This window comes from Photorhabdus asymbiotica (assembly GCF_003634575.1).
Lineage (GTDB): Bacteria > Pseudomonadota > Gammaproteobacteria > Enterobacterales > Enterobacteriaceae > Photorhabdus > Photorhabdus asymbiotica.
In genome coordinates, this window is the sequence record NZ_RBLJ01000003.1 from 461374 (window position 1) to 692059 (window position 230686).

The window sequence follows — 230686 nt, forward strand, 5'->3', positions numbered from 1 at the left end:
ACTGACAATGTTGCGTTGGGAAGATAAACAATATTTTACTCAACCATCGTTGTCAGCAATAAAAAAGTAGTGTTAAAACCAGACACGCCGTGAAAAAAACCATCGGCGTGTTTTGTCAATTAGGTACGGCGTTGTAAAATCTCAAAACAGTAGCTATGAGAGTTCAATTCATCTGCATCATGGTATTCAGTAAATTCAGAATCCCATTCATCCGGTTCATAGTCAGGAAAATAGGTATCACCTATCACCTCTGCATCAATATGAGTTAGATACATACGGTTAGCCAATGAGATAAATTGGTCATAAATTTTACCGCCTCCTATAACCATAATCTCTTCGGCATCACCTGCTACAACCAGTGCTTCATCAACTGAGCTTACCCAGGTTACACGCTCATCATCACCCGGTTGGTTACTCAATACAATATTGAGTCTCCCGGGTAATGGTCGACCAATGGACTCATAAGTTACTCGCCCCATAATGACTGGTTTATTCAGTGTATTACGTTTAAACCAGGCCAGATCCCCCGGCAGATTCCACGGCATTGTCTTATCCATGCCGATGATCCGATCCATAGCTAAAGCAGCGATCAAGCTGATATTCATTAAGTCACCTTATAGGCAAATAGTATAAAAATTGATGACACTATACGGAAAGGGATGTACCCAGTCGATAGGATCAACGCTTTCTTAAGCATAAAAAATTAATTTATACTTAATTTGTTACTTAAGACATTCATTGATCTAAATAATAACAAATCTAATATTAACTATAGGGTACATTATGCTGGAAACATCACTCGTCGTTATCACTATTTCAACTTTAGGAATGCTCTCTCCTGGCCCCGATTTCTTTCTGGTAGTCAAAAATGCCATACGTTACCAACGCTCTGCCGCAATGATGACAGTGATGGGCTTAATTGCCGCTATCACCTGTCATATGTCTTACTGTGTCGCTGGGTTGGCTCTTCTTATCACCACAACTCCGTGGCTATTCAACCTGATGAAATATGCCGGAGCTGCCTACCTTATTTGGATTGGGATCAACAGTCTGCTTTCTCGCAGCGGAAATACCATCACTCTTGATGACCAGCAGCAACAAATTATCTCCTTTAAAAAAGCTTTTATGCAGGGATTCTTATGTAATCTACTAAATCCTAAAGCAACTTTGTTCTTCCTAGCGATATTTACTCAAGTGCTAAATGTCAATTCTGGTGTTGATGAGAAATTATGGTATGCCTTTATTATCTGGGGATTGTCGATAGTCTATTGGCCATTACTGGTAATATTAATCCAGAGTGCACCGGTACGTTGCGGATTAGCTAAGACTCAGAAGATGATTGATAAACTGCTTGGTGTTGTTTTGATTAGCCTAGGTATCAAAGTAGCACTGGGATAACAGAAATTCGTCCCGTTGCTTTAAGAGCCCAAAAACATATTACCCACATTTTCAATGAGTAAAAAAGATGCGCTTAACAAAGCGCACCTTTTTATTACTTCAATTAATCAGAATACAAATTAATCATCAATCTTCGCATGCATTTCCTGTACAGAAATGACTTGTTCTGTTGGATCTGCACTTAGTGCCATTGCTGTCGCAAAACCACCGTTCAATGTGGTGTCATAATGAACTTTATATTGCAATGCACTACGACGAATAAGTTTGGAATCCTCAATCGCCTGACGACCCGCAGTAGTATTCACAATATAGCTATACTCACCGTTTTTGATTCTATCCTGAATATGCGGACGTCCTTCGTGAACCTTATTCACCAGACGAGGATTGATTCCTGCTTCACCCAGTACAATCGCTGTACCATGAGTCGCATCCAGTTCAAAACCCTGTTTCAACAACTTAGCGGCCAAATCCACCACCCGACTTTTATCACCTTCACGTACTGACAGAAGTGCTCTGCCACTTTGTGGAATTCTGGAGTTACACCCCAACAATGCTTTTGAGAAAGCTTCAGCAAATGTACGCCCAACGCCCATTACTTCGCCAGTTGACCGCATTTCAGGGCCAAGAATTGGATCTACACCAGGGAATTTGTTGAAAGGTAATACAACTTCTTTCACCGAATAGTACGGCGGAATAATCTCCTGAGTTGCGCCCTGTTCAGCCAGAGATTGACCAACCATCACACGAGCAGCAACTTTCGCCAGTGGCAAACCAGTAGCTTTAGATACAAATGGTACAGTACGAGCTGCACGCGGGTTAACTTCAATCAGATAAACTTCATCATTCTTGACGGCAAACTGGACATTCATCAAGCCACGCACACCCAATTCAAATGCCAGTTTTTCTACCTGTTGGCGCATGACATCCTGAATTTCCTGACTCAGTGTATAGGCAGGTAATGAACAAGCTGAGTCACCAGAGTGAACCCCTGCCTGCTCAATATGTTCCATAATGCCACCAATCAGCACACGCTCACCATCACAGATAGCGTCAACATCCACTTCTACTGCATCATCTAAGAAACGATCAAGCAATACCGGAGCATCATTAGATACACTTACCGCAGTCTGGAAATAACGACGCAGGTCAGCTTCATCATATACAATTTCCATCGCCCGACCACCCAAAACATAAGATGGACGAACCACCAACGGGTAACCCAGAACATTTCCCTTCTCAACTGCCCGGTCAATCGTTGTCACCGTAGCATTTGCAGGTTGTTTCAGGCCAAGGCGATTTACTGCTTGTTTGAAACGTTCACGATCTTCAGCACGGTCAATCGCGTCCGGGCTAGTACCAATAATTGGAACCCCCGCTATCTCCAATTCACGAGCCAGTTTCAGCGGGGTCTGTCCACCATATTGAACAATCACACCTTTTGGTTTTTCAACGCGTACAATTTCCAACACATCTTCTAACGTCACTGGTTCAAAATAGAGACGATCTGAAGTATCGTAATCCGTTGAAACTGTTTCTGGGTTACAGTTCACCATGATAGTCTGATAGCCATCTTCACGCAGTGCCAATGCTGCATGAACACAACAATAATCGAATTCAATCCCTTGTCCGATACGGTTAGGACCACCGCCCAATACCATTATTTTTGGCTTGTCGCTATTCGGATTAGCTTCACACTCATCTTCATAAGTGGAATACATGTATGCAGTATCGGTCTCAAATTCTGCCGCACAGGTATCAACCCGTTTGTAAACCGGATACAAATTATACTTATGGCGCAGTTTGCGGATCTCTTTTTCAGCCACACCAACCAATTTCGCCAGACGCGCATCAGCAAAACCTTTACGTTTCAGATGACGTAGGAAGTCAGCAGTTAGGCTGTTAATTCCCTGCTCTGCCACTTGCTCTTCCAACCGCACCAGCTCTTCAATCTGCACCAAAAACCAGCGGTCAATATCCGTCAAATTAAAAACACCATCAACGGACATGCCTGCACGGAAAGCATCAGCGATATACCAGATACGCTCACCACCCGCATCTTTCAATTCACGGCGAATTTTAGTCAATGCTTCGGGATCATCCAGATCAACTTTCGGGTCAAAACCAGTTGCACCGACTTCCAAACCACGTAATGCTTTTTGCAGAGATTCCTGCTGAGTTCGGCCAATCGCCATCACTTCACCCACAGATTTCATTTGGGTTGTCAGGCGATCATTAGAACCGGCAAATTTCTCGAAATTGAATCGAGGAATTTTAGTCACCACGTAATCGATAGAAGGTTCAAAGGAAGCCGGCGTGCGGCCACCCGTGATATCATTCATCAGCTCATCAAGGGTATAACCCACCGCCAGTTTAGCGGCAATTTTCGCAATCGGGAAACCGGTCGCTTTTGACGCCAGCGCAGAAGAACGGGAAACGCGCGGGTTCATTTCGATAATAACCAAACGGCCATTTTTCGGGTTCACCGCAAACTGTACGTTAGATCCCCCAGTTTCCACACCAATTTCACGCAGTACCGCCATCGAAGCGTTACGCATGATTTGGTACTCTTTATCTGTCAGCGTTTGCGCCGGCGCTACAGTAATGGAATCACCTGTGTGAATCCCCATAGCATCAAGGTTTTCAATAGAACAGACAATGATGCAGTTATCATTTTTATCTCGCACCACTTCCATTTCATATTCTTTCCAACCAATCAGAGACTCATCAATTAATAGCTCTTTGGTTGGCGAAAGATCCAGACCTCGCTCACAAATCTCTTCGAATTCTTCGCGGTTATAGGCAATACCGCCACCACTTCCCCCCATAGTAAAGGAAGGACGGATAATACAAGGAAAGCCAACTTTTTCGGCAACTGCCAACGCTTCTTCCATTGAGTGTGCGATACCAGAACGCGGTGTTTCTAAGCCAATCTTTTTCATTGCTATATCGAAACGACGGCGATCTTCCGCTTTATCAATCGCATCTGCGGTAGCGCCAATCATGGTAACGCCAAATTCTTTCAAAACGCCTTGACATTCCAGTTCCAACGCACAGTTCAGCGCTGTTTGTCCTCCCATTGTTGGCAGGATTGCATCAGGACGCTCTTTTTCAATGATTTTACGTACCACTTCCCAGTGGATTGGCTCAATATAAGTAGCATCGGCCATTTCCGGATCAGTCATAATGGTCGCAGGGTTTGAATTCACCAGAACGACACGATAACCTTCTTCCCGTAACGCTTTACAAGCCTGTGCACCTGAATAATCAAACTCACAAGCTTGGCCGATAACAATTGGGCCAGCACCTAGGATCAGGATACTTTTAATATCAGTACGTTTTGCCATTTTATTTGCTCCTGATTACTTGGTGTGATGACGATTATTTTGCTGACAATACTGTTCGATCAGTTCGATAAAATGATCGAACAATGGAGCAGTTTCATGCGGCCCTGGGCTGGCTTCCGGATGCCCCTGAAAGCTGAATGCAGGTTTATCTGTACGATGAATCCCTTGCAAGGTACCGTCAAACAGGGATTTGTGGGTAACACGCAGATTTGCCGGCAATGATTTTTCATCCACAGCAAAACCGTGGTTCTGTGCAGTAATCATCACAACATTACGATCAAGATCTTTTACCGGATGGTTACCACCGTGATGGCCGAATTTCATTTTCATTGTTTCCGCGCCGCTAGCCAGTGCCAACAGTTGGTGCCCAAGGCAAATACCAAAGATAGGAATATCTGTCTCAAGGAGAGTTTTGATTGCTTCAATTGCATAGCCACAAGGGGCTGGGTCACCCGGCCCATTCGACAAGAAAATACCATCTGGATTAAGTTTCAGTACATCTTCAGCAGGTGTCTGAGCAGGAACAACAGTCAGACGGCAACCACGATCTACCAGCATCCGCAAAATATTGCGTTTTGCGCCAAAATCATAAGCAACAACATGATAAAGCAGATCTTGTTCTTGCTTCTCTTCCGGTAATCCGTCTGCCAGAGTCCAGCTTCCCTGTAACCATGGATAAGTCTGTTCAGTTGTCACTTCTCTTGCCAAATCCATTCCTTGCAACCCTGGAAATGCTTTGGCTTTTTCCAGAGCAACCTCTGCATCAATCTGCCTACCTGCTATAATACAACCATTCTGTGAACCTTTTTCTCTTAACCAACGAGTCAGTTTGCGCGTATCGATATCTGCTATTGCAACAATATTATGGCGTTTAAGGTAATCAGAAAGGGTTTCTTCACTGCGGAAGTTACTGGTCAACAGTGGTAGATCACGAATTACCAGCCCTTGAGCTTGTACTTTTAGTGATTCTTTATCAACTGAGTTAGTACCGACATTACCAATATGGGGATAAGTAAGAGTGACAATTTGGCGGGAATAGGAAGGGTCTGTGAGAATTTCTTGATATCCGGTCATCGAGGTATTGAAAACCACTTCCCCAACTGCCGCCCCTTCAGCACCTATGGCGCGACCATGGAATTGGGTTCCGTCTTCCAGAACCAATATAGCTGACTTAATCAAAACGCCCTCCAAAGAATAATTACTCGCAATTAGTGCATATTAATTCAGATTTATTCCTCAAAATCAATGCCAAACCTGCTTTTTAGGCAAAATTTTGGCAAATTGCGCGCATTCTAATGATGAGAGGGGGGGTTGTCTATAAAAAATGTTACTTTTCTTATTTTTTTGCTCACTTCACTAGAAAAACCAATAAAATAAGACTAAAAATAGAAATAAAGTTAGTTTAGAAAACGGTTACTAGCATAGAAGATTTAGTTTTCAAATAAAGAATTGGAAATAACGATGAAAGTGAGGAAAAAGAAGATAATAAAGGGTTAAAATAAGACAAAAACAAACAAAATAAACAAAAAATCAATTTAATCATATAAAACAATTAAAAATCGCATAATTTAAAATTTAATCATGCGATATCAATTAGTTATAAAAATAGCATTTCTAAATTAAATCGAGATTTAAAACATCTTTCATAGTAAAAAGACCACTATTTTTACCATTTAACCACAATGCAGCCTTTACCGCTCCATTTGCAAACGTCATCCTACTGGAAGCCTTATGGGTTATCTCCACTCTCTCACCAACATCTGCAAACATAGCGGTATGTTCACCAACAATATCTCCCGCGCGGATAGTAGCAAAACCAATACTTTTCGGATCACGTTCACCAGTATAACCTTCACGGGCATACACGGCACACTCTTTGAGATCGCGCCCTAAAGCATGGGCAATAGATTCTCCCATCGCTAACGCTGTACCTGACGGCGCATCTACTTTATGCCGATGATGGGCTTCGATAATTTCAATATCAGTATACTCACCCATCACTTTCGCCGCTTTTTCCAGTAACTTAAGCACCAGATTCACACCAACACTGAAATTTGCCGCAAATACAATCGGGATATTAGCGGAAGCATCTTTAATCGCCTGCTTACCTTCGTCATCAAAGCCAGTTGTACCGATGACTATCGCTTTACTATGCCGACGGCAGATTTCAAGATGTGCAAGAGTTCCTTCCGGACGGGTAAAATCAATAAGAACATCAAAATCATCAACAACATTTTTTAGGTCATCGCAAACCGTCACACCGATATGACCAATACCCGCTAATTCTCCAGCATCTGTGCCAAGCAGAGAAGAACCAGAACGTTCCAGAGCAACACCAAGAACAACCCCACTCAACTGATGGACAGCCTGAATTAACTGACGTCCCATACGTCCACCAGCGCCAACAATAGCAACACGAATATCTGTATCAGCCATAAACCCTCACTATGAATAGCCCTTTTCCTGATTTAACACAGGCAATCAGATGAATATATTAAGTAAAATGTTTACACGCTGCCTTAACTCTTATCTGTCGTCCTTTTAGATTGCTTAACTAATCTCTTTAACTTCGACACGCAGCTCTTTTGGCACTTCGAAAACAATATTTTCTTCCCTGCCATGTAATTCCTTAACAGAATCTGCACCAAGATTTTTCAGGCGATCAATCACTTGCTGAACTAAGATATCCGGCGCCGAAGCACCTGCTGTCACGCCAACCGCAGAAATGCCTGTAATCCATTCCTCTTTTATATCATCAGCAGAATCTATCAAGTAAGCCGGCTTACCCACCCGCTGAGCTAATTCAGCAAGACGATTAGAGTTAGAAGAATTCTTCGAGCCAACAACTAAGACAACATCAGCATCAGATGACAAATCCCGGACCGCTTCCTGTCGGTTAGTCGTCGCATAGCAGATATCATCTTTGCGAGGACCTACAATATTTGGGAATCGTGCATTAAGTGCATCAATCACTTCTGAAGTATCATCAACAGATAATGTTGTTTGCGTCATAAAACACAGGTTATCTTCATCTTTGACTTTCAGATTCCATACATCCTCAGGAGACTCAACCAAATACATTCCACCTTCAGCATTGTTGTACTGGCCCATTGTTCCTTCAACTTCTGGGTGCCCAGCATGACCAATCAGAATAGCTTCTTTACCTTTCCGGCTGGCTCTAGCGACTTCCATATGGACTTTAGTCACCAGAGGACAAGTCGCATCGAACAACATTGTCAGATTGCGAGAACGAGCTTCAGCACGAATAGCCTGTGAAACTCCATGGGCAGAAAAAATTAGAATTGCATCATCGGGTACTTCTGAAATTTCTTCAATAAAGATAGCGCCCCGTTCACGCAAGTTATCTACAACATAACGGTTATGCACAACCTCATGACGAACATAGATAGGCGCACCATATAATTCTAGAGCACGCTCTACAATACTGATAGCACGGTCAACACCGGCACAAAAGCCTCGGGGATTAGCCAGCAATATCTGCATGGTTTTCCTCCAATTGTGGGTCAATTTCCAGCACTTCAATTTCAAACGTGATGTTCTGATCTGCAAGCGGATGATTAAAGTCAACAGTAATAGATTCTTCTGCTACTACTTTCACTATACCTGGCATTTCACTGCCATTCATTGCCGTAAATAACATTATAGTTCCAATTTCAGGAATACCCATTTCGGCAAAATCACGCGGAGTAAAATATTGGATTAAGTCAGGATTTGGCTTACCAAATACCGCCTCTCCAGCCAGAGTGAATGTATGTTTATCACCCTCTTTCAGCCCAGTCAGTTGTTGTTCCAAAGGTGAGGAAAGCGTTCCATTGCCTAAACGGAATAATGCAGGTTTACCCTGATTGTGAGAGGAATCAGCAACAGAGCCATCTTGCAGCTTTAAGGTGAAATGCAGTAAAACCGCACTGTGCTCTTGTACCTGCTTTGACATATTATTCAGAACCTATTTTATTTGTCATTCTTTGCCATAAGAGCAAATTTGGGCAGTGCTCAGACAAAAATACTCGCTTTTGCATTTTAACGCTGCCCAAATCCAAATTATCTACAACAATAACGCCGGCTAAACTAGGCTCTTATCCTGCATTAATCGTTTTTTCATCTTGACTGAAAAAACTCTCAATAATCACTAACGCAGCTCCAATGCATATCGCCATATCAGCAATATTAAAGGTTGGCCAGTGCCAGTCGCCAACATAAAAATCGATAAAATCAATAACAAAGCCATGAACCAGCCGATCAAACAGATTACCCAATGCTCCACCGACAATCAGAGCATAAGCAATATTGCTTAGCTTTTTCTTTGCACTGGAACGATACATCATTACCGTCAACACAATTGAAATACCAACAGCAACTAATGCAAAGAACCAGCGCTGCCAACCATCTTTATCTGCAAGAAAACTAAAAGCCGCTCCCAGATTCTGGGCATAGGCCAGATTGAAATAAGGTATCAGTGGAACGGATTCATACAGATGAAAATGCTTAAGCACTAACTGTTTACTACCCAGATCCAAAATCAATACCACAACAACTAACCAAAACCAGCGAAGGCCAGTGGAGCAAATGGGTCTATTCATCAGGCAAACTTACGCTCTTCGCCGTTACCGGCAACATTAATTACACAGCGGCCACAAAGTTCTGCGTGTTCCGCCACCAAGCCCACATCTTTAGCGTAATGCCAGCAACGAGGACATTTTTCGCCATCCGCTTTATGGAAAGCAATTTTCAAGCTATCAATTTCGCTTTGCTGTGCATCTTCACCAGCCAGCTCATAACTTGCGACAGAAACCTGAGAGGTCAACAGAACGAAACGTAATTCATCCCCCAGACTGTTCAGTTTGTCTGCTAGTTCATTATCTGCATACAGAGTCACTGCGGCTTCTAATGAGCTACGGATATGTTTGTCTGCACGGGCCTGCTCTAGTACTTTGTTAACTTCACCGCGAACAGCCAGCAAATCGGCCCAGAAAGCATCGTTCATCTGCTCACCTGCCACCAGACCGAACAAACCGTCATACCACTCTTCTGTAAACACATACTGAGCGCGTTTGCCGGGCAATTCATTCCAAACTTCATCCGCAGTGAAGGAAAGGATAGGTGCCATCCAGCGAACTAGTGCTTCCGCAATATGATACAAAGCTGTTTGGCAACTGCGACGAGATAAGCTATCACTCTTAGCTGTGTATTGACGGTCTTTAATAATATCAAGATAGAACGATCCCATTTCCACAGAACAGAATTGCATCAGACGCTGAACAACCGTGTGGAAATCATATTCCTCATAGCATTTAGCAATGCCTGCCTGAGCCGCCTGAGCACGACCTACAGCCCAGCGATCCAACACAGCCATCTCTTCTGGCTTCACCATATGCTGTTCAGGATCAAAACCATTCAAGTTTGCCAACAGGAAACGTGCCGTGTTACGAATTCGTCGATATGCATCAGCAGAACGTTTGAGGATCTCATCAGATACCGCAATTTCGCCAGTGTAATCGGTAGAGGCAACCCATAGACGTAGAATATCTGCCCCTAATTTATCCATCACATCCTGCGGGCTGATGGTGTTACCAATAGACTTAGACATCTTACGGCCCTGGCCATCCACAGTGAAACCATGCGTTAATACTTGGCGATAAGGTGCTTTACCTTTCATTGAGGTTGAGATCATCAGAGAAGACATAAACCAGCCACGGTGCTGATCTGAACCTTCAAGATAAATATCCGCCGAGTTACCCTGGAATTCAGAACGGGCATCAACAACAGATGAATGGGTTGATCCTGAATCGAACCATACATCCAGCGTATCAAAGATTTTGACATAATTAGCGGCATCATCACCCAACAGTTCGGCAGGGTCTAGATCCCACCACGCCTGAATACCATCAACTTCAACACGTTTGGCAACTTCTTCCATCAGTTCAATGGTACGTGGGTGAAGTTCTTCCGTCTCTTTATGGACAAACAGGGACATAGGCGTTCCCCAAGTACGCTGACGTGAAATACACCAGTCAGGACGGTTTTCAACCATTGCTTCAATGCGGGCCTGACCCCAGCCAGGAATCCACTGAACATCGTTGATTTCTTTCAGAGATTGTTTGCGCAGACCATTTTGATCCATGCTGATAAACCACTGTGGCGTAGCCCGAAAAATAATAGGTGCCTTGTGACGCCAGCAGCAAGGATAACTGTGCTGTAATTTTTCCAAATGCAGCAATGCATTGTTTTCACGCAGGATATCTAAAACAACATCATTCGCCTTAAAGACAAACACGCCATCTAAAGAAGGATAAGTCCCAGGCAGATAGCAACCATTCGGCCCAACCGGGTTTGCTACTTCCAAACCATATTTCTGGCCAAGAACGAAGTCGTCTGGACCATGACCTGGTGCAGTGTGAACAGCACCGGTGCCCGCATCCAGTGTAACGTGCTCGCCCAGTACAACAGGTGAATCGAAGCCCATAAACGGATGTTTGAAACGTAACAGTTCCAACGCAGAACCTGCACAATGGCCCAGCACTGTCCATGAAGTAATACCTGCTCGCTGCATCACACTTTCTACCAAATCAGCAGCCAAAATCAGACATTCACCTTCAATTTGTACTAACTGATAATCAAATTCAGCATGCAGAGCAATCGCTCGGTTAGCCGGTAACGTCCACGGCGTGGTTGTCCAGATAACCAGAGATACCGGCTGACCCGACGCCTGCACACCAAATTTCTCGCAGACAGCTGCCACATCGACGGCATTAAAGCGCACATCAATGGATGGAGAAGTTTTATCATAATATTCAACTTCCGCTTCAGCCAATGATGAACCACAATCAGTACACCAATGTACAGGCTTAGCGCCTTTCAGCAAGTGACCATTAGCAATAACACGACTTAATGCACGGATGATGTTGGCTTCGGTCTTAAAATCCATCGTCAGATATGGACGTTCCCAGTCACCTAATACGCCCAGACGGATAAAGTCTTTCTTCTGTCCTTCAACCTGTTCTTTGGCATATTTGCGACACTCAGCACGGAATTCAGCGGCGGAAAATTTTTCCCCCGGTTTACCAATAATCTGCTCAACCTTGAGCTCAATAGGTAAACCGTGGCAATCCCAACCGGGAACATATGGCGAATCATATCCCGCCATCCCTTTGGATTTAATAATAATATCTTTGAGAATTTTATTGACTGAGTGACCAATATGAATACTGCCATTTGCATATGGAGGACCATCATGCAAAATAAATGTTTTTTTACCGGCTTTTGCTTTACGAATTACCTGATACAACTCATCCTTGTACCAACGTTTTAGCATATCTGGTTCGCGCTTTGCTAAATCTCCGCGCATTGGAAACCCTGTTTCTGGTAGATTCAGGGTGTTTTTATAGTCACTCATTCGATTCTCAATTCCAATTTTCCGCTAGATACATGACACAGGTAGCTGCTTAAAAAATTCCCTTGCAGCGACCAAATCATTAGCAATTTGCTGCTTGAGTGCATCAAGAGAAGCAAACCGCTGCTCATTACGCAGTTTCTTGCGTAACACCACATCAATGTAACGCCCATACAGATCCAGTTGGGTATCAATTAGATGTACTTCAAGTTGTTGGCCATGACCTGAAACTGTTGGACGTGTACCAATATTGGCAACACCTGGTACAGGCTTATCCCCCAAACCATAGACTTCAACAACATAAACGCCTTGTACGGGAGCTACTAAACGTTTTAATGGTAAATTAGCCGTGGGAAAACCAATAGTGCTCCCCAGCCGTTTACCATGAACGACCCGACCACAAATGCTATATGGATGTCCCAATAACGTTTCTGCTAATACCAAGTCATCATTTTGCAGTGCCTGACGGATAGCCGTGCTGCTGATCCGTAAGCCGCCATCACAAAAACTTTCGCTGTTGGTCACTTCAAAATCATATTTCTCACCAGCCTGCTGTAAAAAGGCGAAGTCACCACAGCGAGCCTTACCAAAACGAAAGTCATCTCCGACAGCCAGAAACTTAACACCCAATTTTTGCACGAGCAACCGTGAAACAAAGGCTTCTGGCGTATTTGCCGCAAAACTTCTATCAAATTTCACGCATAATAAATAATCCACGCCACACTGGGCGAGATATTTGGCTTTATCCCTCAATCTCGTCAGACGCGCAGGAGCATTACCCTTGGCAAAAAACTCCAAAGGTTGTGGCTCAAAAATCATGACCATTACCGGTAATCCCAGACGCTGCCCTTCGTGTTTTAAGTGCTTCAGTAATGCCTGATGACCTCGGTGAACGCCATCAAAATTACCAATCGTCAGCACGCAACCGCGGTGACATGCCCGGATATTACGTATACCGCGAATTAGCTCCATAGCTGGCTCAATACCCTGGAAATTGCCAAATTATACCTTGTACAAAGCTCAAGGTTAACCCGCCATCGTAAAGATGGTTTAAATTAATAGCCATGATTCATACAACAAAAACGGGCAAGAATCCCGTAAAATATTCATTTTATTTCTTATCTGGACTATTCAATGAGATTTTTATTGTGAAAGACTGTATTCCAGCTAAGTAAGCTGATAAAATCCTGCGCCATCACAACGAAACAAGTGCCGCAGTACAACGGCGCTTATTTGCACAAATCCATTGACAAAAGAAGGCTGAACAGGCATATTCCTCGGCCTTTAATTGTCCTCGATAGAATATATTTGGGAGTTGGACCTTGGCTAATATCAAATCAGCTAAGAAACGCGCTATACAATCTGAGAAACGTCGTCAGCACAACGCTAGCCGTCGCTCTATGGTGCGTACCTTCATCAAGAAGGTAAATGCTGCTATCGCTACTGGCGATAAAGAAGCTGCGCAGAAAGCATTCAATGACATGCAACCTATTGTCGATCGCCACGCTTGTAAGGGTCTGATCCACAAAAACAAAGCAGCACGTCATAAATCTAATCTGACCGCTCGAATCAACGCAATGCAATAATTTGCTTTTGAGTTGCTAAAAAACCGGCCTGTGCCGGTTTTTTGTGTTTGCAATTATTATCGATTATTTTTCAAGTGCGCTTCTTAGACGGCACATTAAACAAAGCAGAAAAATCTTTATTGCATACCCTTTGAACAGCCGGATGTTGAATCATTCGTTCAGCAAAAATCACATAATACTCTTCCTGTACTGCATCTAACCGGCCAATTTCAGCAATATCATTGTCAGCAAAAATATCATTGGTATACAAAGACGGCGCAACGAAAATCGCATTATGGTACATACCAAACGCCTTCATTAATGCGGCATCGTCAAACTCACCCAAAACTTCAACCTGAAGATTTTTATTGCGAATCCACGTCAACAACTTACGCCCCAACATAGAGCGACGCCCTGGAACCAATAAGCGACGTTCCTCCAAACATTCCGGGAATGGCTTTTCTGGGACAGGTTGCCGACAGAAGAAACTCACACTACATTCACCCAGTTTTACCGAGAACAGCCCTTCCTGTTGGGAAGAGTCCACTGGGCAATCAGACAATATCATGTCGAGTTTGTGCTGGCTGAGTTGTTCCAGCAACAATTCATGGGTTGATTCAAAACAACGTAGATGGATCTGTTCATGCTCTACAACCGCCGTTTCCAATACCTGGCTAACCAAGCGTTTGGACAATGCATCCGCAACACCGACATCAAATAAAAGGTTAGATTCACGGCTATAATTAACGATATCTAACATCTCCTGACTCAGCATAAACATCTTATCGGCATAGCGGAAGATAAGCTGCCCCAGTTCTGATGGCACTAATCCCCTACCCTGACGTTTGAACAGTTTCCCTCCTAAGCGTTCTTCCAACGCTTTTATCTGTCCTGTAATCGTTTGAGGTGTTAAATAAAGGGCTTCTGCCGCACCAACCACAGAACCTTCTTTACAAACATGCCAGAAATAATAGAGATGATTAAAATTCAGATGTGAAACCCGCATACGTTTTTCCTTATGTATCGCTTTCGTCTGGTCGACAACGCCAGCCATACATTACTAATTCACCGCCTCCCGGCGATTTGCTGTTTTTTCACTACATAAAATATCTGCGATACAATTTTAGTTGTTGCACCACGAGTACAAAAATGATGAGTCAGTTCGGAAATTGTCTCTAAAATATAAACTTCATTCGATTAAATTAATGAATTTATCGCCACTCTGCCATCACTTTTTCTTTGGTAAGACCATTCTTAATAAGCCATAACCGGTCAGTGCTGCTACTGTTGAACCAATCAGAATCCCCAAGCGGGAATAAATACTGAAAGACTCACCAGCGCCTTCGAAAGCCAATCCTGAAATGAAGATAGACATCGTAAAACCGATGCCACAAAGAACGGAAACAGCAAATATCTGTTTAAGATTAATCTCTTGTGGCAGTTTAGCAAATCCCATTTTGACGGAAATATAGCTGAAAAGAAAAATTCCTAATGGCTTACCAAGAAACAAAGCCGCAGCAATACCTAACGGTAATATATTGATCAAACCATCCAAAGTCACTCCACTCAAGATGATTCCGGCATTAGCAAATGCAAATAATGGCAAAATAAGATACGCCACCCAAGGATGCAATCCATGTTCAAGTGATTCAGATGGTGAATGACCATTTTGACCGCGTAAAGGAATAAGAAAACCAACAATGACTCCAGCCAAAGTTGCATGAACACCAGATTTCAGAATACAGACCCAAAGAATTAAACCAACAACCAAATAAGCTGATGTTTTTTCGACACCACGCCAATTCATCCAAATCAGCAAAGATATCATCACTACTGACAATCCAAGTGCCACTAAGGAAACTGTTTTGGTATAAAACAGAGCGATGATCACGATAACCCCCAGATCATCAATAATGGCTAATGCTAATAGGAAGACCTTGAGTTCAGTTGGTACTCGCTTAGCCAATAGCGCCATCACACCAAGAGCAAAAGCAATATCTGTTGCAGCAGGAATAGCCCATCCCTGACGGTTAAGCTCATCACTACCATTAAATAGCAGATATATCAGTGCTGGAGCAGCCATACCACCAATAGCGGCGACGACTGGAAATACCGCTTTATCACGCCCTGTCAAAGAGCCTTCTAATAGTTCACGTTTAACTTCCAGTCCAACAATTAAAAAGAAGACAGCCATTAGGCCATCATTAACCCACAACAATAAGGGTTTATTGATCTCCAGTGCCGAAAATTGTATGACCACTGGGATATTCAGAAATTGCTGATAAATACCCTGTAATGGCGAGTTTGCCATTATCAATGCAATAATGGTCGCAATGATAAGAAGAAGCCCTCCAGCCGCTTCTAATTTCAGGAATTGACGAATAATTGCTGTCAAGATGATTAACCTCTGAAATTGATCGGATTATGCATAGTACTCCAAGTATGATTTCGAAAAAAATCGATTTTATAGCCGAAATAATTCGTCATAACCGATTTATTGGTGATCTGCATCTCATAAAACGTAGATTATTAATTGGAGAGAAGTAGTCAAGTAACTTGCCTTTTTGAAGTTTCCACTTTAACTAAACGGGATGAATAGCAATAATGGATGAAATGAAAAACAATAGAATAAGTCCAGAAAATCTGCACAAAATATATTAAGAATATTCTTAATATACCCTATGGATTTCAAGATGCATCGCGACGGCAAGGGAGCGAATCCCCGGGAGCATAGATAACTATGTGACCGGGGTGGGTGAGTGCAGCCAACAAAGAGGCAACTTGAAAGATAACAGGTATATACATAAATTTTTAGGAAAACCCCTAATATTGATTAATGGTTAGTAAAGAACTTTTACCCCCTACAACCCATTTTTTATGAGCAGGAGTTATTGAACCATATTCTTCGCTATTAGTTACAATAACCGGAGATATCAATTGGATCTGATTCTCTTGAAGAAATTCAAGATCAAAATTAACTAATACGTCACCAGCAACCACTGTTTGTCCTTCTGCAACTTGCAAATCAAATCCCATTCCCTGCAAGCCTACGGTCTCGATACCAATATGAATTAATAACTCAACCCCTTGATCGGAAATTAAACCAACGGCATGTCCAGTCGGCGTAATCATTGAAACTTTACCACTAAAAGGCGCTTTAACCACACCTTCTGTCGGAATAATAGCAACACCATCACCAATAATTTTTTCAGAAAAAGTATCATCCGGTACACTTGAAAGAGGTTCAATTTTACCGGTCATAGGAGAAAGTAATTTAATCTTTTTAGCTTTCGAAAGATATGGATTTGCTGACATTATAGAATTAACATTGGATTCTAATTTCATTAATAAAGTCAGTATAAATGCAACTAAGAAACTACTGAAAATTCCAAACAAAATAAAAAGTAAGTTATGACTATCTTTTTGCACATAAAAAGGCAGTGACATCAATCCTGGTAGACTAAAAGCAAATATTTTCGCCGGAAAAATACCGACAATACATCCACCAACAGCGCCGCCAATTAATGCAGCATAAAAAGGTTTTTTTAATTTAAGAGTAACACCATACATTGCGGGTTCAGTTATCCCTAAAAACGCAGAGAATGAAGATGAATAAGCTAATGATTTCATCTGTCTATCTTTAATTTTAATTGCAACCGCCAATGTAGCACCGGCCTGGGCAATATTACTGATGAAACTGATTGGTAATAACATAAAATCGTATCCGAGAGATTTAAAATTGGCAAAAACACTCGGTAAAAAAGCATAATGCATCCCTGTAATCACCAGAACAGGTATCATTCCTCCCAGCAATAATCCAGCAAGAGGACCAATGACAGAAAATAACATTACAAGCACATGTTCAAGATACAAGCCAATTTTATTTCCCAGTGGGCCAGCAATAATTAATAAAATCGGCACAGAAATCAATAAAACCAATAATGGTGTCAGTACCATTTTTAATACCACTGGAATAAATCTATCTACCCATCTATGGATATAACCAAGTAACCAAACACCTAAGATAATTGGAATGACAGTATAGCCATAATTAATAACCGGAATAGAAATCCCAAATATATCAAAATATTCCCCACTAGAACTACCGACAAGACCAGATAATGTTGAATAAATTAAAATACACGCCAACGTTGCAGCAATAAATTCATTCGTTTTAAATTTCCTTGCCGCCGAAAAAGCCAAAAGAATAGGTAAGAAATACAGAGGTGCATCAAAAATAACATATAATAGTTTATACTCATTACTCTCTTCTGAAATCCAATTCATCGCGTTAAAAAAAATTAATCCGCCTTTCAGTAAACTAGCTCCTACAATTGCCGGTAATATGGGGAGAAATATACCTGCAATGATATCAAGCATGTTGCTAATAAAATTCTTTTTTGAATCATCACGATTTTCTTCCACTTCTTTTAATTGCTTAATTATTTCATTAAATATTTCAATAACTCTATTACCAATAATGATTTGCAACTGTCCACAGTGAAAACGTGCCCCCATAACCCCTTGCATTCTCTTTATAGCGATAATATCTACTTTACTATCATCTATAATATCAAAACGCAATCTAGTAACACAATGCCAACTTTTATTTACATTCCCTCCCCCTCCAATAAATCTAACAATATCTTTTGAAAAATCTTCATAATTCATTTTAACCACCATCTATAATTTATGAACATAAATATCAACATAAATATAAATACATTACTCTCAGTTATTACTTAGGTTAATACCTGCCTACACATCCGCTTGATGATCCACGTGTTATGAATCTTTTGCCTTATAACTATCATTGACCACCCGTTCTATATGAATAACCAAATAAATCAATTCATCATCGGGAACCTTCCACTGATATTTTTCTCTCAAATACTTAATTAGTTTTACTGCACAATTGTAACTTTTGAAGTATTTTTCTTCTATCAATTCTTGCAATGAAAAATCCATTTCAATAGTAGACGAATGATCATTATTATTTTGCCTGATTAAGAAATAGCGCAGATGAGTAATAAAACGAGAATAATTTACTGATGTTGGATCAAGGTTAACATGAAAATAATAGTGAATAAGTTTAACGGTTTTATTAATTAAGTTCGTTAATTTTAAGGTATCCCCCATAGTTTGCCCTTCATATTGAGCATTAACAAAATGCAAAGCAATCAATGAAGCTTCTATCTGAGATAACGGTTGTTTAATCTGGTTATTAATATGGATAAGTGCCTGTTTACCAACTTCATACTCCAACGGGTAAAGATGCGGGATCTCCCATTGTAAGACATTACCAATCTGGTATCCTTTATTTACACGCTCAAATGCAAAACTTAAATGTTCTGATAACGTAATGAGTAATGAATCGTTAAGCGGTTTGGCAAGAAAATTTTTTCCTATTGTGATAATTTGTTCTGTCAATTCTATAACTGAAACAGGGATGGTAGAAAGGATCTGACTTATCTTATAGTGCTTTTCAACAGTAAAAACTTTTGCAATATCTTGAACATGCAACCTATCCCCTTTCTTCTTATTAAATCCTATCCCCTTATCCATGAGAATCATTTCGCTATTATTCTCATCAATAGCAAGAACCACATTATTATTTATGAGTTTTATTATAGTTAACAAAAGATATACCTTACAGGATAAACCATTATCTGCACTAACCTATAGAATAGGCAAATACATCCGTGACTTGGTTGTGCCTGATCGAGTCAGTGACACTCCTGTACACTATATTCATATAGATATTTCATCCATCAGGCTAAGACATAATTTTTATAAAGTCAATGACACTGCAACGCCTCCAATTTATCTGCTGTATTTATGATAAGAATCACATTTTCGCCAAAATTAATACTAATAACTTGCAAGAACCATAAAGAGTAACTAGCTTCTAAATAACGATTAAATAGGCTTGTTACCGACTTAGCTGCTAATGTCGGGCAAAACCTAATCCATCATCTACGATATATCCCTATTCCAGGGTTATTGAAGATCATGGATTAGGTTTTTTTTTGACTTAAATTCGGCCTTTTGCTGTTTTCAACTTAAAAAAGGGGAAGTCTAATGAAGTACGAAAGTCTGTCTGATGAGATAGTCAGAGCAATAGGAGGGAAAGAAAATATATCGAGCCTTGTCCATTGCGCTACACGTTTACGGTTTAAACTTAAAAATAGAAACTTAGCTAATAGTGAGTTACTCAAACGAATTACAGGAATTATCACCGTCGTAGAGAGCGGTGGTCAATACCAAGTGGTTATTGGCAGCCATGTAGGAGATGTTTACGATAGTATCAATAGTAAATATTTACAAGATAACACAAACAATCCCGAGATTAAACAAAGTGTAACATCACAGAAAGAGATAAAAAAAGAGAACTCAAAAGGTTTAAAACGTATTCTTGATACTGCAATCGATATTATTTCCAGTATTTTTACACCACTATTGGGCGTACTGGTTGCTGCCGGATTGATTAAAGGAATACTCGCTTTATCCGACGTATTTGACTGGATGAATCCAGAGGGAGGCACCTATAAAATTTTATTCGCTACTGGCGATGCAATGCTTTATTTCATGCCCATTTTATTAGGGTATACCGCAGGTAAACGATTCGGAGGTAATCCTTTTATTACCATGGTTATTGGGGCAGTATTAACCTATCCAACAATGACTGAGGCATTTAAACTTTCGCAAGCTACCCCAGCTGTTCATTTAGATTTTCTCGGTATTCCAATTACTTTCATTAATTACAGCTCGACAGTTGTTCCCATTATTTTATCAGCCTGGTTTAGCTGTTTTATAGAAAAAAAGCTCAATAACTGGTTTCATTCTTCTTTCAAAGCATTTATTACGCCGTTCCTGTGCCTATTGATTACCGTTCCGTTGACCTTCCTGATAATTGGCCCTGTGGCAACAGAACTCAGTAACGGTCTGGCGAAAGGCTACCTCTTTTTCTATCAACTAAACCCTGTTATTGCGGGTATTTTTATGGGAGCACTATGGCAAATTTGCGTTATCTTCGGACTACACTGGGGATTCATCCCGATAATAATCAATAACATGATGACGCAAGGAAAAGATATGCTCTCCCCACTGCTCCAACCAGCAATATTCGGTCAAGCCGGTGCAACATTGGGCGTATTGTTACGTACACGCGATAAGAAAATGAAAGCGCTATCAGGAACCGCTCTGATATCAAGCCTCTTTGGCATTACTGAACCCGCAATCTATGGTGTAACGCTGCCACTAAAACGCCCATTTATCATTGGTTGTATTGGTGGTGCACTTGGTGGTGCTATTGTCGGTTTCTATTCAGGAACAGCCCATATCTTTGGTGGTATGGGGATCTTTGCGTTTACCTCATTTATTTCCCCGACTGGAGGATTAAATAGCGCTTTCTGGAGCGTAATATTAGGTTCACTGGGTTCATTCATCTTCTCCTGTATCGCAACATATTTATTCGGTGTACCGTCAGAAACTAAGGGATCACCAATAATATCCCGTACAAAAAATTAATTTAAACGTTGAGAGAAATAATCACATTAAGACGATATCTCTCAAGTTTAATAAATCATTAAATGAGGAAAACCATGAAAAAACAATTTCCAGAAAACTTCCTTTGGGGTGGTGCATTAGCAGCAAATCAGGCTGAAGGAGCCTATCAAACAGGTGGAAAAGGGTTATCAATCTCAGATATGCAACCCTACGGAGTTATTGGCGGTAGTATGGAGCGCAATACGGATGATTTTAATATCAAGGATATCAGCATTGATTTTTATCACCGTTATCCTGACGATATTGCACTGTTTGCTGAAATGGGATTTAAATGCCTAAGAACATCCATCGCCTGGACACGTATATTTCCGGAAGGAGATGAAGAAGTACCAAATGAAAATGGTCTAGCTTTTTATGATCGCCTTTTTGACGAAATGAGAAAATATCATATCCAACCATTAATTACCCTTTCTCATTTTGAAATGCCTTACGGCTTAGTAAAAAAATACGGTGGTTGGGGAAATCGTAAAACAATTGAATTCTTTGAACGTTACGCCAGAACGGTTTTTGAACGTTACAAACATAAGGTAAAATATTGGCTGACATTCAATGAAATTAACATGTCTTTATTTTCTTGCTTTACCGGTGTAGGGTTGCCAGAAGACAGTGAAATTCAAGATATTTATCAAGCTTTACATTACCAGCTAGTTGCCAGTGCCAAAGCCGTTAAAGCCTGCCATGAAATTATTCCAGATGCAAAAATTGGTAATATGGTGGCAGCAACATCTTACTATCCATTAACCTGCCATCCTGATGATGTATTAGAATCATTAAAAAAGAACAGAGAATCGCTGTTCTTTTTTGATGTTCAGGCTCGTGGATATTATCCATCCTATATGACTCGCCTATTTAAAGAGCAGAATATTACACTTGATATAACCGATGAAGATCAACAAGCATTAAAAGAAACCGTTGATTTCCTTTCTCTCAGTTATTACATGAGCTGTTGTGCAACTACAGATCCAAATATGGTCAAATCCGCCGGTAATATGATTAATCCGGTAGAAAATCCTTATCTAGCCAGTTCAGAGTGGGGATGGCAAATAGATCCTCAGGGGCTGCGTTATCTTCTCAATACGTTATATGACCGTTACCAAATGCCATTATTTATTGTAGAAAATGGTCTGGGCGCAAGAGATGTTATTCAAGATGATGGTTCTATTATTGATGATTACCGAATTCAATATCTCAACGATCATTTATTTCAGGTACGGGAAGCCATTGAAGATGGTGTGCAGTTATTAGGATATACCTCATGGGGACCAATAGATTTAGTCAGCGCTTCTACAGCAGAAATGTCAAAACGATACGGATTTATTTATGTCGATCGTGATGACCAAGGCAATGGAACACTGGAGCGTCGGCGTAAGAAAAGCTTTAACTGGTATAAAGATGTTATAAGCAGTAACGGGAATATTCTTACAGCACCGGGAGTAAAAAATGAAAATAGCCAATAAAAATAAATTTTTTTTGTCAGCACTGCCGCTTATTTTTTTGTATAGCAATATAAATATGGCGGCAGAAAATAACTGTAACGCATATAATGACCTTTTACCAAGAGGACCAGAAACACCTTCTGTTTCATCAGCATGTGATACTGTATTTCCCGAATGGGGTGGTCTCAGAAAAGAAATGGCAGATCGAGGCTTTTATGCAAATTTTCAAATGCTAACAAACCTTACCTATGACGTTTCAAGAAACTGGAAAAATACGCCTAACCCTAATTATATGGGCCAACGCTTAACCACCGGTAATATGGTTATGACTGAGCTTACCTATGATTTATCGCGGATTGGTTTCACTGATAAAGCGCAACTGCGTGTAGGTATCAACTATGCCTATAATAACTTTAAAAACAATGGTCAAGATGGGCATCCTTTTATCTCAGTTTTTTCTATTAACCAGCCCTTATTTAACGATAGGGTGATATTGAATTACGGTTATACAACGCTGCTTTCTCATTTCTATGGTCTATTTTTAGGTAGCAGTACCGCATCATCGGCTTTGGGACCAACCAGCGTGATGTTGTCCCAAGCTGGCTTGCCCAGTACAAAACCCAGTCCATCGCTAGATATTCGATTTTTATCGAAAAATAAACGTTGGTATGACCACATTGGGGTTGCCAGAAGTCAAAGCTCGGAAGGTTTAAAAGCAGATTCAAAATACAATACTTACGGTCTGCGCTGGAAAGTTCCTAGTGCGGGTACATTGGTCATTAATGAATTAGGTTATCGTGTTAATGCCGATGAAACGGAAAATATGATCTGGATTCGAGGCGGCTCGGTGTTCAATAAAACACCTTATTTTAACTATAACAACTCAAAATATGAAGACCACACCTATTCCCATTATATAGCGGCTACGCGCCAGATAACCAAGCCGGATGCATCTATGCCTTTCCGTGGATGGTATATTGACGGCAAAGCCAATTACGCACCAAAGGATCGTAACTTATTTAATGCCGATGTTTCATTATCACTGTTTAGCATTGGACTACTCGATTCACGCCCAAATGATATGCTTACTTTTGGGTTGTCATACAATAAATTCAGTGATGATGCGAAAAATTACTTTGCCCGCAATGGCCAAATTGCTGAAAGTTATAGTGCAACCGCATCTGCATCATACTCGTATCGTGTTTCCAACGGAATCTATTGGACGAATAGCTTATCGTATACCCATCATCCATCGGTAACACCAAAAGAGGACGATGCTTATAATTTACTCACACAAATTACCTTTAGCTTATAATTTTCGGCCAGAGCAAAAAGTCCTCGTATAAAAACGAGGACTTTTATCAATAAGCTGAGCTACATTTAGCAATGCAACGCTACTATGGAGAGTCGAATATTATTTGGTTAAATCATCAAAAAATTTCTTTACGCCATCGAAGAAGCTTTTAGAACGCGGACTATTGGTTTCTCCACCAGTACCACCTAAAGACTCACCCAATTCACGCAGTAATTCTTTCTGCCTTTCATTCAATTTAACCGGCGTTTCTACCACTACCCGGCACAACAAATCCCCTTGGGCTCCACCACGAATAGATTTAACACCTTTACCTTTCATGCGGAACATTTTACCTGTCTGTGTTTCAGCAGGTACTTTCAGTTTCACACGACCATCAAGCGTTGGTACTTCAATTTCTCCACCCAGCGCTGCCATTGCAAAGTTAACTGGCACTTCGCAATAAAGATTATTTTCTTCACGCTCAAAGATATGGTGCCGTTTCACCTGTACCTGAACGTACAAGTCACCAGCTGGTGCACCATTGCTACCCGCTTCACCCTCACCACTCAGACGAACACGGTCACCGGTGTCCACACCAGCCGGGATTTTAACAGACAATGTCTTATATTTTTCAACACGCCCATGACCACGACACTTATTACAAGAATCTTTAATGATCTGACCACGGCCATGACAGTGTGGACAAGGCTGCTGAACAGTAAAGAAGCCCTGGCGCATATGAACTTGACCCGCACCTTGACAGGTTGAACAGGTTACAGGACTGGTTCCGGCTTTCGCACCACTACCATGACATGCATCACAGGTTTCCAGCGTCGGGATACGGATCTCTTTGGTTACACCACGAACCGCTTCTTCCAGCGTCAGTTCCATGCTGTAACGTAAATCAGCACCACGGCTTTGGCGCTGTTGACGGCGACCACCACCGAAAATATCACCGAACACATCACCAAAGATATCACTGAAATCAGCACCACCACCAAAACCGCCGCCACCCATGCCGCCTTGTTCAAAAGCAGCATGACCATACTGGTCATAAGCAGCGCGTTTCTGATCATCAGTCAGAATTTCGTAAGCTTCTTTAACTTCTTTGAATTTACTTTCTGCATCTTTATCACCCTGATTACGATCGGGGTGATATTTCATTGCCAGTCGCTTATAAGCTTTCTTAATCTCTTTTTCGTCCGCTGTTTTGGAAACGCCCAAAACCTCGTAACAGTCTCTCTTTGCCATCTCTTATTTTACCCTTAACATGCGCGCACGGGCGCAGAGTTCCCTCAACGCCCGTGCCGGTTAATCAGCAACAGCTGTCATAGCTGTTACCGCGCCCGCTAAGGGCAATTATTTTTTGTCTTTCACTTCTTCGAATTCAGCGTCTACAACGTCGTCATCTTTTTTCGCACTATCACCAGCATCTGCTGCACCACCAGCCTGAGCCTGCTGCTGAGCAATTTCTAACAGCTTAGCGGAAGCCTGCACCAGAGCCTGAATTTTCGCTTCGATATCAGCTTTATCTTCGCCTTTAGCCACTTTTTCCAACTCAGCCACAGCGCTTTCAATAGCTGTTTTATCTTCCGCTGGCAGTTTTTCACCTGCTTCTTCTACTTGCTTACGCGTGCCGTGAACCAGTTGATCTGCCTGGTTACGGACCTGTACCAACTCTTCAAACTTACGATCAGATTCCGCGTTAGCTTCTGCATCACGAACCATCCGTTGAATTTCTTCCTCATTCAGACCAGAAGAAGCTTTGATAGTGATCTGCTGTTCGCGGCCACTATTTTTGTCTTTAGCAGACACATGCAGAATACCATCAGCATCAATGTCAAAAGTCACTTCAATCTGAGGCATACCACGAGGTGCTGGCTGAATACCATCCAAGTTAAACTGACCCAGAGATTTGTTATCACCGGCACGTTTACGTTCACCTTGCAACACATGGATAGTTACCGCTGCTTGGTTATCCTCTGCTGTAGAGAACACCTGGCTGTGTTTGGTTGGGATTGTGGTATTTTTCGCAATAAGGGAAGTCATCACGCCACCCATTGTTTCGATACCCAGAGACAGAGGCGTTACATCCAACAACAGCACGTCTTTTACATCACCAGCCAGAACACCGCCCTGTACTGCCGCGCCCATGGCTACCGCTTCGTCAGGGTTCACGTCTTTACGTGGCTCTTTACCGAAGAAATCAGCAACCACTTTCTGAACCATTGGCATACGGGTCTGACCACCCACCAAAATCACATCGTTCACATCAGAAACTGACAAACCAGCATCTTGCAATGCAACTCTCACCGGTTCCATAGAACGTTTAACCAGATCTTCTACCAGTGACTCCAGTTTCGCACGGGTCACTTTGATGTTCATGTGCTTAGGACCGGTTGCATCAGCCGTGATGTATGGCAGGTTAACGTCGGTCTGTTGAGCAGAAGAAAGTTCAATTTTCGCTTTTTCTGCTGCTTCTTTCAGACGCTGCATTGCCAGCGGGTCATTACGTAGATCAATGCCTTGCTCTTTCTTAAATTCGTCAACCAGATAGTTGATCATACGGCTATCGAAGTCTTCACCACCCAAGTGAGTATCACCGTTGGTTGCAAGAACTTCATACGTTTTTTCGCCGTCAACTTCATCAATTTCAATAATAGAAATATCGAAAGTACCACCACCAAGGTCATAAACTGCGATAGTACGGTTACCAACTTCTCTGTCCAAGCCATAAGCCAGTGCAGCCGCAGTTGGCTCGTTGATAATACGTTTTACTTCCAGACCAGCGATACGGCCTGCATCTTTTGTTGCCTGACGCTGAGCATCGTTAAAATATGCAGGTACAGTGATTACCGCTTCAGTTACCGGCTCACCCAAATAATCTTCAGCTGTTTTCTTCATTTTTTTCAGAACTTCAGCAGAAACCTGAGGAGGAGCCATTTTCTGGTCTTTCACTTCCAGCCATGCGTCACCGTTATCTGCCGCAATGATTTTGTATGGCATGATAGCTACGTCGCGTTGTGCTTCTTCGTCCTGAAAACGACGACCAATCAAACGCTTAATAGCAAACAGCGTATTTTGCGGGTTAGTAACAGCCTGACGTTTAGCCGGTTGACCAACCAGAGTTTCACCATCCTGGGTATAGGCAATGATGGAAGGGGTTGTACGATCACCTTCGCTGTTTTCTAATACACGCGCTGTCGTGCCATCCATAATAGCTACACAAGAGTTGGTAGTTCCCAGGTCGATACCAATAATTTTACCCATCTAAACGCCTCCACAAGAAATTCGTAATCAGTCAAGTTGCTAATCAATATGAGGATAAGTGTCTGCTTTTCAATGGCACCTATTTTTATGCCTCTATGCGATCCCTCACTTTTGCTTATATACATCAGCTGTATAGAACAGCGACTAGCAACTGCGGTTGATTATAAGATGGGGCCGTTAAAACCAGCATCAAGGGGGGAAGCGAAAAAAAACCTTTTTATTATTTCACAGGTCATTGTTTCCTTGCTGACAGATCATTATGATTCGCCACCTTTGCTATTTATTACGATTTTCTTTCAGAGGACTTATGAGCACTAATCAGTTGGCAAATCCCGGCCCTTTAGGTTTGATGGGATTCGGCATGACAACCATTCTGCTTAATCTGCATAACGCAGGTTTCTTTCCACTGGCATCAGTTATTCTGAGCATGGGCATTTTTTATGGCGGCCTGGCTCAAGTCGTTGCGGGACTTTTTGAATACAAGAAAGGCAATACTTTTGCCGCAACCGCTTTCACCTCTTATGGACTGTTTTGGCTCAGTCTGGTCGGGTTGTTATTCCTGCCCAAAATGGGACTAGCAGAAGCCACCAGCAACCAGTATTTAGCGGTATATCTTGGTCTGTGGGGTATTTTTACTCTGTTTATGTTCTTTGGCACCTTTAAGACTAACCGAGTACTACAATTTATCTTCGGTGGCCTAACACTGCTATTTACTTTGTTAGCTATCGGAAACTTTACCGGAAACACAGCTCTTCTAACTATTGCCGGTTATGAAGGGATAATTTGTGGTGCCAGTGCATTTTATCTAGCAATGGCAGAAGTGCTGAATGAGCAATATGGCCGCACTATTCTGCCAATTGGCGAAATAAAACAGTAATAAACTGGGTTGGAAGAGGGAAAGTTTTTTCGGACCCCTCTTCCCGTCCAATAATATATTGCCGTTTAAGCATCTGCTATTACATTGCCACCGAGCCTGAACCATCCGAAGCTTGGCACACATAAATAGTTTCTTTCAGACCTGACGATGCAAAATAGTGTTGTTCAACCGTAGCTTTAACAACATCAACCAATGTTTTTGGCACCAAAGCAACGACACAACCACCGAACCCACCTCCAGTCATTCTCACTCCACCCTGTTTACCAATGGCTTGCTTCACAATATCAACCAAGACATCGATTTCAGGAACAGTAATTTCAAAGTCATCACGCATCGATTGATGTGATTGCGCCATAAGTTCTGCGATGAATGGCATATCACCCTCTGCTAACGCTTTTGCTGCCAGAAGCGTACGTTCATTTTCTTTAATGACATGGCGTGCACGTTTAGCCACTATATCATCAAGCTCAGCGCGACGTTTTTCAAATTCATCTAATGTCACATCCCGCAAAGCTTTAACACCAAATAATGCCGCTGCTTGTTCGCATTGAACCCGACGGATATTATATTCACTACCAACCAATTCCCGTTTTTTATTTGAGTTAATAATCATAACCGCTATATCTTTGGGCATAGATACAGCCTGTATAATTAAATGCCGACAATCAATTAATAACGCATGATGCTCTTTACCTTCTGCTGAAATTAATTGATCCATAATGCCACAATGACAGCCCACAAATTCATTTTCAGCCTGCTGCCCATTTAACGCAATTTCCGTTTGGCTCATCTCTAAGTGGTAAAGGGTTTTAAATGTTTGACCAATCACCGTTTCCAGTGCAGCTGATGAACTCAACCCAGCCCCTTGCGGTACATTACCAGTCACCACAATATCTGCCCCTTTAAATAGATATCCTCGACTGAGCAGACATTTTACAACACCGCGAATATAATTAGCCCACATATTACTTTCGTGCAATGTAATCGATTGACTAATATCAAATTCATCTAACTGATTATCATAATTAACTGAGACAACACGAACAATATAATCCTCACGTTTCGTCGCAGCAGCAACAATTTGGTAATTAATAGCACATGGCAATACGAAACCATCATTATAATCAGTATGTTCACCAATCAAATTGACCCGACCCGGCGCTTGAATAATATGTGTCGGTGTATAATGGAATATCGAATCAAAAACATCTTTAACACGATTAATTAAAGTTTTCATGGTGTTATTCTCAAATATGCCATTAGCAACAAATACTGTTAATAAAAAATCGCGCCCGATTATTACTGTTGCTCTTTATAATGTACGTCGCTCAATGCACGTAGAACCTGAGCCGCTTGCTCTGCCGTTAAATCACGTTGCATCTCAGCGAACATTTCATAGCCCACCATAAATTTCCGCACAGCAGCAGATCGCAATAATGGCGGATAGAAAAGTGCATGTAATTGCCAATGTTCAATATCGGTTCCTTGTTCAAAAAACGGTGCAAAATGCCAGCCCATGGAATAAGGAAAAGAGCAGTGAAATAAATTGTCATAACGGCTGGTGAGTTTCTTAAGTGCGACCGCCAGATCATCGCGTTGCTCATCGGTTAATTCATTCATGCGACGCACATGAGATTTAGGTAACAACATGGTTTCATAGGGCCATGCTGCCCAATAAGGAACAACCGCCAACCAATGCAAAGTATCGACCACAATCCGCTCACCATCAGCTAATTCAACCTGAATATAATCCACCAGTAAGTTAGAACCATGTTCTTGGTAATAGGCACGCAACTGTTTATCTTTACGTTCGATTTCGTTTGGTAAAAAACTATTTGCCCAGATTTGCCCATGCGGATGAGGCTGAGAACACCCCATTAACTCGCCTTTATTCTCAAAGAGTTGAACCCAAATATATTCTTTACCTAATATTTCAATTTGTTGATTCCAGGTATTAATTACCTGACGAATTTGTTCAATGGACAATTCAGGCAATGTCTTACTGTGATCAGGAGAAAAACAGATCACGCGACTTAATCCTCGTACTCCCTGCACCTTAAATAGCGGATGATGTAATTGCGGTACATCAGGCGAATCTGGTATTAAGGCTGAAAAATCATTATTAAAAACAAAGGTTCCTTGATAATCCGGATTTTGATCACCAGAAATACGCTGGTTCGACGGGCAAAGGAAACATTGCTCATCATAGTGCGGGATATCGTCTACCAATGGCTTCTCATCACTCCCATTCCACGGCCGTTTCACCCGATGAGGAGATACCAAAACCCATTGTCCAGTCAAAGGGTTATAACGACGATGAGAATGTTCAACCGGATTAAATTGAATACTTTTTTTGACCATTTCATTTTTTCATCACGAAATCTATTCCAAACAACTAATCAACATACTAAATGAATTGCAGACTTAATGTTGAAGTTGTCTTTCGGTGGTGGCAAATAAAAGTTCGATTTTTTGATTCTTTCTACACTCCACTCATTGCTCAGCGACGAGCGATTTTTGGCCTGAAAGCTGCAACCACTTTATCATCAGTTTCCACATATGGCCCATCCAACAATTGGATACAATAGGGCACGCTGGCAAAAATGCCGGATACCAGAACCTTACCATTTTCGTCTTTCAAACCTTCCAGTGTTTCTGCTATTGCTTTTGGTTGCCCTGGCAAGTTCAGGATAAGAGCCTGTTTGCGGATCACACCAACCTGGCGGGACAAAATTGCTGTCGGAACAAATTTTAAACTAATTTGGCGCATCTGCTCGCCATAACCCGGCATTTCACGGTCTGCAACCGCCAATGTTGCATCGGGAGTCACATCACGGCGCGCCGGGCCAGTTCCACCAGTCGTTAGAACCAAATGACAATCGATTTCATCTACCAATTCACACAGAGTTTGTTCAATAATGATCTGCTCATCAGGGATTAAACGAGTTTCTACACGGAAAGGCGTCGTAATAGCACTTTTTAACCACTCCTCCAGCGCAGGAATCCCTTTGTCCTGATAAACCCCGCTTGATGCACGATCAGAGACAGATACCAGACCAATACGCAACTCATTCATATAAACCTCAAAACACAATTAACTAACAGCAAAAAGGCGGCTAATTATGCCGCCTTCAACACTAAAAGAATAGTTTATGACCTATCATTACAGCAAATCAGCGATCATCTTCTCAAGTTTGCCCTGATCTACAGCAAATTTACGGATACCATCCGCCAGTTTTTCTGTCGCCATTGCATCTTGGTGGTGTTCCCAATAGAACTTAGCTTCACTCAATGGCTCTGGGCGCGTTTTAATTTCACCGGTATAACTCAACTTACATTCAACCTCACCTTGAGCTTCGGATAATTCTTTCAACAACGCAGGGGCAATTGTCAAACGGTCACAACCAGCCAATTCTAAAATCTCTCCGGAGTTACGGAAACTTGCTCCCATAACAACGGTGTCATAGCCATGTTGCTTATAATATTGGTAGATCTCGGTCACAGAAATAACACCTGGATCTTCGTGCGGCGCGAATTCTTTTTTATCGCTGTTCTCTTTGTACCAGTCAAGGATGCGGCCAACGAATGGCGAAATCAGATAAACCCCCGCTTCGGCACAAGCACGTGCCTGAGCAAAGGAGAACAGCAGAGTCAGGTTACAATTGATACCTTCTTTTTCTAACTGCTCAGCCGCACGGATACCCTGCCAGGTTGAAGCCAGTTTGATCAGAATACGATCATTGCTGATACCCGCTTCGTTATACAGCTTTATCAAACGCTTAGCTTTAGCTACGCTGGCTTCGGTGTCATAAGACAGACGAGCATCTACTTCCGTAGAGATACGGCCTGGGATCAATTTCAGAATTTCCAAACCAATATTCACCGCCAGTTTATCGCTGGCATCCACAATCTGCTGCTCGCGGGAGCTACTCTGTTCACGCGCCCACGCAATTGCTTCATCGATTAGCTTGCGGTATTCAGGGATCTGTGCAGCGTTAAGGATCAGAGATGGGTTAGTCGTAGCATCTTGTGGCTGATAAAGTTTCATCGCCGCAATATCCCCGGTATCTGCTACCACTGTTGTCAGTTTACGCAGGGAAGTTAGTTTATCGGTCATATTGTCATATCTCATCGTTATGCGTGAAATTGTGGCATTGTTACTGCGCCATCCATGGATAATAACACGGTAACACCTTGCTGCAAGGCGGTAAAAACGATTACTCGATGCAAATACACAATTGTTCCAATAAATCTTCTTGAGGATAATGTGAGAAGTCGTAAATTGAAATTATTATCAGAAATTTAATTTAAAATAAATCACTTTAATATTAATTTATTCTCAACTTCAGCACTTATTTTCTTCGAAACAAAAACTGAGCTCAAAGAACACATTGCAAAAAATACAAATAAAACACTACTTCCTAACAAAGGGATTAACCATATTATTATAATACCAAAGGCTGACTGATAACTTCTTGAAATTGCATCTGAAGACGATATTATTCTCGCAAAATATTTTTCTGGCGTCAGCTCTTGTCCTGATGTATAGAGAGATATCTTTAAGAAAGAAAGTCCGATAAAAATAAGCATAGTTCCCAATGTATAGAATAACAAGACAATTCTTGACAAAGGCATAGCCCAAAGCATACTCCCAACTGCAATCAAAAGGGAACCAAGAAAGAAAGATTTTTTTAACTTATTTATATCAAAATAAGCACCAGACAAATAGGAACCAAATAACATTGAAATAGAAGCCACAAAGGAAAAATAAGCGATTAAATCAGAAAAAGAAAATGAATACCATTTAATAAACAAAGAGACAATTGTTGTATAATTAGAGGTCATAATATAGGTTGAAATTACTTGATATGACACCATTGCAGTTAATATACTTATCCTAAATAACAATATATTTCTCTGAGTATTATTCTTAATAATATATTCTAAACCACCATATTTCATAGCACTCTCTTTCTTCTCTGTTCTAGAACCCCAATCAACGATAAAAAAGAGAAATGTAATCGATAAAAGAAAACATATCGATTCAATAAGAAATACAAAACGTATCGAAGTCATATTTATCAAAAATCCGGCTATCAATGGGGAAGATATAGAGAATAAACCATAATAGAATTGTTGCTTTGATATAAAAGCAACTCTTTCTTCTGAGCTGACAAATACCTGATATGCCACTGACCTTATTGATATATTCAAACCTGAAAGAAATGACAGAAGAAAAGATATGAAGAACAATACATATATATTACTTACAAACACAGCAAGAAATATTATTACCGCTCGAAAGAAATCCGAAGAAATACAAATAGCCCGCATATTAAACCGAGAAATTAGTCCCCCAATCAACGTAAAAACTAATATACTCGCCGTTAACCTTATAGATACCATTAAAGACGTATCTATTTCTGATCTCGTAATTGAATATACCAGTGCAAGCAGTGCTATTTCACTTATTCCTGTGCCAAAGATAGATATTATATCAGATGATAATAGTTTGTTATTATTCTCCATGCCTTATCCCATTTATATTTTATTATTCAATCGATTTCAATCAAATAAGAAATTTGAAATATAATATAGCTGCTTACTTTTAGAATAATTACTCTATTACAATCCAAAAAAAATCGATCTAACGCACAAAAACTGACATTCCAATAACCTTATAAACTTTATTTATTCTTATATATGAATTTAAATTAAAATATAACTATATAAATTATTTAAATATTATGAACATTAAAGATAATATCGATCAGCAAAACGGAATGTAAGATTATCAGCTTGTTACCCACAGATATCACGCACTCAGTTTCTGCTATCGTTGCTATTAATTCTTTATTATCCTATCTTTTGTTAAAGCCACTTAATCTAAACAATCGGGATGACATTATGCTTATCACTATTTCACCGGCAAAAACTCTTGATTATGAAAGCCCGCTTACCACGGAAAAATATAGTCAGCCAGCATTACTCGATCAGTCAGAACAGCTAATTAGCATCTGTCGTAAACTAACACCAGCCCAAATCGCCAGCCTGATGGGTATCAGCGATAAACTTGCCGGTCTAAATGCAGCCCGCTTTGGCGAATGGCATTCTAATTTCACGCCAGAAAATGCACGCCAGGCTATTCTGGCATTTAAAGGTGATGTGTATACCGGCATGCAAGCTGAAGCTTTTTCCGATAAGGATTTTGATTTTGCTCAAGATCATCTGCGAATCCTATCTGGCCTTTATGGTGTGCTCCGTCCTTTGGATTTGATGCAACCCTACCGGCTGGAAATGGGGATCAAACTGGAAAATAAATGTGGTAGAGATCTTTATTCTTTCTGGGGAGATCTGATCACAGAAAAACTTAATGAAGCCCTAGAACAGCAAGGCGATAATATATTAGTTAATCTGGCTTCTGATGAATATTTCAAATCCGTTAATATGAAAAAATTAGCCGGTAAGATTATCAAACCCGTATTCCTTGATGAGAAAAACGGTAAATATAAGATTATCAGCTTTTATGCGAAAAAAGCCCGTGGGCTGATGAGCCGGTTTATTATTCAGAATCAGTTAACACAAATTGACCGCCTGATGGAATTCAATTTGGATGGCTACGCTTTTGATGAGTCGCTATCTAAAGGAAATGAGCTGGTATTTAAACGTTCAGAACAACATTAAAATTTTTACCATCGATATATACCTATACCCTATAGATTTCAAGATGCATCGCGACGGCAAAGGAGCGAATCCCCGGGAGCATAGATAACTATGTGACCGGGGTGAGTGAGTGCAGACAACAAAGAGGCAACTTGAAAGATGACGGGTATAATAGATTTCGAGTTGCAGCGCGGCGGCAAGTGAGCCAATCCCCAGGAGCATAGATAACGATGTGACTGGGGTGAGTGAACGCAGCCAACCAAGCAGCAGCTTGAAAGATAAAGGGGATAAACGCCGCATGATCTATGCGGCACCTATTTTCTTGATTACTTAGGGGCTCTTTCCATCAAGAAAGCACGTAATTTAACAAAATCTGCCGGCAAATCATGGGATAACAAGTCTAAATCAGCCCGTTCTGCCAAAGCTTTAGGCAATGGTAATTCCTCACCCAGAATCTGTTCCACACTCTCTTTAAATTTCGCCGGATGAGCCGTACCGAGAAATAATCCGTATTCATCTTCCTGTAATTGATCACGCAAGACGCGGTAAGCAACTGCTGCATGAGGTTCAGAGATATAACCCAGTTTAGCCAATTCCTTGATGGTCTCTTTAGTGACCTCATCGCTGACTACGCCATATCCCAACTCACTTAATGACCAGGATTGACAACGAAAAAGTTCTTCAATACGCGGCCAGTTATTTGGCTGGCTAACATCCATCGCGTTGGAAAGAGTAGCAACTGTCTGATTAGGCAGCCATTTTCCATCTGCCAGATAACGTGGAACCGTGTCGTTAACATTAGTCGCCGCAATAAAACGTTTTACCGGCAATCCCATTGATTTCGCTAATAAACCCGCGGTCAAATCACCAAAATTCCCACTGGGCACAGAAATAACCAATTTTTCGCGCTTATCTTCTGGTACCTGAGCCACCGCCTCAAAGTAATAGCAAATTTGTGCCAATAAGCGGCTAATGTTAATTGAGTTAGCTGAATTGAGATACAGAGCTTGTTTCAATTCCTGATCATCAAACGCCTGTTTGACCAACGATTGGCAAGCATCGAAATCACCATCAATCGCAACCGTGTGAATATTACCGCCCAATGTACAGAACAGTTTTTCCTGTAACGGGCTAATTTTACCCTGCGGATAGAGAATAACCACCTGTACATTGTTCAACCCATAGAAGGCATGCGCTACTGCGGCACCAGTATCGCCGGAAGTCGCAGTCAAGATAGTCACAGGCTGCTCACCAGCAACCTGTGCCAGTATTTGTGCCATAAAACGACCACCAAAATCTTTGAATGCCAGAGTCGGGCCGTGGAATAATTCCAGCGTTGCAATATCCTCTGCCACTTTTGCAACAGGTGCTGGAAAAGTAAAAGCACTCTTAACCCTTGCCGCTAGTTGTTCTGGCGGAATTTCATCGCCAATAAATGCTGAAAGAATGCGGCCACTGCGGGTAACAAAATCCAGTTTCAACAGTTGGTCAATTTCTTCACGACTGAATTCGGGTAAATCTTGCGGGAAGAAAAGTCCTTGTTGTTTACCTAACCCCTGTTTTACTGCCTGCGCAAAACTCACCTGCTCGCTGTTGTCTTTTAAGTTATACAGTTTCATCGGTTACCCTATCTGTCGTGCGCCTGCGAGATCCAGACGGCAAATGTGTACAAAACCTTCATCATTCTGAACATAATGCTGTTGCAGCCACTCAGCCATTTTCTCGGCGGTAGCCATATCATTACAAATGGAAAACAACGTCGGACCGGAGCCAGAAATACCACAGGCTAATGCGCCTATCTCTTTTGCCGCTTCACGAGCTTTAGTAAAACCTGGCAACAGTTGCCTGCGGTACGGCTCAGCAATAACATCTTGCATCAATCTGGCTGCTAGTTCAGGTTGTCGTGTATGACAAGCATGAATAAAGCCAGCAAGAAAACGCCCATGGTCGATAACATCCCGTTTCGAATATTTTGCAGGTAAAATTGCTCTGGCTTCTGCGGTAGAAACTTTAATACCCGGATAAGCCATCACCCAGAGCCATTCATCAAATGAAGGCACCGACTGACAGATAATATCCCCTTGTTCCATAATCAGTTGTAAACCGCCAAGGTAACATGGCGCGACGTTATCATAGTGAATGCTGCCTGAAATGCGCCCTTCCAACTCGCCCATCATTTCCAGTAATTGACCTTCACTGAATGGGCGTCCCGTAAACTCATTCAGGGCCATTAAACCAGCCACAACAGAACAAGCGCTGGAACCAAGGCCAGAACCAATTGGCATATTCTTTTCTAACGTCATTTCTACAGGTAACTGTTTACCTAAATGCTGGCAGAACAACTGCCAGCATTGATAAACGATGTTGCACTCCGGTTTCTCTGGTAGCTTCCCCACAAATCGTCCTTCATTACGCAAACTGAAACTATCCGCCGCACAAACAGCAACACAGTCACCTAATAAAGTACCATCAACGGGAGAAACTGAGGCTCCCAGCACATCAAACCCAACACTAACATTCCCAATAGATGCGGGAGCATAGACTTTAACCACAATTAAACTCCCTGTTTCCAGGATAAAGTACGCAGCATATCGGCAAAAACACCTGCTGCTGTAACATCATTACCGGCCCCGTAACCACGCAGTACCAACGGTATCGGCTGATAGTAACGGGTGTAGAATGCCAGCGCATTTTCGCCATTTTTGACTTTATACAGCGGGTCATTACCATCTACCGCAGTAATTTTCACTCTGCAACGACCATTCTCAATCATGCCAATATAACGTAACACTTTCCCTTGAGCTTGCGCTTCTGCTACACGCTGGTTGAAATCCTGATCAAGAGAAGGTAGACGCTCAAGGAAAGCCTCTACGTTACCGCTGTCATCAAAGGAAGCAGGTAACACCGGCTCCACATCAATATCATCCAATTCAAGCTCACGACCTGACTCACGAGCGAGAATCAACAGCTTACGGGCAACATCCATACCAGAGAGATCATCACGAGGATCTGGCTCGGTATAGCCTTTCTCTTTCGCAAGTAAAGTCGCCTGAGATAATGATATCCCTTCATCCAGCATACCGAAAATAAAGGAAAGAGAACCGGAAAGAATACCGTTAAACTGAACCAACTCATCACCCGCATTAAGCAAATTCTGTAAGTTCTCAATAACAGGCAAACCCGCTCCCACATTGGTATCATACAGGAATTTACGCTTGGATTTTTCCGCTGCTTTACGGATCTGATGGTAATAAGCCATTGATGCTGTGTTGGCTTTCTTATTCGGCGTGACTACATTAAACCCATCACTCAGAAAGCTAGCATATTGATCTGCCATTTGCTGATTAGAGGTACAATCCACTATCACTGGATTAAGCAGATGATACTCTTTCTCCAAGCGGATCAGACGACTCAGGCTAAATGGCTCTTTAACTTCTGACAAACACTGCTGCCAATTATCGAGACAAATACCTCTCATATCAGTCAGCATAGCCCGCGAATTAGCGATACCACATACCCGTAAGTCAATGTGTTTTTGTTTTAACCATGTTTGCTGGCGACGGATCTGCTCAATTAAAGCGCTACCAACACCACCGACACCGACAACAAAAACCTCGATCACTTGATCAGTGTTAAATAATATCTGATGGCATAGACGGACTGCGGTAGTAGCCGCTTCATTGTCGATAACGGCAGAAATAGAACGTTCAGAAGATCCCTGTGCAATGGCAACAATATTGATGTTACCGCGAGCAAGGGCCGAGAAAAAACGGGCAGAGATACCGCGCAAAGTGCGCATACCATCACCAACAACAGAGATAATAGAGAGATTTTCCATCACATCTAGCGGATCAAGAACACCATCCTTCAGTTCGAGATAGAATTCTTCACTCAACGCCCGACGTGCACGTTCCAATTCTCGTTGAGGCACACAGAAGCTGATGCTGTATTCTGAAGATGACTGAGTGATCAGTACAACAGAAATCCCGGCACGAGACATCACAGCAAATACCCGTGCGGCCATCCCAACCATCCCCTTCATACCAGGACCTGATACGTTGATCATCGCCATATTGCTCAGGTTGGTAATACCTTTTACCGGCGCACTTTCATCTTTCTGCCCATCACCGATAAGTGTTCCCGGTGCATCTGGATTAGCGGTATTTTTAATTAAACAAGGAATCTGAAATTGAGCAATCGGAGCGATAGTCCGAGGATGAAGCACTTTAGCCCCGAAATAAGAGAGTTCCATCGCTTCCTGATAGGACATTCCCTTTAATAAGCGTGCATCTGGCACGATTCTCGGGTCACAGGTATAGACGCCATCTACATCAGTCCAGATTTCGCAACATTCAGCACGCAAACAAGCAGCCAAAACAGCAGCAGAATAGTCAGAACCATTACGCCCTAAAACAACTAATTCTCCTTTATCATTTCCAGCAGTAAATCCCGCCATCAGAACAATATGATCACTAGGAATATTCAAAGAAGAGATACGCTTCGCAGACTCATTAATATCTACCGTAGATTCAAGGTAATGACCTTGTGCCAACAGATTTTTTACCGGATCAATCACCGTGACCTTGTGACCACGAGCCTGCAATACAGATTCCATGATAGCAATAGAGAGTTTTTCACCACGGCAAATCACAGAAGCGTTAATACTGTCCGGGCATTGGCCTAATAATGAAACACCATGCAGCACCTGTTTCAATTGAGCAAACTCTTGCTCAACCATCATTTTTAACCGCTCATAATCAAAACCGGGTTGCGCCTGTATTAGACCCTGTAGTAAATCAGCAAAAATCTGTTCAGCATCATGCATATGGGTAATAACATCTTGCCCAGCCACAGTTTTTTCGATCATCGCGACTAAATGATTAGTCATTTTTGCCGGGGCAGAAAGCACCAACGCAACCCCTCCTTGAGAAAGTTTCTTCTCAGCGATATCGGCGACACTCAGCACACGCTGGCAGTTAGCGACCGAAGTTCCTCCAAATTTAAGCACTAGCATTGACATGTTTCTCCTGATTTCGCGCCAAAAAAAAGCCCGCATCTGATTTGGATGCGGGCTTTTTTATCTATTTTATGTATGCGTCAGCCCGCCCCGCAACCTGTGGTTCCGGTGGTAATAGTAATTGTGGTTTTCAGGCTGATAGTTTGCATAAGTTCCTGTCTGTCATTTAATTAACTCGACCCTATATTGGTTAAAGTAATTTGTGCACAAAGTCAAACATTTTCTCTAAACAACCTTATGTTTTTGATATTTGCTGCATTGGAATAATTTATTTTATAGTCACCAATGCAAACAAATATATCCAATTGAATACCCTGTTTCAGTTGTTAACTCTATTTTTAACAAGATTAACAATATGTTTTGTCTTTTAGTAAAAATCAGGTATTTTTGTTCACAAGCAAGCACAAAATCGACCATTTTTTATACAGAAGTATTTTGCGTGTTAACAGAAATTTGTCATTTTCCTGCATAATACAAAGTATAAAATAACAAATATAAATAATATTAACGTGCTACAATCAATTTTGATGTACGTCAATAAAAGGTAGTTTTTTTAGATGGTAAATGCATTGCAAGCTGTTATATTGCTGTTAATAGACTAACATAATACTGTTTAACCAGTTTTTTCGGGTACATACCCCCAAAGGAAAAGCAACTTTTACTTTCAGTGTAAAGCATATCAATAAATGTTATTACTGACTTAAGCCATAATTTCAGTGATGACAAACAATAACCAGTAAATATCCTGAGATAAGAGTAGTTTGAGTCATTCTGATTTTATTTTTAAGCGATTTTAGGTAGCAACCATGCAAACCCCGCACATTTTGATTGTTGAAGACGAAATTGTCACTCGCAACACCCTAAAAAGCATTTTCGAAGCTGAAGGGTATGTTGTTTATGAAGCCACTGATGGTTCAGAAATGCATCATATTCTATCGGACAGTGACATTAACCTGGTGATTATGGATATCAATCTTCCAGGCAAAAATGGCTTGTTGCTTGCCCGCGAATTGCGCGAACAAGCGAATGTTGCTTTGATGTTCCTGACTGGCCGTGATAATGAAGTGGACAAGATCCTTGGGTTAGAAATTGGGGCAGATGATTATATCACCAAACCATTCAACCCACGTGAACTGACCATTCGTGCCCGCAACCTGCTTTCTCGCACCATGAATCTGAGTAATATCAGCGAGGAACGCCACCAGGTTGAAAGCTACAAATTCAATGGCTGGGAATTGGATATCAATAGCCGTTCTCTTATCAGCCCTGCTGGTGAGCAATATAAACTGCCACGTAGTGAATTCCGCGCCATGCTTCATTTCTGTGAAAATCCAGGCAAAATCCAGACTCGCGCAGAACTACTGAAAAAAATGACAGGCCGTGAACTGAAACCCCATGATCGTACTGTTGATGTGACAATTCGCCGTATCCGTAAGCATTTCGAATCTACCCCAGATACTATGGAGATCATTGCTACTATTCATGGTGAAGGTTATCGTTTCTGTGGTGATTTAGAAGTATGATTTGAATCATTAATAAACCTATACCCAATAGATTTCGAGTTGCAGCGCGGCGGCAAGTGAACGAATCCCCAGGGGCATAGATAACGATGTGACTGGGGTGAGTGAAAGCAGCCAACAAAGCAGTAACTTGAAGGATGAAGGGTATAAATGACAGGATGGGATACCCTCCCATCCTATTCTCTCAGTTTCCTGCAACTTTCCACGGCATAATTGGCACAGCACTAAGTGCATTCTTCGGTGAACCATCAATCATTTTGTCTGAATAAGTCAAATAAACAAGTGCATCACGGTTTGCATCATAGAAACGGACAACCTGAAGTTTTTTAAACACCAGCGAAGTTCGCTTCTGGAAAACAACCTGGCCCTTCTTGCTGCTCTTCTTAATCTTGTCTGTCAGCTCAATAGACCCAACCTGTTGGCAGGAAATAGCAGCATCAGCGGTATCTTCCGCCAGTCCTAAACCACCTTTGATTCCGCCTGTTTTTGCCCTACTTAGGTAACAAGTCACATTTTTCACATCAGGATCATCAAACGCTTCAACCACAATTTTATGATCAGGCCCGATAAATTTAAAAACAGTATCTACCGAACCAATCTCTTCAGCTTGAGTCACCAGAGGTATGAACAACAATGTGGTTGCTAAAAATATCTTTCTGATCTTTAACATATTTAATCTCATGCCTTAACCAATTCAGTGTACAACTTCACCACAGTGATACCAGATAGAATCGTAATACTATCGATAACAATAGTTACATATAAATATAATTTCACAAAGTAATGAATGAAATAATAATCTTAATAAGTATCCTATTGTAAATAGGAGACTTGTTTTACACTTAGTGCTTATATCCAGTAGAATTATTGTTGAATGCTATTCTTGTCAATAAATTGTGAACACGGACAGCACGTAGAAACCGGAACGTATATGCAATACATGAGAATGCCCATTTCGCTGACTCTACGTACTTGTTCAGAATGGCAAACAAAATAGCCTAGTGGTATAGGCTCTTATATTATTCGTTCTGGTCTTAATGACTAAGGAGATGTATGGATCAAACCAACATCATTCGTGATTTATTACGTTGGCTAGATAATCACTTAGATCAATCGTTATCACTCGACAAGGTTGCAGCCAAAGCAGGCTATTCTAAATGGCACCTGCAACGTATGTTTAAAGACGTTACCGGCCAAGCTATTGGCTCTTATATCCGCGCCAGAAGGTTATCACGGGCCGCCGTTGCTTTACGTTTAACCAGCCGCCCTATTCTGGATATTGCTTTGCAGTACCGATTTGACTCCCAACAAACTTTTACCCGTGCATTTAAAAAACAATTCAACAAAACACCAGCACTTTATCGACTCAGTGAAGAGTGGTGCGCTACAGGTATCTGTCCGCCGATATTACTGGATAAAAGGCATATTCCTGAAGCAACATACACCACACTGGAACAACAACAACTGGTTGGTATAGAGCAGTCTTGTTCCTATACGCTGGAACAATGGTCAAGTTTTTGTACTGAAATGCGCCACAATTTCTGGACATACTATCTGCAAAATGCAGAAGTGTTACCGCCAGTGCTTTATGGTCTTCACCATGCTATTCCCAATCCAGAAAAAGAAGATGAGCAGACGGTGTTCTACACCACAGCAGTAGAACCCAAATATGCACAGTTTGATGTAGCAGGCAGCCAACCCGTTACATTACCGGCTGGAGAGTATGTCTCATTCAGTTACTATGGCACCAAAGAAGGCTTACAGGATTTCCTGTTCACCGTCTATGGTATTTGCCTGCCAATACTGAATTTAACCCGCAGAAAAGGATACGATATCGAACGTTATTATCTCACTAATACAAATTATAGAGACAAGGAAGCGGAGAATCATATCGTCGAATTTCAATATCTCATCCCTATCCTAAGTTAACGTTGTAATTCATCCAAAGCAGGCGTATCCAGATGTGTGATATCGCCTGCCGTTTCTACAATCCAACCAGATGCCAGCCACGGGCTGCTTTGGTAATCCACTCTGGACAAAGAACAATTACGCAAACGAAGACGACGTTCAGCATGTGCTGGTAATCCTAATATTGTACCAACTAAACATCCCAGAGCGATTCCATGACTGACTAATAGCGGTCGACTACCATTAGGCAGATTACGGCAGCTTTCCAGCGCGGCTCGCATACGCACAGCTAATTCATCCATAGATTCACCTTCAGGGATACGCCCACCAGGTGTACCATCGAGCACTTTCTTACGCCAGCTTTCCTCTTCAGAGGTCAGTGAATCAATATTTCTGCGCTCAAGCACCCCCATATTCAATTCACGTAAACGTGGCTCCAAGATAATTTCACAATCACAAACCTCCGCAATGATTTCTGCGGTACGTCGTGTACGTCCAAGATCACTGGTAATAATATGAGTAATACTTTCAGATTTTACTCTTTGCGCCACTAATCTGGCCTGATATTCGCCTGTTTCAGTTAAAGGGCTGTCAGATTGTCCCTGAATACGACGCTCCGCATTCCATTCGGATTCCCCATGGCGAACAAGATATACCTGTAACATTTTCATTTTCCGTTATACTGCGTAAATATTAGTTCAAAGGATAACTTATTTATTATGTATCACGTTATTGCTGCAACCACCAACCCCGCCAAAATTAAGGCTATTAGTCTCGCATTTGACGATGTCTTTGGGCCAGGTACATACCGGATTGAAGATATCAACGTAGACAGCAGTGTCCCACAGCAACCCATTGGTAACGCAGAAACCCGCACCGGTGCCCGTCAGCGTGTGATGGCAGCCAGACAAGTTCGCCCTGAAGCAGATTTTTGGGTTGGAGTGGAAGCGGGTATTGAAGATGATATGACGTTCGCCTGGATGGTCGTAGAATATCAGCAAATTCGTGGAGAATCTCGCTCAGCCAGTCTGATGCTACCAGAAAAAGTTCTTAATGGTATTCGTGAAGGCAGGGAATTAGGCCATGAAATGACTTATCTTACAGGCATTGATAACATCAAGTGGAAAGGTGGTGCCATTGGCTTTTTCACCAATGGTATCCTGACTCGTACCAGCGTATACCACCAAGCTCTAATACTCGCTTTAGTACCTGTACATCATGAAATTTATAAAGAACTGGATGCCCGTTAAACAAACATTCATCATGGGCCGCAACCGGCGGCCTATTATTTCAACAATTGTTCTTCTAACCAAGCTTTCACATCGTCTGGCGCGGATTTTAGACTATTAGAACCGCGTGTGATAGTCGCAATTCCAACCCCAAGTTCATTTTTCAGCTCACGTTGGCTCATTTGCCCGCTCATTAATTCCTGGATAATTCGAACCCTCGTAGCCAACGCTGTGCGTTCATCCGGTGTTAGTAATAACTGCAAAACCGGATGCTGTAGATTTTGTGTAAAAGCCTGTTGGAGTAACGTTACAAAGCGTTGCCAGTCTTCATTATTTTGTGGCGAAAGTGCCGGATCTGTCAGATGATTTGGAGTCATAATCAATTATTTCATACTATTTAACTAGTACATCAGCATAACATAGTTTGCCATAAATCAGTAACGCCTTTGCCATTCTGCGTTAGTCAATACATCTGATAACTTACCCATGAAATTACTGTAGAAAACATCATAAGCCAAAACATTTTTGACATAATTACGGGTTTCGGAAAACGGAATACTTTCAATAAAGGCTATCGCATCTAACCGTCCACCACTGTTAGATAACCAGCGATCTACACGAGTTGGGCCCGCATTATAAGCGGCGCTGGCAAGTATCCGATTATTTCCAAAACGTTGATAGACAGACTCAAGATAAGCGGTACCAATTTCGATATTAGTCAATGGGTTTATAAGTTGGCTACTGTTTATATATCCCTGAATACCATTTTGTTTAACCGTATCTTCCGCAGTGTCCGGCATCACCTGCATCAAACCAACTGCACCGACAGGAGAACTCACTTGCGGGTTCCAAGCGCTTTCCTGACGAGCTATCGCCATCGCATAACTCTGAGAAATCCCTTTATCTGAAGTAAAGTGGTTGAATTCCTGCCGCCACGCTAATGGAAAACGTTCTTCGAGATGATCCCACATTTTTCCGGTTATTGTCGCTTGCACACTAAGGGCAGCCCATTTCTGATCAAAAGCATAACGTGCAAGTTGTTCTTGTTTTAATTTATCTTGGCTAGCGACCAGATAACTCCACTCAATACGGGCAAGATTATCCATTTGCCAATACATCAGTTCCCTTACCCTTCGCACTTCGGGTATTGAAGCAATCGTCGCATCTGGTTTCTTTGCTGTATTAATGATTAATGAATAACTGATATTCAATTTTTGCGCAGCAACCATTGGATAAAAACCACGACCTTCTGTCAACTTACGCAATATTGCCTCACCTGCGCTTTTCTTACCCTGTGCCAATAAAATACTAGCGCGCCAATAACGCCACTGATCTTTATTCTGGATCTCTAACGGTAATAATTTGATCCACTGTTCCAGACCACGCTCATCTGCGTTACCCAATGCCAAACGAACGCGTCGCTCAAGTAGTGAAACAGATTGGGTATCGCGGATCACATCATCACGCCACTTTTCCTGCTCATAAGTCACATCGCCCATCAACTGCCATGCAACAATCTCTTTCAACCTCTGGTGCTCACTTTCATTCATCTTTTGCACTTTGGCAATTGATGGAATGATCGCTCTTGCCTGATCTGGCTCTTGACGGGCAAGGCGAGAAAAAGCGGCTATGGTAGCTGCGCGTGTAAAATCAGTCGTCCCAGTATTACTAGCAAAATCTAATACGGTAGCAGGATCATCTTGCAATTTGATCAGACCATCACTGATACGTTTGTATCCTAGTGGTAATCGCTTAGCGAGGTAGCTGACCAGAGAAGTATTCCCCGCTTTCAATGCAAGATTAATGCGCTGTAATATCAGTTCTGCTGATAAATAACCAGCCTGCTGCCAGATATCCAATAATTTATTGCAACTGGCTGGTAAAGAGTGACCATTTAACCAAATATCTTTCGCTCCCTGCCAAGCAGCCGACTTCTCACTTGTAGCCCATTTAGCAAAATAATAATTACAACGGGCCGTAATAGATTTTGGCACCGTAGAGCTGAAAGCCAGCACACCACTCCAATCCTCACGACGGGCAAGTTCATTGATAAAACGGGATGATAGGGAACGTGCAGGTGGCAAATTAGGATAACTATCAATAAAGTCACGTATCTGTTTTGATGTCACAAGAGCGAGATCATGAGTTAATTCTCGATATTCCAGGTAAGGATAAAGCGGATAGTCTTTCAATGTTGGCATCAATCTCGCCACTTCCGCCATATCGCTAGCATCCCACGCTTGCTTAATCTGCTGATATCTTTGCCGCTGGTCATTCAGAGAATCAGCGTTTGCTGTTACAGATACAAAAACCAATCCTACAGCCATCGCAAGGTGTTGCCATTTAGCCATTACCACAGACTCCTCCCGGAGATCAAATTGAACAGATTAATATTTGCACACATATATACCCTATGGATTTCAAGATGCATCGCGACGGCAAGGGAGCGAATCCCCGGGAGCATAGCGAACTATGTGACCGGAGTGAGTGAGTGCAGCCAACAAAGAGGCAACTTGAAAGATAACGGGTATAAACATCATAATAATGTGATTACCACTAATTACCACACTAATTTATCACATTATAAAATATTTAACCGAATATCCAATAAAGGTAAGTTTTTTATCTAAATAAATTAATCATGCTTAATAAACTCAGCCCTGAGTCATGTTATTCCAGCAATCGGGTTATAGAGTTTATTAACTTAAATCGGGTAAACTACGACAAATCATGTTCAGATGAGCATAAATAACCTAACTTGATATACCCTATGGATTTCAAGATGCATCGCGACGGCAAGGGAGCGAATCCCCGGGAGCATAGATAACTATGTGACCGGGGTGAGTGAGTGCAGCCAACAAAGAGGCAACTTGAGAGATAACGGGTATATAATCAAATACCAATACGTCCTGTCCATGCGACTTACTTCGCAAAGCAGGCATTATAACAATCAGAGATAGCGAGGCTCATAGCAACGTGGCTCAATATGTTTACTCTATGCATCGGGTCGGTAAAATTGTTCCCCCGAAACGTCATATTCTGAAAAATATCTCCCTGAGTTTCTTCCCGGGAGCAAAAATTGGTGTCCTTGGTCTCAACGGTGCAGGTAAATCCACCTTATTGCGTATTATGGCCGGTATTGACAAAGACATCGAAGGGGAAGCCCGCCCTCAGCCGGGAATTAAAATTGGTTATCTACCACAGGAGCCAAAATTAAACCTTGAGCACACAGTGCGCGAAGCGGTGGAAGAAGCGGTCAGTGAGGTGAAACATGCACTAACACGTTTGGATGAAGTCTACGCAGCCTATGCCGACCCTGATGCTGATTTTGATAAACTGGCTAAAGAACAAGGTGAACTGGAAGCGATTATTCAGTCACACGATGGCCATAACCTTGATAATCAGCTTGAACGTGCAGCTGATGCATTACGTCTGCCACCATGGGATGCAAAAATTGAGCATCTATCCGGAGGTGAACGCCGCCGCGTAGCAATCTGCCGTTTACTGCTAGAAAAACCAGATATGCTGCTGCTGGACGAGCCAACTAACCACCTCGATGCCGAATCTGTCGCTTGGCTGGAACGTTTCCTGCATGATTATGAAGGCACTGTTGTTGCCATTACCCACGACCGTTACTTCCTTGATAACGTTGCCGGCTGGATTCTGGAACTTGACCGTGGTGAAGGTATCCCATGGGAAGGTAACTACTCTTCATGGCTGGAACAAAAAGATGCTCGCCTAGCTCAGGAAGCATCAACAGAAGCTGCCCGCCGTAAATCTATCGAGAAAGAATTAGAATGGGTTCGCCAAAATCCAAAAGGCCGTCAAGCGAAAGGTAAAGCACGTTTGGCCCGTTTTGAAGAATTAAATAGCGTTGAATATCAGAAACGTAACGAAACCAGCGAACTGTTTATCCCACCTGGATCACGCTTGGGTGACAAAGTTCTGGAAGTAGAAAATTTGACTAAATCCTATGGCGACCGGGTTCTTATCGATAATCTGAGCTTTTCCCTACCCAAAGGAGCTATTGTCGGGATTATTGGGCCTAACGGTGCCGGTAAATCCACCCTGTTCCGTATGCTTTCTAACCAAGAACAACCTGATTCCGGCACTATCACGTTAGGAGAAACTGTCAAACTGGCTTCTGTCGATCAATTCCGTGACAATATGGATGATAAGAAAACCGTCTGGGAAGAGATTTCCGGCGGTCAAGACATCATGCGTATTGGTAACTTTGAACTCCCAAGTCGCGCTTATGTTGGTCGTTTCAACTTCAAAGGTGTTGATCAGGGTAAACGTGTCGGTGAACTGTCTGGCGGTGAAAGAGGCCGTCTGCATTTGGCTAAGCTACTGCAAGTTGGCGGTAATATGCTGCTGCTCGACGAACCAACCAACGATCTGGACATTGAAACTTTGCGCGCACTAGAAAACGCCCTGCTAGAATTCCCAGGTTGTGCAATGGTTATCTCCCATGACCGCTGGTTCCTTGACCGTATCGCAACTCACATCATTGATTACCAAGATGAAGGTAAAGTGACTTTCTTTGAAGGCAACTTCAGTGAATACGAAGATTATAAGAAGCGGACTCTGGGAGCAGAAGCGCTAGAGCCGCATCGCATTAAATACAAAAAAATTAGTAAATAATCATATTAAAAACGGCCTGACAACAGGCCGTTTTCCTCTAATTATCCTCATATAAGCTCATAGTTTTATTCATGATGCTATATGTAAAATGCGTATCATGGATAATTTTCCCTTCTTTCAAAGTAATAATACGATCTGCATGCTTAATAAGCCTATTATCCTGCGAAGCTACAACAACAGTTCCCCTTTGATGACGGGCAATAAAGCTTAAGATATCAATGGCTGTTTGGCAGTCATATTTATCAAGATAACAAGTTGGCTCGTCAGTAAACAAATACCGGGGACTATTCACAATTGCTCTGGCTATTGCTACCCGTTGTCTTTCACTATCACGCAATTCCTTGGGATATACATCTTTCTTATGTTTCAGACCAACAATATTGAGTGCCTTAGTTGCTTTGGCTATCGACTCCTGACAAGAGGTCATGATTCCACAGGATAAGGACAATAGCAAATTATCCAAGACCGTGAGTTCATTAGATAAATTAATTCTTTGAAAAATAAAACCACAATTTATCGAATGAAATCTATCTAATTCACAGTTATTCAGTTTACCCAACTCATGCTCAGCAATTAATATTTTTCCTCTGTCGAGATGCAACAACCCAGAAATCATTGCCAGCAAAGTACTTTTTCCTGAACCGAGATCCCCAGTAATCAAAGTAAATTCACCTGGAAAAATAGAAAGAGTGATGTCTGAAATCATTTTCTGGTTAGTTTTACTGTTAGAAAAACCATATGAAATATCAATGGCTTCAATCGTAGCGATTTGATTCAAATTCATTATCTCAGCATATATAGTGTAAGAAATCTGGCATTATCAGTAACACTTACAGCCAGAACAATCCGTAAAAATACAGATATTCATCATTATAAGATTACACAAACGAGGGAAAATCATATAAGAAATATCTTAATTAAAAGTATATCAATATTTCTACCAGTGACTATTTCAAATGGCTACCTGTATGCTAAAATCAAAATTTTACTAAACAAGATCAACCCTTTCCTATCAGCCATTCATTAACGGAAGACCATTATTTGGTTAGTTCAAATACAAAAATAACATCAGATAAATAATTTTTTATAGATAAAAACACCCTAATATCATAACAACAGGTTAAGGTTAATATTTAATTTTCATAATAACAATGGAGCACGAAACATTAAAATATTTAATACAAAAATCAACCTTATCTTATTTTCCAATAAATCATAAAGAGAAAAATTTTATTTATAAATCAACAGGGAAGTATTTAATTATTAATTTTGTTTTTATTCAAGGAATAAATAATCAATAGAAGTATCAAAAATATTAATGGCCATTATATATTTTATTACTTATAGAAATAAAAATATCCAACCACAATTCACATCGTAGTTAGATATATATCGAATATATTTATTAATTTATCATATAAAATATTATATATGAATCTAATTATAAACGATTCAACTGATATTACGTTTAGGGTTAGGGTTAGCCGCTAAAAGTTGCTGAATCAGTTCAATACAACGCAAAAAACGTTGCTCATAATCCGGTGAATCCACATTAACATACTCAATATTATTATTTTTTAGCATATACTCCAGCAATTGCTGGAACTCTTTACGATCCTGATCGCTACCAAGACTACGCAGACCATCAGCGATCCAAGGTGTATTATTTTCTAGTAGAATGACCAGATCAAATCGGTATTCATCAATCAATGCCTGAACAAATGGGTGTTCACGTCCTTCATATCGCTTACAGAACGCTTGGGTAGTCACAAAATCAGTATCCACAAATGTAACTTTATTCGCATATTTTATTGCAAAATCAATATACTGTGCCTGCCCTAATGCAATCTTATCATAGTCTGAATATTGCAACGCCATCTCATCACCACCCAGATGAGAGAAAACATAATCACGACCATATTCCCAAGCACTAGTCGTATTAAAAATATTTGCTAATTTGTTAACCAACGTGGATTTACCACTGGATTCTCCACCAAGAATAGCGACAGTACGAACAAAGAAAGGTTTTACTTCCGTAGGAATATATTCCCAATGACGGAATGGATCTTGACGAATCTGTCGACCGCTGATCTTCATAAAGGATCGCTGTGGATCGATAAGGACAGTCTCAATTCCCAATTGTTCTTTATATCGCGAAGCATCCTGAGTTTCACTGGAATAAATATAACTTGGATTAATCCCCTTATTCGACATAAAGGCTTTCATGCCCTTGCTCCACACATCCCAACCATGCGGATATGGCTCAATTCCCTGTTCATCAAAAGAATGAATATGAATATTTTTCTGATACTTAAATGTCTGAAGCAACCAGCGCAGACGATCACTGACTGTCGGTTGCTGAGACATGGAACTGTTCACAAACAGCTCTCTATCTCTCGGTTCATCATGGCAAAGGATGACATGTAGCTCATCGACCTGACTATAAGCCCGTTGAATCAGATAAATATGCCCGGTATGCAATGGATAGAACTTGCCGAATATGACTCCAACGGTCTTATTCTGCACAGGATATTGCAATCCCAGATAGTTGTGGAGAGAAGCCAATTTTTGGGCACTGGGACTTTTGATCTTATTATTAATTAACTGGCTGAGATAACCTTTGGTCATACCACTTACATCAGCAACTTGCTGCAACGTACAACCCGTTTGTTTAATCGCTTGTTTAAGGTAGTCAAATTGACCCATATCTCCCCCCGTTCAATCAAGATCGTCCATAACAGATAAAGCATCTGCCAGCTTTTTCACACCGAACACTTTCATCCCCGGCAACTCTTTTTTCGGCATATTGGCATAAGGGACTATCGCCCGTTTAAAACCATGTTTAGCCGCTTCTGATATTCGCTCCTGACCACTGGGTACAGGACGGATTTCACCAGCCAGCCCCACCTCACCAAATACAACCAAATCACGGGGCAAAGGCCGATCCCGAAAACTGGAGACTAAAGAGAGAAGTAAAGCGAGGTCTGCACTGGTTTCCGCTACCTTAACCCCACCAACCACATTGACAAACACATCCTGATCAGACATTTGCAAACCACCATGACGATGAAGAACCGCCAACAAGATAGCCAATCGGTTTTGTTCCAAACCAACAGCCACCCGCCGCGGATTCGTCATCATCGAATGATCCACCAGCGCTTGAATTTCCACCAACAGAGGACGGGTACCTTCCCATACCACCATGACAGAACTGCCAGCTGTCACTTCATCACCACGACTAAGGAAAATCGCTGACGGATTACTCACTTCGCGCAACCCCTGCTCTGTCATAGCGAACACGCCAAGCTCATTGACAGCACCAAACCGGTTTTTATGGCTGCGTAGAGTACGGAAACGGGAATCAGCTTCACCATCAAGCATCACTGAACAGTCAATACAATGCTCCAACACTTTTGGGCCGGCCAGTGAACCATCTTTGGTTACATGACCCACCATAATGATGGCAATACTACGGGTTTTAGCGAACCGAGTAAGATAAGCGGCGGTTTCCCTGACCTGAGCGACACTTCCAGGAGAAGACTGAATATCCGCCATATGCATCACTTGAATGGAGTCAATTACCATCAGTTTTGGCTGCTCCTGCTCTGCAATCAGGCAGATCTGCTCAATGCTCGTTTCTGACAGCATATTCAGATTATCAACCGGCAATCCCAACCGGTAAGCACGCATCGCAACCTGTTGTAACGACTCTTCTCCCGTGACATATAACGTTTTCATCTGCACGGACAGTTGACACATTGTCTGCAACAGTAAGGTACTTTTTCCAGCGCCCGGGTTACCACCAATCAGAATGGCACTACCGGGCACAACACCACCACCCAGAACCCGGTCAAATTCTTTGAATCCAGTGGAAAAACGCGGAAGTTCTTCCAGACTAATCTCTGATAATTTTTGAACCCTGCTGACCCCCGCATCTCCCGCATAACCACTGAATCTGTCACTACGAGAGGAAGGTACGGCGGCTAAACGCACCTCAGTAATGGTATTCCAAGCATGGCATGCACTACATTGTCCCTGCCAACGCGGATAATCCGCCCCACACTCATTACAGACAAATGCTCGTTTTGCTGCTTTCGCCACTCTGTACTCCCTAAAACAACTTCATTAACGTTCTTCGTGTTTAAGACCACCACTTAACACACACAATACCCCCATCAGATCAGCATGGCGGATTGTCACCTTCGACTGAGCATAAACCTTCGGTTTAGCATGATAAGCAATACCCAGCCCTGCTTTACGGATCATTTTCAAATCATTGGCACCATCACCAATAGCTACGGTTTGTTCCAACGGGATATCCAGTTTTTTAGCCAATCTTACCAATGTGGCAGCCTTATATTTGGCATCAACAATTGGTCCTTTAACCTTACCTGTCAACTTGCTATTTTTTACTTCTAACTGATTTGCTACCGCAGCAACCAAACGTAAATTCTGGCGCAGGTGATCCGCAAAGTAGGTGAATCCCCCCGACGCAATTGCCACATGCCAATCAAAGGATTGCAACTTACGCACCAGGCTGGTCAACCCTGGCATAAGTGGTAAATCTTCTACAACCTGTCGCAGAATATCAGCATCAGCCCCTGCAAGCTGAGAAACGCGCTCTCGCAAACTCTCAGAAAAATCCAACTCCCCTTGCATTGCCCGCTCAGTAATTTCGGCTACCTTGTCACCTACACCGGCCAAACGGGCAATTTCATCAATACACTCAATTTGAATTGCCGTTGAATCCATATCCATTACCAGCAAACCTGGTGAACGCAACCGTGGGATCTGCCCCAAAGGAACAACATCCAACCGACACTCATCAGCAAGCTTTTTAATACGCGGTGTCAGACTACCAGCAATACGCACTACCTGATAATCATCAATACGCCATGAAGAAACAATAACAATTGCCGCCCCAAGCCGATGCTGAAAGTTACTGATACGTTGTTTATCCAAACCACGGCCATATATCAGCCAACCACTGTCACCAGCCCGATAATCCAATGGCATGACTTCTTCACCACTCAATGAAAGTGGTAATCCCGGCCACTTATGGACCTCTTCCGGCAAATAACGATAAGCCAGGTTATTAGACATGAATCCCTACTCCTGTAATCCCATATGACTCTGGCAGCAAAAAATTGCATTTCAAACTATCCTCTCTGTATCGCATCTGGCAACATTGAGCTAACCAAAGCTTGGAAGGGATAACTATGACCAAAGCTAAATTAAAATTTCGACTGCATAAAACAGCTATTATATTGATTTGTATTGCTTTATTAGTGCTTCTCATGCAGGGCGTTTCTTATTTTAGCCGCTCTCACCAACAAGCCCAGATAGATCAGTTTGAGGAATTGGCAAAAACCCTGGCAAAACAAGTCGCATTCAGCTTATCCGATTATATGGAGAGTGGCAGCAAAGATCTTAATAATGAGCAGATACTCGCTAATTTGAATTACCTAACCAAAAATAGCCGCATACTCGATGCGAGTGTTTACCTTCAAAATGGCACACAAGTTGCCCATAGTGGAGAGAATGTATCAGTACGCGATCGTTTATCGTTAGATGGCAAAAAAGCAGGCAGCTATTTTAACCACCAAATCGTCGTTCCCATTCCAGGAAAAGATGAGCCAAAAGGTTTTTTGCGTTTGACACTAGATACACACAAACTGGCAACAGAGTCCAAACAGGTAGACAACACAACTAACCTGCTCAGGATTATGATTCTCTTGGCTTTAGCAATTGGCTTTATTCTGGCGCATAATCTGTTGCAATTGGCACCAAGCCGCTGGCAGCAATCACCTTATTTGCTGACAGCCAACAGTAAATCAAGTGAAAAGGAAGAAGAGTAAAGTAAAAATCCTTCTTTATAAATGATTACTTTTATACTGGTAAACTCTTATGGTTGGTTTATATTTTCATTGAGTTTTCACCAATGATAAAACAGATGTTAATAAAAAACGTTTTTTGTCTGTCAGTGTCGTTTTCAAAATCTGGAAAAAAAGGCACGCGTATCGTGAGAAATGGGTAAGAACTTTAATCATCAAAAGGTAATAAAGAAATGATTAAGGTTTTTTTACGGTGGATAAGAAAACTGATACAGTACTGACATTAGAAGAGAAAACATCGGGAAAAATAGTTTTAAAATAAAAGAATAACAGTATTAACCCAATAACAGAAATACCGAGATATCAAAACGTTTAACAGGATTGCCACGCTCGAATAAAAGATTTTTCACGACTACAAAAAGTTTATGAAAAAGCAGAAAAAAAATAATTAAATGAAGTGAAAAATCACCTGGATTAACCAGATTAGTCGAAGAAAAAAACGTTTAGCCACATTAAAAATGATTAAAGAAATGGACATTGTTTTTAATACCATTATCCTATTGTTCTCTTTGATTTTAAACCTAAAAAATCAAAGCCTCATTAATGTCAGATTTTTAAAAGGTACAGATTGACTAAAAACCGTCTATTCCCTGCTATGTTTAATTTATACCCAATAGATTTCGAGTTGCAGCGCGACGGCAAGTGAACGAATCCCCAGGAGCATAGATAACTATGTGACTGGGGTGAGTGAAAGCAGCCAGCAAAGCACCAACTTGAAGGATGAAGGGTATTAATAAATTAAATCTTTTCTCAGGGCATTTAATCGGAATTCATTAACCATTAACAGAGAGTTGAAAAGAAATTATCACGCAAAATAACATTATCCGAACAGATTAATATTCAGATTATTTCTCACCGCCATTTTATACAGCAAGCTATAAAAAAGATAAAACGGGTATGATTAATTCTCGCTATTAAACATAAAACTCGATATTCCATAATGATTAAATTTAATAAAAAGCAGGCATCAGAAAGGGTAAAAGCAACTGTTAAAACCTTATATTGATTAAAACCAGAAGTAAAAAAATGACTTTTAATAACGAATTAAAACCTACCCATAATAAAGTTATAAGTGAAAAATAAGAAACAAAAACTGGCTTTATTCATGCTCATATTCCTGGTAAAAAGGATAAATAAGAAAATAAATAATTTAATCCAGCAATCTATTTTCCAAAAGGAACTGATTTTAATAATGTTTTCAACTGACAACAAATCTGTTATAAACCAGTTAAATAATCGATTATAAAAACTCTCTCATTTGGATAACTATGTGACTGGGGTGAGTGAACGCAGCCAACAAAGCAGCAACTTGAAGGATGAAGGGTATAGGTTTTATTTTAATAAGATCCCGACAGTAAATTAAACGATTTCATTTACGCCAAGCTTTAATAAATTGGGAAATCTAAACATCTATACTTCTTTACATCTAAAATAAAATTAATATATTCCATTTGGCTATATATGGTTGCTATTCATTCTTTCAAACAAATACGTCTACAGAGTTATCCTCCATAACTATATGAATACAACGGATTATCTGGAGATGATATGACCACATCACGCTCTGTTCTCGATATGATTGGTAATACCCCATTGTTGGAGCTAACGCATCTGAATACCGGTCCGTGTCAATTATTTATTAAACTGGAAAATCAAAATCCCGGTGGCTCAATTAAAGATCGCGTTGCCCTTTCCATGATCGAGCAGGCGGAAAAACAGGGCCTACTCCAGCCCGGCGGTACAATTATCGAAGCCACTGCCGGCAATACCGGTATTGGATTGGCATTAGTCGCCGCCTTGAAAGGATATAAACTGATTCTGATTGTTCCAGATAAAATGAGCCGGGAGAAAGTGTTCCATCTGCGTGCACTGGGTACCGATGTACGTCTGACCCGTTCTGATGTCAGTAAAGGTCACCCAGAATATTATCAGGATTATGCCCTACGTCTGGCTCAAGAAATACCAGGCTCTTATTACATTGATCAATTCAATAATCCAGCCAACTCAGCCGCTCATACTACTACCACCGGCCCGGAAATCTGGCAGCAAATGGATCACAACGTCGATGCCGTGGTGATCGGCGTCGGTTCCGGCGGAACGCTAGGCGGTCTGAGCAATTATTTCGCTCAAGTCTCACCAGAAACCGAGTTTGTATTAGCCGACCCGAATGGTTCTATTCTAGTAGACTACATCGAACACGGTGAATATGGTGAAGCCGGAAGTTGGCAGGTGGAAGGCATCGGCGAAGATTTTGTGCCTCCCTTGGGTGATTTTAATCGGGTGCACCACGCCTATCGAGTCAGTGATGCTGAAGCCTTTTCCAGCGCACGTGATCTGCTACTAAAAGAAGGCGTACTGGCGGGTTCTTCCAGTGGTACGTTACTGGCCGCCGCACTGCGTTACTGCCGCTCGCAAACCACCCCAAAGCGTGTGGTTACATTGGCATGTGACAGCGGGAACAAGTACCTGTCAAAAATGTTTAATGACTACTGGATGCTGGAACAAGGGTTCCAATCACGTATACCACAACACGATCTGAGCGACTATATCACCTACCGCTATCAGGATGGTGCCACGGTTTTTGTATCGCCGGAAGATACGTTGAAAACCGCTCATACCCGAATGCGTCTGTATGAAATTTCCCAGTTACCCGTGCTGAAAGATGAACAAATCGTTGGCATTATCGATGAATGGGATTTAATGCACACAGTGCAGGCTAATCCACTCAATTTTACTCTATCCGTTAGCCACGCCATGACCCATCAGGTTCAAACTCTGGATAAAAGCGCTTCTTTGCAACAACTGATGGCAACGTTCGACGCCGGGCATGTGGCACTCATCGTCGACAATGGCTGTTTCCTTGGGCTCGTAACTCGCACAGATGTGCTGAACGCATGGCGTCAGCAACTTAATTGATTTTCTCGTAGGAATAACACTATGACCAAGTTTGATACTAAAACTGTTCACGCTGGCTATACACCTGATCACACCGGCGCAGTAATGCCAGCAATTTATGCGACTTCGACCTATGCCCAGCCTGCCCCCGGCCAGCACACTGGCTATGAATATTCCCGCAGTGGCAACCCAACACGCGACTCACTAGAAAGCGCTATAGCAGAACTGGAGAACGGCAGTCGGGGCTATGCTTTCAGTTCAGGACTGGCAGCCAGCTCCACCGTGTTGGAACTGCTGGATAAAGATAGCCACCTGGTAGCAGTAGACGATCTATACGGTGGTACCTACCGGCTGCTGGAAAAAGTACGCCGCCGCACTGCTGGTTTACGTGTTACTTACGTGAAGGCGGATGATATCACTGGCCTTAAAGCGGCAATTCGTCCCGATACAAAAATGATCTGGGTGGAAACTCCCACTAATCCATTGCTGAAACTGGCCGATCTGGCGGCTATCGCGCAAATAGCTCAACAGCACGAAATCATCAGTGTCGCAGATAATACTTTCGCTTCCCCATATATCCAACGTCCACTTGATCTGGGATTCGACATTGTTGTGCACTCCGCGACTAAGTACTTGAATGGTCATTCCGATGTCATCGCAGGATTAGCCGTCGTAGGAAAAAATCAGGAGCTAGCAGAAAAACTCGGTTTCCTACAAAACTCAGTAGGAGGCGTACTCGATCCATTTAGTAGTTTTCTGGTTCTGCGTGGAATGCGCACGCTGGCTCTGCGTATGCAACGCCACATTGATAGTGCCGCAAAGATTGCTCACTGGCTGGAACAACAACCACAGATCGAAACCGTTTTTTACCCCGGCCTCGCTTCTCACCCTCAGCATGAGCTGGCGAAGCGTCAAATGCAGGGTTTTGGCGGTATGATTTCTGTTCACTTAGAAGGTGATGACGATTATGCCCGTCGGCTGATTCAAGAGTTGAAATTATTCACACTAGCGGAGAGTCTGGGAGGCGTGGAAAGTTTAATAAGCCAGCCTTTCAGTATGACTCACGCTTCTATTCCATTAGAAAAACGCCTTTCTTCCGGGATTACACCACAATTGGTACGTATCTCAGTAGGTATAGAGGATGCCGAAGACCTGATCGCCGATTTAGCTCAAGCATTAGAAAAAGCAGCCCAATAAAAGCGAGAAAAGAGAAATGCCAGTCAAGCGCTTCACTGACTGGCATTAGCTTAAAAACTATTCTTTATTACTCGACCGAAAATAAAAAAGCAGGGATTATTTATCACCCAACAGAACCGATTCCAACGCGATTTCAATCATTTCATTGAAGGTTGTCTGACGTTCTTCTGCAACAATTTGTTCACCCGTGCGAATGTGATCAGAAACGGTACAAATAGTCAGTGCCTTGGCACCATATTCAGCTGCAACGCTATAAATACCTGCTGCTTCCATTTCTACACCCAGAATACCGTACTTTTCCATTACATCGTACATTTCTAGATCAGGTGTATAAAACAGTTCAATAGAGAAAATGTTGCCTACATGCGCCTTAATGTTTTTTGCTTTAGCCGCATCAACCGCATTGCGGACCAGATCGAAATCAGCAATTGCTGCAAAATCGTGATCTTTAAAACGTATGCGGTTAACTTTGGAATCAGTACATGCCCCCATACCAATAACGACATCACGCAGTTTAATGTCATGACGTACCGAGCCACAGGAACCCACACGAATAAGAACTTTAACACCGAAATCAGCGATTAATTCTTTCGCATAGATAGAGCAAGATGGGATACCCATACCATGTCCCATCACAGAAATCGGGCGACCTTTATAAGTGCCGGTGAAACCTAACATTCCACGAACATTATTTACCTGCCGGACATTCTCCAGAAAAGTTTCAGCTATGTATTTTGCACGTAGTGGATCACCCGGCATTAAAACAACATCTGCAAAATCGCCTATCTCAGCATTAATATGGGGAGTGGCCATAATTAAGTTCCTTGTTTCTTATTTAATGATTATTTTAGTGAGCATATGACTACCCGAAAGCAGTCAGTAATCAGATTCAAAACATAGATTTGCCGTATTCCATTGGCGACAAACCAAAATATTTAGCAACAGTCTGTCCAATGTCAGCAAAAGTTTCACGATGGCCCAGTGAGCCTGGTTTTACTTTCGGTCCATAAATCAGAACTGGAATGTGCTCACGGGTATGGTCAGTACCAGGCCATGTAGGGTCACAACCATGATCCGCAGTCAGGATCAGGATGTCATCATCTTTCACCAGTTCCAACATTTCAGGCAAGCGTCGGTCAAACAGCTCCAATGCCGCAGCATAACCCGGGACATCTCGACGATGACCATAAGAAGAATCGAAATCAACAAAGTTAGTGAATACAATGGTGTCATCACCCGCTTTTTCCATCTCAACCAGAGTTGCATCAAACAGCGCATCAATCCCGGTCGCTTTCACTTTCTGCGTAATCCCAACGTTTGCATAGATATCTGCAATTTTACCGATAGAAACAACTGTGCCATTTTTCTCATCAACCAATTTTTTCAGTATGGTTGGCGCAGGAGGTTCTACAGCCAAATCGTGGCGATTACCAGTACGCTGGAAATCGCCAGCCTTATCGCCAACGAATGGTCGGGCAATCACACGGCCAATATTATAACCACCGTCAGTCAGCTCTTCGCGGGCGATTTCGCACAGCTCGTACAAGCGATCCAAACCGAAAGTTTCTTCGTGACAAGCAATCTGGAAAACTGAGTCAGCAGAGGTATAGAAAATCGGTTTACCCGTTTGCATATGCTCTTCACCCAGTTTGTCCAGAATGACAGTACCGGAAGAGTGGCAATTACCCAGATAACCCGGCAGATTTGCGCGTTCTACCAGTTTGTCCAACAGTTCCTGCGGGAAGCTATTTTCTTCATCTTTGAAATATCCCCAGTCAAATAGAACCGGTACACCCGCAATTTCCCAGTGACCAGATGGAGTGTCTTTCCCTGAAGAGAGTTCGCTGGCATAAGCGTAAGCACCAATAATATCTGCGTCTTTATCCAGACCCACAGGAAAAGTTCCACAGGACTCCTCCGCAGCTTTACCCAAACCTAAACGGCTTAAGTTCGGCAAGTGCAAAAGCCCTTTGCGACCGACATCAGCATCACCACGAGCACATACTTCTGCGATGTGTCCCAAGGTGTTAGATCCTTGATCACCAAATTTTTCGGCATCTTCACTGGCGCCAATGCCAAAAGAATCCAATACCATGATGAATGTACGTTTCATAATTTTCTCCTGCGTCAAATCACGCTAACAATGCGGAAATGCCACCGTAGTTTAATAATAAGTATGGTTATGATTCGCTAATTTGGCGATAAACCATCGGTGTGGCTGGTTTGGCTTCTGCGCCCAGAACGATAGCTTTACGTACTGCCTCTGCCGCTTCCTGCCATTGGTTCTCATTATTGGCATGAATGATAGCTAAAGGAGTATCTGCACTCACTTCTGACCCCAGAGCAACGATATTGCTCAGCCCCACACTGTAATCAATGAGATCCACTACTTTACGGCGCCCTCCACCGAGGGAAACCACAGACATACCCAGAGCACGGGTATTCATATCAGTGATAAATCCATGCTGTTCAGCCAATACCGGCTTGCTGAACGAGGCTGTTGGTAAGTAACGGTCGTAACGCTCAACGAAATCAGTCGGACCTTGCTGGGCAGCGATCATACGACCAAAGATTTCTGCTGCTTTACCGTTATCTAATACAGACTGGAGTTTATTACGGGCATCTTCGCGGCCTGTCACCAGATTACCAGATACCAGCATTTCAACACAGAGTGCCATTGTAACTTCGAGTAAACGTGGATTACGATATTCACCGGTCAGAAAGCGAACAGCTTCACGAACCTCAAGCGCATTACCCGCACTGGATGCCAGAACCTGATTCATATCCGTCAATAGTGCTGTCGCTTTACAACCTGCACCATTAGCCACACTAACAATAGATTCTGCCAATTGCTCTGATTTTTCATAAGTCGGCATAAACGCACCTGAGCCAACTTTGACATCCATCACCAAAGCATCCAAACCTTCAGCCAGTTTTTTACCCAGGATAGATGCCGTGATCAAAGGAATAGAATCCACCGTTGCGGTAATATCACGGGTAGCATAGAAACGTTTATCTGCCGGTGCCAACGAATGAGTTTGGCCGATAATCGCAACACCAACATCCTGAATAATTTTACGAAAACGCTCGTCATCAGGGAAAATATCAAATCCAGGGATCGCTTCTAATTTGTCCAGCGTACCACCGGTATGGCCCAGACCACGGCCTGAGATCATCGGCACATAACCGCCACAGGCAGCTATCATCGGGCCAAGCATCAGGGAAGTGACATCACCAACACCACCAGTCGAGTGTTTATCCACAATCGGGCCATTCAGATGCAAATTTTTCCAATTCAAAACCGTACCGGAATCGCGCATAGCCAATGTCAAAGCCACACGCTCTTCCATCGTCATGTCGTGGAAGTAAATAGACATCGCCAGAGCAGCAATTTGCCCTTCGGAAACAGTATCCTCACATATGCCATTAATGAAGAAGCGGATCTCTTCTTCATTCAATGGATACCCATCACGCTTTTTACGGATGATTTCCTGTGCCAGCAACAAAGCATTCTCCTAATTATTATTAACATCGGAAAAGTTCAGCAAATCACACACTGACTGATGAGGTACATGATTATCAGTAATCGCTGCTTGGTTTTTGCCCCTGATGACCCAGAATATTCAATAAATCCCCTAACAGGCTGGAAGCACCAAAACGGAAATGACGGGCATCAGCCCATTTGTCCCCCATGATACGATCAGCCAATGCCAGATATTGTGCCGCTTCTTCAGCAGTACGCACACCACCCGCGGGTTTAAAGCCAACAGTTTCACCAACGCCCATATCATGAATAACCTGAATCATGATTTCTGCACTTTCCAGCGTGGCATTAACCGGCACTTTACCTGTAGAGGTTTTGATAAAATCAGCACCTGCTTTAATTGAAATTTCAGCTGCCTTACGGATTAGAGATACTTCTTTCAGTTCACCCGTTTCGATAATGACTTTTAACAGAACACCCGCTTCTGCACAGGCTTCTTTGCACACTTTCACCATCTCAAAACCGATTTGTTCATTACCTGCGATCAGCGCACGATATGGGAAAACCACGTCTACCTCATCAGCACCATAAGCAATAGCCGCATGGGTTTCAGCTAACGCGATATCAATATCGTCATTACCGTGTGGAAAATTTGTCACTGTTGCAATACGGATTTCAGGCGTGCCCTGTTCACGTAATACCTTACGTGCCAGAGGAATAAAACGAGGATAGATACAGATAGCCGCGGTATTACCTGCCGGACTTTTCGCCTGATGACAAAGTGCCGCTACTTTATCATCGGTATCATTATCATTAAGTGTCGTTAAATCCATCAAACTCAGCGCACGTTGCGCTGCTGCGGTTAAATCGGTCATAAAACTCTCCAACGTTATTATCGTGGCTGGCTTCACGCCAGAGCCACACATTCTTTTAAGCGATTGTTTGTTGGCGAGCGGACTTGGTTCCTTAAAGATGTAGCGGTGGTATGCCCACGGCGACAGTTGAACTCCTTTTCACCGCGCTATGCTCTCTTCGGCTTATGGTCCCTAATGCGAGCCTCGCCTTTATCCATGAAATTACTGGCACATCTTAATTTGAACATTTAAACGCTCAAAGAATTGTGCCTGATATCACACTAATAAAATGTAACTTGCAAGATAGTAATTTAATATGTGACTTAAATCACAATTTATCAGGTTTATCTCCCCCCTGATTTATCTGCAAATCGGGTATTCCTACCAAATGATACACGATAAAAAATATAACTCACTCCCAAACAAAGAACCCAGGATATGGAAACACTGTTTTTCATCATTAATTAGCCTTACCTCTGTTGTAAGAACAATTAATTCATTTAATTACATAATGGATAACAGTGGCAAAATCAGGTTAAATATTGTACACACATGCACAACCATCATTTTAAATTCAGCTAAAACTGTACTGTCTCTATTCAAAATTCTTATTGAGTTCTTTGATTAAAAAACAACGCAATTGATTCTTTTTCAATCATTTTATTTGGGTTATATTGCGATCTGATAGCTCAATATAGGTAATGATTGCTTATGGTTAATGATTTTAATTCAGAACGAAGCGGATTGATCTTTACACTCACCGCAGACGATCTCCCAGAGAAAACATTTGCTGTAGCCGAGTTTTCTTTGCAAGAGGAATTATCCCAACTGTTTATTCTGAACTTAACTTTAGTCAGTAAACGGGCAGATATTGATTTGGAATCACTGTTACTCCAGTCGGTGAAATTCCGGGTTGTTTTTAATGGTGTTGAGCAGCGTCAGGTCAGCGGTGTGATTGCACGGGCCGAACGGGGTAATACCGATGCCCATCAAACAACTTACTTTCTTATCGTCCGGCCTGCACTCTGGCGGCTAACGCTTAATCAGGACAGCCGGATTTACCATCAGCAAAGTATCCCGCAAATCCTTAACAGCCTGTTGCAAAAACACCGTGTTTTGTCTGATTCTCAACTGGATTCGTCACATCTCACGCGTGAGTATGTGACGCAGAAACGAGAGTCCGATTATGAATTTTTTACCCGGTTAGCAGCAGAAGAAGGGCTGAGTTTCTGGTTTGAAGATGACAAATTATTTTTTAGTGACAGCCATTTGGGGATGATGGCCACACCACCGCTGGTCTATAACCCTCAGATACGGCAGGCTACCGAAATGAATGTCATTAATCAGATTCATCTGGGGGTCTCCATGACGCCGCAACGGGTGATTTATAAAGACCGTAATCCCCGCAATCCCGATTACCGCCTGACGCACCGGGCTGATATCAATCCCGATATTTACGGACAGGAAACGTTGTTCACAATCTTTGAAAGCTATGGCCGTTTTCAGAAAGATGCTGAAGCAAAACCCTTTGTCCGCCACCGTCAACAGGAATACCAAAATCAACGTCAGACCGGCAGCGGGCAAAGTAACTGTTTTCAATTGATGCCCGGTAAAATCTTTGAGATGAGCGAACATCCGGTTGACGCGATGAATGATCGCTGGCAAATCATTACCATTCGTCATTATGGCCGGTGCCCACAGGTGTTACAGGAAGCCTATGGGGAACAAGGAACCTTCTTTTCAAACGAGTTCAGTTTTATTTCCGGCTATGATGACTGGCGACCGCCATATTATTACAAACCGCTGGCCGATGGTAAGGAAGTGGCGACCGTGGTTGGTCCGGCAGAGGAAGAGATTTATGTCAATGAGGATGGCTGTATCCGTATCCATTTCCACTGGAATCGCTACGATGAGGCCGATGACAGCGCATCCTGCTGGGTACGGTTCACACAGGGCTGGAATGGCAGCGGCTACGGTTTTATGGCGATCCCCCGTATTGGTCAGGAAGTCATTGTTTCCTATCTAAATGGCGATATTGATCGCCCAATTGTCACCGGCTGTACCTACAATGGTCTGAATCGTCCACCGCTGGATTTACCTGCCGAAAAAACCCGAACCACTTTTAAAACCCAGACTCACAAAGGGGAGGGTTTTAATGAACTACGGTTTGAGGATGAAAAAGATCGGGAAGAAATATTTATTCATGCTCAGAAAGACATGAAAACTCAAATCTTAAATGACGAAACAATCAATATTGAACATGACCAAATCCACCATATTAAGCACGATGCTCACTTACGTGTTGATAATGAATATCGCGTTCTGGCTAATAATGACATATCCGTTTCGTCCAGAAAAAAATTGCATGTCAAAGCCGATGATGCGCTATTAATGCTGGGGGAAAATGAAATTCATCTGAGTTCAGGAGCTACCCTGGTTATTGATGCCGGAAGTGAATTAACTCTCCAAGCGGCGGGACATTTTATCAAAATTGATGCTGGCGGCATCACCAGTAGCGCTGGAATTAATTTCGGTAGTGGGACACCGGGTATAGGTTCTGGTTGGGGAGGGAAATTACCTGACACGTTACAAAAAGAAATAAAGCAAATCAGTGCAAATATTCCTGCACAAATACCGAAAATACCCAATAAGGGGCTGTGTATCAGTTGTTTGCTGAAAGCAGAACTGGAAGGAGCAACAATGGTTATCCGAGGGCAATCATGATATTAGAATTAAATGAAAAGCTAATGAATTATCAGAAAGAGCACCCTGAAACTCGGCTTTATGCTCTGGTAAATGGCCTGCAATATGAGTGCTATTTTCAGGCAGAAATTAAATATATTGCTGGAGTAAATAATCCTTTATTCAGGTATTACCCTGATTCAAAAATTGCGTTTGCTGGCCCTTGGTTATTTGATATGGAATATGGACATCATTGGCATGATAAATTGTCAGAGCTAGAAAATACCTATCCTTCTGTATCGTGGATATTGACACCTTTATCATTAGATCAATTGACCCGACATCTGTTGCCTTATTTAAATATCCAGTTGCCGACAAAACAGACGGCGCTTTTCCGTTTTTATGATCCTCGTGTTTTACATCGAATTCGGGACGTTCTCAATGATGAGCAGTTGGTGGAATTTACGCGCGGAATGACTAAATGGCTTTATCAGCATAATGCGATCTATTATTCGGTGTCGGGAGCAATGTTATGATTAAACTGACTCAGGGACAATTTGATAAAATTATTGAGTTAGAAAAACAAGAATTTGTTGAAAAAATGGAAAAAGAGATCTTGGCTGAATACGCAAATTTGATCCCTTGTAATTCTCATCTCAGCAAACGATTAAAAGGGGCTTATGATTATTTATTAGCATTAAACTTTCAGGAAAAAAATGCTATCCGGGCTTATTTATATCTGGTGGCCTTTAATCCTGACTTTCAGAATGCTTCACCAATCAAGGATGTATTTGAATCTTCCGGTCAGAATCTAGAACAACAGTTTAAAGATTTCCTTCGTATTGCAAAAAATAGGATGAACAGGAGACATTGATATGCCAATCCCCTTACTGGCCCCGGTCGCCGTAGGTGCTGCTGAATACGTTATTACTGCCTGCACCGGAGTATTAATTGCAGTTGGTGTGATGGAAGCAGGAAAAAAGAGTTCAGTAGAAGAAGATGACAACATTATTCGGCATCAGAAAACGGATTTTGTAATAAGCCCTGAAATCACGGATCAAGATCGCAATATTGTCTGGAGCGCAGAAGCCCACGCCGATTTTTGGGAAGATGATGATTTGGATGATGGTCCGGTTGATGCCTCTGCGGTTCAAACACAAGCAACGACCAAAACAGAAGAATGTGAAAGTACGGAAAAGCAGAAAGCGTGCGAAGAATGTCTGGCTATCCCAGTGACAAGTGAAAAATATCGCAAGGTCAATCGCTGGAGCGCCATTACTATTAACTATCAGCGATTTATTGCCAAAACCCGGTATGACCCAGTGGCACAAATAATTCAGGAGTTTCAGTGTCTGAAAGTGACGTTTGATGGCTGGCAATCCAAACGTTGTTTATTTCTAGAAGCTAAGGCGCGGTATGACCAGTTTTTTAATAATATGGGTAATCCTAAAGATTGGTGGAAAGGTGATATCTCAGGAATAAAACAAGCTGATAGGCAACAAACTGTATGCGATTTATTAAATAATACTCCACATGTGGAATGGCATTTTTTACAACCCGTTAGTTATAGTTATTTTAAGGAAATATTTATTAACTATAAAAATATCAGTGTTTACTATACGCCGTGCTCTGAACTGAGTGGTGGGGTTTAATGAGAGGTTAAGATGACTACAGTCCGTATAGAGATCAATGTTCGTTATGAACAACATGAAACAATTACTGTTGACACAGCATTAATGGATTTATTCTATATTACTCGAGAACTCAATACTGTTTTTAATCAGAAAAAAACATGGTTTTTACAAGGGTATTCTAGAAAAGAGGCATTGAAATATAGAGTCTTCGATGAGCACGGACCAACTAAGATGGCAATTGCTGATTTTGAAAAATCTTATAAAAAAGATTTTCCTTTGTTAATCGAAGGCATATGGGACGGTGAAAAAGATGACCTATCCAGTGGAATTAGATATCGTAAGATGCTAAGTGCCCGTCCAAACTGGGTTTGGTTAGCACTTAATCTAACAATCGATACAAGCCACCTTTATATTTCAAAATTAACAAGTCTAATTAAATATTTATCCATGACTCGTGATACTCCTTATATTCAGGTGGAAACTAATGGTTACACTCGTAGAGAAAAAAGAGTTTTCCCTGACCGCCTTAGTGTCGGCTGGATGCTTTATCAGCCTAGAATAATTGATCAATCCTGTCTTCCTATGGCAGAAGAAATACTTCCCATTTATCAAAACGATCAGCAAATTGGCACATTAATTATCACCAAAAAAGGGATTTTTGATGGTGAAAATCAGGATGATATTGATAAATCCAATGATGTTGAAATTCAATTGCTCAATCTGGGACTGCTGCCATTAATTACTGAGATTTAAGGGCAACGATATTATTTTTCTAATGGTAAAACAATAGAGAACTTTAATGTCAAAGGCTGTTATCCTGCTGGGTGATACAACAGATCATAGCGGTAAAGTGATTACCGCCATTGACCAATATACTTACAATGGTATTTCCATTGCAGGTAAAGGGGATCAGGTCGAATGTTCCCGATGCAAAGGAGTTTTTCCTATTATTGAAGGTGCTGACTCCCTGCAATATCAGGGAAAATCCATTGCACTTGAAGGAATGCAAACAGCATGCGGGGCAAGATTAATTGCCCGTCAGCATAAACTTACGTTTGTCAGTTAATGAGAGTTTTATTCGCAACATTTAAACCTCTGGTTTAAATATTAATATTGCAAAAAATAAGATAAATAGGAGGAGTTAATATGCCTATACCTTTATTAGTCCCGGTTGCTATAGGTGCTGCTGAATACGTTATTACTGCCTGCACCGGAGTATTAATTGCAGTTGGTGTGATGGAAGCAGGAAAAAAGAGTTCAGTAGAAGAAGATGACAACATTATTCGGCATCGGAAAACGGATTTTGTAATAAGCCCTGAAATCACGGATCAAGATCGCAATATCGTCTGGAGCGCAGAAGCCCACGCCGATTTTTGGGAAGATGATGATTTGGATGATGGTCCGGTTGATGCCTCTGCGGTTCAAACACAAGCAACGACCAAAACAGAAGAATGTGAAAGTACAGAAAAGCAGAAAGCGTGCGAAGAATGTCTGGCTATTCCGGTGACAAGTGAAAAATATCGCAAGGTCAATCGCTGGAGCGCCATTACTATTAACTATCAGCGATTTATTGCCAAAACCCGGTATGACCCGGTGGCACAAATAATTCAGGAGTTTCAGTGTCTGAAAGTGACGTTTGATGGCTGGCAGCCTAAGCGTTGTTTATTTCTGGAGGCTAAAGCGCGGTATGACCAGTTTTTTAAAGGTAAAGCGCCTAAAAAATGGTGGAGAGGCGTTTTCTCAGCCCAAGAACAGGCAGAACGGCATCAGAAAGTTTGTGATGCACTAGAAGGTACTCCCCATGTTGAATGGCATTTTTTACAACCAATCAGTTATGCGTATTTTAAGATTGTGTTTAGTAAACACAAAAATATCAGCGTTCACTATACTCCCTGTGACAGTTTAGTTTAATCCGAGGTCAACATGGCAATAATTTGTTTAAAAATAAATGCGTATTATGAGCAGCAAGAAACTATTACCGTCAACACAGCGCTGACGGGCTTATTTAATATCACACGACAAATCGATATTTTCTTTGGACAAAAAAAAACCTGGTACTTAACCGGTTACTCCCGAAAGCAAGCATTGCAACATGTTGTGTTTGATGAACAAGGACCAACCGAAGTTGCTATCAAAGACTTTGAAAGAAATTATAAGAAAAATTTTCCGTCACTGATTACTGGCATATGGGATGGGGAGAAGGATGAATTATCCTGTGGTATCAGTTATAGAAAAATGTCAAGTGTACGTCCTAATTGGATTTGGTTGACACTCGATCTAAGCATTAATTCTAACCAGTTGAATATATTCAAGTTGATTGATTTAATTAAATATTTGGCTATCAGTTGTGATTGTCCTTATATTCAAGTTGAAACTAACAGTTATACATTATCTCAACATAATGTTTTCCCTGATCGTCTCAGTGTCGGTTGGATGCTTTACCAACCCAGAATAATTGATCAATCCTGTCTTCCTATGGCAGAAGACGTACTTCCCATTTATCAAAACGATCAGCAAATTGGCACATTAATTATCACCAAAAAAGGGATTTTTGATGGTGAAAATCAGGATGATATTGATAAATCCAATGATGTTGAAATTCAGTTGCTCAATCTGGGATTGCTGCCATTAATTACTGAGATTTAAGGGCAACGATATTATTTTCTAATGGTAAAACAATGGAGAACTTTAATGTCAAAGGCTGTTATCCTGCTGGGTGATACAACAGATCATAGCGGTAAAGTGATTACCGCCATTGACCAATATACTTACAATGGTATTTCCATTGCAGGTAAAGGGGATCAGGTCGAATGCCCCCAATGCAAAGGGGTTTTTCCTATTATTGAAGGTGCTGACTCTCTGCAATATCAGGGAAAATCCATTGCACTTGACGGAATGCAAACAGCATGCGGGGCAAGATTAATTGCCCGTCAGTATAAATTTACACTTGTCAGTTAATGAGAGTTTTATTCGCAACATTTAAACCTCTGGTTTAAAGATTCATATTGCAAAAAATAAGATAAATAGGAGGAGTTAATATGCCTATACCTTTATTAGTTCCGGTTGCCGCAGGGGCCGCTGAATATGTTATTACTGCCTGCACCGGGGTATTAATTGCGGTTGGTGTGATGGAAGCAGGAAAAAAGAGTTCAGTAGAAGAAGATGACAACATTATTCGGCATCAGAAAACGGATTTTGTAATAAGCCCTGAAATCACGGATCAAGATCGCAATATCGTCTGGAGCGCAGAAGCCCACGCCGATTTTTGGGAAGATGATGATTTGGATGATGGTCCGGTTGATGCCTCTGCAGTTCAAACCCAAACAGCGGCCAAAACGGAAGAATGTGAAAGTACAGAAAAGCAGAAAGCGTGCGAAGAATGTCTGGCTATTCCGGTGACAAGTGAAAAATATCGCAAGGTCAATCGCTGGAGCGCCATTACTATTAACTATCAGCGATTTATTGCCAAAACCCGGTATGACCCGGTGGCACAAATAATTCAGGAGTTTCAGTGTCTGAAAGTGACGTTTGATGGCTGGCAGCCTAAGCGTTGTTTATTTCTTGAGGCTAAGGCTCGGTATGACCAGTTTTTTATTAGTGAGGATGAACCTAAGGGTTGGTGGAAAGGCATTAATTCTGCCAGAAATCAAGCTATCAAACATCAAACTGTTTGTGATGTTCTGAAAGGTACACCTCATGTTGAATGGCATTTTTTACAACCAATCAGTTATGCGTATTTTAAGGTAGAATTTAGTGAACATAAAAATATTAGTGTTCACTATACTCCCTGCGACAATTTAGTTTAATCCGAGGTCAACATGGCAATAATCCGTTTAAAAATTAATGTTCGGTATGAACAACAGGAAACCATTACACCCCATACCGCGCTAATGGATTTATTTCACACTACACGGCAAATTGATATCTTTTTTGGAAAGAAAAAAAGCTGGTATTTAACCGGTTACTCCCGAAAACAGGCTTTGCAACATATTGTGTTTGATGAACAAGGGCCAACCGAAGTTGCTATCAAAGACTTTGAAAAAGATTATAAGAAAAATTTTCCAATACTCATTACTGGAATATGGGATGGTGAAAAGGATGAACTATCCAGTAGCATTAGTTACAAAAAAATGCGACGTATCAGTCCTAACTGGGTTTGGTTGGAAATGAACTTAAGAATTGACAGTTCTCAGTTTGAGATATCCAGATTAATTGATCTTATTAAATATTTAGCATCTAGCCGTACCTCTCCTTATATTCAAGTCGAAAACAACGGCTATACCGTAAAAGGTAGGCAGGTTTTCCCTGACCGTCTCAGTGTCGGCTGGATGCTTTACCAACCCAGAATAATTGATCAATCCTATCTTCCTATGGCAGAAGACGTACTTCCCGTTTATCAAAACGATCAGCAAATTGGCACATTAATTATCACCAAAAAAGGGATTTTTGATGGTGAAAATCAGGATGATATTGATAAATCCAATGATGTTGAAATTCAGTTGCTCAATCTGGGATTGCTGCCATTAATTACTGAGATTTAAGGGCAACGATATTATTTTCTAATGGTAAAACAATGGAGAACTTTAATGTCAAAGGCTGTTATCCTGCTGGGTGATACAACAGATCATAGCGGTAAAGTGATTACCGCCATTGACCAATATACTTACAATGGTATTTCCATTGCAGGTAAAGGGGATCAGGTCGAATGCCCCCAATGCAAAGGGGTTTTTCCTATTATTGAAGGTGCTGACTCCCTGCAATATCAGGGAAAATCCATTGCACTTGAAGGAATGCAAACAGCATGCGGGGCAAGATTAATTGCCCGTCAGCATAAACTTACGTTTGTCAGTTAATGAGAGTTTTATTCGCAACATTTAAACCTCTGGTTTAAATATTAATATTGCAAAAAATAAGATAAATAGGAGGAGTTAATATGCCTATACCTTTATTAGTCCCGGTCGCCGTAGGTGCTGCTGAATACGTTATTACTGCCTGCACCGGAGTATTAATTGCAGTTGGTGTGATGGAAGCAGGAAAAAAGAGTTCAGTAGAAGAAGATGACAACATTATTCGGCATCAGAAAACGGATTTTGTAATAAGCCCTGAAATCACGGATCAAGATCGCAATATTGTCTGGAGCGCAGAAGCCCACGCCGATTTTTGGGAAGATGATGATTTGGATGATGGTCCGGTTGATGCCTCTGCGGTTCAAACACAAGCAACGACCAAAACAGAAGAATGTGAAAGTACAGAAAAGCAGAAAGCGTGCGAAGAATGTCTGGCTATTCCGGTGACAAGTGAAAAATATCGCAAGGTCAATCGCTGGAGCGCCATTACTATTAACTATCAGCGATTTATTGCCAAAACCCGGTATGACCCGGTGGCACAAATAATTCAGGAGTTTCAGTGTCTGAAAGTGACGTTTGATGGCTGGCAGCCTAAGCGTTGTTTATTTCTTGAGGCTAAGGCTCGGTATGACCAGTTTTTTGATAGTAAGGGAAAACCTAAAAGTTGGTGGAAGGGGGCAAAATCAGGAAAAAAACAGGCTGAGAGACACCAAACAGTCTGTAATGCATTAGATAATATGCCTCATGTGGAATGGCATTTTTTACAACCCATAAGTTATAAATATTTTAAGGCACTATTTATTGAACATAAAAATATTAGTGTTCATTACACACCCTGTTCCGATTTAATGATAACAGTTTAATTCGAGGTAAATATGGCTATAATTCGTATAGAAATCAATGTGCGTTATGAACAACAGGAAACTATTACTGTAAATTCAGCGTTAATGGATTTGTATTTTATTACACGACAAATAGATATATTTTTTGAAAAGAAAAAAACATGGTACTTAACTGGTTACTCCCGAAAAGAGGCATTAAAACATGTTGTGTTTGATGAACAAGGTCCAACGGAAAAAACAGTGAGTTATTTTGAAAAATCTTATAAAAAAGATTTTCCGTCACTCATCGAAGATATGTGGGATGGAGAACAAGATGAGATAGCTAGTAGTATTAGTTATAATAAACTATCTACTAGAGGCCCTAACTGGGTCAAGTTAGAACTGAACCTAAAAATTGACAGCAACCAGCTTAATATTTCCCGGTTAGTTGAACTTGTCAAATATCTAGTGAACAGTCGTGATTTCCCCTATATTCAAGTTGAAACCAACGAATATACATTACAGAATAAACAGGTTTTCCCTGACCGTCTCAGTGTCGGCTGGATGCTTTATCAGCCTAGAATAATTGATCAATCCTGTCTTCCTATGGCAGAAGAAATACTTCCCATTTATCAAAACGATCAGCAAATTGGCACATTAATTATCACCAAAAAAGGGATTTTTGATGGTGAAAATCAGGATGATATTGATAAATCCAATGATGTTGAAATTCAATTGCTCAATCTGGGACTGCTGCCATTAATTACTGAGATTTAAGGGCAACGATATTATTTTTCTAATGGTAAAACAATAGAGAACTTTAATGTCAAAGGCTGTTATCCTGCTGGGTGATACAACAGATCATAGCGGTAAAGTGATTACCGCCATTGACCAATATACTTACAATGGTATTTCCATTGCAGGTAAAGGGGATCAGGTCGAATGTTCCCGATGCAAAGGAGTTTTTCCTATTATTGAAGGTGCTGACTCCCTGCAATATCAGGGAAAATCCATTGCACTTGAAGGAATGCAAACAGCATGCGGGGCAAGATTAATTGCCCGTCAGCATAAACTTACGTTTGTCAGTTAATGAGAGTTTTATTCGCAACATTTAAACCTCTGGTTTAAAGATTCATATTGCAAAAAATAAGATAAATAGGAGGAGTTAATATGCCTATACCCAATAGATTTCAAGTTGCAGCGCGGCGGCAAATGAGCGCATCCCCAGGAGCATAGATAACTATGTGACTGGGGTAAGTGAAAGCAGCCAACAAAGCAGCAACTTGAAAGATGAAGGGTATATACCTTTACTGGCCCCGGTTGCTGTAAGTGCTGCTGAATACGTTATTACTGCCTGCACCGGAGTATTAATTGCAGTTGGTGTGATGGAAGCAGGAAAAAAGAGTTCAGTAGAAGAAGATGACAACATTATTCGGCATCAGAAAACGGATTTTGTAATAAGCCCTGAAATCACGGATCAAGATCGCAATATTGTCTGGAGCGCAGAAGCCCACGCCGATTTTTGGGAAGATGATGATTTGGATGATGGTCCGGTTGATGCCTCTGCGGTTCAAACACAAGCAACGACCAAAACAGAAGAATGTGAAAGTACAGAAAAGCAGAAAGCGTGCGAAGAATGTCTGGCTATTCCGGTGACAAGTGAAAAATATCGCAAGGTCAATCGCTGGAGCGCCATTACCATTAACTACCAGCGATTTATTGCCAAAACCCGGTATGACCCGGTGGCACAAATAATTCAGGAGTTTCAGTGTCTGAAAGTGACGTTTGATGGCTGGCAGCCTAAGCGTTGTTTATTTCTTGAGGCTAAGGCTCGGTATGACCAGTTTTTTGATAGTAAGGGAAAACCTAAAAGTTGGTGGAAGGGGGCAAAATCAGGAAAAAAACAGGCTGAGAGACACCAAACAGTCTGTAATGCATTAGATAATATGCCTCATGTGGAATGGCATTTTTTACAACCCATAAGTTATAAATATTTTAAGGCACTATTTATTGAACATAAAAATATTAGTGTTCATTACACACCCTGTTCCGATTTAATGATAACAGTTTAATTCGAGGTAAATATGGCTATAATTCGTATAGAAATCAATGTGCGTTATGAACAACAGGAAACTATTACTGTAAATTCAGCGTTAATGGATTTGTATTTTATTACACGACAAATAGATATATTTTTTGAAAAGAAAAAAACATGGTACTTAACTGGTTACTCCCGAAAAGAGGCATTAAAACATGTTGTGTTTGATGAACAAGGTCCAACGGAAAAAACAGTGAGTTATTTTGAAAAATCTTATAAAAAAGATTTTCCGTCACTCATCGAAGATATGTGGGATGGAGAACAAGATGAGATAGCTAGTAGTATTAGTTATAATAAACTATCTACTAGAGGCCCTAACTGGGTCAAGTTAGAACTGAACCTAAAAATTGACAGCAACCAGCTTAATATTTCCCGGTTAGTTGAACTTGTCAAATATCTAGTGAACAGTCGTGATTTCCCCTATATTCAAGTTGAAACCAACGAATATACATTACAGAATAAACAGGTTTTCCCTGATCGTCTCAGTGTCGGCTGGATGCTTTACCAACCCAGAATAATTGATCAATCCTGTCTTCCTATGGCAGAAGAAATACTTCCCATTTATCAAAACGATCAGCAAATTGGCACATTAATTATCACCAAAAAAGGGATTTTTGATGGTGAAAATCAGGATGATATTGATAAATCCAACGATGTTGAAATTCAGTTGCTCAATCTGGGATTGCTGCCGTTAATTACTGAGATTTAAGGGCAACGATATTATTTTCTGATGGTAAAACAATGGAGAACTTTAATGTCAAAGGCTGTTATCCTGCTGGGTGATACAACAGATCATAGCGGTAAAGTGATTACCGCCATTGACCAATATACTTACAATGGTATTTCCATTGCAGGTAAAGGGGATCAGGTCGAATGTTCCCGATGCAAAGGAGTTTTTCCTATCATAGAAGGAACCCACACTCTGCAATATTTAATGAAGTTGACATCCTCCCCGCCCTAAAGAGGCTGTCGCAAAAGGACGGGGTTTTACGGCGCATCGGATAAACCGGCAGGAAAATTGATAGCAGGCGGGATTATCCCACCTGCATATTGCAATAAAGCTACAGAGCCAGGAAGAATCCGGCAATGGTTGCACTCATCAGGTTAGATAATGTGCCCGCTATAACAGCTTTCATACCCATACGAGCAACATCTCCGCGACGGCTTGGCGCCATACCGCCCAAACCACCCAACAGAATAGCCACGGAAGAAAGGTTAGCAAAACCACACAGCGCAAAGGAGATGATTGCTTTGGTATGCCCTGACAGAACCTGCAAACCAGACGCGGCAACCACATCATCCGGTTTCAAATAGGCACCAAAGTTCATAAAGGCAACGAATTCATTCACAACCAGTTTTTGGCCGATGAATGAACCTGCAACTGTTGCTTCATCCCATGGAACACCAATCAGGTAAGCAATTGGCGCACAAATCCAGCCCAGCACCAATTCAAGAGAAAGTTGTGGGTAATCCCACCACGCACCGATGCCACCTAGAATACCGTTGACCAACGCAATCAAGGCAACAAACGCCAACAACATTGCACCAACGTTCAGAGCTAATTGCATCCCAGCTGCAGCGCCAGAAGCGGCTGCATCAATGATGTTAGCAGGGCGGTCTTCTTCCGCAACCAGTGACATTGCATCAACGGTATCGCAGGTTTTTTCAGTCTCAGGCACTATCAGTTTAGCGAACAACAAGCCACCTGGTGCCGCCATAAAGGACGCCGCAATCAAATAATCCAAAGATACGCCCATTGATGCATAGCCAGCCAACACCGAACCCGCAACGGATGCCAAGCCACCACACATAACCGCAAATAATTCAGACTGGGTCATCGTCGCAATATAAGGACGAACAACCAACGGTGCCTCAGTTTGACCCACGAAAATGTTGGCTGTCGCAGATAAGGATTCTGTACGTGAAGTTCCGAGAACTTTTTGCAGGCCACCACCCAATATTTTGATAACGAGCTGCATGAGACCAATGTAGTACAGAACAGCAATCAATGAAGAGAAGAAAACAATAATAGGCAGTACACGCAAGGCGAAAACAAAACCATCACCACCAAATAGTTCAAGCATTCTGGGGGAAACTAACCCTCCAAAAATAAAATCCATTCCTTTCTGACCATATTGGATAACACTGGAAACTCCCTCAGACATACCCACTAATATTTTCTTACCCGCGGGAACGTAAAGTACAAAAGCACCGATAGCGATCTGAATCAAAAAGGCACCAAGGACAGTACGAAGTTTAATAGCGCGATAGTTACTGGAAAAAAGTACTGCGATCAAGATCAGCACTACCATCCCGACCAGGCTCATAAAGAGTTGCATTGGAAGAATCCCTGTTCACTTAATAATAAATTAAATATGTCAGTTGAATGTAAATCGTTCACTGACGCTAAGTCGGCGCTGATTATACTCAGTCATCGGAATGAACCAGCAACCTACATCACAAATACCTACTGAAAAAAGCAATGAAAAAACAAAAAACGTGATCGGCATCACAAAAAATTACAGAGATAATCTGCAATAAGATAATTTGATCGATAAGATGGCGAAATAAAAAACAATCAAGAGATGATTATCAGGTAAGCGTAGTTAAAGTTTTATGATGTTCCACTCAACAATTTAACCCAAATAATTCCATACCATTATTATAGAGCTGGCGAGCAATTTCATCAGGGGATTCACGACGAAGTTCACATAACGAAGTAAAAACCCCAGCAATTCTTTCCGGTCGGTTAGGCTCACCTTGAAACCCGGAAAGCGGCATATCGGGTGCATCTGTTTCCAAAACCAGAGAAGTTAGAGGCAATTCAGCGACTACATGACGCGTTTTCTGTGCTCTTTCATACGTAATAGTTCCTCCTACCCCGATGTAATATCCCAAACCTACAAAAGCCTCCGCCTGAGATAAACTCCCGGCAAATCCGTGAACGACTCCGGTACGAGGAAGATTAATTTTTCTCAGGATCGCCGCCAGTTGATCATGACTTTTTCTAGAATGAAGCATAACCGGTAATTCATACTGTTTTGCTAACCGCAATTGAGCACACAGTAATCTTTCCTGCACTGCAAACTGAGGTTCAGCCATATAGAGATCGAGGCCAATCTCTCCGACAGCCACCAATTTTTCATTTTTTTGCTTCAATAATCGTTCCAGATCTGCAAGATGTGATTCCTGATGTTCGTTGATATAAAGAGGATGCAAGCCCAGCCCTGCATAGATCTCTGAATAATTACGAGCTAGTTCAAATACCCGTTGCAAATTTTGCCCACTGACAGCAGGTACAATAATTTTATCCACACCAACCTGAGCTGCCTGTTGCAAACTCTGCCGTTCGTCATCACAAAATGGTGGAAAATCAAAATGGCAATGGGTATCAATAAACATGAAGCTATCCGTTATTAATCTGCTGTTCTGGTGACTCGACTAACGTAGCCGATGGCTTAACCGAATCGCCACTTTTTACACTCTGGTGTAAAAAGTTACGGTTCAAATTATAATTTTTACGCTCAGCAATACCGAACTTATTATCCACAAACGCGTGACCAACTGTTGCTAGAAAATAGCGACCACAACGACGACCAAGATGATAATCCTTATTTAGTGCAGGCAAACGGCTACCTAATGCGCTAGCAGCTAATGGAGCAGGCGGATAGATTTCAAAAATCTGCACATCATCAGGTGGATTCTCAATAAATTTTTGAGTGCGGTAGTAGCTTTTCGCATGTTGTTGTAACATCCGCACCATCTTTTGCAGGCTACTATCCCCCAACCAGTGTTCCATCCGTTTCACCCAATCAGGCGTGTAATAGAGCTGGGAAGGAACTGTGCGGATCACCACTATGGTATCGGCTCCACGGCGATAAGCTTCTTCCACCGGAATGGCATCGCTGATACCACCATCATAATAAACAACGCCATTGATAGTGACACCGTTGCGATAAAACCCAGGAATTGCACTTGATGCCTTAATCACTTGCAGCCAGTTTTTCTCATCAGGATGAAAATAGGTAGGTTCAAAATTATCTGCACGACACGCACACATATAAAATTCACAGCCAGCCTCAAATTTGCGTAAAGCTGCCGGAATATCCAACGGAAGCTCTTTAGACGCCGTGTCTACAAACCAGTCTAAATCAACTAAGTGACCACCACGAACAAAACGCAGAGGATTGAAGAAAGCAGGATTTGTTGTATAGCGACTGATAGCCCGCCGAGCATATCCACGTTGTCCACAGATATAAGCTGAAAGGTTCTGAGCCCCTGCCGAAGTACCAAGTAACAGATCAAACGGGTTAAATTCAACGCGCATAAATTCATCCAGCACACCGGCGGTAAAAATACCGCGTTGCCCTCCCCCTTCACAAACAAGCGCAATTTTTCCAAATTTAACAGGCGATTTATATTTATAGGATAATAAATCAATATTTCCCAAAGTTATCGGTATACGTTTCCCCACACAGCCCCCAAGAAAATAAATGACGGATAGAGAGCATAACTTGGGGAGTTATTATCCGTCATTATATTATGGTGCTAAGCAGTCAATATTTTGATGAAAGACCCCTGGTGAGGGCGCATATCTTGTTAGTACAACTAAAATTTGTTGGATGGGAAGCAACCACCCAAGACAAAGAAATATATTATTTTTTTATGGTTAAACCATTTTGAATAGATTTGACCCCTTTCATTTTAGCGATAACAGCTAAAATTTTCCTGGATTGTTCCTCACTTTTCACAAAACCAGAAATATAAACAACTCCTTTTTCTGTTTTTACAGAGATGTCATTACTGCTGATACCCCTTTCTGCCAACAGCTCACTTTTAATTTTTGCAGTGGTCGCACTATCTCCCACATAGCCATCAACACTTTTCATTGAATCATCAATTTTTTGACCAGCACTGTCAAATGCTTGTGTCGCTTTATTTTTAAAAGACTCTTCCGCCAGCACATTACCACTGACCAAGGCTGTACCTAAAACAACAGCCATCAACGAGTGAGTCAATTTAACATTCTTCATCTTATACCTTCCTTCTGTCGGTCAGATTTCTGAATCTATAAAGCCATTCAAACTGTCTTTGTACAAAGTAATCTAAACGTAATCTAAACAAAATGACAATTCGTATTAGAACTAAAAACGGCTTATTACTTCCAACAGCTAAGCTAAATTGGAAAATAAAAACACCGATACAGTAAAGACCGGGAAATAATAACAGGAAAATAAAGCAAAGCGCTATAAAATAAGACGAATATTGCCGACTAAATTATAAATTATTCTTGTGTTACATATATTTTTGTAAAGAAAAAGGCTAACCTATTGTTAGCCTTATAAATATTAATGCTCTCGTGTCTTACGAAAATTAACATCAGGGTAACGTTCACCAGTAAGATTCAGATTGACCATGGTTGGTGCAATATAGGTTAAATTGTCACCACCATCGAGCGCCAGGTTCTGTTCATTCTTACGTTTAAACTCTTCCAATTTTTTAGCGTCATGGCATTCAACCCAACGCGCAGTCGAAACATTTACTGGTTCATATAAAGCTTCAACGTTGTATTCGCTTTTTAGACGAGCAACAACAACATCAAACTGTAGAACACCCACAGCCCCTACAATTAAGTCATTGTTCATCAGAGGACGAAATACCTGTACCGCACCTTCTTCAGATAATTGAACCAACCCTTTCAATAATTGCTTCTGTTTTAGAGGATCACGCAGGCGAATGCGACGGAATAATTCTGGCGCAAAGTTAGGAATACCCGTAAATTTCAGATCTTCCCCTTGGGTAAAGGTATCGCCAATCTGGATTGTGCCATGGTTATGCAAGCCGATAATATCGCCAGGGTAAGCATGATCAACATGAGAACGGTCACCTGCCATAAATGTCAGCGCATCAGAAATAACAACATCTTTCTTAATTCTTACCTGATGCAACTTCATGCCTTTTTCATATTTACCTGACACCACACGCAAGAAAGCCACACGGTCGCGGTGTTTTGGGTCCATATTGGCCTGAATCTTAAAAATAAATCCGGTAAATTTATCTTCTTGAGCAGAAACTGCGCGGACATCGGTCTGACGAGGCATTGGTGCAGGTGCCCATTTAACCAAACCATCCAGCATATGGTTAACACCAAAGTTACCCAATGCAGTACCGAAAAATACAGGTGTCAGTTCACCTTGCAAAAATGCCTGATGATCAAATTCATGGGAAGCGCCCTGCACTAATTCCAGTTCCTGACGCAATTGCTCAGCCAGATCTTCACCAATCGCAACCTCCAATTCAGGATTATTCAGCCCTTTGATAGCACGGACTTCCTGAATAGTGTGCCCTTGTCCAGTCTGATAGAGGTACGTTTCATCAAGATAAAGATGATAAACCCCTTTAAAAGACTTACCGCACCCAATCGGCCAAGTGATTGGGCAACAAGCAATATTCAATTCATTTTCCACTTCATCCATCAGTTCCATGGGATCACGGATATCGCGGTCAAGCTTGTTCATGAACGTTAGAATCGGGGTATCACGCAAACGGGTCACTTCCATCAATTTACGTGTACGATCCTCAACCCCTTTTGCGGCATCAATGACCATCAAGCAACAGTCAACAGCCGTCAGTGTCCGGTAAGTATCTTCGGAGAAATCTTCATGTCCTGGTGTATCAAGCAAATTAACCAAGCAATCCTGGTAAGGAAACTGCATCACCGAAGTCGTAATGGAAATACCACGTTGTTTTTCCATCTCCATCCAGTCAGATTTCGCGTGCTGATTTGAACCGCGACCTTTCACCGTACCCGCTTTCTGAATCGCCTGTCCGAACAACAACACTTTTTCAGTGATGGTAGTCTTCCCTGCATCAGGGTGAGAAATAATTGCAAAAGTTCGCCGTTTAGCGACTTCTTGCTGAAAAGGGGAATTTGACATCTATAGAATCTTCTGCTTTGTATACGGGCTTGTACTCAACATCAGGCGCTTCCCCACCAGGAAAACAGTTTCCAAACCCATGGATGAATAAAAAAATTGGCGCTTATTTTCGCTGAAATTGGTGCTATAAACAATCAATCAATTTCATTGCACCAATCAGAAAATAACGGCAATGCCATAATAATGGCATCTTCTTTACCTGTTGCAGTAGGATAGTAATTCTTACGCACCGAGACTTGATTAAAGCCTAGCTGTTCATACAATCGGATAGCGGAATGGTTCGATCGTCTTACTTCAAGCCATAAGGTATTCATTCCTTTACCAGGCAGAACGGATATTAAATACTCCAGTAATGCTTTACCGTAACCTTTCCCCTGATAGTCAGGATGAACAGCAATATTGAATAATGTTGCTTCATCTAATACCAACTGGACGATAGCAAAGCCAATAAGTTGTTCATTAATTTCTATTTTATAATTCAAATACCGCTCGCCCTGATTACTGAAAAACGTTTTTTCATTCCACGGGAATGCATGACTGGCTTTCTCAACCAGAAAAGCAGACGGGAGATCAGCGGGAGTTAATAGAGAAATGTTGTTCATATTGAGAAATCTGCTGCCAAAGAGAACGTTTTGCCTGTCCATCACAATATAAATCATTTAATGCAGGGCTTCTCAAAGAAATTCCTTGCCATGATAGTGTAATATCTACGCCCAGCAGCCAACATGGGCACTTAACCTGTTCCGGTAACATCGTAACATTGTCCGATGTAATGCAGTAAACAGAGGATTTATTCAGCCCCATAGCTGTAAAAATATCTATTAATAATGAATTAGTTAAATCAATGTGGTCATTGGTAATAATTAACAGACGGGTGGCATCAGGTAGGTGAACAGCCAATTCACCTTGTAAAACCGCAGGGTTACGTAAGGTCCATTGGGTAATCCCCAATTGAGCTAATAACCTGTCGCGCCGGGTTACCATATCTATTCACCTGCTGTAAAAAATAACAGTAATATGTTATCAGAGGCCACTATCCGCGCCAATATTGGGTTTTAGATTTATCATTCCCTGACACTTGAGCACAGAAGTATGAAGGAGCTTATAGACAAATGTCTGCGTTAACCCCCGCTAGTGAAGTTATTTTGCGTCACCGTGAGCAATTTTGCTCTCATCACTTACTGTTCGCCGGTGATATTCAAGACACACTGGCAACCCAAATTGATGCTGCCAGTGTGCGAGTGCACACTAACCAATATCATCACTGGCAATCACTGATCCGTACTCTGGGTGATAATGCCTGGTTCGGTCTGGTAGCCGAAAAAGCATTTACCCAAGGTTGTGACACCCTGATCTATTACTGGCCTAAAAGTAAGCAAGAAGCTCGCTTTCAATTACGCAGCCTGTTCTCTGTTTTGCCAAAAGGTATCAATATCTTCATTGTCGGTGAAAACCGTAGCGGAGTACGTAGTGTCGACAAACTGATGGACGGCATGGCTACTTTCCAAAAAATCGACAGTGCCCGTCGTTGTAGCCTCTTTTACGGCCAATTAGAACATGAGGTGCTGTTTGAACAGGATAACTGGTGGAATAGTTATCAAGTGGAAAACACCATAGTGAATACTTTACCTGGCGTATTTAGCCAAAATGAACTGGATGTTGGCAGCCGTTTATTACTTTCTACCTTTGACAAACCTCTCTCTGGCAATTTACTGGATATCGCATGTGGTGCTGGCGTCCTGGCTGCCGTATTAGGTAAAAAGAATCCTGAGTTAGCACTTACTCTGAGTGATGTTAACTCAGCAGCTATTGCCTCCAGTAAAGCAACTTTAAAAGCCAATAAGCTGGAAGGTAAAGTTGTTGTCAGCAATGTTTATTCCAATATTGAAGATAAATTCGACTGGATTATCTCTAATCCCCCCTTCCATGAAGGATTAAGAACCAGTTTACTGGCAGCCGATGATTTGATCCGCCAAGCGCCCAGCTACCTCAAACCCGGAGGTAAGCTACGGATTGTTGCTAATGCCTTCCTGCCTTATCCCGATTTACTGGATAAAACTTTTGGCACTCATGAAGTCATTGCTCAGACGGGGAAATTCAAAGTTTATCAGGCAATCAAGGCAATCAAAAGATCCTAACTTACCTACCCTGTCCTTAATCCAAGGACAGGTTATCTTTGATAACAAAACAGTAAATGACGATGATTTTTACGACAATCATGCAACGCTATACCCTACGGATTTCAAGATGCATCGCGACGGCAAGGAAGTGAATCCCCGGGAGCATAGCGAACTATGTGACCGGGGCGAGCGAGTACAGCCAACAAAGAGGCAACTTGAAAGATAACGGGTATATAATAAATAATGATTGACGTCTGCTAAAAAACCTCTAGAATCCGCCACCGTACTTTCAATCAAGGTTGCTCTTTCAATCGAGGTTGATAGTGTCTGAATTTGCGAGGGTGGCGGAATTGGTAGACGCGCTAGCTTCAGGTGTTAGTGTCCTTACGGACGTGGGGGTTCAAGTCCCCCCCTTCGCACCAAATCAGACAACTGCTGATGAGATTCAGCAACAGAAGATAACAGTACCTGCGAGGGTGGCGGAATTGGTAGACGCGCTAGCTTCAGGTGTTAGTGTCCTTACGGACGTGAGGGTTCAAGTCCCTCCTTTCGCACCAATCTGTTCATTTTCCGTATCAATTCACTTCTCTGTTTTTCTTCTGTAAAGCATCAAAAGCAACCAAACCGATGTACTCCAGCCAACAAGGCACATAACACAGCAAATCCTGATGGTATTAACAGGAAATGACGTGACCTCTGATTCAATAGCATCAATAAAGTTAGCAACATTGCGATTACTACACCTATTTTGAACTGCTCGACTCCAGGATTAACTATTATAAATAGCATTCCCGCCAGACTGGATAAACCCACTCCCCACAAGCTGGTCATACCCTGCCAGAAAAGAGATCTTTGTCTTTCTTTAGCTCTTATCATAACTCGCCCTAATACGAATGATAATGATTACCAATATCATATACAAAAAAGTACGAAGTACAACCCAGTTGATCCTCTTTGATCAGATGGTAATGACACAAATTTATGCACAGTCTCTGGCCGTTAACATTAATGACAACATAGCCCCAAAGCATTACCATCCATTTTATAAATTAAATTTATACCCGTTATCTTTCAAGTTGCCTCTTTGTTGGCTGCCACTCGAAATTTATTGGGTATATAAAATGGATGGTAAATTAGACGATATTATAAAACCTATTTATTCTGAATAAGACACTCTCAGCGAAAATAATTCACCAAAAACTGGAAATATTTCAGTCTTTAAACCTTTATTATATCGGGATGATATATTCAATACTTCCTCTTCTTCATCCTGTGCTAATTTAGGCCACTCAAAAGTAATTGTATTGAATCCCGGTTTAGTAAGAGAACCTGGAATAATGAATTGGCGACGAGACCATTCCGATGATGGCGCCATTTCTTCAAGCAATTCACCGTTAATTAGAATCCTAACTTTACTTTCTTCGATATATTTCTTAACTCTGCTGGTAATTGCCATATTGAGATCACGATTACCACTAGTGATCAGCGTAAATGATGATGTTGGCCACCATGATTTAAAATATGGAACGCTTCTTCGCGTATTGACTTCAGGATCTATAGAAACTCTAATAACCGCACTAGCTCGCTCAATATATTGAGGTTCAGTCAAATCCACGCCGTATTTAAGTTGGTCGATATAACTCTTTTGATAATATTCTTTCAATACATGACCATGGCGACCGTACTTATTAAGTATTTCACAAATTGCGTCAATCGTTTGCGCATCTGTGCCTGGTGATGTTTGAGCAATATAAAAATCGTGTGGAGAATTGACAAGTTCAAGTAGCTTTTGTCCTGCTCGACTTAGACTAAATCCTGCGCCTTTCTCACAACTTCTGGCTTTAACATAAAGCTCCATAATATCCAGTATTTCAGCCGAGTGTTGAACAGCTTTATCGAATAACTTAACTACTCGCCTTCTTTCCGCGACTTCATCAATCGGTCGATTAATATGACTGTTGTATAAAGCAGTATAAAAATAAGAAACAGCTAAATCATATGAAGATACATTTAAATCAATGGCTTCTCTTGCCATAACCTCCCAGTTGACATCTTGCTTATCTTTTCCATGATTAATTAACCATTCTGCTACAGAAGACATCGCAACTTTGAAACCTTCTGGTGTCATATGGCAGTAATCAAAAAAAAGTGCATCATCTAACAGACTCGTACCCAAATACTTAGTGAAATAATATTCTAGATCGATAATTTTGATACCAACGCTTTGTTGGAAAATACGCTCTTTAACAAATGAGGGAGTATTTGGGAATGATGTTACAAGATCATACATTAACGCATAGCTACATTCTGCGTCTAAATATGGCTTAGCTTCTTCAGCTCGATTTAACGCAATTAAGCTATTAGCTACAATACGGTTAGAAGTCGCCGCAGCTCCGCCATCAATATCGATCATGCTCAGACCTAATTCTAAAGCCTCGACATACTGCCCACTCATTATTGCTTGTGATGCATGGCGATATAATTCATACCATTCAGCGGTTTTGCCATTACCCAACCAATGAAGTGGCGTTTTCCGCTCCCAATCTGCATAATTGACTGCCGGTAAAGCAAAAATAAATTCAGTACCGCTTTCCTTAGATATTTCATCTATTCTACTTATCAATATTTCGGTATTCTTTTCCAACTTTTCCTTATATTCAACCGCAATACCATTAGGACCTGAATTTGCAAGTACATTGGCATAATTTCTGCGTCTTTCCAACGGTGGATTATGCTCAAATAACACATCTGAAAACCAGTTATTACCCGCAAGGATAACGACATAATCCGGTTGTAATTGTAAGCTTGCCTTACAAGTCTCCAATAGCCCCCCTGCATTCATGCAACTTTTTGCAAGATCGATAACTTCCCATTCGATATTAGTATACCGGTTCAGTAAATGCGCTAATGTTTTGGCTGGCGTAGTATGAGGAGAGAAAAGCATGCCAAGCGCAACAGACTCACCGACAAGGCATACCCTTTTCACATTTTTTGCCTTATTCACCGTCAGCTGCTGCTGTGAACTTTCCCAGAAAATGGAATCAGACTGCTCACGTCTGACAAAAATAATTTCACCATCAATTTTCGCTGGATGCCATGTCCCGATAGCCGTATATCCATCAATATTTTCACTGCATGAAGGAATATTATTAAAAAATTTAGCATCGTTATTGTTTTGATCTTCACTCATTAAATAGATTTGAGCTAATCGCATAACTTCCAAAGCATCTTCTTTATTATCAGAAAGAAACGTTGCTAACTTTTCAGTATTGACGTTAGGTTTATTCATATTATTTTTTCCTAAACACTTAAGTTTATGCTAGATAAAAGTATAAATAGCTTCTATAGCTTGCCCGGTAAATAGATCATTTGATGGCTTAATAAGGCTAAACTCTCTTGCTGCCATCTCAGAAAATGTTTCCGAAAGCATAGAGCGATCAATAATAAAATCTTCCAATACCAAAACATCAATGCCTGAATTACCGAAACACCTGATCGCATCGAGTGGAGTACAAACGATCGGTTCTCCCCTAACATTAAAAGAGGTATTCACTAATATTGGGCAATTCGTCGCGTTATAAAACGCCTTCAGTAAAGAATGAAATTTGGGATTCGTATCAGCGGTAACTGTTTGCGGTCGACAGGAACCATCAACATGAGTAATTGCGGGTAAACTTAAATCTGACGTTACCTGACAAGTTTCCAGCATAAATGGGGTTGGGATTGATAATTCAATATGACTTGCCGCTTCCTCTTCCAAAATAGCTGGTGCAAATGGTCTAAATCCTTCTCTTTTTTTAACTAAGGCATTTAACCGATCTCGCATAGTAGGATCTCTTGGGTCCGCAATAATACTTCGTGCTCCTAAAGCTCGCGGGCCAAATTCCATCCGCCCCTGAAACCAGCCAATGACTTTGCCATTGGTCAGCATTTCAACAATAGTCTGCTCAAAACTTTCTCTATCCTCCCGGAAATCCAAAGCTTCAATCTCCATTGAAGTTAGCATCTCCAATACTTTTTCATTATCAAACTGTGGACCGAGATAAGGATTGGTAAATGGCTCGTCACTGTGTCGTTTTCCCATTATCTCAATATGGGCCAACGCAGCTGCCCCCAAAGCAGAACCAGAATCTCCAGCAGCCGGAGGAATAAAAATATTATTAAATAGACCTGTCCTACGGATAGCATGGGTAGCAACACAGTTTAGTGCCACACCGCCTGATAAGCATAAATTTATGGAATCAACTTTTTCGCGCAAATTATAAACTTGCGCGATGAGAATCTCTTCCAGTACAACCTGCAAACTTTTCGCTAAATCCATGTGATGTTGCAACATCACAGATTCTTGCTCTCTTGGAGGAAAACCAATCAAATCGATAAAAGCATCCGTATACATTCGATTCATTTGGCTAAAGTCAAAGAATTTCATATTCAGTTTAAAACTGAATTTATTCTCCATGCTGAACATTTCTCGTAACTTATCGGTATATATTGGCTTACCATAAGGAGCCAATCCCATGACTTTATATTCACCGCTGAGTACTTTAAATCCCAGATAGTTAGTAATAGTACTATAAAAGAGACCGACTGAATTGGGATATTCGATTTTCTCGAATAAATTAATACTCTCGCCGTGCGCATATCCAAAAGTCGATGTTTCCCATTCACCTACACCGTCGGAAGTTAATATAGCTGCGTCGGTGAAACCAGAAAATAGGTAACTCCCGGCGGCATGAGCTATATGATGATCGTAAAATTTAATCTCTTTCTCATACCCTAATATTTCAGTGATATCACGAAATGGCTTGTGACAATCCAACCAAGGAAGGCCATCGGTAGCAGAAAAGTTAAAATTGGAAGCGAGTTGCCTGGATAACTTTTTATACGGATTTTCATAATAAGCGACACAATCAATATCAGTAATATCTATCCCGCCCTCTTCTAAACAATACCTGAAAGCTCTAACTGGCAATCTAGAATCATTTTTAAATCTAGAAAATCGCTCTTCTGAAGCAGCTGCTACTAATTGACCATCACTGATCAACGCACAGGAAGAATCATGAAAATTTGCAGAAATACCAATTATATTCATAGCATTACACCCTATTTTCGTTGGGGTTAAGAATAAATACGGATCGGGTTACCATTTATTATTTTAAACGAAATAATATTTTTTATTTTCATTTACACACTGCAACATTTTATATATATTTTTACCAAAAAAACAATAACATACCAATACTGATTTAACCGCTATTTATTAGGACATTCAGATTATTAATATACTCAAACATAAGCACTAGAACGAATAATAAATTCAATCAATTAAATTTATTTCCATAATTGATTTTACAATAGAAATAATTGCTAACTTTTACTTGATATAATATTTATTTGAAGTTCATTATCTAAACATTATAATCATTTTTAATTAACAATATCAGTCTCGCACCAAAAATGTAAGCCTTGCTGAGTCAGTTTTGTGATCATTATTAAAACAAAAAATTATAAATCATCACCACTTATCTCTTCACTCCACATGAAAATCAAATACTCACCTCTTCAATAAATTAATATTAATTCATTACTTATAAACAGATTAATAATCACAAGAATAATTAGTCAAATAAATTAAGTAAATTTCTACGTGAAATAGGAATAACATCAATATTAAATTGGTATTTAGACAGTTTAATTGCCAATCAATCATTGCCAAAGGCACACAATTAGCCCATTTTAAAATAGGCTAATTGTGTCAGAGCTAAATAGAAGTATCTGGTTTCTGACTATTTTTTTGACTGTTTCTTACCTCTATTGCGTTACGGAATTTAGTCGTAATATTCCGGTGCCTTACGAAATGTTGGCCAGACATCCGGATCATGTCCCGTTACCACAATCGCATCTGTACGTTCAGCTAAATGCCGTAACTTTTGCACCGAACGCACAGTTTCAACGGTGGATGTGAGGAACCCAGGCAATGCACGTTCTTCCCAATGATCGAGAGTATAAGCAGCATCAACTGTTAACAACAGGCTGCCACTGTTCGGCAGAGTAACCAGTAGTGATTGGTGTCCCGGCGAATGCCCCGGAGTAAATACCGTTTTTAAAATTCCGTCTCCGTAGACATCAAACAAATCATTGCGTTCTCCGTCCAGAAATTCCCACTTCAGCCCAGGACGATCAAAATCCCTGCGAATATAGCCACCAGCAGCAAACCAGTCCGGTGTGTAAGCGTATTCATATTCACGTCGTTGTACAATATGCGTCGCATTAGGGAAGCGTCCTATTGCGCCAGTGTGATCAAGATGAAGATGAGATTGCACCACATAGCGGATATCTGCGGGATCAATCCCCAATTTTTTCACTTGCGCTACACAGCCTTCATCTTCACGCATGACCGGCCAGTAAATTTTTGTGATAGTTCCCCAATAGCCTTCGGGATCGGTTGCAGTTTCAACCGCATTGCCGCCGTCAATCAATGTATGGCCCTTAGGATGAGTGAGTAAAAAAAACGGAATCGGAATTTCATAATTGGCACCATTGCCCTGATTCATCTTAATATTGTGAACCTTACATTTGATGGAGCCAGTTTGCAGCATATACAAGCGAATGTCTGACATAATGATGTTAACCTCATTTATCGGATTTTTTGTAGGATATTTAGAATTTGAAGGCTTGCTGATAGAAGGTCAGTACGTCGGCTTCTTGACCTCTACCGGATTATTCATTAACAACAGACGCATCTGTTTTATAGCATCAGCTACCAACATCGACAAGGCTTGTAAACAAGTCTGCCCGCTAATCAAAAAATCTGACTAACGGGCAGGATATAAAAAAATCTTACTCCCAATCTTCACCACTCAAAACATGATCTGGCAAAAATCATTTTAATTCCATCGCACTACGTATAGTGAAAAAGAGATCTGTCTGGTCAGTCAAACCAACAACATTCGCTGCCTGAGGGCCATAAGCAGCAACGCGGAGCTGAGCCCCTGTATGTTCTTGCTCTTCCCCCTCAGAATCACTGTAACTCACTGCCATCACTGAACCATCTTTGGTAACCAATGCTTGAGCCAGTCCTGGAGACTTCACACCCGCTTCAATAATCTGGCTAGAGTGAGCATGATCAGCCGTGACAATCACTAATGTATCACCGTGCTCACGCGCATACTTCAAGCCAACTTGAACCGCTTCATCCAATACAACGGTTTCACCAATCTGCCCACAAGGGTTAGCTTTGTGATCCTGCTTATCAATAGAGCCACTTTCTACTTGCAGGAAGAAACCATTCTTATTTTCTTTCAACAGATCGATAGCTTTCTCTGTCATCTGTGCCAAAGTTGGCGCATTAGGATTCCGTTTAGAGTTCACTTTACAACTCACTGGAGGGTTATCAATATTACCGTGATAAACCGCTTTAGGTCCTTCCCAGGCAATATCCATATTGCCTTCATGGAACAGACCCAATAGCGGTTTTTTCTGATTTGCTTCGTTAATTGATGCCAGTGATTTAGCATCTCTTACCAGCTGATAGCCCTGTTCTAGGGCCTGTTCTTCCAGCGTTTTACCTTTTCTATCTCCAGCAACAGATTTCTGGGTGAAAATCTTGGCACCACCACCTAATGTCACATCAGCACGAGCCACTAACAGCTGTTCTGTGATAGAACCTCGCCCGCCATTTTCCAACGCATTCGTCGGGCATTCTTTTGTCGTCTCTTTCGGACCATAACAATCACGGCCGGTCACATGTGCATACAGTGCAGCCGGTGTAGCATCCTGCACCCTAGCCGTTGTGACATTGCCTGTCCCTTTGCCATTCGCTTTTGCCAGCTCAAGTAAAGTTTGGTGATCTTTACCAAATACATCAACAGCCAATGCACCATTATAGGTTTTTATGCCAGTAGCCCAAGCGGTAGCAGAAGCCGCAGAATCAGTCACATAGTTAGGTTTATGGGTCCCTTTATTGAGAGAATAGTGTGTGTATTGTCCAGTAAATGGTAAAGCATCAATGCCTTTGAAAAATCCACCGGCACCCTCTGCATAGTTACGGGCGATAGTAATTTCAGAATCGCCCATCCCATCACCAATAAACAAAATAACATTTTTAGCTTTATTATTATTAATTGCAGCCTTCAATGCCTCAGTCTGATTGTGAGTCATACGGCGAGCACCACCAAATTCAGTAATATTGCCTTTTACCGCACGCTCTTCCATCATAATTTGGTTAGCCCCCTGATCACCAACCGCCAGTACCGGTAGGCTGCCCCCTGAAATTAAGGCTGAGATCATGACTGCCATCAAATTTTTTGTATATTTTTGCGACATGTATATTTCCTTGTTAAAAAGCAATCGGAGTAAAAACTAGCGTTATCGACTAAAAGGGATACTAAACAAACTATGTGACAATTATGTGAAAAAAATACGTCCAATTTACCATCTTGCGACTAATGACTTTGTTCCGTAATACAACGTCTCACACCATGCAATATAATTGTGGCCACTGGAAATTTCGCTGGATTCAACCGGATAACCTTTTTGCAATAAGGTTTCTTTCAGATGACGGTTGTTATGCAGAATGCTCTTTAATCCATCCCGAGCCTCAAGCAACCCTGCTTGTAAATAGAAACGAAGCGGTTTTTTCTCCGCTTTGGCAAACTCACGAATTAACCATTCGGGTGCTTCTCCCTTAGGTGCCCACCAATATGAACCAGACATACTCAGGACATTACCGAACAATTCAGGATGATTAAATGCAACCCATGAAGATGCCAGCCCACCATAACTGGAACCTGAGATGATAGTATGTCTTGCTGGCGCTTCAATACCCTGTGTAGCCAGCCACGGCATCAACTCATTAGCCATAAATGCAGCAAAATCAGGATTGGGTGGTAGCTCTTGCCCCCTGCGTACATTATCCAGGCTATCAACAAACACCACATACATTGGTGGGATTTTGCCCGCTTCAATCAAGGAATCAAAAAATCTATCGATATAATACTGTTTACGGTAAATCACCCCATCAAACAGCACCAACATAGCAGGCTGTTTCATTGGGATAACTGGTTGATAAATAGAAATTTCCCGACAATTTCCCAGAATCTTACTCTCAAACTGATGAACCTTAGTATTACCTTGAAAAGGTAATTGTTTTAATTGTGCGACGTCACACAAAACCGGCCTTAACGCCAGCAATGAATCGTGGTTAAACACATCTTCCGACACCTCTGGTACCACATTTTTATTCAATGGATCAGCCTGAGCTGTAATCAGAATCGACCTGCGTTGCTCATCAACAGCGCCTTCAACTAGCGGTAGATCTGGAGCTAATTTATATTGCATCAAAGTATCTGACGGAATGATATAACTGCGAAACCAGACATCAGTGCCTGCCAAACGTGACATAGGATCATGCTCATGACTCGGTGCACCAAAAATAAAAACATTGGCTTTTGCTCCACGCCACAGGAAAGTCACTCGTTTATTTTTACTATCATAATCTTCGAACAATGGCGCTCCATTACAGGTAATTTCCTGCCAGAAAGCCTCAGTTCCTTTTCCTGCCGCCACTTCAATTTGTAACTGTTTTAAGCGCGGACTTTCTGGCTGCTGTCCGTAATCATTATCTCTGGGAATATAAACTGGAAATGATAGTGTAAACTGCCATAGTTCTCCTGCCTTACCCTTAGCCACTAGCCGGTATTTTCCAGCTTGAGGAACGGTAAATGCAATTGATTGATGAGCATCTATCGGGCTATTAGTAAAAAGTGTACGTATATGTTGCTGCCCATCTTTCTGAACCACTAATTTTTGCATGCCAAATACAGTCCCACGCACATAATGTTCAGCCGAAATATCAAATTCAATACAAACCATTCCCTGTGAATTAAAATTCCCTGTTACTACTTGCGAATTTTCTGTGGATTTTATTTGATAACTCTCAGAAACAAATACATTTACAGAATCCATAAGAGTACATATCTCTATATTCTTTTTCATTTTCTTCTCTTTATATATTTTTAACTACGGATCTTCAACCATTTCCCGTGCAAAATCATGCAACAAATCCGTACTTAATAATAAGAACAAATATTATTACCAATATACCCTTCATCCTTCAAGTTGCTGCTTTCACTCACCCCAGTCACATAGTTATCTATGCTCCTGGGGATTCATTCACTTGCCGCCGCACTGAAAATTGAAATCTATTGGGTATATATTCTATCCCGCTTCTTCAAAGTATAGATCGTTAACTACATGCGAAATTAAATACAGAATTTAATTCATGTCAATAGAATCTAAAATCCCTCTACTCATACTCTTAGCAAAATCCCAATCATATTGTTCATAAACACGAGACAAAGCCATAAAATGCGCTCCTGAATAGAACATTTCATATTGAGTATGACGCGATGCGAACTCAGAACCAATGGCATCCCATACTAATTTCAGCAGCTTCACGCGTTCAATAGGTTCCAATAAGGTTGAATATTGCGTTTTTTCTATTAAGCCTCTGATTTCTGGGTTTGCAAAGTCAACATAGTTTGACGGTAGCATAATTACACCACCACCTGAAAGTTTTCTAATATTCTCCATTACCTTCGGATAAATTGATTGCAGCACAACCTGACAAGCATATAGTTGTAATCGACTGGGAATATAGTATTCATTACATCGTACCGGGTTATGAAGCAAACCACGAAATAGCCCTTCCATATTAGTGGCATGACAAGCAAGCTCAGCTAATGACTGACGAACAGCAGGAAACTCATTGATGCCTATGGCTTCGGTAAGCTGATGAGCCAAACCCGATAAGAAATGCAGCTTAACTGCATATCGGGCCATGCCTTGAACATCCATTAAAACATCAGCCGCAGTTGCCTGAAATTGTCTGCGACACATACCCGTATTTTTATAAACAAAAACTCTTTCCCACGGAACAAAAACATCATCGAAATAAACGACAGCATCATTTTCGTCAAATTGATGCGATAAAGGGGAATCAAATTTATTACTTCCCATTTCATAGGACTTTCTGGAAAGAGTTTTTATTCCTTTAGTATTCAAAGGCAACGCAAAAGATAAAGCATATTGATCATCCACAAATTCCTTAAGCGGATTGAACACACCAACAAAAACTTCTTCTGCAAGGACTGCGGCTGTCCCTAACATCTTTGCCCCGCGAACAATGATTCCTTGCGGTTTTTCCTCCAGTACCCGAAGGGTATGAAATACATTTTTTACATGCTCACTGGGCGTTTTAGATCGATCACCTTGTGGATTAACTAATGTGAAAGTCAAATAAATATCTTTATCACGGGCATATAAATAGTAGTTTTTTAACGCCTCGGCCCTGTCCTTAGAGTATTCCTCAAATACTTCCAAATGAGTGATCATTCCAGCAAGAGCAGAAGCAACATGATCTGGACTTCTGCCTAACCAACCACAACTCTGCATTGCCCAAGCATACGCAGCCTCCCCTCTGGCAATCAATTTTTCTTGAGTATCAGGAAGCTCCCAACTTAAACCAACATGCTTACCGCCAGGGATTTGAAACGTCATCCGATCGGCATGTTCTGCCTGATAATCATAAAGTGATGCTACAGTCCTGATTGCATTTCGAAAAGCAGGGTGATCCACGTGATTAGTGATCTTTTCTCCATTCAGAAAAATAGTTCTTCCATCACGTAGGCTTTCAATATATTCCTCACCTGTTCTAGACATTAATGACTTCCTCCGAAACGGGATTGACTTTAGGTAATCGATCTTCAAAGGTCTAAAAAATAGGAGTACTTAACTCCATACAACCAATATACAACGAAAATGACTCTCACTGAAAATAATATATTTTCGATACATCTGTGCATTACTAAAATATTACAACAGCTTTTTAACAATATAACTTCGTAGTCATTCCGATAAATAAATGACTTTTATATGGTAAGGTCATGATACTATAATTAATATTTAAACTTTCTTGCCGATATTATTTTACATATATTAAGCAACAATGACTTGATAAAAATTTCAATAAATCTTCTTAAATACCTGTAATACCTACCGTAATCTTACAAACAATCATATGATTCATCACAGACATAATGATTTCACCACATTTACTACGAAAAGATATTCTCACCTACGATTGGAAAACATCGATCAGCTTGTAACTACTTTATTTCAAATACAGCAAGAAATTCTGTCGCAATCTGAATACCTATTTCACTCACATAGCCCCCGATTCCTAAATAAATATCGATGGTTTTTATTTAAAAATAAACAAGAATTATGCGTATTTTACGTTTTTTTCATCCAACTTTCCTATTAACTGACTAAACATCAGCAAGGTACTGAGCAACAAATGACGCTGCTCAGGACTCAGACGTAAATAACGACGACTGGCCGGTAATCGACTGACGACCTCAGAAGCCGCAAAATGCTCCACCTCAAGCTGCCATTGTCCCTGATAAATACTCAATGTGAGATACCGAAAATCCAGCTCTACTAACGTCTCACCAATCAATGGATACTGATTGAGTAAATCAATAATCGGTTGTCCAAACTCTGCACCATGACAACAGTAATAAATCACTGCCTTTCGCCGAAATATTCCTTTCACTTTAGCTTTAATGACTATTTTTTCCTTTAATGAAGTGATTCCCTGCAAACGAAAACAACAACTGACAATATAAGCCAGAAACAGAGCCTTCGGCTTTTCATAAACTTCAATCTGCAACCCATCAGGTAACATAATTTGCAAACTTTCTGCTGATAAACGCTCACAACAGTAAGGTGACAAATTCTGTTGCAACCAGTTTAGAGTCATACCAGCCTGATAGCCCGAAGGATGACGGGGTTTATTCAACCGCCGCCAAATACCATTAATTAAGGGAACGAAGTGGCTCAAGTTGCGCCTCCGACAATTCACCCTTAGTAAAAGTATGCGAAAGCACCTGCTCAACGGGTACTGGTTTAAACGGATTCACACGTTGTACACATAGCGTCCAAAACAGGGCATAACTGGCTGTCAGACCCAACATAATGGCGAATGGGATATACACATCACCGGGATTCATTCCCGGAGGTGTGATGTGAATAATCGCCAAAATAATACCCACACTGGAGATAATCTGAGGCAATGGGAAAAACGGTGATTTATAGGCACGATGCAAATCAGGTCTGCGGATACGCAGCAATATCACGGAACACGTCACCAATAAATAAGCCACACACCAGGCACATACGGCGGCCAGTACTAAAGGCATAATCCGATTCAAATCACCTTGAATAATGAAAGCATGTAAACAGGGGATCATTACCGCAACCAAAATCCCAAATATTGGTGTTTTAAAACGTGGATGCAAATAAGCAAAAATACGCGGCAATGCGCCATCCAATGCCATACCGTAAAGAATACGAGGTACCGCAGCCATCAGGGTATTAATCGTTGCAGCCCCAGCCAGCAATAACCCGATACCAATCCAATACTTACCAAAATCTCCCATCACCTGACCAGCAAACGCAGGGATTGCCATTGGTGTTTCCAACAAACGAACATTATTTTCCACATCAACCAGCACATTTTCTACCTGATGACTGATTGATGCCCCGTATAATCCCATACAGAAAGCCACACCACACAACCCCGTCATCATTGCCCGCGGAATCACTTTGGCAGAATTTTTAATTTCAGGTGCCATTGGTGTAACCAGCTCACAGCCAACAAACATAAACATCGCCATACCCACCAGACTCAATACCCCTAGCGGATCGCTCAGATTAAGCCCCTCACCAAACCAACTTTCCAGCGGCACAGAAAACGGCATCAATAACCCACAAATACTGAAAATAACCAAAGTACTCCACATACAGAACGTCAGTACAATTTCAACTTTACTAAACGCTTCAATACCCAACGCATTCAGTAATCCGAAAGTAATAACCAGTCCAACGCCAACCATCCATGAAGTATTATTACTTTCCATCACCGTATTAAGGCTGTCAAAATTAACTAATGCCATAATGCCAGACAGGATCGTTTCTGCTGTACCAGCAAAAATATGGACAATTAAATAAGCCGAAAGCGCGCCGGTAATCGCCCAAAACCGCCCCATTCCACAAGAAATATAATCATAGACAGAACCAGATGTCGGCAAAATAGCTGCCGCTTCAGAAAAAGTTGTCACTTGAGCCTGCATCATGATAAAGCTAATCAGCATTGCCAGTACGAAAGTATCACCACCAATACCAAAACCACTTGTTACAGTCAGAATAACTGGGCTTGCCATAATTACCCCGACGGAACTTGCAAGCGTGGTAGGAAATCCCACCACGCCCTTTTCAATATGCGAAGTCAGTCGCGTTGACATATTCATCATTTTCCCTCTTATTCTGGCCATAAAAATAACGTTAACAACTATTCATTTGTGAATTTTTTGTAAATTTCATTAGTGATAAATACACTATAGAAAGTGAAGCGGAATACCGGCCATCGTCCTAAAGGACGATATCTAAGGGGAGACTAATGGCGAAAAAAATATCGCAAAAAATACCAGAAAATAGAGAATGAAAAACATAACCACTTAAATATCAAACAATAAAAAAACATAACAACTCATTAACACACTAAAAAATCACTTCAGAAATGTACCAAAATAGAGTTGTTAATCAGTAACTATCACCTTATAAAATTTTATTTATTGTAATCTATGTCACGTTATTAATATGTTTATTTTGTGTTAATTCCGCACTTTAATTACCCTTTTATTAATCATCACTATTAACTTACCCAATTAGAGACTATTCTAAGGGAGAACGTTCTTGTCTACCTTACCCTCAACCAGTCGTGAAAATACGTTAATCTACAGTTGCCTGAACACTATTGCTCATTTAGTTCCTATCTCAGCCGCAGCATTCTATCTAGTGAACGATAAATTACGCCCTGAGAATTACATTCTGTATGGTATTTCAGACGAAACACACAAGAATTATCTGACACATTTTCAACATTTAGATCCACTCAAACCGGTCAATTTTCAACAAAATGATATTAATATGGTTGGCATGGATCAAAGTACACTGACTAAACATAATAAATACTACTATGAATTTATGCTGCCAAATAACATACAAGATATTGCAGAAATATTTATCCGCCAGCACAGCCGCATTATTGCTGGCGTTTCTTTATTAAGGAATACTCTATTTACACCGAAAGATTTTAATCGCCTCAGTACTATCCTACCATTAATTGAATTAGCCACTAGAGACTTACTTCCTGAAACACCAACTATTCTGACAGCTAAAGAGCAGGAAATTATTAATTTGGTAAGGGCTGGATCAAGTAACAAACGTATTGCTCAAGTACTCAATATTTCCCTGTCTACCGTCAAAACCCATTTGCGCAATATCTTTATCAAAACTAAAGTGACCAATCGTACTGAACTCGTTTCCAGTGGGTTTATTACTCGGCACCTGTAATTGGCAGATTTTATAAATTATATGTAAAAATAACATGGCTAAATAGCTTTTCAAAATGCAACGGATTGAGCTAGTTTAAATAAGAAGTCTTTCATGGATGGTTTTGCATGTACAATCAAAGTGATTATTCAAATAAAAGTCAAGTAAGGGAGCATATCAGATTAAGGATGATATTTGTAAGCACCAGCACACACTGCCCAACTGCGGGAGATTGAACATTTACAGGATATTCAGTTAACCCACATTGAAGCGCTGGCACTCGCGCAACTGGGCGGAGATACGCGCCTGTACGGTGAATGACGAGGAAGCGTATCAGATATCGACAAACTCCTGTCGGCGCTGACTTACCGTGGATATGCGCCACGGTAGATTATGAATAAGACCGGAAGATATAGCAGATCTTCCGGTTTAAAATTTTATTTATTAAGTATTAAATCAACTTCCATTTATATCAAGCAAATAATCAAGTTTTGGTTTCCATATATTTTTCCATTTACTTTCTATATCTATTGAATAATTCTTTATATGGTAATAATCATTCTCATCATGATGAGATAGAAAACATTGTTCAACGCAACCAATAACCCATTTCAATAATTTTTTAATTTCAAGATCATTATCATAACTTAAAAAAATCTCAGCAATTTCAATAAATTCCGTCATCAAGTTCGGGTAAAAAATGGATTCTTCAAATAATGAATAACAAAATGTTCCCTCAATTAAATCATCCTTATTTTCTAGAAGGCGAAGTTTAATATTCTCATTCATATCAGCAACCTGGCCCTTTTCTTTTTGCCGCCTTAATTGATTTTTTCTCATTATAGGAACCATCTAAATTGAACACTCCTTTGGACTTATCCAATGATGAAAATGTCTCGTAGTGATCTTTGTGAAGATTATCTAAATAAAAATAATCATTTTTCTTAAACGCTACACCTTCAACTTTTACTTTGCCTGTAAATTTATAAATTTCAGCCCCTTGAAATTTCTTTCCAGTTGTTTGAGCCGCATCACCGACGATTTCAAGAAAACTCCATCCCCACGGATCGATCCAGGTCACCGGATTCGGGGCATACTGATATAAGTTCAGGCCCCCTGCCAGCCCTAGTGGATCGCGGCGCCAATCAACAAAACGCCCACCCCGATACAGGATGCAGCCAATCCCGCGATAAAGAGAGCGCCGGATAAAATTCCTCCGGCAGCTGAAATTAATGACCCGATGACGGTGCCGGCAATCAATCCGGCCATGGCACTGGAATGCCCGATGGTATCCCCCACGCGTGCGGCTTCTGGCATCGTGCCTCCCTAGAACTGGAAACTTTTCAGGCAGTCATCCAGCCACTGTCGCTGAACATCAGAGAACGCCTGCGGGGATGACAGCGTAAAAATCAGTGCTTTTTCTCATCCAGCAGGAAGACCGCCTGATATTGACAGACTTGCTGCCCCTTTTTAGGCCGATAACGGGAGTGGAGGATCATACCTGGCAACAGGTTATCGCCCAGCGTCGCGGGCTGTTCTGCCAATAATTGCCAGTCACGCAGGCCCTTTTTCAGCAGATCTTTCTGGCGGGTGAGATAACGGGCGAGATCTTCGCCTTCAACCAACTGGTCGCGCGAGATGTTGAGTGCCGGCGCATCAGGCGCAATGATGATGTTTACAGTCTGTTCCTGATAGCCTGCCGGCAACGTAATGCTGCCTTCAGTGAACCGACAACGGGGGCAAGTGTCCATTTTTCTTTTGTCTTATTAAATCATTAAGTGATGTTGCTGACAGAGTCAGAATGCACCGACAACTTTAATTGATAAATGCCATTAAATTGATTTAATGGCATCATCTTCAAAAATATCAATAAAGTTACACAGTCAATAATATTGTTTGATGAATATCCGGGCAAAAAGATATCCCAAAAACCCAACGGTGTCTTGATGATTAGCCAAATTAATACCGGGTAAATTTAATGAAATGCAATTATTATCACAAAATAATACTAATACTCTCGCCAGAAGCCCGTTTTAATGAGTTAAACGATTAGAGATCTATTAAATAAATTCGCCTTACCCAATGTAGAGATCTTGTATAAATAACCAAAAATGATTAATTATGTATTTTATATCATATTTATAAAACTGAACAAAATTAGGGATCTGGGACACCTCATTAACTTCTGTTCTGCTTAATTTTGACCGTGGCCCCTTTCAATCAAGAGGCCTTCCTTATTTTTGATCCGAATATCAAATCAATAACGAACCATAACGGATTTCAATTCAGTATAGTGCTCAATAAAGGCACTACCGAATTCACGGCCAATACCTGACGATTTCACGCCACCGAATGGTAATGCAGGATCGAGAAAGGTATGCATATTGACCCAAACAGTCCCTGCTTCGATACGCGGGATCATACGCATCGCTTTGCTCAGATCATTGGTCCACAAACTCGCTGCCAAACCAAATGGGGTGCTGTTCATCAACTCAATCAGCTCTTCTTCATCGTTATAGCTGAAGAAAGTTCCTACAGGGCCAAATGTCTCTTCCTTCATCAAGGAATCTTCAGCGCTGTTAGCACGAATAACCGTTGGTGCCACAAAGAAACCCGGGCCAGTCAGAGCATGCCCCCCATACACAATCTCGCTGCCTTCCTGACGAGCTTGCTCAAATAGAGACAAGATCTTGTTATAGTGCTCTTTATTGGCTAAAGGCCCCATTTCTGTTGATTCATCCAGTGGGGAACCCATTTTCATTGCGGCAAGTCTTTCAGACAACAATTTCAACACTTCATCCATATGACTTGCAGGAATGTAAAAACGCTCAGCCGCAGCACAAATCTGCCCCTGATTGAGATAACCGGCTTCCAGAACACCATCAACTATCTTTTCAACGGGCATATCCGCCAAAAATGCCGCCCCGTTTTTCCCTCCCAACTCCAGCGTGGCGCGAGTTAATCCCTGTTCCATCGCTGACTTACCAACCGTAATACCTGTTGGTACGGACCCTGTGAACGTCACTTTGGCACACAATGGATGGCCTATCAGTGCTGGGCCAAGCACCGAACCTGAACCATTAATCACATTAATCACACCATCAGGAATACCCGCTTCTTTGGCTAATTCAGCCACTCTGAGCATTGTCAGTGGGGTGTATTCGCTGGGTTTCAGCACAATGGTACAACCACAAGTCAGTGCAGCCGCCATTTTCCAGATGGCAACCATAATAGAGAAATTCCACGGAATAATACCCACCACGACACCAATTGGCTCACGCCGGGTAAACGCCGTGTATTGTTCCCCCTTAAAAGAGGGCAAAGAAACATTCAGGGTTTCACCGCTGATCTTACTTGACCATCCGGCAAAATAACGCAGGAATTGAGCAGAAGAATCAATTTCCAGCATACGGGACAACTGGATCGTTTTACCGGAGCAGAGGCTTTCCAACTGCGCCAATTCTTCCCGATGTGCTAGCAACAGATCTGCCAGACGATTCAGACAATGACCGCGCTCCATAGGGGAAGTCTGCGCCCATACACCATGAAAGGCAGTATGTGCCGCTTGCATAGCAGCATTCACTTCTGTTTCACCGCCTTGATTCACAGTTGCAATGACTTCATCAACCGCAGGGTTCACCACAGAAAACGTTTGATTCTCCTGACCATGCACTGACTGGCCATTAATATAATGACCATGATTGCGTTGCAGAAAGGCGGTAACTTGTTGTAACAGGGTGATATCACTCATCATTTACCTCTGGTCAGACAGATGCTTTTTAACTTTTAATACAAGCCAAATAATGCTTCACAAAACGGTCGGTGGTCACTTCCCACAACACTTCAGTTCCTTTCGCAGCAAACCAGGAATCCCCCGGATGATATTCAACAGTTTCACCACTCTTCACATCCGTCAGTTTCACCGAACCTTCCGAAACGGTTGCATGCTCATCAAACGGGTACACCATACTAAACTTGCCACGAGTACAGGCGAAAATACCGCAGGTCAGGTTATCCGTCGGTTCGCCAAATACCATCGCAACACTTGCCTGTGGATCACCTTCCAACACAATAGAACCCAAATTGCTTACGCTACCAATATCCAACAGCTCAGGCAGTGGTTTATTCAGTAAAAGTGATTTAATCATGATGTTCTCGTTTCAAATAAAATAATTTATATACCCTTCATCCTTCAAGTTGCTGCTTTGTTGGCTGCGTTCACTCACCCCAGTCACATAGTTATCTATGCTCCTGGGGATTCGTTCACTTGCCGCCGCGCTGCAACTCGAAATTTATTGGGTATAAATTGTTCAATGAATAATATTGATATCAATAAGTTAACGACGACCTTTCCAGTACCCTGACGTTTGATGCCAAATCTTGCCCGCAGATACCATCAAATGTCGCAACTTATCTTTGCCGAAAATATTCACATGAGGAATTGAACTCATCAGATCATAACGTTCAGATCCTTCTGACATCCCTTCCGCCAGTACCTTACAAACGATATGACTTGGTGTGACCCCAAAACCGGAATACCCCTGCACAAAAAACACATTATTGTGCTGCGGCAAAGAACCAATTTGTGGGAATAAGTTTGCGCTGCAACACAACGGCCCTCCCCATGCCAGTTCAACCTTCACATCTTTCAGATAAGGGAAAACTTTCAGCATTAAATGGCGGTTCCAGGCTTTCAAATCAGATGGGATATGTTCAATGAAAGGAGTTGCACTACCGAACAAGAGACGGTTTTCCTTCGTCACCCGGAAGTAATCAATCACCGGGCGAATATCACTGTATGCGCCACGAATCGGACTGACTTTCTCAATCAAATCATCCGACAATTTTTCCGTCATTAACTGGAAGGCATAAGTGTTAACCACCTTTTTATAAATATACGGCTCAAGGCCACTATTCAGAAAGGCGTTACAAGCCCACAGCATTTTACTAGCACGAACCGATCCCATCGCAGTACGAACCGTTACTCTGGAACCATATTCAACATTCAGCACCTGGCTGTTCTCAAAGATTTTGACGCCAAAGTCTGTCGCCGCTTTTGCCTCACCTAGCAACAGGTTCAGAGAATGAACATGTCCAGCTCCCATATGCTTCAACGCGCAAGTATAGGCATCAGAACCGATCACCTTTTTCACATCAGAGCCGGTGTAAAGCTCAATATCTTCATCAGGAGAAACCGCCTGAAAATCTTTTAGCCAGCTACGTAGCGTCTTTTCTTGCCGATTATTCATGCCAAGGTAGCTATAACCACGGCAAAGATCAGCATCAATATTATATTTAGCAATACGATCACGAATGATACCTGCACCCAGGTTGCTGATCTTAAAGATCGTTTCCAGCCCTTTATTACCAATATGGCGCTTGATTACTTCCAGATCGTGACCGATCCCCGCCATAACCTGACCACCATTACGACCGGTACTTCCATAACCAAGATAACGACCTTCTAAGATAGCAATATTAGTGATACCTTTTTCTGCCAGCTCCAGCGCAGTATTAATACCGGAAAATCCACCACCGATAATGACGACATCTACATCCAGATCTTCCCTTAATGTTGGAAAACGAAGATCATATTTTTTAGTCGCAGCGTAATAAGTTAATGAATCAACACCATTGTTCATATGATACCCCAATTAGCATCTGACATAATCACCGGATTATCTGTAGCGCACAGCCATATCACCATGTCCCTTTAGGGACATTCGCAACACAGTATTAACATTTGTGACTCAGGCAAAATAACGAGCGGTCGGTGTCATGAACAGGTTAAAAAGCTCTGCTTGTGATCTAATTTGCAGTTTTTGATAAATATTTTTCCGATGATTTTTCACAGTTCCCGTACTGATAAAAAGTTTCTCAGCAATCTGCGGAGAGCCTTTACCTTGCAATATCAACTCCACAATCTCACATTCTCTCGGCGTCAAGGCATAACGAATCTGAGTATCCAGACAAACCATTTCAGCAGCAGGAGCTTGCAGCATCATCTCATCATGTAATCGCGCCACACTGCGGATAATTTCCAGCACAGTTCGCAAGCTTTTCTTATGCTGTTTTTGTATTAAAAGCAGCCGATTTTCATTACCAAAAAATAGGCCAAGCTGTCTTTGGGGAGAGAGCTTCAACAAAACGCCAGCTTCATCCTGCCAGCCAGTCTTACTATAAAAATTAAGGTAGTAATCAGTATGATAAAACCCTACTGGCGCAAGTTCTCTCAGGGTAAACAGATCCGTTTCAGCGCCATTTGTCAGGGCTTGATAGAAAGGATCTTGCAGATAAGCTCCCTGTTGATAAAGCTGGTTCACCACATCGCTGTTTTTCTTCTCGGCTTTAGTCAAACAACGTGGAGGAACGCCTTGCCCGAAGGCATAGACAATAGCGTTATCAAAGGCAATAAACTGTTTCAGCCAGGTAAGTAAATTAGGATAAAACTCGCGGGTCGCCACTGATTCAATCACCATTGATAATCTATCCATATGAATATCCATTCCAGCCCTCGCAATTATTAAGAGATAAACAATAAATCCGAAGCAGATATTGTTCGCCTATTCCATAGCGAAACTATAAGAATCACACTCAAGTTGGATGTACAACTCAATTGTTGTTTATATGTTAATAAAATCACAATTATCAGACATTTTATTAAGCATTTATGAGAGCGCTAACCCAAATTTAAGATTTCATCACGGAATAGATGTTTTAACTGAATTATGCTGATTTTTCGTATAGTTTTCTCTGCAAGGAGTGAATAATGACCACTAAAAAGATTATTCTTGATTGCGATCCGGGACATGATGATGCGATTGCGATGTTACTGGCGCATGGCAATCCTGATATTGAGCTATTAGCCGTCACAACGGTTGTCGGTAATCAGACTCTGGATAAAGTCACTCACAATGCGCTGACGATAGCGCATATTGCCGGTATTACTGGTGTTCCCTTTGCCGCTGGCTGTCATCGTCCATTGGTACGCAATATTGAAACTGCACCGGATATCCATGGTGAATCTGGTCTGGATGGCCCGAAACTCCCGAAACACACTCGGACTCTTGATCCTCGCCACGCGACGGATTTGATCATTGATACCATTATGTCCCATCCACCAAAAACGGTGACACTGGTTCCTACCGGCGGCCTGACCAATATTGCTCTTGCTGTTCGCAAAGCACCGCAGATCGTCGATCGAGTAAAAGAAGTCGTCTTAATGGGCGGTGGATATCACACCGGTAACCGAAGTGCAGTTGCAGAATTCAATATCAAAATTGACCCAGAAGCCGCGCACATTGTTTTCAATGAAAAATGGCCTCTTACCATGGTTGGGCTGGATCTGACACATCAAGCACAGGCCACACCAGAAGTTAAAGAAACGATTTCACGTATCAATAGCAAAATCTCTCGGTTTGTCATAGAAATGCTGGATTTTTACGGCAAGAACTATCAAAAAAGGCGTGGTTTCAACTATGCACCAGTACATGACCCTTGCGCCGTCGCCTATGTGATCGATCCAACGGTGATGACAACGCAAAAAGTACCAGTCAATATTGAACTAAATGGCACCTTAACCGTCGGCATGACAGTAGCGGATTTCCGTTATCCACTACCAGAGGATTGCCACACTCAGGTTGCGGTAAAACTCGATCACCAGAAATTCTGGCAACTGATTATAGATGCGTTGAAAAACATTAGTGATACCTGCAATTAAAGGTGGAAAATCATCGTAGCTATTAAACGGCTTTCAGCGCTGCTCTAAGCCGTAGATACCGACGAGCCAAACGCCAACGTAATCTAAATCCGCGGGCATTTTTCCAAATCATTGACCAAATACCGCGCTCAAACAATTCATGAACAATTTGTCGCTTCATAGCAGAAGATTCTATCTCATTAATCGTATGCAAAATTCCCAGCCCTTCTTTCGCGATCTGCCAATGACATGCTGGCACCTGTTTGACTTGCTGTGGATAACGCTGATTAATATTATTCAGCATTTCCAGGATTTTCATATAGTGGTGTGCGGTTCTTACCTTAATACGATCATCGGCAGGAGTATGAGATACCGAGGAAGAATGAATCAGATAGTCATAAAAGGATTCATCAATATATTGCACACGGCTTGCTGTCAACAGAAGTTCTGTCGTCCACGGAATATCCTGATGATGCAACCCCGGTTCAAACTGATAATGATGTTTTGTTAGAAAAGCCCGTTTATAAACATTTAACCAAGTTACATGTAGGAATTTGCGTGAATTCAGTGCTCGTTGCAACCATTCTGGCCCACTCAGCACCGCGGTAGAAGAGAGACGATCAGAAGGGAAAATCTTTCGGGCTGGTCGACCGTCCTCATAAATATAATGACCATTGCAAGTGGCAATATCCAGATCATTATTCCGAGCAATCTCTAACAGCCGGTTATACATGCCCGGATAAATGACATCATCAATATCAGGGAAAGCGACATAATCCCCACTTGCTCTCGCTAAACCGGTGTTACGGGCGATAGAAACCCCTTGATTCTTCTGCGTGATAATTTCTGTTTTTAGAAATTTCCCGGCATATTTCGCCAGAATTTGGTTACTATTATCCGTAGAACCATCATCAACCAAAATTAATTCAAAATCAGTCAGATTTTGTCGGGATAAATTAGCAAAAAACTGCGGTAAAAACCGTTCTCCATTATAGACAGATGCGACAATGCTGAGTTTTAGTGATATAGACATAAAATCAATATATTCCTTTAACACAAAGGTGTTATCTTCTTATATTAAAATCATCCTGATATTTACTAGGAAAATAATTTCCACAGATAAAAACAAATCCAATAACTATTTATTAACATCACATCACGCCTACTACTAAAATAGTAATAATTTATCGTGGATTTTATTTTAAATCGTTATATTTAACCCACACCATATAACCAAAAGTATTTTATTAATTTATATTTTAATGTTACATCTATTTCAATTAATTATCAAACCAATATAACTATTAATTATTTCTATCGCTCGATTTTATCGATAGCTATCATTTTCGCCATTATCGCAGCATTAAACCCACAATACAGCAGCCGTAACTAAACAGTTACTGAATACCCATCAGTATAATTGCGTGATTGTTTATCTTTGGTTTTATTCAAACGTGGATAATAGTAGTCTAAATACAGCTAACCTGTACTGGTGGCACTTACTATTCTGCGTGGTACCACTACGCTATTTATTTCAAGTGCATCATGTATTGGGTATCCACACAACAAAAAGGAATCTAATCTTATGAAAAAACAGGGAAAAACAACTTGCCGAGCGTTTATCTCTGCAAGTCTGCTGACACTGATAGCAGGTTGTAGTCATATGAAAAAAACCCCTATTACTGAAGAAAACAAGCCGGTACTCTCTACCAAACTGAATATCCATCAACCTACAGCACTCATTATTCCTGTCACTATCTCCGGGAAAAAATATCAATTCTGGTTGGACACTGGTGCCAGTTATACCGTCATTGATAATAAGCTGGCCAAAACACTGACACAAACCACACCGGAATCAAAAATACCAGTTACATTCCATCGTATGTTGTCCGAGGGGGTCACTACTACCAGTGGAACATTACACAAAGCCGACTTAACATTATGGCAGCCCTTGGCTATTACTATCGGTAGTTACACCGTACCTGGCTCCGATCCCTGGATTGGTCTTGATATGAATCTCTTCAGTCAGTCGATTGGTCAAAAGATAGATGGCATTCTTGGAATTGATACTTTCCGTCAGTTGAGCTGGGAGATCAATAATCTGAATCATACTCTGACAGTATGGCGACATGCGCCTTCAATACTAAATTATCAACAGTGTGAACCTTACAGTGACAGTTACAATAGATCTCCTGCAATCCAGGTTTCCAATGTCATCTTTAATATAGATACCGGAGCCAGTCATAGCTATGCTTCTCAGGAATTTATTGAATATCTGAAGAAAGAGCATAAGGATAGAATTTCTGAAGGAATCAACGTCAAATATGCATCTGCCAGCGGGCTTGATAGTAGCAAAGAGTACCTGATTGATGGTTTTTATTTACAGCAACTGCCGGTGGGGCGTCTGCGTGTCAGTGAAAATAAACAGGATCTATATAGTCTTGGGCTGAATTTCTTCTCGCGTTTTGATGACTATCTATTTATTCCAAATAAAATGTTGCTCTGTTTTAACGCCAAAAACTTTACTCGTTATGATAATAAACTATTTCGAGCTATCATGGTTCGCTATTTTAATAATAAAATAGAAGTCTTTTATAACGAACCAAAAGATATTGAGAAATTTGGCTTGAAAAATGGTGATATTGTGCTAGAAATTAATGGCCAGAAAATCCTGCCTAAAGACATAACCTACGTTCGTAATCAGTTGTCAGAAACCCCTGCGGGTAAACTGACAATAAAAATTGAACGAAATGGCACACAGCAAATCATTAATATCTAATAGCATTATTCAGAGGGAGAAATTTATTCTCCCTCCAAGGATTATAACAAATTCTACCAATTTAATTTCAATCCTTAATATCAATAAAAAATTCAACTTTGTTATCTGGTAAGTCCTTATTTTTCTTATAAGCAAGATATGTTTTAGGTAAATTTTTTTCTTTTAGTGCCTGCCATATTTTCAGTGCCTGTTTTTTCCCTTTACCTTTATTTTCCGGATCAGCAATGAAATCGCTAATAAAATTATTCAAACGAGCAGAGGGGATCTGTGGAAGCCTCCCTTCCTGCTGTCTCAAAGAAGCCAAATGCTCGACTAAATCGCCATAGGTAATTTTGTTATCATTAGCAATTTGCATCTTACGCCAATGATTTAACCAATACCATTGTCCTGATTTATCCGGTAATGGCCCATATCGACGGCCCACCTGTTCTAACAAGAAATTTTTCGTTTGTTTATCACTGACGTAATTGATTACCAAACTTTTCAAGGTGAGTAAATCCCGACCAGAACGATCCCTTTTGTTAGGAATAGCTACAGGCAAATCGCCAGAATAACCAAACAGATGTGACCGAACATGCAGCTCAAGCTCATGCTTTTTTAAATTACTTGGTGTAATTCCCAAAGACTTAGCAAACTGTCGGAGTTCAGCTACATAAAAATAACCATTCTCGAACGCTTCCTCACTCATGCCTTTATATAATTTACTCACAATGACATTTCCTTAATCGTTCCTGCCAATCACTGTTAACCCATTTGCTCGATCTCATTAAGGGTTAACACCGCTATTCGTTCTAACAGCAAGACCATAATTTCCCATGCTTGAGCACAAAGCTGCTGTAACGCCAAACTCTCCTCATGAGAAATATGTTGATAAAACTCACTGCCTAACGCCGAATGACCGTGGTCTAAAGTAGAATGTGCTGCTATATATTCACCTGGCTCACTAATCTGTGAACTGGCTAGCAGGTGGAACATATCAGCGCATTTCTCCAAGACCAAATGGACAATAATCAACTTCTCTAAGTTATCTAACTGAAACATTTTCAATACGAACCAATTACCATAAGAATCAATTTGTGCATCCCAACCACGCTTAGGCGGTAATAATTCATCATGACCTAATTCATCCTTGAAATGTTCCAGGAATAAAGGATGATATCGACTATCAACGACCATAGACTGACGCGCATACATAATATACTGGAAAATTTCCGACCATTGTCGTAAGTGGCTCTTAAATATATTTAAATTACTCTCATCGTTCATCCGACCGTCTTTGAACATCTGGAAAAATAGTGTCTGTTCCGCTTTTACACAACACTGCTCATTAAAGTTTAATAATGCTTGCTGAGGTGTTTCTGATGCAGAGAAATTAATATTAGCGTGCTTTTCACTAAAGAGCCCATCAGCGTCATATTGAATCGATAATGCAGACAGAATTTCCCCTCTATCACAGCGAAACCCATGTTTATCACCTGCTGGGATACATATTACATCCCCTTTCTCTACGAAAGCGGTAGTGTCGCCAATAAGCGTTGCTTTACCTGAAGTGATGATCACCATGCTGGCAACATTGTGCTGGTGCGGTTTATGCACCTCACCTGGAGCTAGCTCTGCGAAACTGATACTTAATGGCTGCTGATTTTTTACAAAATCCTGATATTGAGGATGCTGAGCCAATGGCTGTACCGCCCCAATCATATGCTCCACACCGTCTTTAAATACCGAGTTAATTATTGGTATAGAAGCACGCTTTATAATATTGATCATCTTTTTACCCTCAGAGAATTATTTCATAACTGGAACAACGAGCTAGCAAAGAAGGCATAAGTTTGGATAACACCGTTTTTTTACCAGGCTCAATGAAAAACATCGGCCCGTGACGGTAGATAAATTGAATACTCGATTGTCAACGCACAAGTTGAGTCAATTGTTGTACCAATTTCTCAAAAGTATCAGCAAAACCATAGGGTTGTACTGTCACATTCGAGATCACCGAAACACGCAGAGTAGCAAACTTAAACCCCATTAAATAATCATGGAATATTTCCGCAATCCCCGCCATTAGCCGTGTATGAAATAAATCATATACCTCCAGAGGATATAATATCAGAAGGGTAATTTTTACTTTTCCCTAATATTAATAACCGATTAATTGAATAACCTATCTATGTTTATAAAATCATCCAATAATTAATTTGCAATCACGATTAAAATTAACTTAATTGCCACAAAAAGCTTAGGAACAGAGGTACTGAAGTATTCATTCAAAAAGGAGAATAAAAAATTGCTAAAGGGTAATGAGTTTTAATTTTTTAATTCCGTACTGAAATCAAACAGATCTGTCAGCTCAATCTGTAAACCACTTGCAATAATATTAATGACTTCAAGTGTCGGATTCCTGATCCCTCGCTCAATTCCACTGATATATGTACGGTCAATTCCACATTTATCGGCAAAAGCTTCCTGAGACATCCCAGACGATTGTCTAAGATGCCTAACTCTTTGTCCAAAAAGGGATTTTATAGCATTTGGCTTTTTCATCTAATAAGTATCGAATTATGTTACTTATCAGACCACGGACTATGAGTCACTTTTTACTGTAAGTTATGTTATTATATGTGACGTATAGTCTACTATGTAACGATTTATCTTTTCATATCAAAGTTATCCGTAACGTGGAGGAATAAGATGAAAAATCAGGACTGGCACCCAGCAGACATTATAGCCGAGCTGAAAAAACGGGGAACATCGTTAGCAGCAGTTTCAAGGAAAGCAGGATTAGCATCATCAACCCTTGCCAACACCCTGCAACGTCGTTGGCCTAAAGGCCAACAACTTATCGCTGATGCTTTAGATCGCGATCCTACCGAAATATGGCCTTCAAGATATATAAGGTAAGTGGCTATATATTATTAGAACAGCGCATCGCCAGGATGTGCTGTTTCAGTTTTATGCGATTCGGTAAGAAAGTGATTACTATGGCAGCAACATCAAATCTTCTGGGAGGAACTAAAATCGAACAGATCTTTCAGTTCGATTTGCAAGCCACTTGCAATCACATTGATAACTTCAAGCGTGGGATTCCTAACTCCACGTTCAATACCGCTGATATAAGTACGATCAAGCCCACATCTATCAGCGAAAGCTTCCTGAGACATACCAGATGCCATTCTGATATATCTAACTCTTTGTCCAAAAAGGGATTTTATATTATTAGGCTTTTTCATCCGATAAGTATCGAACTATGTTACTTATCAAACCACGGACTATGAGTCACGTCTTCCTGTAAATCAGGTCACTAATATGATTTATCGCCAATCACTCAAAAGCCCCGAAATTGAACTGCCCCCCTGGAGCATAGATAACTCTGTGACTGGGGTGAGTGAAAGCAGCCAACAAAGCAGCAACTTGAAAGATGCAGGGTATAAATAAATTTTTTATTTCAATTAGATAATAATAAAAAATCCAGAAATGCTGACGGGGTATTAACAATTACTATACTAGCAAAGATGATTCAACAAAGAAGAAATGACTTGTTAATTCCCCCCTTGGTAAATCCTGCCCTACCAACGTAGCACTAGCAAAACCTAATTCGGTAAGTAAACAGTTAATATCCTCTATATCGTAACCTTTAAAATAGCCTTCATATATATTTGACTTGCCCGTCATTTCAATTACCATATTGCGATCAATCAGTACCTTCTCATCATTCTGCCATATTCGTTTACACAACTTATAATGTGGCCTACTCGACAAAAGACCGCCTTGAGGAAAATATTCCCAACTGCCATCATCATTAGCCAGTTGCTTCATAAACTGAACGCTCATGAATTCCAACAATATTTTTCCTTGCGGCTTCAGGTTATTTTTGACTTTTTTTAACAACTTTTTCAGATCAACAATATTGTTCGCAATACCAAACAGCATCAGGACTAAATCAAATTTTTCACTACATTCAAACTGATTAAGATCACAGTGAACATATTCCTCCAATACACTGGCATTTTTCTGAGCATATCGAATAGAAGCTGGCGAAATATCATATCCCCGGGAGCGGACCCCATATTTTGCTAACTTTGATAAATACAATCCTGGACCACAAGCCAAATCAAGAACATGACTATTTGCATTGAGATATTGGTTATAAATAAATTCAACCTGAGTGCCAATTTCTGCCCTATTTCGACTCGCAAAATCATGTTCTTGCGATAAATGTTCATAAAGCATTCTTTCACTAAATGCTTCATCGCCAAAATCCATTGCATATTTATCTTGCAGACTATCTTCAACTAAGAATTCGGACAAATGTTTATCATTCATACTATGTATTCCATTTAGTTATGTAATAGTTTATTCCAGTAATATACTCTTCATCTTTCAAGCTGCTGCTTTGTTGGCTGCGTTCACTTACCCCAGTCACATAGTTATCTATGCTCCTGGGGATTCGTTCACTTGCCGCCGAGCTGCAACTTGAAATCTATTGAGTATACATTCATTGGCGTTTCAGTTTCACCCCTTGATGGCTTTAATTAAAGTCGATTAAGATACTTTGTTATTTTTATACTTTTTAATTTTTTTAAGCGCCATTTGCCTTTTCAGTGGTGACAAATAATCAATAAAAATTTTTCCATGCAGGTGATCAATTTCATGTTGCATCACAATAGCCAGGAAATCTTCACTTTCTACCGTTATTGTTTCTCCATGCCGGTTCAACGCTTCAACTTTCACCTTTTCGAATCGTTCTACATCAGCATAATAGCCTGGGACAGATAAACATCCTTCTTGCCCGATAACACTGCGATCTTTTTCAACGATTTTGGGATTTACCAGAATTAAGGGCTCATCCCGAGTCGCTGAAATGTCAATAATTATAACCGCTTCTTTTCGTCCAACTTGTGGTGCGGCCAAACCGATCCCATTATCAGTGCTATACATGGTATCGAGCATGTCATCAATAAGGCCCTGGATCGCCTCAACATTGGTAACCTCGACACATTTCTGCCTCAGTCTTTCATCCGGAATAGTCAATATTTCTAATGTTGCCATGACAAATGATTCTCTCTTTTCGGGCAGCTTGTCGTCGCTTTCAGTTGGTTTTGAACCACTCTATAGCGCTACTATCCAAGTTGCTTTGTTTTTAAATTCATATAGTTAATTCGTTTTTCGTACCAAGTTCAGCAGTCACTATCCCTTCTGCGATATGTTTTCCATGATAGAAATTAACCGATATCATATCATCCAATACGCCTTTAAAACTGTTAAATAGCACTAACGGCATATCACTCGAATAAAGATCTTGGCTGCATTCTATTATTAGTACTAATTCATCATCAAATAATGTCGCAGTGAAAACAGTATCGAAACGACAATATGGACTAGTAAGCTCAAGCGTCTTGCCATATTTCTCGTCTCTATTTCCACGATGGAAAGAGAAAACATTTTGAATCAAAGGAGAGTAATAATCATATCTTGGTATCCCCAACTTCTGGCTTAATGCTGGGATTGAGGAAACTCGGTGTTTGATGCTCGCTCTGATCTCCTGAACCGTTTTCTTAATCGAGTCGTAGGGTTGTGTAATCGAACCTTCAGTGCATCGCAACGGCACAATTTCAACAAAATAACCGATCCTATCAACAATCCCATGCTCTATTCGATCAGAATAAGGAAATCCAATAACAACATCAGCTTGTGCCGCGACCTTTTGAAAACTCATTTGGTAGATCGCACACAGCACCTCAAAATAAGACGCCTGACTCTGCATGGCTATCATTTTTAGTTGTTCAACATACGTTATGGGCAGGTTAAAACGACTCTGATAGCCCAGAGGAACGGGTAAACAGGTTCTCTCCTTACTGGGTTTTAATGTCGCCACACCATGATATCCCATCAGTCTTTCTTGCCAGAATTCGATAGCTTGCGACGGCATACATTTAGAACCCATACTTTGGATATAATCGCAATAATCTAACGATGGTGGAAATTCTGTCGTCTGCTGGTAATAGTGTTCAACGATGTGCTTAAAGATGACATCTATACTTTGTCCATCAGCAATAATATGGTGGATGTTAATGAACAATACCGACGTATCTTGATCTTCAATGTCTATATAGTGGAAATTAACTAATGGCTCAGCCAATAGATCAAATTGATATTCCGCAAGTTCAGTACATAACAATTGTGCAGAATCGAGATCTTTAACTTGCCAAGTTTTCATCTCCGCACAGGTATATTGGTGAGGCTGAAGACAGAGTGTTTCATCATCATCAAAAACAAGTGCCGCCGAAAGTGTTCTATCTAACTCAATCAATGCCTGAATAGAACAGGATACTCGATCAACCTCCAAAGCAGGAGAAAATACCCTGGCATACGGAATGTTATAAAGAGCCTTATATTCAGCGAGCTCATGAGAAAAAAGTAAATTCAATTGTGACTCTGTCGCCACGTATAATTTCTGTGCGCTTTTTTGTAAAGTTGGATAGGTTCCGTTGTCGTGCTTATTACCTAACTTACCGGCTAAAGTGCTAATAGTTGGGTTGGCAAGAAAATCAGACAAGGTTACGCTACAGCCATAATTAGATTCTAATTGAGCAATGATCCTTGGTATCAATAGAGAATGTCCGCCCAAATGGAAGAAATTATCAAATATACCGATCTCCTCATGCCCTAATACTTTAGCCCAGGTTTTAAATAGAAATTCTTCCTCAGGCGTTCGCGGCAGAGTTGCTGATAATTTCACTGATGTTGGTAATGGCTTCAGTCGCCGGTAATCCACTTTGCCATTGACAGTTAACGGTATTTCATCAAGAAACACGAATAATGAAGGACATTGGTAAGGTTCAAGTTTGATCGTTAAGTAGGCGTTCAATTCAGCACGAACCTGAACATTATCGGCATCTTTATCAGATTTAACCAAATAAGCACATATCCGTTTTTGCCCCTGACTCTCATCAACATGCACTACTGCGTTTTTAATCTGTGGATGTTGGCAGATTACGGCATTAATCCCATTTAATTCGACTCGATGTCCCCTGACTTTTACCATCTTGTCTTTACGGCCAATATATTCAATATTAAAGTCAGGTTTATATCTTGCCATATCCCCAGTTTTATAAAGAATCTGTACCCCATCAACATGACAGTATGGATTAATAACAAACTGATGCCGATTTAGTTCGTCCCGATTATGGTAGTTCGGTTTCAACCAAACGCCACCAATATAAATTTCACCGATTTGTCCCGGCTGACAAATATTCTCCGCGTCATCCATCACATAGACTGTCGTGTGATTAATTGCTTTACCAATCGGTACACTATTATCCGTCGCAGATAAATTCAGAATATTAAAGTAAGTGGAAAACGTTGTGCATTCTGTTGGACCATAGCCATTGATAAACTGGCGTAATTTATTATGCGGACCAGAGATGAAACTCCTCACCAGCGAAATATTAAGCGCATCTCCGCCAATGATGAGATTATCAAAGTGCTCCAGAATACCTGGTTGAGTTGTATAGATGTCATTAAATAAGGAGACGGTCAGCCAGGCAGTATTAACCGCCATATCCTGCAATATTTGTTCAAAAACAGGATAATTCAATACATCGGCTTTAGTGATAATTCCACAACTGGCCCCATTTAGCAGCGGAACAAAGATCTCAAAAAGTGACGCATCAAATGCAACTGATGACGCCACAAGAAAACGATCCGCTGGGCAAACAGCGAGATAATTGGGTTCCACACACAATCTCAGCAGGGATTGATGAGATATTTGTACACCTTTGGGAACACCTGTCGAACCTGACGTGTACAAAAGACACGCTTCATCTGGGCTGATTGGTATCGGAGAAGATCCCAATATTTTCAGGCTCAATTCAGACGTTATTGGTACAACATCTTCCTCACCATCAACTAATGCCGTTGGCAGCAAAACAGACTTAATACCGGAGTCTTGCAGAATGAAATCTAAGCGCTCTTTTGGATAACTGACATCTAATGGCACGAAACTACAGTCATGGTGCAATATAGCAAACAAACTGTATATATATTGTATCGACGACGTGAGTTGTACCCCAATTCGACACCCTGACTCAATACCATGCTGTATAAAGACTTCCCGCACTACCTGTATTTGCCTGCACAATTGGCGATAGGTCATTTGGCAATCCGGTTCTAATACCGCGGTACAATCGCTAAATCGCTCAACAATGTTGAAGAACCGTTGAGTTAACGTCCCTAAGATCGGCGCTGGCGACCTTAATGCAGACACGGCAGCAGGATATGCGGGTTTAACTTCACGCTGATCAGATTCAATCGTGTTCAAAATAGCGCGTTTCATTAATGCTGCAATCGTATCAACGTATGAACGCTGCACATGCGCACTATCAAATTCATACTTAAAAATTAACTCCCCTTGATCGTAACTACAGTGTAAAAAGAGGCTAAATTGAGACGCAAGCACAGGGAGCTCAAGCCGCTGAGAGTCACAATTTGGCAACATCAGCACACTATCGTGTCCGGTATTTTGTAATGCTATCCCCACTTGTAGCACATCAATATTCGCGTCTACTTTCTGCGTGGATAATGTTTGTTTAATCTCATCCAAATAGACAGAAGAATGGCTGATACATTGCTTAAGATTATCGCTAACACTCTGCAATCGGGTGGCTAAATCCGTGTTTTTATCATATGAAATGCGAATCGGCAGAGTATTGACAAACATTCCCACCACATCTGAACAACCTTCACGATTTGCCGTAGGGACGGCAAGTAATAACTCTTCAACGGCGGCAAATTCTGCCAATGACTGGCTAAACAGAGTCAATAAATATGTAAAAAGCGTCACATTATGAGTAGCGGCAAACCGCTCAAACAAACGGGTTTGCTCCACATTAAATGAATCACAGACCAAATTGTGACAACTAAAAGTCTCACGCTCTAACTCGTGAGTCATCGCAACTTGCGTAACAGGCAGAAGGTTTTCAGTGTGACAGCCATCTAAATATTGCACCCAAAAATCTCTGGCGTGAGCAAATACAGGAGAATGGCGAAAATTGAGTAAATTTCGCGTTACCCCCCAATAATCGCCTCTCTCTTCCCGCGACGCTTCGCCCGCATTTCCGTTCAAATGCAGGTGATATGCGTTTGACAACTGTTCAATAAGCAAGCTAATTGACCATCCATCAACCACAATATGATTGGCATAAATGAAAAATAGGTAGTCATGTGCTCCTATTTCAACCAGCCTGAATCGAATGACATCTCCTTTAGCCAGATCGAAAGGCCGTTTTGCTTCATCCAAAAACAGCGAGCGCCACTCATCTGGCGTTTTCAATTGAATGAAATCAAAGTTAGCGTATGGGTTCACAATTTGTTGGCACAACTCATCCTGATAAAGCGAAATAGCACATCTCAACGCAATATTGTGCTCCACTATCGTGTGGCAAGCATGGGAGATAACATCAGGAAGGAGATTGCCTGTAATCTGATAGCCAAATGTCAGTAAATTCGGCGAAACTGGATGCTCAAGCGATTCAATAAACCATAACCTTCGCTGTGCGGGCGACAACGCTATCCGCATCCCTGTGGTTATCGGTTGCATCGCAGGATTATCCTGTTCAACATCAATAATCCGACTCTCTAATAATGCCGCCAAACCAGCGATAGTGTTGTTTTCAATGAATTCCTTAACTGACACAGTAACTTTCAAGCGGCGCTGAATAAGATTGACCGTTTGATATATTTGCAGCGAATTACCACCAAGCTCAAAAAAGCTGTGATCTACGGTTACCTGCATTTTATTTGGCCGCAACACCGATTGGTAAATTTGGCCAACTTCGTATTCCATCGGTGTTGAATATGCAAATATTGCTGGTTCAGATATCGCATATTGCTCAGCCAAAGCAGCAACATTGACTTTGCCATTACGCGTCAACGGCACTTTATCAACGATCACAATAGTGTTAGGGATCATATAAGCAGGCAATGCACGAGACAAGCGAGCTCTAATATGTGTTGTCACAGTTGCCGCATCTTCAGGATGAGCAGTAACCAATTGCACATAAGCCACCAGCCCTTCTTGTCCCAATTGTTTATCTGGGCGCACATAAGCCACCTGCACATCATCCATCTGAGTCAAACACAGTTCGATCTGAGACAGATTTATCCGTAGCCCTCGTATCTTAACTTCATTATCTCGGCGTCCGACAAACACCAGATCCCCAGTCTCCAATCGTTGCACCAAGTCCCCGGAGCGATAAAACATTTGTCCATCGAGTTGAAGAAACTTCTTCTCAGTTTCTTGTTGTGATGTATAACCAAGAGCGAGTCCAGTACCACCGATCAGTAATTCTCCAACATCGCCATCAATCACTTGATTTAGGTTATCGTCTACAATCAGCAGTTGAGTGCCTGAGATCGCTTTACCAATCGGTACTGAGGAGTGTTCAGGGCGCAATTGCCGGATATCAAAGGTCGTGGTAAAGGTGGTGTTTTCTGTCGGACCATAACCATTTAAAAATTGCGTCAGATGGCAATACGGGCTGTGTAAAAAATCGCGGACGATACTGATATTGAGTGCATCTCCCCCAATAATTAAACGTCTCAAAGATAAGAATAGTTTTGGATACTGTAAGTACAACGTATTGAACAGAGCGACAGTCAACCACATTGTTTTGACCTGACCAAGATCTATCTGCCGAGCAAGCTGCTCAAAATCCAATAAATATTCTTTCTTAATCACATAAACCGTCCCACCATTTAAAAGTGGTAACCAAATCTCAAGGGTCGATGCATCAAAGCCAATTGAAGAGCAATGACCTACGATGTCTCCAGGTGTACAACTGATATAATTAGCATTGATGACTAATCTTTTAATTCCCTCATGCCCAACAATCACACCTTTAGGACGACCTGTAGAGCCAGAGGTATACATGATATAAGCAGGATTAAGAGAAGCTTCGCTACGCCTATCAACATCTATTTCAACAACATGTTCAATAACTTGCTGACTGATATAACAAGGAATATTCAGAGCCAGAGGGGCATCACTAATCATGCATGCCGCCTGACTGTCTGCAAGAATAAATTCCAATTGCTCCTTTGGATAACTGGTATCAATGGGTAGATAAGTTCGTCCAGCTTTTAATATCCCCAGCATCACAATAATCGCGGAAAGAGAACGATCCATGAACAATGCAACCGGATGAGATGACACGCCTGCTGTTTTCTCAAGAAAATTAGCGACCTGATTGCTGAGTTGATCAAGCTCCCGATAAGTCAAACGTTGGTTGTCATCAGCAATAGCAATCTGATCGGGATATTGATCGACGATAGCGACGAAATGCGATTGTACAGTCATAATTCTTCTTCGATTGTCGGCAAAAATTGGCTAAAGTGCCCCCGCCTTTATCAGGAACACTTTATGATTAGATAATTTTCTACTCACATTGGCTGAGATGGGAAAAACGCCACCTGTTCGAGATAGCCAACCAAAGCAGCAAGGAAAACATCAGGATGGGGATAGGTAATCTCGGATTGTTGGATCAGAGTCGTGGTATTAATGATCTCCACATTATGCAAATCATGGGGTAACGACGTATCTGCCTCTTCTCGATAAGTGTAATAAGAGAGAATCGGATATAGCGCGTTATCCTTGGTTACCTTTACCAACTCCGTATCTACCCAGGCTTCATGGGACAATGGCATCAGTGAATAGCCTCTATTTTTCAGGTAAACAAAGATGTCATTCATTTGTATCACATGCGGATTGGGGATGTTATAGACTTTGTTCTCATTGTTTTGACATATCGCCACAACAAGTCTGGCAACAAAATCCACCGGTGACATGTTGACCTCATTCTCCATTTCTGGATAAGTGCCCAACTGCAAGCACCCTTTGATAAACAGCCACAAGTGATCATTATCGGGATTAAACATGCCTGTTTGGGTATCACCGACAATACTGGAAGGTCGAATCACATTTACCGAGAAACCACGCGCTTTTGCTTGTGCTAACAATCTTTCTGCCGCCCACTTAGAACGAGCATAACCATTAGCTTTCCCAAACGGATAGACATGCTCATCTGGCAGCACTTCTTCATATTGATTGTTTTCACTCAAACTAAATGCACAGGCCAACGTTGAAATAAAATGTATACGTTTTGCTTGATAGGTCCCCGCCAATTCAATAACGGATACCATGCTATCGGTGTTGGTCGATTTTAAGGATTGGTAATCCAGAATGTGATGCACATGAGCAGCATTGTGGATAATATCGGTGGCCTCCTGACTAATGGCGCGGTAATCGTCATCATTCAAGCCAAAATGAGGATGAGTCACATCGCCACATAAGACCTGAAGTTTATTAAGAGAAATTTTATCCTCAGAGACGAAACGGGCAATCTCTCGTAGTACCCTTTGATACGCCTGATCCGTATTGTCAGCCCTGACCAAAGCATACACTTTCTTGACATTGCTTTGCTTCAAAAGCGCAATAACGATATTTACCCCCAATAACCCTGCCGCCCCAGTCACCAAATAAACGGAGTTCTGCTGTTCAGTAACCGGCGTCAGAGGCTGGTAATCATCAGGGAGTATCACATCGTAATGGTTTATCATGTCTGGCGATTGTGACTGCCCAACGATCATATCCGCCAACGCATTTACCGTCGGTTGATTAATAAATTCATGTAACGGGAGATTGAAATTAAACTGGGCTTTAATCTGGCTGGTCAATTGTGTAAAGAGCAATGAGTTTCCACCGAGATCAAAAAAGTTATCTTCCATTTTGATTTCATTAATCCCTAATAAAGCCCCAATCAAACTGAGTAGCGGTTCCCTAATGGTCATTTTAGTCCAGTTTCCAGCTGTGATTTCCTGGACCAAAAGCCGGGTGATATTGTCAACCGTAGGCTCATTAATAAACTTATGCAGTGGTAGCTGAAGTCCCAGAGAAGATCGGATCTCAGCAGCCAGCTCAGTAAACAGAACCGACTGTCCCCCCAAGTCAAAGAAATTGCTCTGATCTTGCAGATCGGTTACCCCAAGTATCGAACAGAAGATCTCTCGTACCTTTTGGCGGATCTCATCCGCTGTTATGGTAGGGTTAACCTTCACCACAGAGTGAGTCGCGCTTTCTCCCTTCACCCATTTACTCAACCTGTCATCAAGGGAATGAGTCGACACCACCATATGGCTCATATGAAGATGAGAAAAAACTTCATCAAAGATAGCTTCGCAATCATCACGCCCAATGGCGGTCAACTTGATGGACGCTGGCAAAGTAGGATCATCATTTAAATCCCAACCATCCCAAGAAATACTCATCCACTGCGTGGCATCTGCTCTTTTTAACCAGGAGTAGCCATTCATGAAACCGTTCACATAGCCATATAAACCCAACCCCATACCGCCAAGTAATGTAGAGATAGAAGACATCAAAATACAAAAATCTGGGCGATACGTTTCACAGATATTAGCCAAGATCTGGGTACCCAAAATCTTAGGTTGGTAATGTCGCTCAATATTATCTTGAGTCTCATTCAAAACTGGGCGTAATCCAGCAACAGCAGTATAGCCAGCACAATGCACGATACCCATTAGCTTGCCAAACTGCGACACCAGACCTGCGATCACACCGTCAGCAACACTTTCATCTTCTATGCTCTGCGAAACATAATAAACGTTCAGATTTTCCCTTAACTGATCAAACGCATACCGATTTTGAATTGAGCTGGAAATGGATTCAGGTAATTCACTTAAAGCAAGGTGACCACTTTGTGCTCCTTTTCTCCCCATCAATATTATCGTGGCCTGAGTTCGGCTTGTCAGATAAAGGGCGAGTGCCAAACCAATATTACCTAACCCGCCAGTGATGAGAATAAAGCCGTCATCTTGCCATTGATATTGACGATGATCAGACCCAGCGTATGGGACATACTTTTTCGTCCAAGCTTGAGCGCCATCAAAATAGACCACTTCACTGTTCGGAGATAACGCTGAAAGATCGTAGTGTAACAGCTGTTCCAAGCTCCAATCGCAGGTTATGTTATACAACCGCGTACTCAATGCCTGATTTTCCTGATTTAACACCGTAACCAGTGTTTCCAAAGCCCCCATATAACAATCTGCAAGATCACCAGGAAATGGGAGAGAAGAATAACGCACCAAAATGTGGCATTGCTTGATCGCATCACCCAAGGTACTGACGGTTTGAAGAAACTTTTCAATCTTATGGGGAGTTAACGTTGTCTTATGCCAAAAACCGACATAAATTGCGACCTCCCCATCCCGATACCAATCGTCTTGTTCGCTGCTCAAGTGATTCCGTGTCTTGTTAAATGAACCAACCGGATCGATACACCACGCTTCTTTATACAACCATTGATTAACCGGCTTTTTCAATGCAACGCTGGCACTGGTCGATGGTGTCGGCGCCATAAAGTATTCATTTGAATCAAATACATAGCTTGGCAAACGCAACTTACTCCAATGCTCCGGCAGGAACGTGCGCCAGTTTATTGAGGCACCGTGCGCCCATACAGTGCCAATCAGCGTATAAACCTCAGCCAGACAGGTGATGCGCCGCACCGAACAACAACGTTCACGTAATTCAGGCTGATTAGCGGCTAATAACTGGCTCATGGTTCCATTTTGCCCTAAATCCACTACAACCGTACGCTCAGGGTTAATGTGCTCGATAGCAGTCGCCATCTTCACCGGTTTCAATAGTTGCTGTAACCAATATGCTGGCGTCGAAGCTGTACGCCATGCCATGCGCTCACCGGTTAAATTTGAATACAACCAGCCAGACGCTTTCTGAAATGTCATCGATTCCAATTTCGCTTTGAGAGGTTCAATTGCCGGCATGATCAGGGGATGATGAAATGCTTTGTTAGTATTTAACCGCTTAGATTTAATACGTTTTTCTCGCAAAGATTCCATCAGCAGGGCTAAATCCTCAGCTAAGCCAGCAACAACCGTCATAGCAGGCCCATTAAAGCCGGTAATACTTAAAGAACCGTTGAGATAAGGCGTCAGCACATCTGCTCCAGTGAAGAAAACGGCCATCTGCCCATCCTGACATCGTTGCAATTCCACCGCCCGCAACGCAATTAACTCGACCGCTTCTCGCAGATCCCAAAGCCCGGCAATCACTGCCGCGATCCACTCGCCTAAACTATGCCCAATAAAACCAGCAAACCGCAGTCCCATCTCTTCAAGCATTCGAGCAATAGCATACTGAGTGGAAAAAAGGATAGGTTGCGCATAAAGGGTCTGTTGCGAAGAAATATCACGCGCCATTTCTGTATCCAGAGCAACCTGAACCAGATCTTGCGGGATACCTTCACAGGCTAAAAACAGAGCCATACAGGTATCAAAATGTTCTCTGAATCGATGAAGCTGTTGATAATACTGCGCTGCTGCACCTGAAACCTGATCGCCCTGCCCTTCCACGGCCACGACCAATTCAACGCCTGCCCGCGCATTAACAACTACCCGTTCTGTTTTCATCGCAGCTGTCAGTTCAGCAAGAGAACTCGCAACGGCAAAACTTCGTACTGGTTCTTCTGCCCGACAACCAATCAATGTTCCAGCGATATTCCCTAACGTGTAAGATTCCGACGCGTCGACAAATTGGATCAACTGCTCAATATTTTGATCGAGTGAAGTTTTACTTCTGGCTGAAAAAGGAATAAGACACAGGCTATCTTTATTTTCGGTATGAACGCTTTCGGTCTTAACGGAATATTTTGACAAAATCAGATGGCAATTCGTCCCTCCCATACCGAACGAACTAATAGCCACTTTCGGCTCTTGACCATGAAACGGTTTATTTTGTCTGGGAATATAGAATGGTGATGTTTCAAGACCAAGCTCTGGATTAGGTTCCGATAAATAAGGAGAGCCAATAATCATATTGTACTTAAGAGACAACACCGCCTTGATAAACCCAGCTACCCCCGCCGCAGAATCAGTATGACCAATATTCCACTTCACCGAGCCAATCGCACAAGTCTGGCGATGTTGTCCTTCATAAGCTGAGGCCAATGCTTCAATTTCAATCGGATCACCTAACAGGGTTCCCGTACCGTGACATTCTATATACTCAATATCGCTGGCTGATATCGCACTGTTTTCCAATGCCTGTTCAATAACCTTGGCTTGCCCCTGAATACTCGGTGCGGTGTAACCGACTTTTTCTGCTCCATCATTATTAACCGCACTGCCTTTGATGACTGCATAGATGTTATCCCGATCCGCAAGGGCATCCGATAATCGTTTCAGTACAACGATTCCGATACCACTCGATGGGATCGTCCCATCACTGTCTGACGAAAAAGGGCGGCACTCACCCTTTTCTGATAACACGCCTCCAGTGGCATATTCGTATCCCTCGCCATGGGGAGTCAATACCGTCGCACCGCCAGCGAGGGCGCAATGACTTTCCCCTGCAAGCAAACTCTTACATGCTTCATGAATTGCAACAAGTGAGGAAGAGCAGGCTGTGGAAATGGTCAGGGCGGGCCCCTGAAGATTAAGGTGATAAGCGACTTGAGTCGCAACACAATTCTTATCGTTGCCAATTGCCAATCGATAATGGTTATTTTTGTCTTCGTGGTGTCCCCCCTTCATCAGGCAATTATGAAGATAGTGATTTGCGCCAACACTCAGAAATGCGCCTATATTATTTTCAGTAAGATTATCAACGACATTAGCATCCTGAAGTGATTTCACGGCGTGTTCAAGCAGTTTTCTAAGCTGCGGGTCCATGAATTCAGCATCTTTGGGGTTGATATTAAAATAGTGGGCATCAAAACAGTATGGTGTCTTCAATATCCCTTCGGCTGCAATTTTATTACCTTGGTTTTGTGCCCCTTGCAACTTAGTGACACAAATATTGCGACTAATAATATCCCAATATTCATCTATATTTTGTCCCCCTGGAAATTCACAAGAAATACCGATAACCGCAATATCGCAGCGCTGACTTTCACATGAACGCATATTTGAGACCTATTTAATTATATTCTTGAGTATAGAAAGAACGTCTAATATCAATAAAATAAAAAACCTCTTTACTGCCTGTCTCAATAGGGCTATCAGGACAGGCTCTTAATCTGGCATTTTTCATTTTTACTAAACGTGAGGGTAGAGATTCTTACATGATCAAGACCGATATTTTTTCTTTATATCTCCTTAACTGCTACTGGTGAACGGGAAGAAATCCGTTGTAAATCCATATTAAGCTGGAGCATATTTGCCTGATCAAGCACAGTGGCATTGGAAAACAGGTCATTCATCTTTATTTTAATACCGAACTCTTTATCCAATTCACGTTTAAGCTTGAGTAACAATACCGAGTTTCCACCCACTTCAAAATATTTATCATCATAGGAAACCGATCTATTGCCTAATACCTTGCGCCAAATATTCAACACGCGATCTTCAATACTTTCAGATTCACTATTTTCTGCTTTAAAGCCATCTAAAATTTTTACTAAACTACCCTTATCAACTTTTCCATTAAAATTAACAGGAAAAGCATCCAGCTTAATGATCTGTGAAGGCAACATATAATCAGGTAAAACTTGTTTTAATGCCTGACTGACCTCAGATTCACTCATTTTTCCATGACAAATAAAAGACACTAAATAACGATTCTCTTGATCGTCACAATACAGCAGAGTTTCGGCAATGACATTCGGCTCGATAGCTTGAATCGCATAAGTGACCTCATTTAAATCGACTCGATAACCGTGGAGCTTAACCGTATTTCCCTTTCGCCCGATAAATACAAACTCCCCAAATTCATTCAGTGTCGCCAGATCAGAAGTTTTAAAATACCGCTTACCCTCTAATTCTATAAATGAAGCATGGGTCAACTGTGGATCACCTAAATATCCCCGTGACACCCCCGCTCCACCAATTAAAATCTCCCCTTTAACACCCGCTTCTGTAATTTGTTTACCTTGTTCATCAATCAACATCGCTGTCGCATTAGCAAACGGTTTACCTAAAGGAATAGACTCCCATAACTCATTTAATGTTTTCTTCAAACAAAACACGGTAGTTTCTGTCGGGCCATATACGTGAACAATTTCAAAATCCAATTTATTAAACACGGGTATAAGTGCATTTCTCTGAACAGCTTCACCACCAAAATAGAGCCGCCGAAATGACGCAATACCAATAAAATGGTCTAAAATCCCATTATTAATCAATGCAGTGGTAATAAATGCCATTGAGATTTTGTTTTCAATTGCTGTTTCATAAAACCGGTTTTTATAAAGAAGTGTTTCAGAATCAACGACGCACATTGAAGCACCATATGATAACGCCACCCACAATTCAAAAACGAAGGCATCAAATGAAATAGAGGAAAATTGAGCAATACAGTCCTGTTCTGTGACATCAACAAACGTGCCAACAAAACTCACAATATTTTCTTGGCGCAACATAATGCCTTTTGGCGTTCCTGTTGAGCCAGATGTAAATATAACCGTAGCAAGATCGTATGTTAATGGTTTTATTATCGTCTGTTGCAAATTATCTCGTTGTTCTAAAATCTCAGAATAGCAAACCGCTTTATTAATATCAAAAGTGACAGGCTCGATAGTAATCACAAGCGATAATTCTGCTTTTTCGGCGACGAATTGCTTTCGATTATCTGGATAAGTTGGATCGATACAGACATATCCATTGCCTGCTTTTATTGAACCTAATATACAAATTACTAGCTCAATAGAAGATTTCAAATGTAAACCGATCAACTGTTCAGTAAATTGATTTTCTTGAAGATATTTAGCAACTAAATCAGACGCAGCATCAAGTTGTCTATAAGTTAATCTTCGCTTACCCTCTTTAATTGCAATTAAGTCAGGAAATTTATTAACGGAGTCAGAAAACCTATTCAAAATATCCATAAAAATATCCATAGAAATAAATAAGCAATTAGCTGATAGATATTAACTCTATAAGTATTATCAACTTATTGCTGCATATAGGAAATTTCACTAAACCCAGCTATTCTTAAAAATCGCTAAGCAACTGATGATACATATCTGGCCTATTTATGATTAACCAAGACCTAAAAATTTAATACTCGTGATCATGAAATGAATTGATCATAAAACAAAAGTATTGAGTTATAATTTACCATACTAATTATTAACATTATTTATTACCTTATAGTATTAAATGGCTACCGCACTTGTTCATTGAGTTAAACCCAAACAAGCATAACTTTATAGATAATCAATTGAATAAATACATTACAAATATATCATTTAAACTTATTAGCCATCTAAATAATTCTGCTAACCTGATCACAGGTATTATCTTTTCTTAATATCAACCAACTTAACTATATAAAAGACAAGTAATTATAAAATTAGAAGTGAAAAATTCATTTATAACATTGAGATATGACAGAGTTAAAACCACTCAATATCACCAAAAAAGTCATTAACGATCTATTTTATCATTAATTAAATATGACAATAAGGTGAATAATCAGAGCAAAGCACTCTATATGAATATATTATTATCTTCATAATTAAGACCATGGAAACCACTTAGATTATGAAATTCCAACCCGGAATTATTATCTATACATTTTCAAATGAGAATATAATTTTAGTTTATTAGTTTAATCTCCCCAATTAAATAGGAAAAACTTTATTAAACTATTAATTTTTATCATTTTTTATCCCCAGACAACCTACCAAGCCCTCTTGAATAATAGAATCTCCCCCTATTGCAAATGAAAATCCAACATTACCAATCATTCCAGGTAATTTCCTATGCAACATCTCTTTTAATATTCTAAGCTTCCCTTTTACTTCTGAGAACTTAGTAAAACTGGGATTAATTTTCGGCTGTTAATGCACCAGTTCAATACGTAAAAACAACATCATTAGAATCAATACCACCATAGCAAGATATTGAATACCTGTGTTGTCTCCCGTACCAATCGGACTCGTTATTACAGCGACTCCTGATAAAAATGGCAAGGCCAAGATACTCCCTTCTGCCGCTGCCAGTACATTCGCTAAAGAGTTATTGTCCACAACAACGCATTCCATTGCGAAGTTGACCGTCGAACGCCGATTTTCCCTATACACTCAGTCAGTTACAACCTGTTTTTCCCAGCACGGTTTGACACCCAATCAACAACGTCCCGACACGACTTTTCAACCTGATAAGCCATTTTGTCCCGGCGTAATGACACTTCACCTTTAGAGCTAAATCGTTGTCCAACATCTGGGTGCAGTTCACAAAACCGGGATTGATGTTTATTTATCAAGCGGATAGTTGTAATGCTCTGGGATTACGTAATTTTCTGGAATAGAAGGTAATTCACACAGTTCACCCCAACCAACTTTTTCAATATCTTCAAAGATATTCAGGAAAAAATTTGATAAATCAAGCGAAATAACTCGAGCCATAACTAAAGCACACTTGGCCGTCACCATATCTTTTCTTTGAACTGCATCTGTCAATAAATTCAACTCAGTCTCTAATTTAGCTAAGTCTTCTTGCAATCTCTTATCAAGATCTAATTGATAATCAATACTCCAATCTGAATCAACAAACTTAAAATCAGCGGTATTGATTTTTGAAAGTTCTAAGATGGCACGTTTGATTTGATCCAAACCATTCATTTCAATTTCCTACCCATAGCCTTGTCTGTTTTGGCTTGATTGATAGTTCCATCAAGGTTAACAACAACCTTAAAGTTCCCTCTTTTATCAAAGATCTCCAAGTGATTCTTATGATCGCCATCCAAATAAAATTGATCACCCTTTTTGATGTGAGTTCCAATATCACTTGAAGCTTGATAAATACTCTGACCATCATACATTTTACTGGTTTTTTGTGAGTTAGATTTCGCTTGACTCCCAAAACCCGTCTGCCTGAAAAACTCTCCCATATTCCCAACAGCACCCTGATTTGGCTGATATTTCTCTTTACCTCCCTTTGCGCCAACCTTACCAACTCCCCCTGCCACTCCCGCAGACGCAGCAATTCCCGTCTGCCCCATAATCTTCACGATTTCCTGGGTGGTTTCTTCTGAGCCGCCGGTGACTTGGGCACGATGGAGAACCAAATTCCGTGATGCATCAATATTCGACATCGCACCCCGTAAATCAGCCCATTCCCGCACTTCTGCCGGCGTGAGGGAATCCAGCCCCTGCATTCTGGCTTTTTCCTGAATTTCACTCATCCGGGCACTGTAATCACCCTGTAATGCCCGCAATTCTTTGGCAACCGCAACGCACTGGTCAGCCCCTGAACACGTTGCTATCCGCGCCTGAACTTGGTCATATTCCTGCCGATATTTATCCCTGACTGTCGTACGGCAACTGCTATCTCCCTGACAGTTGACCAGTTCTTCGCTCCTTGAGCGATTCTGGTCAACGCTTAAGTGGTTATTATCGACAGCAACGCATTCCATTGCGAAGTTGACCGCCGAACACCGATTTTCCCAATGTACTCAGTCAGTTACAACCTGTTTTCCTGTGTGGTTTAATACCCGGTATCATAATGCCCCGACGCGATTTTTGAGCCTGATAAGCTATTTTGCTTTGATACTGTTAAAAGGCTGCGAATTAAATGGTTGAATAATATTCAAATACTTTTGAAATTATTTCATTAACTTCACTCTTATAAAGAATAGCCTCTCTGATATCAGGATTAGCGATCGTTTCCCAAAAACCATTCCCATGTTCGTCTTGTTTTAATTCACTATACTTAGCGCCGAGTATCCTAACCATATCATCATGAGAAACAGCAAAAACAATAAAACCAGCATCATTAATATTTTCTGTTGACGCTTGATATTGGTAAGATTGCTCAAAATTTTCAGGCTCATCTTGTCCTATCAACTCTGGAGAAATCATTCCTAACATAAAACTAAAAGCATCTTTAGTTCCTTTTTCAAACAACACTTTATTTTCCTGAAAAGAAAATAAAGCATTAGTATTGTCTTTCAACGAAAGGACATCTACCCAAAGGGTAGATGTCCTTATTTCCTCAGGGAAGAAATAACCATCAATACAAAAATGGAAAAGTCCATTTTTATAAGTATCATCACTCCATTCTGGAAGATGTTGTATTAACACTGCAAAACGATATGGATCACCAAAAATCATTTTTATCTCCATTTTCCAGACAAACCAAGTTGTTTTTTGACTTCATTAGGAATGTCATTTTTATTCAATGGATTTTTTACATCACCAGTACTTCCATTCCAGTGATATTCCCCATTGGTCCCGTCGAACCGATGAATATTACCTTTTTCATCCTTAGCGAATCTAACTTCTTTATTACCATAATTCTTGGAACTTGGAATTGAGTTTTCAAAAAGTTTCAATGAGTCTTTTGGTTCTATTCCTGCATTACGGAGATTTCCATTCATGAAAATACTCAGTAATCATTGCACAGAACATCTTGGAGTTTTAGCCGTGTCTGAAAGGACTGAACATTGAGCTATTTAACTCCCGTGTATTATTAACTGGATTAAGTACTATCCCGGCTTGTTAAAACCGGGATTTATCTGTATTAGATGTTTTTAAATCTTGGTAGTTGTTCTATAACATTTTTGACTGTATTTTTCTTCAAACGCTTTATCTCTACAGTTAATCCTCTATCACAGGTATAAATAATAAACTCATCCTCACTATTACTTGTAATATAGTAAAAAATATAGAATCCAACATCTGTAAATTCTACAGGAGTTAAATCTATTCCTTGTTGTTCCATCTCTGGAAACTCTAGACCATCATCATCATCTGTATCCAAAAGGATATGATGTGAATGAGCAATAAACTCCATAATTTCTTTATTCTTACTCAACAATGACGTATCAATTTTCTTGCATAATGGAAATTCCATCAAGCTGTCTTTCAGATGGTTTATCACCATATGAAGTGTGTAGTTTGAACCGATGGCAGGAACAATCACGTCATCTATGACAAAATTAAATATTCCATATTGCCAATATTCATCTTCTGATGATTCACAAACTTCATAAGTAACCGCAAATTCATCAGGAAGTCCATAAATCATTTTTTACCTCCTAGTTGCTTTATTTCACTATTAAATTTCCGAAGCTCATTATGGCCAAGAGCATTTTTACCATCACCAGTGCTCCCACTCCAATGGAATGAACCTGAACCATCTTTCCTCTCATTAAAAAATCTATGAATATTGCCTTTTTCGTCTATCGCTAATCTAACTTTAGGATCTTTTGTTGGTATTGATTTTTCAAATAAATTGAAAGAATTTTGCGGTTCAATACCAGCACTTAGTCTATTTCCATCTCCTCCCAAAGTATGCTTAGGGTTTGATTTATAAACTAACCCATTATTCGCTGTCACTGGATTAGGTACTGGTATAGCACCTCCTTTTACCCCTTTCGTTCCAGCCTTACCGATCCCTCCGGCCACTCCCGCAGACGCAGCAATTCCCGTCTGCCCCATAATCTTCACGATTTCCTGGGTAGTTTCTTCTGAGCCGCCGGTGACTTGGGCACGATGGAGCACCAAATTCCGGGAGGCGTCAATATTCGACATCGCACCCCGTAAATCAGCCCATTCCCGCACTTCTGCTGGCGTGAGGGAATCCAGTCCCTGCATTCTGGCTTTTTCCTGAATTTCACTCATCCGGGCACTGTAATCACCCTGTAATGCCCGCAATTCTTTGGCAACCGCAACGCACTGGTCAGCCCCTGAACAAGTTGCTATCCGCGCCTGAACCTGATCATATTCCTGCCGATATTTATCCCTGACTGTCGTACGACAACTACTATCTCCCTGACAATTGACCAGTTCCTCGCTCCTTGAGCGATTCTGGTCAACGCTTAAGTGATTATTGTCCACAACAAGCTAACAGAGGAAAAAATCCCAGCTCAGTGGCTGGGATTTTGGTCACTCAGATAATGGTTCCAAACTAAGCAGGTGAGCTTTTGCCTTTTCTACAATGTGCAGAAATTCATCATATCTGAACTCTAAAATATTATTATCAGGATAAATAATAATATTCACTGATTTTTTGTCCTCAGATAATGATATTTCCCCCCACTGGACCCTATTGAAAGATAGTTCAGCATAAAGATCATCTCGGTCAGCAGAACTACCTACACTATATTCCAACATATTTTTCCTCTCTATCATTTACTGGATGGCTCACGGAATCCAATCAATCTTGTACCATCAGCATTAAATCGCAACGCACGTCCATCAGGAGCAGTTGCTTCAACTACAGTAATCCTCTGTTTATTTTCAAAAACAATCCTAGATTCTATTTTGGTATTTGGATTACTTAGTATTTCACTAACTATAGTTTGAGCTTCCTGATTTAAGACAGATGCTTTCTGGCTAGAATATGAATACACAGAACCTTCCCTTCCTCCGTGCTTTTGTAATGCACGTCCAGCATCCGTCAAGCCATTACGGTTAGGGGCTGAAGCAGCTTGATTAAGATTGTCCTTAGATGGAAGCGCACTATTATTACGTGCATTTTCCTCATCTCGCGGCTCCCAACCATCTGGTGATCCAGAACCGACTCCTCCATACTTTGTCTTTTCTTCATTCGTCAGGCTCTTCCCTACATTTGGTTGATTTTCACCATCCACATAATCTGAAGAACATACCCGTCCAAATGAACACTCTGTAGCTTTATCTAGCGTTTCTCCTATCTCCTTTAACTTTTTGTCCAAAGCTGAAGCTATCGTCTGATTGGCTTCGTTCACGGCTTCACCCGTGTTTGAACTCGCTATCGGTGGCGGTGGCATGGGTACAGCTAGAGCATTATTGTCAGTTGCGTTCTTCCCAGCCTGCGCCCCAGTGAGCACACTAGCCGTAGAATCACCGGCAATGCCGCCGGCCAGTCCCGCTGCCAGGGTGGAGAGGGTACTGATGGTCTGTTTCTGCTCCTCCGTTAACTCGCTGACTTTAGCCGCGTCGCCGTAAAGCTGCTTTATCAGCACCTGAGCCGCCAGTTCGCCCGACGCGGCCCCGGCTGCTCCCGCCAACGCGTTGTTACCACTGACTTCCGCTGCTACCGCCCCTAAAATCGCATGGGCCAGCGTGTTGGTGGCGATATCCACCTGATGGGTTTGCGGGTCGGTGGTCAGCTCTTTTATCACGCCCGCCAAATAAGGCGAAGCACCGCCGGCCAGTGCTTGCCCCAGATTATTTCCGGCCAGTCCCTGAATCGCTGCCGTGGCCGCCTGTAAGGCTTTCTGGTATGGGCCACCGGTGCCAAAACCGGAGTCATTCAACGCCTGCGTGTAAGCGGTGTCATAAACTTGCTTATTGATATCCGCTGGCGAGGGGGCTTTATTACCTGCGTTGATCAACTTTTCTCTGGCATCGGCTTTATCCTGTTCACTGATATGATTGAGTTTCGCTTTCGCCGCCTTAGTGGCGATAATTTTCCCTTCCGTGCCGGCTATCTCGGTCATCTGGGCGCTGAGTTCGCCCATCAGTTGCGCCTGTTTCAGCCGTTGTTGCGCTTTCTCCTTATCAAATATCGGCCTCAGGACATTGGCCGCATTATCGGTATCACGGCTTAAGTTCGCGATATCCTGCGTCTGGTGGTCCTTATCCCGAATAATCAGGGTGCCGTCACTGACCGCTGCGTGCGTGGTACTGCGGTCATGGCCCTGATTATTTGAGCCGGTCAGCGCATTGACCGCCAGATTATTCAGCACCTGACCGGTGGTTGGCTGACCAAGGCTGACGCCGGCACTTTGCTGCTCAACGCTAAAGTCTGCTTTATTTTGAATATCTTTAAAGCCCAGTGTCCCGGTGTTGAGGGTGTTTTTCGCGTTGTCGGCCTGACTCGCTATCACGGCCCCGTCCAGTTGGGTGTGGTCCCCCACATTAACCTGATAGCCGCCTTTACCGGCAAACAGCCCGGTCTGCTCCTGCACCGAATCGTAATTGCTGTGCAGTTTGCTGCGGCTGGCATTGAGGCTCAGGGTACCGTCCGGCTGTGGCCCCACTGTCGTACTGACCCCGGCCCGGGCGTTGTGTTGCTGGCTGTCATAGCGCTGGCTGTCCTGCTCGCTGCTGAGTGTCAGATGGCGTTTTACCTCGGCGGTCATCTGTTCGCCGCTGACCTGAGCCCCTTGCAGGGTGGTATCCCGGCCACTGTTTAAGGTGACGGCCTGTCCCGCCGCTAAGGTGGTGTTATTGTGGCTGACACCGTGACCGGTTTCATGGCCGTTGCCCCGACTGACATTGGCCGACACCGAAAAGCCAGTGCCGCCCGGGCCGGCGGTGACGCCCATGCCCATTGCGCTGCCGTGACTGCGGCTCTTGCCGGTGGTCTGTTCGGTGTTCTGGCTGGACGAGAGCGCAATATCCCGACTGGCATTGAGTTGTAGGTCTTTGCCCGCCTGTAACTGGCTGCCCTGAATGCGGATATCGCCGTTCGGACCGGATGCCCCTTTATCGTCACCGTGCGCCGTTATCGTGAGGTTATCCCCGGCGGTCAGGTGGCTGCCCTGTTGGGTAGTCTGCTGGTGCTGCTGTTCTGAACGGGAAGACTGACGACCGTAGGACAGGCTCACCCCGGCCAGGGTGTTATTGCCTTTATCACTGCCCTGGGCTTCGGCCAGCCGGGCAGCCTGTGTCGCCTGTACCCCACTGAGGGCGGCCTGAGTGTGTTGCAGGGCTTTGAGGCGCGGGTCTTCGGTTTGCTGCGCGGCCCGGGCCGTCTGCACCGCACTGTTGAGGGCGCCGCCTGCCGTGCCACTCAGCGCCACCGTTAGGCCACTTTGTTTCTGTTCGGTTTTGGTCAGGGTAGTGTGATGGTTTGCCGCACTGGTGATATTCACGTTCTGGCCGGTCAGGGTGATGTCCTTGCTGGCCACCAGGTCACTGCCGTGAAGGTTGAGCTGGGTACCGGCATTGAGGGTGACATGGCCCTGGCTGCTGCCCACGGTGCTGCCTTTATTCCGCTGGCTGTCGCTGTCCGTGGTGACTTTCTGGCTGGCCTGGCCTAATGTGAAACCAATACCGCCCGTGCCCATCAAGCCCGATTTTTTCTCCTGCCGCAAATGGGTTTCACCGTGAGATTCTGCGGCGGTGGTGACGGTCAGCTGATGACCGGCGTTCAGGCGGACATCCTGTGTGCCCGCCACATTGCTGCCGCGGATATGCAGGTCTTTACCGGCCTGTAAAGTCACTTTATCGCCGCTGAAGGTGGTACTGAGCGCCTGCCGGTCATGCACTTCGTCGTGGGTTTCCACGGACGAGGTTGACAGCCAGCCTTTGCTGGTTTGCTTACTGTGCTCCACTAAGTCGGATGAGGCGGTACCGGTTGTCAATGTCAGGTTATTTCCGGCCTGCGCCGTCAATTGTTGACCGGCATTGACGTGGGCGGCGGTAGCGGTCAAATCCTGCCCGGCTTGCAGGGTCACCTCACCGGCGCCGGTTATCTGGCTGCCGATATCCTGTTGTTGGGTCAGATGGCGATAGTTATCTTTCCCCCAGTCGCCCTGTTCTGTACGGTGCGTGCTTAGGGTGTCCAGCGTCAGGTTATGGCCGGCGGTTATCTCGGTGTGGCTGGCTTTTCCGGTATTTTTTACCTCACTGGCGGTTATCTGAACGTTGTTTATCGCATTGAGCGACAGGGTGCCCTGGTCGTTCTGCACATAAATCCCCGCCGGACGGTCCAACCCGCGGTTAGTCTCATCCCCGCGCACAGTTGATGCACTGGTGATATCGCGACCTTTCAACGTTACCCGGTCATCTCCCTGAATCTGGCCGCCCCGGTTGGTGAGCGTCTGTTGGGCCGTCACATCCACTTTACCGCCGCGAATAAAGCCGCTGTTGGTCAGGTTGTTGGCCGTCAATTGGGTAACGTCACGCCCGCTAATCGTGCCGCTGTTGGTGATATCGCCCTGACTGTTGAGCGCCACGGTATTACCGGCCAGTAAAGCGCCGTCTCCGCTCAGGTCGCCGGGTCTCACCCGGGCGTAAACCTGGGGCACCGTCACCACCTGCGTGCTGCCGTCCGGCAGAGTCACCGTCTGGTTGGTCAGCCAGATAATGTCGGCGGTCAGCAGCGCCATCTGGGCCGGACTCAGGGCAATGCCGGGGGTGAGTTGTTGTTCCTTACCGAAAGCCACTCCGGCATCCATCAGCGCCTTAAACTGCGCTTCATCGTTATGGTAACCGGGCAGGTAGCGCTGGCCGGTCAGCTGGGTAATCTGCTCCCGCACCAGTCGCTGTTCATAGAACCCATCGCCCAGGCGTTTGTGCACCAGCGCCGGGTCGTGCGTTAACTGTTGCCGCATATAATCCGAGCCCAGCCACTGTTTATACTGGGTAAATTTCGGGTCGGTCTCGACCAGATAGTGGCTGTCACTGGCCGGTTGCACCGTATACAGGCTGTTATCCGGCAGGCGGGTATTGGGGGTCACGACACGTATCACCGGGTCGATGGGTTGCCCTTTCACCGTTTCCGGGGGCAAACTCAGTTCAAACGGTTGACCAGGTGGCAAGACCCGCGGCTGGTCGTTTATCCCGCTCACCGGTTTCACCGCCGTGGGAGCCGCGTGAATTTGGCCGGTCTGTCGGTCCGTAATCGTGATATCGGTGTTCTGTGGACGGGCATGGTCCTGCCAGGCCAGCGTTTTCAGGTCAATCGTTTCTACCACCGGCGCAGGGTTATAACCACTGCGACTTTTTCCCTGCGAAGTTTTGGTGCCGCCGATGCCGAGTTTGTTCCGTTTTTTCTTGGCGTACCAGTGGGTCTGGCTGCCGGTCTCGGTGGTGATACGTTCGCCCTGCGTGGCGAGATTGTGCAGTTCGCCAATCGTGCCCGTCAGCGCGCCACCGGCAATAATTTGGCTGTCGTGGTTAGTCACGTTTGCACTGTTAAGGGTGAGATGGCCGCCGGCCAGAATTTTACCCGGGTCGCTGTGTTTGACCTGCGTTTCCGTCACGGTACGGGTGTACTGATACTCATAGAAGTTATCGCTGCGGCTGCCGTCCGGCATCCGGGCGGTATGCACGCCGTATTTGTCCCGCCGGGCGGTGTCTACCTGCGCCCAGTCATAGCGGGCAGTCTGGCCGCTGAGCGCCGCATCGTGATGCCGGGCGTGTTCGGTTTCGGCGACCTGAGTCACCAGCCCGGCGTTGGTGTTGTGGAGCTGGTTCGCATCAATCGTCAGATTACCGCCGGCTTCGAGGGTGGCGGCGTGGTTAGTGAGTTCACGCGCCTGACCGGTGGCGGATAAGGTGTTATCCAGCTGGCCGCCGATATGCGTCTCGCCCACACTGTAAATTTGCGCATGATGCTGGTTGTTCAGGGTGTCAGTGCCGATAGCCAGCCGGTCACGGGCGGCAATCACCGCCGCGTTGCCGGCGTGCGCGGTGTTATTGAGCGTCCCCGTCTGGAGGGCGAGATGGTCCCCGTAAATCCGTCCGGTGCCGGTGTTGGTCAACGTGTGAGCTGTAAGATGGGTCAGGTTGCCGTCAATCAGTCCGGTATTGGTCAGCGTATCGTGGACCTTGATTTGCGTTTGTTCGGCGCTGATTTCACCGGTGGCGCTGTTAGTAAGATTTTGCGCCCCAAGATGCAGCGCCTGACCGGCTTTTATCGGGCGGTCATTGAGGAGATTGCCGGTGGTTTTCAGGGTCAGATTGCCATTGGCCGCCGTGTTGCCGGTATGGTGAAAATCCTCGGTTAAGGTCACCGCCATATCGCCCTGCGATAACAGTTGGCCGTCACCGCTGAGCGTATTAGCCTGAATATCGACCTGTTTCCCGGCAATCAAGGTGCCTTGTGGGTTGTTAATCCTCAGAGGCGGTTGCTGAGCCTCGCGGTTGATAGTGAGCTGTTTGCCTGCGGAGACCAGCCCCTGAGTATTATTCAAGGTCTGGCTGATATTCGCTTGCAGGTGGTCGGCTGCCCGTAAAGTGCCCTGACTGTTGTCCGCCTGTTGGGTGCTAACCGTTAGGTTTTGGGCTTCCAGTCCTTTATCCGTCTGCGCCGTGTCGCGATTAATCAGGTGAGCGGTGCTCAAGGTCAATTGCGCACCGCCACGAATCAGGCCGCCGGTGTTATCGGTTTGGGTTTTAACATTCAATACGGTGTCGCCCACCGCCTGCACCTGCCCATGACGATTGTCGAGCTGCTGGGTTTTCAGGTTGAACGTACCTGCCGACAACAATTTGCCGTCCCGGTTATCTGTCTGCGCCTGTCGGGTGTCAATAACCAACTGTCCGCCTTGCAGATGACCGTGGCGATTGTCCAGCGGGCCGCTGGTGACGGTGGTGATGCCATCGCCGAGAATACGGCCCTGCTGGTTATCCAGTCCCTGTCCATCGGTATCGAGATTCAGCGCATCGGCGGATTGTAAGGTGCCCTGACGGTTGGTCAGTTGCTGACTGTGAATGTCCAGTCCGCCATTGCCGGCTATCTGTCCCCGGGTATTGTTAAGCGCGGTGCTGCTCAGGGTAGTGTGGCCGTCTGCGGCGATGATCCCGCCGGTGTTGTCGATATCGCCGGTATGCAGCGTTAAGTGTCCGCCGCTCAATAACTGGCCGCCTTTTTGGTCCGTCGTGGCGGTGTTGGCGAGCCAGTGACCGTGAGTTTTCACCGTCATGTCGCCCCCGGACTGTAATAGTCCGGCGGTGTTTTCCAGCTCACCACTGTGTAAGGTCAGGGTATCTTGCGCGATCACTTGTCCGGCGGTATTGGTGAAGCGGTGCCCGGTCGTCTGGCTGGTGATGTGTTGCGCCAGTAATGTCCCCTGGGTGTTATCCAAAGCCTGACTGGTCGTAGTGAGTCGGGTTTTGGCTTCGATATGGCCGTGGGTGTTCTGAATCTGTTGCCCGATAGTCAGCGTGGCACTGCCCCCAGAGGCCGCCAGGGTTCCCCGGCGATTATCCAGTTGGGTCGCGGTGAGTTGGATATCGTTACCGGCTTCCAGTCGGCCATTCTGGTTATCCAGCGTGTCGTTAACCGTCAATGTCAACGAGCCGTTTTCAGCCGCCACGATGTTGCCATGGCGATTATCGACTGTGGTTGCCTCAACATTCAGGTTTCCGTTACCGGCAATCTTGCCGCCCTGATTATTCAGCGTGTTGACCGTCAGGGCCAGGGTATCGGTGCCCGATTGTTGCATCACACCCTGCTGATGATTCAGCGTATCGGCGTTGAGAGTAATGCGATGAGCGCGGGTCTCGGCCTGATTCAGTTGCAGGTCACCGGCCTGAATAGCCAGCGTGCCGTTGGTCAGCAGTTTGCCCTGATGGCCCAGCCAGTGTTGGGCTGTCAGGGACAGCTGACCGTTGCCGGCCAGTTGCACTTGCCCCTGAGTGTTGTCTGCGGTTTGCGCGGTCAGGTGGAAGTTATCCCCCTGATTGACGAGGTTGCCCTGACGGTTATCGAGCTGGTCGGTGGTGATCGTCAGCCGTGACCCGGCATTAAACAGGGTGCCACCCCGGTTATTCAGGGTCCGGGTGTGGAGGGTCAGTTCACCGGGACCGGTCTGGGTCATTTTTCCTTGCTGGTTCGCGATATCGGGCGTGGTTAAATGGATTTCCCGCGCTGTTAATTGCCCTCCGTTATTATTAAACTGGCCCGGGGTATGGGCAGTAAAACGGTCTGCGTTAACGCTGGCGTGTGCCGTGCTGATGCCCGGTTGACTGGCCGTCAGCTGAATGTCGCCCGCTACAGTTTGACTGCCGCTGAGGTCAATCTGTTGACCGTGAATATTCAGCGTATGGGTCGCCAGATTTTTCCCGCCAGCCTGAACCTGCTGGGCGGTCAGGGTCAGTGAGCCGGGGCGGGTGGTGTTCCCGTTATCATCCAGTCCGGCGGCCCAGACACTGTGGCGGTCACTCTGTATCGTCTGGGCGGTGGCGGAGATATCCCCCCGCGCCTCAATCCGGCCCCGGTTGTGCAGTGGGCCCCCAGCCTGCAAAGTGACCGTCGATTGCGACAGCAGTTTGCCCTGATTATCTATCCCGGCGGTACTGGTTAATTGCAGCGCATCCCGGCTGCTGATTGTGCCCCGGTTCTCAATCCGGCCATCGGCGGTGACGAAGACTTCCCCCGCGGGCACGCCGATATCGCCGGCATTCCGCACCCCGACACCGGCTTCGGTGCCTATCAGCAGAATCTTATGAGCATACATCCCGCCGAGTGCCGTACTGTCCAGCGCGAACAGTGGGTGGGCCTCATCTTCAGCGGCGGATTTTTTCGTGATGGTCTGGTGTGCGGCATCCACGCGATTGCGCCCGGTGGTCACTTTCAGGTTCTGGGCGTGTAATTTGGCGTTGAGGGCAACGGCGCGGGCAATGATGTCCGTGTAATTTTGCTGCCGGCTGTCCATCCCTTGCCCCTCAATACGCACTTCGCCCTGATTCACGTCAAAACCGGTCAGATGCCCCCGCTCCATCAGGGCTTCACCGGTGGTCAGGGTGGTGCGATGGGCATTGATAAAACCACAGCCATTACAGGTAATCCCGGACGGATTGGCAATCACCACCTCAGCCTTGCGTCCGGCGACTTCAATCCAGCCATTGAGGTGGCTGGGGTCACGGCTGTTGACTTCATTGAGGATCACTTTGGCTTCCCCTTTAGCCAGCCAGGGATTGCCGGCGACCATGCCGCCCAGTTGGGTCTCGGTCGCCTTTGCGCTGTTGTTGAGGATAACCCCGCGTTTATCGACATCAAACTGGCGGTAAGTATTGTGGGACACGCCGGCAGCGCTGGGGGTCTGGATATTCACCTGCGGCGTGCCGTTGGCACTGGGGATAATCGTCGGCTGTTGCTGACCCGGTGCCTGTCCATCGGCCACAATCGCCGCCTGGGCGGTGAGTGAAATCCCGCCCAGGGCCAGCAATAAACCGAACTGGAACGCGGTAAGGCGACACAATCGTTGAGCCGATGGCCGACCGCGACGGCGCGCGGTGCTGCCTTGCCCGGCCCGGGCAATCTCCGCCACCACCATCAGCCTGTTTCGGGATCGGTTAAAGATAAGACGATATAACTGTTTGTTCATGGGGGGTCTCCACGCACAGACTACACACGGGCAGCCGGGTTATTTGAATGAATACGGCCAGTACTGAATGGCGGGACCCGGGCAAGGGGAAAGCCGTGTGCTGCCGTCGGAAAGGCGGCGGGCGAGGTTTTTTCCAGTACAGACAGGCGAACTGCTTCAGGCGATGGAGCTAATTGGGCCTCCAGTGCTTGCTGACGCGCCTGTTGATGAATACGTTGTTGATCTGAGAGGTCAGCGGCCTGACTGCCTGAAGCCGTGCTATAAAAAACCGCTAATACCAAAATACTGCTTTTCATTGCTTTTCTATTCCACAATTACGAAGCGGTATTAACCATAAATTTAACTTAGCGATCAATGTTTGAGGTTTATTGTCACGCAGGTAACTAAAAGCAGGGATGGGGTTAAGATAGCAGCAAAAACAAGGGGTTGTATTTTAATCAAAAAATAGACCCAGGTTATTATTGTGTTACAAATCATATAAAAAATACATTAATATTAGTTATTTAATAATCAATAGTAATAATTTCAAATTAATTTCATTTTTTTGTTTTATTTTGTGACACATATCACAACTTTAACGCAATTACAGAAACAAGTTACTTGAAAGATGATTGTTTAAGTTATGTCGATATTAATCATCATATTTTGTTATCTAATTCCGTGGATTATTTTGAGCAAAGTGTGTGCAGAGCAAGCGATGTTATTGCAAGTTGAGAGATAACCGTCAAGTAGAAGAAATTACTCTCTACAATTGAGGGTCTTCATAAATAGAATTAATAAATCGTTACCATGTTTCTGCAATTAACCCTTATCTCGACGACACATACGCAGGAGTGCAATCTATGGCGACACAGAAAGCCATTAATTTTGTGAAGGTTCGACGCTCATCATTAATCGCCGCCATTTTCCTGATGGCAACGTCAGCAATTGGTCCCGGATTTATTACTCAGACAGCAACATTCACTGCAACTATGGGCGCCTCCTTTGCGTTTGGCATTCTGGCATCTATCGTGATTGATTTTTTTGTGCAGCAAAACATCTGGCGTATCGTGACCTTAACTCGGATGCGGGCTGCAGATATTGCCAACACGGCAATACCCGGTAGCGGCTATCTGCTAGCGCTCTTGGTGATATTTGGTGGTTTGGTTTTTAACATCGGCAATATTGCCGGTTCCGGCTTGGGGCTAAATGCCTTAATTGGTCTGGAGCCTAAGTGGGGTGGATTGTTGAGCGCGATCATGGCTATTTTTATCTTCTCATCCCAACGCGCAGGTATTGCCATCGATCGCATTATTATCGTTCTGGGCGTTGCCATGATCATCCTGACATTGTTCGTTGCTTATGTTTCCAACCCTCCGCTCGGCGAAGCATTACGACAAACTGTTTTACCTGACAACATTAATTTTGCCACTATCACCACAATTGTTGGTGGCACAGTTGGCGGTTATGTCTGCTATGCCGGGGCGCACCGCTTATTGGATAAAGGTATTGCCGGAACTGAAAATATTCAGGCTATTTCCCGTGCAGCAACCAACGGCATTCTCGTGGTTGGCCTGATGCGCTATATCCTGTTCCTTGCCATTCTTGGCGTAGTCGCCAGCGGCGTAGTAATCGACATTTCCAGCCAAGATGCAAATCCAGCATCACAAGCATTTCAGGCCGCAGCCGGGCAATTTGGTTTACGTATTTTTGGCTTGATCCTTTGGGCAGCAGCAATTACCAGTGTGATCGGTGCCTCTTACACTTCCATTTCCTTTATTACGGTATTTAGTCAGAAATTCACTGAACGTAAGCGCAATATTGCAACCATCATATTTATCGCCCTCTCTCTCTTGGTCTATCTTGTTTTAGGGACACCTCCCGCTGCTCTGTTGGTTTTTGCCGGTGGCTTTAATGGGCTGATCCTCCCTATCGGGCTAACCATTTTTATTTATGTCGGCTGGTGTCGAGCAGACCTGATGCAGGGCTATCACTACCCGCGTTGGTTGTTATGGCTGGGAGCAATTACCTGCGCACTAACCTGGTACATGGCTTTTATGTCCATAGAACCTATCTTTTCGTTTCTGAAAACAGCTTGAGGAAGATAACAATGATCAAAACTATCGATTTAAATAGCGATCTTGGTGAAAGCTTTGGTCAATGGAAGATGGGTGACGATAATGCCATGCTGAGCATTGTCACCAGTGCCAATGTGGCGTGTGGATTTCACGCAGGTGATCCCGCCGGAATTCTTCAAACCCTAAAAGCGGCCCATGAAAATCAGGTCGTTATTGGTGCCCATGTGTCCTATCCCGATCTTGTCGGATTTGGCCGCCGTAATATGGATATTGCCAGCGATGAGCTGATTGCCGATGTTATCTATCAGATCGGCGCTCTAAAAGGGCTGGCAGCCGCCGCCGGAACTACCGTGAGTTATGTTAAACCTCATGGCGCCCTGTACAACACCATTGCTAATGATGAGTATCAGGCACTTGCCGTTATTACCGCGATTCGTGAAGTGGATGACAACTTAACACTAGTCGGGTTAGCAGGTGCAAAAATATTGGATCTGGCAAGGGAAAAAGGTTTACGTACTGTTGCGGAAGCTTTTGCCGACAGAGCTTACACTCCACAAGGCACGTTAGTTTCTCGGCGAGAAAAAGGCGCAGTACTGCATGATGCCAATGTGGTTGCTCAACGTATGTTGCAATTGGTGACTGAGGGCGGTGTTGAAGCGATCGATGGTAGCTTTACACGCATTCAGGCTGACTCCATCTGTGTACACGGTGACAGCCCCGGTGCGGTGGAAATGGCCCGTCAGGTGAAAATGACACTGCAACAAGCTGGAATCACCATACAGTCTTTTATTCAAAACGGGTAACGTAGTTGTCATGGCATCATGCACCGTTTTACATACTCATTATCAATGCTGCTTCATTCCGGGAGTACTCCGTGCGTTTTCTACCCGTTAATTTGAACGCTATTATTGTTGAACTTTGCAATCTGGATGAAACACTGGCTTTATTTGATTCACTTAATTCCAGCCCAATTTCAGGAGTAGAAGAAATTATCCCGGCAGCCAGAACACTGCTGATCCGGTTTCGTCCTAATATTATTGCCGACAGTCAACTTGCCAGAGAAATCAACCGTCGCAACCTGAATACTCGCGATAGAACAACAGGCAAACTGGTTGAAATCCCGGTGTATTACACTGGCGAAGATCTGGCTGAAGTGGCGGATATCCTCGGAATAACCATTAAAGAAGTCATTAAACGGCATACAGAAAATGAATACACTGTGGCTTTTACGGGTTTCGCTCCCGGATTTGCTTATTTAGTAGCAAATTCTAATGTTTTGCATGTTCCCCGCCGAATGACCCCACGGGCGCGCCTGCCAGCGGGATCGGTAGGGCTAGCAGGAGAATTTAGTGGTATATATCCCCAGACCAGTCCTGGCGGGTGGCAAATCATCGGCATTACACCAGAGCGCATGTGGGATCTCTCTCGCAATCCCCCTGCCCTGTTGCAACCGGGCTTTCGGGTACGTTTCAGAGATAAAAGCAAAGGTACAACAGTCACCATTACCAAGCCTGAAAGCCAGATTACTCCCACAATAGATGTCATCTCTTCACAAGTTGATAAACGCCCATCTCTGGCAATCTTATCAACCGGGATACAAACGCTTTTTCAGGATTTGGGCCGTTCCGGGCAGGCTGGTTTAGGGATTGCTGCGGCGGGTGCGCTGGATAAAACAGCGCTGCGAAGTGCAAATCGTATCGTCGGAAATCCTTCCGATAGTGCATGTCTGGAAATTGTGGAAGGTGGATTAAGCTTCATTTCCCATGGCTGCGTTATTATCGCGGTCACTGGGGCTGATTGTCCTATTGTTATCCAAACGGCATCTGGCCGGAAGTTTCAAGCGGGTAGCTATCAACCTGTTGATCTAAGCGAAGGTGATAAAGTGACATTAGGAACGCCCAAAGCGGGAGTGCGTTCTTATCTGGCAGTACGCGGAGGTTTTGCGCAGCAACCTATTCTTTCCAGTCGATCTTACGACACGCTGGCACATATTGGCCCCAAACCTGTTGCTACAGGCGATCTGTTGAATATTCTTTCCGTCACACGCAGTTTTGCGGTATCCATGGATGAAGGCCCAGCCTTTAATATGCCAGCTCCTGACGATATCGTCACACTGGATATTATTCTGGGACCACGAACCGACTGGTTCACGGAAGAAGCGCTATCTCTGTTACAAAATCAGCTCTGGCGAGTAACACCACAATCTAATCGGGTTGGGATTCGCCTGAACGGAGGCACCCCATTATCACGCATCAACCATGAAGAGTTACCTAGTGAAGGAACGGCCGTCGGAGCCATTCAGGTTCCTGCCAGTGGACAACCGGTTCTGTTTCTGGCAGATCACCCCTTAACCGGCGGTTATCCCGTCATTGGTTCAGTTGCCAGTTACCATCTTGATCTTGCTGGACAAATTCCTATCAATGCCCATATCCGCTTCAATCCAATTAATGAATTTCACGAAATACAGGAAGCGTTGACTGTTCATGAATAATAAGGACAACCCAATGAAGAAAATTCTGATCGCTAACCGCGGTGAAATTGCTGTCCGGATCATCCGTGCCTGCCGGGATTATGGCTTACAATCCATTGCCATTTATGCCGATTCGGATATCAATGCACAACACGTACAACTGGCTGATGAAGCTTATGGTTTAGGGGGAAACAACCCCGCTGAAACTTATCTTAATATTCCTCGACTACTGGATATTGCTAAACGTTCAGGTGCCAGTATGGTACATCCGGGATATGGATTTCTGTCCGAACGGGCAGAATTTGCCCGTGCAGTTATTGATGCAGGGTTAATCTGGATTGGTCCTGAACCCGAGACAATTGATGCTCTGGGTGACAAAGTTAAAGCGCGTAAAATCGCCCAACGTGTAGGGGCGCCACTGGTTTCAGGTACGGAAGAACCGGTGAAAAACGCAGAGGAAGCCCTGACATTTGCTGAAAAATATGGCCTACCAATCGCAATCAAAGCGGCATATGGCGGTGGAGGGCGTGGCCTGAAAGTAGCATGGCGTCTGGATGAAGTGACAGAACTCTATAATTCAGCCGTTCGTGAAGCAACCGTAGCCTTTGGCCGTGGGGAGTGTTTCATTGAACAGTTTCTGGATAAACCTCGTCACATTGAAGCACAAATTCTGGCTGATAAGCATGGCAATGTCATCGTACTTGGCACACGTGACTGCTCATTGCAACGACGCAATCAAAAGCTGGTGGAAGAAGCACCCGCCCCATTTCTGACTGATAATCAGCGCCAGCGTATCCATCAAGCAGCTCGGGATATTTGTGCCGAAGCTCGTTATACCGGAGCGGGCACAGTGGAGTTTTTGCTTAGTGCGGACGGGACTATTTCCTTTCTGGAAGTTAATACTCGTTTACAAGTTGAACATCCTATCACCGAAGAAACAACGGGTATCGACATCGTGATCGAGCAATTTCGAATTGCCGAAGGTAAACCTTTATCATTGACAACAACGCCAATTCCTTCAGGACATTCTTTTGAATTTCGTATTAACGCAGAGGATACCGGTAAAGGATTTTTGCCCACACCAGGAACAGTGACGCTATTTTCTCCGCCTTCTGGTCCTGGAATAAGATTAGATTCTGGTGTTGTAACGGGTTCCGTAATCCCAAGCACCTTTGATTCCCTGATGGCTAAGTTGATAGTCACTGGAAAAACTCGTCAACAAGCTATTGCCCGGGCGCAGCGCGCATTACAGGAATTCAACATTGAAGGCGTCGCCTCAGTACTGCCTTTTCATCAAGCAGTCATGCAGCATCCTGATTTTATTTCTGATGATACATTCAAGGTCCATACACGTTGGATTGAAACTGACTTTATCAACCAAGTAAAAATATCTCCGCGTCAGGAAAATCATTATCCAGAAAAAGTAACTCGTACTTTTATCGAAATTGATGGCCGTCGTCATCAATTGGGGTTACCAGCCGAATTATTGAGAGGACTTTTATTATCCGATCCTGAACAGAATTCGGTGACTAAAAACCTCAATAGCGCAGCTGAAGAAACAATCACCGCATCTAATCAGATACCTGCTCCAATATCCGGCATTTTACAATCTTGGTATGTACAGGAAGGTGATGAAGTTAAACAAGGTGATGTCATTGCTGTGATGGAAGCCATGAAGATGGAAACACAACTGACCGCACATCGTTCCGGGAAAATTATTATCCATGCAGAAAAAGGTTCTTATCAACAGGCAGGAAATGCGTTGGCCAGTATTAATGAGGATTAAATTTAAGAATATTAAATAAAATCGAAATTAACAAAATAAAAGTATTGACCTTCATACCGATATTAAGGATTAAATTGACCTAAAAAATAAAGCATCACGAGAAAACAATGTATTATGGATAGCCATACGAAAAACAGAAATTATGACATCGCCCAATGAGAGCAAATTCATATTCTAGTTAGTTATCAGTTATTGTATTATCTTTAGCTGCGGTAATTTTTGTTACCGCAGAGTTACCTTGTCCAAAAACAATTATTTCCTCTGAAGATGTTAAATCAGGAAAACCTAATCCAGCAGGATATTTATTGGGGGCAAAATTATTAGGTTTACGTATCGCAGATATTTTAATCTTTGAATATTCTACTACAGGTATTATTGCTGCCCTATGGAGTGGGACTACCTTGGGTGTTATCGGTGATTGTCATTCAGCTTGTAATTCAGAATGGCTGAAACTCCCCGATTTTACGCACATATCAATAAAATCAACTTTATCATCGGTTCACTTTATTGCGTAATGCCAAATTTTATTGAAATAGAAATTTTTCCAAACCAAAAAACCATCAGACTATTTATCAAATTTTTTAATCTATCTATTCCAATTTAAAATCAATCGACCAACATATGTAACAACTATAAAAAAACCAATAAAAAATTAACAAACACATGACGAACCTTTATTTTTCTCAACAAACACATTAAATGAAAATGCTATTTTCATTAATTCAATAAAAATATTATTTCCAAAAATACAATGCTTATTATCTAGAGAAATATTAACTTCTAACTCACTCAAAAATAACCCAAAAAACATTATCCATCTAATTTAATAACATAGACTCATAATCTTTCAATAATACCATTGTATAAAAATCATTTGTTAACTTTATAATCACTCATTAAATCAAAAAATCATTCGTAAATTTACAGTGATTTTCACAATAATTTTTATATAGATTGATATCACAATTTCAATATTATTCAATAAAACAACAATGCTAAAAAATTGCAATATTTATTAAATACCATAATATTGCAGCGATAAAAAATGCTTTTTGTACTCTTTCTTTGATTTTCTACGAGAAAATCACCCCATAAGAGTTGATTAAAAAAGGGAAAAATACTAATCACTCTAAATTATGGTAATAGTAGCGGGTAAATAACAAGGAGAGAGACGTGAAAACAAATGATTACGAGTTGATCACTGCGCCAAACAGTGTACCGGTAAAAATGTGGACTCATGGCGTACCCGTCGAGGCAGAGGCTCGTGAACAGTTATTAAACACGGCAAAAATGCCATTTATATTCAGCCACTTGGCAGTAATGCCCGATGTCCATCTTGGCAAAGGTTCAACTATTGGCAGCGTAATCCCGACACGTGGAGCGATTATTCCCGCAGCTGTGGGGGTGGATATCGGTTGTGGAATGATGGCAGTACGTACCTCATTAAACGCCAGTGACTTACCAGACAATCTGTATGCTATCCGCCGTGCTATTGAAATCGCAGTACCACATGGTCGTACTGTAAACCGCTCTGGTCACGATAAAGGCTCTTGGCAGAAACCACCAGCAACCGTTGATCACCATTGGAACATGTTACAGTCTGGGTTTAAACGCCTGACCGATAAATACCCGCAGCTACTGAAAACCAACAACTATCAGCACTTAGGTACGCTAGGTACCGGTAACCACTTTATCGAACTGTGTCTGGATGAATCTGATCAGGTATGGGTCATGCTACACAGCGGTTCGCGTGGCGTTGGCAATGCGATTGGTAATCTATTTATTACCCTAGCCCAGCAGGATATGAAACAGCACATCACTAATCTGCCTGACCGTAACTTAGCTTATTTTGAAGAAGGTAGCCGCCATTTTGCAGATTATATGGAAGCTGTCGGTTGGGCACAAAATTTCGCCCGCCATAATCGTGAAGTCATGATGAAACACACGCTAACAGCACTGGCTACTGTGATTACAAAACCCTTCACTGCCATGGCAGAAGCTGTTAACTGCCACCACAATTACGTGCAGCAGGAGCAGCACTTTGGTCAAAACGTACTGGTAACACGCAAAGGCGCCGTAGCCGCACACAAAGGAGTGATGGGTATCATTCCAGGTTCAATGGGCGTCAAAAGCTTTATCGTTCGTGGCCTGGGGAATGAAGAGAGTTTCTGTTCATGCAGTCACGGTGCAGGACGGGTATTAAGCCGCACAGCAGCAAAAAAGCGTTTCACAATAGAGGATCAGAAACGTGCCACGGCTCACGTGGAATGCCGTAAGGATAGCGATGTAATCGACGAAATCCCAATGGCTTATAAAGACATTGAAGCGGTAATGGCCGCCCAGTCTTCACTGGTAGAGATCGTTCACACCCTGCGTCAAGTGGTTTGCGTAAAAGGATAACAACATGAAAGAAAAATGTGGTGTCAGTGACACTATGAAACAACACATACTCCAAAAGTTGGCGCAACTTGAAACAGAGCAACAAATACGAATACTTTATGCTTGTGAATCCGGTAGCCGTGGCTGGGGATTTGCTTCAACAAATAGTGATTACGATGTACGTTTTATTTATGTACATGCCCCGTCATGGTATTTACGCGTTGATCCACCGAGGGATGTGATCGAATTACCGATCAATGACGAACTGGATATCTCTGGTTGGGAACTGCGCAAAACGCTGGGACTACTGAAACGGGCTAATCCAACATTGATGGAATGGGCAGATTCACCAGTAGTTTACCGCGAAGACGTGGAATTTATGACAGCACTACGCACCCTACTGCCGGACTACTTTTCCAACAATAGAGCACGATATCACTATCTATCTATGGCAAAGAAAAACTTTCGGGGTCACCTGCAAGGTAAGGAAATACGGCTGAAAAAATATCTTTACGTACTACGACCATTGCTGGCGGTGCGTTGGATAGAAGCAGGTAAAGGAGCCCCTCCGATGAAATTCGATACTTTGCTAGCCGCAACTGTCGAGGATGCAGATCTGATGCAGGAAATACAAACTCTGCTTACTATCAAACGCAACGCCAACGAAACAGATTTCGGCCCACGTTTTAAGCACATCCATAAATTTATTTGCCATGAGCTGGATCATTCATCGACTCGGTGCAGGCTAAAAGATGAAAGACTCCTTTCAGACACCAAATTGGATTTACTTCTGATGCACACAGTATTCAGCAATAACACGGGAGGTATATGTTAAAAAACAACTGAAAAAAACGGTAAAGGGATATAGCATTCCAATGACAAAAGTTGAATGCTGACAAAAAATCAGTAACAGCAGAGTGTTCCGCTATTGTTGACTCGACAGCCAGTAATCTAAAATAAGTTACTGGCTAAATTCTCAATTCAATATTCGATAACACCTATCTCTATTGTCACTCGAATCTTTCTGTAAAGGGAGAGATAAAGAAATGGCACGTGCACCCGGACGGGATAACCAGCTTTCATGGTAAGTAAACAACATCGCACCACCAGCAGATTTCTCTAACAATCCGACAATAGTTCCATTAAGAGCAACGACGAGTTTATTCATTACCTACCACTCCTGATCCCAACCCTGCTGATCATGCAAACCTTCTTGGTTTTGAGCTGTATTAGAGGATGATGACCAGGAATTCAATGACGCTCCTCGTTTAGTTACCTGGAGTTCCAAATCCAGAGCTGCGAGCAATTTAAACAACGTTTCAAGCCTGGTTCCATCAGGGTAATTCTCAAACTCTGAAACCGTTGACTGTTTGATGCCAATGCTATCAGCAACTTTACCCTGGCTTAATTTGCGCTTTTTACGCTCATTACGCAGAGCATGCGCCAACATTTTTGCAGATGTGATACTCATATTATCCCCCATAACGGATTTTCATATATTATCCCTTATCAGGGATAAGTCAATTTTATCCCCTTATAAGGATAATATAGAGCTTATCTTCTTTAAGAGATAAAATTCTATTTTGATCACAACAATAAGCAAAAGGCACTATAAACTCATACAGATATCAAAATAATGATATTATTTAACTAATATTATTCTGGTGCATCGGTAAAGCACACCTTACCAGATGTGCTTTATACTTCAGACTATAATCTGATAGATAATTCAATATCTTTAGCAAAGGGGACAGAAACATAATTATCACTAATACGAACATAATGGCAATATTCTGGTGCCCAATCTGCATTATCGGCCACGATCAATGTTCCCGTGTGCATACGATCTTCTAACATCATTAAAATAGGGTGATAAAGACTTTTTGCGCCGTCTAATAGAATAAAATCAATTCCTTCTGGTAAATTCCGTCCTAGTGTCTCGATAGCATCTCCCTCCCGAATTTCAACTAAATGCTCGACACCCGCCTTTTCCATATTTATACGTGCTTGTACCACCTTTTCATGTTCAAACTCGGTACTAATTACCTTGCCACCACCATTATCTTTAACGGCTGCGGCCAAATGTAGAGTAGATATTCCAAATGAAGTACCAAATTCAATTACCGACTTGGAATTATTAGCTCGACAAAGTATATACAATAAATTACCTGTATCCCTTGATATTGACATATAATGATGTTTAGCTCTGGTATAAAACAATTTATAGTTTTCACCAACTGCTTCTTTCATCAACGCTTGCTGCTCGGTTTCGGGTAGAGCACCCAATGTTTGAAAAAGTCGGGCTTGAGAATTGTCAGATTCGGAGAAAAGTTTTTCTAATATTGTGCTCAATGGATGAGTAGTTAATGTATTCATCATATTTCCTCTATGTATAAATAGTTCCGCTAACTATTGAGTGATAGAATACGAGTAATTATTCATATTGAATATTCGCATATCAGGAAAAGAATTATGAAAAAGAAAAATTCCTCTTTTATTTCAGTTAGAAAGGCTCCCAAACAGACACGCTCTATGCACTTAGTTGCGAATATTCTGGAAGCCGCTACTCGCATTTTACTCCAGGAAGGAGTCCATTGTTTTACGACAAGTCGAATAGCGGAAAAAGCGGGGGTTAGTATTGGATCGTTATATCAATATTTCCCCAATAAGCAGGCTATTCTTTTTTCACTGCAAGAAAACGAATGGAAACAAACTCAGCAAGACTTAGCCAATATTCTATTTGATTTCACTATTCCACCACTGCAACGTCTACGTTTGGCAATAAAAAAATTTTTTCATACAGAATGTGAAGAAGCGGTATTACGCACAGCACTATCCGATGCAGCACCTTTTTTTCGTGATTCATATGAAACAACACAGCAAGAACAAGAGACCATGTTACTTGTACTAAGATTCATTAATGAAACTATTCCCAATATAGCCGATGAGCATCGATATTTTATCTCTAAGTTATTTTTAGAAATGATGTTATCAATAGGAGAACGACTTGCCAGTCATACAAATTCGCTTGAAGAAGTAGATAAATGGGCTGAGGCTGTAAGTGATATGTTGTGTTATTATATTGAAAATAATATATCCAAGGATTCTAATAATAAATTAAGGTGAGAATTAATTTCCACCAAGAGATAATTTCATCGTCACTTCACCTATACTAATTTATCTATTAAGATATCCATAAGACATTATTATCAAGCCAATAAAACACAATAAAAAACACATTAATAAATATGCTATTTAAAATAGCTGTAACAATACCCTCAGCTCATATGGCCTATTGCTGGAAATATAGGTGACAAAATAACATAATATTTACACGTTATATGTAAGATAGGTTTAAAAATGGCAGCTATCGGTAGTTTTCAAATTATTCCTCCTGAAGTAAGTCGGATATGCGCATGGAGCCCCACCTAAAAGAAATCATCCTGAATGGCCAGATCAATAGTCACCGCATAACGGCTAAAATACGTTCGGGTTTCGCTGTCTTCCAGAACTAACGTATAACTATGTCGGCGGTCAAACCGCTTACCCGTAAGTTTCAGCGTAACATCTCGCACACGCTGCTCCATACCATGATTATCACTATCAAAATTCACCGTTTCTTTGGCTGAGACGACATGGTTTTCTGAATCAACAATATAGATAGTGAGCTGGCGTGCACGATATTGTTCGTTAACTGGCTCAGTCTGAATAAAACTGACTTTGTCAATATTGCTGACTAATTTAATATTTTGGCTTTTCGCCACGACCCCCACTAGTCGCTGTTGTCGCCTTTCCACCCGCGTTTTTTGCAAGATTTTCACCTGTAATATGGGTACACAAATCTCTTGCAGCATCGCTCCGCCGTGAGCAAAGCGTGCCCCACCGGTAAAATGAAAACGCTGTATCCCCTTAGGCAATAAAAATTCGCTGTTATCACGACTACCTGCCGTATCAGATAATCTACCATGCCAACAGAACGCGTCGTCTGGCAACTGATGGCCAATGATAAAGCGTTTCTTTGCCTCAATTGTGTTTTCAGGCTTGATCTGAAGTTTAGTTTTATCTGTTTCAGATAGCGGTTGCTGCTGGAATAAGAAACCGTGATCGGCAGTAATATAAACACGGGTAGCATTCAAGCGGTTAATCACGCGAGCAACTAAATCTTTTAATTCATTGATCGCTTTTCGGCAGGCTTCAAAGGTTTTTTCTTCTGTCGCCCCTTTATCACCAATCGCGTCAATAGTGTCATGCCAGATATAAACTACTTCAGCATTACGGATTTTGTCGCGACCTTCGCTATTATTCCAATTAAATAATTCGTTAGCACTGACCGCCATGCCATTAACTTTTCGTAAAATTGCATCACGATGGGCAATACCCTGCGTCGACTGTCCATCGGCATAAACAACACCTGAGTTATCAGGCAAATAACTCAGTTCTTTGTGTGGTAACAGCGCTGCCATGCCTAATTGAGTATAACTTGGCAACACGCTTGTTTGAGAACGCAACTCGGCGCTAAAGCGTTTTTCGCGCTTAATCAGACTAGCCAATTCTTGAGCAACTTCATAACGTAAAGCATCAGAGATAATCACAAACACGCGTTTGACCTGAGAAGTACTCAATTCACGCTTCACAACGTCACTATAGAAGTTCCGCTGTAATGGTATCCCGCTGAATTCCCAGCTATGGATTCTTTGCTCACCATCCAGTAGTCGGTTCCATTCGCGACTTAACTCAGCCAAATACCAGTTGGTATAGAGCGCCTCGATATGTCCGTCGAGGTCTCGCAAAATATCCGCACCTTTGCGATGAACCAACATCGCTTGCTCATTGAAGAGGCGATAGGCTTGATCAAAACGGTAAATCTCTGTGGTATATGCCTGCCATAGAGATGAAGAGTCAGGATATTTAAAACCATCAATGTGGTGATTACGTAAATTTAGCAAACGTTCCGCATGCCGCAGAGCTTCATAAATCGCATGATACTCTGGCCGAGTTTGGCACCAATGGGCCGCCAAACGCTGTGACAGCAAATTTTTAAACATCACGCGATCCAAGGTGGTGCTCTCTTCCAGTAACTGCGTAACCAAAGCCTTAATAATAAATTGTTCGATAGCTTCAAAGGTTTCACACTCTTGTAGCGCATAGGGAGAGCTATGGCGATAATGCTCAGTCAGATCAAATTTTCCGGCTAGCTGACCCGCAATAAAATCATAATCTTCACTAAAACGGCGATCAGCGCGCCAACCAACCATGAACGCTAAAGCCGAAGCCTTGCCCGCTGCCGTGGGCAGTACATTATTGCTGAGCCAATCTCGATGCGCTTTGTCACCTTGTAACCAAAGATCGGTACAAAACAATTTAAGGATAAAATCATCCAGCAATGGCTTTTCACTCTGGTAGCTCATTTCTTGTTCTAGCAGCCACCAAAGTACCGGCGCTAATTGCAAATGCTCCATCACTGCTAACGTGTTCTCAAGCGCGCTATCTTCTTCATCCTTATGTTGGCCGACATATTGCTGTAACAGGCTAAAGAGAATTTCTTTCGTTTCGAATGACTTAGCACCAACGACTACTGCTAGCATTTTTTTATCCAACGAGTCTTCAGATTCATCTTCCGTGATCCAGCTTTTTAACGTCTGAATACGTGTATTCACTGAAAAGAAATCCTGGCGACGTTGAATATATTCACGTAGTCCTGATTGAGGGATCTTTAAATCGCTAAGGATCATCGCTGCATGATCAGCATGGAACTCACTGCTGTAGAGACGAATGTCCAGCAACCAATCTAACTCACGAGCGGGACGCTCCCGTGCAAAATACAGTAAGAACTTTTGTTCTGGTTGATCAAGTTCGATCAGTTTCTTCGTTGCCAATAATGAGGCACCGTGCATATTCAGCACAGAGATACCGTCCAGTTCAAGCTTAGGCAATACTTCACTAAAATGTTGCTTCGGATCGTACCAAAACACGATACGGTGATGGATAAAGTGGTCCATAAGCCTGCGAAGTAAATCTGCATGTTGCATTACGCTACCTCCGGTGGATTGCCAGTGATAACTTGCACATCCACCAGCAAGTCACCAAACTTGCCATAATTAACCTTAACGCCATCATCCAGATCAAGGGTGATTCTCATATCTGCATAGTGGCGCAAACGATCGTCAAAACTGCGCAGCTCATTAAATTTTCTGGTGAAACCTTCCTGTCTTTTCTTCAAGAGATTAGTTTCAGCAGCAGATGATGCCCCATCGCGCTGGTCTTGCAGGAGATCAATATGACGTTGATAACGCGCCAACAACGGCACAACATATTCGGTACGCATACGAGCCAGCGTGGAGTCATTATAGCGATGCAGGTATACCAAACTCTCAAATGCCTTCTCTTTACCAGAGCTGAACAACCAATAAATCGGGCGTTTTTTGTAGGTTTTGAGGTGATCTTTCCAAAATTGGCTAGAAAGATAACGACGGATGGTCTCCAGTGACGACTCACCGCGTTTCTCTTTGATCGCGTACAAACACAAGCTTTTGGCGATAAAGTCGAGGTTTTCTTGTAGATGATCCTCACCCCAAACTTTACGGACAAACTCACGCACTCGTACAGTGATATCACCATCAAACCAGTCGGAAGTCATCAGTGGAAGAATCCCATCGTTATCTGCCGGGAAAGTTTTATAGGCACCTTGTGCTACTAATTCAGCAAAACCTTGGTTACTCGCATGAGCATAAACTAAACCTGCTTGATCGAGAGAATAGCGACCCATCATGCAGCCAATGATATAGCTGATAAGCTCGGCTAAGGTGTCGGATTGGAGACGATTTTCCAATTCTTGCTCTGTTGATTCGTTACCGTAACGATAATGTGGATTACAGGTTAATGTTATCTCATTTAAAACTATATCAATGCAGACATCTTGCTCTAATGAACTATTTTTTACAATGACCGAATTATTTTCAAACTCAAGATCTTTCATTATTTCAATATTATTTGAAAAATCAGCTCTCATTTTTTTATATGATGATAACAACCTCCTTTCATTATTTTCGACCATTGGATTTCTTTTGAAATCCCAAGAAATCTCATAGTTATCCCAATCCTCTTTAGCAATTTTAATGAGTTTAGATGAATTTTCAGAAATAACATCAATCCAATTTCCTTGAAGACAAGGCAGCTTAGCAATATGCCCGCTTAGAAAATCTAATGTAGGTGCAATAAATTCTAATAATACTGTTGCGAGTTTTGAATTTAATAATCCAGCAAAGAAGTACAGTGTTTTCTTATCGCTTTCTTTTGGAAAAAGGCTAGGGCCAGTCGATTCAAAAATAAAACTATCTTCAAAATATCTGAACGCTGTACTTGCACTAGATACTCTAGTCCATGAAATCCCTTCCCTAAAATAATTATGGACATTTCTTAACGTAGATCCTTTGAATTTCTTTAATCTTTCACCATTATTTCCCCAATCAATAACAAATTCATTATTACCATACCACTTTCTATACGACCCACCTTTTTGACAAGGGACCCAATCTCTATTCAAATGATTAATCTCTGTCCACATCTTAAGAAATCGATCATTATTTCCTGTACTTAGCCCTGTGCTTATATCAGCATAGTGTTCCATAGGTAAATTACTTTTAAAAAGATTCATCAATCCCGTAGAGATCCAATACGCAATCGGTACTCCTGGGATTTGTCTGAAACTATCCTGTTTAACTTTATCAAAACGGTTTTTCTTTTCTATTAACAAACTTTTTTTCTCTTCCTCCCCTCCTTCAATCAAACGGAAAAATACCGGCAAATAACCATCAACATGGTATTTACTCATTATCCAAGCCGTAGTCTGAACCACCTCCCCCGAAATCTGCCCAAATGCACGAGAGCCTAGGTGCGCCATAGTGACAAAAATCTTAGTATCTAGCAGCCATTCACGTAGTGCCTCGTAGCTAGATAGAAACATCCACGACTGCATATTCACTTGAGCATTAAAGCCATTCATCTTCAACAAACTAAATGCGTGCTGCATAAACATCGCAAACAAATCTGATTTACTGTCAGGGAACTGCTTCCTGGCAAATTCTCTCAGATCACCATTCATTCCCTTTGTGCCCATATACGGAGGATTCGCTACCACCACATCATAGCGCTGCGCCAGCAACCATGCTTGATGGATAAAAGGAATTAAGATACGCGCAGCCTCTTTCTGATGAGTATCACCACTAGCTTCCAACTCAATGAGCTGTCGTAACAACACTTCCAACGCTTCCTCATCCTGCTGCGGAACCTGAATCAATGAACCAAAGGTTTTTGCCTGCGTAAATAACGCTAACGTCCTTTCCAGCAATTGATATTCATCAGCACTTTGGCTATTAGTGCTGATCTCGTTCTGAGCAAACATATCAAAAGTACTACCGGTACAGCTTTGTTGATGCAAGTTAATCCCCTGCCACAAAGCTGAAATATCTAGCTGGGAGCTTTCCTGCAACGACAATACATTCAGGCGAATATTACGGGTAAAGATACGACGATCGTCTTGACGCGCCATCATTAACAGCACAAAACCTGAGAGCTGAACCGCACGATCATCAATATCCAGACCAAAGATATTATTTTCCAGAATTAACCGCGGAATTTCACGACGGCGGTATCCGCGCTCCTCATATATTCGCTTCAGCACGTTGTAGGCTTCGATTAGGATATGACCGGAACCACATGCAGGATCAAGTACTTTAATACTCTCTGGTTCAATGCTATCTGGTGTAATGGTCGCTAATTGCACCTGCACTTCGGCAATCTGCTCTGCGGGTTCAATATAGTATGGCATGCACTCCTTGAGCGGAGAGTCAGGATAGGTTTGCAACCACTGGCGACCCACAGAGTTTTGCACCAGATACTGCACGATCCAATTAGGGGTAAACAGCTGAGTGGCTGCGGGAATATCTTCGCTTTTCACGACCTTACCAATAACCTGCTCTTTTCTTTCAGAGATGTAAAACTGATACAACCAGCCGATGATCTCTACCTGCTTCCAGTCCTCTTCGGGAATACTGTCCACCAGCCCGCGTAGGATCGAGTCAGTGCGTGTCAAATTATCCGGCAACAGAAGCTCAGTTTCATCATTTAGCGAGTCAAACAGGAACGGCATAGCTTTATGCAGGAAATGACACTGTCCTAACAACAGCTCGCGATACAACGCTTCATCCTGATCACCCGCTAGTTTCATTTCCACCAGCTGCTGAGGATTGCTTAACGCCAGGTTCCCAACCACCTCTGGAACATGCGCTAATACCTCAAAACCAATAGGATCTGTAGGATGAGATAGCACACGGAAACCATGATCCAGATACCCATGTAGCTCCATGTAACGAATAGCGCACAGGCGATTAAACCAAGTGTAGGCGACATGCTCAATTAATTGGGTATAACCCTGTACATGCGCACGTTCAACTAATCGATTACGGCGCGCCAATACCGTTTTAGGATATTCATAGCGACCAAAACGGACCCAATCGCCTATTTCAGTAACATCAGCAATCTGCAAGTCACTGTTTTTATCAACACTAATCCCTAACGATGTCAGTTTTTGGGTAATGGCATGACAGAACTGGATTCGAGCCAGAGGAGCGTATTTTTTGATATTGGAAGTATTCATAGGCAATCCTTGCAGGCGTGATAAACGCCCACCTGATTAAGTCACTGAAGGCGAACACGGTCACCGGCTTTAAGGGCATCGAATAACGTCTTACGTAGCTGCTCAAGCGCCTTTTCCATCTGCTCGATCGTTTCTAATACGTCCCCATCAACGGCTTTTTTCATTTCGCGCGTAGCGTGGATCGCAAGCGTCTTTTTCAAAACGGGTATAGGTTGTACGGTAGGCGGGTCAGATACCGGTATCGACGTCACTGGCGATCTCTGTCCATCGTTACTAACCGATTTCTCTATCATCTGACGTTTTTTCAACTGCTCATCAATCCAGCCGTTCATTAACTGTTCAGCCTGTCCTTGCTGTAATTGGACCTCACTTTGCTCATGATAGATTTCAGGTATCGACTGTGTATTGACTACACGCTCACGACTTTGCTGCATTGGATACAACGCTCGATTCAGTAATGAATCAGGAATCTGACTCTGCTGCATCTGTTTTTTAACTTCTTCAATGCGGGTATCAATACGCTGTAAACCGTACTCACGGGCTTCAGTTAACAAACGCTGATTCACCTCCTGCACCTGTTCAATGAGCGGAACAATACAGCAGAGCTGAGAATAGGGTTTTGCCATTTGGTAAATGTGGCACAGTTTAGTCAAGGCTTGATGAGCATTTTCGTCTTTTTCTAACGCGCTACGATTAGCCTTAAAGCTACCATTTAGCACCATTGCCAACTGCTGCCAAGACTGGAGCTGATTGCCATAAAAATCACTGAGATCATCGCGTGTTTCAGCAAAGTCTTCCAATGCGTTAGATTCATCGATCACTTTCTCCACCAGAGAAAAAGCTTCCTTCTGCGCCAAAAGCGATTTAATCAGTTGAAGCCCTTCCTGAACCGCTTTTTCTCCAGGGAACTGCCCTGTTTGGGCGGTGATTTGATAGCCAACATACTCACGTTCCCAACTTTCCAAAGTGGTACGAATATGCTTTGCCAATCCTTGCTCTTCGCGTTCGTTGAAAGACTCCTGCGCAACCTTGTTCATAATATGTGCCGCCTTGCGCAGTTGTTCTTCATCATGCTGACGGACTTTCAGCAAACGTAACTCGCTATGCCGACGCGTATTCGAGAAAACATCCCACGCCTGTTTCAAGCTAATTTGATTGTTTTGCAGGGTAAAATTGATTTTGCCTGAACGAGCCAAACGCGCGACCAACAATTTGACCTCATCCTCTGGCCAGCCAAAAGGGCGGCGTCCAAAGTGATTAAGTACATCCCGCAGGTAAACAGGCTTATGATAATCGACACTCATACTAATCCAGGCTTCAACTTCTCGCATAGCTTCTGGATTACATTCCTCAGAGCACATATCAAGATTGATTTGTGCAGAATCTTCTATGGTCAGGAGCGAATGAATTTCGCGATTGATATCACGACTTGTTGGACGCAGCAATTTCAGTTTAGCGAAACTATTTTCAATCACATATCGACAAGCTTCATCCACGATGGCTGTTGGCGAGGCAGATTTTTTCGGTAAACGGACACCAATAGCATAAACCGTCGCTTCAGCGAGCAGTTGTTCAATACGTACACGTAATGTTTTTTCACGACTCTGGTTTTCGCGATCCTTTTCCTTCAACAGCACATCCTGTTCTGGTCGCTGTCCACATTGTTTGTTAAGGAAACTGTCTGTCTGCACCATTATTTGCAAATCTTTCCACACCAGCAATTCATCGGCCAGTCGGATCAAGATACAACCGTTACCCTCTGCGGAATAAGGAATACAGGTAATATCATCACGATAATGGTTATAGCAAGTATCCAGCGGGGTTAATATTTTCACCACTAAATCTTCCAGATTAGCGCCGTCCAAAGGATGTCCATTACAGAAGCGACTTATCGGGAAATCCTGCTTATTCACCGGATAACGATATTTACGGTTTTTGAGCAAGTCATCAAAAATGAGGTTTGAGAGACGACGATTAATCGTGGTGTATTCTACTTCCACATTACGAATTTCATTCTCAATCTCTTTTTCTTCATTAGTTAAGAACAAATATTCATCACCGCTACGGGCAATCAATCTTTGATTTTCAAGGCATTGGAGGCTGTTCTCAAGCTGACGACGTAATGTGATCTTATCCGTATCAATCCGGTCGATAGTCAACGTCACCAGATTATCTAAGGTGCTTTTTAGCAGATTAACATAACGAATCAAGAATAGTGTCTTAAGCAGTTGGATATCCTGTTCATGGAGCCCTAATCCCTCTGCTTGCTCGATAGTTCTCTTAACTGCGGGCTCAAGAAAGCCCTCAATAGGTTCATAGAAACGCCAGAAAGGGATCAACGTATTTAAATCATCCGACTGAACCTGCTGTGCCGCCGACTGAAACGCCGCCAGCAAGGAACGCTCCCCCATTGCTAAATGTTTGCCCGTTGCCCCTTTGGTACGAATAGACTCAAACACTTTTTGTACCAATTGGAAATGCCAGGGTACAAACGGGTAGTTATCAACAAATTCAGCTGATTGCGTATAGGGTTTCAGGGTCGCTTTGGTCGTTGCATCAAAACCTAACTGATTACGTAAAATGTCACCCTTCTGGGCAAAAATGGTTCGCAATGCTTCAACCGCTGATTCGGTTTTAGTTAATAAGCGTTTTTGAATAACCTCGCAGGTGTTTGAGCTGGAAAGCTGTAAACGCGTCGTGAATCGTCCCTGAATCTTAGAGAAATCCAGGCCATCACGATGCTCTATGCCACCAATAGCCGCATCGATATCCGCTTGCGACGTCACAATAACCCACGCTCGGCCACTACAGATCGTGCCAAGATTCTCAGTAATCGTCTGTAGCTTCAGCATCATCTGGGTATTTTTGCCAATAAACTGACCGACTTCATCGACCATAAACAAGATGTTGCCGTTCTCACGGCTATCCAGGTACTCTTCAACCCACTTGCAAAAGTTAGTGATATCTAAAGGAAAATTTGCATCAAACTGTTCCGCCCATTGGCGCGATGATTCCTCACTTTGCCCGCTGGCTATACTCAATGCCTGTGCCATTTCATCACGGAAAAAGTCGTAAGCATCTCGCTCAGTTTCCCACGATGAACCACTGATAGCGGCAAAAGCGTCTTTAAACGCTTGATACTGTCCACGGCGGTCAAGTTCACGTTCTAAATGCGCGATATGTGGGAAGTCTGCACAGTAACCTACGCGTTCGTTAAACACTTTTAGAAAGACTTTCAGGATCGCATCTTCACGATCATCAGCATTAGCACGGGAATCAATATTGAACAAAAGCACTTCAGCCGGATATTGCACCGCTTTGCGAATATCCGCTAATAACAACGCATCCTCTACCTTGTCTTCAAAAAAAGACAACGCACTACGTCTGTCACCATTGTGGATAACCTGCCGGTTTGCCAGCAAGTAAGATAAGATTTTGATGAAATGTGATTTACCTGAACCAAAGAAGCCAGAAACCCAAACACCGATATTATTCTTAACACAACCCCGTTCTGGACCAACAGCGGGTAAATAAGCGGCAAAAAAAGCACGGAAATGACGATCAAGCTCACGTGTAATGACATATTCATCCAATTCAATGTAAGCACTTTCATTGTCAATTTGTTCGGCTTTCACCACCCCGTTAATATTTCGGGTTAGAGGTTTGGTAAAGATTTGTTCAATATTCATCACTATGCTCTTTAAGGATTATTCAGCAATACCGTAGGGCCAGTTTCAGGAACCAATCGGAATGCACGATAGTAATTACGGGAATCAATACCCGTGAGAGGTGTCAGGTCATAGCCGCTGTAAGTTCCCGGATAAAACATCAACAAAGGCGTGAAGCCCATTACATCCTGTAAGGCACTCATCAATTCGTGACCACGCACAAAAGGCCATGCATTCCCCAAGCCTGAAATAATCGCCAATTCTTGATCTTTTAAAGAAGTGGTATTAGCAATGTGCTCAGCTATTTTTTTCTGACTGAGTAAACCTGAAAGCTGCTTTTTCATCGCTTCGGTACCCATCTGTTTTTCGCGTTCACAAACACGTTCAAACAAATTCCGCGCCTCCAACATATCAATCAATATCTTGAAGATATTTAAATGAACAAATGTGCGTTTCTTTTCCAATCGCTTAACCAAATATCGCAAGAATTCCCGCACCCGAATCTCTTTTTCAGCCGGATAATCAAAAATCCAAAAACTGATTTCATTACCGGGGCGAGTATTACGTGGAATTCCCTCCATCTCTATGCGAGATTCAATTTGTGCTAGTCGGTATTCCAAAACCTTATCAATCACTGTTTTCCCTCCATGAGAGGAATCAAATCGCTGCGTTCAAGACGCACCAACAGATCATGCACTTCAGGTAGCAGAAACACGGTTTGTAGATGGCGACGGCAAGGAGCATCAAGATAACGGGCTTCACTTAATGCCTTTATCGCGTTATTGCCCATTTTCCTTAATGAAGATTCAGAGAAGCTTGCCAACTCAGGATGAACCCGACGTTGATCCTCAACAAAAACCGCCCATACGTTGGCCGGTAAGGATTCACGGAATTGGCGTTTTGCATCATTAACCACCGATGAAATAAAAGCAGCGACGACAGGTGACTGCAACATCAACGCCACCATTAAGCACTGTTGACGTTCGCGTTCACCCCCATGTACGACCAACTCCAATCCTTGACTGTCCAACATGGATAGACGCAAACGAAGAGTACGTGCATAACGAATCGCTGTCCTTTCCGAAGATGTCTGTAGGATATTTTCAGTGACAAGATGCCGCTGCCATTGCTCTTTGCTTGGTGATTGCAACATAACCTCAGCGATTAAACAGCTTTCTCGGCTCATTAAAGAACCCCCAAGGAGATCACCAATCCAGGTTTTGTCATACTTCATATCGTTTGTAACCAGTGTTAAGAAATAGCCTGCTTTTGTGATGTATTTCGTAAAATTAGAGAAGGTAGTTGTACTGGCCTTAATTAGGTCGATGTCATCCAATAAAAGAGGTTAATCATCAACGCCTCACTTGCTAGAAAAAAATTTCTCATTTTTCGTTGGTTTTTCTGAAATTAAATAACCTCACCAATAGTTAAATTACTAGAAAAAGAGACCTATACCCTTCATCCTTCAAGTTGCTGCTTTGTTGGCTGCGTTCACCCACCCAGTCACATAGTTATCTATGCTCCTGGGGATGCATTCACTTGCCGCCGCGCTGCAACTCGAAATCTATTGGGTATATATATTGATACCAAAACAACAATATAAATAAAACATATTGCCGATTAATTAGCATATAGAATCATAATTAGCAAACTTTACTGGTCAAATAATACGATAATTAATTAAAAACTTTTTCAAAAGAATTCGATAAAAGATTATTTATAAAATTAGGAATTTGAAAAAACCGATAGGTAGGAATTATTAATAAACACACAATGTCCATCATGACAGGTGATCATTCTGGTACTGCCAGCACCATCCTGATCACCTGTTGTTCAACGTTAGAAAATACTTTTTATAACATCAAATGCTGTTAGTCGTTCGCAATGTTGACCACAATGCTTTCATTGCCTTTCCTTTAGGGAAAGCAATGTATTCCGGCGCAATTAACGACGGCCGCCAGCTCATTTTATATTGGCGTTGCGAAGCAGCAGGATAAACAATGCCGCCTTTTGATGACATCCATTTGGCAATTTTATGGAATATTGCCGAGTCGTTGAAGCAGCTATCCTCGCCAAACTCCACCAACGGCGTGAAGCCCATATGAAGATAAGAAACTGCCCCCTCTGCCAGGAAGTCATTGATCGCCGTTTCATTAATAAACTGCATGGTTCCATCGGGTATATCTGGTTTTTTTCGAGATAGATTATGAAACCACCCCGATGTCTCCCCCCAAGTGTAACTATAAACGATATATGCCTGGATCTGTTCTCCCCGAGTTGCAATATATACTCTGTGCTCACCTGAATTTACTTCTACAGTGTTGAAATCAATCACCAGTTTTTTCAGGGCCTTTGCATGTTTTTCCTTCAACCAAAGCTGATTAATATGTTCTAGTTGTGGTTTAAGTCGATAGTATTCCTCTTGTGAGCAGATCTCTCGGATAGAAACTCCGGCTCTTCTGGATTTACTAATTTTATTTCTAAGCTGCTGGAAGCGTTTGCCTGTCATGCTATACCCATCAAGAAGCACAGAATAACTCGCCCCAAGTTGGTTAACAAAAAAGCCGTTATTCCTCAACAGAGCAAAATCACTCTCATCACCATGTAGAAACACCGGAAAAGCCCGTTTTTCTCTGGTGAAGCTGAGAAATGACTGCAAAAGTGCAACTCGTTCTTCGCCAGGTGCCAAAATACCACCCACACACATATGTAGATTTTTGTCCTGGAAAAAACCTATAGCCCCCTTTTGGTTCGTAAACCAATGTGTTTCAGTATTGAACAACAAGCTACTCAGTGGGTGCTTAGAATAACAAAGCACTTTTCTAAGATGACTGTTGCCAAGAACATCCTGAGCGTTCCCAGTGGTAATAACCTGAGGAACATCAGGCAACATGCTCATAACGTTCACCTTGATCATTTCGGGTATATTGGACAGGGATGAACCCATGCTTTCTTGCGATATCCCGGATAGCTAATGCATCATTGTAATCAATAGACTTACCGATGCTTTGATGCACAGTGACTCCTTCAAGTGCAACAGCGATAGTTTCCGACAAACAGGCGAGATTGACTCCCGCAGGTACGTCGATCAAGTTGCAATCGCTATAGGTAACTTTCTCAGGCTGATGGACCAAACCGCCCTCATAGATGTGACGGTTGCCATCACGAATGAAATCGAAAGGTCTGGCTGCATCAAAAACGACGGCAGAACCTTTCAGATAATGGGTATTTAAGAAAGGCTTACCTTCGCTGGTTGCTGAGACGATAAAATCAGCTTGGCTCAAGGATTGTTCATAGCTTTCTATCGCTTCCAAACCAAGAGTTCCGATGACTTCAAGAATTTGCTCATGTAATACGCGAGCATCTGTCACACCCGGATTTTGTTTAAATAGCCATTTTCTTATCTTATCCATAACAGAATCTGGCTGGATAACATCGTGAGTCTTTAACACCGAGGAAAGCAGTGCTTTAGTCAGTTCTGAGAGCAGTACGCGTGCTTTGTTAGGTCGGCTAACCAGGATAATTCGACCAAAGTTATGAGCCAAACCAGTGACTGACAGCCTGCCAACAGACCCCCTGGCACCAACCACCGCCAAAGTTTGCCGATGTGCATTTTCAGTCAGCATTGAACGGATACCTTCAACCACCGCCATCGCTGTCAGCGAGTTACCATTAGTCAATATCCGGCCCTGCCGATTATTTACCAGACTATTACCTCCGTCAGTAATCACGGAGGTGTAAGCACCTAAACCGACGATTTCAGCGCCATTTTTCTCCGCCAAATCAAGATACTCCTTCATCAGCGCTGCCCGTTCTTTGGTTGGCAATGCCATCATATCTTCAGGGCTGATAGGTGAGAACAAAAGCATGCCATTAACGTATGCCGTTGAGCTTTCAACACCAAATTCCACAGCGATGTCAGGATTAAAATCAATAGCAGAGATTTGCATGATCCAGTTGCCAAGTTGTCTCTGCTGCTCCGCAGTATAATTTTCCTTTATTGACAGACAATAGGAATGCGCAAATTCATTAACCGAAGTTGAATGAATCAAGAAAGCAAATTTCTTCCCCTCGACCAATTGAGGGATAGGCGCTTTAATCTGGGCAATATTGTTATTTACTGAAATCGGATAACTGACCGAAGGTGGCGGCAGATCAGTTACAGGCATGTCTATCAAATGCGCAAACAAAACATCATATCGTCCATTTCGGACCAAGTTACATACCTCATCAAAAGCGGCAAAAAATGTCTTAATGTCTTCTTTGGAAACATTAAGCGGTGGCTCAAAACGTACAGAACAAGGACGAGACATTAACGGCATGGTGAAAATACCATAGTGTTTCAATAAGAAACTACAAATGATATAAGCCAGACCACCACTCCTTTGGCTAAAGTTAATAAATACGTTGGAAACCGCTTTGCTGTCCTGTATTTCAAGACCACGCATCAACCCCGCACCTTGCCAGCAAAAATGTTCTGGATATTTAGCCGATAATTGTTCAAGGCACTCATCAACACAATGGCTGACTTCCTGAACGTGCGTTAATGCCTTGCCATCATCTTTAGTCAGATGCTGGATAACGGCAATCCCCATCGTCGCGGCCAGAACATTATTGGCAAAAGTGGAACTGTGTTTCTTATCGAACTCAGACAAATAAAGTTCATTTGAATATAACATTGCACCAATAGGTGACATACCTGCGCCCAACGCCTTAGAAAACAGAATGACATCGGGTTTCAGAGAATAAAGTGTGGCGGCACAGAATGCCCCCAACCTGCCTATCCCCGTCTGAACTTCATCAAATACTGATAATGTGCCATTTTCCTTACACAATTTCAGAATACTGGACAATGTATCCGATGGAATGACTTTCATTCCACCTTCTCCTTGTACCGGTTCAACAATAAATGCGGCAAATTCTCGGCTCTCCAGCTTCCTTTTAATTTCAGCCAGATCTTCACTATCAACATGTTCATACAGTTTATCATCGTGAATGAAATCAGCTTTAAACCGATTTGAACCTGTAGCGGATAACGCCGAATAAGTTTTACCGTGAAAACTACGATTCAAACTCAAAATACTTTTTCTGCCAGTCACTAAGCGCGCAAACTTAATTGCAGCTTCTACTGTTTCAGCACCGCTGTTAGTAAAAACGCAGTGGGTGTATTTCTCCTTATCTATTTGCCCGGAAAGCATTTCAGCCAATAATCGTACTTTTTTGTGAATATTGGGCTGAACAAAAATAGCTTCTTTGTTTTTAATGAACTTGTCGATTTCAGCGATAGCGAAATCGGGATTATGCCCAAATGGTAATGCGCCATATTGAGCCAAAAAATCCTTAACAACCCGGCCATCCGATAATGTAAGCCGGTTATCTTGAGCAGATTGAATATCCAGCTCAAGGCCCACAGAGTTTAATAAACTCTCACGATATTGATTAACAAACATAGTTCTCTCTCTTTTTTTAGGTGCACAAAGTCATACTGTAAACAGCATGAGAAAATCCTTGAGTTATAAATAGGTGATCTAAAAAATCATTAAATTTGCTGCATTATTTGGCTAACCATCTGGAATTCTCCTATGGGATGAAATTTGAATAACTGTATAGCCGAATAGAAATTCATAATTTCTGGCATTGTCATCACCTGAATACCACCGCAACATCGGAGTATGAAGCTGGCGGTTTCTTCGAGGATCTTTTCTAGGGTATAACGCAGTGCCAGGATATTACGAATGGCATTTTCATCCCGGTAGGCATCATGGGCTATAGTTAACATCTGACCGAGAATAGCATTAATCTTATAATCAGCTTGGATTAAGGTATATTTAATTGATTGCTGTTCTGCCACTCTCCCAGGAATAAAACGGGCAAGCCCATTAAGAATTCCTGAATACGTATTAGCAGCAAAATAATTAAATAATGATAAACCGTAAGAAAGTACAACCTGCTGCTCAATTCCCTTATAACGGGAAAGAAGTTGCGGCGAAACTTCGGTATCCGAAAATTTAACTTCCTGATTATCACTTTCAAACAACACCTTCAACCGCCAGAAAGGAATAACATTAATATTCTGTGCCGATTTAGAAACTAATACTACCCTCATTTCATTGTCATTATCGGTATCGCTGACCGATAACACATAATAATCAGCAATAGAAGACAGAGAACAAGGTTTCTTCGAACCATTAACAAACAGCTTTCCTTCCTTAGAATGCATTTTAAGTGATGGTGCAAAAATATTTGTCCCCGGCAGACCTTCAGCAAAAGCAGAAGCGACCAGCACTTCTGAAGCCATAACTTCATTTAATAATTTATTATTATCTTCGAATATGTCAGGAAATTTAGCACAAGCCAGCACAATATGATTATGCATGGTTAAAGCAATACCTATTGAGGGCAGCCATGAGGATACCTCACGGATTGTATTACCCACCTGGCAAAGTCCCTCTATATTAGATTGAGCCGCTAAACGCAGGCATTGTGAAGCAGCCCCAGAATCCAACAATAATTTCTTTACCCCTTCAGGCGTTAAGTTCTGGCATTTCTCGCTACTTTTCCTAATTTCTTCAACAATATCTGTCATTTCCAACTCTCCTCTGAACACCCAAACAACTCTCACTACAAATTTAATATCTACACTAAGCCCATATACTCAAGGCGGGACTGCTGCATCTGTTCAACCAAGAAATGAGACAACTCAAGTCGGGATTCCACAGTAGATTCGGACAACAATACCCCTGGTGCTAACTCATAACCTTCAATAAAGCGCAAATTGCTTTGCATACCCCGTTGATAAAATGTTTCACGCTCCACAAACAGATCATCAACAGATACCTGGTTCCACAACGCCAATCCTTCTTCTATACATTCAAGGGCCGGTTGTTTTAAAGAACGGTCATTTTCGATAGCTGTTTTGACAATGTTTGCACATACGGTCAGGTGTCTTAATTCATCAGCGTTAGCTCTGGCTTGTGTCTCGGCAGCCGCAATATCAAAGGGACGCCACTTGATCTCACTGAGTTCTGATGTTGGTGCCAGCACACCTTCCAGCACGACAGTAATGATCAGCACACCTGCGATGTAATCATTTTTCAACACCACCCATTTGTCAAAATAGGTTCTCAATGTCTCCAGCATATTGGTCATTTTTCCCCGTAAGAGACTTTCCATTTTGCTGGCTACATTATTGATATCTGCGAAGCCTATTTTAACCAGATGTTCTCTAAATAATTTAGCATGCCTACCTTCGTCAAATATTTGGGTCAGCATATAATCAAAGTTAATATTATCCGGGGCCTTATCCGCAAGCAGTAGCAAGGCTTTAGTTGCTTCATATTCTGAAATCGATTTGAAAGAAAGCTCCCTAATCAGAGATTCCCGCAAATCACCAGGCAAATACGTTAATTTAGGATCATTGGCATAACTGGTTTTTTTTCTTTGTTCAACCTTTACCTGTTCAGCAAACCACTCATCTAATCCCCACTCCTTAGCCTGCATTTCTATTTCCGATGCCTGTTTAATTAAACCCATGATGTAAAACCCTCTTTAAATAACGTATCTCTCTGTGATAATTTACTTTAATGAACAGTTGGCTGCTTAAACACATTAATTGATAATTTAGGAAAATTGCCTAATACGCCTCTGTCTAAGCAGATATGAACAAATAACGCAATAACACTGTAATTATCCTTAAATAACCATAACCAGAGCAAACTAATCATGCTAAGCGTAAATACGTTGTGGCAAATATTATAAATGGTATAAAAACCCGCTGGAGGAACCTCTTTTTTATTCAACAAACTCCAGATTCGTCCTGGGTAATAGCCAATAATATCAATCAGAAAAAATAACAAAATAAATTGCCACCAGCTTATATAGTCCTCAAGTTGCCAGGTCAGAAATAAACTAATAAAAAATAACCCCAGAAATTCCCAACGCAACATTTTCAGTGTGTTAATCATTTTTCTTCTCCAGCATTTTTCTTTTCATAATTTTAATAATCTCTCCTGGCTGCTTAATCCAGGCACTATGAGGATTGCCCTTAATATCCATAGCTATTTCGCTAACCTCTGAGTGAGGTATCAGCCCTGCTAATTTCTGGGTAGATTTTAACGGAGCCCAATTATCTCCTTTAAAACATATATAAACAGCCTCGGATAAGTTATTATTCTTTTTACCTTTGTAAGCACTGACATGATAGTAGTTTCCTGTACAAGCAGTTCTGGACCAATCTCTCATCAACCCCTTAGCTTCTCTTATGCCAAACCCAATCTTTTTTCCAGGAAGATAACCATATAACGCCGTCAGAATTCTGAAAACCACCGCTGCTGTTATTATCTGTATCTGCCCAATACCCTGCCAGTTCTTGTACCCCACGTTCCCAGTCGCCACACAAAACAAAGAAAAAGGTCTGTCAGTTGAGCAGGCAAAAAGTGTCGCAATATGCCCACCAAGACTGTGACCAAAGACAATAGGAATTTCTTTAGCATTTAATTCAATAGCCTTGTCCAACATCGCCGGAAGATAATCCCGTAGCAGATCGGAATAGTTATAATCATTTTCCCGACTGGGTTTGGGTTGGTTATTTCCATAGCCAGGCATCTCAGCGGTTACAACTTGAAAACCTTCTTTTACCAACTGTTGTATCAGCGTTTCATATTTCCTAATTTCCACACCAATCGCCGGTAACAATACGATAACGCTGCCGTTACCATCTCCCTGATAAATCTCATATTTACAGATAAACTTACCAGCCACTTCAAAACTATCACCTTTAATATTATTTTTCATATACTTGCGCTCCCATTGACCTCACACTCCAGTGACTAGCATTGAAGATAAGCCCTGCCAAAAGACATTCATGCTTTGAATGCCAAGTGTTAAATACTCGTCTCTCTTTGGGGAATCGATGATTTTAGAATCTATGATTAATCAATATAAAATCCCCTTATACTTTCTTAGTAACAGGCTATAGATAAATCAAGAAACATATCTTATTTTACAAATTATTTGCTGGAAAAATTATTTTACATGCTGTTTATAGCCTAATTTCGTAAAAAAACTGTTTCATATATATATTAATACATTGCGTTATGAATTAATAAAAATATAACAACCAATCTCATTAGGTCTATTTTTTAATATTCTTTGTCAGGGAAGTACTTAGTTAAAAGGTAAGAGATTATATTAAAAACTCACGCCACATCGACTAGAAAACAAGCTATCACGTGTATTTTCTTAAAACAATATCCTAAGTTCACAGTATAACGCTATATATTTTAACCTTGTTATTTAAGTCATTGTAATTAACAATAAAATTACAGAATAGATATTTTAATTAAGTTTCATTTTCGTATTTGTCTTATTGTTTACACGCCTTTTAACGCAATAACAATCTGACTAATCAGAAAAATAAGAAAATAAATAGATTTAAAAATTAGATTATTATAGAAAATGAAAAATATGATAACGGATTTAAATCTTATATACCCTTCATCCTTCAAGTCGCTGCTTTGTTGGCTGCTTTCACTCACCCCAGTCACATAGTTATCTATGCTCCTGGGGATTCGTTCACTTGCCGCCGCGCTGCAACTCGAAATCTATTGGGTATATTATTTCCATGACTGGTTTTATATTGACTTTAATGCCAACCACTAGTTTTATAGAACTAATTCGCTCTATTCCAAAGACTGGCTGTACCCAATCCCAAAAAAATAATTAGGAGAAGAGCAAGTAAACCACCCACCACATTAACATGTAACCCGACAACAACGAGATATATAACAGGAACATAGATAATACACGTAATATAGGTACAAATAATTAACATAATCAGCGCGATACTAAATTTATTAAACTCCCGCAACATTAAATCCATAAGCAAAAACAACAAAACAGGTAATGCGATAAGATAAGATGCAGTAGGTACAATCAGTGCTGCGGCCAGGCTCAGTAATCCAGCAAATATCCTCAAAATGGTTTGCATATTCGATACAGTTTTAGATGAATGTGAAAACCATATATTTTTCATGGCCAATGATATAGACAGTACAAATGCCAACAACCCCGCAATAAGAGCCACAAATACAGGCATGATAATAAGCCCAATGTAAGGTACTGGGAAATAAACTGCATCTACACTTTCTCTGGAAAAACGCGTGACCTCTTTAATCGCAAAATGAATACCTAAATCCCGAATGGTTCGCTGATATCGCCACAAAGTTCCAAGGTTAAGATTCTCAACAGTATCACTCATACGATGGTAATGCTCGTAACCCAGAATCGTAGCAAAATTTATCCCGGCAAACCCCATATCCAGGAAAACACTAAAATCTGTTTCATTCGTCAACATCTGATACACGATAGGACTAAATGAGAAGGCAACCGGTTTATAGGCACTACGATTCCATTCTGAAACAAGAGCAAAATTTTTCTCTGATGTCTCAAACAAAAGAGGTACGCCATTATTTCCACGAGCATCAAAGTTAAAAACAAGGTCTATTGATTGAGATGTTATTTCATCAATATTCTTAACAAAATGGCGTACTCCAAGTAACCCCAATTCTTCGGCATCCGAGAATAAAAATATCACATTATTTTTTATATCCGTTCTTTTGGAGAGATCCCGCATTAATTGAAGTACTGAGGCAACGGCCATTCCATTATCACTGGCCCCTGGCGCTGTTCTTACGCTGTCATAATGTGAAACGATCAACATAGTTCCTTTTGGAGAAGGAACCTTCAGCTTTGCAATAAGATTCGTCCCACTTAATTCAGAGTGAGTAGAAATTTCATCTTCAACATTGCCCCTTCCGTCTCTCACAAACTTTTTATCAAAAGTTTGGCGTTGCTGACTATTAAGTTCTGAAGATACTTTTTTCTGTCGAAATACCAAGTCATTCGCGGTGTAGTGAAATTTCTGCTCAGTGACTTTGTACCCCATCTCATTCATCTCTCTAATCAGGTAGGCCCGGACTAACTCTTGCCGTTTTGAAGCCGCAGGATGAGGTTCTGCTGCAATGACACCAAGTGTTCTCATGACATTCTTAAATCCGTTTTCTCTAAAAGATTCAACTGAGACTTTATCAGGAAGTACCAAACCGATACCCTGAATAATAGCGACAATTAAAGCAGCCAAAAAACATATAATCAGAAAAATACGCTTCATTAAACTCTCCCATTCTAATAATAGAGGTCTATCTCCCAAAATATGTATTTAAAAATTCAATCATTAATCACAACTTATTATTTTTCACATAATCAATAATACTCCATATTGCTTTTCATCACTAAAAACAAATCATTCCGAATAATTCCAATTAATTCAAAATAATATAAAGCACTGTCATTAATAATGATAGATTCCCTTTTGTAATCATACAACTAAAAAATGGTTAGATAAAAAATTATATTTCTCTCCCCATCAGTCCCCAATGGAGTTATTTAAAACCCACTATTCAGATATATTGTTTATACATTCTTACCACTAGAATATTCTCAATATTGCGAGACAATACCTAAAAAGAGTTTTAATTCCCTTCCTTCCTAAAAAAATCACCTAAATAAACTAAAGCCAATGTAATGCAGAAAGCGATAGTGAATTCCAGTCACTCGAATCGCACTGAATACATCCATAAATCTACACGTTTTCCCACACATCGGATGAGTGTTTTTTAGGTTTATCGTCCATAATAAGAAATGAAAATGAATTCCATCTTATCATTCAGAGGGTATTTCGATGAGCACTGCCGTTACCATTAAAAAAACAAAAAGAATCAGGATTACAGCGAATAATGCTGCTGCTAACGGGCAGGTACAGTCATTAAGTCGCGGATTGACTCTTTTGGAATATATTTCCGAATCACCAGGCGGTATCGCACTGACTGATTTGGCACAACAAGCCGGATTACCAAACTCCACCACTCACCGCCTTCTAACCACTCTACAGCAACACGGTTTTGTCCGCCAGATTGGCGATTTAGGGTTATGGGTTATCGGTTCACACACTTTTATTGTCGGCAGCAGTTTCTTACAGAGCCGCAATTTATTGGCACTCATTCACCCAATCCTTCGCCGCCTGATGGAAGATTCTGGTGAAACCGTTAATTTGGCTATTCTTGATCACAGTGAATATGAAGCGGTTATTGTCGATCAAGTACAGTGTAACGCACTGATGAGAATGTCCGCACCTATCGGTGGTAAATTACCTATGCATGCTTCCGGTGCCGGCAAAGCACTCCTTTCAACACTACCAGACAACAAACTGGTTCAATTACTGCATAAGAAAGGGCTTCACTCTTATACACAATACACCAGGACCACTCCTTCGGCTTTAAAAGAAAATCTGGAGCAAACACGTAAACAAGGGTATTCATTCGACGACGAAGAACATGCTTTGGGCCTACGCTGTATTGCTGCCTGTATTTATGATGAGCATCACCAAGCCTTTGCGGCTATTTCCATTTCCGGCCCAGTATCACGGATCACCGATGATCGTATCACTGAACTCGGTGCATTAGTTATCCGGGCAGCAAAAGAGATCAGTAAAGAATATGGCGGGATTCGTTAATTCTTTTTTCTGATAATTATACCCGTCATCTTTCAAGTTGCCTCTTTGTTGGCTGCACTCACTCACCCCGGTCACATAGTTATCTATGCTCTCGGGGATTCGCTCCTTTGCCGTCGCGATGCATCTTGAAATCCATTGGGTATATATCTTTCACAGGGCATTGATTTTTTAGTGCCCTGTCTTTTCAGAACAATAAATTCAATTTAATTTATCATTCCGCCGAAAATATTATCAGCAATATAGTAGAATAATAACGAAATTATTTAACCAGTTTAGCAATAATATCTGTGAAAAATGAGATGAAGGTTCAGAAAACAATTATATTTCCGGAACCTTACAATATATAAGTATTAGTTAATGGAACACTAATCGATGAATGTCATCCTGATTAAATCGCTTTTGATAAATTCCAAGTACCTGTCCCATTGCCTCGATTAGAAAGAAGTGAAGTATATACCTTATATACTTCACCAGGAATGCCCGCAGTGAAACAAGTATCGAGAAATCCTCCATGTACGTTATTATAACCATTAAGAAAACGGGTTATATCACCCTCGCGAACTTTTCCATCATACCCACTTGTTGTATCTGAAAAAATGTACCATGTCAGGGTCTCAACCGGGCGTGCTGTTTTATCCGCAGTGTAAATATTATAGAGTTCAGGCGACGGCGCATGACCATTAGTGCCAAGATATCCCCCATTATTCTGGTAAAGATTCACCAGAAATACCGTATCACCACTGTAAACTTCTGTTCCTATACCTTTTCCTGCTGTAGATAAAATTTGCCATGTGCCCGTACCTGGACCACGTGTCGGCGAAGTAGCCGTGTATACGTTATATTTTGCTCCTTGCGCGGTCGCATAACCATTAGTGTCTAGATAGCCACCATTTCCAAGATAGTTATTTCTAATATGGAGTTTATCACCGTATAAAATTACACTAGCCATTATTATATCCTTAAATACTTCCACGAAGTTATATCTGTGTTATATGAGAATTTCTATGTGTTTAATTAAGAGTCAAAAATATCAATTATTTTTACAGCCATTAGTCGCAGTTAAAAATCTTTGATTCCCAAACTCTATAAAATTATAGAACCCCCACAAATAAGTGGATCTATTTTTATTTATTAAAAATAATTATTAAGTATATGTTTTTGACTCATAATCTAATTCATAATTAATTTAGAGAAATAATTTAATGAGGATAATAATATTAACTACTGATGAAAACGGCGGTTGCTAACAGCAAACGCCAATTCCCAATAAAATCAGGCTGAAACTTTGGCAATAGAGTTAGTTTCTATCTCAGTACGTTGACTGAACCGTTGTTTACGACGATATGCAAACACATCTTCCACATGACCACTTTTAATCCGTTCCTGTAGCGCTCGCCAGTAGTCTGGTTTAAACAAATCACCATGCATCTCTTCAAAATAGCAGCGAATACGACTATCTGTACAAAGAAAATGCCGGAATTCTTCAGGAAAAACATCATTTGGTGCCACGCTATACCATGGTTCACTGGCAAGTTCATCTTCCGGGTAACGCGGTGGAGGTATATCCCGGAAGTTAACTTCCGTCATATAACAGATTTCGTCATAGTCGTAGAACACCACTCGCCCATGCCGTGTCACACCAAAGTTTTTGAACAGCATATCTCCAGGGAAAATGTTCGCCGCAGCAAGTTGCTTGATGGCATTACCATACTCTTCGATAGCATCCTTCAGTTTCTGTTCATCTACCTGTTCCATATAGATATTCAGCGGTATCATCCGGCGCTCCATATACAGATGCTTAATAAGGAGCTTATTACCGAGATCTTCCAGTTTTTCCGGTACTTCTTTCTGCAACTCTTCCAGCAATTCAGGGCTGATGTGAGCTTTATTAATAACGAAATTTTCGAATTCCTGTGTATCTGCCATCCGCCCTACACGGTCATGCTCTTTGACCAAACGGTAACACTCCTGTACCCGCTCCTGAGTGACTTCTTTCTGCGGCGCAAATTTATCTTTAATGACCTTAAAAACTCTATCAAGTGAAGGTGAAGTAAACACCAGCATTACCATCCCCTTAACACCCGGAGCAATGATAAATTGCTCTTTAGAGAAGGTAATAAATGCCAGATATTCCCGGTAATACTCTGTCTTACCATGCTTCTGACAGCCAATTGCCATATAAAGCTCAGCCGTTGATTTGGCAGGTAATATTTCTCTTAACCACTCAACTAACGCCGCAGGCAACGGCGCATAAACCATAAAATAGGAACGCGCGAAACCAAATACGATACTGGCATCAGCATGATCGGTTAGACAGGTATCAATAAAAATCCCGCCGGATTCGTTATGGTGGATCGGCAACAAGAAAGGATAAACTTTATTTCCAATTCGAATTTTACCCACCAACCAGGCCGCTTTGTTACGATAAAACAGTTCATTAGCTATCTGAAAAGTCGTCTGTAATATTTCTTCCGCTGGAAATGTTCGTTGTAGATAATCCATGATATAACGAATATCTCTTTCCAGATCTTCCCAAGGCAGACGCAGCGGCAAATCATTAAGCATTGTTCGTAACATTGAAGCAAGATTGCCATTAGGGAAAAAGTCACGCGATAGCGGACGAGGAATATCCCGAAATCTGCGAACAGGCTGGGAAGTAAAGATATATAACTTATCTGGCGTCAAGTTACGATGTTCAAACAGACGACAATAAACAGAATTAAAAAAACTCTCCGCAATTTCAAACCGGGGATAATCTGGTAATAAACTGGTATAAACAACCTTTACTTTAGCAATGTAGTCTTCGTCATATTCGAAAGCACCATGTATACATTTAAGTTGTTCAACAACCAGACCAACATGATGATCATAAAGATTAATACGCTTTTTCATAGCCTGCTGAACCGCGTGCCAGTCAGCCTGCTCAAAGCGTTGCTGTGCGCCCGAAGTCACTTCCAGAAAGCGACCATATTGTGCATCAAATCCCTGCAAAATAGTCTGCGCTATCAGATGTGCTGAATCTATCCCCATCGCAACTCCTCAATATATTCAGCCTACAATAGGTAGGCTGAATAGAATCAGAAAGACAACACAATCAGAACTGCTGTTCTTCCGTAGAACCTGTCAATGCGGTTACTGACGAAGTGCCACCCTGAATAATGGTTGTGACTTTATCGAAATAACCGGTGCCAACTTCCTGTTGATGAGAAGAGAAGGTATAACCACGCTCCATGGATTCAAATTCTCTTTCCTGTACTTTCTCCACATAATGTCTCATGCCTTCACCCTGTGCATAAGCATGTGCCAGGTCAAACATGTTAAACCACATGCTATGAATACCCGCCAGAGTAATAAACTGGAATTTATAACCCATTGCTGACAGTTCATCCTGGAAACGCGCAATCGTTTTATCATCCAAATTCTTTTTCCAATTGAATGATGGAGAACAGTTGTAAGCCAGTAACTTTCCGGGATATTCAGCATGAATCGCCTCAGCAAAATGACGCGCCATTTCAATATCAGGTGTTGATGTCTCACACCACACCAAGTCAGCATACGGTGCATAAGCCAAACCACGACTGATCGCCTGATCGATACCTGCTCTGGTACGGAAAAATCCTTCAGCAGTCCGTTCGCCAGTAATAAATTCACTGTCATAAGTATCACTGTCAGAAGTCAGTAGATCAGCCGCATCAGCATCTGTACGGGCAATTAACAGTGTTGGTACGCCAGAAACATCCGCAGCCAGACGCGCAGCAACTAATTTCTGAATAGCCTCTTGTGTCGGAACTAAAACTTTACCGCCCATATGACCACATTTTTTCACCGCAGCCAGTTGGTCTTCAAAATGAACCGCCGCAGCACCAGCCTCAATCATCGCTTTCATCAATTCAAAAGCATTTAAAACACCACCAAATCCTGCTTCCGCGTCTGCCACAATTGGCAGGAAATAATCGATATATTCCTGGCTATCAGTACCATTTGCCCATTGAATCTGATCGGCACGACGGAAACTGTTGTTAATACGTTTTACCACCGCCGGAACCGAATCCACCGGATAAAGAGACTGATCCGGGTACATACTGGATGCAGTATTAGCGTCAGCCGCAACCTGCCAGCCAGAAAGATAAATTGCCTCAATCCCCGCTTTTGCCTGCTGTAATGCCTGTCCACCGGTCAATGCACCCAATGCGTTCACATAACCTTTCTTGGCCTTACCATGCAGCAATTCCCATAGTTTTTTGGCCCCCAGTTGTGCCAATGTATGCTCAGGATTGACCGAACCACGCAATTTAACCACATCTTCCGCGCTGTACGGGCGGATAATCCCTTTCCAGCGATCACTTTTCCATTCCTGTTCCAATTGAGCGATTTGTTGAGTTCTGGAGATTGTCATGACTTCTACTTCCTATCTTTATTAAATTAATCGGATAAATGGTGTTTTGTTATTATTCGTTGCTTAGTCGAGCAATTGATATCCCGGTAAGGTCAGGAAATCTATCAGCTCGTCCTGAGTGGTAATGCGCTCCATCAACTTAGCCGCATCGTCAAATCGCCCTAGGCTGAAACGTGTTTCTCCAACCTCTTGCTTAATGACTTCCATTTCCTCTGCCAACATCTGTCTGAACAAGCTTTTCGTAATCTTTTTACCGTTGGATAATGATTTTTCATGATGAATCCACTGCCAAATGGAAGTCCGGGAAATTTCTGCTGTCGCCGCATCTTCCATCAAGCCATAGATAGGTACGCATCCATTGCCTGAAATCCAAGCCTCAATATATTGAATCGCTACGCGGATATTAGCCCGCATACCTTCCTCAGTACGATCGCCTGGGCAAGGTTCCAATAATTGAGCCGCGGTAATCGGCGCATCTCCTTCACGGAAGATATCTAACTGGTTTTGTCGCTCTGCCAAAACCTTATCGAAAACCTCCATCACTGTGTCAGCAAGACCTGGATGGGCAATCCATGTGCCATCATGACCATTACGCGCTTCCAATTCTTTATCCGCCTGAACTTTATCTAGTACCCAGTTGTTGCGTTCAATATCTTTACTGGGGATAAAAGCAGCCATTCCCCCCATCGCAAATGCCCCACGCTTATGGCAGGTTTTGATCAGTAAACGGGAATAAGCACTAAGGAAAGGTTGATCCATCGTGACTGATTGACGATCAGGCAAAACCCGATCACTATGATTTTTCAGTGTTTTAATGTAGCTGAAAATGTAATCCCAACGACCACAATTGAGACCCACAATGTGATAACGGAGGTGGTAAAGAATCTCATCCATCTGGAATACAGCAGGCAGAGTTTCAATCAATACTGTTGCTTTGATTGTGCCTCTCGGCAGATCAAAACGATCTTCTGTAAAACTGAATACATCACTCCACCACTGTGCTTCGTGGTAAGACTGAATTTTTGGTAAGTAGAAATAGGGGCCACTGCCTTTTGCCAACAATTGTTTATAGTTGTGATAAAAATAAAGAGCAAAATCAAATAATCCACCGGCAATTGGCTCTGCCTGATAGAGAACATGTTTTTCTGGTAAATGAAGCCCTCTTACTCGTGCGATCAAAACAGCAGGATCTGAACGCAGCTGGTATTGTTTACCCTGATCATTAACGTAAGAAATTGTTCCATTAACTGCATCGCGTAAATTTATTTGTCCTTCAATAACCTTATCCCAAGCCGGTGCTAAAGAATCCTCGAAATCAGCCATGAAAACTTTTACATTAGCATTCAAAGCATTGATAACCATTTTCCGTTCTACCGGACCAGTGATTTCTACTCTGCGATCACGGAGATCTGCTGGAATATTTTGAATTTTCCATTCACCATCACGAATGGAACTGGTTTCCGAAATAAAATCAGGTAATTCACCATCATCAATCTTCTTCTGCCAAATATCCCGATCGGCTAACAATTTATTCCGCGTATCAGAAAACCGAATAATCAAGTCTGTCAGGAAATCCAACGCTTCAGATGTCAAAATCTCCTGCTCTGCCGCCCCAAACCGTTTAACAAACGATAATTCAGTCACTAAAGTTTTCTGCGTCATCTATCCACCCTCATTTTAAAGCGCACCTGAATAAGAGTAATAGATATTTAAAATAAATCAAAAACGATTTCCATTTTTTTAAATTTTTATTTTTATAATATAAAAAACAATTAGTTAAAAAGAAAAATAACCATTTTAAATTAGAGAAACTGATTCCATAAATTATGAGATCATTTTGTTAAGTTTTTGTTATGTAAGATAAACTAAAAAAATTGCAGTGTCTTAGCAGAAATGAGAAAAAAATCAGGATAAGTAAAGTGGCTGAAATTTAGCCACCCAGAAGGTATTAATCCAGCGTTGGATGATAAGTAAAAAAGACGTCCTCTGCTGCTGAGTACATATCTCAGATGTGTAAACAAGCTTTGAAATTCTGTCGAGTAAGAAAGTTTTCTATTAATCATGCACTTGATGACTTAACCATTCCTGATGTAGGTAAAAAAACAAAATAAAAGAGACAAAATTTTAACTGATAATGAACTTGGTCAATTGTTGGAAATCTATAAATACAAATACCCATCATCATTATTATAGGCGTTTATCAACAACCTTCATTGTATTTAATTATCGCTCACAGGAAGCTAGATTATCGAAATATTCAGAATAGGATCTTGATTATATTCTATGGACTGAACAAAAATAAAACAGCAAGTCAAGAGAAAAAATTATTCGTCCAATACCTGCCAGAGAAACTAGATGCTTTAAAAAAATGGTGTGAGCGGTTGGATATGCTAGCGGGTAATTATGAGAATATGGTTTTAATCAGTAGTAAAAGCACACAGGATTATTTCTACAACGTTAAATTTAGGTGATGATGCTAAAGGCTTCCTGCTGTTCTATACCCTATGGATTTCAAGATGCATCGCGACGGCAAGGGAATGAATCCCCGGGAGCATAGATAACTATGTGACCGGGGTGAGTGAGTGCAGCCAACAAAGAGGCAACTTGAAAGATAACGGGTATAAACGCAGAGACTTGTAATCTCCCTTATATAAAGTTTTGACGTTAAATACGCACTCTATACACCAATAATTAACAGTAAAGGTGAACAGATCGCGCAGTTGAGAGGGAAAAAATACTTTTTAAGGAGTATATTCTGGCAGGAATTAAATTGTTTTTGTTGACCCTGCTTGTTATATAAACCAAGATGTCAAAATAATTAACATTAAACTGGTGTAAGGAGGACACATGACATATAAGAAATATGATCCCAGTGTGGAAGGTTACATGGGGGATTTTTTAAGGGGGAATGTGGGGATTAATCAGCTAAAGCCTCAACATGAATTTTTTGATGCTATAGGGTTAGAAAAGGTATTAAGTGATAATACCATATATATTGCCCTTCTCATTCCAGAAGAAGCGGTGAGTATTCTAAGTGATATCAATCCTTTTTCACCAACAAAGCCAAAAATAAAATTAAATAATTACCATGAGAAGGTTTTTACTGTTACCGATTCCATTTCACCTTTTACCGGAAATATACATGATTTTTTTTGGATTTTCCGCGATTGTCCGAGAGTTTAAAAGTATAGGGATCACCGCAACGGAATATTTCGATAAAAATGGCAAGTGTTATATAAAAATATCAGGTCATGCAGGTCCTAGACGTATTATTACCGGAACACGATACGGTGCTAACAATCCTAAAATGTTGGCGATGGGTATAGAACAACAAGGTCTTAATTCAAGTATTGTTAAAGGAGTTAAATTCTGCATTATCTTTTCTGTTATGTATCGAACGATTGAAGCTGTTTTTAAAGATGAATATACCTTAGCGGATTTTATTGGCAACATAACTGTTGACATGGCTAAAACTGCCGTTATAGCAGCTACTTCTTGGGCTGTGGGTTCATTTTTGACTACTACAGCTATTTTAGGTGGTAGTATTATTGCCGTTGCTGGAATAGTTATTCTTATTGGATTTGGAGTTGCTGTTGGTTTAGAAATTCTCGATACAAAATATGGAATAAGTAAAAAGTTAATAGAGTTAATAAAAGAGGAAATGAAAAGAAAACCAAAGTCACCAGAAGGAAATTTACAACATGTATTTAACAGCTTAGGTAAAATAAAGTGAATAATAAGTATGTAAAAATCACATACGGAACAATATTATTGCTAGTAGTCACATCTATAATGTACTTAGTGAGTGACTGTGTTTTTTCATTAATTTTAATGAAAGAAAAAATAATATTTTCTGGCCCTATTGTTATGTATTTCATTTCCTTTAATATTCTATGCTATATCAGGTTCTATTTTTTCTTTGTTTTTGATCGATTGCCGAAACTTAATAAGCTGATTATCAGATATTTAACTATGCTGATGATTGCATCATTTATCGTTAGTTTTCCTATCTCTCTTTATGTTAACTATAAGTTAAAAAATGATGGTTATTTAACATGTGACAAAATATCGTGGATGTCACCAACAACTTACGTGAAAAATTTATCACTTTGTGAATGAAAGCTTTTGTAAATATTCCGTCCTCATGTTTTCCTATGTTTAGCCTCTGAAATTTAGAGGCTTTTTTATTATTTATCATGATGTTAAATCGTGTTTTAAACACATAAAAATTTATCACAAAACACCGCGGAAAAATTACCTGAATTGCGCCAGCAAAAAACCGATCTGACTAGTTAAATGCATTCCCTTCTCACTAAGGCGGAATACGAAAAGCGTTCGATAAGCGATGACAAAGCAAAACAATTTGACGAACTACGCCCCCTGAATGCTGAAATTGCCCGCTATGAGGTACTTGCTGGTGAAGAACGTTCCCGAATGAGTAATCCTGTTCAGAGAGGTGATCGCCTCAGCAATAAGGAGAATAGATTATTGCGAGCAGCCTAGGAATACATCCCTCAGAAATTTGGCCGAACCAATATTTTGATGATAATGGGCATTCCATCAAACGAATTATTCGAAAATTTTCTACTGAACAGCCCTGATATGATTAAACCATGTTCTGAGGATTACTATATATTCCTGAATCATGAAACCAAAAATGCGTCATCGTTGATGTTCTCATCTTATGCCGCATTTACGCGATTTTATGGCTATTCATGTATATACCCATTATCTTTCAAGTTACCTCTTTGTTGGCTGCACTCACTCACCCCAGTCACAGAGTTATCTATGCTCCCGGGGATTCGCTCCCTGGCCGTCGCGATGCATCTTGAAATCCATAGGGTATAAATACTTATATTAAATACAAAATAATGACATCTTAATCATATGAATTTATTAAATTTATATCAAAATTAATCAGATCATATGGAGTGATCTGATACACATAATAATTCAGCCAGTTGGAAAATAATAAATGCCCATGGCTACGCCATGATGCCAGCGGCTTTCTTTCTGGATTATTATCCGGGAAATAATTTACTGGGATCTTTGGATCTAAATCTGCTGCTAAATCACGTAAATATTCACTAGCCAATGTTTCACTATCATACTCAGGATGGCCGGTGACAAATACCATACGTTTATCTTTACTGGCCAACAAGTATGCCCCTGCTTCTTCAGAGCTGGAGAGAACTTCCAAATCAGTATGTTCACGAATAATATGCTCAGGAAAGTCTGCATAGCGGGAATGAGGGGCAAAAAAAGATTCATCAAAACCACGAGTCAATAATGCCAGAGGGTCCAAAGTAGAGTGAGAATAAACACCGGATAATTTCACTTCTCTGGTAAATTTAGGCAAACCATACAAAATATTCAACGCAGCTTGTACAGCCCAACAGATAAACAAAGTAGAAGTCACATGCTCCTTTGCCCAACTAATTATTCTTTCGATCTGTCCCCAATATGCCACATCTTCAAATTCAACTAATCCCAACGGAGCACCAGTGACAATTAAACCATCAAAATTTTGGTGCTTTATCCGTTCAAAATCACAATAAAAATTGTCTAAATGCTCAGCAGGCGTATTCCTACACTTGCGGTTATCTACTCTGAGCAGTTGAATGTCTACCTGTAAAGGCGAATTGGATAACAATCGTAAAAATTGATTTTCAGTCTCAATTTTCTTTGGCATCAAGTTAAGCAGCAATACCTTTAACGGACGTATATTTTGAATATTTGCACGAGTAGATGTCATCACGAACACATTCTCATTTCGTAAAAAATTCACTGCGGGTAGTTCATCCGGTATACAAATTGGCATGCTATGACCTCAATTTTTATCCATTTATACGCTTAGACTTCTAGACAGCTAAATCTAACTAAGTATTAACCGAATGTCGAGGCTTTACAAGTAAGCTGAAATTATTTCATTTTTGGTCATATCATGATGTTCAACATGACAAAAGTTAACAAATTTTTAATATTTAAAATTAAAAATAATTTACAATATATTTTTTACATAGAAAAATTATAAGGTAGGTTGATTCAATTCCAGGGTAAAACATCCCAGGATTCAATGATAGAAAGCCGTAAAATAACGCCGGAAGTGAGAAAATGGATAAAGCGGTTAATTTGGAAAGAATTAAGTCCTGAACAGATCGCTGATTATTTGAAGCAACATAAAGGGATATTTTTGCATCATGAGACGATTTATATGGCTCGACAATGTTAGCCTCATTCAGACTGGATAACCATGGCAGGATGAACGCGGGGAGACAAGAATCGCAGAGCAAGATGGATTCGTCCGCTCACCTGGCCCCATACGGATCGCAGTAGTAACCCGGTATCCCCCCCAATACGCAAAAAACCCCCAGCACACGCTGAGGGTTTCCATGGTATATCAAGCCTGGCAGTGTCCTACTCTCGCATGGGGAGACCCCACACTACCATCGGCGCTACGGCGTTTCACTGCTGAGTTCGGCATGGGGTCAGGTGGGACCACCGCGCTATCGCCGCCAGGCGTATTCTGTTTTACTCCGACCGTTGCGACGCTCTCTCCCGCAACCACCGGAACCAATCTCTGAACAAGCTGAAATTCATCTCTCTTCTGACAGCTGTCCACTGTCTTCTGACACCAAAACACCTTCGGCGTTGTAAGGTTAAGCCGCTCGGTTCATTAGTACTGGTCAGCTCAATGCATCGCTGCACTTACACACCCAGCCTATCCACGTCTTCGTCTTAAACGTTCCTTCCGTGACTCAAGTCAAGGGAAGACTCATCTCAAGGCAAGTTTCCCGCTTAGATGCTTTCAGCGGTTATCTCTCCCGCACTTAGCTACCGGGCTATGCCATTGGCATGACAACCCGTACACCAGCGGTGCGTCCACTCCGGTCCTCTCGTACTAGGAGCAGCCCCTTTCAATCTTCCTACGCCCACGGCAGATAGGGACCGAACTGTCTCACGACGTTCTAAACCCAGCTCGCGTACCACTTTAAATGGCGAACAGCCATACCCTTGGGACCCACTTCAGCCCCAGGATGTGATGAGCCGACATCGAGGTGCCAAACACCGCCGTCGATATGAACTCTTGGGCGGTATCAGCCTGTTATCCCCGGAGTACCTTTTATCCGTTGAGCGATGGCCCTTCCATTCAGAACCACCGGATCACTAAGACCTACTTTCGTACCTGCTCGAGCCGTCACTCTCGCAGTCAAGCCAGCTTATGCCTTTGCACTAACCTCACGATGTCCGACCGTGATTAGCCAACCTTCGTGCTCCTCCGTTACTCTTTGGGAGGAGACCGCCCCAGTCAAACTACCCACCAGACACTGTCCTCAGCCCGGTTCACGGGCCCAAGTGAGAACATCGAACATTCAAGGGTGGTATTTCAAGGTCGGCTCCATGCAGACTGGCGTCCACACTTCCTAGCCTCCCACCTATCCTACACATCAAGGCTCCATGTTCAGTGTCAAGCTATAGTAAAGGTTCACGGGGTCTTTCCGTCTTGCCGCGGGAACACTGCATCTTCACAGCGAGTTCAATTTCACTGAGTCTCGGGTGGAGACAGCCTGGCCATCATTACGCCATTCGTGCAGGTCGGAACTTACCCGACAAGGAATTTCGCTACCTTAGGACCGTTATAGTTACGGCCGCCGTTTACTGGGGCTTCGATCAAGAGCGTCGCCTTGCGGCTAACCCCATCAATTAACCTTCCAGCACCGGGCAGGCGTCACACCGTATACGTCCACTTTCGTGTTTGCACAGTGCTGTGTTTTTAATAAACAGTTGCAGCCAGCTGGTCTCTGCGACTGGCTTCAGCTCCAGAGGTCAACTCCTTCACCTAATGCCAGCGTGCCTTCTCCCGAAGTTACGGCACCATTTTGCCTAGTTCCTTCACCCGAGTTCTCTCAAGCGCCTGAGTATTCTCTACCTGACCACCTGTGTCGGTTTGGGGTACGATTCAATATGACCTGATGCTTAGAGGCTTTTCCTGGAAGCCGGGCATCAACCACTTCACCGCCGTAGCGGCTCGTCATCACGCCTCAGTGTTCACAGAAGAGCGGATTTGCCTGCTCCTCCCACCTACCCGCTTAAACCGGGACAACCGTCGCCCGGATGGCCTAGCCTTCTCCGTCCCCCCTTCGCAGTCACATTCAGTACAGGAATATTAACCTGTTTCCCATCAGCTACGCTTTTCAGCCTCACCTTAGGGGTCGACTCACCCTGCCCCGATTAACGTTGGACAGGAACCCTTGGTCTTCCGGCGAGCGGGTTTTTCACCCGCTTTATCGTTACTTATGTCAGCATTCGCACTTCTGATACCTCCAGCAGGCCTCACGGCGCCACCTTCCACGGCTTACAGAACGCTCCCCTACCCAGCGACACTTACGTGTCGCTGCCGCAGCTTCGGTGCATGGTTTAGCCCCGTTACATCTTCCGCGCAGGCCGACTCGACCAGTGAGCTATTACGCTTTCTTTCAATGATGGCTGCTTCTAAGCCAACATCCTGGCTGTCTGGGCCTTCCCACATCGTTTCCCACTTAACCATGACTTTGGGACCTTAGCTGGCGGTCTGGGTTGTTTCCCTCTTCACGACGGACGTTAGCACCCGCCGTGTGTCTCCCGTGATACCATTCTTCGGTATTCGCAGTTTGCATCGGGTTGGTAAGCCGGGATGGCCCCCTAGCCGAAACAGTGCTCTACCCCCGAAGATGAACTCACGAGGCGCTACCTAAATAGCTTTCGGGGAGAACCAGCTATCTCCCGGTTTGATTGGCCTTTCACCCCCAGCCACAAGTCATCCGCTAATTTTTCAACATTAGTCGGTTCGGTCCTCCAGTTAGTGTTACCCAACCTTCAACCTGCCCATGGCTAGCTCACCGGGTTTCGGGTCTATACCCTGCAACTCATTTCGCCCAGTTAAGACTCGGTTTCCCTGCGGCTCCCCTATCCGGTTAACCTTGCTACAGAATATAAGTCGCTGACCCATTATACAAAAGGTACGCAGTCACCCCACCCCAAAACGCTCCACTGCTTGATTGTTGTGTTGGGCGTCGCTACCGCTCCGCCAACCGCGCATCAGTGATGCCGTTACGCATTTTGTGCACCACACAAAGCGAAACGCTTTGGTGGTGGGGCTCCCACTGCTTGTACGTACACGGTTTCAGGGTCTCTTTCACTCCCCTCACCGGGGTTCTTTTCGCCTTTCCCTCACGGTACTGGTTCACTATCGGTCAGTCAGGAGTATTTAGCCTTGGAGGATGGTCCCCCCATATTCAGACAGGCTTTCTCGTGTCCCGCCTTACTCGTCGAACTCACAGCCACCCCCACTTCAAGTACGGGGCTATCACCCGCTATCGCCGGCCTTTCCAGACCGTTCCTCTGAGACGGTGGCTGATGCTGGTTCTGGGCTCCTCCCCGTTCGCTCGCCGCTACTGGGGGAATCTCGGTTGATTTCTTTTCCTCGGGGTACTGAGATGTTTCAGTTCCCCCGGTTCGCCTCATTAACCTATGGATTCAGTTAATGATAGTGCACCGCAGTGCACTGGGTTTCCCCATTCGGACATCGCCGGCTTATCACGCTTCATATCAGCTCACCGACGCTTTTCGCAGATTAGCACGTCCTTCATCGCCTCTGACTGCCTAGGCATCCACCGTGTACGCTTATTCGCTTAACCTCACAACCCGAAACTGTCTCGGATTGTGCAGCTTGAGAGACTCGTCAATAATACCTCGGTGATATTATCAACAGTTTCAATTTTTCAGCTTGTTCCAGATTGTTAAAGAGCAAAATAATTCGCAGCATACTGTCACCAATATACTCTGAACTAGTTTCATATGGTGGAGCTAAGCGGGATCGAACCGCTGACCTCCTGCGTGCAAGGCAGGCGCTCTCCCAGCTGAGCTATAGCCCCATACAGAAAAATGCCATTACCGTCTATCTGACCAACTCGCTTAGCCGCCGGGTATTTCAACGCGAGTAACGCAGTGTGCGCGAGCACATGAGTCACGCAGCGTTTGGAAGACCCTAGGATAAGTAGAGTTGGTAGGCCTGAGTGGACTTGAACCACCGACCTCACCCTTATCAGGGGTGCGCTCTAACCACCTGAGCTACAAGCCTATCGCGATAACGTCATTCTCTTCTTTCATCAGACAATCTGTGTGAGCACTGCACTCAACGCATCTCAGGTAAGGAGGTGATCCAACCGCAGGTTCCCCTACGGTTACCTTGTTACGACTTCACCCCAGTCATGAATCACAAAGTGGTCAGCGCCCCCCTCGCGGTTAGGCTACCGACTTCTTTTGCCACCCACTCCCATGGTGTGACGGGCGGTGTGTACAAGGCCCGGGAACGTATTCACCGTAGCATGCTGATCTACGATTACTAGCGATTCCGACTTCATGGAGTCGAGTTGCAGACTCCAATCCGGACTACGACAGACTTTGTGTGTTCCGCTTGCTCTCGCGAGGTCGCTTCACTTTGTATCCGCCATTGTAGCACGTGTGTAGCCCTACTCGTCAGGGCCATGATGACTTGACGTCATCCCCACCTTCCTCCGGTTTATCACCGGCAGTCTCCTTTGAGTTCCCACCTCAACGTGCTGGCAACAAAGGATAAGGGTTGCGCTCGTTGCGGGACTTAACCCAACATTTCACAACACGAGCTGACGACAGCCATGCAGCACCTGTCTCAGAGCTCCCGAAGGCACAACCTCATCTCTGAGGTCTTCTCTGGATGTCAAGAGTAGGTAAGGTTCTTCGCGTTGCATCGAATTAAACCACATGCTCCACCGCTTGTGCGGGCCCCCGTCAATTCATTTGAGTTTTAACCTTGCGGCCGTACTCCCCAGGCGGTCGATTTAACGCGTTAGCTCCGGAAGCCACAGCTCTAGGCCACAACCTCCAAATCGACATCGTTTACAGCGTGGACTACCAGGGTATCTAATCCTGTTTGCTCCCCACGCTTTCGCACCTGAGCGTCAGTCTTCGTCCAGGGGGCCGCCTTCGCCACCGGTATTCCTCCACATCTCTACGCATTTCACCGCTACACATGGAATTCTACCCCCCTCTACGAGACTCTAGCCAACCAGTCTTAGATGCCATTCCCAGGTTGAGCCCGGGGATTTCACATCTAACTTAATTGACCGCCTGCGTGCGCTTTACGCCCAGTCATTCCGATTAACGCTTGCACCCTCCGTATTACCGCGGCTGCTGGCACGGAGTTAGCCGGTGCTTCTTCTGCGGGTAACGTCAAAATTTAACCCTCTTCAGGCCAAACCCTTCCTCCCCGCTGAAAGTACTTTACAACCCGAAGGCCTGCTTCATACACGCGGCATGGCTGCATCAGGCTTGCGCCCATTGTGCAATATTCCCCACTGCTGCCTCCCGTAGGAGTCTGGGCCGTGTCTCAGTCCCAGTGTGGCTGGTCATCCTCTCAGACCAGCTAGGGATCGTCGCCTAGGTAGGCCATTACCCTACCTACTAGCTAATCCCATCTGGGTTCATCCGAGGGCGTGAGGCCCTTTCAGGTCCCCCACTTTGGTCTCGCGACATCATGCGGTATTAGCCACCGTTTCCAGTGGTTATCCCCCGCCCTCGGGCAGATCCCCAGACATTACTCACCCGTCCGCCGCTCGTCAGCAAAAGTGCAAGCACTTTCCTGTTACCGCTCGACTTGCATGTGTTAGGCCTGCCGCCAGCGTTCAATCTGAGCCATGATCAAACTCTTCAATTTAAAGTTTGATGCTCAAAGAATCGTCCTGTTAGTTCGTAATGAATTAACTGTTGTTCACTCTTCAAGACTTAAAACATATTTTTTTGTGATACCGTCTTGTGAGTGCCCACACAGATTGTCTGATTAATTGTTAAAGAGCAGGCTGACATAAAAAGTGATATTCTCGGTCAGCCGGGCTGCGCATACTACGCTGTTCGCCCGCAGAGTCAAGCGCTTATTAGCTTTTTCTCTGCCTGACGACATAATCTTTATCAGTGTTGTGTCGGTCAGTGGTGGCGCATTATAGGGAATTCTTTGACGCTGGCAAGCGTTTAATTACAAAAAGAATCTATCCGAACATCAATTAAGCAAAAACAATGCTAAATTGCGATTTAATACGCAAAATGATAAAAAAAGAGGCAGTTTCCTACCCCTTCTACTATCTCTCGTTAAATATAAAATTATTGCTTTGCTACGATCTGGCTATTTTCTACATCCAGAGTCACTGGCTTGCCTGGCAATAGTTGGCCGGAAAGTATTTTTTGAGCTAATGGGTTTTCGATTTCCTGCTGGATGGCTCGCTTCAATGGCCGTGCACCATAGACAGGATCGAACCCAGCTTCTGCCAACATTTCCAATGCTTGCTGAGTAATCGCAACTTGATAACCACGTTCTTCCAGACGTTTGTATAAACGTTGCAACTGGATATCTGCAATCGCTGATAAATGCCGACGCCCTAATGGGTGGAACACAACAACTTCATCAATACGGTTAATAAATTCAGGTCTAAAATGATGGCTAACAATTCCCATCACCATATCTTTCATTTCACCATAATTCAGACCACCAAAGCGTTCCTGGATCATGTCTGACCCGAGATTAGACGTCATGATTACAACCGTGTTACGGAAATCGACAGTACGACCTTGCCCATCAGTCAATCGACCATCATCCAACACCTGCAATAAGATATTGAACACATCCGGGTGCGCTTTTTCTACTTCATCCAGCAAAATAACAGAGTAAGGTCGACGACGAACAGCTTCTGTTAGATAACCACCTTCTTCATAACCAACATACCCTGGAGGTGCTCCTACCAACCGTGATACAGCATGTTTTTCCATAAATTCAGACATGTCGATACGCACCATTGCATCATCACTGTCAAACAGGAAATTCGCTAACGCCTTGCACAACTCAGTTTTACCAACACCAGTTGGACCAAGGAACAGGAATGAACCAATCGGACGGTTTGGATCAGCTAATCCAGCACGGCTACGACGGATCGCATTAGATACTGCATCGACCGCTTCATTCTGACCAATAACACGTTTATGCAGCTCTTGCTCCATGCGCAACAATTTATCTTTTTCACTCTCAAGCATTCTGGCAACAGGAATACCTGTCCAACGAGCAAGAATTTCTGCAATTTCCGTATCGGTAACTTTGTTACGAAGCAGTTTCATATTCTTACCTTCAGCTTGTGTGGCTGTGGCAAGCTGTTTTTCCAATCCAGGTATTTTTCCGTACTGAATTTCAGACATCTTCGCCAAGTCACCACTACGGCGGGCCTGTTCTAAGCTGATACGGGCATTTTCCAGTTCTGCTTTTATATGCTGAGTACCAGTAAGCTCAGCTTTCTCAGCTTTCCATTCTTCTTCCAGTTCAGAATATTCACGTTCTTTTACGATCAGCTCTTCATTAAGCATTTCAAGCCGTTTTTTACTGGCATCATCAGACTCTTTTTTCAGTGCCTGCCGTTCCAGCTTCAATTGAATGACCCGACGTTCCAGACGGTCCAGCGCTTCCGGTTTTGAATCCATTTGCATACGTAGACTGGCTCCGGCTTCATCAATCAAATCGATAGCTTTATCTGGCAACATACGATCTGAGATATAACGATGAGATAATGTTGCTGCCGCGACAATTGCAGGGTCGGTAATTTGTACGTGATGATGTAACTCATAGCGTTCTTTCAAACCGCGCAAAATAGCGATAGTGTCCTCTACAGAAGGTTCTGCAACATAGACTTTTTGAAAACGGCGTTCCAGCGCTGCATCTTTTTCAATGTATTGACGATATTCATCCAGTGTTGTTGCACCAACACAATGAAGTTCGCCACGAGCCAAAGCAGGTTTCAACATATTGCCGGCATCCATTGCCCCATCAGCTTTACCCGCACCAACCATAGTATGCAACTCGTCAATAAACAGAATGACATTACCTTCCTGTTTGGAAAGATCACTCAGCACACCTTTCAAGCGTTCTTCAAATTCACCACGATATTTGGCTCCTGCTAACAGCGCTCCCATATCCAGAGAAAGAACCCTCTTATTTTTAAGCCCTTCTGGAACTTCGCCATTAATAATCCGTTGAGCAAGCCCTTCAACAATAGCTGTTTTACCAACCCCGGGCTCACCAATTAAGACCGGGTTATTTTTGGTACGGCGTTGTAATACCTGAATAGTGCGGCGAATTTCTTCATCACGGCCAATCACTGGATCAAGTTTGCCTTGTTCAGCACGTTCAGTCAGATCAATAGTATATTTCTTCAGAGCCTGACGTTGATCTTCCGCTCCCTGATCATAAACTTTTTCACCACCACGCATTTGTTTTATTGCCTTAGTAACTTTTTCTTTTGTTGCTCCAGCAGCTTTCAGTATGTCACTCAATGAGCCTCGTTCTTCCAGTGCTGCCAGAACAAATAATTCAGAGGAAATAAAATTATCCCCCTCCTTTTGTGCTAGTTTGTCACACAAGTTTAAATGCCGAATTAAGTCGTTAGATGGTTGTACATCACCACCAGCACCTTGTACTTGCGGCAAACGTTCTAAAACTCGCTCAAGTTGATTGCTGAAACGACCTGTATCGATCCCAATTGACGTTAATAATGGGCGAATAGAACCACCGCCTTGTTTCAACAGTGAGCTCATCAAGTGAATTGGTTCAATAAATTGATTATCATGCCCCAGTGCAAGGGACTGGGCGTCAGAGAGAGCAAGCTGGAATTTATTAGTAAGACGATCCAGACGCATAACACCTCCAATACTGATCAGAATTTTGCTACTGGAGATTAAATGAGGCCATTCCTCAAATATTCAAGGTTTATTCTGAAAAGCAAATTGTGAGACATTATTCTATGCGCCAGCGGATCGCCCTATGGAATAGGTTATATCAGCCAGATTAAAGTTGCCATACGTCCGGTGATCCCATCACGACGATAAGAGAAAAATTTCTCTTTATTACTGACAGTACACTCATTCCCGCCAAAAATCGCTTTCACACCAACAGATTGCAATTTTAACTTTGCCAACAAATAGATATCTGCTAAATACTTTTCGCCAAAAGGTATAAAAGCTTGACTCAAATCAGCATGCTGGATAGTGAATGCTTGCAAAACCTCACTACCAACTTCAAATTTTTTCGCGCTAATCGCAGGTCCCAGCCAAGCCTGAATCTGATCAGGCTTAGCTTTAAATTGAGTAATCGTATTCTCCAGCACGCCGGCACACAAACCACGCCAACCGGCATGAGCTGCCGCAATCTCATTACCATCAAAGCTACAAAACAGCACCGGCAAGCAATCTGCTGTCAGCACAGCACAAACCTGCCCAGGAATGTTGGTGTAAACCGCATCGGCTTTATTATCTTCTACTGGCTGACCGTCAAGTCTCACAACCCGAGCACCATGAACCTGTTCTAACCAAACTGGTTGTCGAGGTAATTCGGCTACTTCAGCTAATATCTGCCTATTTTTTTCAACAATATCAGGATTATCTCCAACATGCTTACCAAGATTTAAACTATCATAAGGTGGCAAACTGATTCCGCCCAAGCGGGTAGAACTACAGGTTTTTACTGTTGTAGGTTGTGGCCAGTTTGGAAAAATAAGCGATGTCATCTACCAATCCATATCATCTTTGAACACTTCTGCATCTGCTTTTAATGCATTGATCAAAATGACCATATCTTCCGGTAATTCAGCATGCCATTCCATTTCAATGCCGGTTATCGGATGATAAAGACGTAACATTGTGGCGTGCAATGCTTGACGATCAAAGTTACGCATTACCTCGCGAAACTCATCGGAAGCCCCTTTCAAAGGACGAGGACGACCACCATACAGAGGATCTCCCACTAATGAGTGACTAATATGAGCCATGTGAACACGTATCTGGTGTGTTCTGCCTGTTTCCAATCTCAGACGCAAACGGGTATGTGCCCTAAAATGCTCCATCACCCGGTAGCGGGTAATAGCAGGTTTTCCCATCGGATGAACTGCCATATGCGTTCGTTTTGTCGGGTGGCGTGAAATTGGCTCTTCAACTATTCCACCAGCAGTCATGCGTCCTGTCGCAACTGCTTCATATTCACGGGTAATTTCGCGCAGTTGGAGTGACTCCACCAAACGAGTTTGAGCTGGAACAGTTTTAGCAATAACCATAAGCCCTGTCGTATCCTTATCGAGGCGGTGAACAATGCCTGCCCGGGGAACATCAGCTATTTCAGGATAGCGATATAACAGAGCATTTAATACCGTACCATCTGGATTTCCTGCTCCAGGATGAACAACCAAATCGCGTGGTTTGTTTATTACTAGAATATCATCATCTTCATAGACAATATTTAACTCAATATTCTGAGGCTCCCAACGCGCATCTTCCTCAATGATGGCATCAATTGAAATTTCTTCACCTCCCAGCACTTTTTCTTTTGGCTTATTGATTAATTTACCATTAACCTGAACTCTATCACCCAAGATCCATTCTTTTATGCGTGATCTTGAATAATCAGGGAACATTTCGGCCAAAGCCTGATCTAAACGTTGACCGAGCTGAGATTCGGCGACTGTTGCATTAAGTCGTATTTGTTGTGCCATATATTGTTTCTACACTTACGTTGAGTTTTGACGGCAGAGCCGTTTAATTTAATATAGTGTGCTATTGTAACTCGATCTTTTACCGGGAGCTTCATGGATAGTCTCCCAGAAAACACTCAGAGGATAATCAACACGTGATGATACGCATGAAATATCTGGTGGCAGCAGCCACATTGAGCCTGGTACTTTCCGGGTGCTCTGGTAATAAGAATGTTGTCCCCGACAGCCCACCTTCGGAAATTTATTCTGCGGGTCAAGAAAAGCTACGAGACGGTAACTATAAAGCTGCTATCACTCAATTGGAAACCCTCGATAACCGCTATCCATTTGGTCCTTACTCACAGCAAGTACAACTTGATCTGATTTATGCTTATTATAAATCTTCTGACTTACCAATGGCATTAGCTTCTATTGACCGCTTTATGCGCCTAAACCCAACTCATCCCAATATTGATTATGTTCTGTATATGCGCGGATTAACCTCACAAGCGTTGGATGACAGTACACTGCAAAGTTTCTTCGGGATTGATCGCTCAGACCGTGATCCTGAGCATGCCAGAGCATCATTCAGAGATTTCAGCCAGTTAGTACGTCATTATCCTAACAGCCTGTACGCTGCTGATGCCAGAAAACGTTTAATGTTTATCAAAGAGCGCCTGGCAAAATATGAACTATCTGTTGTGAAATATTATAACAAACGAGGCGCTTATGTCGCAGTGGTAAATCGCGCTGAGCAAATGCTGCATGATTATCCTGATACCCAATCAACTCTCAAAGCACTGCCTTATATGGAAAGAGCCTATACGCGCTTGGGTTTAACTGCACAAGCAGACAAAGTAACAAAATTAATTGCCGCTAATCCAGCATAAAGAAGCACAAGAATAAAACAGCAACTTCGGTTGCTGTTTTATTTTTACTTAAAAATTCGAAAAAAAGACCATTTATCAATAGGATTAAAATGGCTTAACTTATCAATAATGGCTCATAAGCTTTAACTTCGCAACAGATATTCTTCGTATTCTTATTATTAATCACAATTACTTCAATTACTTGTCAATTACCTGATTAAAAGTGATTTAAATCACCTTTTCCGTTAAAAAGAAATGTATGCTGAAATCATTGAAGGCGGATTATCAATGATGAGAGGTAACTATATGATAGTGAATATTACCAGCAAACAAATGGAAATTACCCCAGCAATTCGCAACCACGTAGAAAACCGTCTGAACAAACTAAATAAGTGGCAAGTGAATCTGATAAACCCTCATATTATTCTATCAAAAGGACCGCAGACTTTTATGGCTGATGCAACCATAAGTATACCAAATGGTACACTGGTTGCCGGTGCAAAACATGAAGATATGTATATTGCTATCAATGAGCTGTTAGCGAAACTAGAGCGTCAGTTGAATAAAGTACAGCACAAAGGTGAAGCACGCCGTACTTATAATAGTGTTAAAGAATCAAATCTTAACCTGGCAATACAACAATAGAATAACGATATCCTATCTCTAACGCGCCCAAATTGGACGCGTTTTTTTATTGACAGAAACAATAACATGAGGTTAATTAAAGTATATTGTTTATGCAGATGGTAAGTACAATGAATGCAAACCTGTTTTTCTTCTCTTTCTTTTTTCATATTCCCCTAAGGGAGGCTTTCATCGTTTAAGAAAGAACAAGAAGACGAACAGTTAGCCTCCCAAATTGGGAGGCTTTTTTCTGTCCACTGCAAACATATTATTCTCAGAATATGAATAACCAATTAGGAACTCATTATGGATCAAAACAATTTGCTGCACATACGGAAAAAAGTCAGCGACCTTGATTTAAAGTTACTGATTTTACTGGCAGAACGTCGCAAATTAGCTTCTGATATTGCACAGACTAAACTACAGTGTAATCGCCCTATCAGAGATAAGGATCGTGAACGGGAACTACTAGATGTTCTAATTACAAAAGGAAAAAATCACGGACTTGATGGTTTTTATATCACTCGCCTGTTTCAAACGATTATCGAAGATTCCGTACTTACGCAACAAGCATTATTGCAGCAACACCTTAATCAAACACCTTACGATACAGCCCGCATCGCATTCCTTGGGCCTCGTGGTTCCTATTCTCATATTGCCGCTCGCCAATATGCGGCACGTCATTTTGATCAATTAGTTGAATGCAGTTGCCACAAGTTCCAGGATATTTTCTCTTTGGTCGAAACAGGTCAAGCTGATTACGGCATATTACCGATTGAAAACACCAGCTCTGGCTCTATCAATGATGTTTATGACTTGTTGCAACACACCAGCCTATCAATTGTAGGAGAAATAAAAATTCCTATTAATCATTGCCTGCTGGTTGCAAACGATACGGAACTCTCGCAGATAAAAACCGTTTACAGTCATCCTCAGCCGTTCCAACAATGTAGCCAATATATTAATCAATTCCCGCATTGGAAAATTGAATATTGCGAAAGCACTGCCGCAGCTATGCAAAGGGTAGCTGAAGAGAACTCACCAAATATCGCAGCCTTAGGCAGTGAAGCTGGCGGTGCACTTTATCGATTACAAGTTCTAGCCCAAAATTTGGCAAACCATTCACACAATATTACTCGTTTCATCATCGTTGCTCGCCAGCCTATTGATGTTTCAGAGCATGTACCAGCCAAAACGACGTTTATTATGGCAACCGGGCAACAAGCTGGTGCATTAGTGGATGCACTTATGATTCTAAAAAAACATAATATTATTATGAGCAAACTGGAATCCCGCCCAATTAATGGAAATCCATGGGAAGAGATGTTTTACATTGATGTTCAAGCCAATCTGCGCTCAATCAACATGCAGCACGTCTTAAAAACATTAGCAGAAATTACTCACTCACTAAAGGTACTAGGTTGCTACCCGACAGAAAGTGTAGTACCAGTTAACCCTTCCTGATTAAAAAGAACCGGATATTAAAATATCCGGTTCAGATTATTGGTTTTTAATATTTTAGATTACCAATGAGAAAACTTTTACTGCCTTTAATCTTTTGGTTTAAGGTTCTTTATTTATTTCTTAAATCTCGATAACTCAGATTAAATAATCTGAGTTATCGCTTTTCCTGCCATCTGAAAACAAGGAATTAAAAAATTTCCACTTATTCACGTAGGGTTAAATACGTTTTATCTGAATGTGATAAAATCGATGTTAATAAAAATCGCTTTTCATCTATCACCTCGGTTTTAATATCGAAAAAAACAATCAGCATATCACGAAAAAGAAGGCAAAAACTTTAATCATTAAAGGTAAAATAGAAATGATTAAAGATTTTTTAAAGCAAGTAAAAAATTCGGTGTTATACTGACACGGGAAGAGAAAACATCAGGAAAGATAGATTTTAAACTTATTAACAAGGTGACAAAATGACAACATTAACCATAGAACAAGAATATAATATTGTATCAGCACATTTATCAAGAATAACCTCATTAAGAAAGTTTGCTCAAACAAAAGATGTTGAATGGTTAGAAGATGTTTACAAAACATTAGAGATAGTCGTTCAAGAAAGTAAAGAAACCTTCAGATTAATGAGTTTAGAAGCAGAGCAAAAAGAACAAAAACGTTTAGAAATATTAAAAATGATTGAAGAAATCGGCCTTAATATTAATACTATTAACACACCTATTACCCTCTCTGATTTTAAGCCTAAAAAATCAAATGCAAGAAAAGGAAAGACGAGAAAACCTAAGTATCAATTTAACGAAAATGGAGAAATTAAATACTGGTCAGGAAACGGAAAAAAACCATTAGGTTTACAAAAATTACTCAATGAAGGCCATTCATTAAATGAATTTCTAATTACAAAATAAAAAACCTCGGAATGAGAATAGCCTCTCAGACTTATTATCTGATTAATATTATTTACTTCTTTTTTGCTTGCATTTGCTTTTTGAGGCGATCGCAAGCGCCTTTTTATTAGTGATTAATTAAGCTATTCGTCAAACAAGTGTTAAAAAAACAGGTTTCCATTAATACCAAATTTTTAAAAGGTACAAAACACTTAAAAATGGCCCTGTATTAGTCTCAACTTAATCTGACATAACCATTTATACCTGTTATCTTTCAAGTTGCCTCTTTGTTGGCTGCACTCACTCACCCCGGTCACATAGTTATCTATGCTCCCGGGGATTCGCTCCCTTGCCGTCGCGATGCATCTTGAAATCTATTGGGTATAAAATCACGAATATAGAAAGATTAATGTTTTTATATAAAGACAGATTTAACCCAATTAATGCAATTTTTCAGCAAGAAAGTTAATTGTACTTAATTAAAATCCATCAACCATTAACAGAAAGTTGAAAAGAGATCAACACGTAAAAAAAATATTATCCTAACGGGCTAATATTCAGGTATTTTTTCACCATTACTTTACGAAGCAAATTATAAAAACAATGCAATGAAAAAGGGTAAAAATACTATCAAAACCTTATACCGATTAAATCCAGAAGTTAACACCATGACTTTTAATAACAGCGTAGAAACGGCCTATCATAAAACCATCAGTGAAAACACAAGAAATAAAAATCGCTTTTGTTAATGCTTAAAAAGCATATGATTAATGTTCATTGAGCGTAAAACACGACATATCATAATGGTTAAATTTAATAAGAATGGCATTAAACGAGGAGAAAACAACGGTTAAAATCTATATTATCTCAGCTCTAACAATCACCGGTTATTTATACAGGTATCTGTCAGATTAAATCCAGTTCAGATTTTTCTGCCTCTGATTCATTTACCATCTAAAAAACAAACGTTAAAGGGGATAAAAACACGATTAAACCTTATACCGATTAAATACAAAAGTTAACACCATGGCTTTTAATAACAGAGTGAAAACCGTCTATCATAAAACCATCAGTGAAAACATAAGAAATAAAAATCGCTTTTGTTAATGCTTAAAAAGCATATGATTAATATTCATTGAGAGTAAAACACGACATACCATAATGGTTAAAATTAATAAAAATGGCATTAAACGAGGAGAAAATAACGGTTAAAATCTATATTATCTCAGCTCTAACAATTACCGGTTATTTATACAGGTATCTGTCAGATTAAATCCAGTTCAGATTTTTCTCCCCCTGATTCATTTACCATCTAAAAAGCAGACGTTAAAGGGGATAAAAACACGATTAAAACCTTATACCGATTAAATCCAAAAGTTAACACCATGACTTTTAATAGCAACGTGAAAACCGTCTATCATAAAACCATCAGTGAAAACATAAGAAATAAAAATCGCTTTTGTTAATGCTTACATCCTCCGAAAAAAAGGTAAAAGAAAATATGAATAGATTTATCTATTTACCAGAAAATATATCTCCAAAAAGAAGCCATCTTTAATAACGCTTTCAACCAAGGGATAAACTTTTTTTAAATCAGTTAAATATATCGATGATAAAAATCGGCATAACAAAGTCCGAAAAAAAAATAATTTAACCCAATAATAATTCAGTTACTTTAAACATTATTATATTGCACATTTACTATGTAAAATTAAATACCTTAAATACGCCAGTTTAAACTCGCTTTACACGATTTCAATCCGTCCAATAGCATTGCTTTTCTACGGTTTAATTAAACTATTCCTCTATTTTATGTCTTTAATATGATCTAATCCGCAAAGCTTTTCACCCTCATTAATACAATTAAACTTGCCAACAGTTTGAACCGGGTACTGTTATACCCGTCATCTTTCAAGTTGCCTCTTTGTTGGCTGCACTCACTCACCCCGGTCACAGAGTTATCTATGCTCGGGGATTCGTTCACTTGCCGTCGCGCTGCAACTCGAAATCTATTGGGTATATATCCGGTTCTTTTTAATTATTGGCGGCTATCATTCGCTTGTTGAAGCAATACCCTGCTCTCTCTCATAAAATGAGGTGCATAATCACCAAACCATGCACTAACATCTTCAAAACTGCTGACAAAAGCCCGTTTGTCCCGACTTTCCAATATCTCTAACGCTTGTCCAAAACTTTGATGATAACGACGTATCAAATCAATATTCTCTGGTGATGACATAATAATATCAGCGTAAAGCTGAGGGTCCTGTGCAAATAACCGCCCGACCATAATGAGTTCTAACCGGTAAATTGGCGAGGATATTGATAATAATTGCTGTAAATCAGCGCCTTCCTGTGCAAGATGTTTCCCGTAAACAAAAGTTGTGAAATGGCGTAATGCTTGAATAAAGCTCATACTTTTATCATGCTGTTCAGGATTTATCTGGTATAAACAAGCCCCCCAAACCAACAGTTGTTCCAAAAACCACTGATAAGCTTCCCGCTGACGACCATCACAGTAAACAACAACTTGTTTTGCAAAACTACCGACATCCGGCCCAAACATAGGATGTAATCCCAATACCGGACCTTTATGCACATCAAGCATCGCCTGTAATGGCTGCTGTTTAACAGACGCCAAATCCACCAAAATGCAATGGTCAGGTAATGGCGGTAAACGGCGAATAACCTCTTCTGTCAAATGAATAGGTACACTGATAATCACCATACCCACTCCCGCCAGAATCTGCTCTGCGTCAGGCCAATCCTGTGGTTCCAAATTTCTGACTTCATAACCAGACAATGTTAACAAGCGACCAAACAGTTTCCCCATTTTGCCCAAACCACCAACAATGACTATCGGTCCCAATTGCGGACAAAGCGGTTTAAACCCTTTGTTATTTTCACTGGTGTAGGACTCGCGCATAATGCGGCGCAGAATATCTTCAATTAAATCCGGTGGAACACCAAACTCTTCAGCCTCCTGCCGACGTGCAGCAAGCATCGCCATTTCTCTGTCAGGTGCATAAATTGGCAGCCCATTCCGGCTTTTTACCTCACCAATCTCTGCAACCAATTCCAGACGCTTTGCCAACAAACCCAGCAAAGCTTTATCCACTTCATCAATCTGATCCCGCAATTGAGATAATTCAACGACCATATTTATTACCCTGCTTTTTTCATTGCCATAATTCTTTGCGGCAATTGTGAGCTGATTTGCTGATGCAATTTTCTCAAAATCGCTTCTGTAGTTTGCCAATTAATACAAGCGTCGGTTACTGATACACCATATTTCATTTCACTACGAGATTGTTCAGAAGATTGATTACCCTCATTAATATGGCTTTCCAACATAACACCGGTAATTGATTGATTACCGGAAACAATTTGCTCTGCTACAGAATCCAAAACTAAACTTTGGCGACGAAAATCTTTATTAGAGTTACCGTGGCTACAATCAATCATCAAGGATGGTAATAATCCAGACTGTATCATTTGCTGTTCACATTCCATTACATGTTCAGCGCTGTAATTAGGTGTCTTGCCACCACGCAATATGACATGTCCATTCGGGTTACCATGTGTTTGTAATAAACATACTTGCCCCGACTGGTTTATTCCCATAAAACGGTGTGGCATAGCAGCTGCGCGCATCGCATTAATAGCTGTACTCAAACTACCATCGGTTCCATTCTTAAAACCAATAGGCATAGATAGGCCAGAAGCCATTTCCCGATGTGTCTGAGATTCAGTCGTTCTTGCTCCAATTGCTGCCCAACTAAACAAATCTCCCAAATATTGTGGAATATTCGGATCTAAAGCTTCTGTTGCAAGAGGTAATCTCATTTTCACTAAACTAATTAGTAAACGACGAGCAATATGCAAACCAGCTTCAACATTAAATGAGCCATCCATAAATGGATCATTAATAAGACCTTTCCAACCCACTGTTGTACGAGGTTTTTCAAAATAGACACGCATCACTATATACAGATTATCACTTAATTCAGAAGAAAGTGCTGTCAAACGGTGGGCATAATCCAAAGCTGCATCCACGTCATGAATAGAGCAAGGACCACACACCACCAGTAAACGAGGATCGCGTCGCTGAATAATATCAGCAATTATCTTACGTGCATTTGCAATAGTATGCAGATCACTATCATTCAATGGATACTGTTGCTTTAATCTTTCGGGAGTTATGAGAATTTGCTCATCTTTGATGTGAACATTATTTAGCGCATCTTTTTGCATGATCATTTCAGTTACCTCCTCCAATTGACATTCTGTATTAATTTATTTTTATCTATCTGACCGATAACATATCACACGAAGTAAAGAATACAATCCAAATATGTAAATAAAACCAAAATAACGTAAATAATAGTTTACAAAAATGAGAGTTTAGCCTAAAAATAAATATACAACCAATATTTATTAACAAAATGAAATTATCTCATTAACAAATATATTAAAAATAATTATTATTTTTAAATAGAAATATGTTTTCCCAAAAGAAATTAATACCAAGACAAAGTGGTAATATTTTGTTGTTATTTCTATATATTTAAAATCATCAAGAGAAAATAAGATATTTATCCCTTTTCATTACCAAAAATAAATAATATGAATATTGCAATTAATGCTCAAAATAAAAAATCTAAATTTATTGATATAAAATTATACTAATAAAATATTAAATTTATACCCAATAGATTTCGAGTTGCAGCGCGGCGGCAAGTGAACGCATCCCCAGGAGCATAGATAACAAAGATAAAAATATCCCCGATGTTGGGTACTCCCGTATTTCCCTCGCATACCTTCCCCCAATAACAGGATTTGTCTGTCGCTCTTTTCACTGCGTCACTGACTTTTTGGAACCACACGGCTCATTAGCGGGATGGAGCGGCCATCACAGGCAAAGCTGGCACTAGCACGCAGTAACTGAAAGGCTTCACCGGGGTAACTGCTCCTGTCAATTAAAATGAACGAGCAAGCATAGAGTTATCTCATTTAATCTCAAATAAAATCAATAAGATAATAAAACTCCATGCCTGTCTCGTTTTATGGGGATACCTCAGGGGAGATCCGACCTTCTCATTAAAATATTCATTACAGAGCCTGCTGTAAGAAAGCAACCAGTTCCTGATTAACTTTATGTGGTTGCTCCAATGTGGAAATATGCCCTGCATCTTGGATAATAATATGATCACAGTGCAGTATTTCAGCCATCAAATAACCCTCCAGAGGCGGACGAGGCGTATCTTGTTCCCCCGTAATAACCAGCGAGGGGATATCTAGTTTTTCCAACAAATGTGTTCTATCTTCACGCCCAAATATTATTCTACCTAATGGAACAATACTATTACGCAATACTTCCGCAGGAATGGCTACCAGACGCTGAGTTAATTCATCAACCAAATGCTGAGCCGGTTGCTGGCTAAAGAAGGCTGGAACTATCTGTTGTTGCAAAATAGATTGAGGAATTGCACCAACCTGCTCTATCGCATCCAACATGGCAAAGTATTTTGTATGAGTCACCTCCGGCTCTAATCCGACAAAGGTATCCATCAAAACCAGTGCCTTAACTCTGTCCGGTGCCATAGCTACCAACTCAATTCCCCACATACCACCAGCAGATAAACCAATGATAGCGAATTCTTTAATGCCAAGTTGATCCATCAACGCCAGGTAATCCCGAGCTAAATCAGCTAACGTGCTATGTTGTTCTGGTAGCTCTCCCGAGTTTCCATGTCCCCAGAGATCAGGAGCAATCACCCGGTATTTTTTACTTAGGGCCTCGATCTGAGGCTCCCACATAGTAGAATCAAACAAATAGCTATGCCCCAGTAATAACGGGAAACCTTCACCCTCATCTCGGTAAGCCATCGTTTTGTTATGTATTTGAAAAGTTTTCAAAGCAAATCCTCTTATATACCCTTCATCCTTCAAGTTGCTGCTTTGTTGGCTGCTTTCACTCACCCCAGTCACAGAGTTATCTATGCTCCTGGGGATTCGTTCACTTGCCGTCGCGCTGCAACTCGAAATCTATTGGGTATAGTTAGTTAATCATGTTTAAAATTATTCTAAAATTCTCAAAATAATTGTCTTTAAGATTATTACGATCTAGTAATAATATATTGTCGAATGATTTATCGATGATCAAAAATCCCCCTTTATACAAGGCGGCATTGATTACACTCTCAGGAGTGTAATCAAAGATTCGCTAAAAACCCGCCCGCATTTAACCTGATTCTTCATTACAAGAATTAAAAATACAGGAGAGCCAAAACCAAATTGATGACCACTCCCGCAAAACGAGGTTTTAAGTTGAGAATAAAAAAAGAGGTCAGCAACCGCTGACCTCTTTAACAATAACTTTCGGATGTAACGAAAGCGTATTATTTGCTGCTCAGACGCTCTTTAATACGAGCAGCCTTACCAGAACGCTCACGCAGATAGTACAGTTTAGCTCTACGAACAGCACCACGACGTTTAACATTGATGCTGTCTACGACTGGGGAGTGAGTCTGGAATACACGCTCAACGCCTTCGCCGTTAGAAATCTTGCGAACAGTGAATGCAGAGTGCAAACCGCGGTTACGGATAGCAATAACCACGCCCTCGAATGCTTGCAGACGCTTCTTAGAACCTTCTACGACCCATACCTTAACTTCCACGGTGTCACCCGGACGGAACGAAGGTACGTCTTGCTTCATCTGCTCTTGTTCAAGCTGTTTAATAATGTTGCTCATAATAACTCTCTTACCCTAGGTAAACTGATATATCAAAGACATTCCCTTCAGGGATATGTCTGGATTAACTTATTGCCTTAGTCAGATATTCCTGTTGGAACTCTACTAGCAATATCCTCTGCTCGTCAGTCAGAGCTAGGTTTTCCAGAAGTTCAGGTCTTCTAAGCCAAGTCCGGCCAAGCGACTGTTTCATACGCCAGCGATTAATCTCAGCATGGTTACCCGACAGCAGAACCGACGGAACCGCCATACCATCTAATACCTCTGGGCGGGTATAGTGCGGACAATCCAGTAATCCATCAGCAAAAGAGTCTTCTTCTGCCGATGACTGATGCCCCAGAACTCCCGGAATAAACCGGGAAACGGAGTCAATCATAGCCATCGCAGGGATTTCACCGCCACTAAGCACGTAATCACCGATAGACCACTCTTCGTCAATCTCAGTTTGAATGACCCGCTCATCTATCCCTTCATAGCGACCACAAATCAGAATCAGTTTCTCATTTGTTGCCAGCTCACAAACTCCCTGTTGATTAAGTTTGCGTCCCTGAGGTGAAAGATAAATCACTTTCGCACCTTCGCCTGCCGCAGTTTTTGCTGTATGAATAGCTTCCCGTAAGGGCTGAACCATCATCAACATGCCTGGACCACCGCCATAAGGCCGGTCGTCAACGGTACGATGCCGGTCATAGGTAAAATCCCTCGGACTCCAGCACTCAATACTTAGCAGGCCATTTTTTACTGCCCGGCCAGTTACCCCATAATCGGTTATTGCGCGGAACATTTCAGGAAACAGGCTAATAACCCCAATCCACATTACAGTGTCCCACTCATTTCAACCGTTTATAACCGGAGTTTAAAAACCAGGATCCCAGTCTACTTCAATAGTTTTAGTAGCGAGATCGACTTTCTTGATAACCTGCCCATCAAGAAACGGGATTAACCGCTCCTTGATACCGAATGCATCTTTCAGGTTTGCTTTAACTACCATCACGTCATTAGAACCGGTTTCCATCATGTCACTGATAGTACCCAGGCTATAACCTGCTGTGTTCACTACCTGACACCCCATAAGGTCCTTCCAGTAGTAATCACCTGCATCCAGCTCCGGTAGTTGCTCTGAATCTACGATAATTTCACAATTAGTCAGTAAATTCGCAGCATCCCGATCATCAATACCTTTAATTTTGATGACCATATCTTGATTATGGTGTTTCCAGGCTTCCAATTCGATGTGCTGCCATCGACCTGCCCGTTGGATAAACCACGGTTGATACTCAAAAATGTTTTCGGCATGTTCGGTGGAAGAAAAAACTCTGAGCCAACCACGAATACCATAAGCCGAACCTAATTTTCCCAATACAATTGGTTTCACAGGAAGCTCAAAATTGGCTTGTTTGCTCATAGTTACCACCGCGACAGATTAAGCTGCTTTTTTTGCGTCTTTGATCAGTGTAGAAACACGATCAGACACTGTTGCACCCAGACCAATCCAATGTTCGATACGGTCCAGATCTAAACGCAGTACTTCTGCTTTCCCTGTTGCAATAGGGTTGAAGAAACCAACGCGCTCAATAAAGCGACCATCACGCGGACTGCGGCTATCGGTCACTACTACTTGGTAAAACGGACGCTTTTTAGCGCCGCCACGAGCTAAACGAATTGTTACCATAACATCCTCATTAGTTAACAAAACAACCAGACTTCATCGAGGAATGAAGTCCGGTTGTCAGATAAAAAGCCCGAAAAGTTTACTCACTTTGGCGCAAAAAGCAATCCAAAGTGAATATTCTTCGAGACTTTATCAATTAGCGGCCCATAAATCCGGGTGGCATCATGCCTTTCATGCCACGCATCATTTTCGCCAGACCACCTTTTTTCATTTTCTTCATCATGCGCTGCATTTCATCGAATTGTTTAAGCAGGCGGTTAACATCCTGAACCTGGGTACCGGAACCATTAGCAATACGGCGCTTACGGGAGCCTTTGATAATTTCTGGTTTTTCCCGCTCCTTACGCGTCATCGAATTTATAATAGCTTCCATTTTCACCAGCACTTTATCATCCATCTGGGATTTCACTGCATCTGGCACTTGAGACATCCCCGGCATTTTACTTAACATGCTGGCCATGCCGCCCATATTGCGCATCTGCTTAAGTTGGTCCAGAAAATCATTTAGATCGAAACCATCGCCTTTCTTCAGTTTGGAAGCCAGCTTTTCTGCCTGAGTACGATCAACTTTACTTTCAATCTCTTCAATCAGGGAAAGAACATCCCCCATTCCAAGAATACGAGATGCAATACGATCCGGGTGGAAAGGTTCCAGTGCATCAGTTTTTTCACCAACTCCCAAAAATTTGATCGGCTTACCGGTAATATGGCGAATAGACAACGCAGCACCGCCACGAGCATCACCATCGACTTTAGTCAATACAACACCTGTCAGAGGCAATGCTTCATTGAAAGCTTTTGCCGTATTAGCGGCGTCCTGCCCGGTCATAGCATCAACGACAAATAAGGTTTCTACCGGATTGATGATTTCATGAACTTGTTTGATTTCATCCATCATGGCTTCGTCAACATGCAGACGACCAGCGGTATCTACTAAAAGCACGTCATAGAATTTCAACTTAGCGTGCTGTACAGCTTTCATCACGATATCAACGGGTTTCTCCTGAGCATCAGAAGGGAAGAAATCGATGCCGACCGTTTGCGCCAATGTTTCAAGCTGTTTAATAGCGGCTGGACGATAAACATCCGCAGATACAACTAAAACTTTTTTCTTCTGTCTTCCTTTTAGAAAGTTACCCAGTTTAGCAACACTGGTTGTTTTACCCGCACCTTGCAAACCTGCCATTAATACAACAGCTGGAGTCTGAGTAGAGAGATTCAGTTCACTGTTAACTTCTCCCATCGCCTTGACCAGTTCATTCTGAACAATTTTGACAAATTCCTGACCAGGTGTAAGGCTCTTGTTAACTTCGTGGCCTACTGCACTCTCTTTAACGCACGAAATAAAGTCACGCACTACAGGCAATGCAACATCAGCCTCAAGTAAAGCCATGCGAACTTCGCGCAGTGTTTCTTTAATATTGTCTTCAGTCAGTCGCCCACGGCCACTGATATTGCGCAACGTGCGCGATAGTCTGTCGGTTAAATTATCAAACATTGTCTCTGCTCAATTTTTAAAAATGGGCTGCCTGTAAAGCGTATTCTGAAAATTATAACACGATGATAAAGGGATCTCTGCACGGAGATTTGCACGGATGAATTAACAACGGTTGGAGGCTATCCTTGCTAGCGCTATACTTAAGCTTGGTTCAACCTAAAACTATCGTTAAAACGACTAACGCTATGCCAGTATTCTTTATAATTGCTCTACTCGCTTATTTATTCAGCCTGGTACTGATTATTCCCGGCTTGCTGCAGAAACCGAATGGATACCGCAGACTGGCATTGATTTCTGCGATTGTAGCCTTAATTTGTCATGCTATTGCGCTTAAATACCAAATCTTTCGCGTCGGCAGTGGGCAAAACCTCACACTACTGAACTTAGGTTCTATTGTCAGTTTGCTCATCTGTATCATAATGACAATTGTCGCTTCCCATGGTCGTGCCTGGTTTCTGCTGCCCATAGTATATAGTTTTGCCATAATAAATCTGGCATTAGCTAGCCTTATGCCAGGTGAATTTATTACCCATTTAGAGGCTAGCCTTGAATTATCCATTCATATTGGGCTAGCGCTTCTTGGTTATGCGACTTTACTCATTGCCGCGCTGTATGCTTTACAGCTTGGGTGGCTAGATCATAAGCTGAAAAATAAGAAACTGACTTTTATTCAAAATATGCCACCATTGATGTTCATTGAACGCAAGATGTTCCATATCACTCAGGTTGGCGTAATATTACTGACTCTGACACTCTGCACTGGCATTCTTTATATGGATAATATTTTCAGTAAGGAAAATATCCATAAAGCAGTCTTGTCTATCATCGCCTGGTTTGTCTACATTGTTTTATTATGGGGTCATTACCATGATGGATGGCGCGGGAAACGAGTCATCTGGTTTAACCTAATTGGTGCATTTACCCTGACACTTGCCTATTTTGGTAGCCGATTTCTACAGGAAATCATGATTTATTAAAAATCATGATGGTCAATCAATAGTTAGAAGGAAACCTGCTTTGGAGCATGTCTCAACAAGCACATTAATTATTATTTTAATCATTATGCTTATTGTTTCTGCATACTTCTCCGCTTCAGAGACAGGTGTGATGACACTAAACCGCTACCGCTTACGTCATCTGGCAAAGCAAGGAAGCCGTCCTGCTCGCAGAGTTGAAGCATTACTTCGTCACCCTGACAGACTGATAAGCCTGATTCTTATCGGCAATAACCTGGTTAATATTCTAGCCTCAGCACTCGCTACTATCATTGGCATGCGTCTTTATGGCAATGCCGGAGTTGCTATCGCAACAGGTGTTCTAACCTTTGTCGTGTTGATATTTTCTGAAGTTATGCCAAAAACAATAGCAGCCCTCTACCCTGAAAGGATCGCTTTTCCGAGCAGTTTTCTGCTACAGCCATTACAGAAAATCATGATGCCGTTAGTTTGGCTACTGAATAAAACCACTTTGATGTTAATGCGTTGCCTTGGTATCAAACACCCTATTGGCTCTAGGGATGCAATCAGTAAAGATGAATTGCGTACTATTGTTAATGAATCAGATGCTAAGCTATCACGGCATAATCAGGATATGCTGATTTCAATTTTGGATCTGGAAAAAATAACGATTAGCGACATTATGGTTCCCCGTAATGAAATTGTTGGTATTGATATTAATGACGACTGGAAATCCATCATACGACAGTTAACTCACTCACCTCATGGTCGGATTGTGCTTTATCGTGATTCACTTGATGATGCTATTGGTATGCTCCGGGTGCGTGAAGCTTACCGACTAATGACAGAGAAAAAAGAGTTCACTAAAAGGAATTTGATTAAAGCAGCGGATAAAATCTACTATGTCCCGATCAGCGCACCACTTAATGTCCAATTGGTGAACTTTCAACGCAATAAGGAAAAAGCCGGACTGACCGTTGATGAATACGGTGATATTCAAGGGCTGGTAACTGTTGAGGATATCCTCGAAGAAATTGTTGGTGATTTTACAACATCAATGTCTCCTTCCCTGTCTGAAGAAGTTTTACCACAAAGTGATGGGACTGTTTTAGTTGACGGAACAACCAATATCCGCGAATTGAATAAAGTTTTTGACTGGGCCTTGCCTGTTGATGGACCACGAACTGTCAATGGTATGGTACTTGAAGAATTAGGAGAAATACCTTCTCTCAATGTACAAGTACAAATTGGTGGATATAATTTTGAAGTACTTTCAATGAACGATAACGTCATTAAACAAGTTCGAGTAACACCTGTTAGCCAACTTCCTGAACAAGAAGCACAAACAACATAACTGCTCCCCGCTCTATCGACGAGGTTTTCCACTTCATCAGCTGTGGTTTTTGCCAAATAACTGCTGAAAAGAACCCCATACCGTTGGAGGTACGTAACCCGCCTCCAACAGCATATTCCTCTAATATCTTATCTCAGGAATCCGAAATATCATCACTACCGAACTACACACGCAATTCTGTCAGTTTTTCTTCTGGCAATGCTAATTCATCATTCTTATTAACACGAACATCCGAATCAAGAATATGGCGCGCAATATCCTGAGCTTCTGTCAATGAATGCATGTGATAAGTACCGCACTGATAAACATTCAGCTCTGGAATCTGACTCTGATCTTTCACTTTTAAGACATCAGCCATAGCCGCTTTCCACGCATCTGCTACACGGATTTCTGCCGGGGCACCAATCAAGCTCATATAAAAACCTGTTCGACATCCCATTGGCGATATATCAATAATTTCAACCCCTTCACCATTGAGGTGATTGCGCATAAAACCAGCAAATAAATGTTCAAGTGTATGAATGCCCTTCTCAGGCATAACCTCTTCATTCGGTACACAGAAACGTAAGTCAAAAACTGTGATGGTATCACCATGAGGAGTATTCATGGTCTTAGCAACTCTTACAGCAGGTGCAGCCATACGAGTATGATCAACAGTGAAACTATCCAGTAAAGGCATTTCTTCATCTCCATAAAAAATTCAGATTTTTACAAACAAATGAAACCTTTTCATCTGCCACCGATTGTAAAGAATGAAAGACGCGTGATTATTATCTCTATTTCTAAAAAATTCTATTTGGCCACTTTTACTCAGTGGCCATTTTCTTTCCTAGCATCCTGCCTGTTGTTTCAGATATTCATCAAAACTAATGGTATCTTCTCGTTCCAACGCGTCTTGCCGTTCCACGGAGGCTCGGCGTTCTATAGCAAACTGTTCGTCGCTAATAACCTCATATTCTTCATTAATCAATTGCTGATGATATTCATCTGCCAACTCTAACCCAAAACTACCAATACCTTGAGTTTTCATTTTTTCCAGCACACGAGCCGATAACGTCAGTGATGAATCATCAAACATAGCAATCAATCCTTCGCAAACCTTCCGATATTGCGAACCAGAACAACTATCCAATATTACAGCAACCCGTTTCAAGTCATTGAATAATTTTTTGCCAACTTTTGTTAATGGCTCTTCTACATTTCCACAACCAAGACCAATCACTTGCCCTGGTTTACGTCCTTCAAGGATTACCCTATCCCAATTTTTGCGGCAACAATCCAACTCATCACTGCTCATTTCCGGCGCTTCAGCAAGCACACACCATATTAAGAATAGATCAAGAAACCGAATTTGTGTTTCATCGACACCAATCGCTGTGAATGGATTAATATCCAATGAACGGACTTCAATATATTCCACGCCCCCACGCAGTAAAGCATCAGAAGGCGATTCATTCTCTTTTGTGACACGCTTAGGCCGGATCGGTGCATACAACTCATTTTCAATCTGTAAGACATTTGTATTGAGCTGAATATGTTTATTACCTTGCTTAACTCCCAACTTAGCAAACTCTTCAGAAGGTTTATGAATGGCTTTTTTCAGTTCCGCTACATAGGTTCGTAAGTTATTAAACGTAATATTCAGATCGCTCTGTGATTTATTGGTATATCCTAAGTTACTCATCCTCAATGAAGTCGCATAAGGCAGATAACAAGTCCCCTCTTCTATTTGTTCAAAAGGCAAAGAAGTCTGTCTACCACGCAAGAATGAAGAACAAATCGCCGGAGAAGCACCAAACAGATACGGGATCACCCACCCAAAGCGATAATAGTTACGGATCAGGCGGAAATAACCATCAGAGATCTTATCCTTACCACTCTCCGCATCTTCAACGCCTGCCCATGCCTGCCAAAATTCAATTGGTAATGAAAAATTATAATGAACCCCCGAGATGGTCTGCATTAGAGCGCCATAACGATTCTTCAAACCTTCGCGGTATAAAGTCTTATAACGACCAATATTCGATGTGCCATACTGAGCCAGAGTGATGTTTTCTTCCGCATCAATAAAACATGGCATACTCAAAGGCCACATTTTTTCTTTATCCAACATACGCGCTGTATGACGATGAATATCTCTAAGAAACGAAATAGTATTTTTAACGTCACTATCAACTGGTGTTATGAATTCTAACAATGACTCTGCAAAGTCAGTAGTAATCCATTTATGCGTAAGCGCTACGCCAAGTGCTGCTGGATGCTTCGTTACTGCCAAATGACCATCTGGAGTAACACGCAATGTTTCACGTTCAACACCGCGACGAATTCCCTTTAAAATTGTCGGATGCGCCTCTAACCATGACAGAGCTTTTGATACGTCCGGGATCAATTCGACCTCCCGTAGTGTTTTAGAAGAATTTTTATAAGCGTTTACTTTATATTAAACAAGCCGAATTGTCGCTGATTAGATATATAAGCCAAAACGTTTCAGTTCCATATTAGGAAGCTGGTTATGGAAAGGAATAGAAACAAAAGCCCCAGCTGTTTAGCTGGGGCTTGATATGGCGCATCCAGAAGGATTCGAACCTCCGACCGCTCGGTTCGTAGCCGAGTACTCTATCCAGCTGAGCTATGGATGCGTGGTCTGTTTGTTACTCCGGTAAAAAGGCAAATTGCTTTGATTACCTGAATGGTACCTTGAATGACTTTACCTCAAGGTTAATATGGCGCATCCAGAAGGATTCGAACCTCCGACCGCTCGGTTCGTAGCCGAGTACTCTATCCAGCTGAGCTATGGATGCGTGTTCTGTTTGTTACTCCGGTAAAAAGGCAAATTTGCTTTGGTTACCTGAATGGCACCTTGGATAACTTCATCTCAAGGTTAAGTATGGCGCATCCAGAAGGATTCGAACCTCCGACCGCTCGGTTCGTAGCCGAGTACTCTATCCAGCTGAGCTATGGATGCGTGGTCTGTTTGTTACTCCGGTAAAAAGGCAAATTTGCTTTGGTTACCTGAATGGCACCTTGGATAACTTCATCTCAAGGTTAAGTATGGCGCATCCAGAAGGATTCGAACCTCCGACCGCTCGGTTCGTAGCCGAGTACTCTATCCAGCTGAGCTATGGATGCGTGTTCTGTTTGTTACTCCGGTAAAAAGGCAAAATTGCTTTTATTACCCGAATATCACCTTGGACGAATTCATCTCAAGGTTAAATATGGCGCATCCAGAAGGATTCGAACCTCCGACCGCTCGGTTCGTAGCCGAGTACTCTATCCAGCTGAGCTATGGATGCGTGCTTTAAATGGCGGTGAGAGAGGGATTCGAACCCTCGATGCAGCTCTTAACCGCATACTCCCTTAGCAGGGGAGCGCCTTCAGCCTCTCGGCCATCTCACCTTACGCTTTCTTTCGAACCGTGGCGAAGAACTTTTTTTTAAGCTCCTCGTCACTGCGTGGCGCACATATTACTTTCCCAGACTTATAAGTCAAACAATTTTTCTAAACCTGTGTTTGTTTGAACACTTCACACACAAGATGGCTAGTTTAACATCGGAAAGTGTGCTTTATCAGCTGTAAACTATCTCAAAATTGAAATTTATATATACCCGTTATCTTTCAAGTTGCCTCTTTGTTGGCTGCACTCACTCACCCCAGTCACATAGTTATCTATGCTCCCGGGGATTCGCTCCCTGGCCGTCGCGATGCATCTTGAAATCCATAGGGTATAAGTCATTATTCACTACAATAACATCATAGGAATTGCCTTTTCTTATAAAAAAGAGGCGATAATAGGTAGGAATAAAGCTCCACAGAATATTAACAGGGGGGAAATACCTCAAAAATGGCGCCCGGTTCTGACAGAGATAGGACGCCAACTTAGAGTCAATAAGTTGTTGGCTGAGATTTTTCGGCCTGAATCCGCTGATAAATTTCTTCACGGTGAACAGAAACTTCTTTAGGGGCATTTACACCAATACGAACTTGGTTACCTTTAACCCCCAGTACTGTAACTGTTACCTCATCGCCTATCATGAGTGTTTCACCAACTCGACGAGTCAGAATAAGCATTCTTTGCTCCTTGAAAATTTAAAAGAGTCGGGTCATTAGGTTTCCCCGCTATTATCCATCAAACACCGTGAAAACGTAAAACAATGGTATATGCTTAAAGTATAAGCAATTTTGAGCGCATTTCCTACATATTATAGTTTAGCCAAAATAAATAAATATGCACTCAACCTTTTAACAATTTCACAACAAGATTTCAAGGCACCATAAAACAACTATTATGGTGCCTTTAAAACTCAGGTAACTTAGGTAATACCGCTTATAAACGCGATGCTACCCAATCTTCCACACTATCCAAAGCAGACGGTAATGACTTAACATCAGAACCCCCCGCTTGAGCCATATCAGGACGGCCTCCACCCTTGCCACCGATTTGCTGAGCTATAGAAGAAATTAATTCACCTGCTTTTATTCTAGCAGTCAGATCCTTTGTGACACCAACAATTAAGCTGACTTTATCATCACTTATAGTAGAAAGCACAATAATTGCTGAACCTAGTTGATTTTTCAGATCATCGACCATAGTTCTCAACGTTTTAGGTTCTGTATTATTTAATTGGCTTACCAATAACTTCACACCTTTCACTTCTTTCGCTTTGCTTGCCAAAGAAGAGCTTTCCTGTGCTGCGTTTTGATCTTTAATCTGTTGAAGTTCTTTTTCTAGTACTTTGGTTTTATCCAGTATTCCCCGTACCTTATCGTTCAGGTTATTGATATCACCTTTCACCAGCTGAGCAATATCCTGAAGTAAATCGAACTGTTGATATACAGATTCTAGTGCCTTTTTGCCTGTAATTGCTTCTATCCTACGTATACCAGCAGCAGTGCCTGATTCGGCAGTAATACGGAATAAACCAATATCACCGGTACGGCTTGCATGAGTTCCTCCACATAATTCAGTGGAAAAATTCCCCATTGAGAGTACACGGACTTTCTCTTCGTATTTTTCACCAAATAGTGCCATTGCCCCTTTAACTTTCGCTGCTTCCAGATCCATCAATTCAGTAATGACAGATGAATTCTTACGAATTTCAGCATTAACTAGATCTTCTACCTGACGGATCTGTTCCGGTTTCATCGCCTCAAAATGCGAGAAATCAAAACGAAGATATTTATCGTTAACCAAGGAGCCTTTCTGAGATACGTGCTCACCCAAAATCTGACGTAGTGCCGCATGTAATAGATGAGTTGCTGAATGATTTAAACGGATCGCATCACGGCGTTTTACATCAATAACCGCATTGAGCTCATGGTTTACACTTAAGGTCCCTTTTTCAAGCTTACCGATATGGCCGATAGCTTGACCATATTTTTGTGTATCAATAACACAAAAAGCACAATCGGCATTACTCAGAATGCCTGAGTCACCAACTTGTCCACCAGACTCAGCATAAAAAGCCGTCTTATCCAGTATAACAATCGCTTCTTCACCCGCTTGAATTTGATTGACTGATTCACCATTACGGAAGATAGCAGTTACTTTTGCCTGCTGTTCGTTATGATCGTAACCAGAGAAATCACTGCGCTCATCAACCTTAATCAGTTCGTTATAATCAGCACCAAAACCACTTGATTCACGCGCGCGACGACGCTGATTTTCCATTGCTACTGCAAAACCGTCTTCATCAACCTTAATATTACGCTCACGACAAACATCAGCGGTTAAATCTACAGGGAAACCATAGGTATCGTACAGACGGAATGCGGTTTCACCATCCAAGATATCACCAGACAGTTTTACCAGTTCATCATCCAGCAACTGAAGCCCACGTTCCAGAGTACGGGCAAATTGCTCTTCTTCTGTCTTCAAGACTTGCTCAACAATTGCTTGCTGGTGTTTAAGCCCTTCTCCCGCAGCGCCCATCACTTCTATCAATGGCGCAACCAGCTTATAGAAGAAAGTATCTGTAGCCCCCAACATGTTACCGTGACGGATAGCGCGGCGGATAATACGGCGCAGCACATAACCACGGTTTTCATTAGAAGGTATGACTCCATCACCAATCAAGAAAGCACATGAACGAATATGATCAGCAATAACCCGCAAAGATTTATTATTCAGATCATCTGTAGCACCAGTAACATTAGCTACAGCAGCAATCAAGTCACGAAACAGATCGATCTCATAGTTGGAATTGACATGCTGTAGTACAGCCGCAATGCGCTCTAGCCCCATTCCCGTATCTACGGATGGTTTTGGCAATGGTTCCATCGTGCCATCAGCATGGCGGTTGAACTGCATAAAAACGATGTTCCAGATTTCGATATATCTGTCACCATCTTCTTCTGGGCTTCCAGGCGGCCCCCCCCAAATATGGTCACCATGATCATAGAAAATTTCAGTACAAGGGCCGCAAGGTCCGGTATCACCCATTTGCCAGAAGTTATCTGATGCATAAGGGACACCTTTGTTATCACCAATGCGGATAATTCTTTCTGCGGGTATTCCAACCTTATTTTGCCAGATATCATAGGCTTCATTATCTGTATGATAGACAGTCACCCATAATTTTTCTTTAGGCAAATTGAACCAATCTTTGCCAGTCAGAAGTTCCCAAGCATAGTTAATAGCATCATGTTTGAAATAGTCACCAAAACTGAAATTACCCAACATCTCAAAAAAAGTATGATGACGCGCGGTGTAACCTACGTTTTCTAAATCATTATGCTTACCACCGGCACGAACACAGCGCTGAGCAGTTGTTGCTCGGGAATAAGATCTTTTGTCCAGTCCAAGAAATACATCTTTAAACTGATTCATTCCTGCGTTGGTAAATAGTAGCGTTGGGTCATTATTTGGAACCAAAGAACTACTTGGCACTACCTGATGCCCTTTAGTATGAAAAAAGTCGAGAAACGCTTGACGGATCTCAGCGGTGCTTTTGCTCATAATTGTCCCGAAATCAAGCTGGAAAAAACAGATTTATGAATTGGTCAGGTGGAATGTTTCATCACCTATTTTCAACTCACGAATAAACAAAGTGGGGATAAGATAAAATTTCTTCCATTAGAAGTAAAATCCCAGATACATCCATTCGCTGGCGACATTGTAAATCGTCTGGGTATTTTCTGAAAGCATGATCGCATTATACGGATAACACTTGCTCTCTCAGGGAGGAACCGCACCATCATCAACGCGGTTTAAGTTTAATAGTAAACTAAGTTTAGTAATAAAATTTTACCGACGTAATATCTCCAGTCTTTATTACAAGAAACTTACCATTTCACAGGCCATGGCTGTTTGTGCCGAACTGATCTTATATAAGATTCCACATAGACAAAAACAGTATATACCCTTCATCCTTCAAGTTGCTGCTTTGTTGGCTGCTTTCACTCCCCCCAGTCACATCGTTATCTATGCTCCTGGGGATTCGTTCACTTGCCGCCGCGCTGCGGCTCGAAATTTATTGGGTATATTTCACCACTTATATCCAGAACACAACGCATTACTTTCGTTTTTATCCCTGTCCAATATTAGACAGGGTTTATGGAAATTTTTGCTAATACAGGCTATCGATACAATTAGACTAAAATTCTTCGTTATTAATCTCTTCGCTTCCACTGTCTCCGTCTTCATAGTCAGAAGCGGCACTGCTAAATTCTCCAGCATTATGTAACAGCATTTCGCGTAATTTTTTATCCAACTCAGTAGCAATTTCAAGATGCTCTTTCAGGTAGGTAGTAGCATTCGCTTTGCCCTGACCAATTTTATCGCCATTGTAGCTGTACCATGCACCTGCTTTTTCTATCAGTTTATGCTTCACACCTAAGTCGATTAATTCCCCATAAGTGTTGATACCTTCACCATACATAATCTGGAATTCTGCTTGCTTAAATGGCGCTGCCACTTTGTTTTTCACAACCTTAACGCGGGTTTCACTACCAATAACCTCTTCACCATTTTTTACAGAGCCAATGCGACGAATATCCAGACGGACGGAAGCATAGAATTTCAGTGCATTACCACCGGTTGTCGTTTCAGGGTTACCAAACATGACCCCGATTTTCATACGGATCTGGTTGATAAAGATCAACAGTGTATTAGAGCTTTTCAGGTTACCCGCTAATTTGCGCATTGCCTGGCTCATCATACGCGCCGCCAACCCCATATGAGAATCGCCAATTTCCCCTTCTATCTCGGCTTTTGGTGTTAAAGCAGCAACGGAGTCTACAATAATGACATCAACAGCACCGGAACGCGTCAGCGCATCACATATCTCAAGAGCTTGTTCACCCGTATCTGGTTGAGAACACAGCAGGTTATCAATATCAACACCCAGTTTCTTAGCATATACAGGATCAAGAGCGTGTTCAGCGTCAATAAACGCACAGGTTTTACCTTCGCGTTGTGCTGCGGCAATAACCTGTAATGTTAGCGTTGTCTTACCAGAGGATTCTGGACCATAGATTTCAACAATACGCCCCATCGGCAAGCCACCAGCACCTAACGCAATATCCAGTGACAGTGAACCAGTGGAGATAGTTTCAACGTCCATTGAACGGTCTTCGCCCAGACGCATAATGGAACCTTTACCAAATTGTTTTTCAATTTGGCCTAGTGCCGCAGCCAGTGCTTTTTGTTTATTTTCATCAATAGCCATTTTTACTCCCTCGTAAGCAATGAAAGGTTACCTCACTGCCGATGAATAATTGTCTGAACAAAATGTTGCCTGCAATTATACTGTATAATCATACAGCATCAAGCTAATTTTTTATAATCTCTGATAGCAACGTCTCTAGAGAATAAATTGCAGCTTGAAGGCGAACTTCATTTCGATCACCGCTAAAACAGCAATGACGGGTGACAACCTTTATTCCATTTGCTGTACGGTATGCAAACCCAAGCCATACTGTACCAACAGGTTTTTTTTCGCTGCCACCATCAGGCCCAGCGATACCGCTGACAGCAACGGCAAGATCTGCCTGCGCTGCTTTCAATGCCCCTGTTGCCATCTCTTTCACAACCTGCTCACTGACAGCACCATGTTGTCGTAAAACCGTTTCTGATACACCAAGCATCTGATGTTTAGCTTTATTACTGTACGTCACAAAACCCCGGTCAAAATAAGCGGAACTCCCCGCAATATCCGAGATTGCTTTCGCCAGCCAACCACCTGTGCAAGATTCAGCAAAGGTCACCCACAGTTTTTGCTGTTTCAATTTCGTTCCCAGCTCAATACTAAGCTGAGTCAAAATTTTTTCATCCATAACCCACCTTTTATCCGGAAAAAGATCCATTTTTCTGAAACCGATTCCAAATCCACAAACTAGTAATTGTCAGCGCAAATAACATACCAAAACCTATTCCTACAGTAACAACCGGGACACCTATTTTAATGGCCAGTGAATACAAACCAAGCATCAGCAACATGGCTGTATTTTCACCTAAATTCTGCACTGCAATTGCATTACCAGCGCCAACTGTTTGTCTGCCTCTTTCCTGCAATAATGCATTCAATGGAACAACAAACATTCCCCCGAAAATACCGAGAATAATTAATATGATATGAGAAGCCCAGATATTCTGCTGAACAGCAAAAATTACCACCATCACACCAATTAAAATGCCAGCCGGCATACAACGGTACACTGTTTTTAAAGTAATAAGACGGGCAGCAACACCGGCACCAATAATAACCCCAATCGCCACCATGACATTAAGTACTGTCGGTGTACTGTTATCCGTAATTCCCAGAACGACAGGTACCCATAAGACCAACAGAAATCTCAATGTTACACCCGCTCCCCAAAACAAACTGGTGCCAACCAAAGAAAACCGTGCTCCTTTGTTATGCCAAAGAATACAACATGCTGAAATAAAGTCTGTCAGCATCCTTTTCAGATTCCAATCCTTATTTTGATGGACTGCCGATAATCGAGGAATAAAGAAATTAACAATGACAGCGATACCATATATTAATGCACAAGCAAATAACGCGACTATCAAATTCCAATCAGATAAAAAACCACCAGCAACAGAACCAATGAGAATAGCCATGATGGTTGAAGCCTCCATCAAACCATTAGCCTTTACTAAACGATCACCATCGGTCAGTTCAACCAAGATTCCGTATTTAGCCGGTGAATATGATGCTGCACCAATCCCAACCAAGGCATAACCAAAAAATGGATCATAACCCAGGCAAAGACTAAGCGCGCCCAATAACTTGAAGCTATTAGCAAATAACATCACTCTGCCTTTTGAGAAGCCATCTGCTATTCGCCCCACAAAAGGCGCTAATAAAATATACGCAAGGACAAACACGATTTGCAATATCGGCTGGCTCCAGTCTGGGTAAAACTGCGCTTTCAACTGTGCCAGAATTGCAAAAAACAGAGCATTATCTGCAAACGCCGAACAAAACTGCGATATTAATACTGCTTTCATGCCGCGGGTTAATAACGGTTGAGCAACAACAGAAGATTTATCCACAATTGTTATTCCTGTCCAGCTTCAGTTATTTTATGTTTCATTCTACCGAGAATAGTACAGAATCCCTGTTTATCAATTGAAACAATATCTCCAGTGTCGTACCAACCAAATTGGATATTCCCATATTCATCTTCCACCGATGGTCGTTCCAAATGATTTGGATCTTCAACTCTCAGATACCCTTTCATCATATTTGGACCTCGTAATTGCAAACATCCTCCTTCTTTGATACCTGCTACCGATATCAAACGGAATTCCATTTCCGGCAAAATTCGCCCGACAGTACCAACTTTAGCCATCATCGGCACATTCAATGCAACCACTGGCGCACACTCTGTTATTCCATACCCTTCAAAAATGCGAATACCGAATTTATCTTGCCAAATGCGCTTAGTATTTTCAGAAAGCTTTTCAACACCCGCCACAACATAGCGAAGACGTGCAAAATCATATTGATGAGCAAAAGAGGCATAATTTTCCAGGCAAGTGGATGTGCTTAATAATACAGTGCAATTGCGTTCATATACCAATTCTGATACCACCCGATAGTGCAATGGATTTGGGTAGAGAAATATCCGGCAACCAGCCAACAGAGGAGTCAATAGACCAACAGTCAAACCAAATGCATGAAACAATGGTAGAGAAGACATAAAACGATCAAGTGGATTGAAATCAGTAATGGTTTTTATCTGTTCCACATTGGCCAATAAACTGGAGTGACTATGAACTACCCCTTTTGGTACAGCCTCTAAACCGGACGTAAATAACACCAAAGCGTCGTCATCAGGTTTTTGTTCCACCATCGCTTGCTTCGGAAAAAAGAGGTGCCACAAGATCCATAATTTATCCAGAAAAGTCACTGTACCTACCAAATCCTCAAGATAAACCCAGTTAACTTCAGTAACCTGTTCAGATAAATTAGTTAACTTCTCCTTTTGCAGAAACTGCCGGGAAGTCACAATAGTCTTAATACTGGCTGCTGTTACAGCATTTTTCAGCCCATTACTATCTACCGTATAGTTTAACAGAGCCGGTATTCTTCCTCTCAAAGATGCACCAAATATAACAGACACCATAATAGTAGAATTTGGTAAAAGAAGACCGATACGTTCACCCTGACAGGTAAAACGCTGCAATATACGGCTGATACTCAGTGTTTTCTTAAGTAAGCTGTTATAGCTATCCTCTTTAAAAGAAATATCTTCAATACAGGGCTTAAAACGGCCAAATCGTTTCTGTGCAGCTAATAAAGATTCAAATATTGTTTCTTGCGGACGAGCTGCCATTCGTGCATTCATCATTATTTGATGCAAGCGTTCTCCCGCTAAACGACGTTTCTGTTCCGCGTTAGATGCATCCGGCATCGGTAATTGCGTGGCTGGTAGGATTTTTATTGTCACCTTCGGAAAAAGATGAAGTTTGAAAATACCTTTTAATCGACTGAATATCGTTTTTTCCAACCCTTCAATACGCACTGGAACTATCACAGCTTCTGATATCGCTGCAATAAAAGCCGCCCCATCATAGGTTTTCATCAAAGAACCGGTAACAGTAATTCGCCCTTCAGGGAAGACAACTATTGGCCGTCCTTTTTCTATTTCTCTGACGAGTAACCTGACTGCCATGGGATTGATGGGATCTAAAGGAACTATTTCAACATAGCGCCTTACAAATTTCATAAAACCTAGGTTGGCAATGCTGGAGTAGACAGCAAATACCGGCTTGGTTGGTAAGAAAAGTGTTAACAAAACACCATCAAGAAAAGAGACATGATTAGGTGTAATAAGACATTTTGGGTAGGTAAATTGTTTAATATCCCCTTCTATTGTTAAACGAAACATCAAACGAAAAACAAACCTTAGAAATTTAAACAACATATCCGTATCTCAGCTTATTTGAAAAATAAATAGAAAATACTATTTATTATTCAATACCATAATATTCTTATTTTCAAATAAAAAAATTCTCAAATAGCGTTAAGAGATTATTCTGGAAAGAATAATTTCTTTCACACAAGTTGTAATTTTTTCCGGTGAAAGTTGTGCATTAATAATATGATTTGCACATTCACAATAGAGTTTTTCCCTTGCTGCAAGCACTTCTTCCATTTCTTCAACAATAGATTTTCCTGTCAAACTAGGGCGTTGAGTATTTTCCGGATGCTGCATTAATCGTTCTGCTAATATGTCAGCTGAAGCCTGAAGATAAATCACCATACCATTTTGTTGCATATACTGGCGATTTTCAGCTGAAAGAATGATCCCGCCACCAGTAGAAATAACCCGATTTTTTTGACTAACTTGTTGCAAGGCTTGACTTTCCAATTGCCGAAATTGTTGCCACCCTTGCCGATTAACAATATCAGCAATTGTCATATTACTGGTTTGTTGAATATGATGGTCAGTGTCAATAAATGTGTACGACAATTCATTCGCTAATAGTTTTCCAACCGTCGTTTTTCCTGCTCCACGTGCACCTACAATAAACAATATTGGGTTCATTGCTTGATATCCTTGGTAAATTTCATCATTAAAAATATATTAGCACCTATAGTAACCAGTACCTTACATCAACGTAAAATCAAAAGTTAATGATACATGGAAAAAACTACCCCAAGGCATGATTCTACTGATATCTCAATTAATCAAATACGCTTTTGGGGTAACAATAAAACAGATTATTGACGGATTAGATCATCGCCATAACCAACCCATTTATATGTAGTCAACGCATCCAATCCCATTGGGCCACGGGCATGCAGTTTCTGAGTGCTGACTGCAACTTCTGCTCCCAAACCAAATTGTCCACCATCAGTAAAGCGAGTACTGGCATTCACATAAACTGCTGCGGAATCCACCTGACGAACAAAATAGTCAGCATTGTGCAAAGATTGCGTCAGAATTGCATCAGAATGGGATGTACCGTATGTACGGATATGGTTAATTGCCTGCTCAATATCACTGACAATTTCTACATTCATATCCAGAGATAGCCATTCATCACTGTAATCTACTTCTGTTACCTCTACGACCTTAGCGGGACCTTCTAGCAAAAATTCCATTGCTGATTTACTAGCATGGAGGGTAACCCCCTGTGCTTTCATGTTTTCACTCAGCGCAGGTAAAAAGTCTGCCGCGATCTTCTCATGTACCAGCAAAGTTTCCAAAGCATTACAGGCACTTGGACGTTGCACCTTAGCGTTAGTGATTACAGTCAATGCCTGATTAAAATCAACACTTTCATCGACAAAAATATGGCAGACACCAATACCTCCAGTGATAACCGGAATAGTTGATTGCTCGCGGCACAGTTTATGCAACCCAGCACCACCACGCGGAATCAACATATCCACATAACGGTCCATTTTCAGTAGCTGAGTGACTAACTCACGATCCGGTTTATCTATCACCTGCACAGCTGCGGCAGGCAATCCACTCTGTTCAAGTGCGCGCTGAATCACTTTAACTGTTGCCTGATTGGTGTTGTGAGTTTCTTTACCACCACGCAAAATAACCGCGTTACCGGTTTTCAAACACAGAGATGCAACGTCAATAGTCACATTAGGGCGCGCTTCATAAATCACCCCAACCACACCAAGGGGTACACGACGACGCTCCAGCTTCAAACCACTGTCGAGCAAACTGCCATCAATTATTTGTCCAACCGGATCAGATAAACGGCATACCTGGCGAACATCATTCGCGATCGCTGTCAAACGTTCAGATGTCAGTAACAGACGATCCAACAATGCTTCATTCATTCCCTGTTCACGGGCTTGAATCATATCAAGTTGATTAGCTTCAAGAATGACAGCACTTTCCTGCTCCAGCAAATCTGCAATGTGGATTAATGCCTGATTTTTCTGTTTTGTACTTAACTGTGCCAGTTGCCATGAGGCTTCTCTGGCAGCCTTTCCCATTTGCTCTAACATTATGAATCCTTAACTCACGATCATGTCGTCACGATGAACCGCAACAGCGCCATATTCATAACCGAGGATTTGGCTTATCTGCTGTGAATGATGACCGGCTATCAAACGCAAAGCATCACTATTATAGCGGCTAACACCACGTGCCAAATCCCTGCCAGATAGACTACGAATGCAGATAACCTCTCCTCGGGAGAAATTGCCTTTAATATTTTTAATCCCTTTCGGTAATAAAGAGCTGCCTTTTTCGCAGATTGCCGTTCCGGCACCGTGGTCAACAATAATTTCACCTGCGGGAGGTGCGCCAAAAATCCAACGCTTACGGTTTTCCATTGGGCTTGCCAACCCATGGAAGCGAGTACCTACCGGGTTACCTTCAATGACATCAGAGATGACATTAGATTTACTGCCCGCTGCAACAATCACATCAATACCGGCACGACCGGCAATTCCCGCAGCCTGAAGTTTAGTTGCCATTCCCCCCGTCCCTAAACCAGAAACGCTATCACCAGCAGCCATACGTAATTCGTCACTGATATCATAAACTTCCGGGATAAGTTCTGCATTTGGATTACTACGTGGATCAGCGGTATATAACCCTTCAATATCAGTCAGCAATAACAGCTTATCTGCTCCACCCAAAATTGCTGCCAGGGCAGATAAGTTATCATTATCACCAACTTTAATTTCAGCAGTAGCAACCGCATCATTCTCATTAATTACAGGAACAATACGATTGTCGAGCAAAGCATGCAGAGTGTCTCTGGCATTTAAAAAACGCTCACGATCTTCCAAATCTGCACGAGTCAATAACATCTGTCCAACATGAATACCATAAATAGAAAAAAGCTGTTCCCATAACTGAATCAACCGGCTTTGACCTACCGCAGCCAATAATTGTTTAGAAGCAATAGTGGCAGGCAAATCCGGGTATCCCAGATGTTCCCGACCTGCCGCAATCGCACCGGAAGTCACAATAATAATGCGGTGGCCTTTTTCATGTTGCTGAGCACATTGACGAACAAGCTCCACAATATGGGCTCGA

Annotated in this window: 184 protein-coding genes, 10 tRNA genes, 3 rRNA genes, 3 pseudogenes and 2 other annotated features (2 of these 202 running past the window's edge); of the genes and pseudogenes, 64 read left to right on the top strand and 136 right to left on the bottom strand. The window is 42.0% G+C overall.

Annotation, left to right across the window (positions count from 1 at the left end):
• Window positions 1–70 carry the final stretch of a bis(5'-nucleosyl)-tetraphosphatase (symmetrical) ApaH gene (apaH, locus tag BDD30_RS14305; RefSeq protein WP_012776753.1) on the top strand. The gene continues 755 nt to the left of window position 1, outside the view, so only the last 70 of its 825 coding nucleotides appear in the window; its start codon lies off the left edge, out of view; it ends in the stop codon at window positions 68–70.
• A 49-nt stretch (window positions 71–119) separates the two neighbouring features.
• On the opposite strand, the gene folA is transcribed toward apaH, so the two are convergent.
• A complete protein-coding gene (gene folA / locus BDD30_RS14310; RefSeq protein ID WP_012776752.1) occupies window positions 120–605 on the bottom strand; it encodes a type 3 dihydrofolate reductase in 486 nt (161 codons plus the stop codon).
• A gap of 178 nt (window positions 606–783) precedes the next feature.
• Between folA and BDD30_RS14315 the strand changes: the two genes are divergently transcribed.
• A complete protein-coding gene (locus BDD30_RS14315) occupies window positions 784–1398 on the top strand; it encodes a LysE family translocator (RefSeq protein WP_012776751.1) in 615 nt (204 codons plus the stop codon).
• A gap of 119 nt (window positions 1399–1517) precedes the next feature.
• Here the strand turns inward: BDD30_RS14315 and carB are convergent, their stop codons facing one another.
• From carB to ribF, 8 genes are all read right to left on the bottom strand, one after another.
• Complete coding sequence (gene carB, locus BDD30_RS14320; RefSeq protein WP_012776750.1) at window positions 1518–4742, bottom strand: carbamoyl-phosphate synthase large subunit; 3225 nt, start codon at window positions 4740–4742, stop codon at window positions 1518–1520.
• Window positions 4743–4757: 15 nt separating this feature from the next.
• Window positions 4758–5921, bottom strand: a complete 1164-nt coding sequence (gene carA / locus BDD30_RS14325) for a glutamine-hydrolyzing carbamoyl-phosphate synthase small subunit (RefSeq protein WP_012776749.1) — start codon at window positions 5919–5921, stop codon at window positions 4758–4760.
• Window positions 5922–6356: 435 nt separating this feature from the next.
• Complete coding sequence (gene dapB, locus BDD30_RS14330; RefSeq protein ID WP_012776748.1) at window positions 6357–7178, bottom strand: 4-hydroxy-tetrahydrodipicolinate reductase; 822 nt, start codon at window positions 7176–7178, stop codon at window positions 6357–6359.
• 114 nt (window positions 7179–7292) lie between these two features.
• On the bottom strand, window positions 7293–8246 hold the full coding sequence (ispH, locus tag BDD30_RS14335; RefSeq protein ID WP_012776747.1) for a 4-hydroxy-3-methylbut-2-enyl diphosphate reductase: 954 nt from the start codon (window positions 8244–8246) through the stop codon (window positions 7293–7295).
• Window positions 8227–8697: an FKBP-type peptidyl-prolyl cis-trans isomerase gene (gene fkpB, locus BDD30_RS14340; RefSeq protein ID WP_012776746.1), complete on the bottom strand. Its 471-nt coding sequence runs from the start codon at window positions 8695–8697 to the stop codon at window positions 8227–8229. The genes ispH and fkpB overlap by 20 nt, the downstream gene beginning before the upstream one ends.
• 142 nt (window positions 8698–8839) lie before the next feature.
• Window positions 8840–9343, bottom strand: coding sequence for a signal peptidase II (gene lspA, locus BDD30_RS14345; protein ID WP_012776744.1), 504 nt, complete (start codon window positions 9341–9343; stop codon window positions 8840–8842).
• Window positions 9343–12156, bottom strand: coding sequence for an isoleucine--tRNA ligase (ileS, locus tag BDD30_RS14350; protein ID WP_012776743.1), 2814 nt, complete (start codon window positions 12154–12156; stop codon window positions 9343–9345). Before ileS ends, lspA begins: the two co-directional genes overlap by 1 nt.
• A gap of 24 nt (window positions 12157–12180) precedes the next feature.
• The gene (gene ribF, locus BDD30_RS14355; RefSeq protein ID WP_012776742.1) at window positions 12181–13125 is read right to left on the bottom strand and encodes a bifunctional riboflavin kinase/FAD synthetase; all 945 of its coding nucleotides are present in this window, start codon (window positions 13123–13125) and stop codon (window positions 12181–12183) included.
• A gap of 350 nt (window positions 13126–13475) precedes the next feature.
• On the opposite strand from ribF, the gene rpsT reads away from it, so the two are divergent.
• A complete protein-coding gene (gene rpsT / locus BDD30_RS14360) occupies window positions 13476–13739 on the top strand; it encodes a 30S ribosomal protein S20 (RefSeq protein WP_012776741.1) in 264 nt (87 codons plus the stop codon).
• A gap of 70 nt (window positions 13740–13809) precedes the next feature.
• On the opposite strand, the gene nhaR is transcribed toward rpsT, so the two are convergent.
• The 4 genes from nhaR to BDD30_RS14380 form a co-directional block, all read right to left on the bottom strand.
• The gene (gene nhaR / locus BDD30_RS14365; RefSeq protein ID WP_041381521.1) at window positions 13810–14724 is read right to left on the bottom strand and encodes a transcriptional activator NhaR; all 915 of its coding nucleotides are present in this window, start codon (window positions 14722–14724) and stop codon (window positions 13810–13812) included.
• 222 nt (window positions 14725–14946) lie between these two features.
• Window positions 14947–16113, bottom strand: coding sequence for a Na+/H+ antiporter NhaA (gene nhaA / locus BDD30_RS14370; RefSeq protein ID WP_012776739.1), 1167 nt, complete (start codon window positions 16111–16113; stop codon window positions 14947–14949).
• Between the two features lie 428 nt (window positions 16114–16541).
• Entirely contained in the window at window positions 16542–18389 is a 1848-nt protein-coding gene (locus BDD30_RS14375) for a beta-glucoside-specific PTS transporter subunit IIABC (protein WP_012776737.1), read from the bottom strand.
• 114 nt (window positions 18390–18503) lie between these two features.
• Window positions 18504–19358, bottom strand: coding sequence for a PRD domain-containing protein (locus tag BDD30_RS14380; protein ID WP_012776736.1), 855 nt, complete (start codon window positions 19356–19358; stop codon window positions 18504–18506).
• A 441-nt stretch (window positions 19359–19799) separates the two neighbouring features.
• Here BDD30_RS14380 and BDD30_RS14385 point away from each other — a divergent pair, with 441 nt between their 5' ends.
• The 3 genes from BDD30_RS14385 (at window position 19800) to BDD30_RS14395 (ending at window position 24038) form a co-directional block, all read left to right on the top strand.
• Window positions 19800–21248: a PTS transporter subunit EIIC gene (locus tag BDD30_RS14385; protein WP_012776735.1), complete on the top strand. Its 1449-nt coding sequence runs from the start codon at window positions 19800–19802 to the stop codon at window positions 21246–21248.
• A gap of 74 nt (window positions 21249–21322) precedes the next feature.
• The gene (locus BDD30_RS14390; RefSeq protein ID WP_041381520.1) at window positions 21323–22744 is read left to right on the top strand and encodes a glycoside hydrolase family 1 protein; all 1422 of its coding nucleotides are present in this window, start codon (window positions 21323–21325) and stop codon (window positions 22742–22744) included.
• The gene (locus BDD30_RS14395; protein WP_041381518.1) at window positions 22728–24038 is read left to right on the top strand and encodes a carbohydrate porin; all 1311 of its coding nucleotides are present in this window, start codon (window positions 22728–22730) and stop codon (window positions 24036–24038) included. The genes BDD30_RS14390 and BDD30_RS14395 overlap by 17 nt, the downstream gene beginning before the upstream one ends.
• 99 nt (window positions 24039–24137) lie before the next feature.
• Here BDD30_RS14395 and dnaJ read toward each other — a convergent pair whose 3' ends face one another.
• Complete coding sequence (dnaJ, locus tag BDD30_RS14400) at window positions 24138–25268, bottom strand: molecular chaperone DnaJ (protein WP_012776732.1); 1131 nt, start codon at window positions 25266–25268, stop codon at window positions 24138–24140.
• A 108-nt stretch (window positions 25269–25376) separates the two neighbouring features.
• A complete protein-coding gene (gene dnaK, locus BDD30_RS14405; protein ID WP_012776731.1) occupies window positions 25377–27287 on the bottom strand; it encodes a molecular chaperone DnaK in 1911 nt (636 codons plus the stop codon).
• Window positions 27288–27594: 307 nt separating this feature from the next.
• Here dnaK and satP point away from each other — a divergent pair, with 307 nt between their 5' ends.
• On the top strand, window positions 27595–28164 hold the full coding sequence (gene satP / locus BDD30_RS14415; RefSeq protein ID WP_012776730.1) for an acetate uptake transporter: 570 nt from the start codon (window positions 27595–27597) through the stop codon (window positions 28162–28164).
• A gap of 79 nt (window positions 28165–28243) precedes the next feature.
• Here the strand turns inward: satP and galK are convergent, their stop codons facing one another.
• The 5 genes from galK to BDD30_RS14440 form a co-directional block, all read right to left on the bottom strand.
• Complete coding sequence (galK, locus tag BDD30_RS14420) at window positions 28244–29401, bottom strand: galactokinase (protein ID WP_012776729.1); 1158 nt, start codon at window positions 29399–29401, stop codon at window positions 28244–28246.
• A gap of 62 nt (window positions 29402–29463) precedes the next feature.
• Window positions 29464–30525, bottom strand: a complete 1062-nt coding sequence (locus tag BDD30_RS14425) for a UDP-glucose--hexose-1-phosphate uridylyltransferase (RefSeq protein WP_012776728.1) — start codon at window positions 30523–30525, stop codon at window positions 29464–29466.
• A gap of 139 nt (window positions 30526–30664) precedes the next feature.
• Complete coding sequence (gene mog / locus BDD30_RS14430) at window positions 30665–31240, bottom strand: molybdopterin adenylyltransferase (protein WP_012776727.1); 576 nt, start codon at window positions 31238–31240, stop codon at window positions 30665–30667.
• 87 nt (window positions 31241–31327) lie between these two features.
• On the bottom strand, window positions 31328–32281 hold the full coding sequence (gene tal / locus BDD30_RS14435) for a transaldolase (RefSeq protein ID WP_012776726.1): 954 nt from the start codon (window positions 32279–32281) through the stop codon (window positions 31328–31330).
• Between the two features lie 200 nt (window positions 32282–32481).
• Entirely contained in the window at window positions 32482–33693 is a 1212-nt protein-coding gene (locus BDD30_RS14440) for an MFS transporter (RefSeq protein ID WP_012776725.1), read from the bottom strand.
• Window positions 33694–34071: 378 nt separating this feature from the next.
• On the opposite strand from BDD30_RS14440, the gene yaaA reads away from it, so the two are divergent.
• Window positions 34072–34848, top strand: a complete 777-nt coding sequence (gene yaaA / locus BDD30_RS14445) for a peroxide stress protein YaaA (protein WP_012776724.1) — start codon at window positions 34072–34074, stop codon at window positions 34846–34848.
• 305 nt (window positions 34849–35153) lie between these two features.
• Here the strand turns inward: yaaA and thrC are convergent, their stop codons facing one another.
• Genes thrC through thrA form a run of 3 tightly spaced genes read right to left on the bottom strand, consistent with a single transcriptional unit; the run spans window position 35154 to window position 39841 of the window.
• A complete protein-coding gene (gene thrC, locus BDD30_RS14455; protein WP_012776723.1) occupies window positions 35154–36446 on the bottom strand; it encodes a threonine synthase in 1293 nt (430 codons plus the stop codon).
• 3 nt (window positions 36447–36449) lie between these two features.
• Window positions 36450–37379 carry a homoserine kinase gene (thrB, locus tag BDD30_RS14460; protein WP_012776722.1) on the bottom strand — a complete coding sequence of 310 codons (930 nt, stop codon included), beginning with the start codon at window positions 37377–37379 and terminating at the stop codon, window positions 36450–36452.
• 2 nt (window positions 37380–37381) lie between these two features.
• Entirely contained in the window at window positions 37382–39841 is a 2460-nt protein-coding gene (thrA, locus tag BDD30_RS14465; RefSeq protein ID WP_041382672.1) for a bifunctional aspartate kinase/homoserine dehydrogenase I, read from the bottom strand.
• 25 nt (window positions 39842–39866) lie between these two features.
• Window positions 39867–39986: a sequence feature (Thr leader region), on the bottom strand.
• Between the two features lie 664 nt (window positions 39987–40650).
• Here thrA and arcA point away from each other — a divergent pair.
• Complete coding sequence (arcA, locus tag BDD30_RS14470; protein WP_012776720.1) at window positions 40651–41367, top strand: two-component system response regulator ArcA; 717 nt, start codon at window positions 40651–40653, stop codon at window positions 41365–41367.
• A 181-nt stretch (window positions 41368–41548) separates the two neighbouring features.
• Here the strand turns inward: arcA and creA are convergent, their stop codons facing one another.
• On the bottom strand, window positions 41549–42034 hold the full coding sequence (gene creA / locus BDD30_RS14480) for a protein CreA (protein ID WP_012776719.1): 486 nt from the start codon (window positions 42032–42034) through the stop codon (window positions 41549–41551).
• Window positions 42035–42417: 383 nt separating this feature from the next.
• Between creA and robA the strand changes: the two genes are divergently transcribed.
• Window positions 42418–43293, top strand: coding sequence for an MDR efflux pump AcrAB transcriptional activator RobA (gene robA, locus BDD30_RS14485; RefSeq protein ID WP_012776718.1), 876 nt, complete (start codon window positions 42418–42420; stop codon window positions 43291–43293).
• On the opposite strand, the gene gpmB is transcribed toward robA, so the two are convergent.
• A complete protein-coding gene (gpmB, locus tag BDD30_RS14490) occupies window positions 43290–43937 on the bottom strand; it encodes a 2,3-diphosphoglycerate-dependent phosphoglycerate mutase GpmB (RefSeq protein WP_012776717.1) in 648 nt (215 codons plus the stop codon). The two genes, robA and gpmB, sit on opposite strands and share 4 nt — an antisense overlap.
• Window positions 43938–43991: 54 nt before the next feature.
• Here gpmB and yjjX point away from each other — a divergent pair, with 54 nt between their 5' ends.
• On the top strand, window positions 43992–44522 hold the full coding sequence (yjjX, locus tag BDD30_RS14495; RefSeq protein ID WP_012776716.1) for an inosine/xanthosine triphosphatase: 531 nt from the start codon (window positions 43992–43994) through the stop codon (window positions 44520–44522).
• 35 nt (window positions 44523–44557) lie between these two features.
• Here yjjX and trpR read toward each other — a convergent pair whose 3' ends face one another.
• Both trpR and sltY read right to left on the bottom strand, forming a co-directional pair.
• A complete protein-coding gene (gene trpR, locus BDD30_RS14500) occupies window positions 44558–44878 on the bottom strand; it encodes a trp operon repressor (RefSeq protein ID WP_012776715.1) in 321 nt (106 codons plus the stop codon).
• Between the two features lie 57 nt (window positions 44879–44935).
• The gene (gene sltY / locus BDD30_RS14505; RefSeq protein ID WP_012776714.1) at window positions 44936–46852 is read right to left on the bottom strand and encodes a murein transglycosylase; all 1917 of its coding nucleotides are present in this window, start codon (window positions 46850–46852) and stop codon (window positions 44936–44938) included.
• A gap of 123 nt (window positions 46853–46975) precedes the next feature.
• Between sltY and BDD30_RS23630 the strand changes: the two genes are divergently transcribed.
• From BDD30_RS23630 to ettA, 3 genes are all read left to right on the top strand, one after another.
• Window positions 46976–47131, top strand: a complete 156-nt coding sequence (locus BDD30_RS23630) for a hypothetical protein (protein ID WP_170152964.1) — start codon at window positions 46976–46978, stop codon at window positions 47129–47131.
• 201 nt (window positions 47132–47332) lie between these two features.
• The gene (locus tag BDD30_RS24725) at window positions 47333–47461 is read left to right on the top strand and encodes a hypothetical protein (RefSeq protein WP_282958040.1); all 129 of its coding nucleotides are present in this window, start codon (window positions 47333–47335) and stop codon (window positions 47459–47461) included.
• 16 nt (window positions 47462–47477) lie between these two features.
• Window positions 47478–49145, top strand: a complete 1668-nt coding sequence (gene ettA / locus BDD30_RS14510; protein WP_012776712.1) for an energy-dependent translational throttle protein EttA — start codon at window positions 47478–47480, stop codon at window positions 49143–49145.
• 37 nt (window positions 49146–49182) lie between these two features.
• Here ettA and BDD30_RS14515 read toward each other — a convergent pair whose 3' ends face one another.
• The 4 genes from BDD30_RS14515 to serB form a co-directional block, all read right to left on the bottom strand.
• Window positions 49183–49929: an ABC transporter ATP-binding protein gene (locus BDD30_RS14515; protein ID WP_012776711.1), complete on the bottom strand. Its 747-nt coding sequence runs from the start codon at window positions 49927–49929 to the stop codon at window positions 49183–49185.
• 668 nt (window positions 49930–50597) lie between these two features.
• Window positions 50598–51851, bottom strand: coding sequence for a multifunctional transcriptional regulator/nicotinamide-nucleotide adenylyltransferase/ribosylnicotinamide kinase NadR (nadR, locus tag BDD30_RS14520; RefSeq protein ID WP_012776710.1), 1254 nt, complete (start codon window positions 51849–51851; stop codon window positions 50598–50600).
• A gap of 12 nt (window positions 51852–51863) precedes the next feature.
• A complete protein-coding gene (radA, locus tag BDD30_RS14525; protein WP_012776709.1) occupies window positions 51864–53246 on the bottom strand; it encodes a DNA repair protein RadA in 1383 nt (460 codons plus the stop codon).
• Between the two features lie 24 nt (window positions 53247–53270).
• On the bottom strand, window positions 53271–54248 hold the full coding sequence (serB, locus tag BDD30_RS14530; protein WP_012776708.1) for a phosphoserine phosphatase: 978 nt from the start codon (window positions 54246–54248) through the stop codon (window positions 53271–53273).
• Window positions 54249–54364: 116 nt separating this feature from the next.
• Between serB and BDD30_RS14535 the strand changes: the two genes are divergently transcribed.
• From BDD30_RS14535 to BDD30_RS14545, 3 genes are all read left to right on the top strand, one after another.
• Window positions 54365–55003: a YtjB family periplasmic protein gene (locus tag BDD30_RS14535; RefSeq protein WP_012776707.1), complete on the top strand. Its 639-nt coding sequence runs from the start codon at window positions 54365–54367 to the stop codon at window positions 55001–55003.
• A 1584-nt stretch (window positions 55004–56587) separates the two neighbouring features.
• Entirely contained in the window at window positions 56588–57955 is a 1368-nt protein-coding gene (locus tag BDD30_RS14540; RefSeq protein ID WP_012776706.1) for a pyridoxal-phosphate dependent enzyme, read from the top strand.
• Window positions 57956–57976: 21 nt separating this feature from the next.
• A complete protein-coding gene (locus BDD30_RS14545; protein WP_012776705.1) occupies window positions 57977–59131 on the top strand; it encodes a trans-sulfuration enzyme family protein in 1155 nt (384 codons plus the stop codon).
• A 96-nt stretch (window positions 59132–59227) separates the two neighbouring features.
• On the opposite strand, the gene deoD is transcribed toward BDD30_RS14545, so the two are convergent.
• The 4 genes from deoD to deoC all read right to left on the bottom strand — a co-directional run bounded on the left by deoD (window position 59228) and on the right by deoC (window position 63490).
• Window positions 59228–59944 carry a purine-nucleoside phosphorylase gene (gene deoD, locus BDD30_RS14550; RefSeq protein WP_012776704.1) on the bottom strand — a complete coding sequence of 239 codons (717 nt, stop codon included), beginning with the start codon at window positions 59942–59944 and terminating at the stop codon, window positions 59228–59230.
• 76 nt (window positions 59945–60020) lie between these two features.
• Window positions 60021–61244, bottom strand: a complete 1224-nt coding sequence (gene deoB / locus BDD30_RS14555) for a phosphopentomutase (RefSeq protein WP_012776703.1) — start codon at window positions 61242–61244, stop codon at window positions 60021–60023.
• A 67-nt stretch (window positions 61245–61311) separates the two neighbouring features.
• Window positions 61312–62637, bottom strand: a complete 1326-nt coding sequence (gene deoA / locus BDD30_RS14560) for a thymidine phosphorylase (RefSeq protein ID WP_012776702.1) — start codon at window positions 62635–62637, stop codon at window positions 61312–61314.
• Between the two features lie 73 nt (window positions 62638–62710).
• Window positions 62711–63490 (bottom strand): deoxyribose-phosphate aldolase, encoded by a 780-nt coding sequence (gene deoC, locus BDD30_RS14565; protein ID WP_012776701.1) that lies wholly within the window; start codon window positions 63488–63490, stop codon window positions 62711–62713.
• Between the two features lie 690 nt (window positions 63491–64180).
• Here deoC and BDD30_RS14570 point away from each other — a divergent pair.
• From BDD30_RS14570 to BDD30_RS14655, 18 genes are all read left to right on the top strand, one after another.
• Entirely contained in the window at window positions 64181–66193 is a 2013-nt protein-coding gene (locus tag BDD30_RS14570) for a type VI secretion system Vgr family protein (RefSeq protein ID WP_041381514.1), read from the top strand.
• The gene (locus BDD30_RS14575; RefSeq protein ID WP_012776699.1) at window positions 66190–66687 is read left to right on the top strand and encodes a DUF4123 domain-containing protein; all 498 of its coding nucleotides are present in this window, start codon (window positions 66190–66192) and stop codon (window positions 66685–66687) included. The genes BDD30_RS14570 and BDD30_RS14575 overlap by 4 nt, the downstream gene beginning before the upstream one ends.
• Window positions 66684–67025: a hypothetical protein gene (locus BDD30_RS14580; RefSeq protein ID WP_012776698.1), complete on the top strand. Its 342-nt coding sequence runs from the start codon at window positions 66684–66686 to the stop codon at window positions 67023–67025. Before BDD30_RS14575 ends, BDD30_RS14580 begins: the two co-directional genes overlap by 4 nt.
• Before the next feature lies 1 nt (window position 67026).
• Entirely contained in the window at window positions 67027–67803 is a 777-nt protein-coding gene (locus BDD30_RS14585; protein WP_012776697.1) for a restriction endonuclease fold toxin 5 domain-containing protein, read from the top strand.
• Between the two features lie 12 nt (window positions 67804–67815).
• Window positions 67816–68538, top strand: coding sequence for an Imm52 family immunity protein (locus BDD30_RS14590; RefSeq protein WP_012776696.1), 723 nt, complete (start codon window positions 67816–67818; stop codon window positions 68536–68538).
• 46 nt (window positions 68539–68584) lie between these two features.
• Complete coding sequence (locus BDD30_RS14595) at window positions 68585–68851, top strand: PAAR domain-containing protein (protein ID WP_012776688.1); 267 nt, start codon at window positions 68585–68587, stop codon at window positions 68849–68851.
• An 80-nt stretch (window positions 68852–68931) separates the two neighbouring features.
• Window positions 68932–69696 carry a restriction endonuclease fold toxin 5 domain-containing protein gene (locus BDD30_RS14600; RefSeq protein WP_012776695.1) on the top strand — a complete coding sequence of 255 codons (765 nt, stop codon included), beginning with the start codon at window positions 68932–68934 and terminating at the stop codon, window positions 69694–69696.
• A gap of 12 nt (window positions 69697–69708) precedes the next feature.
• On the top strand, window positions 69709–70431 hold the full coding sequence (locus BDD30_RS14605; protein ID WP_012776694.1) for an Imm52 family immunity protein: 723 nt from the start codon (window positions 69709–69711) through the stop codon (window positions 70429–70431).
• Window positions 70432–70476: 45 nt separating this feature from the next.
• Window positions 70477–70743 (top strand): PAAR domain-containing protein, encoded by a 267-nt coding sequence (locus BDD30_RS14610; RefSeq protein ID WP_041381513.1) that lies wholly within the window; start codon window positions 70477–70479, stop codon window positions 70741–70743.
• An 80-nt stretch (window positions 70744–70823) separates the two neighbouring features.
• Entirely contained in the window at window positions 70824–71591 is a 768-nt protein-coding gene (locus BDD30_RS14615) for a Tox-REase-5 domain-containing protein (protein ID WP_012776692.1), read from the top strand.
• 12 nt (window positions 71592–71603) lie between these two features.
• A complete protein-coding gene (locus tag BDD30_RS14620; protein ID WP_012776691.1) occupies window positions 71604–72326 on the top strand; it encodes an Imm52 family immunity protein in 723 nt (240 codons plus the stop codon).
• Between the two features lie 45 nt (window positions 72327–72371).
• The gene (locus BDD30_RS14625) at window positions 72372–72638 is read left to right on the top strand and encodes a PAAR domain-containing protein (RefSeq protein WP_041381511.1); all 267 of its coding nucleotides are present in this window, start codon (window positions 72372–72374) and stop codon (window positions 72636–72638) included.
• 80 nt (window positions 72639–72718) lie between these two features.
• Window positions 72719–73495, top strand: a complete 777-nt coding sequence (locus tag BDD30_RS14630) for a restriction endonuclease fold toxin 5 domain-containing protein (protein WP_012776689.1) — start codon at window positions 72719–72721, stop codon at window positions 73493–73495.
• 12 nt (window positions 73496–73507) lie between these two features.
• Window positions 73508–74230 carry an Imm52 family immunity protein gene (locus BDD30_RS14635; RefSeq protein WP_012776686.1) on the top strand — a complete coding sequence of 241 codons (723 nt, stop codon included), beginning with the start codon at window positions 73508–73510 and terminating at the stop codon, window positions 74228–74230.
• Between the two features lie 46 nt (window positions 74231–74276).
• Window positions 74277–74543 (top strand): PAAR domain-containing protein, encoded by a 267-nt coding sequence (locus BDD30_RS14640; RefSeq protein WP_012776688.1) that lies wholly within the window; start codon window positions 74277–74279, stop codon window positions 74541–74543.
• Between the two features lie 154 nt (window positions 74544–74697).
• Window positions 74698–75525, top strand: coding sequence for a restriction endonuclease fold toxin 5 domain-containing protein (locus BDD30_RS14645; protein WP_049795181.1), 828 nt, complete (start codon window positions 74698–74700; stop codon window positions 75523–75525).
• Window positions 75526–75537: 12 nt separating this feature from the next.
• Window positions 75538–76260: an Imm52 family immunity protein gene (locus BDD30_RS14650; protein WP_012776686.1), complete on the top strand. Its 723-nt coding sequence runs from the start codon at window positions 75538–75540 to the stop codon at window positions 76258–76260.
• 45 nt (window positions 76261–76305) lie between these two features.
• Window positions 76306–76512, top strand: a complete 207-nt coding sequence (locus BDD30_RS14655; protein WP_231849180.1) for a PAAR domain-containing protein — start codon at window positions 76306–76308, stop codon at window positions 76510–76512.
• Window positions 76513–76612: 100 nt separating this feature from the next.
• On the opposite strand, the gene BDD30_RS14660 is transcribed toward BDD30_RS14655, so the two are convergent.
• The 7 genes from BDD30_RS14660 to BDD30_RS14690 form a co-directional block, all read right to left on the bottom strand.
• Window positions 76613–77878, bottom strand: coding sequence for a NupC/NupG family nucleoside CNT transporter (locus tag BDD30_RS14660; protein ID WP_197535161.1), 1266 nt, complete (start codon window positions 77876–77878; stop codon window positions 76613–76615).
• Window positions 77879–78179: 301 nt separating this feature from the next.
• Entirely contained in the window at window positions 78180–78953 is a 774-nt protein-coding gene (locus BDD30_RS14665; protein ID WP_012776683.1) for a metal-dependent hydrolase, read from the bottom strand.
• 4 nt (window positions 78954–78957) lie between these two features.
• Window positions 78958–80025 carry a patatin-like phospholipase family protein gene (locus BDD30_RS14670; RefSeq protein WP_012776682.1) on the bottom strand — a complete coding sequence of 356 codons (1068 nt, stop codon included), beginning with the start codon at window positions 80023–80025 and terminating at the stop codon, window positions 78958–78960.
• A 181-nt stretch (window positions 80026–80206) separates the two neighbouring features.
• Window positions 80207–80584, bottom strand: a complete 378-nt coding sequence (locus tag BDD30_RS14675; RefSeq protein ID WP_012776681.1) for a BON domain-containing protein — start codon at window positions 80582–80584, stop codon at window positions 80207–80209.
• Window positions 80585–80899: 315 nt separating this feature from the next.
• On the bottom strand, window positions 80900–82489 hold the full coding sequence (prfC, locus tag BDD30_RS14680; protein ID WP_012776680.1) for a peptide chain release factor 3: 1590 nt from the start codon (window positions 82487–82489) through the stop codon (window positions 80900–80902).
• Between the two features lie 134 nt (window positions 82490–82623).
• Complete coding sequence (gene rimI, locus BDD30_RS14685) at window positions 82624–83091, bottom strand: ribosomal protein S18-alanine N-acetyltransferase (RefSeq protein ID WP_012776679.1); 468 nt, start codon at window positions 83089–83091, stop codon at window positions 82624–82626.
• Window positions 83060–83473 (bottom strand): DNA polymerase III subunit psi, encoded by a 414-nt coding sequence (locus tag BDD30_RS14690; RefSeq protein ID WP_012776678.1) that lies wholly within the window; start codon window positions 83471–83473, stop codon window positions 83060–83062. The genes rimI and BDD30_RS14690 overlap by 32 nt, the downstream gene beginning before the upstream one ends.
• A gap of 128 nt (window positions 83474–83601) precedes the next feature.
• Between BDD30_RS14690 and rsmC the strand changes: the two genes are divergently transcribed.
• The 3 genes from rsmC (at window position 83602) to BDD30_RS14705 (ending at window position 85166) form a co-directional block, all read left to right on the top strand.
• Complete coding sequence (gene rsmC, locus BDD30_RS14695; protein WP_012776677.1) at window positions 83602–84627, top strand: 16S rRNA (guanine(1207)-N(2))-methyltransferase RsmC; 1026 nt, start codon at window positions 83602–83604, stop codon at window positions 84625–84627.
• A gap of 317 nt (window positions 84628–84944) precedes the next feature.
• A tRNA-Leu gene (locus BDD30_RS14700) sits at window positions 84945–85031 on the top strand.
• A gap of 48 nt (window positions 85032–85079) precedes the next feature.
• Window positions 85080–85166: transfer RNA gene (locus tag BDD30_RS14705), tRNA-Leu, on the top strand.
• Window positions 85167–85218: 52 nt separating this feature from the next.
• On the opposite strand, the gene BDD30_RS14710 is transcribed toward BDD30_RS14705, so the two are convergent.
• The 9 genes from BDD30_RS14710 to BDD30_RS14760 form a co-directional block, all read right to left on the bottom strand.
• Window positions 85219–85485 (bottom strand): DUF1435 family protein, encoded by a 267-nt coding sequence (locus BDD30_RS14710; protein WP_012776676.1) that lies wholly within the window; start codon window positions 85483–85485, stop codon window positions 85219–85221.
• Between the two features lie 280 nt (window positions 85486–85765).
• A complete protein-coding gene (locus BDD30_RS14720; protein WP_041381509.1) occupies window positions 85766–87898 on the bottom strand; it encodes an SGNH/GDSL hydrolase family protein in 2133 nt (710 codons plus the stop codon).
• Between the two features lie 30 nt (window positions 87899–87928).
• Window positions 87929–89701: a carbamoyltransferase family protein gene (locus BDD30_RS14725; protein WP_012776673.1), complete on the bottom strand. Its 1773-nt coding sequence runs from the start codon at window positions 89699–89701 to the stop codon at window positions 87929–87931.
• 736 nt (window positions 89702–90437) lie between these two features.
• A complete protein-coding gene (gene attM, locus BDD30_RS14730) occupies window positions 90438–91229 on the bottom strand; it encodes an AttM family quorum-quenching N-acyl homoserine lactonase (RefSeq protein ID WP_197535149.1) in 792 nt (263 codons plus the stop codon).
• A gap of 262 nt (window positions 91230–91491) precedes the next feature.
• Complete coding sequence (gene phoA, locus BDD30_RS14740; protein WP_012776671.1) at window positions 91492–92934, bottom strand: alkaline phosphatase; 1443 nt, start codon at window positions 92932–92934, stop codon at window positions 91492–91494.
• Window positions 92935–93039: 105 nt separating this feature from the next.
• A complete protein-coding gene (locus BDD30_RS14745) occupies window positions 93040–94605 on the bottom strand; it encodes an alpha/beta hydrolase-fold protein (protein WP_012776670.1) in 1566 nt (521 codons plus the stop codon).
• 279 nt (window positions 94606–94884) lie between these two features.
• A complete protein-coding gene (locus tag BDD30_RS14750; RefSeq protein WP_012776669.1) occupies window positions 94885–96330 on the bottom strand; it encodes a 4-hydroxyphenylacetate 3-hydroxylase family protein in 1446 nt (481 codons plus the stop codon).
• 562 nt (window positions 96331–96892) lie between these two features.
• Window positions 96893–97513: a DUF3156 family protein gene (locus BDD30_RS14755; protein ID WP_041381508.1), complete on the bottom strand. Its 621-nt coding sequence runs from the start codon at window positions 97511–97513 to the stop codon at window positions 96893–96895.
• Window positions 97488–98981 (bottom strand): APC family permease, encoded by a 1494-nt coding sequence (locus BDD30_RS14760; protein WP_041381507.1) that lies wholly within the window; start codon window positions 98979–98981, stop codon window positions 97488–97490. The genes BDD30_RS14755 and BDD30_RS14760 overlap by 26 nt, the downstream gene beginning before the upstream one ends.
• 445 nt (window positions 98982–99426) lie before the next feature.
• Between BDD30_RS14760 and BDD30_RS14765 the strand changes: the two genes are divergently transcribed.
• A complete protein-coding gene (locus BDD30_RS14765) occupies window positions 99427–100086 on the top strand; it encodes a response regulator transcription factor (RefSeq protein ID WP_012776666.1) in 660 nt (219 codons plus the stop codon).
• 435 nt (window positions 100087–100521) lie between these two features.
• On the opposite strand, the gene BDD30_RS14770 is transcribed toward BDD30_RS14765, so the two are convergent.
• From BDD30_RS14770 to BDD30_RS14810, 8 genes and pseudogenes are all read right to left on the bottom strand, one after another.
• Window positions 100522–100854 (bottom strand): hypothetical protein, encoded by a 333-nt coding sequence (locus BDD30_RS14770; RefSeq protein WP_012776665.1) that lies wholly within the window; start codon window positions 100852–100854, stop codon window positions 100522–100524.
• Window position 100855: 1 nt separating this feature from the next.
• Window positions 100856–101146, bottom strand: a complete 291-nt coding sequence (locus tag BDD30_RS25080) for a hypothetical protein (RefSeq protein ID WP_012776664.1) — start codon at window positions 101144–101146, stop codon at window positions 100856–100858.
• A 50-nt stretch (window positions 101147–101196) separates the two neighbouring features.
• Window positions 101197–101382: pseudogene (locus tag BDD30_RS14780) on the bottom strand (hypothetical protein); the annotation flags it as partial.
• A 92-nt stretch (window positions 101383–101474) separates the two neighbouring features.
• Window positions 101475–101816 (bottom strand): DcrB-related protein, encoded by a 342-nt coding sequence (locus tag BDD30_RS14785; RefSeq protein ID WP_012776662.1) that lies wholly within the window; start codon window positions 101814–101816, stop codon window positions 101475–101477.
• Between the two features lie 506 nt (window positions 101817–102322).
• Complete coding sequence (locus tag BDD30_RS14790; RefSeq protein WP_012776661.1) at window positions 102323–103816, bottom strand: aldehyde dehydrogenase family protein; 1494 nt, start codon at window positions 103814–103816, stop codon at window positions 102323–102325.
• Window positions 103817–103844: 28 nt separating this feature from the next.
• Window positions 103845–104213 (bottom strand): cupin domain-containing protein, encoded by a 369-nt coding sequence (locus BDD30_RS14795; protein ID WP_012776660.1) that lies wholly within the window; start codon window positions 104211–104213, stop codon window positions 103845–103847.
• A 189-nt stretch (window positions 104214–104402) separates the two neighbouring features.
• Complete coding sequence (locus BDD30_RS14805) at window positions 104403–105707, bottom strand: NAD(P)/FAD-dependent oxidoreductase (RefSeq protein WP_041381505.1); 1305 nt, start codon at window positions 105705–105707, stop codon at window positions 104403–104405.
• Window positions 105708–105815: 108 nt separating this feature from the next.
• Window positions 105816–106571 carry a response regulator transcription factor gene (locus tag BDD30_RS14810; RefSeq protein WP_012776658.1) on the bottom strand — a complete coding sequence of 252 codons (756 nt, stop codon included), beginning with the start codon at window positions 106569–106571 and terminating at the stop codon, window positions 105816–105818.
• A gap of 263 nt (window positions 106572–106834) precedes the next feature.
• On the opposite strand from BDD30_RS14810, the gene uriH reads away from it, so the two are divergent.
• A complete protein-coding gene (gene uriH / locus BDD30_RS14815) occupies window positions 106835–107785 on the top strand; it encodes a uridine-preferring nucleoside hydrolase UriH (RefSeq protein ID WP_012776657.1) in 951 nt (316 codons plus the stop codon).
• A gap of 22 nt (window positions 107786–107807) precedes the next feature.
• Here the strand turns inward: uriH and BDD30_RS14820 are convergent, their stop codons facing one another.
• Window positions 107808–108797, bottom strand: a complete 990-nt coding sequence (locus tag BDD30_RS14820; RefSeq protein WP_012776656.1) for a glycosyltransferase — start codon at window positions 108795–108797, stop codon at window positions 107808–107810.
• Between the two features lie 552 nt (window positions 108798–109349).
• Here BDD30_RS14820 and BDD30_RS14825 point away from each other — a divergent pair.
• Window positions 109350–110543, top strand: a complete 1194-nt coding sequence (locus BDD30_RS14825; protein ID WP_012776655.1) for an aspartyl protease family protein — start codon at window positions 109350–109352, stop codon at window positions 110541–110543.
• A 67-nt stretch (window positions 110544–110610) separates the two neighbouring features.
• On the opposite strand, the gene BDD30_RS14830 is transcribed toward BDD30_RS14825, so the two are convergent.
• The 3 genes from BDD30_RS14830 to xreR1 (BDD30_RS14840) form a co-directional block, all read right to left on the bottom strand.
• Window positions 110611–111252, bottom strand: a complete 642-nt coding sequence (locus tag BDD30_RS14830) for a hypothetical protein (protein WP_012776654.1) — start codon at window positions 111250–111252, stop codon at window positions 110611–110613.
• Between the two features lie 35 nt (window positions 111253–111287).
• A complete protein-coding gene (locus BDD30_RS14835; protein WP_012776653.1) occupies window positions 111288–112313 on the bottom strand; it encodes a cupin domain-containing protein in 1026 nt (341 codons plus the stop codon).
• 537 nt (window positions 112314–112850) lie between these two features.
• Window positions 112851–113087 (bottom strand): cell morphology transcriptional regulator XreR1, encoded by a 237-nt coding sequence (xreR1, locus tag BDD30_RS14840; protein WP_012776651.1) that lies wholly within the window; start codon window positions 113085–113087, stop codon window positions 112851–112853.
• 147 nt (window positions 113088–113234) lie between these two features.
• Between xreR1 (BDD30_RS14840) and xreR2 the strand changes: the two genes are divergently transcribed.
• Window positions 113235–113444 carry a cell morphology transcriptional regulator XreR2 gene (xreR2, locus tag BDD30_RS14845; protein WP_012776650.1) on the top strand — a complete coding sequence of 70 codons (210 nt, stop codon included), beginning with the start codon at window positions 113235–113237 and terminating at the stop codon, window positions 113442–113444.
• A 92-nt stretch (window positions 113445–113536) separates the two neighbouring features.
• Here xreR2 and xreR1 (BDD30_RS14850) read toward each other — a convergent pair whose 3' ends face one another.
• Window positions 113537–113773: a cell morphology transcriptional regulator XreR1 gene (gene xreR1, locus BDD30_RS14850; RefSeq protein ID WP_012776649.1), complete on the bottom strand. Its 237-nt coding sequence runs from the start codon at window positions 113771–113773 to the stop codon at window positions 113537–113539.
• A 76-nt stretch (window positions 113774–113849) separates the two neighbouring features.
• Here xreR1 (BDD30_RS14850) and BDD30_RS24730 point away from each other — a divergent pair, with 76 nt between their 5' ends.
• A complete protein-coding gene (locus tag BDD30_RS24730) occupies window positions 113850–113978 on the top strand; it encodes a hypothetical protein (RefSeq protein WP_282958041.1) in 129 nt (42 codons plus the stop codon).
• 63 nt (window positions 113979–114041) lie between these two features.
• Here the strand turns inward: BDD30_RS24730 and BDD30_RS14855 are convergent, their stop codons facing one another.
• From BDD30_RS14855 to BDD30_RS14930, 15 genes are all read right to left on the bottom strand, one after another.
• A complete protein-coding gene (locus BDD30_RS14855; protein ID WP_012776648.1) occupies window positions 114042–114866 on the bottom strand; it encodes a class I SAM-dependent methyltransferase in 825 nt (274 codons plus the stop codon).
• Window positions 114867–115085: 219 nt separating this feature from the next.
• Window positions 115086–115592 carry a peptide deformylase gene (def, locus tag BDD30_RS14860; protein ID WP_012776647.1) on the bottom strand — a complete coding sequence of 169 codons (507 nt, stop codon included), beginning with the start codon at window positions 115590–115592 and terminating at the stop codon, window positions 115086–115088.
• A gap of 97 nt (window positions 115593–115689) precedes the next feature.
• Complete coding sequence (locus tag BDD30_RS14865) at window positions 115690–121899, bottom strand: non-ribosomal peptide synthetase (RefSeq protein ID WP_012776646.1); 6210 nt, start codon at window positions 121897–121899, stop codon at window positions 115690–115692.
• 83 nt (window positions 121900–121982) lie between these two features.
• A complete protein-coding gene (locus BDD30_RS14870; protein ID WP_012776645.1) occupies window positions 121983–127547 on the bottom strand; it encodes a type I polyketide synthase in 5565 nt (1854 codons plus the stop codon).
• 182 nt (window positions 127548–127729) lie between these two features.
• Entirely contained in the window at window positions 127730–129466 is a 1737-nt protein-coding gene (locus BDD30_RS14875; RefSeq protein WP_012776644.1) for a non-ribosomal peptide synthetase, read from the bottom strand.
• A gap of 957 nt (window positions 129467–130423) precedes the next feature.
• On the bottom strand, window positions 130424–130612 hold the full coding sequence (locus BDD30_RS14880; RefSeq protein WP_041381504.1) for a hypothetical protein: 189 nt from the start codon (window positions 130610–130612) through the stop codon (window positions 130424–130426).
• A gap of 225 nt (window positions 130613–130837) precedes the next feature.
• Window positions 130838–131206: a hypothetical protein gene (locus BDD30_RS14885; RefSeq protein WP_012776643.1), complete on the bottom strand. Its 369-nt coding sequence runs from the start codon at window positions 131204–131206 to the stop codon at window positions 130838–130840.
• Window positions 131203–132000, bottom strand: a complete 798-nt coding sequence (locus BDD30_RS24270) for a hypothetical protein (protein ID WP_012776642.1) — start codon at window positions 131998–132000, stop codon at window positions 131203–131205. The genes BDD30_RS14885 and BDD30_RS24270 overlap by 4 nt, the downstream gene beginning before the upstream one ends.
• Before the next feature lie 154 nt (window positions 132001–132154).
• The gene (locus tag BDD30_RS14900; protein ID WP_012776641.1) at window positions 132155–132697 is read right to left on the bottom strand and encodes an immunity 42 family protein; all 543 of its coding nucleotides are present in this window, start codon (window positions 132695–132697) and stop codon (window positions 132155–132157) included.
• A gap of 2 nt (window positions 132698–132699) precedes the next feature.
• Window positions 132700–132963: a hypothetical protein gene (locus BDD30_RS14905; RefSeq protein ID WP_012776640.1), complete on the bottom strand. Its 264-nt coding sequence runs from the start codon at window positions 132961–132963 to the stop codon at window positions 132700–132702.
• 143 nt (window positions 132964–133106) lie between these two features.
• A complete protein-coding gene (locus BDD30_RS14910) occupies window positions 133107–133613 on the bottom strand; it encodes an immunity 42 family protein (RefSeq protein WP_012776639.1) in 507 nt (168 codons plus the stop codon).
• Window positions 133610–134425 (bottom strand): hypothetical protein, encoded by an 816-nt coding sequence (locus BDD30_RS24275; protein WP_012776638.1) that lies wholly within the window; start codon window positions 134423–134425, stop codon window positions 133610–133612. Before BDD30_RS24275 ends, BDD30_RS14910 begins: the two co-directional genes overlap by 4 nt.
• 48 nt (window positions 134426–134473) lie before the next feature.
• Entirely contained in the window at window positions 134474–134701 is a 228-nt protein-coding gene (locus BDD30_RS14920) for a hypothetical protein (protein ID WP_041381503.1), read from the bottom strand.
• Between the two features lie 14 nt (window positions 134702–134715).
• The gene (locus tag BDD30_RS14925) at window positions 134716–143577 is read right to left on the bottom strand and encodes a two-partner secretion domain-containing protein (protein WP_012776636.1); all 8862 of its coding nucleotides are present in this window, start codon (window positions 143575–143577) and stop codon (window positions 134716–134718) included.
• Between the two features lie 20 nt (window positions 143578–143597).
• Entirely contained in the window at window positions 143598–143873 is a 276-nt protein-coding gene (locus BDD30_RS14930; RefSeq protein ID WP_041381502.1) for a hypothetical protein, read from the bottom strand.
• Between the two features lie 546 nt (window positions 143874–144419).
• On the opposite strand from BDD30_RS14930, the gene BDD30_RS14935 reads away from it, so the two are divergent.
• The 7 genes from BDD30_RS14935 (at window position 144420) to BDD30_RS14965 (ending at window position 153104) form a co-directional block, all read left to right on the top strand.
• On the top strand, window positions 144420–145655 hold the full coding sequence (locus BDD30_RS14935; protein WP_041381501.1) for an NRAMP family divalent metal transporter: 1236 nt from the start codon (window positions 144420–144422) through the stop codon (window positions 145653–145655).
• Window positions 145656–145666: 11 nt separating this feature from the next.
• On the top strand, window positions 145667–146437 hold the full coding sequence (locus BDD30_RS14940) for a LamB/YcsF family protein (RefSeq protein ID WP_012776633.1): 771 nt from the start codon (window positions 145667–145669) through the stop codon (window positions 146435–146437).
• A 71-nt stretch (window positions 146438–146508) separates the two neighbouring features.
• A complete protein-coding gene (locus BDD30_RS14945) occupies window positions 146509–148125 on the top strand; it encodes a 5-oxoprolinase subunit B/C family protein (protein WP_041381500.1) in 1617 nt (538 codons plus the stop codon).
• Window positions 148118–149890, top strand: coding sequence for an acetyl/propionyl/methylcrotonyl-CoA carboxylase subunit alpha (locus BDD30_RS14950; protein ID WP_012776631.1), 1773 nt, complete (start codon window positions 148118–148120; stop codon window positions 149888–149890). Before BDD30_RS14945 ends, BDD30_RS14950 begins: the two co-directional genes overlap by 8 nt.
• Before the next feature lie 305 nt (window positions 149891–150195).
• A complete protein-coding gene (locus tag BDD30_RS14955) occupies window positions 150196–150405 on the top strand; it encodes a hypothetical protein (RefSeq protein WP_012776630.1) in 210 nt (69 codons plus the stop codon).
• A gap of 658 nt (window positions 150406–151063) precedes the next feature.
• Window positions 151064–152290, top strand: a complete 1227-nt coding sequence (locus tag BDD30_RS14960) for an RtcB family protein (protein ID WP_012776629.1) — start codon at window positions 151064–151066, stop codon at window positions 152288–152290.
• 4 nt (window positions 152291–152294) lie between these two features.
• Window positions 152295–153104, top strand: a complete 810-nt coding sequence (locus BDD30_RS14965) for a nucleotidyltransferase domain-containing protein (RefSeq protein ID WP_012776628.1) — start codon at window positions 152295–152297, stop codon at window positions 153102–153104.
• Between the two features lie 141 nt (window positions 153105–153245).
• Here the strand turns inward: BDD30_RS14965 and BDD30_RS14970 are convergent, their stop codons facing one another.
• The 3 genes from BDD30_RS14970 to BDD30_RS14980 all read right to left on the bottom strand — a co-directional run bounded on the left by BDD30_RS14970 (window position 153246) and on the right by BDD30_RS14980 (window position 154645).
• Window positions 153246–153437, bottom strand: coding sequence for a HipA N-terminal domain-containing protein (locus tag BDD30_RS14970; RefSeq protein WP_012776627.1), 192 nt, complete (start codon window positions 153435–153437; stop codon window positions 153246–153248).
• A 3-nt stretch (window positions 153438–153440) separates the two neighbouring features.
• Window positions 153441–153740 carry a helix-turn-helix domain-containing protein gene (locus BDD30_RS14975; RefSeq protein WP_041381499.1) on the bottom strand — a complete coding sequence of 100 codons (300 nt, stop codon included), beginning with the start codon at window positions 153738–153740 and terminating at the stop codon, window positions 153441–153443.
• A 239-nt stretch (window positions 153741–153979) separates the two neighbouring features.
• Window positions 153980–154645, bottom strand: coding sequence for an O-methyltransferase (locus BDD30_RS14980; protein WP_012776625.1), 666 nt, complete (start codon window positions 154643–154645; stop codon window positions 153980–153982).
• 96 nt (window positions 154646–154741) lie between these two features.
• Between BDD30_RS14980 and BDD30_RS14985 the strand changes: the two genes are divergently transcribed.
• On the top strand, window positions 154742–155395 hold the full coding sequence (locus tag BDD30_RS14985; RefSeq protein WP_012776624.1) for a TetR/AcrR family transcriptional regulator: 654 nt from the start codon (window positions 154742–154744) through the stop codon (window positions 155393–155395).
• A 302-nt stretch (window positions 155396–155697) separates the two neighbouring features.
• On the opposite strand, the gene pglZ is transcribed toward BDD30_RS14985, so the two are convergent.
• The 13 genes from pglZ to BDD30_RS15045 all read right to left on the bottom strand — a co-directional run bounded on the left by pglZ (window position 155698) and on the right by BDD30_RS15045 (window position 176762).
• Window positions 155698–158298, bottom strand: a complete 2601-nt coding sequence (gene pglZ / locus BDD30_RS14990) for a BREX-1 system phosphatase PglZ type A (protein ID WP_012776623.1) — start codon at window positions 158296–158298, stop codon at window positions 155698–155700.
• Window positions 158298–161924 (bottom strand): BREX-1 system adenine-specific DNA-methyltransferase PglX, encoded by a 3627-nt coding sequence (pglX, locus tag BDD30_RS14995; protein ID WP_012776622.1) that lies wholly within the window; start codon window positions 161922–161924, stop codon window positions 158298–158300. The genes pglZ and pglX overlap by 1 nt, the downstream gene beginning before the upstream one ends.
• Window positions 161925–161965: 41 nt before the next feature.
• Complete coding sequence (gene brxC / locus BDD30_RS15000; protein ID WP_041381498.1) at window positions 161966–165613, bottom strand: BREX system P-loop protein BrxC; 3648 nt, start codon at window positions 165611–165613, stop codon at window positions 161966–161968.
• An 11-nt stretch (window positions 165614–165624) separates the two neighbouring features.
• A complete protein-coding gene (locus BDD30_RS15005) occupies window positions 165625–166227 on the bottom strand; it encodes a DUF1788 domain-containing protein (protein ID WP_012776620.1) in 603 nt (200 codons plus the stop codon).
• Entirely contained in the window at window positions 166224–166826 is a 603-nt protein-coding gene (locus BDD30_RS15010; protein ID WP_041381497.1) for a DUF1819 family protein, read from the bottom strand. The genes BDD30_RS15005 and BDD30_RS15010 overlap by 4 nt, the downstream gene beginning before the upstream one ends.
• A gap of 627 nt (window positions 166827–167453) precedes the next feature.
• Window positions 167454–168491 (bottom strand): DUF2156 domain-containing protein, encoded by a 1038-nt coding sequence (locus tag BDD30_RS15015; RefSeq protein WP_012776618.1) that lies wholly within the window; start codon window positions 168489–168491, stop codon window positions 167454–167456.
• A complete protein-coding gene (locus tag BDD30_RS15020) occupies window positions 168475–171042 on the bottom strand; it encodes an aminotransferase class III-fold pyridoxal phosphate-dependent enzyme (RefSeq protein ID WP_012776617.1) in 2568 nt (855 codons plus the stop codon). Before BDD30_RS15020 ends, BDD30_RS15015 begins: the two co-directional genes overlap by 17 nt.
• 89 nt (window positions 171043–171131) lie before the next feature.
• Complete coding sequence (locus BDD30_RS15025) at window positions 171132–172178, bottom strand: acyl-CoA/acyl-ACP dehydrogenase (protein WP_049795180.1); 1047 nt, start codon at window positions 172176–172178, stop codon at window positions 171132–171134.
• Between the two features lie 50 nt (window positions 172179–172228).
• On the bottom strand, window positions 172229–173125 hold the full coding sequence (locus BDD30_RS15030; RefSeq protein WP_012776615.1) for a hypothetical protein: 897 nt from the start codon (window positions 173123–173125) through the stop codon (window positions 172229–172231).
• A gap of 47 nt (window positions 173126–173172) precedes the next feature.
• Window positions 173173–173556: a membrane protein gene (locus BDD30_RS15035; RefSeq protein ID WP_012776614.1), complete on the bottom strand. Its 384-nt coding sequence runs from the start codon at window positions 173554–173556 to the stop codon at window positions 173173–173175.
• Window positions 173549–174385: an alpha/beta fold hydrolase gene (locus BDD30_RS15040; RefSeq protein ID WP_012776613.1), complete on the bottom strand. Its 837-nt coding sequence runs from the start codon at window positions 174383–174385 to the stop codon at window positions 173549–173551. The genes BDD30_RS15035 and BDD30_RS15040 overlap by 8 nt, the downstream gene beginning before the upstream one ends.
• A gap of 578 nt (window positions 174386–174963) precedes the next feature.
• The gene (locus tag BDD30_RS23635; protein ID WP_170152965.1) at window positions 174964–175137 is read right to left on the bottom strand and encodes a hypothetical protein; all 174 of its coding nucleotides are present in this window, start codon (window positions 175135–175137) and stop codon (window positions 174964–174966) included.
• A 125-nt stretch (window positions 175138–175262) separates the two neighbouring features.
• A complete protein-coding gene (locus tag BDD30_RS15045; protein WP_049795179.1) occupies window positions 175263–176762 on the bottom strand; it encodes a M28 family metallopeptidase in 1500 nt (499 codons plus the stop codon).
• A 570-nt stretch (window positions 176763–177332) separates the two neighbouring features.
• On the opposite strand from BDD30_RS15045, the gene iclR reads away from it, so the two are divergent.
• Window positions 177333–178163 carry a glyoxylate bypass operon transcriptional repressor IclR gene (gene iclR / locus BDD30_RS15050; protein WP_012776611.1) on the top strand — a complete coding sequence of 277 codons (831 nt, stop codon included), beginning with the start codon at window positions 177333–177335 and terminating at the stop codon, window positions 178161–178163.
• On the opposite strand, the gene BDD30_RS24735 is transcribed toward iclR, so the two are convergent.
• From BDD30_RS24735 to aceB, 5 genes are all read right to left on the bottom strand, one after another.
• Window positions 178110–178238, bottom strand: coding sequence for a hypothetical protein (locus tag BDD30_RS24735; protein ID WP_282958042.1), 129 nt, complete (start codon window positions 178236–178238; stop codon window positions 178110–178112). The genes iclR and BDD30_RS24735 overlap by 54 nt on opposite strands.
• A gap of 313 nt (window positions 178239–178551) precedes the next feature.
• On the bottom strand, window positions 178552–179112 hold the full coding sequence (locus tag BDD30_RS15055) for a hypothetical protein (RefSeq protein WP_012776610.1): 561 nt from the start codon (window positions 179110–179112) through the stop codon (window positions 178552–178554).
• Between the two features lie 323 nt (window positions 179113–179435).
• A complete protein-coding gene (aceK, locus tag BDD30_RS15060) occupies window positions 179436–181193 on the bottom strand; it encodes a bifunctional isocitrate dehydrogenase kinase/phosphatase (RefSeq protein WP_012776609.1) in 1758 nt (585 codons plus the stop codon).
• Window positions 181194–181257: 64 nt separating this feature from the next.
• Window positions 181258–182559: an isocitrate lyase gene (aceA, locus tag BDD30_RS15065; protein WP_012776608.1), complete on the bottom strand. Its 1302-nt coding sequence runs from the start codon at window positions 182557–182559 to the stop codon at window positions 181258–181260.
• A 63-nt stretch (window positions 182560–182622) separates the two neighbouring features.
• The gene (gene aceB, locus BDD30_RS15070; RefSeq protein ID WP_012776607.1) at window positions 182623–184221 is read right to left on the bottom strand and encodes a malate synthase A; all 1599 of its coding nucleotides are present in this window, start codon (window positions 184219–184221) and stop codon (window positions 182623–182625) included.
• A 1185-nt stretch (window positions 184222–185406) separates the two neighbouring features.
• Between aceB and BDD30_RS24280 the strand changes: the two genes are divergently transcribed.
• The 5 genes from BDD30_RS24280 to BDD30_RS15095 all read left to right on the top strand — a co-directional run bounded on the left by BDD30_RS24280 (window position 185407) and on the right by BDD30_RS15095 (window position 187160).
• Window positions 185407–185742 (top strand): hypothetical protein, encoded by a 336-nt coding sequence (locus tag BDD30_RS24280; protein ID WP_012776604.1) that lies wholly within the window; start codon window positions 185407–185409, stop codon window positions 185740–185742.
• On the top strand, window positions 185702–186292 hold the full coding sequence (locus BDD30_RS15080; RefSeq protein ID WP_012776603.1) for a hypothetical protein: 591 nt from the start codon (window positions 185702–185704) through the stop codon (window positions 186290–186292). Before BDD30_RS24280 ends, BDD30_RS15080 begins: the two co-directional genes overlap by 41 nt.
• Window positions 186293–186390: 98 nt before the next feature.
• A complete protein-coding gene (locus BDD30_RS15085) occupies window positions 186391–186678 on the top strand; it encodes a DUF1240 domain-containing protein (RefSeq protein ID WP_339977477.1) in 288 nt (95 codons plus the stop codon).
• Window positions 186679–186855: 177 nt separating this feature from the next.
• On the top strand, window positions 186856–187062 hold the full coding sequence (locus BDD30_RS15090; protein ID WP_012776601.1) for a hypothetical protein: 207 nt from the start codon (window positions 186856–186858) through the stop codon (window positions 187060–187062).
• A 17-nt stretch (window positions 187063–187079) separates the two neighbouring features.
• A complete protein-coding gene (locus tag BDD30_RS15095; protein WP_249039937.1) occupies window positions 187080–187160 on the top strand; it encodes a hypothetical protein in 81 nt (26 codons plus the stop codon).
• A gap of 278 nt (window positions 187161–187438) precedes the next feature.
• On the opposite strand, the gene metA is transcribed toward BDD30_RS15095, so the two are convergent.
• Entirely contained in the window at window positions 187439–188380 is a 942-nt protein-coding gene (gene metA, locus BDD30_RS15100) for a homoserine O-acetyltransferase MetA (protein WP_012776600.1), read from the bottom strand.
• Window positions 188381–188650: 270 nt separating this feature from the next.
• Here metA and BDD30_RS15105 point away from each other — a divergent pair.
• A pseudogene (locus BDD30_RS15105) lies at window positions 188651–188773 on the top strand (IS30 family transposase); the annotation flags it as partial.
• A 190-nt stretch (window positions 188774–188963) separates the two neighbouring features.
• Here BDD30_RS15105 and rrf read toward each other — a convergent pair.
• The 8 genes from rrf to rluD all read right to left on the bottom strand — a co-directional run bounded on the left by rrf (window position 188964) and on the right by rluD (window position 199151).
• Window positions 188964–189079, bottom strand: a 5S ribosomal RNA gene (rrf, locus tag BDD30_RS15110).
• 135 nt (window positions 189080–189214) lie between these two features.
• A 23S ribosomal RNA gene (locus BDD30_RS15115) occupies window positions 189215–192236 on the bottom strand.
• A gap of 161 nt (window positions 192237–192397) precedes the next feature.
• Window positions 192398–192473, bottom strand: a tRNA-Ala gene (locus BDD30_RS15120).
• Between the two features lie 129 nt (window positions 192474–192602).
• Window positions 192603–192679: transfer RNA gene (locus BDD30_RS15125), tRNA-Ile, on the bottom strand.
• A 69-nt stretch (window positions 192680–192748) separates the two neighbouring features.
• Window positions 192749–194293 (bottom strand): 16S ribosomal RNA (locus BDD30_RS15130).
• The 16S, 23S and 5S rRNA genes sit together here with 2 tRNA genes alongside, the layout of an rRNA operon.
• Before the next feature lie 440 nt (window positions 194294–194733).
• Window positions 194734–197307 (bottom strand): ATP-dependent chaperone ClpB, encoded by a 2574-nt coding sequence (gene clpB / locus BDD30_RS15135; protein WP_015835311.1) that lies wholly within the window; start codon window positions 197305–197307, stop codon window positions 194734–194736.
• Window positions 197308–197441: 134 nt separating this feature from the next.
• A complete protein-coding gene (gene yfiH, locus BDD30_RS15140; RefSeq protein WP_015835312.1) occupies window positions 197442–198173 on the bottom strand; it encodes a purine nucleoside phosphorylase YfiH in 732 nt (243 codons plus the stop codon).
• Window positions 198174–199151: a 23S rRNA pseudouridine(1911/1915/1917) synthase RluD gene (gene rluD, locus BDD30_RS15145; protein ID WP_015835313.1), complete on the bottom strand. Its 978-nt coding sequence runs from the start codon at window positions 199149–199151 to the stop codon at window positions 198174–198176. It abuts the gene before it with no gap.
• A gap of 146 nt (window positions 199152–199297) precedes the next feature.
• On the opposite strand from rluD, the gene bamD reads away from it, so the two are divergent.
• From bamD to BDD30_RS15165, 4 genes are all read left to right on the top strand, one after another.
• Complete coding sequence (gene bamD, locus BDD30_RS15150) at window positions 199298–200020, top strand: outer membrane protein assembly factor BamD (protein WP_041382927.1); 723 nt, start codon at window positions 199298–199300, stop codon at window positions 200018–200020.
• A 285-nt stretch (window positions 200021–200305) separates the two neighbouring features.
• The gene (gene raiA, locus BDD30_RS15155) at window positions 200306–200644 is read left to right on the top strand and encodes a ribosome-associated translation inhibitor RaiA (RefSeq protein WP_041382928.1); all 339 of its coding nucleotides are present in this window, start codon (window positions 200306–200308) and stop codon (window positions 200642–200644) included.
• 109 nt (window positions 200645–200753) lie between these two features.
• Window positions 200754–200875 (top strand) — a sequence feature (Phe leader region).
• Window positions 200876–200929: 54 nt separating this feature from the next.
• Window positions 200930–202087 carry a bifunctional chorismate mutase/prephenate dehydratase gene (gene pheA, locus BDD30_RS15160; protein ID WP_015835316.1) on the top strand — a complete coding sequence of 386 codons (1158 nt, stop codon included), beginning with the start codon at window positions 200930–200932 and terminating at the stop codon, window positions 202085–202087.
• 467 nt (window positions 202088–202554) lie between these two features.
• Window positions 202555–203001, top strand: coding sequence for an H-NS histone family protein (locus tag BDD30_RS15165; RefSeq protein ID WP_015835317.1), 447 nt, complete (start codon window positions 202555–202557; stop codon window positions 202999–203001).
• A gap of 1807 nt (window positions 203002–204808) precedes the next feature.
• Here BDD30_RS15165 and BDD30_RS24740 read toward each other — a convergent pair.
• The 9 genes from BDD30_RS24740 to ffh all read right to left on the bottom strand — a co-directional run bounded on the left by BDD30_RS24740 (window position 204809) and on the right by ffh (window position 212905).
• Window positions 204809–204934, bottom strand: coding sequence for a hypothetical protein (locus BDD30_RS24740; RefSeq protein ID WP_282958043.1), 126 nt, complete (start codon window positions 204932–204934; stop codon window positions 204809–204811).
• Between the two features lie 84 nt (window positions 204935–205018).
• Window positions 205019–206140, bottom strand: coding sequence for a bifunctional chorismate mutase/prephenate dehydrogenase (tyrA, locus tag BDD30_RS15170; RefSeq protein ID WP_015835319.1), 1122 nt, complete (start codon window positions 206138–206140; stop codon window positions 205019–205021).
• Window positions 206141–206145: 5 nt separating this feature from the next.
• Window positions 206146–207240, bottom strand: coding sequence for a 3-deoxy-7-phosphoheptulonate synthase (locus BDD30_RS15175; protein WP_015835320.1), 1095 nt, complete (start codon window positions 207238–207240; stop codon window positions 206146–206148).
• 852 nt (window positions 207241–208092) lie between these two features.
• Window positions 208093–208899 (bottom strand): alpha/beta fold hydrolase, encoded by an 807-nt coding sequence (locus tag BDD30_RS15185; protein ID WP_015835321.1) that lies wholly within the window; start codon window positions 208897–208899, stop codon window positions 208093–208095.
• A gap of 482 nt (window positions 208900–209381) precedes the next feature.
• Window positions 209382–209735, bottom strand: a complete 354-nt coding sequence (gene rplS / locus BDD30_RS15190; protein WP_015835322.1) for a 50S ribosomal protein L19 — start codon at window positions 209733–209735, stop codon at window positions 209382–209384.
• A gap of 64 nt (window positions 209736–209799) precedes the next feature.
• The gene (gene trmD / locus BDD30_RS15195; protein ID WP_015835323.1) at window positions 209800–210552 is read right to left on the bottom strand and encodes a tRNA (guanosine(37)-N1)-methyltransferase TrmD; all 753 of its coding nucleotides are present in this window, start codon (window positions 210550–210552) and stop codon (window positions 209800–209802) included.
• A 39-nt stretch (window positions 210553–210591) separates the two neighbouring features.
• On the bottom strand, window positions 210592–211140 hold the full coding sequence (gene rimM / locus BDD30_RS15200; protein ID WP_041382265.1) for a ribosome maturation factor RimM: 549 nt from the start codon (window positions 211138–211140) through the stop codon (window positions 210592–210594).
• An 18-nt stretch (window positions 211141–211158) separates the two neighbouring features.
• Window positions 211159–211407: a 30S ribosomal protein S16 gene (gene rpsP / locus BDD30_RS15205; RefSeq protein WP_015835325.1), complete on the bottom strand. Its 249-nt coding sequence runs from the start codon at window positions 211405–211407 to the stop codon at window positions 211159–211161.
• 136 nt (window positions 211408–211543) lie between these two features.
• A complete protein-coding gene (ffh, locus tag BDD30_RS15210; protein WP_015835326.1) occupies window positions 211544–212905 on the bottom strand; it encodes a signal recognition particle protein in 1362 nt (453 codons plus the stop codon).
• 185 nt (window positions 212906–213090) lie between these two features.
• Between ffh and BDD30_RS15215 the strand changes: the two genes are divergently transcribed.
• Entirely contained in the window at window positions 213091–213882 is a 792-nt protein-coding gene (locus BDD30_RS15215; protein WP_015835327.1) for a cytochrome C assembly family protein, read from the top strand.
• A gap of 40 nt (window positions 213883–213922) precedes the next feature.
• Window positions 213923–215215 (top strand): HlyC/CorC family transporter, encoded by a 1293-nt coding sequence (locus tag BDD30_RS15220; RefSeq protein WP_015835328.1) that lies wholly within the window; start codon window positions 213923–213925, stop codon window positions 215213–215215.
• Window positions 215216–215378: 163 nt separating this feature from the next.
• Here BDD30_RS15220 and luxS read toward each other — a convergent pair whose 3' ends face one another.
• From luxS to proB, 18 genes and pseudogenes are all read right to left on the bottom strand, one after another.
• Complete coding sequence (luxS, locus tag BDD30_RS15225) at window positions 215379–215894, bottom strand: S-ribosylhomocysteine lyase (protein ID WP_015835329.1); 516 nt, start codon at window positions 215892–215894, stop codon at window positions 215379–215381.
• Between the two features lie 150 nt (window positions 215895–216044).
• On the bottom strand, window positions 216045–217604 hold the full coding sequence (gene gshA / locus BDD30_RS15230) for a glutamate--cysteine ligase (protein ID WP_015835330.1): 1560 nt from the start codon (window positions 217602–217604) through the stop codon (window positions 216045–216047).
• Window positions 217605–217777: 173 nt separating this feature from the next.
• A tRNA-Arg gene (locus BDD30_RS15235) sits at window positions 217778–217854 on the bottom strand.
• 85 nt (window positions 217855–217939) lie between these two features.
• Window positions 217940–218016, bottom strand: a tRNA-Arg gene (locus BDD30_RS15240).
• Between the two features lie 87 nt (window positions 218017–218103).
• Window positions 218104–218180 (bottom strand) — tRNA-Arg (locus BDD30_RS15245).
• 87 nt (window positions 218181–218267) lie between these two features.
• A tRNA-Arg gene (locus BDD30_RS15250) sits at window positions 218268–218344 on the bottom strand.
• 87 nt (window positions 218345–218431) lie between these two features.
• Window positions 218432–218508, bottom strand: a tRNA-Arg gene (locus BDD30_RS15255).
• 10 nt (window positions 218509–218518) lie between these two features.
• Window positions 218519–218611, bottom strand: a tRNA-Ser gene (locus BDD30_RS15260).
• Between the two features lie 199 nt (window positions 218612–218810).
• Window positions 218811–218948: a hypothetical protein gene (locus BDD30_RS23640; protein WP_170152966.1), complete on the bottom strand. Its 138-nt coding sequence runs from the start codon at window positions 218946–218948 to the stop codon at window positions 218811–218813.
• 149 nt (window positions 218949–219097) lie between these two features.
• Window positions 219098–219283: a carbon storage regulator CsrA gene (gene csrA / locus BDD30_RS15265; protein WP_002209449.1), complete on the bottom strand. Its 186-nt coding sequence runs from the start codon at window positions 219281–219283 to the stop codon at window positions 219098–219100.
• 256 nt (window positions 219284–219539) lie between these two features.
• Window positions 219540–222170, bottom strand: a complete 2631-nt coding sequence (alaS, locus tag BDD30_RS15270; protein WP_015835331.1) for an alanine--tRNA ligase — start codon at window positions 222168–222170, stop codon at window positions 219540–219542.
• 637 nt (window positions 222171–222807) lie between these two features.
• Window positions 222808–223881 (bottom strand): recombinase RecA, encoded by a 1074-nt coding sequence (gene recA, locus BDD30_RS15280; RefSeq protein ID WP_015835332.1) that lies wholly within the window; start codon window positions 223879–223881, stop codon window positions 222808–222810.
• Window positions 223882–223984: 103 nt separating this feature from the next.
• Window positions 223985–224488: a nicotinamide-nucleotide amidase gene (pncC, locus tag BDD30_RS15285; RefSeq protein WP_015835333.1), complete on the bottom strand. Its 504-nt coding sequence runs from the start codon at window positions 224486–224488 to the stop codon at window positions 223985–223987.
• 10 nt (window positions 224489–224498) lie between these two features.
• Entirely contained in the window at window positions 224499–225668 is a 1170-nt protein-coding gene (gene lplT / locus BDD30_RS15290) for a lysophospholipid transporter LplT (RefSeq protein ID WP_049795267.1), read from the bottom strand.
• 56 nt (window positions 225669–225724) lie between these two features.
• Window positions 225725–227590: pseudogene (aas, locus tag BDD30_RS15295) on the bottom strand (bifunctional acyl-ACP--phospholipid O-acyltransferase/long-chain-fatty-acid--ACP ligase); the annotation flags it as partial.
• Window positions 227591–227689: 99 nt separating this feature from the next.
• Window positions 227690–228214, bottom strand: coding sequence for a shikimate kinase AroL (gene aroL / locus BDD30_RS15300; RefSeq protein WP_015835336.1), 525 nt, complete (start codon window positions 228212–228214; stop codon window positions 227690–227692).
• Window positions 228215–228390: 176 nt separating this feature from the next.
• A complete protein-coding gene (proA, locus tag BDD30_RS15305) occupies window positions 228391–229644 on the bottom strand; it encodes a glutamate-5-semialdehyde dehydrogenase (RefSeq protein WP_015835337.1) in 1254 nt (417 codons plus the stop codon).
• A 9-nt stretch (window positions 229645–229653) separates the two neighbouring features.
• Window positions 229654–230686, bottom strand: the 3' portion of a protein-coding gene (gene proB, locus BDD30_RS15310) for a glutamate 5-kinase (protein ID WP_041382270.1). The gene runs 71 nt beyond the window's last position; the window shows 1033 of its 1104 coding nt (coding positions 72–1104); the start codon falls outside the window, past its right edge — the gene reads right to left on this strand; the stop codon is at window positions 229654–229656.

Coding starts and splice junctions, on each gene's coding strand:
- folA (WP_012776752.1), bottom strand. CDS start 605: ATGAATATCAGCTTGATCGCTGCTTTAGCTATGGATCGGATCATCGGC.
- BDD30_RS14315 (WP_012776751.1), top strand. CDS start 784: ATGCTGGAAACATCACTCGTCGTTATCACTATTTCAACTTTAGGAATG.
- carB (WP_012776750.1), bottom strand. CDS start 4,742: ATGGCAAAACGTACTGATATTAAAAGTATCCTGATCCTAGGTGCTGGC.
- dapB (WP_012776748.1), bottom strand. CDS start 7,178: ATGGCTGATACAGATATTCGTGTTGCTATTGTTGGCGCTGGTGGACGT.
- ispH (WP_012776747.1), bottom strand. CDS start 8,246: ATGCAGATATTGCTGGCTAATCCCCGAGGCTTTTGTGCCGGTGTTGAC.
- fkpB (WP_012776746.1), bottom strand. CDS start 8,697: ATGTCAAAGCAGGTACAAGAGCACAGTGCGGTTTTACTGCATTTCACC.
- lspA (WP_012776744.1), bottom strand. CDS start 9,343: ATGAATAGACCCATTTGCTCCACTGGCCTTCGCTGGTTTTGGTTAGTT.
- ileS (WP_012776743.1), bottom strand. CDS start 12,156: ATGAGTGACTATAAAAACACCCTGAATCTACCAGAAACAGGGTTTCCA.
- ribF (WP_012776742.1), bottom strand. CDS start 13,125: ATGGAGCTAATTCGCGGTATACGTAATATCCGGGCATGTCACCGCGGT.
- nhaR (WP_041381521.1), bottom strand. CDS start 14,724: ATGCGGGTTTCACATCTGAATTTTAATCATCTCTATTATTTCTGGCAT.
- BDD30_RS14375 (WP_012776737.1), bottom strand. CDS start 18,389: ATGAATTATGAAGATTTTTCAAAAGATATTGTTAGATTTATTGGAGGG.
- BDD30_RS14385 (WP_012776735.1), top strand. CDS start 19,800: ATGAAGTACGAAAGTCTGTCTGATGAGATAGTCAGAGCAATAGGAGGG.
- BDD30_RS14390 (WP_041381520.1), top strand. CDS start 21,323: ATGAAAAAACAATTTCCAGAAAACTTCCTTTGGGGTGGTGCATTAGCA.
- BDD30_RS14395 (WP_041381518.1), top strand. CDS start 22,728: ATGAAAATAGCCAATAAAAATAAATTTTTTTTGTCAGCACTGCCGCTT.
- dnaJ (WP_012776732.1), bottom strand. CDS start 25,268: ATGGCAAAGAGAGACTGTTACGAGGTTTTGGGCGTTTCCAAAACAGCG.
- dnaK (WP_012776731.1), bottom strand. CDS start 27,287: ATGGGTAAAATTATTGGTATCGACCTGGGAACTACCAACTCTTGTGTA.
- satP (WP_012776730.1), top strand. CDS start 27,595: ATGAGCACTAATCAGTTGGCAAATCCCGGCCCTTTAGGTTTGATGGGA.
- galK (WP_012776729.1), bottom strand. CDS start 29,401: ATGAAAACTTTAATTAATCGTGTTAAAGATGTTTTTGATTCGATATTC.
- BDD30_RS14425 (WP_012776728.1), bottom strand. CDS start 30,525: ATGGTCAAAAAAAGTATTCAATTTAATCCGGTTGAACATTCTCATCGT.
- mog (WP_012776727.1), bottom strand. CDS start 31,240: ATGAATGAGTTGCGTATTGGTCTGGTATCTGTCTCTGATCGTGCATCA.
- tal (WP_012776726.1), bottom strand. CDS start 32,281: ATGACCGATAAACTAACTTCCCTGCGTAAACTGACAACAGTGGTAGCA.
- BDD30_RS14440 (WP_012776725.1), bottom strand. CDS start 33,693: ATGGAGAATAATAACAAACTATTATCATCTGATATAATATCTATCTTT.
- yaaA (WP_012776724.1), top strand. CDS start 34,072: ATGCTTATCACTATTTCACCGGCAAAAACTCTTGATTATGAAAGCCCG.
- thrC (WP_012776723.1), bottom strand. CDS start 36,446: ATGAAACTGTATAACTTAAAAGACAACAGCGAGCAGGTGAGTTTTGCG.
- thrA (WP_041382672.1), bottom strand. CDS start 39,841: ATGCTAGTGCTTAAATTTGGAGGAACTTCGGTCGCTAACTGCCAGCGT.
- arcA (WP_012776720.1), top strand. CDS start 40,651: ATGCAAACCCCGCACATTTTGATTGTTGAAGACGAAATTGTCACTCGC.
- creA (WP_012776719.1), bottom strand. CDS start 42,034: ATGTTAAAGATCAGAAAGATATTTTTAGCAACCACATTGTTGTTCATA.
- robA (WP_012776718.1), top strand. CDS start 42,418: ATGGATCAAACCAACATCATTCGTGATTTATTACGTTGGCTAGATAAT.
- gpmB (WP_012776717.1), bottom strand. CDS start 43,937: ATGTTACAGGTATATCTTGTTCGCCATGGGGAATCCGAATGGAATGCG.
- yjjX (WP_012776716.1), top strand. CDS start 43,992: ATGTATCACGTTATTGCTGCAACCACCAACCCCGCCAAAATTAAGGCT.
- trpR (WP_012776715.1), bottom strand. CDS start 44,878: ATGACTCCAAATCATCTGACAGATCCGGCACTTTCGCCACAAAATAAT.
- sltY (WP_012776714.1), bottom strand. CDS start 46,852: ATGGCTAAATGGCAACACCTTGCGATGGCTGTAGGATTGGTTTTTGTA.
- BDD30_RS14515 (WP_012776711.1), bottom strand. CDS start 49,929: ATGAATTTGAATCAAATCGCTACGATTGAAGCCATTGATATTTCATAT.
- nadR (WP_012776710.1), bottom strand. CDS start 51,851: ATGGGTCAATTTGACTACCTTAAACAAGCGATTAAACAAACGGGTTGT.
- serB (WP_012776708.1), bottom strand. CDS start 54,248: ATGTCTAATAACCTGGCTTATCGTTATTTGCCGGAAGAGGTCCATAAG.
- BDD30_RS14535 (WP_012776707.1), top strand. CDS start 54,365: ATGACCAAAGCTAAATTAAAATTTCGACTGCATAAAACAGCTATTATA.
- BDD30_RS14540 (WP_012776706.1), top strand. CDS start 56,588: ATGACCACATCACGCTCTGTTCTCGATATGATTGGTAATACCCCATTG.
- BDD30_RS14545 (WP_012776705.1), top strand. CDS start 57,977: ATGACCAAGTTTGATACTAAAACTGTTCACGCTGGCTATACACCTGAT.
- deoD (WP_012776704.1), bottom strand. CDS start 59,944: ATGGCCACTCCCCATATTAATGCTGAGATAGGCGATTTTGCAGATGTT.
- deoB (WP_012776703.1), bottom strand. CDS start 61,244: ATGAAACGTACATTCATCATGGTATTGGATTCTTTTGGCATTGGCGCC.
- deoC (WP_012776701.1), bottom strand. CDS start 63,490: ATGACCGATTTAACCGCAGCAGCGCAACGTGCGCTGAGTTTGATGGAT.
- BDD30_RS14570 (WP_041381514.1), top strand. CDS start 64,181: ATGGTTAATGATTTTAATTCAGAACGAAGCGGATTGATCTTTACACTC.
- BDD30_RS14575 (WP_012776699.1), top strand. CDS start 66,190: ATGATATTAGAATTAAATGAAAAGCTAATGAATTATCAGAAAGAGCAC.
- BDD30_RS14580 (WP_012776698.1), top strand. CDS start 66,684: ATGATTAAACTGACTCAGGGACAATTTGATAAAATTATTGAGTTAGAA.
- BDD30_RS14585 (WP_012776697.1), top strand. CDS start 67,027: ATGCCAATCCCCTTACTGGCCCCGGTCGCCGTAGGTGCTGCTGAATAC.
- BDD30_RS14590 (WP_012776696.1), top strand. CDS start 67,816: ATGACTACAGTCCGTATAGAGATCAATGTTCGTTATGAACAACATGAA.
- BDD30_RS14595 (WP_012776688.1), top strand. CDS start 68,585: ATGTCAAAGGCTGTTATCCTGCTGGGTGATACAACAGATCATAGCGGT.
- BDD30_RS14600 (WP_012776695.1), top strand. CDS start 68,932: ATGCCTATACCTTTATTAGTCCCGGTTGCTATAGGTGCTGCTGAATAC.
- BDD30_RS14605 (WP_012776694.1), top strand. CDS start 69,709: ATGGCAATAATTTGTTTAAAAATAAATGCGTATTATGAGCAGCAAGAA.
- BDD30_RS14610 (WP_041381513.1), top strand. CDS start 70,477: ATGTCAAAGGCTGTTATCCTGCTGGGTGATACAACAGATCATAGCGGT.
- BDD30_RS14615 (WP_012776692.1), top strand. CDS start 70,824: ATGCCTATACCTTTATTAGTTCCGGTTGCCGCAGGGGCCGCTGAATAT.
- BDD30_RS14620 (WP_012776691.1), top strand. CDS start 71,604: ATGGCAATAATCCGTTTAAAAATTAATGTTCGGTATGAACAACAGGAA.
- BDD30_RS14625 (WP_041381511.1), top strand. CDS start 72,372: ATGTCAAAGGCTGTTATCCTGCTGGGTGATACAACAGATCATAGCGGT.
- BDD30_RS14630 (WP_012776689.1), top strand. CDS start 72,719: ATGCCTATACCTTTATTAGTCCCGGTCGCCGTAGGTGCTGCTGAATAC.
- BDD30_RS14635 (WP_012776686.1), top strand. CDS start 73,508: ATGGCTATAATTCGTATAGAAATCAATGTGCGTTATGAACAACAGGAA.
- BDD30_RS14640 (WP_012776688.1), top strand. CDS start 74,277: ATGTCAAAGGCTGTTATCCTGCTGGGTGATACAACAGATCATAGCGGT.
- BDD30_RS14650 (WP_012776686.1), top strand. CDS start 75,538: ATGGCTATAATTCGTATAGAAATCAATGTGCGTTATGAACAACAGGAA.
- BDD30_RS14655 (WP_231849180.1), top strand. CDS start 76,306: ATGTCAAAGGCTGTTATCCTGCTGGGTGATACAACAGATCATAGCGGT.
- BDD30_RS14660 (WP_197535161.1), bottom strand. CDS start 77,878: ATGAGCCTGGTCGGGATGGTAGTGCTGATCTTGATCGCAGTACTTTTT.
- BDD30_RS14665 (WP_012776683.1), bottom strand. CDS start 78,953: ATGTTTATTGATACCCATTGCCATTTTGATTTTCCACCATTTTGTGAT.
- BDD30_RS14675 (WP_012776681.1), bottom strand. CDS start 80,584: ATGAAGAATGTTAAATTGACTCACTCGTTGATGGCTGTTGTTTTAGGT.
- prfC (WP_012776680.1), bottom strand. CDS start 82,489: ATGTCAAATTCCCCTTTTCAGCAAGAAGTCGCTAAACGGCGAACTTTT.
- rimI (WP_012776679.1), bottom strand. CDS start 83,091: ATGAACAACATTTCTCTATTAACTCCCGCTGATCTCCCGTCTGCTTTT.
- BDD30_RS14690 (WP_012776678.1), bottom strand. CDS start 83,473: ATGGTAACCCGGCGCGACAGGTTATTAGCTCAATTGGGGATTACCCAA.
- rsmC (WP_012776677.1), top strand. CDS start 83,602: ATGTCTGCGTTAACCCCCGCTAGTGAAGTTATTTTGCGTCACCGTGAG.
- BDD30_RS14710 (WP_012776676.1), bottom strand. CDS start 85,485: ATGATAAGAGCTAAAGAAAGACAAAGATCTCTTTTCTGGCAGGGTATG.
- BDD30_RS14720 (WP_041381509.1), bottom strand. CDS start 87,898: ATGAATAAACCTAACGTCAATACTGAAAAGTTAGCAACGTTTCTTTCT.
- BDD30_RS14725 (WP_012776673.1), bottom strand. CDS start 89,701: ATGAATATAATTGGTATTTCTGCAAATTTTCATGATTCTTCCTGTGCG.
- attM (WP_197535149.1), bottom strand. CDS start 91,229: ATGTCAGACATTCGCTTGTATATGCTGCAAACTGGCTCCATCAAATGT.
- phoA (WP_012776671.1), bottom strand. CDS start 92,934: ATGTCGCAAAAATATACAAAAAATTTGATGGCAGTCATGATCTCAGCC.
- BDD30_RS14745 (WP_012776670.1), bottom strand. CDS start 94,605: ATGAAAAAGAATATAGAGATATGTACTCTTATGGATTCTGTAAATGTA.
- BDD30_RS14750 (WP_012776669.1), bottom strand. CDS start 96,330: ATGTCTAGAACAGGTGAGGAATATATTGAAAGCCTACGTGATGGAAGA.
- BDD30_RS14760 (WP_041381507.1), bottom strand. CDS start 98,981: ATGAATATGTCAACGCGACTGACTTCGCATATTGAAAAGGGCGTGGTG.
- BDD30_RS14770 (WP_012776665.1), bottom strand. CDS start 100,854: ATGAATGAGAATATTAAACTTCGCCTTCTAGAAAATAAGGATGATTTA.
- BDD30_RS14785 (WP_012776662.1), bottom strand. CDS start 101,816: ATGGACACTTGCCCCCGTTGTCGGTTCACTGAAGGCAGCATTACGTTG.
- BDD30_RS14790 (WP_012776661.1), bottom strand. CDS start 103,816: ATGAGTGATATCACCCTGTTACAACAAGTTACCGCCTTTCTGCAACGC.
- BDD30_RS14795 (WP_012776660.1), bottom strand. CDS start 104,213: ATGATTAAATCACTTTTACTGAATAAACCACTGCCTGAGCTGTTGGAT.
- BDD30_RS14805 (WP_041381505.1), bottom strand. CDS start 105,707: ATGAACAATGGTGTTGATTCATTAACTTATTACGCTGCGACTAAAAAA.
- BDD30_RS14810 (WP_012776658.1), bottom strand. CDS start 106,571: ATGGATATTCATATGGATAGATTATCAATGGTGATTGAATCAGTGGCG.
- uriH (WP_012776657.1), top strand. CDS start 106,835: ATGACCACTAAAAAGATTATTCTTGATTGCGATCCGGGACATGATGAT.
- BDD30_RS14820 (WP_012776656.1), bottom strand. CDS start 108,797: ATGTCTATATCACTAAAACTCAGCATTGTCGCATCTGTCTATAATGGA.
- BDD30_RS14825 (WP_012776655.1), top strand. CDS start 109,350: ATGAAAAAACAGGGAAAAACAACTTGCCGAGCGTTTATCTCTGCAAGT.
- BDD30_RS14835 (WP_012776653.1), bottom strand. CDS start 112,313: ATGATCAATATTATAAAGCGTGCTTCTATACCAATAATTAACTCGGTA.
- xreR1 (WP_012776651.1), bottom strand. CDS start 113,087: ATGAAAAAGCCAAATGCTATAAAATCCCTTTTTGGACAAAGAGTTAGG.
- xreR2 (WP_012776650.1), top strand. CDS start 113,235: ATGAAAAATCAGGACTGGCACCCAGCAGACATTATAGCCGAGCTGAAA.
- xreR1 (WP_012776649.1), bottom strand. CDS start 113,773: ATGAAAAAGCCTAATAATATAAAATCCCTTTTTGGACAAAGAGTTAGA.
- BDD30_RS24730 (WP_282958041.1), top strand. CDS start 113,850: ATGATTTATCGCCAATCACTCAAAAGCCCCGAAATTGAACTGCCCCCC.
- BDD30_RS14855 (WP_012776648.1), bottom strand. CDS start 114,866: ATGAATGATAAACATTTGTCCGAATTCTTAGTTGAAGATAGTCTGCAA.
- def (WP_012776647.1), bottom strand. CDS start 115,592: ATGGCAACATTAGAAATATTGACTATTCCGGATGAAAGACTGAGGCAG.
- BDD30_RS14865 (WP_012776646.1), bottom strand. CDS start 121,899: ATGACTGTACAATCGCATTTCGTCGCTATCGTCGATCAATATCCCGAT.
- BDD30_RS14870 (WP_012776645.1), bottom strand. CDS start 127,547: ATGCGTTCATGTGAAAGTCAGCGCTGCGATATTGCGGTTATCGGTATT.
- BDD30_RS14875 (WP_012776644.1), bottom strand. CDS start 129,466: ATGGATATTTTGAATAGGTTTTCTGACTCCGTTAATAAATTTCCTGAC.
- BDD30_RS14885 (WP_012776643.1), bottom strand. CDS start 131,206: ATGAATGGTTTGGATCAAATCAAACGTGCCATCTTAGAACTTTCAAAA.
- BDD30_RS24270 (WP_012776642.1), bottom strand. CDS start 132,000: ATGGAATGCGTTGCTGTCGATAATAACCACTTAAGCGTTGACCAGAAT.
- BDD30_RS14900 (WP_012776641.1), bottom strand. CDS start 132,697: ATGATTTTTGGTGATCCATATCGTTTTGCAGTGTTAATACAACATCTT.
- BDD30_RS14905 (WP_012776640.1), bottom strand. CDS start 132,963: ATGAATGGAAATCTCCGTAATGCAGGAATAGAACCAAAAGACTCATTG.
- BDD30_RS14910 (WP_012776639.1), bottom strand. CDS start 133,613: ATGATTTATGGACTTCCTGATGAATTTGCGGTTACTTATGAAGTTTGT.
- BDD30_RS14920 (WP_041381503.1), bottom strand. CDS start 134,701: ATGTTGGAATATAGTGTAGGTAGTTCTGCTGACCGAGATGATCTTTAT.
- BDD30_RS14925 (WP_012776636.1), bottom strand. CDS start 143,577: ATGAACAAACAGTTATATCGTCTTATCTTTAACCGATCCCGAAACAGG.
- BDD30_RS14930 (WP_041381502.1), bottom strand. CDS start 143,873: ATGAAAAGCAGTATTTTGGTATTAGCGGTTTTTTATAGCACGGCTTCA.
- BDD30_RS14935 (WP_041381501.1), top strand. CDS start 144,420: ATGGCGACACAGAAAGCCATTAATTTTGTGAAGGTTCGACGCTCATCA.
- BDD30_RS14940 (WP_012776633.1), top strand. CDS start 145,667: ATGATCAAAACTATCGATTTAAATAGCGATCTTGGTGAAAGCTTTGGT.
- BDD30_RS14950 (WP_012776631.1), top strand. CDS start 148,118: ATGAATAATAAGGACAACCCAATGAAGAAAATTCTGATCGCTAACCGC.
- BDD30_RS14965 (WP_012776628.1), top strand. CDS start 152,295: ATGAAAGAAAAATGTGGTGTCAGTGACACTATGAAACAACACATACTC.
- BDD30_RS14970 (WP_012776627.1), bottom strand. CDS start 153,437: ATGAATAAACTCGTCGTTGCTCTTAATGGAACTATTGTCGGATTGTTA.
- BDD30_RS14975 (WP_041381499.1), bottom strand. CDS start 153,740: ATGAGTATCACATCTGCAAAAATGTTGGCGCATGCTCTGCGTAATGAG.
- BDD30_RS14980 (WP_012776625.1), bottom strand. CDS start 154,645: ATGAATACATTAACTACTCATCCATTGAGCACAATATTAGAAAAACTT.
- BDD30_RS14985 (WP_012776624.1), top strand. CDS start 154,742: ATGAAAAAGAAAAATTCCTCTTTTATTTCAGTTAGAAAGGCTCCCAAA.
- pglZ (WP_012776623.1), bottom strand. CDS start 158,298: ATGCAACATGCAGATTTACTTCGCAGGCTTATGGACCACTTTATCCAT.
- pglX (WP_012776622.1), bottom strand. CDS start 161,924: ATGAATACTTCCAATATCAAAAAATACGCTCCTCTGGCTCGAATCCAG.
- brxC (WP_041381498.1), bottom strand. CDS start 165,613: ATGAATATTGAACAAATCTTTACCAAACCTCTAACCCGAAATATTAAC.
- BDD30_RS15010 (WP_041381497.1), bottom strand. CDS start 166,826: ATGAAGTATGACAAAACCTGGATTGGTGATCTCCTTGGGGGTTCTTTA.
- BDD30_RS15015 (WP_012776618.1), bottom strand. CDS start 168,491: ATGAGCATGTTGCCTGATGTTCCTCAGGTTATTACCACTGGGAACGCT.
- BDD30_RS15020 (WP_012776617.1), bottom strand. CDS start 171,042: ATGTTTGTTAATCAATATCGTGAGAGTTTATTAAACTCTGTGGGCCTT.
- BDD30_RS15025 (WP_049795180.1), bottom strand. CDS start 172,178: ATGACAGATATTGTTGAAGAAATTAGGAAAAGTAGCGAGAAATGCCAG.
- BDD30_RS15030 (WP_012776615.1), bottom strand. CDS start 173,125: ATGGGTTTAATTAAACAGGCATCGGAAATAGAAATGCAGGCTAAGGAG.
- BDD30_RS15035 (WP_012776614.1), bottom strand. CDS start 173,556: ATGATTAACACACTGAAAATGTTGCGTTGGGAATTTCTGGGGTTATTT.
- BDD30_RS15040 (WP_012776613.1), bottom strand. CDS start 174,385: ATGAAAAATAATATTAAAGGTGATAGTTTTGAAGTGGCTGGTAAGTTT.
- BDD30_RS15045 (WP_049795179.1), bottom strand. CDS start 176,762: ATGAAGCGTATTTTTCTGATTATATGTTTTTTGGCTGCTTTAATTGTC.
- iclR (WP_012776611.1), top strand. CDS start 177,333: ATGAGCACTGCCGTTACCATTAAAAAAACAAAAAGAATCAGGATTACA.
- BDD30_RS15055 (WP_012776610.1), bottom strand. CDS start 179,112: ATGGCTAGTGTAATTTTATACGGTGATAAACTCCATATTAGAAATAAC.
- aceK (WP_012776609.1), bottom strand. CDS start 181,193: ATGGGGATAGATTCAGCACATCTGATAGCGCAGACTATTTTGCAGGGA.
- aceA (WP_012776608.1), bottom strand. CDS start 182,559: ATGACAATCTCCAGAACTCAACAAATCGCTCAATTGGAACAGGAATGG.
- aceB (WP_012776607.1), bottom strand. CDS start 184,221: ATGACGCAGAAAACTTTAGTGACTGAATTATCGTTTGTTAAACGGTTT.
- BDD30_RS24280 (WP_012776604.1), top strand. CDS start 185,407: ATGACATATAAGAAATATGATCCCAGTGTGGAAGGTTACATGGGGGAT.
- BDD30_RS15080 (WP_012776603.1), top strand. CDS start 185,702: ATGATTTTTTTTGGATTTTCCGCGATTGTCCGAGAGTTTAAAAGTATA.
- BDD30_RS15085 (WP_339977477.1), top strand. CDS start 186,391: ATGAAAGAAAAAATAATATTTTCTGGCCCTATTGTTATGTATTTCATT.
- BDD30_RS15090 (WP_012776601.1), top strand. CDS start 186,856: ATGCATTCCCTTCTCACTAAGGCGGAATACGAAAAGCGTTCGATAAGC.
- metA (WP_012776600.1), bottom strand. CDS start 188,380: ATGCCAATTTGTATACCGGATGAACTACCCGCAGTGAATTTTTTACGA.
- clpB (WP_015835311.1), bottom strand. CDS start 197,307: ATGCGTCTGGATCGTCTTACTAATAAATTCCAGCTTGCTCTCTCTGAC.
- yfiH (WP_015835312.1), bottom strand. CDS start 198,173: ATGACATCGCTTATTTTTCCAAACTGGCCACAACCTACAACAGTAAAA.
- rluD (WP_015835313.1), bottom strand. CDS start 199,151: ATGGCACAACAAATACGACTTAATGCAACAGTCGCCGAATCTCAGCTC.
- bamD (WP_041382927.1), top strand. CDS start 199,298: ATGAAATATCTGGTGGCAGCAGCCACATTGAGCCTGGTACTTTCCGGG.
- raiA (WP_041382928.1), top strand. CDS start 200,306: ATGATAGTGAATATTACCAGCAAACAAATGGAAATTACCCCAGCAATT.
- pheA (WP_015835316.1), top strand. CDS start 200,930: ATGGATCAAAACAATTTGCTGCACATACGGAAAAAAGTCAGCGACCTT.
- BDD30_RS15165 (WP_015835317.1), top strand. CDS start 202,555: ATGACAACATTAACCATAGAACAAGAATATAATATTGTATCAGCACAT.
- tyrA (WP_015835319.1), bottom strand. CDS start 206,140: ATGGTCGTTGAATTATCTCAATTGCGGGATCAGATTGATGAAGTGGAT.
- BDD30_RS15175 (WP_015835320.1), bottom strand. CDS start 207,240: ATGATCATGCAAAAAGATGCGCTAAATAATGTTCACATCAAAGATGAG.
- rplS (WP_015835322.1), bottom strand. CDS start 209,735: ATGAGCAACATTATTAAACAGCTTGAACAAGAGCAGATGAAGCAAGAC.
- trmD (WP_015835323.1), bottom strand. CDS start 210,552: ATGTGGATTGGGGTTATTAGCCTGTTTCCTGAAATGTTCCGCGCAATA.
- rimM (WP_041382265.1), bottom strand. CDS start 211,140: ATGAGCAAACAAGCCAATTTTGAGCTTCCTGTGAAACCAATTGTATTG.
- rpsP (WP_015835325.1), bottom strand. CDS start 211,407: ATGGTAACAATTCGTTTAGCTCGTGGCGGCGCTAAAAAGCGTCCGTTT.
- ffh (WP_015835326.1), bottom strand. CDS start 212,905: ATGTTTGATAATTTAACCGACAGACTATCGCGCACGTTGCGCAATATC.
- BDD30_RS15215 (WP_015835327.1), top strand. CDS start 213,091: ATGCCAGTATTCTTTATAATTGCTCTACTCGCTTATTTATTCAGCCTG.
- luxS (WP_015835329.1), bottom strand. CDS start 215,894: ATGCCTTTACTGGATAGTTTCACTGTTGATCATACTCGTATGGCTGCA.
- BDD30_RS23640 (WP_170152966.1), bottom strand. CDS start 218,948: ATGACTTATACCCTATGGATTTCAAGATGCATCGCGACGGCCAGGGAG.
- csrA (WP_002209449.1), bottom strand. CDS start 219,283: ATGCTTATTCTGACTCGTCGAGTTGGTGAAACACTCATGATAGGCGAT.
- alaS (WP_015835331.1), bottom strand. CDS start 222,170: ATGAGCAAAAGCACCGCTGAGATCCGTCAAGCGTTTCTCGACTTTTTT.
- recA (WP_015835332.1), bottom strand. CDS start 223,881: ATGGCTATTGATGAAAATAAACAAAAAGCACTGGCTGCGGCACTAGGC.
- pncC (WP_015835333.1), bottom strand. CDS start 224,488: ATGGATGAAAAAATTTTGACTCAGCTTAGTATTGAGCTGGGAACGAAA.
- lplT (WP_049795267.1), bottom strand. CDS start 225,668: ATGAAAGCAGTATTAATATCGCAGTTTTGTTCGGCGTTTGCAGATAAT.
- aroL (WP_015835336.1), bottom strand. CDS start 228,214: ATGAACCCAATATTGTTTATTGTAGGTGCACGTGGAGCAGGAAAAACG.
- proA (WP_015835337.1), bottom strand. CDS start 229,644: ATGTTAGAGCAAATGGGAAAGGCTGCCAGAGAAGCCTCATGGCAACTG.